Origin of the sequence: Comamonas sp. CMM02 (genome assembly GCF_014851485.1) — a bacterium.
GTDB lineage: Bacteria > Pseudomonadota > Gammaproteobacteria > Burkholderiales > Burkholderiaceae_C > Comamonas > Comamonas avium.
Genome location: NZ_JACUZW010000003.1, coordinates 1 through 228,572, shown reverse-complemented (window position 1 = coordinate 228,572; position 228,572 = coordinate 1). Strand labels below are relative to the sequence as shown.

Genomic DNA, 228,572 nt, shown 5'->3' with positions numbered 1-228,572 from the left:
GTAGCCGTGGCGCTTGATGCCTTCCATCCACTTGGGATTGGTCACGCGCGAGCGCACCACACGGCTGATTTCTTCTTGCAGGGTGCGCATGCGTGGCGACTCTGGGTTGCTGTGGTCACCAAAGTACAGGTCCGGCTGCTGGCCGCTGAAGTGGCGCACGGCCGCAGCCATGCCGCCCTGAAACTGGTAGTAGTCGTCAGAGTCCAGCAGGTCGTGCTCGCGGTTGTCCTGGTTGTGCACCACCAGTTGAATATCCGTCAGGCGGCGCACAAAGGTCTCGGGCACGGCGGTGCCGTCGTCTTTCTGGCCATAGGCGTAGGCACCCCAGTTGCGATAGGCCACGGCCAGGTCTTCGTCACTGTCCCAATTGCGCCCGTCAATCAGGCCTTGCAGGCCAGCGCCGTAGCTGCCGGGCTTGGCACCAAACACGCGCAGTCCGGCCTGATGGCGTGCAGCGTCTTGGCCCATGCCCTGCGCCTGCAGTTGCGCAGCCTCCTTGAGCACACGGGCGCGTATGGGGTTGGTGAACTCGTCTTCATCGTCCAGACTTGCGACCTTTTGTACTGCCGCATCAAACAGGCGAATCACATTGGTGAAGGCATCACGGAAGAAGCCCGAGACGCGCAAGGTTACGTCCACGCGAGGGCGGCCCAGCACCGACATGGGCAGTACTTCAAAGTCGCTGACGCGCCAGCTGCCATCGGCCCATTTGGGGCGCACGCCCAGCAGGGCAAAGGCCTGAGCGATATCGTCCCCGCCCGTGCGCATGGTGGCCGTGCCCCAGACCGACAGGCCCAGCGCACGCGGATAGTCGCCGTGCTCTTGTGTGTATTTCTCTACCAGCAGCTGGGCAGATTTGAGCCCAAGCGTCCAGCTGGTGGGCGTGGGCACGGCGCGCGTGTCGATAGAAAAGAAGTTGCGCCCGGTGGGCAATACATCAGGCCGCCCCCGAGTAGGTGCACCGCTGGGGCCAGCGGGCACAAAGCGCCCTTGCAGACCCCGGCCGAGCTGCAAAATCTCCTGCGTGCCGCAGGCTTGCAGGCGCGGGCGCAGATCAGTGTCTATGCGCTGCAGTACCAGCAGGGTATTGGTCAAATCATGCTCAAGCGCAGCAATCGCATGCGCTGGCAGCTCCAGTAATTGAAGGGCCAGCACTTCCAGTCGCTCGCGTGTATCTCCCGTATGACGCCAGGGCTGGCTGTCTACGTCAGCCAGCAGCGCGGGAAATGGCCCGGCCCACGGGGTTTCCCAGGCGGCATCCAGCGGATCAAAATTCACGCCCGGCAACAAGTCCTGCGCCAGAGCGCGGATCAGGCTGTTGCTGGCCCCCTGACCATTACCCACAGGATGGCGGGCCAGCGCCAGCAGGGTGTCGCGCTCGAGCCGGCCCTGGGGCGACTGGCCGAAGATATGCAGGCCGTCGCGAATCTGGCTTTCCTTGAGCTCACACAGATAGGCATCGGTCTTGTTCAGTAGCTGCTGTTCTTCATCTGTGCTGCGGGGCGCTTGCAGGCCCAAATCCTGGTGCAGATCGTGGGCGACGATATGTTCCAGAATTTGCGTGCGCAAAAGCTCTGCGCGCCGGCGGTCCATGGTGGCGGCTTCGTAGTACTCATCGACCATGCGCTCCAGATCGCGCGTCGGTCCGTAACTTTCGGCACGGGTCAGAGGCGGCATCAGATGGTCGATGATCACGGCCTGCGCGCGGCGCTTGGCCTGCGTGCCCTCACCCGGGTCATTGACGATGAACGGGTACAGGTGCGGCATGGGGCCAAACACCAGATCGGGCCAGCAGCTACTGGACAGCGCCACACTTTTACCGGGCAGCCATTCCAGATTGCCGTGCTTGCCTACGTGGACCATGGCGTCTGCATTCCAGACTGTGCGCAGCCAGTAATAAAAGGCCAGGTAGTAATGCGGCGGCACCAGATCAGGGTCGTGGTAGCTGGCCATGGGGTCCAGGTGATAGCCACGGGCAGGCTGTATGCCCACAAACACCTGACCGCAGCGCAGGCCCGCAATCATGAAGCGGCCCTGACGCAGCATGGGGTCACTATCTGGTGCGCCCCAGCGCTGCAGCACGGCTTGCTGGTTCTGTACCGGCAGGCTGGCAAAAAAGGTCTGGTATGTGGCCAGATCCAGACTTTGCAGAGCGGGCCGCACGCCCCAGGAGTCCGGGTCGTTGGTAATGCCCTGCTGAAGGTGTTCCATCAACACGTCACCATCAGCGGGAACAGCATCGAGCACGTAGCCTTGCTGCTGCAGCGACTGCAGGATATGAATGACGGATGCTGGCGTATCCAGCCCCACGCCATTGCCAAGCCGGCCTTCCTTGGTGGGGTAGTTGGCCAAAATAAGTGCCAGGCGCTTGTCTGCATTGGCTTTCTGGCGCAGGCGGCACCAGCGCTGGGCCAGCTCCACGACAAAGGCCAGGCGCTCGGCATGGGGCTGGTACTGCACCACATCGGACTGGGTCAGCTCGCTGCGGTGTGACAGGCCCTTGAAGCTGATAGCGCGGGTGATGATGCGACCGTCCACTTCGGGCATGGCCACATGCATGGCGATATCACGTGGCTGCAGCCCATGGGTGTCGGCCAGCCAGCTTTGCTCGTTGCCGCCCGACATGATGACTTGCAGCACCGCAATATCGCCAGCCAGTGCGTGGTCGCCGGGTGTTTCCAGCGAGGATTGCGAAAACGACGTGGTGTTCAGGATCAATGCCACCTGATGCTCGGTGCACAGCTGGTGCAGCATAGCCATGCAACTTGCGTCCTTGAGCGACAGCAAGGCCAGCGGCAGAGGGTTCATGCCTTGTGCCAGCAGCTGCTGGCACAGTGCCTGAAATACCTGCGTATTGCCCGACTGCAAATGCGCCCGGTAAAACACCACCATGACCACAGGGGCACCTTCTTGCCACTGCATGGCTCCCGGTTGCAGCCACTGCTGCACGGAGGCGGCATCGTGCTCGGGGTGGTAGACCGCAACGGATGGCAGGGGCCGGGGTGGGAGCGCCGGTTGCTCGCCACCCAAAAAACCATGCCAAAGGTAGTTAAAAAACTCCCGCGCGTTGGCTGCCCCACCTTCGCGCAGATACCGCCAGATGCTGCGGCACTGCTCCATGGACGCGGTACTTTTGCGCAGCAGATTCAGATCCTCCGTGGTGTCCCCGGAGAACATGACCAGCGTGATGGCCTTGAGGCGACAGATTTCGCGAATGCGCTCTGTGCCATACGGCCAGTAGCTTTCACCACCGAGATGGTCAATCACGATCACCTTGGCGTGCTGCAGCACCTCATCTACATACAAATCCACCGAAGCGGGCTGGCGCAAATGCATGAGATTGGCCAGCCGCACCGTGGGTAACTGCTCGCCGTTCAGCCCTTGCAAGTGGGCATAAGCGTCGGCCAGCAACGACAGCGTGGTGTCGGCAGCGCTGAGCACCACCACATCGGCAGGCGACTGTCCGAGGCTGGAGACAAAGGCTTCATCGTCCACAAAGCCGCCGGGCTGAACTGCGAGCAAATGCATCAGTGCGCTCCAGCGGTCAGGGTGGCCAGCTGGGCATGAATAGCGGCTTCATCTAGATCGTGGCCAATGAACACCAGATAGGTCTGCCGCGTTTCGGTGTCTGTCCAGCGGCGGTCAAAGTAGCTGTCAAAACGCTTGCCCACGCCGTGTACGACCAGACGCATAGGCTTGCCGGGCACGGCAACAAAGCCTTTGACGCGGTAGACGGTTTGCTCGGAGACAATGGCCTGCAGCTTTTCCAGCAAAGCTTCGCGCTCCATTTCAGGCAGCTTGACGACGATTGAGTCGAACTCGTCATGGTCGTGGTGGTCGTGCGCCTGACCTTCTTCATGCCCATGGTGGCTGTGGCGTTCATCAATGCTTTCTTCCGATGCGCTGAACAGGCCAAGCACCACAGCCAGATCGATCTGGCCATGATCGGCAGCCACAATCTTCACCTGTGCAGGCACTTCCTGGCGCACGATGGCCTCCACTGTGGCCCGATCTTCGCTGCTGGACTGGTCGAGCTTGGTGAGCACCACCAGGTCAGCGGACATGAGCTGATCTTCAAACAGCTCATGCAGGGGCGACTCGTGGTCCAAATTTGGATCTTGCCTGCGCTGGGCATCCACAGCTGCCGGATTGGCTGCGAACTGGCCTGCAGCAGTAGCGGGCACATCGACCACGGTGATCACTGCATCTACCGTGCAGGCGTTCTTGATTTCAGGCCAGTTAAAGGCCTGAACCAGTGGTTTGGGCAGCGCCAGGCCGCTGGTTTCGATCAGGATATGGTCGATATCGCCACGGCGCGCAATCAGCTCACGCATCACGGGATAGAACTCTTCTTGCACTGTGCAGCACAGGCAGCCGTTGGCCAGTTCATACAGCTGTCCGCTTTGCTCGCCCTGCTCATCCTCGCAGCCAATGCCACAGCCGCGCAGGATGTCGCCATCAATACCCAGTTCGCCGAACTCGTTGACGATTACGGCGATACGGCGGCCATTGGCGTTGTTCAGAATGTGGCGCAACAGCGTCGTTTTTCCACTGCCCAGAAAACCCGTCACGATGGTTGCAGGGATTTTGTGGTTGCTTGTCATATGGAGTGTCCTGTTGTTCGTTCAAAAGAATGTGGCTTGCTTGCAGCGCACGCGGGAAAGGTTTTCATTGAGTGACCGGCCGGCAGCGCCACGGCACAACGTAGCCCTGGCTCTCGTGCTCGCCGTGCATGGCCTGTACCTGATAGACGTGCTGCAAATTTGCTGGCGTGAGCACATGGCGCGGTGCACCACAGGCCACGGCAGAGCCGCTTTGCAGCAGTAAAACCCGATCGCAAAAGCGACTGGCCAGCGTCAGGTCGTGCAGCACCACCACAACAGCCTGACCGGCGTTGCACTGAGAGCGCAGCAGCTCCATCACGCTGAGCTGGTGGTAGGGGTCAAGTGCAGCCACGGGCTCATCGGCCAGCAGCAACGGCGCCTGCACAGCCATGGCGCGGGCCAGACGGGCGCGGGCACGTTCACCACCTGAAAGTTCATTGAGATGGCGGTGCTGAAAAGCTTGCAGGTGCATCGCGCTCAGCGCTGTATCAATGGCCTGCTCATCGGCGCTTGAAGCTGAGCGGATGCCAAACCGGCTTTGGTGCGGCAAACGCCCCAACGCCACAAAGTCACGCACCTGCAAAGGCCAGGCTACCTGGTCACCCTGAGACAGATAAGCCAGCCGTTTGGCCCGCTGGCCCGGTGCAAGACGCCCCAGGTCCTGACCATCCAGCAGCACCCGGCCCTGGTGTGGCAGCAATTGCGCGATAGCACGCAGCACCGTGCTTTTTCCGGCCCCATTGGGGCCTATCAATGCGAAAAGCTCACCGGACTGCACCTCAAAGGACAAATCCTTCACACAGGTCTTGCCAGCCCAGTCAACCTGCAGCGATTCAATGGCCAGTGTGCGCATCAGCGGCTCCTCCAGCGCTCACGCACCACCAGATAAAAGAAGAACGGGGCACCAATCAAGGCTGTGACTACGCCCAGCATCAGCTCTACCCGGCCACTGAGCAGTCGCAGCGCAATATCAGCGCTGAGTAACAGCACTGCGCCACCCAGAGCGCTGGGCAGCATCAGCCGTGAAGGTCGATACCCGACCAGACCGCGAAACAGGTGCGGCACCACCAGCCCGATAAAGCCAATGGAGCCGGTGACCGCCACGCTGGCCCCCACGCACAACGCGGTGCCTGCAATGATTTGTGCACGCAGTCGCGGCAAATTCACGCCCATGCTGGCCGCTTCATCTTCACCCAGCGTCAGCGCATCGAGCTGGCGGCCACTGAAGGCCAGTATCAGCAGGCCCAGCGCGATAAACGGCAGACACAGGCGCACCTCATCAAAACTGCGGTCTGCCAGAGACCCCATCAGCCATAGCACGATGTCTTGCATGTCGGTGGGCGTGGGTGCCAGATTGATCGCCAGAGATGTCAAGGCAGCAGCCAGCGACGACATGGCGACACCCGCCAAAATCAAGGTGAGGTTGCTCGCGCCTTTGCTGGCAATACGGTAGAGCACCGTGGTTGCCGCTGCTGCACAGCCCATAGCCACGGTGGGCAGCAGCCAGGCGTTCCAGTGCCACAGCCCAAAATAGATGCACAGCACGGCGCCCAAACCAGCGCTGGAGCTGACACCCAGCAGACCCGGTTCGGCCAGCGGGTTGCGCAGCAGCCCTTGCAAAGCTGCCCCGGCCATGCCCAGCGACATGCCCACCAGCACTGCCAGCACGACCCTGGGCAGGCGGATTTCCTGCATGATTGACTGGTGCCGCAGCGCCAAATCAGTGGCCTGCTGCTGCAGGATCACAGACCACCAGTCGGTGACGCCGATGGACACCGAGCCGATGCCCAGCGAGATACAGCTGAGCATCAGCAGCACTGCCAATAGAGCACCATTCAAAACCCAGGCATTCGAGAAATTTGACAGCCCAGCTCGCACGGGGATTGCATTCATGGTTTGCCCACCTCGTGCGCCAGAGTCTGAGTGCTGGTCAATGGCAGCTGCAAGGCATCCACCTGCGCGGCTACCGACTCTGCCGCTTCAATCAACAGCCAGTTGCTGCAACCCCAGTCGTTATGCGCCAAGGCCACCACTGGAATGCGCTGGAGCAGCTTTTGCATCTGTGGATGGCGGCTCAGTCCAGAGCGGGCATATGCCACGTCGTTGACCAGACCGGGGGTGATGAAAATATCTGGAGGGTTGTGCACGATGCGTTCCAGATCAATGCGCCCCCATCCATGCAGGCCCAGTGCTGTGGCGTGGTTGCGCAGTCCAGCGGCCGTGAGCACCGCATCCACATGGGTCTGCTTGCCAGCACTTCCACCATTGGGCCGCAAATACAGGGCATTGAACGGGCGCGCAGTTTGGTGCAATTGCGCTAAACGCAGCGACAGACTCTCCAGCAGCTCTTGCGCGGCCGGCTCTCTGCCCAGGGCTTTGCCTATCTGGCGGGTGCTGCTGAAGATGCCGTCCCAATCGGTGGGAAATGGCACGGTCACGATCTGGACGTTGTACCGTTTGAGCAGTGCCGTCTGGTGGCGGGCATTCCAGCGGCGCGAGGCCAGCACAATGTGCGGCTTGCTGTGCAGCACATCTTCTGCGGTAGCTAAGTTCGACGGGAATTTTTTAGCCTGGGCCACCATGGAAAAGCGCTGCGCATCTTGGCTCTGACGCGAGAGCGAAAGAATTTGCGAAGGATCAGCCAGACTCAATGCCAGGGTATCGGCACAGATATTGGTGGACATGAGAGTTGGCAGCTGAGCCGTATCAGCCCACAAAGGCCCACACAAAAATGCCACGACCGCGCATGAAGGCAAAGTCCAGCGCATCAGAAATCTACGCCCGCTTGTGCCTTGACCCCGGCTTTGAATGCATGTTTGGTCTCTGCAATGTCACTGACGGTGTCTGCCAGCGCTGTCAGCTGCGCGTGCGCAGAGCGACCAGTTATCACCACCGTCTGCCCTTGTGGCCGGTTTCTGATGGCTTGCAGTACGTGCTCCATCTGCAGATAGCCGTACTGCAGCATGAAAGTCAATTCATCGAGCACCACCAGACGCAGGCTGTCATCACAGAGCATGCGTTGCGCTGCCTGCCACGCTATATCGGCTGCGGGCTTGTCGGCATCCCAGTCGCTGCGCTGCCAGGTGCAACCTGTTGCCATGGCGTGGTATTGCACCTGAGACGCTGGCCCTTGACCGAGCAGACCAAGGTGGTGCAAGAACGTGATTTCACCCGTAGCGTGCGTGCCTTTGATGAACTGCACCACACCCGCACGCAGCCCGTGTCCCAGTGCGCGGTACAGCATGCCAAATGCAGAAGTCGTCTTGCCTTTGCCATGGCCTGTGAGCAGCACAACGATGCCACGCTCTGTCTGGGCACGCTCTACTGCGGCCAGAACCTGTGCCTTTTTTTCCTGCATGCGCCCGGCATGCAGCTGTTTGAACTGTTCGTCCATGCTCTCCCCGAGCCATTACACGATGAAAGGCATGCAAGGAGGAGGAGATGTGTGCGGCGGGCCTGGGCCACACAATGAGGTGAGACTGGGCCTGTCAGCAAACGGCCCACACCCCGTGGCATACAACTGCGTTCGAACAGGTCGGTATTCTGGCTCGCCGTCATTCAGGGCACACCGCCTTCCCGGATATGTCATCCAGTGGCATTAAAGTGTGTCTGTCAGGCTTACAGCAGCGGGGGCTGCGCCGGAATGTTCAAGGCCAAAGCCTTGAGGTCACCGGACTTCCCGTTTCACCCCGCCGTGCGTTTGCGCGGCAGGACTCCCGTTCGTAGGCGCTGATTATAAGAGTCAGATGCCAGACATCTGGTGCACAGAGACCGTGCCGCGCATCCCCACTGCCAGACTGGCGCTGCAAAAACACTCTTGGCCATGTGCACGACATTGCGGCCATTGGAGTTCAGTCGTGCCAAGCGCCCTGTGAGGCAGGTAAGGCCGTTGAGGCAATACTTCGCATTCCCGGCCTTAAATTGGTAATTGGCAAGCACGCGGCTCTAGTTTTGACAGCATCTGGCACCATCTTGGATGAGTGTCCGTCTAAAAATCACCCATCGCCAAACAATGAAAACAATCGACGAAATGCTGAATCTTGACTTGCTGACCCATGAACAGCACCGTGAAATCAGTGCCTGGATTGCCAGTGCTGAGTCCCCTGAAGAGATACTGCAAATGCCAGCGACACTTTGGCAAGCTGTCGAGCGCGCCAGCCTGGAGATGGGGGTGAACGAAGATCTTTTACGCCCACCGTCACTGGATGCCGACAACGTTGCCTTGTGCTGAGCCCATCTCCTGAACGCCCATATCAGCCGCTTTTGGAGGCCTTCGCTGCAGATGGGCAGTACTTGCAAACTGGCACATATCGCGAGTGCGCCTGAAGGCACAAGGCCTTGGAAGCAGCAGCACCCGAGCCAGCGAAAGAATGCACGCACATGGCGCGCAGCACCCCCTCAGACAAGCCCCCGGCGTTCGGAACCACATTTCAATGCTTGAGGTGACATTAGCCAGCCTGCGCTGGAGTGAACCTGTCTTCATACACACCACAGGCCCAATCGATAAACACCCGCACTCTGGGTGAAAGCTGATGGTGAAATGGATACAGCGCAAAAACCGGACGCGCAGGACACATCCATTTTTCAAGCACTTGCACCAGACGCCCGGCTTGCAGGTGCTCTTGCAGGCGAAAGCGGGGGGCCTGTATCAGTCCACAACCGGCAAGTGCTGCACTGGTGTAGCACTCTGCATCGTTGACTGAGAGCCAGCCGCTCGCTTCAAATTCGGCGACCTGCCCATCCACAATGACCGTGAAAGGGTAGCGACTGCTGCTGCCTCTGGAGAAAAATCCAACACCCTGGTGTGCCTGCAGTTCACGGGGATGTACAGGCATGCCATGTCGCGCCAGATATTCAGGGCTGGCACAGATGATTTCCTGCATGTCGGCCAGCTTGCGAGCAACCAGCGAAGAGTCTTGCGGATGGCCTGCGCGTACGACGCAATCGATACCCTCCTTGACCAGATCGACCAGGCGGTCGCCACTGCTGATGACCACGTCAATCTGTGGATACAGTGCCCTGAACTGGCCAATGCGCGGCAAGATGATCAGCGTGGCATGCGCTCCGTGCAAATCCAGCCGCAGGGTTCCATGGGGGTTTTTGATATGCGTACTCAGAGACGCTTGTGCGTCTTCCAGATCGAGCAGTATCTGCTTGCTGCGTTCGTAGAAAGATTGCCCATCCAAAGTAGGTTTGACCTGCCGCGTGGTGCGATCCAGCAAGCGCGCACCCAGCTTTTTTTCTAATTCTTTGATGGCATGCGTTGCCGTTGCGCGTGGAATATTCAAAGCGCTGGCTGCCTGAGTAAAGCTGCCCAGCTCCACAATGCGAGTGAAAAGTTGCAAAGCGCTGAAGCGATCCATGAAATATTGATTGTTGGCTTTTTTTGAATTAACAAGTCAATTTCATACCATTTATTCATTTGCAGTCAATCACGATCATTGCGTTCATGCCCCACGAGCAACACGCTCTTTGGACTGAAAAGCGCCGTGCCTCAGTGCACCTTCTCGCATTCACCGTAAGCATTGAGCCATGAACGTAAACCGATTTTTTGCAGTTGAGCCTCAGAATGTGTCTAGCGCTGCCTTCACAGATCAAGCTGTCAAGGCAACGCTTGCCACCATGCCTGGGGTTGCGTTGCGGTTGTCTTGTGCTCTTGCGCCTGCTGCCATTTCAAGGATTGATCATGCATAAGCTTTCTAGCATCACACCCCCCAAACTGACCGCCATTGTTACGGGAGCTTCGCGAGGCATTGGCCGTGCCATTGCCCTGCGCCTGGCAACTGATGGCTTCAACATTGTCGTCAACTACGCTGGCAACACTGCCAAGGCACAGGAAGTGGTGCAGACGATTGAAGAAGCTGGCGGCGCAGCCATTGCTGTACAGGCCGACGTATCTGAACCCGACGAGGTGCAGCGGCTTTTTGCCACCACGCTCGAATCCTTCGGCACCCCCAGCGTCGTTGTGCATAGCGCTGGTGCGATGCCCCTGGCACCCATCGCTGCTGACAGCATCGAGGTTTTTGACCGCGCCATTCATACCAATTTGCGAGGCGCTTTTCTGGTCCTGGCCCATGCAGCTGAGCACCTGCAGGCCAACGGCCGCATTGTTGCAATCTCAACCAGCGTGATTGCCAAGTCTTTCCCGCAATACGGACCCTATATTGCAGCCAAAGCTGGCGTTGAAGGATTGGTGCATGTTCTGGCCAACGAGTTGCGCGGCAGAAACATTACGGTCAATGCCGTGGCGCCTGGCCCTGTTGCCACAGAGCTGTTTCTCAGTGGCAAGAGCGATGAGCAAATTGCTCAACTCAGCAAGGCCACACCACTGGAGCGTCTGGGGCATCCCGAAGACATTGCACGAGTGGTTTCATTCCTGGCCAGCGAGGATGGTGGATGGGTCAATTCCCAGATCGTGCGTGCCAACGGCGGTTTCGCCTGAACGCCACGGGTGAGGCGCGCCACTTTCATTTTCATGCGGCCAAACTGCGCTACAATTGAACTTGTTTTGAAGCACCAAGAAGTATTCACAATTTCTTCTTTTTGCTTGAAAATACAAAGCCAAGCATCAGCTTGGCTTTTACATTCAGCACGTAGCATTGCTATGTTGCCAGGAAGGGTGGATGAGTGGCTTAAGTCGCACGCCTGGAAAGCGTGTGTGGGTTAATCCCCACCGCGGGTTCGAATCCCGCCCCTTCCGCCAAGAAATCAAGCCCCGTCTAGCAATAGACGGGGCTTTTGTTTTTATCTGCGTGGTTGCATAAATCCAGTTTGCGGCGAGTTACCCCAAACCCCGGCCGTCTGAGGGCGGCCCAGTTCAGTCAATCGATTCAATGTGGCTGCTCGGATGTGCAGCTCGTTGACTTGGCGCTCAAAGGTGCGAGACATCACTCGCTCGTCCCGCCTTTTGATGCAGTTCATCTTCGCTTGCACCAGACTTCGCCGGTGGTAGCCAATCCAGCGCTTTCAGATACTGCGCCCCAAGCGCCCAGAGAATCCCGGGCTTCGCCCGCGTTTGCCGCTGGTAGTGGCAAACCAGGCCATGCGCTTGTCCAACCAAATTGACATTGATCGACGGGCCTTGAGGGCGGCGTTGTACTGCTTTTCCAGTTCGTGGTCCGGTAGCGAGGTCTGTTGGGAGGGCTCATGCCGCTAGCCTACGGTTTGCGGCACAGCGATTTATGCAACAACGCCCCCATCACTGCAGCCCATGTACGCTCCCGCCTTTGACATAGACAAGAGGCTGGCTGTCCATGCTGCGCAGCAACCGGGTCAAGCTATCTTCTTGTGTCGCTCCTTGCACCACTTCGTTCACACGGCATACCAAATCTGCTTCACTCCAACTGTCTGCACCACGGTCATTGCGCGCACGTAACCAGCCAGCTTTATCGGCCAATAACTGCGTTTGCGTAAAATTTTCCGTTCCTGTCAGCCAGAACAATGCCTGCCGTGCTTCCGTCGCCGAAGCGACGATGCAATCGATTTGCGCGGGAATGAAACTGGCACTTTGATCTGCAGGAGGCAGCCACACGGTGAGCATGCGTGGATCAGGCAAAACACTTTTTACATCGGCCAAACCGACCAAACGAACACGCTGCTGCTGCAGATCACTGACCTGTTGCCAAGTTTGGCCCGGGCAGTGAAGTTGCATATTCGGCAATGCAATCGGCATGACCCAGTTGCCCGACAGTTGCAGCAGCTGCCCTGCAGCCTGCGCTCGCAAAAAATGCAGCAATTCCCACGTTTGTGCCACCGTCATTTGTGATGCAAAACTAGGCATGCGCTGCTGACCACTGTGCGTAAAAACGCCTTGTCGCACGGTATGAAGCAAATCGCCATCGGTACGCCGCCACAGCAATGGGCCCGTGAAGCTTGGGGGCCATACCGCTTGTTGGGCAGCGATGGGGCCTTGGCCATTACCTGTTGCACCATGACAATCCATGCACAGACGTTGATAGTGCACTGCACCTCTTGCAATAGCCGCATCACTGAACGGCAGCGGATTGTGGTGAAAGCTGCTGGGACTGGCAGGAGTCCAAATCACCTGCGACTGTGGCCACGGAGTGGCAATAACGATCAGCAGCGCGGTCACTAGCAGCGATCCGCGTTTTTTGGAATGGCGCCACCACAAGGTCGCCAATACAAGCAGGCAGATAATCACGACGACGGCCAGCAAGCTCCACGCCATAGCACGGGCTTGACCAACGTCCAGCAGCAAGTTCTCACCGGCAAGGCGTCGTGACCAAGGCCATGCAGGCTGCCCATCGACGTCTGGCGTCAACCCGACACTGTGCAAAATTTGCAAGAGTGCTTCTTGGCCCGACTGCATGGCATTCAATAGCCACAGCAGCCAAGGCGCATCCTGCGCAACACGATCAGGACTCATCAGGTCACGTCACTCAAGCCCAAATCACGCAGCAGCTGCTGGCGCAACTGTACAAAGCGGGGATCGGTGCGGTGGCGTGGATAAGGCAAATCGACCTGTAGCTCAGCCACTGTTCGTGCGGGACGTGGTGAGAACACTATCACGCGGTTGGCCAAGAAAAGCGCCTCTTCCACGTCGTGCGTGACCAGTAGCACCGAAAAACCTGCTTTTTGCCACAATTTGAGCAACTCGCCTTGCATGGTGAGGCGTGTCAAAGAGTCCAGTTTTCCCAGTGGCTCATCCAAGATGAGCAGTTTCGGCTCATTGACCAAGGCGCGCGCCAGTGCCGCACGTTGCGCCATACCACCTGACAGTTGGTGCGGATAACTACTGGCAAATTCAGTCAACCCAACCAAGGACAGCGCCTCATCGACCCGCACATACTGCTCCTTGGGAACTTTGCGAGCCTGTAAGCCCAAGGCCACGTTGTCACGCACCGTTCGCCATGGAAACAGCGTTGGATCTTGGAACACCACAATACGGGATGGATCGGGCTGCTTGATTGGCTGCTTTTCTTGTGTGATATGCCCTGCACTTGGGGGCTCCAAACCAGCCACCAAGCGCAGCAATGTCGATTTACCACAGCCGCTAGGGCCCAGTAGCGCCACAAACTCGCCAGGCTGCACCTGCAAGCTGACACTATCGAGCACAGGCAAATTGGCGTTGCTCTCTGCGGCACCATTTTTGTGGTTCTGTGCAAAGTGGTGCGACACATTCTTTATGTCAATGAACGCACCTTGCTGTGTCGGGCTGCTGGACTGGACAGCCACGGAATCCAAGGTAGCAGCATCCGAAGACGTTGCCTGCAAAATTTGACGCAGAGCATTCACCATTTCACGGTTCCTTTCTGCCAGCTCAGCAAGCGATCACGTACCGAAAACAACAACGTAATCAAGCCTGAGCACAGCACCGCCATCACCAGCAAGGCACCGTACATATTGGAATAGGCTGCCCAGCCTTGCGCCCACTGCAAGTACCAGCCAAGGCCAGCTTTCACCCCCATCATCTCTGCTGTGATCAGCACCGAGAACGAAGCGCCCAGACCCATGAACAAGCCTACAAACACTTGCGGCAAAGCAGCGGGTATTGCCACATGCAAGACCAAAAACCACTCCGAAGCACCCAGCGTACGGGCAACGTCGTAGTAGCTTTTGCTCACATTGGCGACCCCAGACCATGTCAGCACGGCCACCGGAAAGAAAGTGGCCAGCGCAATCAAAAACACGGCGGCACTGTAACTACTCGGGGCAAAAAAGAATGCCAGAGGCAGCAGGGCTGATGCCGGCACTGGCCCCAAGAAGCGCAGCAATGGGTGCACCCAGTACCCAGCTATGCGCGACCACCCTACCCATACACCCGTGAAAAATCCCACAATACTGCCCAGCACAATGCCGTGCACCAGCAGGCGCAACGAATGTGCTATCGACGTGCCCAGCCTTGCCGTATCGTCCAGATAGACCTCTAGCAAACTTTGCGGAGGTGCAAAAAACGGTGGCGGCAGCACCCCTAGTTTGGCGGTCAGCAATTGCCATAACCCTAGCAAGAGCGGTGCGGCAATCAACCATGCGCCAGCAGCATGCAGCCGAGGCAACCATCCACGCAGTGCAATCAGTGCCAAAGCCACGGCAATTGCCAGTGACAGCACGGCGAACTCGGTGGTATACGCCCAATCGCTAAAGCCAATAGGCTTGTTGGGCCACAGCAAGGTCAACGCACCCAGCAAAGCCCACGCCAAGGCCGCAACTACACCTTGGCGCCATAGGCCCAGGGTTTGCAAGGCTGTGGCCGTGGAGAAGCTCGCTGCCTCCAAGGATGTATGTGCACCGGTCATGACAGGACATCCTGAGTGATGTGGTGCGCAAAACGCACAGGATCGGTACTCTTTTTCAGAATGCCCGCCTCGCGGAAGTCTGCTGCAAACGCCTGCACCTCATCCTGCAGGCGACCACCATGGGGGTGATGTTTGTACGTCAACTCAGCGATCAAGCGCTGCAAATCACTGACCTCAAACTTGGGCGTGTAACGCGCAAAAATCTTGGCAGATTCATTGGGGTTCTCGGCCACGTAATTGGAGGCCTGCGCCAAGGCTCGCACCACGGCAGCAGCACTCTTGCGGTCTTCACGCACAAACTTGGCCCCAGCACCCAGTACGCAGCAAATTTTCTCGGCGTACTCGCCCGTCGCACTATTTCCTAGTTCGGCAAACACCCCTGGATTGCGCTTTTCGATCAGGTACAGGTTGGGGTCCCCGTCGGCAATGGCATGGATTTCCCCCTTTTTCACAGCCACATCCAACAAATCGGCCGGAAACACGCGCCACTCGATGTCTTTGTCGATATCTACGCCCTTCTTGGCCAAGTGAATGCCGTAGAACTGCTTGGCAGGACTATTGAGGTCCGATACACCAATCACCTTGCCTTTGAGGGTACGCAAGTCAGTGGTCACACCTGCCGACTTCACTCCAACTAGACGTAAGCAGCCTCCGTGCACGCTGCCCACAATCTTCACATCCAGGCCAGCTTCCAGTGGTTTGATCCAGCGGTGGATCAAACCCACCCCAACTTCCGCCTTGCCAGTGGCCAGTGCTTCCAGCAGCTGGTCAGCCGCGCCACCCCAATTCAACACCTCCACATCCAGACCATTTTGCGTAAAGAAACCACGCTCCAAAGCGATTGGTACGGGCACTTGGCAAAAACTGGCTTGGCTCCAAGCCAAGGTAATCTTGCGCGGCTGTGACCGTGCGACCTGAGGCAGCAGGCCACTGGCAGCACCCACGGTGGCCACACCCGCAGCGGCACCCAGAAAGTGACGGCGCTTCCAAGCATTGCATTGTTCTTGCGAAAAATCTGCCATATCGTCCCTCGTGATGAAGATAGAAAGTGCTACCACGATAGGTTGCACACCCCTTTGTCACAAGCAACGAAAACAGGTATCGATATACGGAAAACTTCACGTTCTGCTAGGTCTAATTGCTCACAAAAAACGCATAAGCAAACACGCAAAACTTCGTAGCTTTCATCGCGGGTGTGCCCAACCATGGCGTCTTTCCAACCGGTTTACCCATCACACGGAGCATCACCATGGGCCTCAACAACTATCTTTCCCACAAACGCACTGCCGTCTTGGCGCGCCAGCAACGCGTTGCCGATGGGACCGCTCAGGCCAATCAGCTGCACGCCCACGTCACAGCGGAAGGGCGTAGCGGTATACGCCGTTTGCGCATCCGTGAGCACCAGATCATCAGTGACAGCCCCCATGACTTCGCTGGTTTCAACCTCGGACCATCCTCGCCCGAGTTGCAACTCGGCGTGTTGGGCACCTGTGTGACCCACATTTTTGAAATTCAGGCCGCATTGCTGCAAGTGCCGCTGGACAGCATTGAGGTGGATATTCACGGCACCATTGATCCGCGTGCCGGTCAGCCCGGTCATGAGGCGACGCCCATCTGGCCGCATGACATTCACTACGAAGTGCAACTGCAATCCAGCGCTACTGACACGCAACTGCAAACATTGTTTGATGCCGTGGAAAAGACCTGCCCCATCCTGAACCTGCTGCGCAATCCCCAACAAATTTCGGGCTCATGGGTACGCCAATCAACAAGCGCGACCACCACCGCTCCTACCGCCAGCGCGCACCACCCCGAAGCACTGCACGCATGAGTCAGTCGCCTGCCTCCCACTGGCATGCGGACACCTTGGTGCTGCATTCTGGTTATGACGGCCTGCAGCACCAGCGTAGCGCTGCAGTACCGGTTTACCACTCCACCTCGTACCTGTTTGAGAATGCCCAGCAAGGCGCTGAGCTGTTTGACCTGGTGCAGGAAGGCCACATTTACGCCCGCACCAGCAACCCTACCCAGAGCGTGCTGGAGCAACGCATCACGCAATTGGAAGGTGGCACAGCTGCTCTAGCCGTGGCATCAGGCATGGCGGCGATCGACATTGTGCTGGCCACTTTGGCGCAAGTGGGGGATCACGTCATCGTGGCTTCGACCTTGTACGGAGGCTCGCACAATCTGATTGCGCATGTGTTGCAAGGTCGGGGCATCCACAGCACCGTGGTGGCACGCAACGATCCTGATGCGCTGCACCAAGCGATCACCCCACAGACCAAAGCCGTGTTTGTTGAATCTGTGGGTAACCCATCGGGCGATGTGGCCGATCTGGCCCATATCGCCCACATCGCCCACGCCCAAGGCGTGGCCGTGGTGGTAGACAACACCTGCGCCACACCACTGCTGATCCGCCCCTTCCAACACGGGGCAGATGTGGTTGTGCATTCGGCCACGAAGTACATCGGCGGTCATGGCGTGGTCATGGGGGGCTTGATTGTAGATGGTGGCCGTTTCGACTGGCAGGCACACGCCCAACGCTACCCGCAGCTAACACAGCCAGAACCCGCCTTTCACCAAGTGGTGTTCACCGAACGCTACCCTGAAGCCCCCGTCGTGGCCCGTGCACGCACCGTCATGCTGCGCAATGCCGGCGCCACGCTGGCAGCCAACTCTGCCTTCTTGCTGCTACAGGGATTAGAGACGTTGGCACTGCGCATTGACCGCATCAGCAGCAACACGCGTGCTGTACTGAATTTTCTGCAGGACCTCCCGCAGGTCAGCCACATCCAGCATGTAGCCCACCCCAGTCACCCCGACTATGCCCACGCCAGGCGCTATCTGCACGAGGGCCGCATTCCTGGCTTGCTATCGTTTGAATTGCATGGTGGCCGCGCCAGCGCTCAGCGTTTTTATGATGCCCTGCAACTGTTCCAGCGGTTGGTGAATATTGGTGACAGCAAATCACTGGCCGCCATTCCCGCTGAGACCACCCACCACCTACTGACCGATGCAGAGCTGGCGCGCGCCGGCATTGCACCGGGCTTGGTACGGCTGTCGATGGGCATTGAGCACCCTGACGACCTGCTGGGCGACCTGCGCCAAGCGCTTGCGCACTGTCGTCACACAACCACTTCGGCCACCGTTTCTTCTGCACCTTTCGATTTTCAGGAGTCCTTATGAGCACCATTGCTTCCGCCTTGGCCGCCAGTGCCGCCGTCAATGCCCTGCCGGTCATCAATCTGGAAGAGCTGGGTGACAGCGAGCAGCACACGCCCGCACACAGCCGCCTGGCGCACATTGCGCGTGAGACCGGGTTCTTCTACCTTGAAGGGCACGGTATTTCGCCTGAACACATTGCCCGCCTGGAAGCTGCAGCCCGGCAGTTTTTTGCGCTGCCCGCTGCCGCCAAGCAGCAAATCGCGATAGCGCAGACCCGCCACTTTCGTGGCTACACCGGCGTCGGCGGGGAAATCACCCGTCTGCAACCCGACCTGCGCGAACAAATTGACTTTGGTGAAGAGCTGCCGGCCGTGCCACCAAGCCCCGAAACGCCACAGTGGTGGGGACTGCAAGGCCCGAACCAGTGGCCCCAAGCGCAGCCCACTTTGCAATCAGAAATTCTGCTCTGGCTGGACACGACACGTGCCGTGGCACAGCGCCTGCTCAAAGCCTTTCTGGTAGCCCTAGAGCAACCGGCCACTGCACTGAACCAACTGGTGGCCTCACCGCACAACCATCGCCTCAAGATCATTCATTACCCGGGCCAAGGCAGTAGCCAGTCCGACCAAGGCGTTGGCCCGCACAAGGATGGCGGCTTGCTGACCCTGCTGCTGCAAGACCAAGTCGGTGGTTTGCAGGTGCAAACGCCACAAGGCTGGCTGGATGTGCCACCCCGCAAAAATGCCTTTGTCATCAACATCGGGGAAATGCTGGAGCTGGCTACCAACGGCTACCTGCGCGCCAATGTGCACCGCGTGCGCTCACCCGGCGCCGGGGTCAGCCGCTACTCCATCGCTTACTTCTTTTCACCCAGTCTGCATGCGCACGAGGTGCCGCTTTTAAGCCTGCCCGCGCACCTGGCCAGCCAGGCACGCGGGCCAGAGAGCGATCCGCTCAATCCTTTGTTCAGTCATATTGGCACCAATGCGCTGAAGGGCCGCGTGCGCTCGCACCTTGATGTGGCCCAGCGCTTTTACCCGCAGCAGTATGCAGAGCATCTGGCTGCGCTCGCCAGTCTGGACCCAGCGCAAAAAGAAGCCGCACAGGCTTATGCTTAATAATACTCATCAGATATGCACCTGACCCAGTATTCATAAGCGCTATCAGCTATCAAAATTAAAAGGCAGCTGCAGCTGCCTTTTTTTATCTTTGTCATAACCCCACGGGGTCAAATCATGCAACAGGGACCCGCGACGCTTTAGTCCAAAGTCCTGGCCTCCGTTGATTCGCTGCACGAAAAGCACCACTAGCAACGATGCAAGCACAGTGCCCACCCTGTGCACAATCTCAAACGCCTATTGCTTCATGGGTGAATCATGGGCAAAAAACCTCGATCTCCAACATCGGAGATCGGGGAAATAGGCAACAGCCAGAGTTATGCGTACTGAGGCTCACCCAGCGACAGCATCAGGCGGTTGGCCCAGTTAAAGAATGCGGCTGCATGCACCAAATCTGCAGCAGCCTGGGCATCCAGGCCTTGGTTGCGCAAAGCGGCAATGTGATGTGCATTCAAACGCGGTGGGGTTGCGCTCAAAGCCACGCTGGCATCCACAATCGCATTCCAGCGCGGATCCAGGTTGACCTGCACACCCTCATCCAGCAAACGCTGGACATCGTCCTTGCGCCGCGAAAAGTGGCTGGCAAAGCGGGCGTGCACCGAGGCACAGTAAATGCAGCCGTTGTAGCGCGAGGCTGCTGCCGCTGCCAATTCACGTTCTGCCCGCGGCAAGCCCGCCTCAGGGTTGTAGAAGATGTCTTTGTCGGTACGGGTGCGTGCACCCAGTGTGTCCGGATCGCGCGCCAGCAGCCGGAAATACGGCGATTTGGCTCTGGCCGCATCCACAAGGCCCGCAAAGTGGCGCTCTGTCAGAGCGCTCTCATCCAGCGGTTCCAGCCAAGCCTGCCATTGCAGTTCAGCCTGAGTGAAAACGGCGGGTGCAGCACCCGCAACAGAGCTTGGCGGAGGGCCTGCGGACACTGTCTGAGAGACGGCGCTACGGGTAGCTGGGACAGCAATAGCCTCGTCCCAGCCTTCCACCAGCACCCGCAGACCTGCCACTACCCGCAGTTGAAAACTCAAAAAAGCAACCAATTGAGACAGCACGACAATGTCGTCAGGCAGCCAGCCAGCAGCCTCCAGCGCACGCACACGTTCGGGCGCCGCGTCACGGGGGTGGAACACCAGAAAATGCGCGTGGTGGAAGGCCGCATACAAACGCTCGCCCAGCACAGCGCGCAGCGCATCAGACAGCTGCAGCTCCAGCCCTTCTTGGTTTTCAATGCTCAGTGGCCCGGCAGGAAATTTCCCGTACGGCCCTTGCGTCACACCGGCAGCCACTGCACTGCGCACCGCATAAAACCAGGTGGGAGACAGCTCCTGGAGCAACTGCAAATGAAAGTCTGCCGCCTCCGCTTGCTGGTGCAGCAGTGCGACAAAGGCTGCCACTGCATGGCGTTCAGCACGGGTAACCTGGCCCGCAATAGGCTGCGCAGGCGTGAACAACGCATCATGGCTTTTTTGCGCCTGGGAACGCGTTTCCGGCCGAGTGCGGCGCAGATGGTCCAACCAGTCTCCCGGAACAATGTCAGCCAGAAAATCGATCACATCGACATGGTCAATGCGCAATCCCGCCACAACGCCGGATTTTGTATGCGATAGCTCGGTCATGGTTTAACTCCTGTCTTACGCGGGCTGCAGTTCAGATTCGACGGCAGACACGGATGGATTGGCAAAAGCTGGGTTGGAGGCCGTCCATCCCAAAGCTGGCACCACATATTTGGCAGTCAGCTCCAGTGAACGCAGGATGGCCTCATGCGGTGGATCGATGGAGTGCACCTGGAACACCAGATCGGTCGTGCGCGCCAAGGCGGTATCGGCTTGCAAGGACGCAATCACCTCATCCGGGGTGCCGATGTGCACGTCATAGGCCCGAATCAGCTCTTCCAGCGGTGCATCTGGGCTTACACGTGGGAAAGGTCCTGCCGCTGGCTTGGCATGGCGCACAGCCAAGCGGCGCAAGCCTGTTTCTGCCCAACGCAAGGCATCTTCTGTGCGATCAGTGACGAGCAAAGAACGAGAACCCAGAATGCGTGGAGCCTGCCCTTGCGGCAAAGCGGCCAGATAGGCATCGATGATGGGGTTTTGAATGTCCGACAACGTCAAATGCGGCGCTTGCTCAGGGCGCGGCTGGGTGCGTGAGAGCATCAAACCTTCGCCAGCGGCACCTGCGCGCTGCCCGCCCTCCACAGAGAACGTGGCTTGCCATACGCGCTGCAGCAAATGGGGTGCTGCGGGGTAGATACGCACCCCGCCTTGAAGCGCATCACCACGCCAGGCCGCACGCAAAATCTCGAGATTGCGCCCATACACAGCGCCCCGTTCATGGCTGGCCACACCAAAGGCTTCAAACGACTCCGCCGTACCGCCCGTGCCCAGCCCCACTTCCAGCCGCCCTCCAGACAGCAGATCCAGCACTGCGGTGTCTTCGGCCACACGGATCGCGTTTTCCATGCTCAATGTCACTACACCCGTGCCCAGCCGGATGCGCTGCGTACGCTGCGCGACATGGGCCAAAAATACCAGGGGAGAGGGCAAGCCGCCCTCGTTTTCATGAAAATGGTGCTGTGCCACCCATGCAGAGTCAAAGCCCAGCGCCTCGGCGTGCGCAATCTGCTCGGTCACCAAGCGATAGCGCTCGGCGGCAGGCACATCATCCAGCAAGCGGCTGAAGTAGCCCAGGCGTTTCTTCGGGAATGGGGTGAGATTGGACAAAATCAGTACTCCTTGTGCCAGGAATGGCAGCGATCAGTTCACGGGTGTAATGGCTGCGTGGGTGCAGAAAGACCTGCTCCACCGAGCCCTGCTCTACCACCTTGCCGTGTTGAAGCACGGAGACGGTATGGGCGATCTGGCGCACCACCGATAGGTCATGCGTAACAAATACATAGGTCAATTGCAGTTGCTGCTGCAACGTTTCTAAAAGCTTCAAAATCTGCGCCTGCACGGTTACATCGAGGGCAGAGACAGCTTCGTCAAGCACCAATACTTCAGGCTGCAGTACCAAAGCACGGGCGATGGCAACGCGCTGACGCTGCCCGCCAGACAATGCATGGGGCTTGCGCGTCTGTAGTTCACTGGCCAGCCCCACACGGGCCAACGTCTCTTGAACACGCTGACGGCGCACCGCCACAGGCAAGCGGTCGAAATTGCGCAACGGCTCTTCAACAATGTCGAACACCGACTGGCGCGGGTCCAGCGATGCGAAAGGGTTCTGGTACACCAGTTGCACCTTGCGCCGAAATTGCCGCAACGCCTCACCACGCAAAGCGGTGACATCCACGCCTGCAATGTGAATCTGCCCTTGCGTTGGCCGCAGCAGTCCCACCAGCGCACGAATAGTGGTGGTCTTGCCCGATCCTGACTCGCCCACAATCGCATGCGTACTGCCACGCTGTACCTGGAAAGACACGCCATCGACCGCCTTGAAGGGTTCAACGTGACCGGGCACCACAAACTGCTGGCGCAGTCCCTGCACCTGAACAGCCCAGTCATCCGTCGTGTTTTCAGGCAACGCTGCCCGGGCAGGCGGAGCAGACAAGGCGGGCGCATCGGCCAGCAACTGGCGTGCGTAGCTGCTTTGCGGCTGGCGCAGCACCTTCAAGGTTTCACCGGCCTCCTGAATACGGCCATGGCGCAGCACCACGATGCGGTGCGAGCGGTCAGCCGCCACACCCAAGTCATGGGTCACCAACAGCACGGCCGTGCCCGTCTCGCGGCGCAGGGTGTCGATCAGATCCAGAATACGACGCTGAACGGTGACGTCCAATGCACTGGTGGGCTCATCCGCAATGATCAGCGCTGGTTTCAAAGCCACGGCCATGGCAATCAATACACGCTGCTTCATGCCCCCTGAAAGTTCATGCGGGTACTGGCGGTAGCGCAGCTCAGGCCGTGTCATGCCCACCTTTCGCAGCAGATCTACCACCTGTTTTTCAATGGCTGTAGCATCGCGCCAGCCATGCAGCTGCAGCACCTCAGCCACCTGAGCGCCAATGGTGCGCACCGGGTTCAAAGATGCGCCAGGGTCTTGCGGCACCAGGCTCAACACCCGCCCACGCAGGCTGCGCCACTGCACCTCCCCGGCATAGGTCACATCCTGGCCGAGAAGGCGAATGCTTCCACCCACGACCTGACCATTGCTGGGCAGCAGGCCAATAGCGGCCTGCGAGGTGGTGGATTTACCCGAGCCCGACTCACCCACCAAGGCCACCACCTCGCCAGGACGCACTGTCAGAGACACACCATGCACAACCTGCCGCAGCTGGTCACCTTCACGGTAGGCGATTTGCAGGTTGTCGATTTCCAATACAGCATCGACACCTGAAACCGTAACTGCGGGGAGAACAGGCGGCTGCCCAGCCGTACGCAGCAAACGTTGCCGCCAAAATTGCCAAGCGCTCATGGTTGGCCTCCTGACAATGAAGCGCTGATGCGATTGACCGCCAGCACCATTGCCACGACCACCAGCCCAGGCGCAGTGGTCAGCCACCACGCAGTAGACAAGTAGTTACGCCCCTCTGCAATCAACAGCCCCCACTCGGGAGTGGGTGGTGGAGCGCCATAGCCCAGAAAACCCAGCGTGGCGATCGCCAAAATGGCCGTCCCGAACTGCAGTGCGGCCAACGCCACCACCGATGTCAGCGAATTGGGCAGCACATGCCGCCACAGCACGGCGCTGAAACGTCCGCCGCTGCCGAAGGCCGCTTCCACATACTCCGTTCTGCGCACCCGCACCACCTCTGAGCGCACCAACCGCGCAAAACTGGCCACCGAGGCCACGCCCACGGCAATCGCGGCATTCACCGTACCAAAGCCCAGGACGATGATGATGGTCAGTGACAGCAACAAAGAAGGCACTGCCAGCAGCACATCAACCAGACGCATCAGGGCATCGTCGATGCGCCCTCCTAGCGCACCAGCCAGCAAACCCAAAGTTGTACCCACCACCAAGCCCACACCCACCGCCACCAGTGCCCCAGCCAGCGAGTGCACAGCGCCATGAACCACGCGAGTCCAAACGTCGCGCCCCAAAGCATCCGTCCCCAGCCAATGGCCAGAGCCCGGTGCCTGTAACTGCTGCCCCGCCTGACCGACGAGCGGATCATGGCCGCTGAACCAACCGGGCAAGACGGCCCACAGCAGCACCAAAATGACCACACTCCACGCCAGCCACAATCCTAGAGGCATGCGCGCGGCGCGTCGCAATGCAGTTTGCAAGGCCGGGCGATAAGACCAAGGCACAGTTTGTACTTTCTCGACTTGCTGGAGTTGCTGATGGGCCTTGCCCTCAGTGATTGAAGACGCCTGTAGCACCAAATCTTCGTTGTGTGTGAATGCATTCATCGCATCAGCCTCCTACCGCATTGCACAGCCGTGGATCCAGCCAGGGATAGAGCAGATCCACCATCAGATTGATCATCACAAAAGCCGTCGCCGACACCATCACCACGGCTTGCAGCACGGCGGTGTCTTGGTTGCCAACGGCCTGCTGGGTCAAACTGCCCAGACCGTTGAGACCGAACACGGCTTCGGTCACCACGGCACCCGCCAGCAACTCACCAAACAGCACACCAGCCATGGTCAGCACAGGCAGCAAGGCATTGGGAGCGGCATGGCGCAGCAGCACATGCAACTGCGATGCCCCTTTGGCACGTGCCACAGCCACATAAGGCTGGGCCATGGCGGCATCCAGATTGCGCATCAAAATCTGCGCCAACGGTGCAGAAATAGGCACCGCCAGCGTCAGCGTTGGCAAGATCAAGCCTTGCCAGGGGCCAGGATTGATTACCGGCACCCACCCCAGCCGGAAGGACACCCACTGGATCAGCATGATGCCCAGCCAAAACACCGGTATGGACACAAACAGCGAAGGCAGCGACTGCAGCAATGCGCGCACACTTTGAACCCGCACCACACTGGCCGCCAAGGCCAGTGCCAGTGCCAGCAGCAAGGCGACGGCCAACCCCAAAGCCGCCAACCGCAAGGTTGGAGGCAAGTTGGTAGTCAGCCCTTCACTGACAGGCACACCGGCCTGCAGCGAATACCCAAAATTTCCTGTCAGAAACTGGCCCAGCGTATGCAGGTACTGGCGCCAGGCGGGCTGATCCGTTCCGTAGGCGGCCTGTATCTCGGCAATCTGCTCTGGCCCCAAACCCAGATCAGGATTGAGAAACTTGATCAACACCGCATCGCCTGGCATCAACTGCAGCAACACAAACGACGTGGTGAACGCGGCCCACAACACCAGCAGAGCCTGACCGATGCGGCGTAAGAGATAGGAGTTCATCATGTGCAGGCCTCCGTCTCAGTGCTTGTCAAGCCAAGTGGCATAAAAACTGGGGCGCCCCACCGCTTCAAAAGCCACATCCTTGACCCAAGGGGCGCCCGCAAAAACCTGGGGCTCCTCAAACAAAGGAATCACGTAGGCTTGATCCACCAGATAGTGCTGCACCTCGCGCGTCAGCTCCAATCTTTGGGTGGTGACCGGTTCCCGGGCAATGGCATCCAACAAGCTGTTGAGCCGGTCGTCGACAAAATTGTTGACCTTCTGGCTCACACCGCCTTTTTGCAGCAACAGATTGCGGTTGGTCGGGTAATAGTTGCTCTTGATCACGTCCGGATCGGCGCGGCCTACCATGGCCGGAATCACGGGGGTTTTGAGCGGATCCAAACTGTCCAGCGTCTTGCTACCTGAGTCGCCCGCCAACACATTGAACCTGACACCCACCTGCGCCCATTGCTGGGCGATCAGTTGCAGCACTTCTTTGTTCTGCACATAGTTGAGCGACTCATAGGTTGACAGCACCAGAGGCTGGCCGTCCTTCTCGCGCACGCCACCGGGGCCGGGCTTCCAGCCCGCTTCATCCAGCAGCGCCCTGGCCTGTTCTGGGTCGAATTTCAGCTTGTCCGACAGATCCGCATAGCCCGCCGCCGTGGACACGATGACACCTGTGGCCTGCGGATAGTGCTCAGAGAACAGTGTCTGTACGATCTGCTGGGCATCAGTGGCGTGCAACAAGGCCTTGCGCACGCGGACATCAGCCACCAACGGGTTGTCAGGGCGGAAGGCCAGACTGTCGTTTACCCCCCGTGTCGATGAGGCATAGATGGGGAACTGCTTTGCCTGCACACGCTTTTCGTCATACGCCTGAATCTGGCGAATAAACCCCGCTTGCCCTGCCAGCAGCGCACCAATGCGCACACCGTCTTCGGGGGCCACCACAATCTGTATGCCATCCAGCCTTGCACGCCCCTGGTGCGCCAGTTTGATGGGCCCCCACGCATAGTCCTTGCGCGCAGCCAGATGCAGCTCTTTACCCAAGGTTTCGCGGGCCACCACAAATGGGCCAGAGCCAATAACCTTGGTTGCATCCCCCAACTCATCCAGCGGGTGAGCCAGTGTTGCAGGCGACACCAGGCCCGAGCCGATCACCGAAGTGGCTTGCAGAAAACCCGGCGAAGGCTGGCTGAAATAGAACTTGACGGTGTGTGCATCCACCACCTCACTGCGCTGGTAGTTGTTGATGACCTCGGATACCGAGTGCTTAAGCGCCTTGTTGCCCAGCCCGAAGGTGTCGAAGTTTTTGGCGACAGCGGCAGCATCCAGCGGGGTGCCGTCCGAAAAAGTTACGCCTTCACGCAACTTGAAGCTGTATTCGGTGGCATCGTTGCTGATCGTCCATGCCTGGGCAATCCAGGGTTCAATCTCCAGGGTTTCAGGGTTCTGATAAGTCAGTTTGTCTGTGATCTGATTCAGAATGCCGCCGTTTGGATAAAAGCCCCCTGCTGGCGGATACAGGCTGGTGTGGGCCTGCTGCTCCAGATACACGAGCGTGCCACCCGGAATCGGCGCGCCGGCCTGCACTTGCGCATCTTCAGCAGCACCGCTCTTGGGCGAGCAGCCCGACAGCCACAGACCAGTTGCCACAACCCCTGTTAACAGCCATGTGTGGCGGTATTTTTTGTACACCATGATTGAGGCCCTCAATGCTTGCTCAACCAGGTGGCGTAGAAGCTGGGGCGGCCCACGGCTTCAAAACCAACGTCCTGCACCCAGGTGGCGCCAGCAAAGGCCTGTGGTTCTTCAAAAATCGGAATCACATAGGCCTGCGCAATCAGGTAACGCTGTACATCGCTGGTGAGCTGCAGGCGCTGGGCGGAATCGGTTTCGGCAGCAATTGCATCCAGCAAACCGTTGAGCTTGTCATCCACAAAGCTGTTGACCTTCTGGCTCACCCCCCCCTTTTGCAGCAGCGCATTGCGATTGCTGGGGTAAAAATAGCTCTTGATCACATCGGCGTCAGCACGCCCGACCATTCCGGGCGTTACCGGTGTCTTGGCCGGGTCTAGGCTATCCACAATGCGGCTGCCCGCATCACCAGCCAGCACATTCAGCTTGACACCCAGCTTGCCCCACTGCTGCGCCACCAATTGCAGGGTTTCTTTGTTCTGCGGCTGTGGCAGGGCCTCGTAGGCGGTCAGCACCAGATCTTGACCATCTTTCTGTCGCAGCCCTTGGCTGCCCAGCGTCCAGCCTGCTTCGTCCAGCAGACGTTGCGATTTTTCAGGGTCAAACTTCAGCTCTGCTGCCAGATCCACATAGCCCGCTGCTGATTGGGCCACCACCGATGTCGCCTGGGGGTAGTTCGCAGAAAACAGTGTCTGCACCACTTCGGCCGTATTTGTGCCGTGCAACAGTGCTTGGCGCACACGCAGATCTGCGACCAACGGGTTGTCAGGGCGGAACGCAATGCTGTTGTTCACACCGCGTGTGGAAGGCGCATAAATTTGAAATTTCTGGTCCTGCACACGCTTTTCGTCATACGCCTGCACTTGACGGATCAAACCAGCCTGCCCAGAGAGCAACGCTCCGATGCGCACGCTGTCCTCGGGGGTCACCACAAAGCGGATGCTGTCCAGACGCGCCCGCCCCTGGTGTGCATGTTTGCTTGGCCCCCAGTTGTAATCCGCCCGTGCCCTGAGCAGTAGTTCCTTGCCTAACGTTTCACGTTCCACGACAAACGGGCCGGAGCCAATGATGCGGGTGGCGTCTCCCAACTCTTCAAAAGGTCGTGCCAAGGTGGCCAGAGACACCAGACCCGAACCAATCACCGACGTCCCTTGCAAGAAGCCAGGAGAAGGCTTGCTGAAGTAAAACTTGACGGTCAGCGGATCCAGCACCTCACTGCGCTCGTAGTTGTTGATGACTTCCGACACAGGCAACTTCAAAGCTTTGTTACCCAAGCCATAAGTGTCGAAATTCTTCGCAACGGCCGCTGCATCCAAGGGCGTACCGTCCGAGAAGCTCACGCCGCTGCGCAGCTTGAAAGTGAACTCGGTGGCGTTCTCGTTAATCGACCAAGACTGCGCAATCCAAGGCTCAATTTCCAGCGTTTTCGGATCTTGGTAAGTCAGCTTGTCGGTGATTTGGTTGAGTACGCCGCCATTGGGATAAAAGCCGCCCGCTGGGGGATACAGGTTGGTGTGTGCCTGTTGCTCCAGATAGACCAGCTCACCGCCTTGCGCTGCACCGCCCTGCCGCCCTGCAGTCTCTGTAGCGCTTTGCTGGGTGCAACCGGCCATCCAAACCCCTGCGACCATGGCTACCAGCCACCAACCTTGACGTTTGCTTCTGCTTTGTTTCTGCACGAGACCATCCATCCTTCATGCCGTTGCGGCGCTGTAATGCAAGAACTGGGAAAGAGAAATCCCCCACCAGCTGCCATGAATGCTAGGAAGTTCACTCGCTTTTCTGAAGCGATGTTTTCGCAGTTAGATATGCGCGAAACAGATATGCGTGCAGTGATGCCGGGCGCATAAACAAACACATTTTTCGCATTTGTGCTCCGTGCCTGCAGACGCCATGCTGGCGTTTTCAGCAACCGGAGAAAAACCATGTCCTTGCCTTTGGACCACATCGTGATCGCTGTGAATGACTTGCAAAAAGCCATCAGCGACTACCGCCATCTTGGATTCACCGTCACGCCCGGTGGAGATCATCCCGGACGCGCCACACACAACGCGCTGGTTGTCTTTCACGACGGTGCCTACTTCGAGCTGATCGCGTGGAAAGCGCCAGAAGCACACCATCCGTGGTGGCCCAAGCTTCAACAATTTGGCCCTGGCATCGTGGATTTCGCTCTGCTGCCCAGCACCACGACAGAGACCGTGGCACAGGCGCGCTCTCGGGGTCTGGCCTATCAACCGCCTGTCAACGGCGGCCGCTTGCGCCCGGATGGCGTGGAGCTGCGGTGGCAAAACGCCCGCCCGATCACGGCTGATCTGCCATTTCTATGCGGAGACGTCACGCCACGTGCCCTGCGTGTGCCTGAGGGCGATGTCCGAAACCATGCAAATGGCGTCCATGGTGTGGCACAGCTGCGTATCGCGGTGCATGACCTGGCCGCATCGCTGAAACGCTACCAAGCTTTGCTAGGTTTAGACAGCGCTCCAGATCTTGTCGATGAGTTTGCCAGCCTGCACTTGGGCACTACGGTGCTGCAGCTTGAAACAGCCAAGGCCACCCCCGAAGCCGCAGCACAACTGGCACATCAGGGAGAAGGTCCGTTTGCAATTGGCCTTTACACCCCACATGCCGCTCAGCTACAAAAAGCCTCACTAGAACATAGCTACGGCGCTGCGATCACCTGGATACCCGCCGCTGGCACATCAACGCACGCGCTTCATGCAAACACCGCATTTGCATAGTTGAAAAGCTTTGTTGCCCCGCTCTGCGGGGCTTGAAATACTGGCGCCCTTACCTGCCTATCTTGATCGGAGCACCAGAAATGAATAAACGCGACTTTCTTCGTACATCCGCAGCATTTCTGCTGCCTGCAGCAGTGGTCAATCTTCCATCGCTCGCTTTGGCATCTGCAGCATCACCACCCGTGATTCGCGTGGGAGTGCGGGGCGGTGTGGATGAAGAGATTTGGGAAGTCGTCACCAAAGTGGCCAAAGAGAGCGGGTTGAACGTCAAAGCCGTAGTCCTCAGCGGGGCCATCAGCCCAAATGAGGGTGTACACAATGGTGATCTGGAAGTGAACTCCTTCCAGCACATTCCCTTCCTGCGCGATCAGAACCAGCAACGCGGCTATCAACTGGTTTCGGCAGGCGATACTTATATCTCACCGATCGCGTTTTATTCACGCAAATACAAACGTTTAAGTGATTTACCCGCAGGCGCTCGCGTTGGCATACCGAACGACCCAAGCAACCAGACGCGAGCCTTGGTGGTGCTGCGTGATCAGGGTGTATTGAACTTACGCGCTGATTTCGACCCCTTTACCAGCACAGCTTCACTAGCAGACATCACAGCTTTGCACCAAAAAATTGAACTGGTGGAAATAGCTTCGGTTGTCCTGGCACGATCATTGGATGACTTAGCGGCAGCGGCCATCGTCAACAGTTTTGCCTACCAAGCTGGCCTGGTTGCAACGCGCGACGGTATTGCCGTGGAGAAACGCGAGCGCAACCCTTATGTCAACATCATTGCTGTGCGCGCTGCAGACAAAGAGGCACCATGGACACGCCAGCTGGTCGCCGCTTACCAGTCTGAACCTGTGCGCCAGTTCATTCAGCAGAAATACCAAGGCTCGGTCATTCCAGCGTTCTGACTGACTGCATGACCCTCCCCCCTGCCGTGCAATTGGCACCGCACATTGTTTTTGACAACGTTGGTAAATCCTATGCAGGCCATAGCGGCCTGGTCGAAGCGCTGAGTGCCGTGAGCTTTGATATCCGCCATGGCGAAGTGTTCGGCATCATTGGTCGAAGTGGTGCCGGCAAATCCACACTGCTGCGAACCATCAACGCGCTGGAAACGCCGACATCCGGTCAAGTACAGGTGCACGGCATCAATCCGGCCAAGCTCGACGAAGAAGCGCTGGTCACGCTGCGCCGCCGCATTGGCATGATTTTTCAGCATTTCAATCTGCTCTCTGCCAAGACCGTGGCTGAGAACATTGCCCTGCCGCTGCGTGTGGCCGGCGAGCGCCCTGCACTCATCAAGCGTCGCGTAGACGAACTCTTGAACTTGGTCGGACTGACCGACAAAGCCAACGTCTACCCAGCACAGCTATCAGGTGGACAAAAACAGCGCGTCGGCATTGCGCGGGCATTGGTGCATGCCCCAGAGGTATTGTTGTGTGACGAAGCCACATCCGCGCTTGATCCAGAAACTACGCAATCCATCTTAACGCTGCTGCGCGATATCAACCGACAGTTGAAATTGACCGTCGTGCTGATCACGCATGACATGGGTGTGATACGCGCCATCTGTGATCGCGTTCTGGTTCTGGACCGTGGGCAGGTGCAAGAAGTCGGCAAAGTCTGGCGCGTCTTTGGCGCGCCACAAGCCAAAGCCACACAAGCGTTGCTGCGCCCTTTGCAGCAAGACCTGCCGCCCGATCTGGCACAGCAATTAATGAGCGCACCAACCGAACCGCTGGACCGGGCCGTGTTCAGTCTGCGCTTTGCCGGCTCCCGGCACGCACAAGGTTTGCCGTTGCAAGCCCTTGCCGCATTGGGTCCGCTGGCGACACTGTTGCACGGAGGTCTGGACCGACTGGACGGCCATGCACTGGGCCAGTTGCTGATTTCAGCGCCCGTAGCAAATCTGCCGTCCCTCGAAACATTGCACCATGCCACGGGTGCTGACCATCTGGAATTGCTGGGTTATGTCCGCACCAATTGACAAATATTTGCAAGCTTTTGCCGAGACCTTGCTAATGGTGGCATCCGCCTCGCTGATTGCCATCAGTCTGGGGTTAGTGCTGGCTGTCGTGCTCACAGTCACGGGACCCCGCGGTTTGTATGCACGCCCGCACTTTTACAGGGGGCTGTCTATCACGGTCAATATTTTTCGTGCCATTCCTTTCATCATTTTGCTTGTGGCCTTGTTGCCCGTGACACGCAGCATCGTCGGCACCACGCTGGGTACTTGGGCAGCCGTCGTACCTCTGTCGGTGAACCTGATTCCGTTCTATGCACGCATTGCCCAAGTTAGCCTGAGCGACGTGGACCCCGGTCTGGTCGAAGCAGCGCGCGCCATGGGCTGCAAACGCTGGCATATCGTGCGCCACGTCCTGCTGCCAGAAGCACTCCCTGGCATCATCGGAGGCATGACAGTCAGCGTCATCGCCATCGTCAACGCATCGGCCATGGCGGGTGCAGTCGGCGCTGGAGGGTTGGGTGATCTGGCGATCCGCTATGGTTATGAACGCTACGAAACCAAGGTCATGTTCGAAGTCATCGTGATTTTGGTCGCACTGGTCTCTCTCGTGCAGTTTGCAGGCGAATTTTTGTCCCGCAAAGTCAACCACAGACATTGAGCCTACTATTGTGAAAATAAAAAAGCCCGGAACTTCCGGGCTTTTTTGATGCGCAAGCGCTGTGAATTGAAGCCAAACGCGTGGGGCAACGATGTTGATAGCGCAGGTACAAAAGTCAAAATCATCAGCATCAGCATCAGCATCAGCAGTTGCGCGACGATAAAGATGGGTAACTCTCGTGTCAGGGCAGCAATCGGTGTGCGCGTGGCAACGCCAGTCACAAACAGCAAGCCACCCACGGGTAGCGGGACCATAGCCATGGTCAGATTCACAATCACGATCATGGCAAAGTGCAGCGGGTCAATCCCCAAAACCGCAGAGATGGGTGCCAAGATGGGCATCTCCTGCTTCATCATCCAACGTGACTTGGAAGTACTGAACTACTCAGCGTTTGTGGACAACAAGCGGCCTGCCCCTGTGATCTGATCAAGTCACAAGTGGGCTTACATCAAAAAACGCTGCCTCGACAGCGTTTTTTGCATAGTAAAAATCCATATCGGCTAACCAAGCAGCTGCCCGTTTCAGGTCACTGGCGCTGGATTGAACAGCACCAAGGCGTTGTGCAGTTTCCACTGCTCAGCCCAGGTTTTTTTCTTACCACTGGCCACATCCAGCATCAGTTGGAAAAGCTCCCAGCCCATGCCCTCAATCGTGGCGCAGCCTTCGGCAATCCTTCCGGCGTTGACGTCCATCAAGTCGTGCCAGCGGCGTGCCAGATCGGTGCGTGTCGCCACCTTGATCACAGGGCAGGCGGCCAATCCATAAGGAGTGCCACGGCCTGTAGTGAAAACGTGCAAATTCATGCCTGCAGCCAGTTGCAAGGTGCCGCAGATAAAGTCAGACGCGGGCGTTGCGGCATAGGTCAGGCCTTTTTGCTGCAACTTCTCGCCCGGTGCCAAAACGCCGGTGATGGGCGCAGATCCAGACTTGACGATCGAGCCCATGGCTTTTTCCACAATATTCGACAGCCCGCCTTTTTTGTTACCGGGGGTGGTGTTGGCACTGCGGTCCACGCGGCCCTTGTTCAGGTAGTTGTCGTACCAGGCCATCTCGCGGATCATTGCCTCGGCCACTTCGGGCGTAGAGGCACGCGAGGTCAGTTGATCGATGCCATCGCGCACCTCGGTCACTTCCGAGAACATCACCGAGGCGCCGGCGCGCACCAGCAGGTCTGTGCAAAAGCCCACGGCAGGGTTGGCTGTGAAGCCGCTGAACGCATCGCTGCCACCGCACTGCACGCCCACCACCAGCTCGCTAGCGGGTACGGTTTCGCGTCGGCGTGCGTTCAGCCGCTGCAGGTGTTGCTCCGCCTGGCGCAGGATGGATTCAACCATCGACATGAAACCCACATGGGCCTCGTCCTGCAAACAAACCACATCCAGCGCCGACTCGCGCTCATCCACGATGGGAAAGCTACCCGGCGGCAGCAGGCGGTCAGGTTGCAGTTTCTCGCACCCCAGGCTGACCACCATGACTTCCCCGCCGAAATTCGGGTTCAGGCTGAGGTTGCGCACCGTTCGGATCGGAATCACGGCATCGGGGGCATCGATGGCCACGCCACAGCCATAGGTGTGGGCCAGTGCCACCACGTCATCCACATTCGGGTACTTGGGCAGCAGCTCTGCCTTGATGCGTTGCACAGCGAAATCGGTCACACCAGCCACACATTGAACGGTCTGGGTGATCGCCAAAATATTGCGCGTACCGACCGAGCCGTCGGCATTGCGGTAGCCCTGAAAGGTGTAGCCCTCCAGCGGCGCCTGCACAGGCGGCTTGACTGTGGAAATGGGCAACCCTTCCAGCGAGCGAGCGTCGGGCATCTGCACCAGCTTTTCATGCACCCAGCTACCTGCCGGGATGGGTCTGAGTGCGTAGCCGATCACCACGTTGTAGCGGCGTATCACCCCGCCTTCAGGTATGTCCACCAGCGCAACCTTGTGCGCCTGTGGCACATGATCGACCAGAACCTGTCCACTGGACAACACCGTGCCGGCCGGCAGACCGCCGTCGTTGGCGATGATGGCTACGTTGTCGGCCGCATGCATGCTGATGGAAAAAGGGGTGGGGGTACTCATAGCAATCTCATCTCAGTTATCCGGGGTCCAGCACATACTGCCCTGCGCACCGGTGTCACCATCCTCATGGCAGTGGCACCGGCGTGCATGGCATGGCTTGGCTTGATCAGTCAGCCTTGATACCAGCCGCCTTGATCACCGCTGCCCACTTGGCCACTTCGGTTTTCTGAAACTCAGCCAGTTCAGCAGGCGTCATGCGTGAAGGCTGCATGCCAAAGCTCTTGAGCCGTGCCTGCACCTCAGGTGTGGCGATAACTTTCAAGATCTCGTCATGCAGGCGATCAACGATGGCTTTAGGGGTTCCAGCAGGTGCAAAAACGGCCTGCCAAGAACCCATATCGAAGCCCTTTTCACCGGATTCTGCAACCGTGGGTACATCAGGCAGCGATTCCAAACGCTTAGAACTGGTCACAGCGATAGGACGCAGTTTGCCCGCCTGAATGTGCGGCCCAACCACCAATCCGGTGTCAAACATCATGTCGACCTGGCCACCCATCACATCCTGCACGGCTGGACCGCTGCCCTTGTAAGGCACATGGGTGAACTTCACGCCGGTTTGGTAAGCCAGCAACTCCAGCGCCATGTGGTTGGAGGTGCCACTGCCTGGAGAGGCCGACGACAAGCCACCCACCGCAGCCTTGGCCTTGCTGCCAGCCAGCACTTCGGCCAAAGTCTTGTAAGGGCTGGACGCAGGCACGACCAGCACCAGTGGGCCGGAACCGATCATGGCAATCGGCGTGAAAGACTTAATCGGGTCGTAGTCCAGCTTGGAATACAGGCTCACATTGATGGCGTGCGAGCTGATGGTGCCACCCAGAATGGTGAAGCCGTCCGCTGGTGCGCGCGCCGCCAAAGCTGAGCCCACGCTGCCACCAGCACCACCCTTGTTTTCAATGATGACCGACGTGCCCAGCGCCTTGTTCAGTGGCTGGGCAATCACGCGGGCCAGCGTATCGGTATTCCCTCCGGGTGGGAATGGCACGACATAGGTAATGGGTTTGCTTGTGGGCCAGCTGCTTTGGGCCATTGCAGAGGTGGTCACCACGGTTGCACCCAGCAACAAAGTGCTGGCGGCCAAGGTATGCTGAATCAGAGTACGGCGTTGCATGGTTGTTGTCTCCTGTTGAATAAAAGCGTCTTTTTGCGCTGTGGATGGTGGAATCAAAAGCGGGGTTGCTTGCCGGTAAAGGCCGGGTCGTACCTGCGCATCTGCCCCAGGTCGTCCCGGTTGCGGATACCGCAGTGCAAATAGTTGTCGTGCAAACGGGCGAGCGCCGTGCGGTCCAGCGTCACACCCAGACCTGGCGTGGTCGGCACACGCAAACTGCCTTGCTCAAACTGCAGGCGACCACCTTCGACCACCTCTTCGTCCTGCCAGGGGTAATGCGTATCGCAGGCATAGGTCAGCAACGGCACGCTGGCGCACAAATGGGTCATGGCCACCAGACTCACTCCCAAATGGGAGTTACTGTGCATGGACAGACCGAGATCAAAAGTGCGGCACAAGGTGGACAGGCGTTGCGTAGCGCGCAGACCACCCCAGTAGTGGTGGTCGCTGAGGACGATCTTCACGGGGCAGCCCATGTCGGCGTTGCGGCGAAACTCAGCAAAATCTGTCACCACCATGTTGGTGGCCAGCGGTATATCGCACTCGCGCGCCACAGCGGCCATGCCGTCCAGGCCCGGGGCCGGGTCTTCGTAGTACTCAAGCACACCCTTCAACTGCTGCACGATCTTCAGGCTGGTCTCTACCGTCCAGTTGCCATTGGGATCAATGCGCAGCGGTGTGCCGGGGAAGGCTTCGGCCAGTGCCAAAATGCCTGCGGCCTCTTGCTCGGGCGGCAGCGTACCGGCCTTGAGCTTGATGCTCTGAAAACCATACTGATCAATCATGCGCCGAGCCTGGGTCACGAGCTGGGCAGGCGTGAGCGCTTCACCCCAGGCGTCGGGCGCGTAGGGCTGGCCCACGTGCTCTGCGTACTTGTAGAACAGGTAAGCCGAATAAGGCACCCGATCGCGCGCTGCACCGCCCAGCAGGTCAACAATGGGGGCCTGAGCCATCTGGCCTTGAAGATCCAGCATGGCCACTTCAAAGGCGCTGACCACCTTGGCCACGGTCTTGGATACATGGGTGCCAGGGGCCAACGACACCTGCTGGCCCAGAAACTCGGAGGCTGTGAGCTTAGGTGGTGTGACCAGCGCCGCGACACGGACCTCCATCTCGTTGAGCGCCCAGGGCGACAAGCCCACCAAGGCCGGTGCGGCCTTGGCCAGCGCATCTAGCATGGGCTGGTCGCCATAGCTTTCGTTGATACCGACCAGACCCGAGGCGGTCTCGATCTCGATGATGGAGCGCAAGGCCCAGGGCTCGTGAATTCCCGCAGCATTGAGCAGCGGCGGGTCACGGAAGGCGATGGGCGTGATGCGGATGTGACGGATCGCGTGGGAAGTACTCATCATGGACGATCAGAGAAAGGTATCGGGCACTGGCCTGTGTGTCAGCACTGAGTGCGTACCGGCGCCGTGTACAACCCCTTGGTCAGCCAGTGAGCGGCAAGGGGGAAAAACGGTGGTGACAAGGAGTGCTAGCATGGGCTTCAAGGTACGTTGTCATACAACATAAATCGATTATCATCATTCACATGCGCACCACGACATCGGAATTACCCCAAGCTCCCTCACTTTTTGTGCAGACAGATGGCACCTCTTTGCGCAGCAAGGCTGGGCGTGGCAGCCGCAATTTGGCCAACTTGCTCTTTGAAGAGTTCAGCAACAAGATTCGACAAGGCCTTTTGAACAAGGGGGACAAGCTCCCCACCGAATCAGAACTGGTGCGCAGCTATGACGTTAGTCGCACCGTGGTGCGCGAGGCTTTGTCCAAGCTACAGGCCGCTGGTTTTGTTGAAACCCGCCACGGCATTGGCACTTTTATTCTCTCGACACAGCCCAGCAATCCAGGACCCATGCTGAGCGACCGCGAACTGAGCGAGTCGGTTGACGTTTTGGCCGTCCTGGAGCTGCGCATCAGTCTTGAGAGCGAAGCCGCAGGCCTGGCTGCGCAGCGGCGCCAGCCGGCCCACCTGCTCACCATGCGCGAAGCTCTGCAAGGGTTTGAGTACCACTTTGCACGCGGTGAAGACACGGCGACCCATGATTTAGCGTTTCATCTCAGCATTGCGCACGCCACAGGCAATCGCTACTTTCAAGACATCCTGACCCATTTCGGCAGCCTGCTGATTCCGCGCAATCGCATCACTTCCATTCACACTTCTGCGCGCGACCCGGACTATTTGCGCCGCGTCAACCGTGAGCACGAAGAGATCTTCTCGGCGATTGAGCGGCAAGACGCAGATTCAGCCCGCGCTGCCATGCGCATTCACCTAACGAATTCCCGCGAACGCCTGCGCTTGGCACAGCGTCTGAGCCAAATGCCTGCAGCGCCCGCCATTGACTGAGCGCCAAGAACCAAGCACAAGCAGCGCCGTCAAGCCAAACGGCTACCCCAGAAGGCAAGGCCCACCGAGAGCCATTCTTCATACCTCCAGCACACCTTGCTGCCAGAGCACTCTGATACCCACGCCCTCATTCGTCACACGTTATCAATAAAAAAAATAGCTCTCTACGCCCTCTCCACAAGGGCTAGAGGCTTATTTCCTTTAAATCAGTCAAAAGACTGATTGCACATTTAGATGCAAGTTCAGCGTTTCCCCTAGGAGTTCAGAGATTGGATTCTTTGATCTCTAGTTGTATGATGACTGATCACAATAAGGAGACACTTCGTAATGATCCGACGCTCTCGCTTTCTGCGCTCTGTACTGGCACTGGCTGCCGGTAGCTTGTTGTCCACATCGTTGCTGGCAAGCGATGCATGGCCGAACAAACCCATCCGCTTGGTGGTGCCCTACCCACCGGGTGGCAGCTCTGACATCATTGCCCGCTCTATCGGCCAACTGATCTCGCAGGAACTCAAGCAGACGGTGATCATTGAAAACAAACCCGGCGCCAACGGCAATCTGGGTGCTGAATTCGTCGCCCGCTCCCAGCCTGATGGCTACACCTGGTTGCTGTGTGATTTGGGTGCCCTGGCCATTTCTCCTTCGGTCTATACCAAGCTCAGCTTTGATCCATCCAAGGACTTGCGCGGCGCTGGCATGCTGGCCTACTCCCCGCACATGCTGGTGGTGCACCCTTCTGTGCAGGCCAACAACCTCAAAGAGCTGGTTGAACTGTCTAAGAAGCAGGATTTGAACTTTGCCGTCACCGCTACCGGCAGCGCCCCGCATCTGGCAGGCGTAGAACTGGCCCGCCTGACAGGCGCCAAATGGGTGTATGTGCCTTACAAGGGCGGTGTGCAGTCGGTGCAAGACACCGTCGCCGGTCAAACGCAGGTGCTGATGAACGGCATGCTGGCCACGTACCCCCACGTACAAAGCGGCAAGCTCAAGTTGCTGGGCATTTCCAAGAGCACGCGCATGCCTGTGATTGCCGATGTGCCCACCCTGGCTGAACAAGGCGCACAGGGCTTTGACTCTGGCACTTGGCAAGGCGTAGTACTGCCAGCCAAAACGCCTGAGGCCGTGGTGCAGCGCGTTCACCAGTCGCTGCTGCGAGCGATCCGCTCCCCCGAAGTGCGTGCACGCCTGACCGCTCAGGGCGCAGAAGTGGTCACGATGACCCCTGCTGAAACCGACAAATTCTTCAACGCGGAACGCGCCCGCTGGCGCACCGTGGTGCAAACCGGGAACTTGCAGCTGGATTGAGCTGCAGCCATTTTTTTCTTTTTTCAAGGATGACCATGACCCCCCAATACCTCAAAGACGTGATGAGCTCCGGCTTGCTGTCCTTCCCCGTGACAGACTTTGACGCCCATGGCAATTTCAACGCCAAGTCGTACGCCGCCCGCCTGGAATGGCTGGCGCCCTACGGTGCCAGCGCACTGTTTGCTGCAGGTGGCACGGGCGAATACTTTTCGCTGTATGGCGACGAGTACGGCCAGATCATCAAGACCGCTGTAGACACCTGTCGTGGCAAAGTGCCGATCATTGCGGGTGCCGGTGGCCCCACCCGCACCGCCATCGCGCATGCCCAAGAAGCTGAGCGCCTGGGTGCCCACGGCATTTTGCTGCTGCCCCACTACCTGACCGAAGCCGGCCAAGAAGGCCTGATTGCCCACGTCGAGCAGGTGTGCAAGAGCGTGAAGTTTGGCGTCATCGTCTACAACCGTGACCGCAGCCGCTTCACCCCTGAATCGCTGGCCATCCTGGCCGAGCGCTGCCCTAACCTGGTGGGTTTCAAGGACGGCTTGGGCAACATCGAGACCATGTCCTCCATCTTCATGAAGATGGGTGACCGCTTCGCCTACCTGGGTGGCCTGCCCACCGCTGAAGTCTATGCCGCAGCCTACAAGGCTTTGGGCACACCGGTGTACTCCTCGGCTGTCTTCAACTTCATCCCCAAGACGGCGATGGATTTTTACGAAGCTGTGCGCACCGATGACCAAGCCACGCAGCACAGGTTGCTCAAGGACTTCTTCATGCCTTACCTGAATATCCGCAACCGCGTTGAAGGCTACGGCGTCAGCATCATCAAAGCCGGCGCCAAGATCGTGGGTCACGACGCCGGGCCCGTGCGTGCCCCGCTGTCGGACCTCAAGCCTTCGGAAGTCGAAGAACTTAAGGCCCTGATCGACAAGCTCGGCCCCCAGTAAGCCGAGCCCAGCAGGCGCCGTTGCCGGTGCCTGCTGGTTCAAGGAGACAAATACATGAAAAAAATACTGCTCGCACTGGCTGCCACACTCGCACTCACGGCGCAGGCTTCTGGCAATTTCCCCGAAAAAGCTGTCAATGTGATCGTGCCCTTTCCGGCTGCTGGCTCCACCGACATGGTGGCACGTGCCATAGCCCTGAGCATGGGCGAGCAGCTGGGCAAGTCCTTTGTGGTGGAAAACCGCCCCGGTGCCACAGGCACCATCGGTGCAGGCGCGGTCAAGCATGCGCCCGCCGACGGTTACACACTGCTGGTTGCCTCCTTGGGGCCCTTTGTAGTTACCCCGCATTTGGTCAAAAGCGTCCCCTATGACGCGACCAAGGATTTCGACTACATCACTATTCCCGTGCAGGCGCCCAATGTGCTGGTAGCCAGCACTGCACAAAAAGCGCGCACCACGGCAGAAGTCATTGCCGCGCTCAAAGCCTACCCCGGCAAGATCAGCTTCGCCAGCTCAGGCAATGGTTCTTCAGACCACCTGTCGGCAGAGTTGTTCTGGCAGCAAACGGGCACCGAGGCCATGCACATTCCTTACAAGGGCGGCGCTCCGGCCATCACTGATTTGTTAGGCGGTCAGGTCGATTTTTCCTTCCAGAACGTCAACGCCGTACTCCCCCACCTGCGCAGCGGCAAGCTGCACGCCATCGCAGTCACCGGCACACAGCGCTCGCCTGTGCTGCCCGATGTGCCCACGCTGGCCGAGTCAGGCGTCAAAGGTGCCGAGGTCTACTCCTGGCAAGGCATGGCCGCCCCCAAGGGCTTACCGGCTGACGTGAAGGCCAAGCTGGCCAAGGCTGCCATCGCCGCCGTACAGCAGCCCGACATTCGCAAGCGTTTTCTGGAACAAGGCCTTGAAATCGTTGCAAACACGCCCGAAGAGTTCACACGCTTTCAAGCACAAGAGAGCGAACGCTGGAAACAACTGATCCAGACCCGAAGGATCACCGCAGATTGAAATGAGGCTGGCGTTGGGACTTCGCTCTTTTGTGCAACAAACGAAGAGGCAACTTCCAAGGCACGCCTTTTCTCTAGACCTTTGCGCTGTGTTTCAAACCACTGATTTGACGCTGAATACAGCGGATAACGGAGATAAAACTGTGGACTGGCCTCTGGCCATCTTCACAGGCCTGTTTTGCAGGCCTTTTGCAACGGGGCCGCGTGCCCCGCAAGATTCAAGGATTTCCCGGTATGACGCTCTCCCGACCACGCGTTCTTCAATACGGCAAGATGCCGCTGAGCCAGCTTGACGCCGAACTGGCCCAAGCCTACGACGTGCATATCCTTTCGCAGCAGGCCGACCCCCAGCGTTTCCTGGCCGAGCACGGCGCACAGTTCGAATACGTGGTCACCTCGGCGGCCATGGGCCTGCCCGCCCATGTGGTCGACGCCCTCCCCAACCTCAAGTTCGTCAGCAGTTTTGGTGTGGGTTTCGACGCTTTGGACAAAGACGCTCTGCTGCACCGTGGCGCCCGCGTAGGCTACACGCCCGGCGTACTTGACGACTGCGTAGCCGACCTGGCTTTTGCCCTGCTGCTGGACGCAACGCGCGGCCTCAGCGAATCTGACCGCTTCGTGCGCCGTGGCAACTGGAGCCAGGGCCGTTTTGGCATCCGCACCCGGGCCAGCGGCAAGCGCCTGGGCATCTTCGGCATGGGCCGCATTGGCTCCACCGTGGCGCGCCGCGCCTCGGGTTTCGACATGGAAGTGGCCTACCACAACCGCCGTCCCGTCGAAGGCTCGCCTCACCAGTACCAGCCCTCGCTGCTGGAGCTGGCGCGCTGGGCCGACATTCTGGTCATCACCGCTGCCGGCGGCGAAGGCACGCGTCACCTGGTGAACGCCGAAGTGCTTGCGGCCCTGGGCCCACAGGGCTTCCTGGTCAATGTGGCGCGCGGCAGTGTGGTCGATGAAGCTGCCCTGGCCGATGCACTGACCAACCATCGCATCGCCGGTGCCGGGCTTGACGTGTTCGAGGACGAGCCCCGTCCCCTGCCGGCGCTGCTGGCCCTGGACAACGTGGTGCTGGCCCCCCACATCGCCAGCGGCACCCACGAAACCCGCCGCGCTATGGCCGACCTGGTGCTACATAACCTGCAGCAGTACATCACCACAGGCCGCCCTGCGGCCGAGGTGCCCTGGTCCGCAGCGCAGTGATTTCCTTTTTCCTCCGAATCTGTTGAAAAGCCTTCCCATGTCCATTACTCCGACCATCAACGCCATTGAAGTCATTCCCGTCGCCGGCCGCGACGGCATGCTGATGAACCTCAGCGGCGCGCACGCGCCCTACTTCACCCGCAACATTGTGCTGGTGCACGACAGCGCGGGCCACACGGGGGTAGGTGAGGTTCCGGGCGGGGAAGGCATTCGCCAGGCTCTGGAGGACAGCAGGCACGTGCTGATCGGCCGCTCTGTCGGCCAACACCTGCAATTGCTGCAGGAAGTGCAAAAGTCGCTGGAAGGCCGCGATACCGGTGGCCGCGGCCTGCAGACCTTTGACCTGCGCATCGGTGTGCACGCCGTGACTGCCATCGAATCCGCCTTGCTGGATCTGCTGGGCCAGCATCTGGGCGTACCTGTGGCAGCCCTGCTGGGCGAGGGCCAGCAGCGCGATCGCGTGGAAATGCTGGGCTATCTGTTCTTTGTGGGCCCCTCGGACAAGACCGGCCTGGACTACGTCAAGCCCGGCCAAGACAAGCTGGGCTCGGACGACTGGACCCAGGTGCGCCACATGACAGCCATGACGCCCGAGACCATCGTGCGCCAGGCCGAAGCCGCCTACGCACGCTACGGCTTCAATGATTTCAAGCTCAAAGGCGGCGTGCTGGCCGGCGAACAGGAAGTTCAAGCCGTGACGGCCCTGGCCCAGCGCTTCCCTGAAGCCCGCGTCACGCTGGACCCCAACGGGGGCTGGTTGCTCAAGGATGCCATCCGCCTGATGCGCGACATGCGCGGTGTACTGGCCTATGCAGAAGACCCCTGTGGCGCCGAAGGCGGTTTCTCGGGCCGTGAAGTCATGGCTGAATTCCGTCGCTCCACCGGCCTGCCCACAGCCACCAACATGGTCGCCACCGACTGGCGCCAGATGGTGCATGCCCTGTCGTTGCAATCCGTAGACATCCCCCTGGCCGACCCACATTTCTGGACCATGGCTGGCTCGGTGCGCGTGGGTCAGACCTGCCGCGACTGGGGCCTGACCTGGGGCTCGCACTCCAACAACCACTTCGACATCTCGCTGGCCATGTTCACCCACGTGGCCGCCGCCGTTCCCGGCAAGGTTACGGCCATCGACACGCACTGGATCTGGCAGGACGGCCAATACCTCACCCAGAACCCGTTGCAGATCCAAGGTGGCTTCGTCGAAGTACCCAAGACCCCGGGCCTGGGCGTCACCGTGGACCGCGCCGCGCTGCAGCGCGCTAACGCGCTGTACCAAGAACACGGCCTGGGTGCACGCGACGATGCGATCGCCATGCAACACCTGATCCCCGGTTGGAAGTTCGACAACAAACGCCCTTGCATGGTGCGCTAAGACTGCTGTCCGATGCCAGCCACTCCAACCTCCACCACAGGAAATCAGCTATGAACCAGACCATCAGCCGCCGTCGCTTGCTTGAAGGTGCCGGCGTTTCTGCATTGAGCGCACTGGGTGCAGCAGCGGGGGCGCAATCCTTCGACTTCAGACCGAATCAACGCTACCCCGATCCGGCTGTCTACCTACTGGATCCAAGTTTTGCCAAATACCGTATTTACAGCAGTACCGTCGAACAACTCGGCACGGGGATGCGCTGGGCAGAAGGGCCTGCTTACTTCCCTGAAACAGACATCCTGATTCTTTCAGACATCCCCAACAACCGTCTGATGCGTTACGAGGAAAAAACGGGACGCTTCCTGGTACACAAGGAAGGGGCGAACTACGCGAATGGCAACACCCGTGACCGCCAAGGCCGACTGGTGACCTGCGAGCATTCCATTACGCGCCGCGTGGTTCGCACAGAAAAAAATGGCAGCACCACCGTCTTGGCAGATCGCTTTGAAGGCAAACGCCTGAACGCGCCCAATGATGTGGTTGTCAAGTCGGACGACAGCATCTGGTTTACTGATCCGCTGTTCGGCATCAACGGGGAGTGGGAAGGCTCTCGTGCCTCCCCTGAACAGGCAAGCACAAACGTCTACCGTATCGACAAGGACGGCAGCATCACCGCAGTCGTCACAGACATCGTCAACCCCAACGGTCTGGCCTTTTCGCCGGATGAGAAAAAGCTCTTTGTGGTTGAGTGGAAAGGCACGCCCAACCGCAGCATCTGGAGCTACGACGTATCCCCAGATGGACGCCAGCTGTCCAACAAAGTCAAGCTGATCGATGCAGACGGCCCAGGCGCGCTGGATGGTTTTTGCGTGGATCGCGATGGCAATCTGTGGTGCGGCTGGGGCTATTCTGGCGCGGTTGCCCTGGAAGCCTCCGACATTGGCGGTGGCATGAAAGCTCACTTGCCGTTAGGTCGATCCGAAGAGATGGATGGCGTCAAGGTCTTCAATGCACAAGGCAAGCCCATTGGTTTCATTCGCTTGCCAGAACGCTGTGCCAATCTGACTTTTGGCGGCCCCAAACTCAACCGGCTCTACATGGCCAGTAGCCATTCTCTCTATGCGCTTTACGTCGAAGCACATGGCTCCGTGTGAAACACATCACTCTCAATCAAGAAATTCCAGCTATGCAACAACATAACAACCTCATCAACGGCCAATGGACTGCAGGCCAGACCGCTGCTCCCAACATCAATCCCAGCGACCTGTCCGACGTGATCGGTGAGTACGCCCAAGGCAATGCTGCAGACGTGGACACCGCCGTCGCTGCAGCCGCGGCGGCCTTCCCGGCCTGGAGCACATCGGGCATTCAGGCACGCTCCGATGCACTGGACAAAATCGGCACTGAAATTCTGGCACGCAAAGAAGAGTTGGGCGATCTGCTGGCGCGTGAAGAAGGCAAGACCCGCGCTGAAGGTATTGGTGAAGTGGCCCGCGCAGGGCAGATATTCAAGTTCTTTGCGGGCGAATGTCTGCGCCTGTCCGGCGAGACCCTGCCTTCTGTGCGTCCCGGCATCGGTGTTGAAATCACGCGCGAACCCATCGGCGTGGTCGGTTTGATTACACCGTGGAACTTCCCCATCGCCATCCCTGCCTGGAAGATTGCCCCCGCTTTGGCGTTTGGCAATTGCGTGGTGTTGAAACCTGCCGATCTGGTACCCGGCAGCGCTTGGGCGCTGGCTGACATCATTCACCGCAGCGGTATTCCCGCCGGTGTCTTTAACCTGGTGATGGGCCCTGGCCGCGTGATTGGTGAGGCCTTGGTACAGCACCCTGGCATTGCGGCCATCAGCTTCACCGGCTCGGTAGGCGTGGGCCGTGGCATTGCCGCAGCCTGTGCGCAAAATGGCAAAAAAGTCCAACTGGAGATGGGTGGTAAAAACCCACAAGTGGTGCTCGATGATGCCGACCTGACCCAGGCGGTTGAGCTGTCGGCGCAAAGCTGCTTTTACTCCACCGGTCAGCGTTGCACGGCATCCAGCCGCCTGATCGTGACCGACAAAATTTATCCCGCGTTCATCGAAGCACTGCAAGCGCGCATGGCCAAAATCAAGGTGGGTGATGCGCGCGCTGCGGGCACCGACATCGGCCCTGTGGTCAGCCAAACCCAGCTGGAACAAGACTTGAGCTACGTGGAAATCGCCAAGGCCGAAGGTGCGGTGCTGGCAGCAGGTGGTGGCCGCGTGGCCTGCCACACCGGCAGCGGCAAGGAAGGTTTTTACATGCAGCCCGCGCTGCTGGTGGACTCCACAGCAGGCATGCGCATCAACCGCGAAGAAGTGTTTGGCCCTGTGGCCAGCGTGATCCGCGTGCGTGACTATGAAGAAGCTTTGTTGGTGGCCAATGACACAGAATTTGGCCTGTCTGCAGGCATTGCTACCACCAGCCTCAAATACGCCACCCACTTCAAGCGCCACAGCCAAGCAGGCATGGTGATGGTGAATCTGCCCACCGCAGGCGTGGACTACCACGTTCCATTTGGTGGCCGCAAAGGTTCGAGCTACGGCCCCCGCGAGCAAGGCCGCTATGCGCAAGAGTTCTACACCACGGTCAAGACAGCCTACACCTTGGCTTAAACGACAAGGAACTTCTCTTTTGACCGGGCCTTGTGCCCGGTTTTTTTATGTACTGCGCTACATGGCGAAGCGCAAAGCACGGCTGAGGAGTGCTGGTGGTACACACCCTCTGCATCGCGCGTTAGCCCGCAGTGGATGCAACCACAGATGTCGCCTCTTACAAAGACATCTGGTTCTCTGGCGTGCGTGGATGCAGCTGTGACAGGTGTCAGCCCTGGGGCATCTGGCTCATGTCCATGAACATGATTTCCCAGATGTGACCATCCACGTCCTCGAAGCTGCGGCCATACATGAAGCCGTGGTCTTGCACAGGGTTGACGTCCGCTTTGCCGCCGTGAGCCGATGCAGTCTCAACCATGGCGTCGACGGCCGCACGATCTTCGGCGCTTAGGCAGAGCATGACTTCGCTTGCAGCATGGGCGTCGACGATAGGCTTTGGGGTAAACGTGGCCCACCTCGGATGGGTGAGCAGCATCACGTAGATGGTGTCGGAGACGACCATGCAGGCGACGGTGTCATCGCTAAATTGCGGGTTGTTGACAGCGCCGATTGCCTCATAGAAAGACCTGGCCTTGTGCAGATCTGCGACGGGCAGGTTGACGAAAATTTGTTTGGGCATTTGAGACTTTCAAGGTCTGTGCTGTGAGGCATTCTCAGGTCGTTGGCGAGAGGCGTCAACAGCTTGCCCAGACTCTGCATGGTGGATGTGAGCCCGATAAAGGTAACGCTCTCAGCATCAGCCGGCTGACAGTACGCTTGTGGCTTCGGTCTGTGTCGCGACTACCAGAAGGATTCAATGAATGAACACCTAAAAGGTGAAATCTGACAATTACCCAACAAACTGCATCCATCTCAAACGACCAAAAGAGTAGGCACGAAATTTAGTTGCAGCTCATCCACGAGGCCCATGGCGAACACCGAAGATGAAAGCATGTTTTGGATCGATTCTCGACTGTCGCAGATCGGCGGTGGATTCAACTGATCAATGCAACACAATGCCCGCCACTTGCAAAAAGAGTGTTTGCGTGAAGCAAAGACCACGGATCTACTACACAGCAGGCCAGAAGGCATTAATGTGGGACCGCTGGAAAGCTGGCGATACCCTGCATGAGATCGGCAAGCTGTTTGACCATCCACACACATCCATTCAGAACATACTGAGTGATACAGGCGGCATTAGGCCGCCGGATAGATATCGCTCTCGCTTGGTCTTGTCGATGGCCGAGCGTGAAGAAATCTCCAGAGCACTGGCAGCAGGCGAATCCATTCGCTGCGTTGCCAAGCAACTAAAACAGGCTGCATCGACCATCAGTCGAGAGCTTGGGAGATGCAGCTCAGCTGCGTTGCCATGCTGCACCAGGTTCTGAGAGAGCATGTACTGGCACTGCTGGCGTGTGAAGGTGTGGCCCATACGCAGCGAAGGCCCGGAGAAACCACCTATGGATAGTGCGGGCGCTGTAAGTTTGGTTATTTCAGACCATTCCATCAAAAACATGCGCCAGTGCCCATTGTCCTGAGACCAGTATTGGCGCCGGTCAATGCTGCGCGCCCGGGAGGATGCAGACACGGTCGTGTAGTTGACGATTGCCACATCGCCTTGGTGCTTCCAGCGAAAGACGGAGACATTGCGCCACTGTGCCTGTGCCTGTGCCTGTGCCTGTGCCTGTGCCTGTGCACGGACCTCTTTAATGCCCGTCTGAGCTGCGGCCGTGGCCGACGCTTGGCGCGGCGCTGGCTGTGTTGTGCGTGCGTTGTAGTCAGGCGTCTGCAGTGCGCTTAAGGTGTCAATATCGCCACGTGCGCACGCTCTCCCCCAGTGCCACACCCAACCCCAGCGTCGTTCTTCCCCTGCCGCTGCCGTATTCGCCCTGGTAGCCCAGCTCCAGCGCGACAGCTCAGCTCAGCTCAGTTCCATTTCAGCCTGCAGGCTCAGCAGCGCCGTGTTGTGCGCCAGAGGTGCGCCGGTTACGGTAAAGCCGCTGCTGCCTTCAAATGCCGGGGAGGCGGATTGAGCGCATCATTTGCACGCATGTGTTGTCCTGGACACCAGAACATTCAAGCTATCAATGACTGGCTTGAGGCAAAACGCAGTCATTGTCCAGCAAACAGGCAAGAAGCGCGTTATCAAGGCGCATGGACACCTTCTTGCTAGTCATCAACCAAAGAGCCCTCACGCAAGCTGGGGTTGCGCTGTGCACTGCTGCTGCGGCGGACCACATCGCGACCGATGACAGTCTTGTGGACTTCGCTGGAGCCTTCGCCAATCTGGTTGAGTTTGGCATCCCTGAAAAAGCGCTCCAGGGGAAAGTCTTTCATATAGCCTCGACCACCTGTGAGCTGCAAGGAATCGGTCACAACTTTCATACACAGGTCGGTGGCCTGCTGCTTGGCCATGGAGGCATAGATAGACACATCGTCATCCCCACGATCGTACTTCTGGGCCGTCACGAACAGTAAGGCACGCGCGGCCTCGATCTGCGACACCATGTCCGAGAGCATCCACTGCGCACCCTGGTGGGCACCCAGCGTTTTGCCAAACAGGGTGCGCTCGTTCATATAGGTGGCAGCAATTTCCACCGCTCCTATGGCGCGACCCAAAGCCATGGCCGCATGGCCCAAGCGTGCACGCAGAAGCGCATCCTGTGCCAGCTCGAAGCCGTCGCCGATCTGGCCGAGCAGATTGGCAGCGGGCACGCGGACGTGCCTGAACTCCAAAGAAGAGATGGGCACGCCATACCAGCCCATCTTGTCTACTACGGGGCTGATGGTAAAGCCCGCAGCATCGCGAGGCACCAGCACCGCAACAAAACGAGAGGTATCCGCCTCCAGGCGGCCTACGACCATGAACCAGTCAGCCGTAGTGCCGCGGGTGATGAATTTCTTTCTGCCATTGACGACAAAGTGCTCGCCTTCCTGGTGAATCATGGTTTTCAAGCCACGCACATCCGAGCCAGCCTCGGGTTCGGTGAGTGCAAAGGCGGCCTGCAACTGGCCCGAGCGCAGGCCCGGCAGCAACTGTTCCTTCATGCTGGGGCTGGCACCCGCGACGATGGCCCGACATGACAGATCAGCCCCCGTAATCAGCGAAGCCGAAGCGCTGCACACACGCCCCAGCTCTTCAATAATGCGTATGCGCAGCACCTGCCGGGCATCCGTGCCACCGTATTGCACAGGAAAGGCACTGCCGATTACCCCCTCATTGGCGAGCAGCCTAAAGGTATCCCATGCAAATTCGTCTTTCTGTGCCACTTTATGGGCGTTGGGGCCGATATGGCTCACTACCAAGCCTCGCACCTTGTGCAGCATCTGCAATTCCTGCGGATCCAAGTCATGCAAAAAATGCTCGCCAAAAAGCCGGCTCACCGTGTTGATCTGATTCATCCCTTGCTCCTATCGATGGTTTTTAGCTGCTGGCCTGAATACCAGCGCGTTTGATGACGTCGGCCCATACCGAGACTTCTTGTTTGAGGAATGCATCAAAGGCGGCTCCAGACTGGGGCACCCCCTCCAGCGCCAGATCCTTGAACTTGCTCTGGACTTCGGCCAGCTGAATGGCGTCAGTCACGTCCGTGGACAGCTTGCTGACAATGGCCTTTGGGACTCTGGCTGGGGCCAGCAAAGCCAGCCAAGTACCGACCTGATAGCCAGGCAGGTCTGCCGCCTCGGCCACGGTGGGTACTTCAGGCAACGCTGAGGAGCGATAACCTGTCGTGACAGCCAGTGCCCGCAGCTTTCCGGCCTTGATATGCGGCAGAGCCAGCGAAGTGGACATGGGCATCATGTCGACGCGGCCGGAAAGCAGGTCCGTCATGGCCTCTGGCTGGCCTTTGTAGGGCACATGCGTGAGCTGTACATGAGCCAGCTGGTTCAAAAGCTCGCCCGTCAGGTGCGAGGATGTGCCCAGCCCCGAGCTGGCGTAAGTGATGCTGCCAGCATCCTTCTTGGCCAGACGGATGAGTTCTGGCAGGGTTTTGGCCTTCACGCCGGGGTGCACCACAATTACATTGGGAATGGCACCAAAACCTGCAATCCCCTGGAAATCCCTGACGGGATCCCAGGTGGTGTTTTTCTGGAAAAACGGCATCACAGCATGCGAGGGCGAAACCATCAGCAGCGTGTATCCGTCAGGTGGAGACTTGGCCACAAAGTCAGTGCCAATGGCACCGCCAGCGCCCGCACGGTTTTCGATCACCACGGGCTGGCCATACTGCCTGCCCATACGCTCACCCACCACCCGGGCAATGGAGTCCACCACACCACCTGCGGGGTAAGGCACGATGATGCGAATCGCCTTTGCCGGATATGCGCCCTGCGCCCATGCCCCCGTCGGCTTGAGGGCACCACCAGCAAGCAGCGCTGCGGCAATCGTGACCATGGACCTTCTCGATTCGTTCATGTCTTGTCTCCTTTGGTGGTTTTAATCTTGCTAGCCAGGGTGCAGTCCGTATGAGGTCTCGATCTCGTAAGCGGTTTGCTTGAGCAAGGGCAAAACCTCGCTGACGAGCTTGTGCCTTGCATTTCTGTGGGCGTACAGCGTGCCGTTCATGGATAGAGGCGGTTCACCCGGTGCACCCTTCAATGGCACGGCAATCGCATACAGCTCACGGTCCCAGGCACCTGAGGACAGGCAGTAGCCTTGCTCGTTGAATCGTTTTTCGTCCTCCTCGAGACCCTTGCTGTACTGGGAGAACAGTTCGCTGTCCTGCACTTTCAGGTAGTTCAGCAGCGCCACTTTCTGGGTGCGTGCAAGGCCATGGATCAGCACATGGCCCATGGAGCTGACCAGCAGCGGATAGGTGGAGCCGATATCGGGCAGATACTCGTTGCGTCCGTCGGCGCGTACCGAATCCACATAGACGATGTCGGTGCGGTCTCGTAAACCCAGATTGACCGTGCAGCCAGTCTGCCGGGCGATATGGGCCATGAGCGGCTTGGCCAGCTGGCGGGTCTTCATGCTGGCCAGCAGTGGATGGCCCAGAGCCAGTACACCTGAGGCGAGACGGTATTTTTGAGTGTCCGCGTCTTTAGAGATATAGCCCAGCAGTCCCAGGGTGTAGCTCAGGCGGGACACTGTCGGCTTAGGCAGACCCGTACGGTCTGCAATTTCGCGGTTGCTCAGCACCGGGTTGGTGGCGGTGAAGGCACGCAAGACCTCCAGACCGCGCGCCAAGGTCATGGCAAATTGGCGGTCTAAGGCCAGATCGTGGGGGTTGATGAGCCCTGGAAGAGTGATGGAGGACACTTTGCGTTGCTTGGATAAATCTGCGGTCATGGTTGGTCACCTGCGGTTTGTCGTCAATGAAGTGTTTCGCATATCGAAACAAATATTGCCCCCAACTGGTGCCGTCTGGATACTGGTGACTTCATCCAGATCACAAAGCCTCCAATGGAAACTACGCAAAACTTCAACGGCGCCCTGCAGGGAGTGCGCATCCTGGACATGGCAACCGTGCTGGCCGCGCCTGTGGGCGCTACCTTGTGTGCAGACCATGGTGCAGAGGTCGTTAAGCTGGAGCTGCCCGACGGCAGTGATGCCCTGCGCGGGCTTCAGCCGGTCAAAGACGGATCACCTCTGTGGTGGAAAGTGGCCAATCGAGGCAAAAAGGGCATCACTCTGGATGTGCGCAAGCCAGAGGGTCGGGAGCTGTTTCTGGAGCTGATTTGCAGCTTTGACGTGCTGGTAGAAAACTTCCGCACAGGCACTCTGGACAAATGGGGACTCAGCATTCAAACGTTGCGCGCCCGCAATCCTCGGCTTATCGTGGTTCGCCTTACAGGTTTCGGGCAGACAGGCCCGTATTCACAAAGGCCCGGATATGCCCGCATCTTTGAGGCCATGAGTGGCTTCACGAATCTGACAGGCGAAAAAGGCGGTACCCCACTGCACAGCAATTACCCGATTGGGGACTATGTTGCAGGCTTGTTTTGCGCTTTCTCTATTGCGATGGAGGTTGCCCGCTTGCGCGGCAACCACACGATGACCGGCACGGAAGTTGATCTGTCGGCTACTGAAGCCTTGTTCAGGCTGCTCGACCCGCTGGCGGTCGAATACGAGCAGATGAACTATGTGCGCGGGCCGGAGGGCAACTGTGCAAGCTATACCGCACCGTCGAACATGTACCGCACGCGTGATGGCCGCAGCCTCTCCCTCGTTGCTTCATCGAACCCCATCTTTGCACGGCTTTGCGCAGCTATCGGGCGGCCAGACTTAGCGCAAGACACCCGGTTCAGCACCAATCCAGCGCGAGTCAAGCACATAGCGGAGCTGGATCAGATCATTGCTGACTGGTTTGGTCAGCACGAGATCGAGGATGTGGTGCAAGCGCTGGAAGCGGCCCAGATTCCGTTTAGCAAGACCAACTCTATTGTGGATATCTTGCAGGACCCTCACTTCAAGGCTCGTGGCGCAGTCGTGCGCATGCCTGATCCTGAGTACGGCAGTGTTCCCGGGCCGTGCATTGTTCCGCGTGTCGCTGGACAAATGCTGGATGCACCCACGACAGGACCGGCACCCGGTCAGCACAACAAGGAGGTTTACGCCAGCATCGGGGTCTCAGCCCAGCGGTTTGACCAACTTCAGGCTCTTGGAGTGATCTAGCCAGATCAGACCCGGATAGGCGGGCGCAATGGGTATCTTTTCCGCATCTTGTGGGCGGTGGCTTTTCGATGTCACGCCCTGGCAGATCATCACGCGCAAACCCAAAGGCCCGAAGGAACCTCCTACGGATGGTGCGGGCGCTGTAAGTTTGGTTATTTCAGACCATTCCATCAAAAAACAAGCGCCAGTGCCCATTGTCCTGAGACCAGTATTGGCGCCGGTCAATGCTGCGCGCCCGGGAGGATGCAGACACAGTCGTGTAGTTGACGATTGCCACATCGCCTTGGTGCTTCCAGCGAAAGACGGAGACATTGCGCCACTGTGCCTGTACCTGAGCCTGTGCACGGACCTCTTTAATGCCCGCCTGAGCTGCGGTCGTGGCCGACGCTTGGCGCGGCGCTGGCTGTGTTGTGCGTGCGTTGTAGTCAGGCGTCTGCAGTGCGCTTAAGGTGTCAATATCGCCACGTGCGTGCGCTTGACGCCAGGTAGAAAGAACCGCGTCCAACGCATTGCGCTCGGTGGCTTGCTCATCGGGGTGTACCCAATGCAATTCATTAGCAATGATGACAGGCGTGCGCCGCAATTGCAGCGTATGCATCAGGTAGGCCATATCGTCGTTGGCAAGGGCGACGCAGCCTTCGGTTGAGTAAGGGCTGCGCGCATAGCCTGTCCGAGGTACGCCATGTAACCAGATTCCACTGCCAGTACGGCCTAAGCGCCGGTCATGCTCATTGGGATAGTTCAGGGGCAGTGCCCCGATGCCATAGATCTCCTGCAGCTGTATTTCTTCCAGACGGCTGGTTATGAAGTAGACCCCAAGAGGGGTACGCAGATCGCCTTCAACCTGTTTGTCAAAACCACCTTGGCCAATGGATGCGTAGAAGCTGCGGATGAGTTCAAGCCCGGCACTTGTGTTCATGAACACATAGACGCGTGAGTGGCTGGCATCCACAGCGATGAGGTGGCGCACGTTGGAGGCAAGGCGCACAAGTTGCCGCGGAATTAAGCCGGGCTCTGGTGTTTCACGCAGCCATTGCAAGCGACGCCATGCTTCTTCATGCAGCAGCTGCAGTGATTTGCCGTGGGTCGGCGTGATGTCTGCTGCGGAGGAAAAACCATTCAATTTTCCACTGCGCGTCAGCAGCAGGTCACCATATACCAGCTGCCCCAATTGAAAGCGAGGCATGTCACGGACAAGTGCATGGGCCAGATCCAGCGAGGCAGAGTCTCCCGCAGCAATAGCACGATAGATGCCAATCAACCGTGCCTCGGGCGAATCGCGCTGCACACCACTGAGTAATGCGCCAGCAAAGGATGCATCTGAAGCGCCAGCGTTGACCTGCCGAAGCGGCAAGCCAAGGCCTGCGCCAGCCAGCAGTGCCTGAGCCAAGAACTTTCGACGATTTGGCAGAGCGTTCTCACAAGGAGTTGCTGAGATGTCGTGTGGCCTCAAATCACTTCCCCGGCATCGCTCTTGCTTGTGCGACCGCGTCGGCCACCAGATCCCGCAACTGGGCTTCACCAAAACTTGGCAGAGCCCGGCCATTGACAAAAAAGCTGGGCGTTTTGGTGATTTGGAGTGCCACGAGGTCTTCAACATCGAGCTTGAGCACCGCCTGCACGTCAGCGCGCTGCGCGTCCAGTTTGGCTTTCTCAATATTCAAGCCCGCACGCTGTGCTTGTTGCTCAGCCAGATCAATGCGGGGCTGACCGTGGTCGGCCCACTGCGGCTGGCTGGCCAGCAAGGCTTCGAGCACTGGCTGGTATTTATCTTGAAGCCTGGCCGTTTCAAGCATCTGAATCACCTGATCGGAGCCAGCGTGAAAAGGCGCGTAACGAATGACCAGACGCACTTCTTGCGGGTACTGCCGGAGAATGTCTTTGACGATGGGGTAGAAGGCGCGGCAAGTTTCGCAGGCAGGGTCAAAGAACTCAACGATGGTCACTGGCGCTGACGCAGGACCAAACGCTGGAGCATGCGGACGTACCAGGCGGTCGGCTTGCTGCTCAGCAGCTTGTGTCTGCGCTTTCTGTACGCTTTGCTGGTACGACCAGATGCCCAGACCAAACAAGGCAAGAATGAGCAGTGCAAGCAGGGATACAGCGAATTTTCTGCGGTTCATCGGGCGGTCTTTCTTAGATAAGTAAAGAGAAGAAGTACAAGTACGGTGAATGCGGCAAGCGAAAGCCAGGGGATCTGAACTGCGCCGTTAAACAGATCGAGCCGCTGATTGGCACATGAAACGCCGCTGCCGCAAGGTGTCCATGTTCTGGGTATCCAGCCCGCCACCAGCAGCGTGTGATACGCGGCAAGGCACAGTCCGCCCAGAGCAAGCCATAGGGCATAAATCGCACCTTGTCGGTCATTGAGATAGGCGGCAATGCCCAGCACGATGGCGATGGGAAACATGAAGATGCGCTGGTACCAGCACAGCACGCAAGGCGTCATCCCCATGACTTCGCCTAAGAACATGGCCCCCAAAGTTGCCGCAGTGGCCAGCAGCCATGCAAGCATCAACAGTGTCCAGTGGCGGTTCATTGGCGCCCCCCATGTTCAGTGGTTGAGAGCGACAGCATCAGGGCTTGCATGAGTGCGCCGAGCACAGGCAATGCGAGGCAGGCAAGCACCTGCCGGAGTAAAGAAAACATGAGCGTATCCCTGGAACATGAAAATCCTCCAGCTGCAAAAGCTGGGGCGATTCACAGGGATCAGTGCTAACAGTCGACGTTAGCGCGCCGGATAGCAGGCTGAACCCTGGTCAGGCCAGGGTGCTCCACTGTGGCCGTTCAGGCCGGCTGACCAGCAGCGCTTGCACCCATGCGTGCAGCGCAGTCTGTATGGAGGTGCTGGGGGTGTCTGCGCAAAAGCAGATGGTGCTCAGCAATGCCAGCGCACCGCTGTGGCAGCTGACACAGTGCGTGTGGTGCTGCGCATGGATCTCATCAGTGTGCTGTGCGGCAGAGGCGGCTGGCTCACCGGGGAGTGAAAGACTGAACGGCTGGGGCTGGCAATGCTCAAGCAAGCACGGTACAGCTGTTGCAGTGGCTGCCGCAATTGCGCCCGGCCACTGCAGTGGCAAGCATAAGAGCAGCAAAAGAGCAAACAGGTAAGTGCGCATGGAAGCGCAATTGTACGGTGCCGATTCTGGCCTTCAAACAGCGCTGTCATGCCATGGCGTTGAATGGAAAATTATCTGAGCAACAGGCATCGAATGCCGATTGCCATGGCCCAGACCGACCGCCCTGCCAGCAGCTCCCCAATGGCAGGGGTAACCCGTGCGAGCGTCACAAGTCCGCACCAAAGCAGCGCAAGCCCAAAGTCAGCCCTGCCGTGGATGGTGCTCGCCGCCCCCGGCTAAAAAGAGCGACAGCACCATATCGACCACGCCAGCATTGATGCCTGGCGCGGTCCTGCAAGCAGCTAATGCGTTCGGTTGGCTTGTTTGAGCAGACTTGCTTACAGCGGTCTTTGGCTTTCAGCCTGATGCCCGCCGAGCGGCATCCGCTTGAGCGGCTGCCTAGCTGGGCTGGCTCAGCGCCAGCCGCACTGTCAGCAACGTGCAGCCGGGCCGAGAGTCGATGTTCAGCACACCACCCACACGGGCGATGCGCACGGCCATGGAATGCATGCCAATGCCCAGGCCCGAGGCTTTGACTGCAGGCACATCGAAGCCAATGCCGTCATCTTCAATCTCAAGGACCAGTGCATCCGGCTCGGGCTGTACGAGGCACAGGCGCACCTGGCGCGCCTTGCTGTGCTTGATGACGTTGGTGAGTGCCTCTTCGATCAGGCGCGACATGGCCAGATACTGGTAGGCGTTAGGGGGGGTGCGCCAGTTCTGTGCAAATTGCCAGTGGCAGGTGATGCCCAGCACATCGAACAGGTTATTGAACCGGTGGCGCAATGGTGCCACCCAATCTTGAAGCGACTCGGGGACACGAACCTGTGTCGACGTATTGGTGTCAATGGTCAGCCGCAGGTCATTGCGGATGAGCTTGAGCATGGACAGCACCTGGGGTTTAGCCAGCACCTCATTGCCCTGCTCTACCAAGGCAATCATGTGTACCAGCGCGCCACCCAGGCCGTCATGCAGATCGTGGGTCAGGTTCAGGCGCTCTTGCAGGCGCACGTTGGAGAGCTTTTGCGCCTCCAGCATCTGCTCGCTCTTCTTTTGCTTGCTGATGTCAAAAGTGAAACCGATCAGGGCCGAGGTCTGGCCATGCTCATCGCTCAAAACGTGAACCACTTCTCTGACCCAGATGAAGCTGTTGTCACTGGTCAGCGCCCGGTACTCAGCCTCATGGTCAACACCCGCAATGGACAGCTCCACACAGCGCGTGACTGTGCGCTCGCGGTCATCGGGATGAATACGCGCTACCCAGTCGTCCACCGTCTGCCAGCTCTCCAGACTCCACCCCAGCAAGGGTTCGATCTGCGGCCCTACGTAGGTGTATTTCTTGCTTGACCAGTCAATCCGAAATGGAATCGCCAGCGTTGACTCCAGCAACGTCTGGTACAGGCCGTTGTCTGTATTTGGTTCAAGTGTGCGCAAGCGCGTAAGCGTATCGAGCATGTTTCGTTGTGGTTACTTCAAGAGAGGATGGATCGTAGGCAGTTCATTCCAGAACCAATGGAAATAACCACCATCTACCTGAAGCAAGGTTTGCGTCTGGATGCTGGAGCGCTCAATGCCCCGCCAGCAGGCAAGCGCAGAATTGCGGTTGCCGTGCAAGTGTACGAACTCTTGTCCCTTGGCCCTGGATCGGGGGGGAATGTAAAGGGCACTGCCGGATGGCACCCACAGGTCTGCCAGAAAGATTTTCTTGAACCTGGGCCAATAGCGTGCTACCGAAATTACCAGCGGCAGTTCCGGGTCGATCGAAGCGAATACATGGGGGAAATCGTGGCACTCCAGATCGGTACAGACCATGCCCAGCAAGCGGTATCCCGTGCCCTGATAGGGAGACCTGTGGCCTGCAAACATGCCGTACTCATAGTCAATTTGCTTGAGCTTGTCCTCTGGGCTGCTGACGCGAATGCCCTGCCCTTTTTGCACCAGCGTGATACCGAATGCAGCAGCTACGCTGCTGGTAACCCACATGGGTTCGTACACCACCTCGTTGGCAACCAGCGTCAGTTTGGTTTGCTCTCCGTGCTCTGGATCTGGTGTCTCCGTCTTCGCATCAATGACCTCGTACTCCCTGCCGATGGGAATGTAGGGGTCGCTGCTTGCTGGCTCCAGGGGTTCAACATACGGGGGCAGCGCCTTCACATAGGTTGGGCACCCATTGTTGTTGTAGAAAAACGGTGTCTCCACAAGATTGACATCGTTTACGGCTCCCTCTTTGATGAAAAGCGGCGCGTCAAAATACTCTTTTGTCATTATCGAAAGCTCCAAATTAGTTCATCTGATGACGGATGACTGACTAACCCCTCAAACTGCCGCCGTCCCATGTCTTGCTTGCACTATTGCCACAAAAGCAAAGCAAGGCCGTTCTTCATTGACGGCATATGTACCTAAAACGGAATAAACGCAAACAGATGCTACACAGCCGAGGATGGGGGCACCATCACTGCTTTCAGGTATTTTTCGTATTTATGCACGGTTGTTGCGCAAATCGATTTTTGAGGCAAGGCTGCCCTGACCTGCACCGTATCCATGCCACCCATGGCAGCCAGAAGAAGAAAACAATGCAGCAAGCTGCCCCACTATGGCTGCTGCCAATTACAGGTCATTGACTTGGCGCCAGAACGCTCGGAGCGTTGCCCTCTTGCCCAAACACACGGCTTGAATGGGCGGTGCGGGCCCATGGTGCAGGCCTGCTGCCGGAGATAGCCAGTGGTAGTCAGTGGTACATCGAAGCAGCTAAGCATACGATCACGCCACGGCAGAGCCCTCGTTACTCACGCTGAAGTTGAACAAAAAAAGAGCCCCTGCTGGGGCTCTTTTGCGGGTCGACTCACTGCCTAAAAACCCAAGGCGTGCGGCAAGGCCGTCGACAAGGTTGGCACAAAAGTCAGAATCGCCAGCACGATCAGCTGCGCCACGATGAAGATGGGCAGCTCGCGCGTGAGTGCAGCGATGGGCGTGCGCGTAGCCACAGCCGTGACGAAGAGCAGGCCCCCCACAGGCGGCGTCACCATACCCATGGTCAGATTCACAATCACGATCATGGCAAAGTGCAGCGGATCGATCCCCAGCGCCGCAGAGATAGGTGCCAAGATGGGGACCAGGATCATGATCCCCGGCAAGGGCTCCATGAAAATGCCGAAGGCCAGCAGCAAAATATTGACGGCCAGCAGGAACATTACGGGCGTCAAATGCCAGCTGATGATCAGCTCAGACAGATATTGCGGAATGCCCTCCACCGTCAGCACCCAGGCAAAGGCTGCAGAGGCAGCCATCACAAACAACACTGAAGCGGTCAGCAGCGCAGAGCGCGCTGCAATAGCAGGCACTGCGCTCCAGTGCAGCGTGCGATATACCCACTTTCCGCAGGCAAAGGCATAGAACACAGCCACCACCGATGCTTCAGTGGGCGTAAAGATGCCAAAGCGGATACCGACAATGATCAGCACCACCAGCATCAAGGCGGGAATGGCTTTGAGGCTGTTGATGATGATTTCGCGCGTACTGGGGCGCGCCTCTGTCGAGCGGTAATTGCGTTTTTTGCACACCCACCAGTTCACAGCAGCCATGGCCACAGCGATGACCACACCGGGAATGACACCCGCCATGAACAGGCCACCCACCGAGACACTTTCATCTTGCAGGGTGTAGATGATCATGCTGATAGAAGGCGGAATGATGGGGCCGATGATGGCGCTATTGGCCGTCAAGGCGGCTGCATAGGGGCGGTCGTAGCCGGCCTTTTCCATCATCTTGGTCATCATGGCACCGGGGCCTGCCGCATCTGCCAGTGCAGAGCCTGACACGCCAGCAAACAGCACCGAAGACAGCACGTTGGCATAACCCAGACCACCGCGCAGGTGGCCCACGAACTGCGCCGCAAAGCGCAGCAGCACCTTGGTGAGTGCGCCCCCGGACATCAGCTCGGCAGCAAAGATGAAAAACGGCACAGCCATCAGCGGAAAGCTGTCAATGCCAGTGAACATCTCCTTGAACACCACCAGCTGCGGGTAGCGGCCACCAACAAACACGGCCAGTGCTGCCGAGATGGCCAGCGCAAAGGCCACGGGAAATCCCAGTGTCATCAACACCAGGATAGATACAAACAAAGTCACAGCCATGGGATTTCAGTCCTCAACAATCACAAACATGGCCTAGATCGATGAGGCGGCATCGCCGTCCATCTCTTCTTCAGCAACGTACTGGCCTTGCACCACATAACGGCGTGCAATAAAGGCCAAATGCACCAGCACCAGCACAAAGCCCACAGGCATGGCGGCATAGATGAAGGAAATAGGAATGTCCGTGGCCGCCGTTGTCTGAAAACGCGTGCGCCAGACATAGTCACTAGAGGCCACCGCCATGAACACGCAAAACAGCGCAATACCCACCGCCACCAAGCCCCGCAGCATGCGTGCTGCCCTGGTGCCTACCGCGGTGTGCAAGTTGTCGATGGCGACGTGCCCACCGGTGCGCAGGACCAGACCCGCGCCCAGAAAGGTCACCCAGATCATCATGTGCCGCGAGACCTCTTCAGCCCAGAAGATGGAGTCACCCGTGGTGTAGCGCAGCACCACGTTCGAGAAAATGATGCAGGCCATGGCCAGCAGCAACACAATCAATATCCAGCGGTTGATGGCTACCAGCCACCGTTCAATGCAGTCGAGCATAGGTCGTCGGTGTACAGCCCGCATGCATTCAATGGCATGCACTGCACAACGCTTTCTTTAAAAAGTCGATCCCTTCCTGCACATGGAAAAAGCTCCATGCACAGGCTTGCGATGCGCGGCGGACAATCATGCGCTCCAAACGGCAAAAGCCTGCGGGCTATCTACAGCGCACGCAGGCTTTGCACCACACAGAGCGGTACAACGGAAGCCGCGCTTCCTTACTTCACGTTGGCAATAGCGTCCAGTGCGGGTTGACCGAACTTCTTGGCGTACTGCTTGTAAGCAGGCTCCAAGGCCGTGCGAAAGGCTGCAGCGTCGACTTTCTCGACCACTTGCATGCCGTGGCTCTTGGCCAGGGCCACGCCCTTGGTTTCCACATCATCGACAAAGGCGCGCGAGGCTACTGCACCCGCCTTGGCGCCTTCGGTAAAGGCTGCCTTTTGAGCGTCATTGAGGCCGCCCCAGAAAGTGGGCGACACGATCAGCACCACAGGTGCGTACACGTGGGCAGTCAAGGTCAGGTGCTTTTGTACTTCCCACAGCTTGGAGGAAGTGAGCACGGAAATGGGGTTTTCCTGACCGTCGATCGTGCCTTGCTGCAAGGCGCTGATCACTTCAGGCCATGACATGGGGGTGGGCGATGCACCCAGCGTGCGAAAAGCCGTGATGTGCACGGGGTTCTCGGTCACGCGAATCTTCAGGCCCTTGAGGTCGGCCACGCTCTTGACGGCCACCTTGTTGTTGGTCAGGTGGCGAAAGCCCTGCTCGCCCCAGGCCAGTGCAACCAGACCGCGCTGCTTGAATTTGCCCAGCAGGTCCTGACCGAACTTGCCATCCAGCACCGCACGCGCATGGGCCGTGTCACGGAACAGGAACGGAATATCGACGATGCCCACATCGCCTACAAAGTTGCTCAGCGCGCCGGTAGAGACGATGGCCGCTTCTACCGTACCCAGTTGCAGACCTTCGATCAGCTCACGCTCACCGCCCAGGGCGCTGGAAGGAAACTGCTTGACGGCAAACGCACCGTTGGTGCCCTTTTCAACCGATTCAGACCATGCCTTGGCTGCAGCGCCGTAGTGCGAGTTGATCGCCAGCGCATAGCCCAGCTTGACTTCTTTGGGGGCAGCAACCGCGCTGCCCGCAGCCATAGCCACAGCAGCCGTGGTGCACGCGGCGATAAAAGTACGGCGAATCATGACCATGGAATGTCCCTCGTTGTCTAAAAATAGAAAGGCTTTGGCTCGTGCATGCAGGTGGCACGCAACGGCAAAGCTCTAGATTTGTGAATCTAGCAACGATTGTAAAAACTTTGGCCCTCACCCATATTGGGCAATACCCAGCCGGCAGTACCCATAAAGACGAATGAAAACAGGTACTTAAACAGGCAAGAAGCGCCATTGGGTGCATATAAGGGTTTGTACTCACATACCCAAAAACGAAGGCTGCGTATTCACCCTGATCAAGCCCCTGTCTGCTACTGCGGCAAACCGTTACACATTGTGTCTTGACCTCTACAATTGTTGCATTAGCAGGTTGATACGAAAGAGATGCATGGCTGTACGCAAACCACTCCCCGTTCAAAAAAATAACGACTCCACACTCGTTTCCTGGCTGGCTGGCACGGTGGTGGTACTGGTGGGCGTGCTGATTGTGGGTGGCTACTGGATGCAGCAGCAGCGCATTGACCAGTCAGCACTGAGCCAGCAAGCTGATGTGTATGACGCCTACCAGCAATACACCCGCAGCAATGCCGCCGCCCGAGCTGCCGAAAAACCGCCTGCAGTCAGCGAAGCGCAGGAAACCCGCAAGTACCTGCTGGGCCACCCTGCTGTGACCCCAGGCTCGGGTTTTGACAAGCCCGGCGTACAGGCTACCGGCAAAACCATTGTGAAAGCCATCGATCAAGCCAAGGGGCTTTAAGCAAAGCAATCAAATAAAAGAGCTGCCAACGCTTACCAGCTAAAGGTTTCAGCATCATTTATATCTGAAACCTAGCACTGACAAGCGCTGGCAGCTCTTGTTTTTAATAATCCTTGGATTATTTCTTGTGTTGCAGCACCCAAGCTGCAAACTGGTCTACAAACTTTTGTACGTAGGCATTGCTGTTTTCGCCAATGCTGCCGTCGGCGTTGAAAAAGCCGTCTTTGGCCTGCAGGAACATTTCAGGCTGACCCAGAGTGGGCATGTTCAGATAAGCCAGTATGTTGCGCAGATGCTGCTGCGCCAAAGCCGTACCAATCGCCCCGACCGACATGCCAATCACCGCCGCAGGCTTGCCATCCCACACACTCTGGCCATAAGGGCGTGAGCCCTGGTCCACCGCATTTTTGAGTACCCCCGGAATGGAGCGGTTGTACTCGGGCGTGACGAACAGCACGGCATCAACACTGCGCACGGCATCGCGAAACTGCTTGACCACCGCCACCTCCTGGCCATCGGCATCCTGGTTGTACAGCGGCAGCTGGCTGATATCCACGCTGGTGAACGTCCAGCCTGCAGGTGCCATCTTGGCAATCGCCTGTGCCAGCTGGCGGTTGAAGGACGCTTTGCGCAGACTGCCCACAATGATGGCAACTTGGTATTGGCTCATAACAATCACTCCATGGTTAGGGATGCCAGTGATTATGGAACCTGACCCCGATGTTCAGCGTGGGCACCCACCTACACGCACAGGCCGTGCACCCTCCATCAGGCACAATGCGGCCTGTTTTGCGCCGTTGAACCCTTGAATGAATTCCCACACTGTCGTCACTGATTCCTCCACCGCAGCCGCTTTGGCGCTGCAGCAAGTGCGCCTGCAGCGCGGGCGCACGCAGGTTTTTGATGGGCTGAGCCTGCAACTGCACGAGCCGCGCATTGGCCTGATTGGCGATAACGGCGCAGGCAAAACCAGCTTGCTGCGCTTGCTGTGCGGCCTGGAAGTGCCCGACAGCGGGCAGGTACTGAGCCGGGGTCAAGATTTGCACGCCGCAGGCGCCCAGCGCGCACGCTGGGTGGGCATGATGTTTCAAAACCCCGACGACCAGATCATCTTCCCCACCGTGGTGGAGGAGCTGGCACTGGGGCTGCAGCCCCAAGGGCTGAAAAAGAAAGAAGCCAAGGCGCAGGCGCTGCAATTTCTGCAAAACCGAGGCTTGCAGGACTGGGCTGACCGGGCTGTCACCAGCCTCAGCCAGGGCCAGCGCCAGCATGTGTGCTGGCTGGCGCTGCTGCTGGCGGGCCCGCGCAGCCTGCTGCTGGACGAGCCTTTTGCCAGCCTTGATCTTCCCGGTCAGGCCCGCCTGGCGCGGGACATTGCACAGACTGCGCAGCAGGTCATTGTCTCCACCCATTTGCTGGAGCATGTGCGCAACTTTTCGCGCGTGATCTGGCTGGAGCAAGGCCGTGTACTGGCAGACGGCGCAGGCAGCACCGTCTGCGCCGCCTACGAAGCCAGCGTGCGCGCACGCGTTGCAGCCATGGACAGCTAAGCCATGGGCAGCCTTTACAGCGAACACATCACGTGGCTGCACCGCGTCAGCCCGGCGATCAAGCTGGCGCTGATGGCGGTGCTGGGCACGCTGCTGTTTCTTTTGCAGTCGCCCACCATCATGGGGGTCTGCGCCCTGGCATGCCTGCTGCTGTGGCTCAGCCTGGGCCCAGCCACGCGTGTGGCACGTCGGCTGATTGTCTCGGTGCTGATTGCAGCGTTGCTGATTGCCGTTTTCCACGCATTCATGGGCAATTACGAACTGGCAGCCATCAGTTCACTGCGTCTGGCCTGCGCCTCTACGCTGGGGGTGGCGCTGACAGTCACGACACACCCTAGCCAGATTTTGCAGTTGCTGGAAACGCTGCTGGAGCCGCTGTCCAGGCTGGGCTTTCCATCACAGCGTTTTGCACTGCAGCTGGCTTTGATGCTGCGTTTCATTGAACACTTCTTTGTGCAGTGGAAGCGTCTGGACGATGCCTACCGCCTGCGCACGGGCAAAGCTGGCGGCTTTCGGCTGCTGGCACCACTGAGCATCCAGATGCTGCAGACGGCCAAGCGTGTGGGCGATGCCTTGTTTGCCCGCCTGGGGCAGTAAGCGCCACCAGCACCACCGCTGATACGCCGCTGTCTGTAGTTGTCGTGCATATCTGTACTGCCTGCGGCTTTACGGCTGATCTTGGCCGCGCATCAGCGATGCTGCGGGTGGCATTCACCGCTTTGAGCGTGCAAGCACTTGACGGCTTTCGTGCATAAAAAAACGCTGCCAGTGGCAGCGTTTTTGACAGGGACGGCGCGAATGACTTAGTCGCGCACTACCAGCACGGGGATGCGGGTGGTCTGCAGCACGCGCTGTGCCACGCTGCCCAGCACCAGCTTTTCCAGACCACGGCGGCCGTGCGAGCCCATCACGATCAGGTCAGCACCCACGTTTTCGCTCACGCGGGCAATGCCTTCGTGTACGGCGTGGCCTTCGCCCACCAGTGTCTTGACGGCCACGCCGGTATCGGCCATGGCCTTGTTTACATCTTCCAGTGCCTTGTTGGCTTCTGCAGTTGCTGCGCTCAGGTACTGGGCCTGACCGTAGGCAAAATCAGCGCCAACGCCCGTAAAAGGATAGGGGTCGAGCACATAGACCGCAGTAACTTCGCTGCCAAAAGCCTTGGCCAGCTCTGCGGCCCTGGAGACAGCTTTCAACGAGGTTTCCGAACCATCGACAGGAACCAGAATGTGCTTGAACATGAATAACTCCTCTTTATGTAAAACAGCGGCTGGCTTTGAACCAGCCTACAGATGCAGTCTGCACCCGTAGTACACCGCCCACCTTGACACGTGTCAAATCAGCCAGATTTCTTGCCTTCATCTCCCTGAAATCCTTGGCCACGGCAAGTAATGACCAAGGTATCACGCGCACCGTGCTCGGCATCTCCCAGCGGCTGGATGGGCGTGGACTCATGAATCATGCGCGCGTCATCGAGCAGCATCAGTGACCAAGGCTCAGTCAGGGTAAAGCGCAGGCCGCTGGGGCCCTGGGCCTCAAACACGCGGGTCTCCCCGCCTTTGACGCCACGTCGCCCTACCAAAAACACAGCCACCAAGTCCACACCATCGCGGTGCGCGCCTTCGGGCGTGGGGCGGCCAATGCCATCGGCAGTATCAATCCGAAACTGGTGCGCCTCAACAAAACAGGGGGTGTCCATCGCCTTGCCACACAGTTGCTGCGAAAGATGCGCCAACCGGGCAACCAGCTGCGTCCACACGGCTTGTTGCGTGGTGGATGCATGCATGGGTGCAAACCAGCGCTCCATGCCACCGTGCAAGGCGTTGTACTTGACAGGCTGCCAGTGCGCACGGTGCGCCACTTGCGTGACCGTGTCACCCACCACCTCAAAACTGGCGTGGCGGCGAAAGCGATAGCGCCCCCCATCCTTGAGGAATTCGTCTGGCGGCAGTGATTCCCAGTCGGGGGTCAGCGCCAGCAGGGCTGCCAGATCACATTCCAGCCAGGCGGCGGTATCTGCAGGCTGCAGCACGACATAACCGTGATCGCGCAGCTGCTCAGTCACGCGGTTGGGAGAATGGTATGGGGGAGGAAAAGTCACATGGGCCATAAGGTATGCAAGCTTACTCCCAGCCAGTGACTGCGCGCAGGTTTTCAGCCTCAAATTACTGAATCTGCTAGCCACATTACCCAAAAAATACCGGCACCTGATGCAGGTGCCGGTTCATTCAAGCTGTGTCTCATGCAGGGGCGGTCTGGGCCTCTTGCAGCAGGCGCCACATCACCTTGCCGCTGCCGCTCTTTGGCAGTGCGTCTACAAAAGTGACCAGTCGCGGCACTTTGTAGGCGGCCATGTTGTCTCTGCACCATGCGGTAATGTCTTCCTCTGATACCTTGCCCTTGTAATCCTGGCGCAGTACCACCACCGCTTTGACTGTCTCGCCACGGTAAGCATCTTTGGCCGAGATCACGCAGGCTTCCTGAATCGCCGGATGGCGGAACATGAGCACTTCCACCTCGGCAGGCCAGACCTTGAAACCGCTGGCATTGATCATGCGCTTGAGGCGGTCGGTGATAAAGAAGTAGCCCTCTTCATCCATGCGCCCCAGATCACCGGTGCGGAAAAAACGCTTGCCATCGATCTGAACAAAGGCAGCGCGGGTGGCAGCTTCGTTGCGCCAGTAGCCTGAAAACACCTGGGGGCCGCACACCATGATTTCACCCTGCTCACCAACAGGCACTTCTTGCAGAGTGTCGGGATCGATCACCCGGCTGTCTGTGCCAATGAAGGGAACGCCCAGACACTGCTGCTTGGCCTTCTCTGGCGGGTTGTTGTGCGAGGGTGCCGCAGTTTCGGTCAGGCCGTAGCCTTCCTGATAGCGCAGCCCGTATTCTTCAAACAATCGCTGAGCCACCGCCTGCGGCATGGCCGCACCGCCACCGCCGATATAGGTCAGGCTGCTCAGGTCAAACTGCTTGAATTTAGGGCTGGCAAACAGGTCAATCACCATGGTGGGAATGTTGGTCCAGTTCGTCACCTTGTATTGCGAGATCAGGCGCCCGGCCAGCTCACGGTCCCAGCGCGGCATCAGCACCATGGTGGCGCCTACGTAGATGCTCGAATGCATCATGGACACCATGCCTGTGATGTGGAACATGGGGATGACGGCCAGCGTGACGTTCTCACTGCACCCACTGCCCCATACGGCAGAGGCCACCGTGTTGAACATGATGCTCGAATGCGTGTGCACACAGCCCTTGGGCAAGCCAGTCGTGCCGCTGGTGTAGGGCAGCACACTCATGTCCTGCGGCCCGACGTCCAGCGCAGGCGCCGGGGCAGAGCAGGCCAAGGCCTGTTTCCACAGCACCACCTCGCCGCCGTTGAGCACGGGCACCGCACGCTCTGTCGTCAGCCATGCCTGCCAGACATCTGGAATCGGCTCGCGCTGCGCCTGTGGCGGCAGGTATTCACCCAGCTGCGTCACCACCATCTGCTGCAAGCCTTGGCCTGCGGGCAAGGCATTGCTGGCCTTGACCAGCTCGTCTGCCAGATCGGCAGTGGTGAAGGCCAGCTTGATGCTGCCATCGGTGATGTAGTGCTCCAGCTCCTGCGCCAGATTCATCGGATTGACAGGCACCACGACAGCATTGGCACGCAGGATGGCAAAGTGCGCCATCACCAGCTGCGGCAGGTTTTGCATGAGCAACATGACACGATCGCCCTTGCGCACGCCTGCTGCATGCAGGTGTGCGGCCAGCCGCTCGGCACCATCTGCCAGTTCTCGATAGGTGATCGAGCTGCCAAAAAACTGCAGCGCTGCTTTAGCGGGATAACGTCGGGCACTGGTGGCCAGGTTGTCCCACAGGGACGTATCCAGCAAGGTCAATGCATGGGGAACACGGCGTGGCCAATGATTAAAGTGCGGGCGCATAACAGCAGTTCCATCTCAGGTTGCGAATGCCTTGAAACTATCGCCTCTGGCGGAGTCTGACATTCGGGAAGCACCCCACGAGCGGTCACTTGCGCGACCCGGTCAGAATGTTTCGCTGTGCGGAACTACCAAATCAAACAATTACCCAAAAGCGCTACAGAACATCATCTTTTTGCCTCGTGCTCTTACCCGCCTTATGGCATCAGCTATCTAAATATGAGCGCTGCATACGCCTTGGTGACAGACGGTCGTGCGCTGGCATGACCGAGAAACACGCACACCTGAAATTTCAGCGCTTTCCCATCCGCTGGCGCAATCTGCCGGCACGCACTGCCACAGCCAATAAAGCATGTGACGCAAGCGGCTGGCCCGCCACTTGCGCCTGCACGCAGTCTTGCCACATCTGACCTTGCTGCTCAACGCTGGCACGCCAGAACTGCCTTAATTGCCCAGCAGCATTGCTGCAGTTGCTGTAGCTATAGGGATCACGGCCTTGCAGCAGCCATTGACACTGCAAAAGCAATGCTTGGCGAGTGACAGGCTGCTTTTGCCTGCGCTGAAGGACGTGCAGGAGTTCGTGGGCAACAATGCCTGCCACCACGGGGTCGCTCAAACGCAGTGACTGGCGCATGCCACCCGCCTCAAACATGGCGGCAGGAAACGATAGCCAGCCACCATTGAGCGATAGCGCACGCCTTGTATCCCCTAAGCGGCGCTGACCCAAGCGCACATGCCCAGCCAGCCACGCGCCCATCCCATCACCAAAGATGGTGCGGACAAAAATGTGCTCCTGCGGCAACAAACGCCGCCAGTAACGCGAGGACATGCGCTGCCATAGCGCTCCATAAAAACGATGCATACCCGCCCATGTTGTACCAGCACAGGAGATGCCAGCGGTCAGAGGGTATTGATCGAAGAAGAAAACGCTGACAGCAAGGCATCGGCAGCAGCACCACCACCACATTGGGTGCGCCTTTGTGCCAACCCAGAAACAGCCCCTCTCCTACTGCCGCGATCTAGATTTGCCCCCACATCGTTCGAGGTGCCTTGGCAAAACTGAAAACACCCCCCAGTGCTAGCCCAAGGAGAAAGCATGGCAACGAAGATGGCCACCGCCAAAGCGCAAACAACTGCCCAGCGACAAAAGCGCTTGCAAAAAGCCCAGAAGGCCCTAGACGCACAAGCGAGCAAGAAAAAAACAACGCGCAAAGCAGCGGCACCGGGCCCTGGCCATGCACTGCCCAGCAATCCCATGCCCGCGCAAAGCCTGGACAAACCCGGGCACGAGCATTTGATGGAATGCCCTCCACAGTTTGCAGCACCCAACTACCATGGCAGTGGCAAATTGCAGGGCATGACGGCACTGATCACGGGGGGCGACTCGGGCATTGGCCGCGCCGTAGCCGTACTGTTTGCGCGCGAGGGCGCCAACGTTGCAATTGCATATCTGAATGAGCATAAAGATGCAAAAACCACCTGCAAACATGTCAAGGCCGAGGGCGCGCAATGCATGTCGATTGCAGGCGATGTACGTGACAGCTCCTACTGCGAGCAAGCCGTGCGCAAGGTGGTGAAGAAATTTGGTGCGCTCAATATCCTCGTCAATAACGCCGCGTTCCAGGAACATGCAGAAAGCCTGCAAGACCTGTGCGATGCGCGCATTGACGAGACCTTCAAAACCAACATCTACGGCTATGTGTACATGGCTCGCGCCGCTGTGGCGCATATGCAGCGCGGCGACTGCATCATCAACACCGGTTCGGTCACAGGCCTGCGCGGCAGTACCTACTTGCTGGACTACGCCGCCAGCAAGGGCGCCATTCACGCCTTTACCAAGTCACTGGCCTCTAACTTGGCCAGCCGTGGTATCCGTGTCAACGCCGTAGCACCCGGCCCAGTGTGGACGCCCCTGAACCCTGCAGACAAGACCGAAGACGATATCGCCAACTTTGGTGCAGACACGGACATGGGCCGCCCCGCACAGCCCGAAGAGATTTCTCCGGCCTATGTGTTTTTGGCGTCGCCAGTTTGCTCCAGCTACATCACCGGCACCGTGCTGCCCATCACCGGCAATGCAGGAGACGGCGCATAAGAAGCCACATCAGGCTGCGCCGTCTGGATGCTGGCCTTGTCTTGGCTCGCGCAACGCTAAACTGTGCCCCTTTGCGTGCTGCGCATTCTGAAAGACGTTGCATCGCTGTCTGAATGAATGCAGCAGGCACGCTTGCCGTTTGGCGTGGTACAGAAAGAGGCTGGCATGGAGATTCGCAAGTTCAAGATGGGTGATGAAGCCGCGTTGTTTCATGTCTATTTCACGGCGATCCATGAAGTCGCCATCCGCAACTACACGCAAGAGCAAGTCAATGCCTGGGCTCCACCTGAAGTTGATCAGAAGATGTGGGCCCAGCTGGTTCAGAAAATTCAGCCCTTCGTAGCCGTGCTCAACGGTGTGATCGTGGGCTATGCCGATGTACAGGCCAGCGGCTATATCGACCATTTCTTTGTGTCAGGCCACTACCCACGCCAAGGGATTGGGACACAGCTGATGGCACGGATTCATGAAGAAGCCGAGTTTCTGAAGTTGACCGAGCTCACTTCCAACGTCAGCAAGACGGCAGAGCCATTTTTTGCTTTGCACGGTTTTAGCGTGCTGGAGCGCAGGTCTGAGGTCTTGCATGGTGTCACCCTGCAAAACGCACGCATGCGCAAAGCCTTAGCCTAAAAATACTGTCTGCTGTCGCTGGGCAACCGGGGCAGCACAACGCATGCACAGGGCCTTAAGCCGCCGGCTGTGGGCCCGGCTTGGGCGGCAGCTCGATGGGTGGCGTGCCATTGGGCGGTTCCTGGACAGGCACAGGCGGGGGCAAAGCCTCTGGCGAAGGGTCTGTGTCCTGTGGCTGCCTGGGCATGGGCGGCACAGGCAAAACAGGTGCCGGCGAACTGAACGCTGCAACACGGCACGAGGATGATCGAAAATGCATGGCACATCCTTTCTGGACTGCCATTTTGAAGCGGCATGTGACTTGTGTATGTCAGCCCAGCCCGCATGTAAGACCGATTTCCTCTGCCCTTCACACTTTGCTGCGCCTGAGGCGCAGGGTGGGCTGCTTAAAACTCCAGGTTGTCGATCAGGCGGGTTGTTCCCAGCTTCGCAGCACCCAGCGCTACCAGGGGGGTCTGGCTGGCGTCCCCCTGTGCGGGTGGCAGCAGGTTGTCACGCTGGCGTACGGTCAGGTAGTCGGGCTGCCAGCCCAAGTCTGTCAGGCGCTGCATGGCCTGCGCCTCCGATTGCGCCAGTGGTTGCCCGCTTGTGCGCACCTGGTGCGCCAGCCATTGCAGCTGCTTGTGCAGGGCCAGCGCTTGCGCACGCTGCTCGGCGTTGAGATAGGCATTGCGCGAGCTCAGCGCCAGGCCGTCTGCGGCGCGCTCGGTATCCACGCCGATGATCTGCACGGGCAGCGCAAACTGCTGCACCATGTGGCGAATCACCAGCAACTGCTGGTAGTCCTTCTTGCCAAACACGGCCACCCCGCCCCCGGCAGTACCGAATACACAGGCAAACAGCTTCATCACCACCGTGCATACACCGGTGAAAAAGCCCGGGCGAAAGTGCCCTTCCAGAATGTCTGCCAGCGCTGGGTTGGGCTGCAGTTTGAAAGTCTGTGGCTGGGGGTACAAATCCTGCTCTTTGGGGGCAAACACCACGTCACAGCCCTGCGCCTGCAATGTGGCGCAATCGGCCTCAAAGGTGCGCGGGTAACTGTCAAAGTCTTCGTGCGGCAGAAACTGCAGGCGATTGACAAAAATGCTGGCCACGGTGATGTCACCGTGCTCGCGTGCATGGCGCACAAGGGACAAGTGCCCTTCGTGCAGGTTGCCCATGGTGGGCACGAAGGCGGGACGACCACGCCCTGCCAGGGTCTGGCGCAAGGCATCGATGGATTGAACGATCTGCATGGCGAAAAATCTCTCTGTAACTGGAGCGAAGACCGGCTTACCAGGCGTGCACGCGGTTGTCTGGGAACGTGCCTGCCTTGACGGCCTGCACATAGGCCTGCATGGCACCCTGAATGCTGCCCGCATCGGCCATGAAGTTGTGCACAAACTTGGGCATCTTGCCCAGGTTCATGCCCAGCATGTCGTGCAGCACCAGCACTTGCCCGGCAGTGCCATTGCCAGCGCCAATACCAATCGTGTGGCAATGCGCCAGCTCTTGCGTGATGCGGCTGGCCAGTTGCTCTGGCACCATCTCCAGCACCAGCATGGTGGCACCAGCGCTTTGCAGCTCCAGCGACTGCTGGCGCAGCAACTGGGCTGCGGCCTCGTCACGGCCCTGCACGCGGTAGCCGCCCAGCGCGTAGACGGTTTGCGGCGTCAGCCCCAGGTGGGCGCACACGGGCACACCGCGTGCCACCAGAAATTCCACCGTCCTAGCGGTCCAGCCACCGCCTTCGAGCTTGACCATATGGGCACCGGCCTGCATCAGCAGGCAGGCATTGCGCATGGCTTGCTCGGCACTTTCGGCATAGCTGCCATAGGGCATGTCGGCCACCAGCCACGTTGTGCCCTGACTGCGGTGCAGTCCACGTGCCACGCTGGCCGTGTGATAGACCATGTCTTCGAGCGACACGCCCACCGTGCTGTGCCGCCCCTGGCAGACCATGCCCAGTGAGTCGCCCACCAAAATACAGTCCACACCTGCTGCGTCGGCCACCGCCGCAAAAGTGGCGTCATACGCCGTCAGCATGGCAATTTTCTCGCCCTGCGCACGCATATGGGCCAGCCGCGGCAGGCTGACCGGCTTGCGCGCAGGCATGGGTGATGCGGGGGGCAGCGTGCCGTAAGGGGTTGCGCTGTTGCCTGCTGTTTCTGTGTTCAAAGCCGTCATGGTTGCGATCCACTCCACCAAACGCTGGCGCAAGGCTGGGTGCACCAGCCATTGGCCGCCATTAAGAACTTGCGCAAAGACTGCGCAAAAGGCAAAAAGGTGCTGGTTTACAGCGTCTGTGTGGGCACGTGATGGCGCAGCTGTGTCTGGCGGTTGTGATCGTCCACAAACACCAGCTGTGGCTGGTGCTCTGCCACATTGCTTTCATGCACTTGCGCAAAGGACGCAATGATCAACAAATCGCCCACGGCAGCACGGCGTGCGGCAGAACCATTGACAGAAATCATGCCGCTGCCGCGCTGACCCTTGATGGCATAGGTGACAAAGCGCTCGCCGTTGTCGATGTTCCAGATGTGGATCTGCTCGTTGTCGGCAATGTTGGCGGCTTCCAGCAAATCTTCGTCAATGGCGCACGAGCCTTCGTAGTGCAGCTCGCACTGCGTGGTCTTGACCCGGTGAATCTTGGACTTCAAAAGTGTGCGGAACATGGTGTCTCCCTTTGTATGTATCTGGCACGCCGCTGCAGCTTGTCACCAAGCACCCACTTGCGCCGCGCCCCCTTGTTTCGTGGGGCGCATTGTGCACATGCAGGCTTTCGGGTCAACCGCTGGGGGTGCAGGGACATGCACCGTGACTGCTTGACGGCCAGCATTGCACAAGGCAGGACGACCCAAGGCTGTCTGGACGCAGCAGCCTCCTTGCCCCCCCGAAAAGGCAAACCATGGCGAGACAGCCCTGCGCTTACAAGCCCAGGTCTTTGGCGGCTGCCTTGATTTCTGCGAACTGGTAGTCCTGTACCGTTTGGCGCGATGACACCACGCGATCGTGCGGCCCAGGCACCAGCAGCCATGCCGTGCCACCTTCTTGCGCAGGGTGTGGCATGGCAAACATCAAAAATTCACAGTCAATGCCCCACACATCATCGACCTGCATGGTCTGGCACTCGGCTGGCACATGCATGTAAGTGACCTGATCGGCCACGGCGCGCAGAAAATCTGCCGTCTGCGCAGCATCTGCGTCTGCAGCACCCTGCACGGGATTTACATGCCGAATCAACGGCGTGCTGCTGAAAGACTCATGCGCCCACGTATCTGCCTCGCGCTGGAACATCAGCGTCGCCTTGCCTGTGAAGGCAAAGCCCGCAGGGTCATCGCCCACGCAGTAGGTCCGGGCAGCGGCCACAGCCTGGTCGTAGCTGTCGTTGTCAATGGCAACCACGCGCAGGTCTTGGGTGATATCGGTCATTCAAAAATCTCTATGTCAAAACCCGATCCGGGGGGGCGGACCGGGGGGTGTACCCGCCACCGCTCCTGCTGCGGTGGCAGTGGCGGTGGCGCAATACGAAAACGCTTACTGCTGCAGTTGCGCCCACACCTTGTCCAGCCGCTTGGCGCTGACGGGGTACGGCGTGCGCAGCTCTTGCGCGAAAAAGCTCACGCGCAGCTCTTGCAGCATCCAGCGGTATTCCTGCATGCGGGCATCGACTGCGCCCTTGCGTTCGGCCACCAGACGCCAGTAACGCTGCTCCAGCGGCTGCAGTTCTTTGAGTTTGGCGGCATCACGCGCCGGGTCTGCGCGATACTTGTCCAGCCGAATGGTGATGGCCTTGAGGTAGCGGGCGTAGTGGGCCAGCTGGCTCCAGGGAGCCACGGCAATGAAGTTTTTGGGCATCAGCTTTTGCAGCTGCTCGCTCGCATCCTTGGTGGCTTCCGGGGCGTTCTTGGTGTCCTTGATCTTGCGCGCAGCGGCGGCGTACTCCACCAAAATCACGCCGGCCATGCGTGCCACTTCGTTGGCAATCAACGTCAGGCGGCCACGGCCATCCTGCACGCGCTGCTTGAAGTCCGCCTCATTGTCGGGCAGCGGCTCCTGCAAAAATGCGCGGTCAATTGCCACATCAATGATCTGGCCGCGCAGCTCCTCCTGCGTGCCCAGCGGCATGTAGGCTACGGCCATTTTCTGCAGGTCTGGAATGTTCTTTTCCAGGTACTTGAGCGCATCCTTGATCTGCAGCGCAAACAGGCGGCGCAAGCCCAGGCGGTGCTTGGCGGCGGCCACCTCGGGTTCGTCAAACACCTCAATGCCTACATCGGTGCCGTGATCGATCAGCGCGGGAAAGCCAATCAAGGTGGTGCTGCCCTTGCTGATTTCCATCAGCTCTGGCAGTTGGCCAAAACTCCATGCGGTGTAACGCTGGTCGGCCTTTTCAGGTGGCGGTGCAGTCGATGCCTTGGCGGTTGCCTTATCGTTTTTAGGAGCTACTATCGCTTGCAGTTGCTTGTTTTCAGATACTTTTTTATCTGAAACTGTTGACTGCTCTATGGTAGCAGCTACCTTTAATGATGCCAAAGCCTGAAACGCACCACGCGCCTTGACGCCCCACTCGGCCTTGAGCGCGCCCAGATTGCGGCCCTGGCCCAGCTGGCGGCCATGCTCGTCAACGATGCGAAAGTTCATGAACAGGTGCGGGCTGAGCATGTCCAGCTTGAAGTCAGCGCGCTTGACATCCAGCGAGGTTTCATCGCGCACTTGCTTGAGCAGCACATCAATCAGTCCACCCCTGGCCCAGCGCTCGCTTTGCGTAAACAGCTCGGCCAGGCGCGCTGCGCTTTCGGGCAGCGGCACAAAGCGGCTGCGCGGGCGCTGGGGCAGGCTTTTGAGCAAGGCCTGAATCTTGTCCTTGAGCATGCCGGGCACCAGCCATTCGGCCCGTTCCTCAGAGACCTGGTTGAGCACAAACAGCGGCACCGTCACCGTGATGCCATCGCGTGCATCGCCGGGGCTGTGCAGGTAGGTGGCGCTGCAATCGACGCCGCCGAGCTTGACGATCTTGGGGAAATTGTCAGTGGTGATGCCTGCCGCCTCATGGCGCATCAGCTCGTCTTTGGACAGGCGCAGCAACTCAGACTGGCCTTTGCTGGCCACGCGGAACCACTTGTCAAACGTGGCACCGCTGTAGATGCCCTTGGGCAGATGCTGGTCATAGAAGGCGAAGATCAGCTCATCGTCCACCAGCACGTCCTGGCGGCGCGACTTGTGCTCCAGGTCTTCCACCTTGCGCACCATCTTGATGTTGGAGGGCAGAAAGTGCCACTGCGTGTCCCACTGCCCCTCTACCAGCGCCTGGCGAATGAACATGGTGCGCGCGGCATCCGGATCGACCCGGCCATAGCTGACGCTGCGTCCGTTGTAGACCACCAGCCCATACAGCGTGGCGCGCTCCTGCGCCACCACATCGGCCTGTTTTTTGGACCAGTGTGGGTCCAGCAGCTGCTTTTTTAAAAGGTGCGCGCCCACCTCTTCGAGCCACTGCGGCTCAATCGCCGCAATGCCGCGCCCGTACAGGCGCGAGGTTTCCACCAGCTCGGCCGCCACAATCCAGCGGCCGGGCTTTTTGCTCAAATGCGCGCCGGGGTGCGGGTGAAACTTGATACCGCGTGCGCCCAGGTAGGCATCGCTTTCTTCGCCCTTGTAGCCGATATTGCCCAGCAGCCCAGACAGCATGGACAGGTGCACAGGCTCGTAGCCTGCGGGTTCGCTGTTGATGAGCCACTTGTGCTCTTTGATCACCGTCATCAACTGGCTGTGAATGTCACGCCACTCGCGCACACGGCGAATGTTGATGAAGTTCTGGCGCAGCAGTTGCTCCCACTGGCGGTTGCTGATTTTGTGCGTGGCGTCTTCCACCACATCGGCAGGGCTGAACAGCGCCAGTCGTTCTTCTACGGTGCCTTGCACCTGCGCGCCGCTGGAGCGCTGGCTGACGGGCAGGAATGCCTGGTTGCGCGCGCTGGGCCTGGCAGCAGGCTGGGTTTGCGCCGCCATCTCGGCACGGCTTTTGGCCACCACCTTGCCGCCACGGGCATCCTGCAGCCACTTCCACAGGCGCAGGTAGCCGCTGAATTCGCTCTTTTCGTCGTCAAACTTGGCGTGCTGCTGGTCGGCCTGCTGCTGCGCCTCCAAAGGCCGGTCGCGCACGTCCTGCACGCTCAGTGCTGAGGCAATGATCAGCACCTCGGCCAGCGCCCCGCGCTCGCGCGCCTCCACAATCATGCGGCCCACACGCGGGTCAAGCGGCAGGCGCGACAGCTCCTTGCCCATGTGCAGCAGGTTGCCGCGCTCGTCCACCGCGCCCAGCTCGGCCAGCAGTTGGTAGCCGTCGGCAATGGCGCGGCCCGAGGGGGCCTCAAGGAACGGAAAGTTCACCACATCGCCCAGCCCCAGCGATTTCATGCGCAAGATCACGCCTGCCAGAGAGCTGCGCAGAATTTCGGGGTCGGTAAACGGTGTACGGCTGGTGAAATCAGCCTCGTCATACAGGCGGATACAGATGCCGTTGGCCACACGGCCACAACGGCCTGCACGCTGGTTGGCCGCCGCCTGGCTGATGGGCTCCACCAGCAACTGCTCTACCTTGCTACGAAAGGAATAGCGCTTGACACGTGCCGTGCCTGCGTCAATCACGTAGCGAATGCCGGGCACCGTCAGCGAGGTTTCAGCCACGTTGGTGGCCAGCACAATGCGCCGGCCCGTGTGGCCATCAAAAATACGGTCTTGCTCGGCCTGCGACAGGCGCGAGAACAGCGGCAGCACCTCGGCACTGCGCAGCGCAGGATGGTGCTGCAGGTGCTTGCGCAGATGGTCGGCCGCTTCACGGATTTCGCGCTCGCCGGGCAGAAAGATCAGGATGTCGCCGCCCTTGGCACCACCGCTCCACAGCTCATCGACACCATCGGCTATGGCGTCGTTGAGGTCGTAGTCCTTCTTTTCCTCAAACGGGCGGTAGCGCATTTCCACCGGGAAGGTGCGGCCCGAGACCATGATCACGGGCGCCGGGCCTTCCTTGCCCGCAAAGTGCTGGGCAAAGCGGTTGGCATCGATGGTGGCCGAGGTGACCACTACCTTCAGATCGGGGCGCTTGGGCAAAATCTGCTTGAGGTAACCCAGCAAAAAGTCGATGTTCAGGCTGCGCTCGTGGGCCTCGTCAATGATCAGCGTGTCATACGCCTTGAGCAGCGGGTCCGTCTGTGTTTCGGCCAGCAAAATACCGTCGGTCATCAGCTTGACGGAGGCATTTTTTTGCAGCGTGTCCTGAAAACGCACCTTGTAGCCCACCAGCTCGCCCAGCGGGGTGTTCAATTCTTCGGCGATGCGCTTGGCCACCGAGCTTGCCGCAATGCGCCGCGGCTGCGTATGGCCGATGAGGTGACCGCGCACATTGCCGCTGGCATCTGGCTGCGCATTGATCTTGCCGCGCCCCAGCGCCAGGGCAATCTTGGGCAGTTGGGTGGTCTTGCCCGAACCCGTCTCACCACACACGATGACGACTTGGTGGCGCTCCATCACCTCCATGATTTCTTCACGGCGACTGGATACGGGCAGGGACTCGGGAAACGTGATCTTCAAGGGCATAAGGGGCTGGATTATCCCAGCACCAGCCCATCTGCGTTGAACATAGGTTTAGGCATAAAAAAATCCCCATGGCCACCACCATGGGGATTTTTCCAAGCGGCTGTAGCGGCTACTTTTTCGTGTCTACATAGCCGGCACCCACACCGAAATTCATACCCTGCTGTGCAAACGAGTAGCCCACATCAGCCCCCACATACACATTGTTCTTACCCAGATAAGCCACCCCCACATTGGGACGGAAGCTGCGATCGGCAAAGGAATAGTCCACCCCCAGCGAGGCTGCGGCCTTGTCTTGCCTGTCGGTAGAAAACACCTTCACCCCCAGCGCGGGGCCGGCAATGGGCTTGGGCCCACCAAATGTCCAGGTCAAGCCTGCACCCACGCCTGTACCAGCCAGGGCCGATGTAGACAATGTGGCTGCAGCCAAGGCACTGCACGCGATAGCGATGATTTTTGCTGTCATCCAAACCTCCAGATTTCTCAAAACAAATCCGCACCCATCCGCTTGAACAGGTACAAGGTGTACTTTCTCGCGCTCAAGGCTCAAGCCTTGTCAGACAAGCCCTTGCTCGCATTTCCTTACATGGGGTAAGCCCAGGTGCACAGAACGTACACATCGCATTGCTATGCTTGCGCGCACCCTGCTTTTGGCAACTTCTTGGCACCGCGTCCTCGCGCTTTACTGGTTTCTTGCACTGTTTTTATGGTTTCTTTGCTTGCGCTGCTCGCGCCCATCCTGTCGCTCTGGCTCTGGTATCCCCTGTTCAAAAAACATCGCCGCGCTTTCGTGTGGTGCGTGGCCATCACCACGCTGCTGGGCATTGCACCGGCGCTGCTGATTGTGGCCATGCGCCATGAATTCATGAACTTTGCCCTGGTCTCGCACCTGCAGGTCATCAGTGGCGGCCTGTTTGCTGCCATTGGCATGGGTGTGGTGCTGGCCATCGTGCGAGATGTGCTGTGGCTGGTGCTGCGAGCCACCGCAGGCCCAACCCGCGCAGCGTGCATCCTGCGCCCACGCTGGACGGTGCTGGGCATGGCTTTGGCAGTGGGCTTGAATGCCTATGGCCTGACCCAGGGCGTCAAGCTGCCGCAAGTCAATGAGCATGAAGTGACCCTGCCGCGCCTGCCTGCCCAGCTCGATGGCCTGCGCATTGCCGTGCTGGCAGACATTCATGCCACGCCGGTGAACAACGCCGCCTACGTGCAAGCGCTGGTGGAACGCACCAACGCAGCACGGCCCGACATGGTGGTGCTGCCCGGCGATCTGATTGATGGTGATGCGCCCACGCAAGCTGGCAACATTGCCCCCCTGGCAGGCCTGCATGCACCTTTTGGCGTGTGGTCAGCCCCCGGCAACCATGAGTACTACAGCGGCTACGACGCGTGGGCCAGGGTGTTCAACCGCCTGAACCTGAACTATCTGGCCAACGAAGCACGGGTGCTGGATGTGCGCGGACAAAAGCTGGCGATCTCTGGCGTGGGTGACCCCGCGTATGGCCGCCTGTCTGAGCAAAACAGCGACCCCAACACCCCCGAGGGGGTGCCACCCGATGTACAAACCGTGGCACAGCAAGCCCGGGCAGGTGGTGCGCAAGTGCACATTTTGCTGGGCCATCAACCCAAGATGGCACGCAGCTATGCGCCCCACGGCATTGATCTGCAAATTGCCGGTCACACCCACGGCGGTCATATCAAGGGCATGGACCGCTGGATTGTGGCCCCGGCCAACGATGGTTTTGTCAGTGGCCTGTACGACGTAGGCCCCATGCGCCTGTTTGTCAGCAATGGCGCGGGGTTGTGGCCCGGCTTTGCCGTGCGTCTGGGTGTGCCCTCTTCCATCGATATCCTGGTGCTGCGCAGCGCCACAAAATAAGCCCACTGCACTGCTGCAGCCGTCAACGTCAACCTAAGCGGCGCCAAGCCTGAACCACTGTGGTTCAGGCTTTTTTATGCCTGCAATTCGTGCAAGGCATGGCGCACCGCATCCAGCGCAGGAATGTCACGCTGCGCCAGGCACTGCGCTTGCTCAGCCAGTGCGGCAGGCAGGCAGCTTTGCTGCGCCAGTGCCTGCCAGGCAGCACGTGCGTTGCGGCTGGCGCTGGCCGACGGCGCGCCCGCTCCCCACTGAACCAGCCGGTGCAGCGCTACAACGGCCAGCCGCTCGGTGCGGCGCAATGCCGGGGTGACCAGGATGGTCTCGCGCCGCCACTGCTGCAGCTGCAGCAGCGTGGCAGGCATGGCGCGCAGTGACAAAGCCATGCGTGGCAGCACAGCGCGCTCGGGCCACTGCGTTTTGTCTGCCCAGCGCACCAGGCGCAGCAAACGATGGTGCAGCTGCACCTGCCAGCGGTTGCTGGGGTGCGCCGGCCGTACCTGCCACTGCACAGGCCTGCCGTCCTGCAACAGACGGCGCGCTAAATCTGGCACCTCCTGCACCATCATGCGCGCAAGGGTTTGCAGGCGACGCTGGCCATTGGTGGGATACACCCAGCGGTACACCACCCACGCCAGCGCCGGGCCAGACACCACCACCAGCGCCATGCTCAGGTGCTGCCCGAAGCTGCCCGCTGCCGGAAAGACGGGGGCCAGCAAAATGAACATGGCCATGTTGGTGTCCATTGCGCCAGCGGCCGTGCGCTTGTGGGCAAACACCAGCCCGCCCATCAGCGCAAAGGGCAGCAGCATCGCCACCATCTGCCAGCTCGACTGTGCCAGCGGCCACACCCAGCTTTGGCACAGCAAGGCCAGCCCTGCGCCAATCAGCTGCCCGCGCAGCACAAAGGCCATGGTGTGGCTGGGGCTCTCAAACGCAGAAAACACCAGCAGCATGACGGACAGACCCAGCATGCCGAAAGCGACCAGCCCGGAGCCCGTCCACGCCCACACCATGCCAAACACCAGCAAAGTACCGCCAGCGCGCAGGGCCGCTTCACGCGCGCCCACCCAGTCACGGTGCAATGCCAGGGGGCTGGCATGGCGGCCATTGCAGTCTTTGCGGCCTTTGCCCCGCTGACCGCTGTGTCCACTGCGTGCAGGCAGGTTCAGGTCCAGCGCCTCAGCCCGCAGGCCACGGCGTATGGCTTGCAGCAGCAAGTACAGGGCATGCAAACCGGGCAGTGCCTGCTGGCCACCGCCTTGCAAGCTTGCAATCGACGCTTCACAGGCGCGGATGGCCTGGTGCAAAGCGTGGTTCAGCCCTTGAGGGCTGGCACCCTGGGCATGCGGTGCTGCGTGCATGGCCTGGGCCAGTTGATCTATGGCGTTGCACAAGTCCAACCGCTGTGCCTGTGCCAGCACACTGTCACCCGCCGCAAAGATGGCGCTGGATGCAGATGCCTGCGCGCCTGCGCCCGCACCCGTATTGCCCTGTGCCTGCCCCAGCTGGTACACCAGCTCCATGGCGTAGTGCTGCTGCCAGTGCATGGCCCTGGAGGTATTGCGTGCCGTGCGTGAGCCTTCAGGGTACAGCTCCAGCAACTCTTCAACTTGCGCCAGACGGCTCAGCAGATGGCCTTGGTCCAGCGCCTGGCCTGCAGACGGCTGGCGCAATTGGGCGGCGGCGGCTTGCAGCACTTGAGCCAGCGCGCTGCGGCTTTGCGCAATCAGCACCGCAGCTTTGCGCCGTGGCGCAAAACACCACGAAATACACAGCGCCGCAGCCACCCCGGTGATCACCGTCAGCATGCGGTCCCACGCCAAGGGCCACACGCTGTCTGCCGGGCCATGGTGCAGCAGCACCACCATGGCCGCCGAATAGCCTGCCAGCATGCAGCCATACACCAGATAGCCGCGTTGCAAGTTGCCCAGAAAAGCACACGCCGCCACCCACAGTGCCAGACCGAATGCGAGCACCCACAGCGAATCTTGCGCCAGCAGCACCAGGGCCACGGCATACACCACACCGACCACCGAGCCGCCAAAGCGGTACAGGCCGCGAGAGAGCAAATGCTCGCGCATGGGCTGGCTGGCGGCCCAGGCCGACATGGCAGCCCAGTGCGGGTGCTCCAGCCCCATGGCGTGGGCCAGCGCTAAAGCGGCAAACGCGGCCAGCGCTGTACGCAGCGCAAAGGCCAGCGCCGGCACATGAAAGCCCAGCGCTGCAGCGGCGCGCTGCCACCGTGGCCGGGGTTGAGCATCAGCAGCGTTCATTGCGCGGCCTTGTCCTGTGCCTGAATGGCAATCAGGCGGGTGTGCAATTGCTGCAGGCCGTGGCGCAGCGCTGCAGTGGTGGTGCTGTCCATGCCTTGCAGCAACTGGCCCTCCACCTGGTGCAGTTTGGCGCGCACATCGGCCACCACATGCTGGCCTTGCGCGGTCAGGCACAGCGATTTGCTGCGGCGGTCGTGGGCATCGCTGTGGCGCACAAGCAAACCCCGCGACTCCAGCAAATCCACCACACGCACTAGGCTAGAGCTGTCCAGCCCCACACGCTGCGCAAGCTGCTTGAGCGTCAAGGGCGTACCCGCTGCCGCGTGCAGGTGAAACAGCGGCACCCAGGTGGCATCGGTCAACCCCAGCTCTGCCAGACGCACCTCCAGCACCTGACGCCAGGTGCGGCTGACGTTCATCAGCAAGTGACCAAACAAGGGGGCTTGAGGTACTGCAATGGGGTCAAAAAAAGGCTGTGCATCGCCCGCTACTTGGGCAGGAGAGGTGCTCAATTGAGAATTTGTCATTTATTTTGCAAACCAAATAGTTGGTATTGCAAATTATTTTAGACACAACGCAAAATTGCAGATTCCATCAGGGAGATATCAATATCAGTAGCTATCAACGCTTACACTGCAACACTTTCAAAGTGTTTTCATATTGAAACCATTGCTACATAAGCGCTGGCAGCTCACTTTTCAGAAAGCTTGTGACGGCTACCTATCCACAGCATGGCGGCCCAGCTGCTCAGTGCCATCAGCGCAAGCCACAGCATGGGCTGGGCTGCAGCCGCCAGCGGTGCCCCCATCTGGTTGAGCCGCAGTGATGCCTGAATGCCCGCCGTGCTGGGCGACAGCCAGCGCAGCCACTGCAAGGCGTCAGGCAAAGCCTCCACAGGCCAGGTAAAGCCCCCCATGAATGCCAGCGGAATGGACGTAAACAGCACCACCTGCAACGCACGCTCGCGATTGGCCAGCCACCAGCCGAGCAAACTGGCGCAACCCGCTACCGCCGGTACAAAGCATGCCAGCAGCAGCAAAGCGCCCCATGGGTTGCCGCCGTGGGGGTAGTCTTGCCAGATAAAAATCCAGCCAAAGTAAAACAGCCCAGCCAGCCAGCCCGGCACACACAGCGCCAGCAGCCGGGCCAGCCATTGCCTGACGCTGGCATGGGCCACGCCCTGCTCACGCCATGTACCCACCAGCAAAGCGCCCCCCATCAGCAAGGTTTGCTGCAAGATCAAAATGGCTACGGCAGCCACCACAAAGCTGCCATAGCCTTCTGTGGGGTTGAACAGCGCCACGTTGTGCACATTGACGGGCGAGCGGCTGGCAGCCGATTGCAGCGCGCTTTGCCCGCTGGCTTGCAGGCGCTTCATCTCAACGCCCGCAGACACCGTGCCCACGGCCTCGGCAAATCCGTATTGCACCTGCTTGCTCACCAGCGGGTAGGCACCATTGGCGTACACGGGCACCACCACCTTGTCGCTGCGCAGCACATCGCGTTTGAAATCATGGCCAATCAAGGCGTAGCCCATGACCGTGCCGCGCAGCACGGCATCGCGCGCCTGTGCTTCATCGCCCGTGACCAGTTGGGGATCTATGCGCGGGCTGGCCTGTGCAAAGCGCAGCACCTGCCGCGCCAGCCCTGAGTTGTCTTGCACCACCACCGCAACGGGCACACGCTGCACCACCTGCTGCTGGTAGAACCACGGATAAAAAAACCCGTACAGCATGGGCGCGCCAAACAGCAGCAGCACGGCCCCCTTGTCGCGCAGCAGCGTCAGCAGGCTGGCCCACCACAAGCGCATGAAACTGAGCGCTGTCTGGCTGTCCATACTCAGCGCCCTCCCCAGCGTTCAGGCAGCGTACGTGCACGCTGCAAACCCCAGGTGGCCAGCGCCAGCAGCACCAGCGTTACCAGCAGCAAGCCACCCACCACCGGCACGGTCTGCGCCACGGGCGCACCCATTTGCCACTGCTCCATCTGCAAACGGGCGTAGTGCGTGTACGGCATTGCCAGCGCCCAGCCACGGGCAGAGGCACTCATGGACAGCAGCGGAAAGCCTACGCCACTGAACGCAAACGCGGGCGCTGACAACAGCCCCGCGCCAGACAGCGCCGTGCGCAAAGACAGCGTGACTGCCGCCAGTACCGCGCCTGCGGCCAGACTCACGCCCACCAAAGCAGCCAAGCCCACGGCAATCCAGCCCATGCTGCCCGCCACATGCCAGCCACGCAGCTGTGCCAGATACAGCAGGCACAGCATGCCGCTGCCCCACAGCAATGCCGCAGGAATTGCCAGCTTGCCCAGCAGGGCTGCCAGCGTATCGAGCCCGCTGCTTGATGCCTGCAGCCATGCACCCAAAGAGCGGTCGCGCAGCTCACGCCCCACGCACCACACCCCGGCTGTCATGGCCAGGATATGCACCAGGGCTGGCACCAGTGTGGCCGCCAGAAACTGCTCGTAATTGGTAGAGACGTTAAACAGTGCCACCAGTTTGGTGGTGATGGGCTCCATGCGCACCTGCAGCGCCTGGTGCGGGTCTCCGCGCTTGGCGCGAGCCTGCATCTCTGCCCCGGCAGACAAGGTGCCCACCACCTGCTGCAAATCGCGCTGCAGCAGGCTCGATGCCGTGGCCAGCTGGGCGTTGTGCATCAAGGTCACTGTGGCTGCGCCACCGCGCGTGACGTCGCGCTCCATGCCGGGGGGGATGTGCACCACGCCATACACCTGCATGCGCTGCAGGGCGTCGGCCGCTTCAGCGGGGTTCAATACGCTGTGCACCACCTCTAAACCGGGCGTGGCCTGCAGCATGCGCACCAGCTGACGTGACATGCTGGAGTGGTCTTCATTCCACACCGCAATCGGCAATTTATACGGCTGGCCTGCAGAGAAAATCCAGCACATCAAAGCCATGGACAGCAAAGGCACCCAGCTGACCATGGCCCAATCCCAGCGGCAAGCGCGCAAGCGCTGCCACTCACGCTGCAAGCTGGCAATGAACGGTGGCACTATGCGCCTTCCACCAGCACACTCATGCCGGGGCGCGCACCCACAATGGGCTGCGCAGGCCGTGCGCGCACTTCGAACGTGCGTGCATCAAAGCCCTGGCTGCCCCGGGTGGTGCGCCAGGTGGCGAAATCCGGGAGCACGCCCAGGTAATACACCTCAAACTCTGCGCTCTGGTTATTCAACGCAGGCAGCTTGCCGGTAAAGCGGCTGCCAACGGCAAAGCGGCTGCCAACGGCAAAGCGCTGCAAGAAGTCTTCACGCACATTGATGATCACCCACTGGTCAGTCAGGTCCACCACGGTCACGACCGAGACGCCCTGCGGTGACAGCTCACCCACCCTGGCCAGCACATTGGCCACCTCGCCACCCACAGGGCTGCGCAGCTGCGTTTCAGCCTCTGCGGCCTTGACTTCGGCAATCACGCCATCGACCTGACGGGCCTGCGCAGCAGCGGCGCTTTTGTCTTCGGCACGCGCGCCCTTGGCCGCCATTTCGTACTGCGCTCTGGCCGCTTGGGCCTGCGCAGCAGAAGCGCGCCAGTTGGTCTGTGCCTCATCACGTTTTTGCGCAGACACCAGCCCCTGGTCGTACAGGCTTTGGACACGGTCGTAAGAGGTCTTGGCCAGATTGGCAGCCGCTTGTGCACGCTCCCAGCCCAGCCTGGCCATTTGCACTTCTTCGGGCCGTGCACCGTTGCTGGCTTTGTCAGCCACGGCCTGTGCCGCATCCTTGGCGGCCTCGGCCTGCGCCAGTTTGGCCTGCACCTCCGGGCTGTCCATCTCCACCAGCAAATCACCGGCCTGTATCTGCTGGCCTTCGGTCACCAGCACCTGGCGGATGCGCGCCGTCACCTTGGGGGCGATATCAGTCTCGCGCGCTTCCATCTGTCCTTGAAAATACGGTGCAGGAGGCTGGGCGGCTTTCCAGAACCCCCAGACAATCAACAGCAGCACCACCACACCAAGCACCACCAGCAGCCGGGACTGGCCTTGGGGCTTGCGCGAAGAAGAGGAAGAAGTCGTATTCATGCTTAGGGTGCGTCGGGGGTGATGACAATGTCTGCTCGGGCCATGTACTGCTCAAACGCAGCGGTTTGCCCCGAGCTCTCCAGCAAAGCCGCAAGGGCTTGCACATAGTTGTTCGCAGCCGATGCGCGCTCGGTTTGCACCTTCGCCAGATTCAGCTGCGCATCAATCAAATCCAGGGATGTGCTGGTGCCTTCCTTCAAGCCGGCCACACGCAGGCGCAGCAAGGCATGCGCCAGGTCTTCCTGCGCCTGGCCCGACTGGTAGCTGGTGCGCGCTTGCTCCACCGCCAGCCAGTTCTTTTCCACCAGCAAGGCAATATCACTGCGCACCTGCGCGTCGGTCAGCTCAGCCTGCTCTACCGCACGCTGCCCAGCAGCGGCCAGCTTGTCGCGGTCCACGCTGTCCCACAGCGTCCAGCGTACGGCCATGCCAGCCACCCAGTTGGGCTTGCCCTGGGTGTTGACTTCGCGCATGCCAAACGCCAGCACCTGGGGCTTGCGCAATGCCTCGCTGGCGTCATGCAAGGCCTGCGCCTGCGTGTGCTTGGCCGCCACTTTGGTTAAACCGGGGTGGTTTTGCAGCGCCGCATCCTGAAACTCTTGCAGCGCGGGCAAAGCCTGCAGGTTGACAAACAGCGGTGTGCTGGGCTGCACCCCTGCAGCACTGTGCACGGTGCGCGCCAGGGCGCTGCGTGCCAGCCGGGCGTCGCTGTCCGCTTTCTCCGATTGCTGCTGGGCATCGGCCAAAGCCACACTGGCCTGCAAACGCTCCACCTGTGCAATCACCCCCGCCTGCAGCATGCGCTGTGCAGCATCATCGTGTGAGCGCACACCCGCCAGTGCCCGGCGACGCAGCGTGGCTGCGCGCTCGGCCAGTTGTGCGGTGAAGTAGCGCTGCACCAGCAAACTGTGCAACTGGTCTTGCGTGGTGGCTGCATCGGCCTGCGCTTCCTGGGCCTTGCCATCCAGCCCTTCACGCACGGCATCCGACAAGCCCCCCACGTACACCGGCCACAGGGCAGACAGGCTGGCCGATGCATTGTTGTCTTTGCGCTGCAGGTTGTAGTTGCTGGGCAACTGCGGCATCTGGGCGATGCCCCCAACCACGCCGGGTGGCAGTTGTCCCAGGGCATTGCCCAGCGCATTGCGGGCGGGGTCCAGATCGACATCGACGCTTGCAGAATAACGGTAGGCCATTGCGGTAGCGGCCACAGAAGGGCCGCCCAGACCTTGCATGCCCTCACGGCGCAACTGTGCGCTCTCCACCGCTTTGCGGCTGGCTGCCAGCTGGGCCGACTGCGCATGCAAGGCGGCACGCGCCTGCGAAAAGCTCATGGTCTGCTGCGACACCTGGGCAAGCCCGCCCAGGCTCAGACTGCTGACGGCCAAGGCCAATGCCACGCGAGAGCCGTTCCATACAGTGCGAGAAAATTGAAAATGCATGTGGTTTTAACAGCTATGAATGCTTATCTATATTGCGCAAAATTCAATCGACACACCATTGCAAAGAGCCGCCACAAGCAGTCCCAAAGGGTACGGCAGCACAACGCAGCGGTGCATCAAGCTTAACGGCAGCAACCTGGGCGACCTTAGCACCTGCAGCGCCCTTACAGCGTCAGTCAGAAACGCAACTGCACTGCCCCGGCAGCATGGCCGCATGCCAGCACAGCGCTGCAGCCAGGCACTCGAGGCAGTGTGAGCGGGTATTGCGTCCATCAGGTTTTATCCCTTGAAGGCTTCCAAGCTTCGCGCCACACTGCACCATTGCCTTCAAGCTGCTTGACATGAACCACGACCTTCCCCTGGCTGACCCTGCTTTAGACCTGTTTGCAGATCTGCCTCATGGCATACGCATGTGCTATCGCACGTTTGGCCATCCGGGCCAGCCAATCATTGTGCTGATTGCTGGCCTGGGGCTGCAGCTGGTGTCCTGGCCCATGGCGTTGATTGAAGGGCTGGTGGCTGAAGGCATGCACGTCATCGTGATGGACAACAGGGACATGGGGCGCTCTACCCACATGTCCATGCAACCGCCTGCACGCTGGCGGTTATTACTGGGCCGCCCCCCTGCGGGTCACTATCAGATCAAGGACATGGCTGATGATGTCGCAGCGCTGCTGGAGCAGTTGGGCGTTGCCCAGGCCCATGTGCTGGGCATGTCGATGGGGGGAATGATTGCGCAGAATTTAGCGGCGCAGTTCCCGCACAAAGTGCTGTCACTGATTTCTATCTTTTCCACCACCGGCAACAAGCAGGTGGGGCAGCCTGCGGGCTCCACCCTGTGGCGCATGCTGCTCAGCAAGCCTGCATGGACCCTGCCTGAAGCACAGGAGCGGTTCGTGGCCATGATGCGCCATATCGGCAATCCCGATGTACCGGACATTGAAGCCGTCTGGCGCAACTACATTGAACAAGCCTGGCAGCGCGACACACCTGTGCAAGGCCTGCTTGGCTATGAGCGGCAAGTAACTGCCGTTGTTGCCTCAGGCGATCGAACCACCTTGCTGCACAGCATTCAGGCACCCACTCTGGTCATCCACGGCGATCACGATCGCATGGTGCACCCCAGCGGGGGTGAAGCCACCGCCCGGGCCATTCATGGGGCGCTGCTGCACACTGTCTGCGGCATGCGCCATCAGATTGATGCCGCCATCACCCCGCAGCTGCTGCAGCTCATCGTTCCTCATGTCAGAGATGCAGAGCGCCAAACCCCGGTCAACGCCTAGCGCATCGCCCGTCGCAGCCATGCACTGGCCTGGTCCACTGCAATCGACAGCAGCAGCATGGCCATGATGACCGTACTGGCCTGCGCATAGTGAAACAGCGACAGCTTGACATACAGCAGCTGCCCCAGACCGCCCGCCCCCACAAAACCCAGAATGGCCGCCATGCGGATGTTCATCTCCCAGCGGTACAAGGTGTAGGCCAGCAATTGCGGCGCAGCGCCCGGCAAGGTGCCGTACAAAAAGGCCATGGCACGGTTGCTGCCAGCCCTGCGCAGCGCCTGGGCTGGCGCTTTGGGCGCGTTCTCCAGTGCCTCTGCATACAGGCGGCCCAGCACCCCGGTGGTGTGCAGCGCCAGCGCCAGCGCACCGGCAAACGGCCCCAGCCCCACGGCCAGCGCAGTGATGGTGGCCCACACCAGCTCCGGCACCGATCGCAGCACGTTCAGCACCACATTCCACGGGGCACGAAATCTGGGCAGAGCCAGCACCATGCCTGCTCCCGCAGCCAGCAAGGTGCCTACCACCGAGATGGCCAGCGTCTCCCAGACCCCCACCAGCACGGCCCACAGCCATGCGCTGCTGGTATCGGGCGGAAAGAACCCGGTGACAAAGTCACCCATGGCCGATGCGGCGCTGCCCGTGAACAAGGCCAGCAAATCCATGTCCAGCAGCTGCCAGCTGGCCACAAGGCCCGCGGCCAAAGCCAGGCACACCAGCACACTACGCCAGCCCCATGCACTGGGCCGCGGGGCAGGCTGCGCCTCCAGCGCACGGCGCAGTCCGTTAGACAGTGCATCGGCCAGCAGTACCAAAGCCATGAACACCAGCAAGATGGAGCATGCCTCGCCGCCATTGAGCATCTTCATGGCCTGGTCCATGAGCTGGCCCAGGCCACCCGCTCCCACAAAGCCCATCACCACCGAAGCGCGAATGGCACATTCCCACCGGTACACGGTGTAAGAGACCAGTTCTTTGGAGGCCAGTGGCAGCAAGCCATACAGCAAGGCCACGGCCCGGGGGCTGCCCGTGCGCAGCAAAGCGCGCGCGGGGGCTGCGTCTTCGCTCTCTAAAATTTCTGCGTAAACCTTGCCCAGCATGCCGCCATACGTCAGCCCCAGCGCCAGCACACCGGCAGCCGGGCCCAGGCCAAACACGCGCACAAATACCAGTGCCCACACCAGCTCTGGAATGCCGCGCAAGATGGTGAGTACCAGGCGTGCCACAGGGTTTTGCGTGGCTTTTTCACGCACTGCGCTGGTTGCCCAGTACGACAGCGGCACGGCCAAAATAAACGCCAGCAACATGCCGACGGTGGCAATAGCCAAAGTCTCCAGCGTGGCTTGCCACAGGTAGCCAGCAAAGTCGGCGCTGGTCTCTGGTGGCAAAAATCCCAGCAAGAAGCCACCAATGACCTGCACGTTTTGTGCATCAAACAAAGCGCCGGGCTGCACGCCTGCACCTTGCAGCAGGGGCCACAGCACGATCGCAGCAATGACTACACCCCATAGGCGGCGCGGTGCAGCGGGGTCACGCTGTGCGCCGTGTGCGGCCAGCGCCAAAGGTCTGCGCTCAGACATCAGCGGCACCCATGGGCTGGCATGACCTGCCCATCCACGAGGAAACTGGGCTGGGGGCGAACGGTTTGAGCGGGCGCGGTCTCTGCCGCGTACAGGGATTGCAGCTGGGCGTCGGTGACTGCGTGTGCGGGCAGGTCAAACGCAATACGGCCATCACGGATTCCGACCAATCGGTCAAAGCAGCTGCGTGCCAAATCCACGGCGTGCAAGCTGGCAACCAAGGTGGCGTTGCGGGATTTGGCTTCCTTGACCAGCAGCTGCACGGTGTCCAGCGCCAACGTGGGGTCCAGCGCCGAGACGGGCTCGTCAGCCAAAATCAGTTGCGCTTCCTGATAGAGCACACGGGCAATACCAATGCGCTGCAGTTGCCCGCCGGACAACTGATCGCACCGCACAAACAGTTTCTCGCCCAAATGCACACGCTCCAGCACCTGGCGTGCACCTGCCATATCCTGGGGATAGATCAGACAAGCCAGCGACTTCCACACCGGCCACTGGCCCAGCTTGCCTGCCAAGATGGCCGTGACCACGCGCTGGCGCGCAGGAATGGGCGCAGCCTGATGCACCGTGCCTATGCGTGCACGCAGCTGGCGCAGCGCCCGTGCAGAAGATGCCTTGGGCTGCTGCCCCAGCACCGTCATGACGCCTTGCGTGGGCAGCAGCGCCGTGCCGATGGTGTTGAGCAGCGTGGTTTTGCCTGCGCCTGACGGGCCAATCAAAGCAATGTTTTCACCCTGCTGGGCGCGCAGCGTAATGGCGGCCAGCGCCATGTGTCCATTGCTGTGGGTCAGCCCCACTTCCTGCAGTAAAAAACTCATAGAACACTCCGCCGACCATAGCTGTCAGCGCTGAAGCCATCAGCCCTCAAGGACCATGCGGCTTGCAAATTGAAAACACCACCACACCAATACAGCAAGCCAGCACGAGGGCTGGCTTGTGGGTGGCGACCGCACGGCAGGCGGTGCCGGATGATTACTTCAGCAGGCCAGCAGTCTTGGCGGCTTCTTCGATGCCCACGTAGTTTTTAGGCTCGGTGGCTACGAACTTGGAGGCGCGTTGCAAGTCCATGATGGCCTTGTCTTCAGGCTTGGAGGCATCCAGCTTCAAAAAGGCTTCGGTGAGCTTTTTGGTAATGGCGGGGTCCAGGTCACCACGCACGGTCCAGTTGTAGTCAAAGTACTCGGGCGTGGTGGCAAACACGCGCACCTTGGCGGGATCCACCTTCTTGGTTTCAACCAGCTTGTCCCACACCGAAGTGTTGAGCACGCCTGCATCGGCCTTGCCAGCGGCTACAAAGGCCACGGTGGCATCGTGCGCGCCCGAGTAGGCCACGTTCTTGAAGTCTTTTTCAGGGTTGATGCCAGCATTTTGAATGAAGTAGCGAGGCATCAATGAACCAGAAGTGGAAGAAGGCGCGCCAAAGGCAAAGGTCTTGCCCTTCAAGTCTTCCAGTGTCTTGATATCAGGGTTGGCAGTAATGAAGCGCGAGGTGAACACGGCATCTTCTGCACGCTGCACGATGGGATTGGCTGTGCCTTTGGTGCGAATTTTGGCTTGCACATAGGTAAAGCCGCCCAGCCAGGCCATATCCAGCTTGCCCGTGGCCAGCGACTCCACCACAGCGGCGTAGTCGCTCACGGGAGTGAAGACCACCTTCATGCCCGTCTCTTTGGACAGGTACTCGCCCAAGGGCTTGAATTTACGCTGCAGCTCTGTCGGGGCTTCGTCAGGAATGGCCGAAACGCGCAGTACCTGCTCAGCAGCGGAAGCCGAGAAAGCGGTCATTGCCGAGGTCGCGGCAACAGCCAGTAGCGCCTGCTTGATGGCCAAGCGGCGGGCAAAAGATGTAGTCATGAATGTTCCGTTTTAAAAGCCACCACCGGACGGAAAAGCACGGCGGTTTAATCAGCGCCACAGCAAGCTGAGCGCCATCGGTAAAGGGCGGTACGACAGACCGCTGCGGACAATTCTCGCACTGCGCGCCAAAAATTGAGTGCCGTCAAGACATTAACCATGCCATTGAACACAGCCACCAGCTGCAGAAAACTTATCTAGAGCGCTATTTTTTTCAAAGCACTCGACGTAGCAATCACAATAAAATTCAGCAAGAGTCACCCGCAATCTCGATTCAATAAAGCGCAAAACGCTCTCTTTTAAATCCATCTGGTACCACCTGCCCGCCATGGCGTGATGCCATGCACACCGCGCCTTATGCACAGCAAAGCCTGTGCGTTGCATGCGCTGACATTCGCCAATGGCTGCAGACTGGGGTAGACCCTAGTGCAAACATAGCGATATGCCTACGCACAGCAGCGAGCTGTTTGTGTGACTCTTTGTACATGGGCTTTGCCCATGCGCCAGAAAGGAGGTTGCGATGTTCGACAACACCACACTCCATGAGATCCTCAGCGCGGTGCTGTATTACGGCAGTCCTTTGCTGATGCTGGTCGGCATTGCCGGCTTCGCCACCAGCATGACTTTGTGGGTCATCCGCAAATAAAGAAACGCGCAGAGGCTGCCTGCACACAGCTGGGCCCTGCTGGTCTGTACGGCCTGGGAGCTAGCCGGCAAGCTCCCGCCAGCCTCGCATTTCACGAGCTGGCGCTTGTGGAAAAAGCACCCCAGCGACCACTGGCAGCCGCTACACTTGACAACGGCTTGCATTCCACTGCGAATGGCAAGCCTTTTTTCCCTTTGCAGCCTGCACCTTTGTCCATGTCCTCTGTTTTCAATTTCACCTTTGTTCCCTGGTTTCGGTCTGTGGCCCCTTACATCCACAAATTTCGACACCAGACCTTTGTGGTTGGCATCACGGGCGAGGCTATTGAAGCGGGCAAGCTGCAAGGCATCGTGCAAGATTTGGCGCTGATTCAGGCCATGGGCGTTCAGATCGTTCTGGTGCATGGCTTTCGCCCTCAGGTCAACGAGCAATTGCGCGTCAAAGGCCAGGAGCCGCAGTACTACAACGGCGTTCGCATCACTGACAGCGTGGCACTGGACTGCGCCCAGGAGGCAGCGGGCCAGCTGCGATACGAAATTGAGGCTGCCTTCAGTCAAGGCCTTCCCAACACCCCCATGGCGGGTGCGCGCGTGCGGGTCATGTCTGGCAATTTTTTGACAGCGCGCCCTGTCGGCATTGTCAATGGCGTGGATTTCATGCACTCAGGCCTGGTGCGCAAGGTTGACGTGGAAGGCATTCGCCGCGCCCTCAATTCAGAGGCCATGGTGCTGCTGTCCCCCTTTGGTTTCTCGCCAACAGGCGAGGCTTTCAACCTGAGCATGGAAGAAGTGGCCACGCGCGTAGCCAGCGAACTGAAGGCCGACAAGCTGCTGTTCCTGACCGAAGTGCACGGCGTGCGCACACAGCCACTGGAGCCGGAGGGCGAAGACAACCCCATCGATACCGAGCTGCCACTGGCCCAAGCACGCAAATTGCTGGCCCAGTTGCCACCTCCTCAGGTTCCAACCGACACGGGCTTTTATCTGCAGCACTGTGTACGCGCTTGCGAACACGGCGTTGAACGCAGCCACATTCTGCCGTTTGCAGTCGATGGTTCGCTGCTGCTGGAAATTTACGTACACGATGGCATTGGCACCATGGTGATTGACGAAAAACTCGAAGAGTTGCGCGAGGCCACGATTGATGACGTGGGCGGCATCATTCAGCTGATTGAGCCTTTTGAAAACGATGGCACGCTGGTCAAACGCGACCGCACAGAAATCGAGCGGGACATCTCCAGCTACACCGTCATCGAGCACGATGGCGTGATCTTTGGCTGCGCCGCTTTGCACCTGTATCCTGAGGCCAATACCGGAGAGATGGCTGCCGTCACAGTCTCTCCCAAAGCCCAAGGCACAGGCGATGGTGAAAAGCTGCTCAAACGCATCGAACAGCGTGCCCGCAATCAAGGTCTGGACTCGTTGTTTGTACTGACAACCCGCACCATGCACTGGTTTATCAAGCGGGGTTTTCAACCCGTGAGCCCTGAATGGCTGCCCGAGGCCCGCAAAGCCAAATACAACTGGGATCGCAAGAGCCAAGTACTGGTCAAGCAGCTGTAACACTCCCTTACCAGTTCGCCCCCAAATATATTTAGACAGAAGTTAGCAACAAATAGCGGAATCTTCATACTCACAGATGAAATACCGCTATGAATTTCATAATCCGAAGCCGACTAAGATACGTCCTTGGCTGAAAGCCAGCATCTGCACAAGTAACAGGCAGCACCACACACTGTGGCGCAAGTGCACCGAAGTCAGGGATGCCGTTTGGGGCCCCATGAGAGTGCACAGAGCGTATCGAGCCAAAGCATCACAGCCCTGCGATTGCTTGTTCACCGATGTCCGCAAACAGCCTCGCTTCTTTTCGCACCTTGTGCATGACTTTTGCTTGCACCAGGACTGTCCTCACACTTTTCCCATAAAGACGTAATGACTTCTTTGAACACTCAAGCCATCAGCCAAGACGTATTGGCCGAAAAATACTTGGCCGCAGGCGAGCAAACCGCAGAAGATCTCTTCCGACGCGTCTCCCAAGCTCTGGCAGACCAGGAAAAGCCTGAGCTGCGTCGCGAGTGGGCAGAAAAATTTTTCAAGAACATGCAGGCGGGCGCTATCGGCGCCGGCCGCATCATGGCGGCAGCGGGTCTGGACACCAAGGCCACGCTGATCAACTGCTTCGTGCAGCCAGTGGCCGATGCCACCAACGGGTTTGACGAAAACGGCAATCCCGGCATCTACACGGCACTGTCTCAAGCGGCTGAAACGATGCGCCGAGGCGGCGGTGTGGGCTATGACTTCTCCAACCTGCGCCCCAAAGGTGCACGTGTGAAGGGCACCAATTCGTACGCCTCAGGACCATGCTCTTTTATCGACGTATTTGATGCATCGTGCACCACGGTGGAGTCGGCCGGCGCCCGTCGCGGCGCCCAGATGGGCGTCATGCGCATCGATCACCCTGATGTGCTGGACTTCATCACGGCCAAACGCCAAAAGGGCCGCTGGAACAACTTCAATGTGTCGGTGGGCGTGACCAGCGACTTCATGCAGGCCGTAGAAAACGATGGCCCATGGGAGCTGGTGCACGTTGCAACGCCTTCTGATATTCAGATCGAAGGCGGTGCATACCAGCGCGACAATGGCCAGTGGGTCTACCGCACAACTACCGCTCGTGAGCTGTGGAATGCCATCATGAAGTCAGCGTATGACTTCGCAGAACCCGGCATTTTGTTTATCGACAACATCAACGACGATAACAACCTGTATTACGCAGAAACCATTGCAGCCACCAATCCTTGCGGCGAGCAGCCACTGCCTCCCTACGGTTGCTGCGATCTGGGTCCCATCATTCTGACGAAGTTCGTGCGCGATGCCTTCACCGCCAACGCACGCTTTGATGTCGAGGCCTTCCGTGCGGCTGTCACTATTCAGGTGCGCATGCTGGACAACGTGCTGGATGCCACCGTCTGGCCCTTGCCAGAGCAACACAAAGAATCGCAACAAAAGCGCCGTATTGGCGTGGGCTTCACAGGCCTGGGCGATGCACTGATCATGCTCGGCCTGAAATACAGTGGTGCTGAAGGCGTGGCCCAGGGCGAAGCCATTGCACGAGAAATGCGTGACGCAGCGTACCTGGCTTCAGTCGAGCTGGCCAAGGAAAAAGGCGCGTTCCCACTGTTTGACGCAGACAAATACCTGCAAAGCGGATTTACCAAACGCCTGCCTGAAAGCATTCGCGCCGAGATCAAAAAGCATGGCATTCGCAACAGCCACCTGCTGTCGATTGCCCCCACAGGTACGGTGTCACTGGCTTTTGCCGACAACGCGTCCAATGGCATCGAGCCGCCTTTCTCCTGGACCTACAACCGAAAAAAGCGCACTGCAGATGGCGGCAACGCCTACTACACGGTGGAAGACCACGCCTACCGCCTGTTCAAAGCCATGTTCGGCGAAGACGCTGCGTTGCCTGATTACTTTGTAAGTGCGCTGGAGATGAGCGCTGCTGAGCACGTCGCCATGATGCAGACTGTGCAGCCGTATATCGACACGGCCATCTCCAAGACAGTGAATATTCCAGCGGATTACCCGTTTGAAGATTTCAAGAACCTGTACATGGAAAGCTGGAAGGCGGGCCTCAAAGGCTGCGCCACCTACCGCCCCAATGACACACTGGGTGCAGTGCTTTCAGTCGATGCACCCAAAGCGGCAGAGGCAGCCAAACCAGCAGCCGCTAACAGCAGCAACATCGCAGCCGTAGTGGAGCGTCGCCCCGAAGGTCCGCTCAATGCGGTGGTCGACAAAATCGAGTACTTCACACATGACGGTGCACGCCGCCTGTACCTGGTTGTGAGCTTCATGAACATCGACGGCGTCGAGCGCCCTATCGAGTTCTTTATGCCAGTGGGCCAAACAGGCGAAAGCCAGCAATGGATCACCGCCACCATGCGCAGCCTGTCTCTGGCAGCTCGCGGAGGCTTTTTGGACAAGGCTCTGGATGATCTGCGCAAGGTCGCCTGGGACCGCGGCCCCATCCGCTATGGCTGGATGGAAAAGGACGATGGCAGCCGCATGCCTTTGTGGCATGACAGCGAAGTGGCCCTGCTGGCTTACGCTATCCAAGCCATCATTGCCAACCGTGGTGAAGCACTGCCCACTCCCAGCACGGCAGCGGCCCCGGCTGCCGCACCGGCCCCTGCGGAAGGCAATCAGACCATCAGCGGCAAAAAATGCCCTGACTGTGGTGCCCATGCGGTGATCAAGAAAGACGGTTGCTCGTTTTGTACCGCCTGCGGCTACATTGGCGCTTGCGGCTGATGTCTGCTGCGTAAGCAGCTATAAAAACTGATGTTCTTATCCATGCCAGCTAGTGCTCAACTAGCTGGCATTTTTTTGTTTGAAGTACGTTGCTTGCCAGAGCGTCTGTCACGCATAAAGCATGCATGCGCATGGCGCAGGTGCTTTAGCCACTGGCAGGCATGCCTGTCACTTCGATGGTTCAAGCTGCTCCAGCCTGACCAGGTCATCTTGGATGCGCAAAGCAATATCGCTGCCCGGCTCCAGCAGCTGCAGCAGCGCTTGCCAATACTCTTTCGTCTTCTCTAAATCTCCGCGTGCCAGCGCAGCACTGCCGGCCAGAGCCAAGGCTTTGTGCTGTTGCGGGTAAAGCTGCAGGGCGTTTTCAAGTGCCAGCAGCACATCACCACTCAAATCGCCACCTTGCGCAGATGCCAGAGCATCCGCCTTGTCAGCCCATAGCCTTGCCTGGTCTTGCGCATCCATTTCCTGCGCTTTGGCAGCATCCACCGCCCGCTGATAGGCATCAGCTGCCTCTGCAAAACGGCCCATGGTTTCGTAGGAGCGGGCCAGCATGACCCAGCCAGGCACATTGTCTGGTTGCTCACGCAAGCGCAGCGCCAAGCCCTGCACCATGGCCTCCACCTGCCCTTCCATTGCGCTGTGCCCCACCTCCTGCGCCTGCGCCAATCTGGCTGCTGCCTGAGGGTCTCCGGCCTGCACATACAGAACGAGGGCTGCAACCGGGATGACTACAGCCAGCAACAAGCCACTTGCGCGTGGCAGCCATGGTCTTTGCCCCCATGCCTTGGGCTGCACACGATGGTCCAGCTCTATCAGCAGCCGAGATTGCAGCTCATCCTCAGCCTGGGCCAGATCAGTGTCGCTGAGATTGCCTGAGCGATGCTCACGCAAAAGCTCCTGCATCTGGTCTTGATAAAGGCCACGCAAGGCATCTTCACTGCTACGCTCAAGCGCCTTTGTGTCCTTGAGCAGACTGGGCAGCAAGACAGCCAAGGTGAGCAACACCAAGGACAGTGCACCCAACCACAAACCTTGCATGTCAGTCATGCGCTGTCCTCCTTGCCCGGGTTGTTCTGCGCTCGCTCCAGCCATGCTTTTGCACGTGCTCGCTCCTGCGGAGTCAAACGAGAATGCGGCAGCTGGCTGCGTTGACGCAGCGTCCGCCACAACACAACGAAACCTGCGGCCAAAGCGATAAAAGGCGCGCACCACAGCAGCCACGTCGAGGGCTTCCATGGCGGGGTATACCGAACAAAAGTACCGTAGCGCTGCTCAAAAAACGCCACTACTTCAGCATCACTGCGCCCTTGCTCCAGCTGCTCTGCAATCACACGCCGCATATCCTTGGCAATAGGCGCCTGCGACTCCGCCACAGTCTGGTTTTGGCAAACCACACAACGCAGCTTTGCAGCCAGCGCTGCTTCACGGGCCTCCAGATCAGCAGCGGCAAATACGCTATTGCAGGCCACGGCTGCACACAGTGCCACAGTCCATGCATTCATTGAACAGCCCTCACTACAGGCATGATTTTTTCTTCCCACACTTGCTGCGTCACAGGACCAAGGTGGCGGTAGCGCACACGCCCCTGAGCATCAATCACAAATGTCTCAGGCACCGCGTGAATGCCAAAATCCATTCCCACACGGCCATCAGCATCCACCGCAGAACCTACATAAGGGTTACCGGCCACCCGCAGCAATGCCTGCGCTTTGCTTGACTGGTCTTTGTAGTTCAGACCGTAGATGGCGACCTGGTCTTTGCGCGACATTTCCACCAATATGGGTAGTTCTTGGCGGCAAGGGGCGCACCATGACGCCCAGACATTGAGCAGCCACACCTTGCCACGTAGGGTTTGAGGTGTCAGGCGCCCATCTGACTGGCCCAACAGCGGCAAATCGAAGACGGGAATTGGCTGGTCCAGTAACGCAGACTCCAGCGCACGGGGATCTCGCTGCAACCCCAGGCCCAGCATGACAGCCAACCCCAGGAAAACAGCCAGAGGGAGCATAAAACGCATCATCCCGCCTTTCGGGCAGCCACTGCCTGCGCGCCACTTCGCACGCGCGAGCCGGCCATGCGAAAACGTTTATCCAGCAAGCTCAGGCCTGCACCCAGCGCCATCATGCAAGTACCCAGCCAGATCCAGTCCATGAAGGGTTTGATCTGCAGCCGCACTGTCCATGCCAAACCTTCGTCATCCAGAGGTTCTCCGAGTGCAATGAACACATCACGTGTCCAGCTGCTATCGATCGCAGCCTGACTCAATCCCATCGCCTGTACGCGGTAGGCACGTTTTTCAGGGTACATGTCCCACACCGCATCTCCACGGCTGACGCGAAAGTGAGCGCGCTGTGCTTCGTAGTTAGGGCCTGATACCGCTTCCAGGCTGACAAAGTCAAAGTGATATTGCCCTGCTTGAACGCTTTGACCTTGGGCCACGCTGGTCTCGCGCTTTGTTTCCAGCCCATTGGCCAGACTCACTGCTATGGCAAACACACCTATGCCTGCATGCGCCATCAATGTGCCCCACCAGCCCCAGGGTTGACGAACCACGCGCTGCCAGACTGCACCCGGGTGCGCGCCAGGGTGCAGTCGCTGCCAGGCGTGGGCCAATGTACTCAACACACACCACAGGCCCAGGGCCAGACCCAGCAAGGTAGCTGGCGTAATGTGCCAACCCCATGCACCTTGGGACAACATCAGCACCACAATGCCTGCAACGGTAAGCACCAAGGCCCCCCGCAAACGCCGCCACAGCTCTATCCCCGAGCCCTGCTTCCAGCGCGCCATCGTGCCAACGCCCATCAACGCCAGCGCAGGCAGCACCAAAGGCAAAAATACCGCTTCAAAATAAGGTGGCCCGACAGAAATTTTCTCATCTCGCAACACATCAAGTGCCAGCGGATACAGGGTTCCAATCAAGACCGCCAGCGCTGCGGCAGTAAACAGCACGTTATTGACCAGCAGCAAGGCTTCACGCGAGAGCAATGCAATCTGCCCACCGCCGCGCCCTAGTTCAGGCGCACGCCATGCGTACAGCCACAACGAAACACCCACTACCGCCACGATAAAACACAGGATGAACAGGCCACGACCGGGATCAACCGCAAATGCATGTACAGATGTCAGTACGCCTGAGCGCACCAGGAACGTGCCCATCAGGCACAGTGAAAAAGCACAAATAGCCAGCAATGCGGACCAGCTGCGAAACGCGCCACGCTGATCCGTCACTATCAAGGAGTGCAGCAACGCCGTACCAACCAGCCAAGGCATGAAGGAAGCGTTTTCCACCGGATCCCAGAACCACCAGCCCCCCCAACCCAGCACGTAATACGCCCAGGCACTGCCCAGCAAGATGCCCAGCGTCAGAAAGCCCCAGGCTGCCAGCGTCCAGGAGCGCGACCAACGCGCCCACGCGGCACCCAGCTCACCCGATATCAGCGCTGCCAAGGCAAATGCAAAGGGCACAGCAAAACCGACATAGCCCATGTACAGCAATGGAGGGTGAAAAACCATGCCAGGGTCTTGCAGCAATGGATTCAGGTCTTTACCTTCCAAAGCCGCTGGTACCAATCGCAAAAAGGGATTAGAGAGAAACAACAAAAACAGCAGCAAGCCTGCGCTGACCCAGCCCAGTACAGCGAGCACACGCGCCACAAAGTCTGCAGGCAATGCACGGCTGCACAACGCCACCGCAACGCTCCAGCCGGCCAGCAGCAATTGCCACAGCAGCATGGAGCCCTCATGTCCGCCCCAAAAAGCAGTCAACTTGTAGATCGCAGGAAGTTCGCTGTGCGAGTTGGCAGCCACATACAGCACTGAATAGTCGCCTACCCAGAAGCACCAGATCAAAATGCCGGTCGCAAGCAAAGACAGCAAGCACTGCAGCATGGCTGCCGGTCGCGCCAAACGCACCCATGCGGCAATGCCCAGCTGCGCACCAATCAATGGCAACGTGGCCTGTATGACCGCCACAATCAAGGCCAATACCAGCGCAAAGACACCCAGTTCAGCGATCATGGCAAAGCCTTTTTGGCACGCGCGGCCTCTTGCAGGGCCTTTGCAGCTTCTGGTGGCATATAGTTTTCATCGTGCTTGGCCAGCACTTCTGTGGCTTCAAAGAGGCCAGAGTCATGCAATTTTCCAGCCACCACTACGCCCTTGCCTTCTTTAAACAAATCGGGCAGCAGCCCCTTGTACTGCACAGCGACACGCTGCGCCTCATCCGTGACTTGAAATTGAACCTGAAGACCGTCTGCAGAACGCTGGATTGACCCTCTTTCCACCAATCCTCCCACGCGAAATGCAGCCCCTTTAGGCGCCTCACCCGCATGAACCTGGCTCGGGCTATAGAAAAACATGACGTTAGCGTCCAATGCACGCAGTACCAAGGTAACGGCCAGACCAACCAACGCTACTCCGGCCAGCACCCACATCATGCGTTTTTTGCGAGGCTTCATAGCAAGTCTTTCTTTTTCTGAACAGTGCGCACCTTGCGCCAGCGTAGCCACAGAGAAATGACCTCTGCGACAAGCAACACAGCGCTGAGACCGTAGGCCAGCGCTATATAAAAATCATGGGTATGCATCAGAGTTTCTCCTGTGCAGCACGCTCGCGAATCAGGCATCGGGTGCGCACCAAACACACCGCCAGCGTATAAGCCCAGCAGGCCAGCACCATGAGCAGCATGCCAGCGAGCATGGTGTGCGTCATGCTTGGAGCCGCATCCATCCGGATGGTGGCCCCTTGGTGCAAAGTGCTCCACCATTGCACAGAGAAATAAATGATGGGTACGTTCACGACACCGGCCAGTAAAACGATGGCACCGGCGCTATCAGCCCGGCTCGTATCCTCAATAGCGGATACCACCCCGATATAGCCCAGATAGAGAAAAAGCAAAATCAGCTCTGATGTCAGTCGCGCATCCCACACCCACCAGGCACCCCAAGTAGGCTTTCCCCAGGCAGCGCCCGTCCACAAAGCAATCGCTGTAAACAGCGCCCCTGTGGGCATCAATGCGCGCGCCAGCATGGGTGACAGCCGGGTGTGATAGATCAAACCAAGGCCTGCATGCACAGCGGCGACCACATAGATAAACATGGACATCCACGCAGCAGGCACATGCAAAAAAATGATGCGATAAACCTCGCCTTGCTGATGATCGGTGGGCGCCAGTACAAATCCTGTCCACAGGCCTGCAATTGTCAGGACAACGGTCAAGACGACCATCCAGGGCCACAGACGGCCCGCCCATACATCGAACACGGATGGTGCAGCCAGTTGACGCCAGCGGAAATCAACCACCGCAGCAGTTGCACAGGAAAGGGTGGGATCTGAGGGCTTCATATCATTCCAACGCTAAACGCAGCGCTGCAGCCACAGCCCACGGGCCCATCAGCACTGCCAGACACAAAAAAGCACCCAGCAAATTTAATGAGGGTGCCGCAGGCAGGCCTAGCGAAGCCTGCACGACCGCGTGACTGCCAAATATCAAAACAGGTATGGACAGGGGAAGCGCGATCAGGGCCAGCAGCAGTTGTCCGCGCACACCTAAAGTCAAAGCAGCGCCAAACGCGGCCAAGAGGCACAGGCTCGGTGTTCCAAGCACCAGTGACAGCAGCAAAACGGCAATGACTTCAGTCTCCATGCCGTATTGCCACCCAAGCAGTGGCGTGGCCAGGAGCACAGGGCCAACACCCACCAACCACTGTGCAGCGGTCTTGAGCCCCACCAAAAGTGGCAGTGGTGCAGCAGCCAGCATCCATTGCTCCAGTGTTCCGTCAGCGTAGTCGCTTTCAAACAGGCGATGCTGGCTCAGCAGCACAGCAAGCAAAGCAGCTATCCAGATAACACCTGGTGCTATCTGACGCAACAAGATGCTGTCTGGCCCCAGGGCCAGAGGCAGCAGGCTACCTACCATGATGAAAAACATCAAACCACTCAGAGCATCTGCGGGACGGCGGATGGCAAGACGCAGTTCTCGCGCGACGACCGCAATCAACATGCAATGCCCTGGATTGGAGTTGCGCCGGGGATGGCAAATGCCGCAGCACTTAAATCAAGCACCAGGGTGGGTGTGCTAGCCAGAGTGATTCCACGGTGTGTTGCCACAATGGCCATCCCACCTGCTCTGGCGTGGGCCTCTAAAACCTGCGCCAAAAGAGTTTCTCCATGACTGTCCAAGGCACTGTCCGGCTCATCGAGTAGCCACAGTGACCTTTCACTCAGCATGGTGCGGGCAATTGCCAAACGCCTGCGCTGCCCTTGTGACAAGCGTCCAAATGGCTGATCTGCCCACTCATACATTGAAAGTTGCTCAAGCACCGCCGCCACTTTATGCGGCTGCCAGGTAACATTCAGAAGGTTCAGTGCAAAGCGTAAATTCTCCAGCCCAGTCAACGCATCACTCATGCCGCACTGGTGCCCCAAATAGGACAAATGCTGCTGGTAAACAGCGCTGCGCACCTGAACCTCACAGCCACACCATGACAGCTGCCCGGCACGCCACGGCAAAAATCCAGCCAAGCTGCGCAACAAAGTGCTTTTACCTGCACCGTTACTCCCCCTGAGCAGCAGTACCTGGCCAGCGCTGAGCCTTAGGTCAATATGTCGCAGCAGCACGCGGCCGCTACGGATACATCCAAAGCCTGAAAGCTGCAGGCTTTGGGGTGCGCAGTCCTCACACGCCATGAAATTAAGGCTTGCTGCTGACTACAGCTGAGGATGGAACAACCTGGCCGGGACTATCACTGGGCCCCTGCCCCGCAGGAATATGCGGCAGATTGTGGGCAATGCCCTTGTGACAATCAATACACGTCTTTTCTTTGTTTGCCAGGTACGTGGAGTGCATGTTCTGTGCACGCAAGCTTTGTCGCGTGAAGTCCATAGAGTCATAGTTGTGGCAGTTACGGCACTCCAGCGAATCGTTGGCCTTGAAGCGTGACCATTCGTGCTGCGCCAGCTCCAGGCGCTTGGCTTCAAATTTTTCTGGCGTATCTACCGTACCAAAGATCTTTCCCCACACCTCTTTGGAAGCCTGCATCTTGCGAGCCATCTTGTCAGTCCAGTTGTGTGGCACATGGCAGTCAGAACAGATCGCACGCACACCCGAACGGTTCGTGTAGTGAATGGTACTTTGTAGTTCCGCAAATACGTTATCGCGCATTTCATGGCAGCTCGTACAAAACTTCTCGGTGTTCGTAACTTCCATGGCTGTATTGAAGGCCCCCCAAAACAGGATGCCTGCAATAAAACCACCAATGGTTAAGAACCCAAGACTGAAGTGCACGCTGGGGCGGCGAATCACACCCCAGTAGCGCTTAAGTAGATTCAGCATGTGCAAGCCTTACGTCAGTGTTTTTTTGAAGAGTTCGCGGGGTTTTTCAACGCATTCAGGATCACGCTATCCACATCCTGAAATGTGTTCCCTACCAGGGGCTTCACATTATCTTGGCCGACATGACACTGCACGCAGAAGTAGCGACGCGTGGAAATCTGCCCCAGCGTATTGCCATCACGATCTTGGTAGTGTGTGATCGACACCGGAATCGCCTGTGAAATTTCCGCCTTGGAGCGGGAATGGCAATCCATGCATTTGTTGAAATTCTTATCGATTTGGTAGCCATCGATCCTGTGCGGAATCACAGGCGGTTGCTGCGGATAGTTGCGTGTACGACGCACATCATCATTGATGGCATTGCCAAGCACAGGAGGCTTAGGCGCTTCCAGCAAGGGGGTTGTGCCCCGCATTTTGTCGTACAAAGGCTCTGCCGAGACTGTGAAAGATGCAGCACCGACGCAAAGCATCAATGCAATACCCAGTTTTTGTATTAGCTTCATGGTGGGCCTCTCTGCTTTTAGACCTTGGTCAGTTTCACTGCGCACTTTTTGAAGTCGGTTTGCAGGGAAATTGGGTCAGTGGCATCCAGCGTGACCTTGTTGATCAATTGACTCGCATCAAACCACGGCACATAGACCAGACCACGTGGTGGCTTGTTGCGACCACGCGTCTCCACGCGCGAGCGAATAAAGCCACGGCGAGAAGCAATCTCAACTTCACTGCCTCGACGCATGCCAAGCTCCTTGGCGTCTTCTGGGTGCATGTAGCACAGCGCATGAGGCATTGCGCGATGCAACTCAGGAACACGGCGCGTCATCGACCCTGAGTGCCAGTGCTCCAGCACCCGGCCAGTGGACAGCCAGAATGGGAAATCCTTATCTGGAGCCTCTGCGGCAGGCTCATAGGGCAGGCCAAAGATGATGGCTTTCCCGTCGCTATGGCCATAGAAATCAAAACCGCTCCCGGCCTTGACGTATGGATCCGCCCCTTCTCGATAGCGCCATTTGGTTTCTTTTCCGTTCACTACAGGCCAGCGCATGCCACGGACCTGGTGATAAACATCGAATGGCGCCAGATCGTGCCCATGCCCACGGCCAAACGTTGCGTATTCTTCAAACAGTCCTTTTTGCGGATAGAAGCCAAAGAATTCTGCCTCGTGATTTTTATAGCCTTCTTCTATATCTGTAACTGGAAATTTATCAACCTGACCATTACGGTACAGCACATCAAACATGGTCTTGCCGCGGTATTGCGGGGCCTTAGCCAGCAACTCCTCTGGCCATACCTCTTCAATTTTGAAGCGCTTGGAAAACTCCATCAGCTGCCACAGGTCAGAACGTGCTTCACCGGGTGCCGGCACCAGCTGGTGCCAAAAATGCGTGCGGCGCTCTGCATTGCCATACGCACCTTCTTTCTCCACCCACATTGCAGTGGGCAAAATCAAATCCGCCGCTACAGCTGTCACCGTGGGATAGGCATCAGAGACCACAATAAAGTTATCTGGATTGCGATAACCGGGGTAGCCCTCTTCCACCATATTGGCCGACGCCTGCATATTGTTGGTCACCATGACCCAGTACGCATTGAGCTTGCTGTCTTTGAGCATGCGGTGCTGTTGCACTGCATGGTAGCCAGGCTTGTCGGGAATAGTGCCCTCTGGCAGCTTCCATATCTGCTCAGCAATTTTTCGGTGCTTGGGATTGGTCACCACCATATCCGCAGGCAAACGATGCGAAAACGTTCCTACTTCTCGCGCCGTTCCGCATGCCGATGGCTGGCCTGTCAGCGAAAACGGACTGTTGCCAGGCGTCGCAATTTTCCCCGTCAACAAGTGAACGTTGTAGACCATATTGTTGGCCCAGACACCACGTGTGTGCTGGTTAAACCCCATGGTCCAGAACGACACAACCTTGCGTTTGGGATCGGCGTACAACTCCGCCAGTTCCTTGAGCCGATTGGCCGGGACTCCCGTCAGCTTGGCGGTGTAGTCCAGGGTGTAGGTTGAGACGAACTTGGCGAACTCGTCAAAACTCATGTCCTGAGAGCCACCCGGATCTGCTGCATTTTTGGCAGCCTTTTGCAAAGGGTGCTCCGGCCGCAGCCCATATCCAATGTCGGTATTTCCACGGCGGAAATTACAGTGCTTGGACACAAACTCCTGATTGACACGCCCGGTTGTAATGATGTGATTGGCAATGTAGTTCAGTATGGCCAAATCCGTCTGAGGCTTGAAGGTCAGTTCAATATCAGCCAGTTCATACGAACGATGCTCAAAAGTTGAAAGAACAGCCACCTTCACATGCGATGCACTCAAGCGTCGGTCCGTGACGCGAGTCCACAGCACCGGGTGCATCTCAGCCATGTTTGAGCCCCAAAGCACAAAGGTGTCGGTAGCTTCAATGTCGTCATAGCACCCCATGGGTTCATCCATGCCAAACGTGCGCATGAACCCCGCGACGGCAGAGGCCATACAGTGGCGCGCATTGGGGTCAATGTTATTGGTACGGAAACCCGCCTTGAAAAGTTTGGACGCAGCGTAGCCTTCCCACACCGTCCATTGTCCCGAGCCAAACATGCCGACACCGGAAGGCCCCTTTTCCTTGAGCACTTTTTTGAACTTATCGGCCATCACATCAAAGGCGGTATCCCAGCTGACATGCTGGAATTCACCATCCTTGGCGTACTTGCCGTTCTTCATCCGCAGCAATGGCTGCTTGAGCCGGTCCTCGCCATACATGATCTTGGAAAGAAAGTAGCCTTTAACGCAATTGAGCCCGCGGTTCACCTCCGCCAGGGCGTCTCCTTGTGTAGCCACTACACGATCATCTTTTACGGCGACCATCACTCCACAGCCTGTTCCACAAAAACGGCAGGGAGCCTTCGACCATTTCATGGAGCCATTCGCACCGACTCCTGCTTCTTGCGATGCAGCATAAATAGGAATACCAGCTACAGCGCCTGCTGCGGCTGCGGCTGACTGTCGAACAAAATCGCGACGGGTACTGGTCATGAAGTGACTCCCTCGTTGAGTGAATGCAGGGGTTCGGTGTGCTGATACACCAAGGAAACATTAATTACGCCGGCAATCTGTCGAATCAACGCCACTTGATCCATGATGAACGCCGCGCTGGGGCCTTCTAAAGTAATCACCAGCTTCCCATTGGGATGGGTTCCATGCACGTGTGCCGCTTCAACTGCAACCATGGCTTGCGCCACCTGTTCTACTGTTGCTGGGAGCACATGGATCACCAGACTGGCGATGTGAAGTTCCTCATTCATAGAGCCACCTCTTTTTATGCGTGTGGCGGCCCAGCGAACATTTGGTAAAACCAAACAATGAAGCCATACGCTGCAATAAGCAGTCCAGCAAGCACTGGCGCCATCACCACCGTCAGAAACGCAAAACTGCGCAACTCTTCAGATGCTGAATCGTGAGAATTTTTATTAGGCATAGCTACCTTTCTTGGTGATTTCTCACCACTTTCATCTGAGCTTCAAAAAGTTGAGACAAGTTGCCTCAACCCTGCACTGCCGACGTTTATTTATTCAATTACTCTACGCGTAGATCAGAACGCGGCTTTTGTTTGATGTCAAATCGATATTCAAATGATCGCAAAACACTCAAGTACTAGAAAATTTCTAAAAAACACCTGCAAGTACTTGATAAAAAAAGAATTTCATTGGATTTGAAAAATAAAAAGGCAATCAGCCGCGCAAACAGGTTGATATAAATCAAATCGAAGTCACTTGGCGACCAAAAAATCATGGAAATATCTATTCTGTATAGATGTTCAGTTATTTCGGTTTATTCTGAAAAATGTCGCCACTCATGCAAATTCAAGAGCCCGCAGGTGCCAGAAAAAAGAGCTCTCCCTCTTGGACTGCTTTTCTGGAGTTGGGCTTCAGGCCTCTTTACTTGGCTGCATGCGCTTGGGCTGTCATCGCGATTGGGCTGTGGGTTTTCTTGCCAAGTCTGATCTCAGCCCCAATTGCCACGGTTTACTGGCATGCACATGAAATGCTGTGGGGGTTTGTTGGCACTGTGGCCATTGGATTTCTTCTCACAGCAACCAACAACTGGACGGGAATCAACCCCCTTCACGGGCGCGCACTGGGCGGCTTATTATTTTTGTGGATCATTGCCCGAGTTTCGCTGCTGCTGCCCTACCAAGCATCACTGCTGATTGCCCTCATAGCCAACTTGCTGTTTTACACCGCCGCCGCCTTGGCCGTGGCGCGCTGCGTTTTTCAAAAAAGAAATCCTCAGAACTATGGATTTGCGCTGCTCATGCTGGTCATGGGCGCAAGCAGTGCAGCTTATTTATGGCAGTTTCATCAAGGCACCGACCACTCTTCGGTCGTGCAGCAGTACGCAACCGGCATGCTGTGCATGGCGAGCATTACGACGCTTCTAGCGCGGCGCGTTATCCCCTTCTTTGCCAGCCGCGCAGTTGAAGGTCTGGATATCAATCGCCACACCCTCACGGGTCAATGGCAGACAGCATTCAGTGCCTTAGCCATCGTGTGCTGGATCTTCAAGTGGCCCCTAGGCGCTGGACTCTTTCTGAGCGGTGCTGCAGCGATTGCACTGTGGCATCTGTTTGCCTGGCACCCCTGGGCTGTGCGCAAGCATCCATTGCTATGGATTCTTTACGCTGGCTATGCTGGCCTAGCAATCGGCTTGCTGAGTACTGCGGCATATTGTTTTGGCTGGATTGCTACTTTTGCCATCCCCATTCATGCATTGGCTGTGATGGGTTTCTCGACTTTGATCATGGGCATGATCACTCGAACGTCTTTGGGACACCTGGGTCTTGCCTTGCGCGCAAATCGGCATATTGTGTACTGCTATGCAATGGTGCTGGGGGCCGCCGTCTTGCGTTTAGCGGCATTCATCGATCACCGCTTGACGACCCCACTCATTCATACGAGTGCGTTACTGTGGATGCTGGCTTTTGCCCTCTACATCTACCACTTCTTTCCTCTTCTGATCAGACCACGGGTTGATGCACCTTCCGGCAAGCCTGTTGTCGTCAAACGCACCCCTTAGTGCTCTTGCAACGACATCATGCGCCTTACCGCTCTTACCGATTACGCGCTTCGCGTGTTGCTTTTTGCAGGTTTACACCAAGACCGACTCTGCACACTCAGCGAAATCGCACAAAGCTATGCCATTTCGCACTCGCACTTGATGAAAGTCTCACAACTGCTGGCACAGAACGGATGGATCACTACTGCGCGCGGCAAAAATGGAGGGCTGCGCCTGAGCAGGCACCCATCAGAAATTAACTTGGGGCAAGTCATACGCAGCATTGAGCCGGACTTTGCACTTGTTGAATGCCTGGGCGCCAACAACCAATGCCAGTTGAATGGAAGCTGTGCACTCACTTGCATCCTGCAAGGTGCGCTCAGAGCTTTCTGGCAGCACCTGGACTGCTATACGCTGGCCGATGCGATCTCCAATGGCGCCTGGACAAACCTGACACAGCTGCAGCCAGCAAAATGAGGCAGGCTCATGCAGCAGATCAACAGCACTTGCGATGGCCGCAGCTTGCTGAGAAAAAATGAGCGCTGGCATAAATGCCCCCATCTACCTGAATCGTGGCCTCAGACAAAAAGAAGCTGCAAGCATTGCTTCAGACGGCAGTCTGCACAAATGCCAAAGGCACCATGGCTCGCAAAAACTCAGGCTTGGCAGCCAATGCTTACTTGTCTGCAGACTGATTGAATGGACCAGCAAGACAGCAATTGGAGTGAGCCACCACCTTCAGAAACGAAAAAAGGGTCTAGCACTTTTCAATGCTAGACCCTTGATATCGTGGTCGGAGCGGCGGGATTCGAACTCGCGACCCTCTGCTCCCAAAGCAGATGCGCTACCAGGCTGCGCTACGCTCCGACAAGCACAAAGTATAACCCAAATCCGAGGGCCTATTTACAAATAGTCCGACTCCATTGCACCATCCTCAGCTGCAGTCACTCATTGCGTGAACTGGCGCACAATGCCCAAGGCACCTGAACCGGTACCTTTTCATATTTAACGTGCAATCAAGCCCCCGTGCTGCGTGCAGCCTTTGAACCACCATGACCCAAGCTCCTGATACCACATCCACTATCGCACCTCGTCTCACTTCGCTGTCGCATGGCGGTGGCTGTGGTTGCAAGATTGCCCCTGGTGTATTGGCCAAACTGATTGGTCAAAGCACTTTGCCAAAACAGTTCTTCCCCGACCTTCTGGTGGGCACAGAGACTGCCGACGATGCAGCGGTTTACCGCATCAATGACGAGCAGGCGATTGTTGCAACCACTGACTTTTTCATGCCCATCGTGGATGATCCGCGAGACTTCGGCCGCATTGCTGCCACCAATGCCTTGAGTGACATCTACGCGATGGGTGGCACACCGTTGATGGCACTGGCCATTGTGGGCATGCCGATTAACGTGCTCCCCCACGAAACTATCGCAGCCATTTTGGAAGGCGGTGCTTCCATTTGCCAGGAAGCGGGCATTCCCCTGGCCGGTGGTCACTCCATTGACTCGGTCGAGCCTATTTATGGCTTGGTGGGCATTGGCATCGTCAACCCCAAGCAGATCAAGCGCAATGCAGACGCCAAGGCGGGCGACGTACTGATACTGGGCAAGCCGCTGGGTGTCGGTATTTACTCTGCAGCACTCAAGAAAAATCTGCTGGACGAGACAGGCTACCAGGCCATGGTGTCAGCCACCACCCAGCTCAACCGCCCGGGTATCGATCTGTCCAGACTGGAAGGCGTACACGCGCTGACAGATGTCACCGGCTTTGGTCTGCTGGGCCACAGCTTGGAGCTGGCGCGCGGTGCCAAGCTGGCTGCGCACATTGATGCCGATGCCCTGCCCGTACTGCCAGGAGTGATGGCGCTGGCCGAGCAAGGTATCTTCACCGGCGCATCGGGGCGCAACTGGGCGTCGTATGGTGATGCTGTGCGCCTAGACCCAGGCATTACCGAAATTCAGCGCGCTTTGCTGACCGACCCCCAGACCTCAGGCGGCCTGCTGGTGTCTTGCACGCCTGAGAGTGCGCAGCAAGTGCTGGAGATTTTCCGCAGCAACGGTTTTGCCAACGCCGCTGTCATTGGTCACATGGCTGCAGGCGAGCCACAGGTACACGTCGCCTAAGCAAATCTGCCACAGCAAAAAAGCCCTTGGCTCAAGCGCCAAGGGCTTTTCTTATTTACATCCCGCAAGTACTTGCCGACGCTCAGGCCAGTGATTTGTGCTTCATCCAATGACTGGCTTGCTCCATGGCATAAGCCACAGCATTTTCTGCTGACGCAAAAACAGGCTTGAAAGTAAAAAAACGTTGATAGCGCGCAGTGCCTTCGCCGCTGTCGATGCTGAGCTGAGAGACAAAGCCAGCATCTTGCGCTTGCTGAGCGCGTGGCACAAACGTGAAACGATCCATGGTGATGGTGCCGGGGTGCGCAGGGTGCATAAAACAAGCCTTTTGAATTTGGCGACTCAGCGCCAAAGCACCGTCGCTCACGATGGTGCTATATGTTGATTTTTGGTTCTCAACATTCAGCATAAATGGTGCTCATGTCTTTTTGATGACACGAAAAAGAGAGCATCCTGCGCAGTCACTGCTTGAAAATAGATAACAAAACATACTAAAAATCAGTATTCATCTGCTCTATCCGCTCCTGAAACTGATTGGTCTTGCTGGTTCGTTTCAATTTTGAGAAAGATTTTCTGTCGTCTCCACCACTTGCACTGCAGGTACGCCTGCAACCTCTTTCCCAAAAACACTGCGGCAGTTGACCAGCCAGTCATTGAGCGCTTCTGCCAGCACATCTGAAGGCTGCAGCAATTGCGGCCAGCGGCGCATGCAGGTTTGCACACAGCTTTCTGCCTGCCATAGCGCCTCTTTGTTGATGAGCACCAGCTCAGCCATGCTGGATGGATCTTCCTCGAACATCTTCAACCAGTCAGCCTGCTGGCGCGGGTGCGAGCCCGATTCCGCCAAAGACTTCTCCAAGGCCTGCATACGCAAATCCACATATACACCCGCCCGCCCGCTGGCCAGCGTTTGCCATTTCTCCGGGAATTTGCGCTTGCATACAGCCCAGTGCTGCATGACTGCGGCCAGCATTGCAACCACCTGCCGCACCTGCGCACTCGAGTGCGCTAACGCCAGCGGCTGCGCGCTGTCTGCCGGCTGCTCATGAGATAACAATGCATGCACATGCTGTGTCAGCCGGTGGTCAAAGCGGTTGTGGTTCATGCGCAGCACCAGTGAAAGGCGCTGCGCTGGCATGTCGCTGAACTTGCCATAAAAGGCCGACACCACCTCGGCCAGCATCAAAATGCGTCCCCACAGCGAAATGGCATCTCCTTTGGTATGGCCAGGGTAGCCACTGCCATCCAGACGCTCATGGTGCTCCAGCACGGCATCCTCTGCACGGCGGGAATAGGCCTGAGTAGACTGCACGACCAGCATGGCGGTGATGGAGTGCACCGCCAATTGCTTGCGCTCATTGAGCGTCAGCTTGTGCTGCACGTTCTCCCAGCCCGGTGGCATGTACAGCATGCCGATATCGTGCAGCAAAGCTGCCGCTGCAAGTTCTGCGCAATCGTCCTGCGACATCTCTTCTTGCAGCGCCAAGCTCACGGCCACCATCATCATCAAAACACTGTGTTCGAACAATTGCGGCAGCTGGTGGCGCATCACCGTCATTTTGAAACTGGCACGCTGCGGCCACTTCATGTGCTGCACAACCTGCACCAGCCGAGGGTGCCTGTCACCCAGCCACTGCGCCAGTTGCCGTCCCAGCATCGTGCTATCTGACAGCCGCTGTACCTGCGCTGCAATGCAGTGAATATCTACGGCATCACTGGTGGAGAGCTGGTCATCGACTTCACCTGCCAACCTGTGCTGAATCAACCGCTCATACAAGCGGCTGTCAATGCGTACACCTTTGTCCAGCAGCTTGATGCCACTTTCCGAATAAATAGCACTTTCGGCGACCACCACCTGACTTTCTGCCATTGCCGTCACGGCACGCAGGTAATGCGCATCGTTAGACAACGCCGAAGGATCCAAAGGTGTTTCACTGTCGCCAGTGGTGGGCAAGTTCATGCGATAAAAGCAAGTTGTTTAAGCCAATATTAACGATAGAACAGACACAAACTAAAAACCCGCCATATGGCGGGTTTGACACATATTGACTATGCCAAAGGTCACGTCAAAAGCGGCACTCCGGTTTTAGACTGAATCTCCTGCAGCGTCACGCCCGCAGCCAGCTCAACCAGCTTGAGCCCTTCAGGCGTCACATCCATTACGCCCAGATCGGTAATGATGCGATCAACCACCCCGACACCCGTCAGTGGCAGCGTGCACTGGGGCAAAATTTTCAGATCGGTCGTGCCATCTTTCTTCTTGGCCACATGCTCCATCAGCACAATCACGCGCTTGACGCCCGCGACCAGGTCCATCGCCCCGCCCATTCCCTTGACCATTTTTCCGGGAATCATCCAGTTCGCCAGATCACCCTTTTCAGACACCTGCATGGCCCCCAGAATGGACAGGTTGATCTTGCCGCCGCGAATCATCGCAAACGACTGGTCAGAGCCAAAAATGGCCGAGCCTGGAATGGTGGTGACGGTCTGTTTGCCCGCATTGATCAAGTCAGCGTCCACCTGGTCTTCGGTCGGAAATGGGCCAATACCCAGCATGCCGTTTTCCGATTGCAGCCACACCTCCTTATCCCCGGTGTGATTGGCCACCAGCGTGGGAATGCCAATGCCCAGGTTCACATAAAAACCATCTTCGAGTTCTTGCGCCGCACGCGCGGCCATCTGGTCTTGGGTCCACGGCATGGTCAGGCTCCTGCTTTTTGAGTAGTGGTTTCAGTGATGGTGCGTTTTTCAATGCGCTTTTCTGGCGTGGCGTTGTGCACGATGCGGTTCACATAGATGCCCGGCAGGTGGATATCGTCTGGTGCAATGTCACCCACCTCCACCAGCTCCTCCACTTCCACAATGCAGACCTTGCCGCAGGTGGCCGCTGCCGGGTTGAAGTTGCGTGCGGTCAAGCGAAACTGCAGGTTGCCACTCTTGTCGGCACGCCAAGCCTTGACCAGCGACACATCGGCCACGATGGCGCGCTCCATCACATAAGTTTCGCCATCAAACTCGCGCAGCTCTTTGCCTTCAGCCACCAGCGTTCCCACACCAGTCTTGGTGAAAAAGGCCGGAATACCGGCACCGCCAGCGCGCATCTTCTCGGCCAGCGTACCTTGCGGTGTAAATTCCAGCTCCAGCTCACCGGCCAGATACTGGCGCTCAAACTCTTTGTTCTCGCCCACGTAGCTGGCAATCATTTTTTTGATCTGGCGGGTTTCCAGCAACTTGCCCAGACCAAAGCCATCCACACCGGCGTTGTTCGAGACCACCGTCAGATTTTTCACTCCGCTGTCGCGCAGTGCATCAATCAAGGCCTCTGGAATGCCGCACAGGCCAAAGCCACCCACCGCCAGCAATTGCTCGTCGGCCACTACGCCCTGCAAGGCTGCGGCCGCAGAGGGATAAAGTTTTTTCACATCGTCTCCTTGTTGTCTAAGCACGCTTCAAAGATACTACGTAACCACGTACGTAGTTTTTCCTAGAGTGTTGCACCATGAATCTGGATCACCGTTTGGCTTTCGAGCTGGCCCCTGTGGGGCTGGTGATCTCGCGCAACCGCATCATGGTCGATTGCAACCAGCGTGTCTGCGAGATGTTCACCACCTCGCGCGAACTCTTGCTGGGTCAGTCATTTCAAATACTTTACCCCTCTGCCGACGAGTACGAACGTCTGGGTGCGCGCATGGCTCCCATTCTCAATGCCAAGGGCACGTATTCAGACAACCGGATCATGAAACGGGCTACAGGCGAGACGTTCTGGTGCCACGTCAGCGGCCGCGCTTTGGACCGTCTGAACCCGCATGCTGAAGGCATATGGAGCTTTGAAGACCTCAGCGAGCAGCGTCCTGTCAAAGCCACGCTCACAGGCCGCGAGCGTGAAGTGGCAGCCAAATTGCTGGAAGGCCTCACCTCCAAAGAAATCGGTCGCACCCTGGGCATCAGCCATCGCACCGTAGAAATCTACCGCGCACGCCTGATGCGCAAATACGATGCCAGCACCACCGCAGATCTGGTGCACAAGCTGGTATCCGCCAGCTGAAAGCACAGCAGCACCGTTGATCGCTTTGTGCAATGTTGCGCTATATCTGCGACTTGCTCTGACATTCGCAATAGCATGAGAGTGCGCAAAATATCTGCATGCCACCCCCCGATAGCGTGCGCAGAGCCTTAATCGGCGCGATTCATAAAACCAATCAATTAGCAATTAGTTTTGATAGTTTTTAGTTAAGAATAACTACAGCTCTTGAGTTGCACACGCAGTCAGCAAAGCGGACAGCCTTTCTGCGTAGCCCTTCCAGTCTGTCCCTCCATCAAAAGGAAGCTTGCGATGAACCGCCTCACCACCGCAGCCGGCGCACCGGTACCCAACAATCAGGATTCTCTGACCGCAGGCCCACGCGGCCCCATGCTGCTGCAAGACTTGTGGCATCTGGAGAAGCTGGCGCACTTTCACCGCGAAGTGATTCCAGAGCGTCGCATGCACGCCAAAGGCTCAGGTGCTTTCGGCACCTTCACCGTCACTGGTGATATCACCCAGTACACCCGTGCCAAGGTGTTCTCAGAAATTGGCAAGAAAACAGAGCTGTTCGCACGCTTTTCCACCGTCGCTGGTGAACGCGGCGCAGCAGATGCCGAGCGAGATATCCGTGGCTTTGCAGTCAAGCTGTACACCGAAGAAGGCAACTGGGACCTGGTGGGCAACAACACCCCCGTCTTCTTTTTCCGCGATCCACTCAAGTTCCCCGACCTGAACAAGGCCGTCAAGCGCGATCCATACACCAACATGCGCTCGGCCGAGAACAACTGGGATTTCTGGACCGGCCTGCCCGAAGCGCTGCACCAGATCACTATCGTGATGAGCGACCGTGGCATTCCTACGGGTTACCGCCACATGCATGGTTTTGGCTCACACACCTACTCCTTGATCAACAAGGACGGCCTGCGCCACTACGTGAAATTCCACTGGCGCTGCCAGCAGGGCATTCAAAACCTGAGCGACGCAGAAGCCGCTGCCGTGGTTGCCGGCGACCGTGAATCTTCGCAGCGCGATTTGCTGGAGGCCATTGACCGCGGTGACTTCCCCAAGTGGACGCTGTGTGTGCAGATCATGACCGAAGAGCAAGCGCAAACCTACCGCTTCCACCCCTTCGATCTGACCAAGGTATGGAGCAAAAAGGACTTTCCGCTGATCGAAGTGGGCGTGATGGAACTGAACCGCAACAGCGACAACTACTACGCTGACGTCGAGCAATCAGCGTTCGCGCCCTCCAACCTGGTGCCTGGCATCGGCCCTTCACCAGACCGCATGCTGCAATCGCGCCTGTTCTCTTACGCAGATGCAGCACGCTACCGTCTGGGTGTGAACCACCACCAGATTCCCGTGAACGCACCGCGCTGCCCTGTCAACCAGTACCACCGCGATGGTGCCATGCGCGTGGATGGCAACTTTGGCCGCACGATTGCCTATGAACCCAACACCAAGGGCGCATGGAAAGAGCAGCCTGAGTACGCTGAGCCAGTAGAAAAGCTGTACGGTGACGTGGCCCGCTGGGACTATCGTGAAGACGACAGCGACTACTTCACCCAGCCGGGTGACCTGTTCCGCCTGATGACACCAGACAAACAGCAATTGCTGTTTGCCAACACCGCACGCAACATCAATGGTGTGTCGCAATACATCATCGACAAGCACATTGAGCACTGCACCAAGGCAGATCCCGCGTACGGTGCAGGCGTAGCAGCCGCGCTGCAAGCCCTGCGCGCTGGCAAGCTGTAAATCAGCTCGCCTAATGGCAGACACAAGCCCTCTTTGCCTTGCGCAGGAGGGCTTTTGCATTACGGCTTCAGCACGCGCAGCGTGCCATATCCACTTCGCTGATCTGTGCGCCGTAACAAGAAAAAACGCTCCGAAGAGCGTTTTTTTCTTGCACAGCAAGACACCTGAACCTGCGTCAGTTCACCAGCACCCCTTCATCGCCCGCCACCTGCAAATGCAAAATGGTGAAGTACAGCGTCACGTCGCCTTGCTTGTCAATGAACGTGCCCACCGCGCGCTGCAAACGCCCCGCAATACACAGGCACTCCGTCGCTTCCGGGCGACCACCCACAATGCGGGGCGTGGTCAGCAACGCCAGATCATTGGCCTGCCCAAACTCACGCACCGCCTGCAAGGCTTCGCTGTGCTGGGCAGGAATGGCATCGTTGGCCCAGCTCCATAAAAAGCTGCCTTCACTGTCACTGGTGGTGCCCACCAGACACACGGTGGCCACTACCTGGTGCAGGGGCGCCTGCAGCACCAGCGTGGCCTTGTCCAGATCCCAGCGGTAGCTGGGCGCTTCGAGCAAGCCAAACTGGCGTGGCCATTGCGCGTTATGGGCCATCATGGCTTCTACCGCCTCGCGGCTCCAGGCGGCCCAGTCGGTGCTTTGATTTCCTTCGCTCATTCCAATTCCATTGTTCTGCAATAGCCGCCATTGTCGGTCACGGCGAGTGCTTGTCGGTATGCTGCGGATAGCCATCGCCCAGATGGCGCCGATAAAACCAATATACGGAGACAAGCACCATGACCACTACCCGCTACCCTTTTCCAGATATCAGCACGCTGCCGGAGGACCTGCGCAGCCGCATTCTGGAGGTGCAAGAGAAGGCGGGATTTGTTCCCAACGTCTTCTTGGCCTTTGCACGCCGGCCGGCAGAGTGGCGCGCATTTTTTGCCTACCACGACGCGCTGATGCTCAAAGAAGACGGCAACCTGACCAAGGGCGAGCGCGAAATGATCGTCACCTCCACCAGCGCCGCCAACCAGTGCCTTTACTGTGTGGTGGCGCACGGTGCCATCTTGCGCATCTACGAGAAAAAACCTCTGCTGGCCGACCAGGTAGCGGTCAACTACCGCAAGGCAGACATCACTGCGCGCCAGCGTGCCATGCTGGATTTTGCGATGAAGGTCAGCCAAGACAGCCATGCGCTGCAAGACGCCGACTTTGCCGCCTTGCATGCCCACGGCTTTGACGATGAAGACGCCTGGGACATTGCAGCCATTACGGCGTTCTTTGGCCTGTCCAACCGCATGGCCAGCTTTGCCGGCATGCAGCCCAACCCAGAGTTTTATCTGATGGGCCGCGTACCCAAAGCCAAGGTTTAAATAAAAATGAGCACTTATCGCTTGCCTAACAAGGACTTCAGATACTTTTATATCTGAAAGCTAAGATACAAGAGCGCTAAGTGCTTCTGGAAGTGAAGCAGCCTTCTGGCGCGCCGTATCAATCCAGATCACCGTTGCGCCACCGGCTGCGCACAGTACTCCGGGCTCGCTCACACGCTCCATCGTTGTCCAGGTGTCAAACGTGGCGCGTGCTGGGTCACTCACATACATCTTGAGCAACACGTTGTCTGGGTATTTAAGCTGCCGTTTGAAGTTGCAAAACGCATTTGCAATCACGGGCCCCTGACCATTGGGCAGCAGCAAAAAACCAATCTGGCTGAACCAGTCCACACGCGCGTGCTCCATATATTTGAAGTACATCGCGTTGTTGACATGCCCCATGGCATCCATATCCCCCCACTTCACAGCAAAGCTCGTTTCATAGACCAGCTTTTTGTGCTCTGGTATTTCCAGTTTCATTCCCTTTGCTCCTGCTTGTTCGCCAGTAGGCTCATCTTGTTCAAGTGCGTCAGCCTAACCCAGTGCGATTGCGTCTGTATGGCGTCACCTAGGTGTCACAGATGTGTCTAAAAAGTCGATATGGCCCGCAAATCACGCCCTGCCAGCCTCAAGTTTTTGGGCAGAAGCGATCTGGACGCATAAAATCAGCCCCAAATTGTGGCCATCCGCACGAGCGTGCCATTTAGATTTTTATTATTCCCAAGAGAGACACCCCGATGACAAACGCAGAAATCTTGGCGCAGTACGGCCCGCGAGAGGCTATGGAATACGACGTAGTGATCGTCGGCGGCGGCCCTGGCGGTCTGGCAACGGCCATTCGCCTCAAACAGCTGGCAGCCGAGAAAGGCCAAGACGTTTCGGTGGTGGTTCTGGAAAAAGGTTCAGAGCCCGGCGCGCACACGCTGTCCGGCGCCATCATGGACCCCAAGGCACTGACGGAGCTGATCCCTGACTGGAAAGAAAAGGGAGCCCCCCTGAACCAGCCCGTCACCGAAGATGCCATGGTGTTCTTCAGCGAAAAAAGCTCGCTGCGCACGCCCAATTTCCTGCTGCCCAAGTGCTTTCACAACGAAGGCAACTTTGTGGTGCGTCTGGGCTTTGTCACCAAGTGGCTGGCCGACCAGGCAGAAGCACTGGGCGTAGAAATTTTCCCCGGCTTCGCTGCTGCGGAAGTGCTCTACCACGAAGATGGTTCCGTCAAAGGCATTGCCACCGGCAACATGGGCGTAGGCAAAGATGGCGAGCCCACGGGTGACTTCCAGTTGGGCATGGAGCTGCATGGCAAATACACCATCTTCTCTGAAGGCTCACGCGGGCATCTGGGCAAGCAACTGATTGCCAAGTTCAATCTGGACGAGGGCAAAGATCCCCAGGCCTATGGACTGGGCATTAAAGAGCTGTGGGAGATCGACCCCGCACGCCACAAACCCGGCATGGTGCTGCACACCGGCGGCTGGCCCATGGACAGCAAAACCTATGGCGGTGGCTTTCTGTACCACCTGGAAGACAACCTGGTCACACTGGGCTTTGTCACGGGCCTGGATTACGCCAACCCCTACCTGTCTCCGTTCGAGGAAATGCAGCGTTGGAAGACCCACCCCAACATCCGCTACTACCTGGAAGGTGACGAAGCCAAGGGCATCAAGCCAGCCAAGCGCATCTCGTACGGCGCACGCGCCATCACTGCAGGCGGTATTTTGAGCCTGCCCAAGCTGGTGTTCCCCGGCGGTGCGCTGGTGGGCTGTGACGCTGGCTTCTTGAACGCCTCGCGCATCAAGGGCAGCCATGCTGCAATCAAAACCGGCATGCTGGCTGCTGAAGCAGCGTACGACGCCATCGTCGCCGGTCGCCAGGGCGACGAGCTGGCGGCCTACGAAACCGCGTTTGAAAACAGCTGGCTCTACGAAGAGCTGTGGAAGGCACGCAACTTCAAGACCTGGTTCAAGAAGGGCCTGTCAACCGCAACCGTCATGAACGGCCTGGAGCAATTCCTGCTCAAAGGCTGCATTCCATGGACGCTGCACCGCGACAAACCTGACCACGCCTACCTCAAGCCTGCGGCCGAGTGCCAGCCCATCGCCTACCCTAAGCCCGATGGAAAATTGACGTTTGACCGCCTCTCCAGCGTCTTCATCAGCAACACCAACCATGGCGAAGACCAGCCTGCGCACCTGACGCTCAAAGACGCCTCTGTACCCGTGAACATCAACCTGGCCAAATATGCCGGGCCAGAAAGTCGCTACTGCCCTGCGGGCGTCTATGAGTTTGTTGCGGACACAGACAAAGGCGGCAATGCACAGCGCCTGCAGATCAACGCACAAAATTGTGTGCACTGCAAAACCTGCGACATCAAGGACCCCACACAGAACATCGTGTGGGTGACCCCGGAAGGCGGCGGCGGCCCGAACTACTCGGGCATGTAACGCCACGCATGCTTCATGCAAAAAAGACCCGCTTTGCGGGTCTTTTTTTCCAATATTTACTGCACAAAATCTGAGCAACTGCACCAATCAGGTTCATTACGCACAAAAACTGCGCCGTGTTGACAAACTGTCACAGCACACGTCTTTGCCCAGCAATGCCCAAGACCTGCTGCTATAGACTTGTTCGGCGCAAAGAGCAGACAACTGGCCTGTTCCTTGCATGCATAAATGCCTTCTAGGCTTCATAACAATGGTGGAGAAAACGCAATGAATTTCAAGTCCTGGGCACCTCTGGGTGCTGTCGCCCTGGCCATCGCTTCCATGACAGGTGCACACGCTGCAGACAAGTCTGTCGCGGTGACCGCCATCGTGGAGCACCCTGCACTGGATGCCGTGCGTGACGGCGTTCAGGCCGCACTCAAAGCAGAAGGCTTTGAATCTGGCAAGAACCTGAAGTGGCAATACCAAAGCGCCCAGGGCAATACCGGCACGGCAGCGCAAATCGCTCGCAAATTTGTGGGAGACAAGCCCGATGCCATCGTTGCCATTGCCACCCCTTCGGCCCAGGCCGTCGTAGCCTCCACCAAGAGCGTGCCCGTCGTGTTCTCTGCTGTGACTGACCCCGTCGTTGCCAAGCTGGTTCCCAGCTGGGAAGCGTCCAAAACCAACGTGACCGGTGTTTCCGACTTGCTGGCGCTGGACAAGCAGATGAACCTGGTCAAGCAAGTGGTTCCCACTGCCAAGCGCGTTGGCATGGTCTACAACCCCGGCGAAGCAAACTCTGTGGTGGTGGTCAAAGAGCTGCAAAAGCTGCTGCCTACACTGGGCATGACACTGGTTGAAGCAGCGGCACCGCGCTCGGTGGACGTCAGCAGCGCTGCCCGCAGCCTGATTGGCAAAGTGGATGTGATTTACACCTCCACCGACAACAACGTCGTGTCTGCCTATGAAGCTCTGGTCAAAGTGGGCCAGGACGCCAAAATTCCATTGGTCGCTTCGGATACTGACTCCGTCAAACGCGGTGCTGTCGCTGCGTACGGTATCAACTACCGTGACTTGGGCGAACAGACTGGCCGCATGGTGGCCCGTATTCTGAAGGGCGAAGCACCGGGCACGATCAAGCCTGAGGTGAGCACCAAGATGGAACTGTTTGTGAACCCGACTGCTGCCGAAAAGCAAGGCATCAAACTGTCTGACGCACTGGTCAAGAGCGCCGCGCAAGTGGTGCAATAAGCCCGCATAGCACCAAGGCAGGCGCCAACTTTCTGGCCCTGCCTTTTTTCATTGAAGTTTTTTCACTATGTCTCTGTTTTCACTGCTCGGCGCCGTTGAAATTGGCCTGATCTTTGCCCTGGTCGCGCTGGGTGTGTACATCTCTTTTCGATTGCTGCGTTTTCCCGATCTGACTGTAGATGGCAGCTTTCCCCTGGGTGGCGCTGTGTGTGCCGTCTTGATCTCTACGGGCACCAACCCCTGGGTGGCTACCCTGGCTGCCACGGCTGCAGGCGCTGCCGCCGGCATGGTGACCGGCTGGCTGAACGTCAAGCTCAAAATCATGGACTTGCTGGCCTCCATCTTGATGATGATTGCGCTGTACTCCGTGAACCTGCGCATCATGGGTGGCCCCAACATTCCCCTGATTAACGACCCTACCATCTTCAACATGCTGCAGCCCGAAGGTATGGACGACTACGTCTTCCGCCCTCTGCTCCTGCTAGTGATTGTGATTGCCGCCAAGCTGCTGCTGGACTGGTTCTTCGCCACCGAGCGGGGCCTGGCCATTCGTGCCACGGGCTCTAACGCCCGCATGGCTCGCGCCCAAGGCGTCAATACAGGTGGCATGATTTTGCTGGGCATGGCCGTCTCTAACGGTCTGGTAGGCTTGGCGGGCGCCATGTTTGTGCAGACCCAAGGTGGCTCGGACATCTCCATGGGCATCGGCACCATCGTGATTGGTCTGGCAGCAGTGATCGTGGGTGAGTCCATCTTGCCGTCGCGCAAAATCATCTGGGCCACGCTGGCTGTCGTAATTGGTGCCATCGTCTACCGCTTCTTTATTGCTGCTGCATTGAACAGCGATTTCATCGGCCTCAAAGCACAAGATCTGAATCTGGTCACCGCCGTACTTGTGACCATTGCCTTGGTCATTCCACAGCTCAAGCGCAAGCTGAGCCGCAAGCCTTGATGCGCCCACAGAAGAAAGTTGTGAACCTATGTTGAGCGCACAAAACCTCGAACTCACCTTCAACCCCGGCACCCCGATTGAAACGCGCGCGCTGCGCGGTCTGTCGCTGGAAATTCCTGACGGCCAGTTTGTCACCGTCATTGGCTCCAACGGGGCGGGCAAGTCCACCTTCTTGAATGCGGTCTCTGGCGACCAGAGCGTGGACAAAGGCAGCATCCATATTGCCGATGAAGACATGACCCGACGCCCTGTCTGGGACCGTGCCCACCGCGTGGCCCGTGTTTTTCAAGACCCCATGGCCGGCACTTGCGAAGACCTGAGCATTGAAGAAAACATGGCGCTGGCACACTGCCGTGGCACCTCACGTGGCTTGTCTTTGGCAGTCAAGAACGAGCACCGTGCGCTATACCGCGAGCGCTTGGCTACGCTGGGGCTGGGTCTGGAAAACCGTCTGACCGACCGCATTGGTCTGCTGTCTGGCGGCCAGCGTCAGGCCGTGAGCCTGCTGATGGCTGCACTGCAACCTTCACGTATTTTGCTGCTGGACGAGCACACTGCCGCGCTCGACCCCCGTACCGCAGACTTTGTGCTCCAGCTCACAGCCCGCATTGTCAATGAGAGCAAGCTGACCACCATGATGGTCACGCACTCCATGCGCCAAGCGTTGGACGTGGGCGAGCGCACCGTCATGCTGCACCAGGGCCAGGTGGTGCTGGATGTCTCGGGCGAAGAACGCTCCAAGATGGATGTCACCGATCTGCTGCACATGTTCGAGAAAGTGCGTGGCGAAAAACTGTCGGACGACGCCCTCTTGCTCGGTTGACGACTGACTGGTGCTAGCCACAAAAAATAGCTGCCAGTGCTTGCTTGCCAAGTGTTGGCAGCTATTTTTGTTTTCATTCAGCACAGACCTTCAGTCGGCATCATCACGTAGAAAATGAAATCGCATCAAGGTTCTCTGGCGCGCAGCAGCATGATCGACCACGGGCAATGGGTAGTTTTGCCCCAGCTGTACGCCGCAAGCCTGTAGCTCCAGCGGTTTCATGGCTGCAGGAAAATGAATGTGCTTGTCAGGCACCTTCGCCAGTTCAGGGACATAGCGGCGGATGAAACTGCCATCTGGATCAAACCGCTGGGACTGCGTGACCGGATTGAAAATCCGAAACCATGGCTGTGCATCGCAGCCCGTAGAAGCGGCCCACTGCCAGCCACCGTTGTTGGCCGCCAAATCAAAGTCATTGAGGTGCTGCGCAAAGTGTGCCTCTCCCCTGCGCCAGTCCACTCCCAAGTCTTTGGTGAGAAAGCTGGCCACCACCATGCGCAAACGGTTATGCATATAGCCCGTCTGGTGCAACTGGCGCATGGCCGCATCCACCAGTGGATAGCCTGTTTTTGCCTCACACCATGCCTGCCATAGCTCAGGGGCATCGTCCCACTGCACGCGGTCATAGGCCTGCCGAAATGATTGCCTCACAACACGCGGGTGGTGCCACAAAATCATGAAATAAAAGTCACGCCAAGCCAGCTCTGACAGCCAGGTCTGCGCCCCCTCATCACCTAGCCGAGATTGCTGCTGCGCCAGCGCTGCCACCTGGCGAATGGAGACCGTTCCAAAACGCAAATGCACAGACAGGTACGACACCCCTTTTCGCCCCGGGTAGTCACGTGCTTCATGGTAGAGCGACATGCGCGGAACAAAGTCGCGCAACAGCTGCTGAGCACCTTGCATACCGGTTGGCAGGCGCAGCGCATGCAAGTTGCTGGGGGCAAAGCCCAGTGCTTGCAAGCTGGGTATCTGCTCCACACAAGGAGGTGGCGCCAGATGGTGCGCATACCGTTCAACGGGATAAGGCTTGAGCTGAAAAGCATCCAACTTCTGCAACCATGCCCGCTTGTAAGGCGTGAACACACTGTAAGGCTGACCCTGCTGCGTCATCACCTCCTCTTGCTCCAGCAGCACCTGGTCTTTGTAGACACTCAATGCAATGCCTGCTGCCTGCAAAGCTTGTGCAGCACGTTGGTCACGTGCAATGGCCTGAGGCTCATAGTCGCGATTGACCAGTACTTCTTGCACACCCAGTTTTTGTGCAAGTTGCACAATGCAATCTACCGCTGGGCCATGCAGCACGATCAAGCCACTACCGGGTGCGCCGCTGCGTTCTGCCAGCGCCTTCAGCCCGCTATCGAGCTCCAGTACGCTGGCATGAATGAAATCCACACGTCGATCCTGCCTGCTGGGCAGTGCATCCAAAATATCTGTATCAAATACAAAAGCACAATACACCCGCTCAAAACGGCGCAGTGCGTGGTACAGCGCAGCGTGGTCATCACAACGCAAATCGCGCCGCAGCCACACCAGAGCACTAGAGGTCATGGTTGGTTTTTCGTTAGTGATTATTTGCTGGATGGCGAATGCTTCAGCCCTCTGCAACAGCGGCAGTCACATGCTCCAACGATTGAAGCACAGCTTGAATGCACCGCCGTGCTCACGGCGTTTGAGCACCGCATTCTGACGGCATCATCGACACAACGTTCCGCATGGGAAGTGCCAGAACCAGCCAAAGACAATGCGGGGCTAACCCCGCATTGTTATTTGAATATTTCGCTACTCAGAAGCAAAAATTGACAGCCATGGCTTGCTTTAACGGCTGCGAAAAGCGGCCCTGCACCAGGCTGCTCTGGAACATGCAGCCTTGCGTTGCCGCTATTGAGAACATCAGTTGGCTTTCCAGAATATGTAATCTGCTTGGTACGGCACGATTTGCTTGCTACCCATGTTGCCAGCATTGCATGCCATGGCTGGCGCAATACCTCCGCGCGTATTCACTCGCTGAATATAGGTCACGCCCTGCATCGCCCCCATGCCCGTGGCTGGGTTGGCCTTGACTAACTGCACAGGAATATCCCCCATGCCGGCGGGCGCTACCGCCACCTGCGTTGCGGTGACTTTGGAGCCATCGTTATTTTCCCATGTGGCAGGAGGACCCCAATACCGGCCAATGACGGCGCCACTGCGTGTCTGCAACTTGGCCTCAGGCCCCACAAACACCCACTCATGCGCCCCCGCCATGTCTTTTTTAGCGCGACATTCATAAGTGATTTGCCCCACACCCACTGTCTCCATCACTACCTTGTGCCCCCCCGGAACTTGCACGGCAGCAGGCAGATTTGCCTGGGAGTACATGGAATGCCCACCCATGCTCGAACACGCTGACAAACCCACAGCCAGAACACAGAGCGCAGACACCCGAAGGATCAACGGATATTTCATGAAGGTCTCCTTTAAAAATCCAAAAAGACAGAACTCACAAAACGCAACGCGCTGAAGTGACAAAGTGGCACTTACGCCAGGCGCCGAGCTACAAGGAATTTGTAAGCAGAGGCCATGCCATGCGATGAATCCGTGTGAGTCTGCAGCGGCATCAGATTACCTACCGGCACTGACACTATGAATACGCAGCTGGCGGGCAACTGGATGCAATTATTTTTTTGCATGTACTTCAGCTACGTCATGCATCTGAAAGGCGGGAAGCTGCGTACATGGAGATAGGCCAACTACGCAAGACAAAACCATGTGACTTGGCAGCAATCCAACAATTGATCCAACCAAGAACGCTTCTCATCACAATGGCATGCATGAGCCCCCAAACACCAGATCACACGCTGATAGCACTTCTGGACCGCGTTGCGGCCCAGGATGAGGCGGCACTCAAGCACTTATACGATCAAACCGCTTCACGGCTGTATGGTCTGGCTCTGCGCATTGTTGGCAACCGTGAGTGGGCAGAGGATGTGCTGCAGGAAAGCTTTCTGGGAATATGGCGCAATGCAGGTGATTACCGCAGCTCCCTCAGTCCTCCGCTGGCATGGATGGGCTTGCTGGTACGCAGCCGGTCTCTGGATTTTTTGCGCCGCCGCCGCGCCGAACGCTTGCATGCGAATCTCCCACTGGAGGACACTGACTCGCTTTCTGATCACCCTGATGCCAAGAGCCCCATGCAACTGGTGGAGGCCAGCGAACAAGCGGCAGCGCTTCACCAGTGCATGCAGCGCCTGGAACAAGAACAACGCCAGGTAGTGAGCTTGGCGTACCTGCGTGATCTGAGCCACAGCGAGTTGGCAACGCACCTGAAGCTCCCCCTGGGTACTGTCAAATCGTGGATACGTCGCAGCCTGGAGCAACTGCGCAAATGCATGAGCCGCCATGTTTGAGCCGTACGAGGTACAGCCATGAACTTAATGAACAACCCCGAGCTGCTGGACCGCCTTGCCTCAGCCTATGCACTGGGCACACTGCGCGCAGGAGCCCGCAGCCGCTTTGAGCACCTGGCACGTGAGCATTCGCCAGTGCGTGCCGCAGCCCTGCTGTGGCAAGGCCGCTGGGCAGCCTTGTCAGAAATGCAAGCACCTGTGCAGCCAGATGCCAGCGTCTGGATTCGAATCAACAACCTGCTTGAAGCTGAAAAATCTGCTGCCGGGCAAAACCGGACACAAATAGCCAGCAGAAAAAACCCAGCGGCACACGCACTGGCCTGGTGGCGCAACGCTGCACTGGCAGGGGGCTTGGCTACTGTAGCTGCCACAGCAGTAGGATTGTGGGCACACCAAGCACTCAAACACACCGCGCAACAGCAATTGTCCAGCCTGCAGACACAGCTGCAAACTACACAAGCCGCATTAGAGGCTGCGCCACAGATTCAGTACGTGGCAGTGCTGGCAGACGCAAAAGCCGGACCTTCCATGCTCGTCACCTTCGACGCCAATCACAGCCAGTTAGTACTCCAGCGTGTGGGGGCGGTGCAAGAAGCTGCGAACCAGTCCCTTCAGCTATGGGCTTTGCCGCAAAAGGGAGCACCACGATCACTGGGAGTGCTGGGTCGCGGGGAGGTTGAACAACTCACCGCCCACGAAGCTGAAGTACAGGCCGTGCCCACACTGGCTGTCAGCCTGGAGCCCAAGGGTGGGGTGCCCAGTGAAACCGGCCCTACTGGGCCTGTGCTGTTTACTGGAGCACTCATTCGCCGCCAACTGTGATCAGCAGCAAGAAACAACGCAGTTCCAGCCATTTATGACTTGGTATTGTTTTACTCCTTTGCTCAATCACTTGGGCTAGCTAACATCGACGTTATGTAGATGGCACAAGTCTTGATGCGCTGCAAGCAGCCCCAGATCCAGTACTTTATGAGCCTCGATTTGCATTGCCACCAATGCCGAGGTAGTTTCAACCCAATGAAGGGCTGTCCAAACAATAAACATTGCCCGGCCATGTGATTCATCGACTGCTGGCTCACTGACTTCAGGCACGCTTCGCTCTCAGTCACTCCAGAACAACCTTGGCACTAACGCCCATGTATTTTTTGCGCAAGATTTTTTCAGTCTTACTTCTTCTACTTTCTGGGTTGATCTTGCCTGCAACTGCGTGTGCGCAAGACATCGCAACGGATGAGCGTTCTCAAGGTGTCGCACAGGCTGTCTTTGGCATCGTCAGCTACACACGCTGGCCTGCTGACCCTCCCAGCATCCGGTTGTGCGTGCTGGGGCCCACAGAATACGCCGACGAAGTCCTCAAGGGAGCCCAGCTTGCTGGTGAACGCAAAGTCGTGGTTCGACGAATGAGGCTGGATGATCCCGAGCTTGCGACCAGCTGCGACGGCATTTATGTAGGTACGGTGCCTGAAGGTGCCTGGAAACAACTGGCAGCTCGCTTTACAGGGCAACCCGTGCTCTCCATTAGCGAGCAGCAAGAACCCTGCTCAATTGGAGGCATGTTCTGCTTAAGCGTGCGTCCAGGCAATGTGTCTTTTGAAGTGAATCTCGACTCTGTGGCCCGAAGCGGCGTACGCGTGAATCCACGGGTACTACAACTGGCCAGACGCAAGGGCAAGCCATGAGTGCTGACCTTGATAGAGCGAACGCCCCGACCTTGGGGGGGGTTGTACGCCGCGCACACCGACGCATGGCCTGGGCCTCTGTTGCCATGGCTGGCTGTCTTGTGCTGCTAGCGGGGGTCATAGCATTGCGGATGTACATCGACAACAACCTTCGCCTCGTTGCGCGCTCACTGGCCTATACCGTTGAAGCCGCCGTAGTGTTTCGAGACGCAGACGAAATCGATCAAACACTCGGCAGCATGCTGCAAGGCGAAGGCATTGCATTTGCTCGTATCCGCGATGCAAAAGGCCAGGTACTCGCCCAATGGGGACATCAGGATCAGGGCCTCATCAGTGAGCTGGGTGAATGGCTGGGTCGACAAATATTAACAACCCCGACGGTCAGTGAAATCCACCACGATCAACATGTCGTGGGCCAAATCGAGCTCAGTGGCGATGGCCGGGGTCTGCTCGGTTTTCTGCTTTCAGCCATTGCAGCACTGCTGGTGTGCATGGCAGCAAGTGGTGCGATGGGGACATGGTTGTCTCGACGAATGCTGCGTGAAATAGTTACGCCTTTGCATTCACTGGCAGAAGTAGCCAAAGCCGCACGCTACGAACGCGATCTGGCATTGCGCGTGCAACCTGCTCGTATTCTTGAACTGCGAGAACTTGGCAATGACTTCAACACGCTGCTCGATGAGCTGCAGGATCGGCAAACCCAGCTTCAGCACAAGAACACAGCACTGGCGCATGAAGCAAGCCATGACAGTCTGACAGGACTGCCGAACCGGGCACATTTCGAGCACCGGCTACAAACTGCGCTGGCCCAAGGTCAGCACGAAAACTACACTTTTGCCGTCTTGTTCCTGGATAACGATCACTTCAAGCAAGTCAATGACACCTATGGACATGAGGCAGGCGATGCATTGCTGATTGAGGTGGCGCATCGAATACGTTCTCAGTTGCGTGCATCAGATGTTGTCGCAAGACTGGGAGGTGATGAATTTGCCGTCCTTCTGACTCCCATTCTGGGCAATGACGAAGCCACACAAATCGCTGACAACATTCTCAAGGCCATGCGCCCCCCACTTCCACTGCAAAGCAGCGGGTTCCTGCAACCCTCGGTAAGTATCGGCATCGCCGTCTATCCTGTGCACGGACAGGACATGTCAACGCTATTGCGTTCAGCAGATACCGCCATGTACCGCGCCAAAGCACAGCGACGTGGATCACAGCATTTGGCCATCGGCAGCACAACGTAAAAAGGAAACCAAGATGAAGAAACTACTGCAGGCATTCGTTCGTTGCACCCCTTTGGCGATAGCTCTTTTTTTAAGTGCATGCCAGTCTCCACCCGCCGCAACGGGGCTGTCATCCCAGCAAGTCAATGTTCTACGTGAATACGGTTTCGAGCAAACCGACGAAGGCTGGGAGCTCCAAATGCCTGGAAAATTGTTGTTCGACTTCAATGTTGACAAGCTATCTGGCGAGCAGAAAACCAATGTGGAAAAAATGGCCCGCTCACTCCATAGCGTAGGCATCAACCATCTTCGCGTAGAAGGTCATACCGACGATGTGGGAGCCGATGCATACAACGAACAACTGTCCCTGCGCCGTGCTCAGGCAGTTGCTCAGGTATTGGTCAATGCCGGCATCCCCCAAGCCAACATTTCGGTACAGGGCTACGGCAATAGCAAACCACTTCCAGCAAGCAACGCCAGCGCGGTGCGCAAGGAAAATCGAAGAGTTGCCGTCATCGTCCCTGTTCAATAAGCGCGTTTTTAAAGAGACGACCCCAAACTTATTGTTCCTCGATGAACAAGCGCCTAGAGATGATCCATAGGTCTATCTATGGCGTTTCATCAAAAAAGCGCCACAGTCTTAACGACTACAGCGCTTTTAATTCTCAGATCCAAGCACACAGCAAAGCTGCCTAATCGCAGTCAGCACGCGCAGATCTTGCTGTCCACAAAGCCCCGCGATTGCTTCAGCCAACTCGGGGGTTGCACTTTCAGTGCGCTCCACGCCAGCTGCGCTGCGTCTTAGCAGCAGACTTTAGTACAGGCCGTATTTGTTCAAAAAATACAGTGCCGCCAGGATGCCAATGATGGCAAGAATGGTCATTGTCCGGTTCATGCTGACCTCTCTTTGGAAAGTGCCCATCTATCCTAGCACTTGGCACTTGCTGGCTAAAAGGGTCAACGTTCAAGCAACCCGCGCACCATACCCATCCCACATGGCAAGGGGTACTGCCCGCTGACTCCAAAATCTCATACTCCCTTACGTAAATGCAGGATGCATTGACTGAAAAATCATCTACACCTGAGCCCACTTGGCTTGGTGCTGATCTTTAAGGAGTATTCCATGAGACTTTTAGCTTCCATCACTTTAGTGGCTGCCATAGGGTTGACGGCCTGCAGCACTGCGCCCGCCAGCAAACCGCCCATGGCGCAGGCCTCACCAGCCACAGTCATGAACGGCAAGCTCGTTGGACCCAACCAGATGACCCTCTATGTCTTTGACCGAGATACGGCTGGCAGTGGCAAAAGCGTATGCAATGGCGGGTGTGCCACCAACTGGCCACCATTGATGGCCCCTGCTGGAGCAGCACCCATTGGCAACTGGAGCGTTATCACGCGTGACGACGGCAACAAGCAATGGGCCTACCAAGGCAAACCTCTTTACTACTGGGTCAAAGACAGCAAACCCGGAGACATCACTGGGGATGGTGTCGGCAACGTCTGGCGTGTCGCCAAGCCGTAATCGTGATTAGCAAAGGCTGAACCTGATACCGTGGACGACGTGCTGAGTCACAAGCTGGGCATCAGCACTAAGCGCTACTGCTACGAACTACAAAAATTCTGTTGCGTTGTAGGCAGAAAAATCTGCACAGCAACCCAAAGAGAAGCCGCATAAAAGCAGCTGAACCGCTCAACTCAGAGTAAAAAAACAGCCCCGCGTATTCCTACAAGGGGCTGTAATCTTTGATGGGCCCAGCGAGATTCGAGCTCGCGAACAACGGATTAAAAGCCCACATCACAATCAAGCACCCATGCGGGTTTGCATCGTTGAGTGGGAATATTTCAAGTTTTAGATCCAAAGCCACATGCGCCCTCTAGGAACTTATTGCCACAAGAGCTGCCGCCCTTGTCAGCCCCATCACAGGCACCTTTGACGGCAACACACGCACCGCTTGCGACACACCGCCAAGTCTGTGCAAAGTCAGGCTGCAAGGCACTGATGCAGCTGAACGCAAACAGCGCTTAAGCAAGCGGGCAAACCAAGCTCTCTGGGCTGAATCAAATGGATCACGCCGAGACGAGCTGGCCTGCTGGCTCATCGGCAACCGGGGCACTCACCACTTTGTTGCGGCCTGTTTTTTTGGCTAAATACAGCAAGGCATCTGCTTGATTGATCGCTGATTGCAGTTGCTGCGCCGATTCAATCACCACCACGCCAAAGCTGGCGGTCAGCTTTTGGCCCATAGCAAGCCGCACCTCGGCAAACTGCTCACGCATGCGCTCAGCCGCCACACAGGCACATTGCAGGCTGTCGCAATTGAGCAGCACAACGAACTCTTCTCCTCCCAGCCTCACAACAAGGTCCGTATGCCGAGTATTGCGCAACAGCACCTTGGCCACAGACCTGAGCACCTCATCACCCGCAGCATGCCCCAAGGTGTCATTGATCTGCTTGAAGTGGTCCACATCGCAGATCAGCAAGGCCCACAAGCCATTTCTGGAGCGCTGAATGCGCACCGGTGCCTGTTCAAAAAAAGCACGCCGATTCAAAAGATAGGTCAACGAATCAAGGTCACGCTCTTTCTTCAGCGTAAGCAAAACTTCCCTGAAGGTCACCACCAGCAAGACACCAATGAACCAAAGGCTCAACAGCAAATTGGCCGCCAGCATCAGCAGCCACATTGGTGACTGCGTAAGCTCCACCGATGGCCCCTGTTCAATAGCTATAGCTATGACGAGTGGCCGAATCAACGAATAGGCCACAAAGCACAAGTACGAGCCTCGCAATATGCGTTCAAACAAGTCCGCGGACTTTTGGCCTCTGTACACAGCCGCTGCACCCAGCAGCACCAGCAATGCCATTGCAATGTTGAGTATCAGCATTCTCACGTGGAGATCGTCAACCACCTGAGAAAAGTAATACAGCCCCACTAAAGCTACCAAGCTGATCAGTAGCGCAATTTTCGGATAGGCACTGCCCCCCGATCTCTGTGCCATCCCCTGTGCAATGGCCCACAGGCCAAACAGGTAAAAGCACCCTAACACCACAGAAGTCTGAGCCAACTGCTGGTTGGTCTGCATACTCTGCACCGCAATGGCAAACGCTGGCAAGATGTAAGCAGCGGCCAGCCAGATCAAATACTTGTGCCTTCTCAATACAGCCCAGCAACCGACCAAAGCAGCACCCAATAAGACGCCGCACAAAGGTACGACGAGAGCGAAATACTGATTGGCTTGCAATGAGGCTCCGAAGTGAGAAAAAAGTAGTCTGGACGAAGTACTCTGCAGTCTGTTCACTGCAAGTTGGCTCAATTTTTAAGCGAGTTTATTATTAAAAGCCCCCTGCCAGCTTGCACCGGCAGGGGGCTTGCATTGAGCGCCAGCCGTTTTAGAACGGCACGCGCAGGCCCAGTCGCAGGCTGCCCACGTAGGCACTGCTCTGGTCAATGTTGGTGGTGTACTCCACCCCCAGCTCTACACCGCTGCGCAGCAGCAGGCGGCCACCCAGGCCCACGGTCCAGCGGCCTGTGTCCATGGCGCGGCCACGCAGTGTGTAGGCAGGGCCTTGGGCTGCAAGGTCTGCGTAGGCCAGACCTGCTTCGTTTTGCTCATCAAAGCTGCGTGCATATTCCACGCGCACCTGCGGCATGATGTGGCCCCAGCGCACAGCCACCTTGCCCTCTGCACGCGCACCCAGCACGGCCTTGTGCGAGCGTGCGGTCTGGTCAAAGTACTTCAGAGCATGCATTGCAGGGCCGTCTTCGGTGTAGGCATCCAGCTTGGCTTGGCTAAATTCAAGACGTGCATAGGGCGACCACATCCAGTCGGTGCGGTAAAACTCCAAGCCCGTGGCAATGGAGCCAAACAGTTGCTTGCCGTCACGGCTGCCCGTGGCCATGTCGCCCGTAGCCGTGATGTAGCGCTGCGAGTCAAAGCTCAGCACGCCATAGCCCAGCAGGGCATCTACAAACACGCCTTGCATGGGGCGCATGCTGGCGTAGGCCACGGCCACGGTGCTGTCCGCATTGCTGCGTGTGCCCTTGTTGCCCACGCGGCTGCGGTCCGTGCTGATACCCAGGCCCGTGCCCACGGTAATCCAGCTGTTTACGCGGTAGTCCACACCCGCGCTGATGCCGTTGGTAGTGAAGCGGTAGCGGTCATCGGCGCTGCCTGTGCGCTCGCGGCCATAGCTGATAGCACCGTTGACCCAGAAGGCCCAAGGGCTGCGCGCCTGCTCAGTGGTGGCACCCGGCAAATCGGGCAGATCAGTGGCTGCAGGCTGGGCCTGCGCTACACGCTGGGCCTTCAGCCCCACGGTGCGCATGCCGCTGCGCAAAGGGTTGCCGCTGATCACCTGATCTGCCACACCATTGCCATTGCCGCTGCGGGCCATCTTGCGCGTATCGTCTGTTGCCAGCGACAGGCCAAAGCTGGAGCGCCCCCAGCCACCGCCGTGCAGGCTTTCCAGTCGCTGGGTAAAGTTGGTGACCTGTGCCGTGGTAAAGCGCTGTGCAGCGCTGGCTTGTGCAGTGGCAAGGCCAGCCACTTCGGCATCTTGTGCCACATCAGCACGTGCACCCACAGTGATGGTGACAGTTGCTGGCGCAGACGTTGTGGTTGCATTCGACAGCGTATAGCTGGCAACCGCCACGCCTGCAAAGCTTGCTGCAGGCACAAAACGCACGCTATAGGCACCTACACCTCCTGCGATGGTTGCCACACCCGCGTTGGAAGGTATCAAAGACACCACTGTTGCTGCTGTGAATGGGCCACCTGTTGCGCCTGCCACCACATCAACCAGCGCTTCTGCACCAGCAGCCACAGATACGGTCTTGTTAGGTGCGCTAACAGACGAAGCGCTATCATCATTGAAAATGATTCCCACGCCTTGGGCCCTGGCAATCATGGCGCTAACCGGGTTACTCAGACTAACAAAAAACGTCTCATCTGGCTCCACCGTCGTATCGCCGTTGACCTGAACAGTTACCGTCTGCGTGGTCTGCCCTGGGGTAAAAGTCAATGTACCACTGGTAGCTGTGTAATCTGATGGCGCTGTAGCAGTGCCATTAATCGTCGCGTAATTCACTGTCACCGTAGAAGCAGAAACTGGAGTCAGTGTCACGTTGAAAATGAACGCTGTGGTACCTGCATTACCTTCAGCACGCGACACGTCGTTGATAGATAACGAGGGAAGCGGTGCCAATGTGCTCGGAGTCACACTGTTCGAAGCCGCAGATGCAATACCAGTACCCGCCGAATTGGTGGCGGTGACCGTAAACGTATAGGGCACTCCATTGGTCAGCCCTGTCACAGTGATAGGACTGCTAGATCCCGTGACGCTGGCCCCGCCGGGGCTAGCAGTTACGGTATAGCCACCAGCAATAATGGCAGCACCACCACTGGAGGCAGGTGCTGTGAAAGTGACCGTAGCCTGTGTATCACCTGCGGTGGCGACTCCAACCACGGGTGCACCAGGCACGACTGCGTTCACTGTGAAGGTCTGTGGCACATAGGGGGCCTGCGCATAAGTTGTATTCCCCGCCTGATCTGCCTCAATCGTACAAGAGCCCGCAGTTACAAACGTTAATACACCACTTGAAGTGATCGTACAAACGCCTGTTGTGCTGGATGTAAAGGTGGGGGTAAGGCCAGAGCTACTTGTTGCCGTCAACGTAGGGGTAGTGCCGAAGTTCTGGGCGCCTGGGTTGACAAAGGTGATGGTTTGCGTTTGTTGCGCGGCTGAATAAGTAAACTGATCAGCCACGCTGGTCGCACTGGTGCCGCCTGCAGTTGTGACACGGATGTCTACCGTGCCAGCGGCACCTGCTGGCGACGTTGCAATGATCTGCGTAGAGCTATTGACCATAAAGCCAGTCGCCGCAGTCGCCCCAAAAGTAACCGCTGTTGCGCCACTCAACCCTGTGCCAGTAATAGTGACTGTAGTTCCACCAGTGGATGGCCCGTAGCTGGGTGTAACACTAGAAACCACAGGTGTAGCACCAGCAGCCACCGTGCCGGCATAGGAGTACGAACGCGAGTAAGGGCCCACGCCGGTACTGCTGTCAGTGGCGGTGACCGTAAAGCTGTATGACCCAGCCGTCGTCGGCGTGCCCGACAGCGTGCCGTTGGCGGCCAAACTCAGGCCCGTCGGCAAGCTGCCTTCCGTGATGTCATAGGTATACGGGGCCGTGCCACCGCTGGCATTGATGGCCTGGCTGTAGGCAATACCGGCCGTGATCGCTGATATGGTCGTCGTCGTGATGTTGATGGTTGGCGCCGATACCGTAATTGTGTAGGCGTGAGAACCAACAGTAGACACCGCGTCCGTGGCGCGTACGGTAAAGTTGAAGGTGCCGCCGGCTGTCGGCGTGCCCGAAAGGGTGCCTGCTGAGGAAAGGCTCATGCCCGCTGGCAGACTGCCTGCGGTAACCGCGTAGGTGTAGGGTGCCGTGCCACCCGTCGCACTCAGGGATGTTGCCGAGTACGCTTGCGCTACCGTAGCATTCGGCAAGCTGGCGGGCGTAATGCTGATGGCGGACGTAATAGTGACGTTGTAGACGATAGGCTCGCCATACTCATCCTTAATGGTAAAGGTGTCGCTGGTCGCGCTAAGAACAATATTTCGGTACCGCACAGCATTCGTGCTCATTGAATCTTCCAGCGTGCCATAGAGTGGCGCCACCAGGGTTCCTGTAAGGCCGAATTCCGAGCATCCGCCGGTAACATAATAATCTTCGTAATACTCCCCCCCTGCCACCACGCTGATGTTGCGCGGGCTAGGGCAGGCACTAGCAGCAGAGGCCTGCGAGCTACTTAGAGCCAGAAGCAATAACATGAGCGCGGGTACAGCGCCTCGAAGCACAGTTAAACGGCATTTTCGCCATAACACGAACATTGCTTGGCAGCAAAACAAAACCATTGCTGCTATCAAACTCTGAACATGAAGTAGCAGTGATAAATCTGAGCACGCAAAGTGTGAAACCTGCCCTTGATGTGCAGGAATTTCGATAGTTTTTGTCATATGGTCCTAATGCAAAACCAAGAACAAGGCTTCACAACACAGGGGTGAACGTTTAAAGGCAAGGCAACTGAGGCCGACCCGAAACGAGGGAACCTGTAATGCTAGTTATCAAGTGAATCTTTGTGTATCACTGATTTCAGGTATTTTTCGATGAAACTTCTCGCAAATCGCGTTAGCAACCAAGGGCAAACCCTTTAATCCCGGGCTATGCCACCCAACAGCTCACGATCAACTACCGACTGTCCTTGTAGCAGTACTATCTGCGCGTTTCGCCGCTCGACCAATCCGACAAGCTCATCAACCACGCCCGCACCCTCAGAAGCAAGGGTAGCGAGTCGTTGATGTTGATCTGCAAGATCTCGGCAGGCACCGGCGTCACTGGCAGCTTGGGCGTGCTGGGTGGCGGTGGTGCGTAGGTTGTGCTGCAGGCTTGCAATGCGGGCAGCATCAGCAGTGCGGCCAGCTTCCAGCAGTTGGATTTTTTGGGTGTATGCATGGGTGTTTTCCTGTTGCCCTGCGGAGTGCCGCAGGAGTCCTGCGGATTTAATTTCTGTAGCAGCTTGCGATAGCTGCGCTTGGGTGAGTGCCTGTTTAGATTGCTGATCATTTCGCAGGGCAATGGCTGCACCTGCGCGCAGGCTCTGCACCCACCATGCGCCGCTGCCACCCAGGCCGATGCCTGCGGCCAGTGCGATAGCTACGGTTCTCATGCCAAGCCCCCTTCACACATCTGGCGCTCTGCCGCACGCCGCTGAACCAGGCCGGGTAGCTGCTTGCCGTCGGCGTACGTCCAGCGGCTGAGTTCTGCGCACGCGCCCTGCACATCGCCCGCATTGGCTTTGCGCACCAGCGTTGATTTGCAAAATGCGCCCTCGCCCTCCCCCACGTTGAAGCCAAAGCTGAAAAGGCGGCGCGCTGCCATCAGCCACAATGGGCTTGCGGCCAAGGGCCTTCGCCAATGACGCTCGACCAACGGAAGCCAGCTCTGACAACATCAACATCAACATCAACACTGTGGATGTGTACTCAATGGCAACCATCAGCTTTGCGCGCTGAGGCGTGTGGTACGGGCATGGAATGACAAAAGCTATGACCTGAGAAACCCAAAGCTCCTCACCCAGAAATCCGCCACAGGTCGTAATGAGCCTTGAAACCATCCTTCATCAGGGCAAGTACGATTTGAGTAAAAGCTCAGGCCTGAATTTGACTGATCGTTCAAAAAACAACTACAATACATGAGTTGACCAAAGTCAAACCCCTGTCAATTCTTAATGAATACTGAAAAAACCAATCAACCTGGCCGCCCAAGACAGTTTGATGATGAAGGGGTTATTGATGCCGCCGTGGCGGTTTTTAGCGTCAATGGCTATGCCGGCACCTCAGCCCAGAATTTATGCGAAAGCACAGGATTAGGCAGAGGCAGTTTGTACAACGCTTTTGGTAGCAAGCAGGCCTTATACGAACAAGCTTTGCTGCGCAGCCACGAGCAAACCATGTCGGCGCAATTAGGAATTCTCAGGCAGTGCGGATTAGTAAAGGATCGGTTGCGATCTCTTTTACTATGGGGAATTTCGGAAGATCTCTCTCAATCGGAACAGCATGCCGCCATGGTTTTGTTTTCTGCATTGGAGATGGGCAGCAAAGATCAGGCAGTTGCCAGCCTGAATCTGGAATATCGACAGCGCTTAGAAAAAACACTATTTACAGTGTTCACCGAAGGCCAAAAAAATGGCGAACTCAGCACCAAAGCCTCTGCCACAGTGATGGCCAGGGGGTTTTTGGCTGGCTATTACGGTTTGCGCGTGCTAAGTAAAAATATTTCAGATAGAGATACTCTTGAAGATGTCGTCAATGGCATCTTGATTAATTTCTAAAAATATTTCAATCGAAATTTTTTATTAAATATTTTTGTAACGATCGTTAAAATAAAAAGGATGTGGTACGGGTATGCCGTTAGCAGTGTATATTTTGGGGCTGGCAATTTTTTCAATTGGCACAGCAGAGTTAATGGTGGCCGGCATGACGTCTACTTTATCTGAGGCCTTCGGCATCACAGTGGGTGAGGTGGGGCATTTAATATCATATTATGCATTTGGTGTAATGCTAGGTGGTCCAGTATTAACCTACTTCTTTTTAAAGTTTAAGGTACCATATCGCAAAGTATTGCTTTTACTATTAACTTTATATGTCGTCGCACAAGGCTTAAGTGCCTTTGTCTCTAGCTATTCGGTTTTAGTTTTTATTCGTATTTTTACTGGCGTTCTGTGCGCTGGCTGCTTAAGTCTTTCGCTGGCAACAAGCATGGCAATGGTTTCACCCGAAAAACGTCCTCGTGCAGCATCAGTAGTTATTGGTGGCTTCATGATATCCAACGTGTTTGGCGTACCACTTGCAACCATCATTGACCAACGATGGGGCTGGCAAATAACTTTTGGTTTAGTTGCTGTTTTGGTTTTTATCTGTCTACTTGCTTTAAAACGTCTATTACCAACCATCACCAGTAGTGGTGGGGAATTAAAGATGGAAGATGAGTTAAAAGCGTTTAAAAACGCAGCCTACTGGAAAGCATGTTTGACCAGTTGCCTTATCCTCGGCGCCAGTTTTGCTGCATTTAGTTATTTCGTACCAGTCCTGGTTGATGTAACTGGGTTCAGCATGAAAGATATACCATTTATTCTTATGATTTTTGGTTTATCCAATATCGTGGGAAATATGATAACTGGGCGCTTAGCACATGCACATAGCTTAGCAATTATGGTAGTTGGTTTAACGATTCTTAGCGCCTCATTGCTAGTTATGGCATTGTTTGCCGAGTACAAATCTATTGCGATTATCTCTATAATATTGATAGGCTTGACCGGCGTTCCCATGAACCCCGCAATGATGGCAAGAATTGTCAGTGTGGCGCATCCTGGCCCAATGGTTAACTCCGTACACACTTCAATTATTAATATTGGTCTTGGTGGTGGCTCCTATCTGGGTGGGGTAGCAATAGTTTCAGGTTATGGCTTGAGTTCTCCAATGTGGATTGGGTTCATACTGGCCATACTAGCGCTCGCCTCAATTACGCCATACTTGAGACGCAATAAGCAGGGATGGGATTAAAAGTTAATGCAGCCTAGCGTACGAGTGCAAGACTGAATTGCAAATCAAAGCCCGCCTCGTGCGGGCTTTGTTGAGCACTAAATATTTGGCTCATCCACGGGTTCTCCTGGCAGCTCTACTGGCGGTGCATCGCTGGGGGGATCAATTGGCTCAGGCTTGGGCTCCTGCTCTTTGCGGGGTTCTTTGTGGTTCAGTTGCATGGCGGCACCTCCTGGGCAAGTTGTAGCCCAAACTCATAGAAGCATCTGTCAGATGCAACCACTACGCTCAACTTGATGCATATTTTTAATGCGTCCTTGGCAGTACCAACCGCGAACGACCTAAGGCAAGCATTCCGCTCCACAGCGTGCGGCAAGGTGGCAAGGTGGCAAGGTGCTCCCGCTCTGGGCACCACGGCATTGACTGGACGCTTGCCCCTGCGCTTTTCACAAGCTGCTTTCGGTGCGGCTCCATAAGGCCTCCCGTCAAGCTAGGGACTCCGCGCAGCGTCCCGCCATCTCCTGTTGCCAAAGTGCTTACACGATCAAAGGCTGAGGCAAACCGGGTTGCCAACAACAGTGAAGCCCACAGCGCAAGTGGCATTGCCCTCTGCACGACAGTAGAGAGAAAGTCCAAGCGCCTTTGCGGCAGGGGTTGCGGAACTGCAGTCAGAAAGGCAAGCCGACGGCTTTATAGCGCTTCACCCCTGCCAACAAAGCCAGATCTACGCAGACAGCATTTGGTTCGAACCTCAACCCACTGACCTCCTCACTCAAGCCTGCTCACTGACAGTGTTTACTTGCTTGTCCAATGGTGGTTGCTATGTCTTGCACCGACACCTTTTTCAAAGGTGATGACATGTTCAACACTCCGGTTCGTGAGCTCCACCAGCCTGCAAAGACCTACAACCGGCCTGCCTTACCCCTGCCCCCCGCATGCATTGAAAAAAGCCACAGGGATTGAGAACAGGCGGCAGTTCTTTCCCAGGCACCTGGAATGGGCCAAAACGCAGCGCACTTTCCCGCTGCCAACAGACTTGACACAGCCACCCAGCGAAGAAAGTACAAAAACCTGATTGAACTTTTGCCAATCGACTCTATCTATCAACAGCAAGCGCAAGCTTTACAAGTTTCAAGCCGGGCTACGGGCACCTCCTCCCTCCCTCTTATGCAATCCCATAGCACGCCGCAAGGCACCGGCCTTTTATTCCAAACCCACCACCTGGTGGGTTTTTTTTCGCCTAAGGAATTGAAATAGCAGCCAGAAAGCTGCTGGCGGGCAACATCACTCACCCACCTCCACCTCGGCGCCGCAGTAAGCACCTCTCAGTTTTACATTTTTTTGTTTCAGTTTGATACAAAATGGTCGATAAACTGAAAGTAACTGGATAAGCACAAGGAGACATCAATGAGGCTATGCATCATCAAAGTGGCAGGGGCGTACTACACGGCTCTGTTCCCCAGCACTTTCGCTGCGCTGGAAGATGCCATGAAACGTTTCCCCAGAGCCGCAGCCATTAGCGTTCAGGCTGCTCGGCACTAAGCACACGCCAAGCTACTAACTCAGCCCCGACACCCTAAGCCCGCCACTGTGCGGGCTTTTTTGCGCTCATACACAGAAGCCACGTCATGCACCGGGTTCCCCACGTTTGACTCTTGCAGCAGCAAACAAGCACATGCGCTTAACCAGCCAAACCCTCAAGGAGCCTCAAGCTTACGCCCTGCACCCGGACGGGAACCGCCACGTGGCATGTCCGACATCACTTTTTGAATGTTTGATTTCTTTGATTTCTGCACCCAGAAATAAAACAAACAGGGGGGATTTTTTTGCGCATGCGGTACAGGGCGGTCTAGAGGAGCAAGCCCTACAGACTTTGGCCCCCGCCTGCGTCTTTCCGGTAATGGCAATGCTGCTCATCTATGATGAAGTTCAGCGAACCACGGAGGATGTAATGCACTACGCAATATTCGACACTGGCCCTGGACTTCTGCAGTGGATGGATGAAGCCAACGGCCCAAAGGCCGCAATCAAAGCTTTGTACGCAGAAAACTCCGAGTTTGTGAAAAGCGATCAGGATGCCAGCGAACCGTTCATCACCGTCTATGCACTCCAAGAAGCGGAGGTCGCAAAGATTGATGGCTTACTCACTAAAGGCGAGCACATCTTTCAAGACTTCAAGGATGAGGGCCTAGAGTTCAGCCTGGCTCAAATACGCCAGATCATTAGCTCATAAGCCCTACATCGCCTCTTCGCGCTGCTTGTTTCGTGCGTGGTGAGTAGCGAGATAACGGCTGCCAATTGCTTCGGTGCCAGAACAACTTCTGCTCACCGCGGTGTGGAATCTTGTGGTCTACCATTGTGCCGACCTCTACCCTAGCTTCTGCATCGCACATCACGCACAGTGGATGCTCATGAAGAAAGTCTAGCCCGGCTTGCTGCCACTTGTAGCCGTAGCTACGCTGGGTGCTGGTCATTCCCTCTGTGCGCCAACTTCCAGCCTGCATCGTTGGCACGCGCCTGGTTTTAAGCACCAGCAATCTAGGCTTAAGTGTTGGCAGCCTTGCCGGATGAGTTGCCATGACTGGGCCGTAAATGGAAAAACCACCATAAGGTGGCTAAGCATTGAGATTGGTGGCTGCTTTTATGTTGAAAGTCCGACAAGCGGTAGGTTACCCCTTACGGCGATGTACCCCTTCAACGCACAACGCACCGCGCATACCCAAGATAAGGTGGAACCATCCCAGGATTTGACCTGGCTACTAGGAGTTCACATGCCCATTTTGCTCTGGCTACTCGGCGTACCCATTTCGGTTGTTTTGCTACTGATGCTATTTGGTGTTTTTTGACCTACAGCACTCCAAAAAGACTCGCATTTCGTTGAATCAATGCGAGTTTTTTTGTTTGATCTGAGCTCCAAACCTCCAGCACAGCAGCTTCATTTGCGGCCTTTGGCTTGCGACCAGCATCGGATGTCCAGCACCTGCACTCCACGCTGAGAGTCTGCAGCTTTACCTTACTCATCCTTCAGCAGGCGTTGTTGCATAAATCGCTGTGCCGCTAGCCTACGGCTTGCGGCATGAGTTCTCCCAACAAACCTCGCTACCGAACCACAAACTGGAAAAGCAGTACAACGCAGCCCTCAAGGCCCGTGAATCACTGTCAATTTGGTTGGACAACGCATGGCCTGCTTTGCCGCTACCAGCGGCAAAGCCGGGCGAAGCCCGAGGTTCTCTGATGCTGCCATCCAGTTTTGTTTGACCCTTAAAAACTTGTTTGGCTTGCCGCTCAGGCAAACCACAAGCTTGGTGGAGTCGATACTGCAACTGCGCGACCGTTTTGATGCAGCCAGAGACGCGGCAGGAATTCCAAAGGCGTAGTTTCAGTTCCGAGATCTGCGAGCCACTGCCAAGACCGCCCTTGCTGAAGCCGTTGGAATCCGCGAAGCCCAGACACTGCTGGGGCATACCACTGAGAGGATGACTGCCCATTAGCTGCGGCACAAGATCGGGCAAAAGGTGAAGCTACTCAGGTGAATTGCAGAACAGCGGGGCTTATTCAGTGAGCCGGATTGCTTTACTATTGGGAGCAAGAAAAAGCCCCGTGTATTGCTACACGGGGCTGTAATCTTTGGTGGGCCCTGCGAGATTCGCACTCGCGACCAGCGGATTAAAAGCGGCGTGCGGACTGTACGCGATCACGCTTTACCTATAAGAATGCAAGCGCGCAATACGCATGTAGCGCACGATATGCGTGCCGCAAGTCAAAAATCCCCGCAAAGATTTCTACTCTCCCATGAAATGCCCTGGTGCGGTTCTGGCTAAGGTTGCCCCAAGCATGGCGCATACGCAAACCCAGTCATGCGGCAGGTGCAACGGCTAAAGGCCTGTGCCTGCGCGTACACAGCAGCGCTGTAGCTGATGATGTCGGCACAAGCATCACGGCTTTGCCCTTCAGTAGTCCTGCTCAGCACTGCGAGCAGGCTGCAAACGCCGGGCCTTTTTTACCCGTACTGTTGGCGCTTTACTTGGATCCACTAGAACCGTCTTAACGTGCCAGTTCGGATCTAGTTCATAGTCATCATCTGAAGTTGTATGACTGTCGATGTCTTGCAATGGTGTTTGCGGTGTTCCGGTGTAGGTAACAGGTTGGGATGGGATGTGCATATTTGCCTCCGGTCTAGGCAGATCGGGAGCGACCAACCTGTACAGACAGTACGCCGTTTTGAACTTAAAAACCGTTTTAACTCAATCTCTTACATCCTTGGCGCAGGCGTACGCATCAAATCCCAGATGAGGAAAACTCTTCACGCCTGCATATGACAGCGGATTTACACAAAAAAGGCGATTGGCAGGAGTAAAGAATTTCGGCCATGTTTTACATGTATGTACGCCAAAAAATAACCGTTCATCAGGAAATGCCGGATTCATGAACTTAGTTATGTGGCTTTAACGCATCACATATATAGACTGAGCTTTCTAAAACTGCCGCGATCTTGATTCACATGTGAAGGTGTATTGCTCATGGCTGGTTTGTAACCCCTGCGGGTTCTTGTCAGAAAGCAGGCTTTGCTTGCGAAGGACTCACCATGGCTGTGAACAATGTCCAGACCTACTTGCTAGTAGCGCCAGCAGTCATCGTGATGTTGAGTGCAGCACTTTTTATTGTCTGGCGTTTAAAACGCGATCAACGCTACCTGTTGTGGATGGGTTGTGCGCTGGCATGTATGGGGTCAGCACTGATATTTCAGACAACTCTTGATCAAATTCAGGTCGCTACGTGGAGTGTGCTTACAGGACTGGGTTATTTGTGCGGTGCATGGTTTGGAGCCTTGGCTATGGGCTCCATATATAGCGTCTCATCACACCCTCGTCTAGGCGCAGCGATTGGTTTGACGGCGTTGGTCATGCTTGGGTACTTCAGCCTGATTAAAGACGATATTGTTGCTAGCGTTCATGTGCTGAGCATGGCTCTGGGGCTGATACAAGTGCTTCCAGCACCTGCAATTTTGCGCCAACTACGAAAGCACGAACATCTAGAAATTGCTTTGTACTCAGCCTATTTGCTGTTTTGTTTTTACACCCTTTCAAGGCCCGCTATCGTCCACGCGATTGGCTATGCTGAACTCAATAACTATGTGTACTCCCAATATTGGATTGTGACAACAATGAGTTCCATGGCCTTCAGCTTGTTTTTCACTTTCTTGCTATTAGGCTGCGCTGTAAAAGGAGCCGTGAACAAGTTGAGCGATGAACGAGATCATGATCCGCTGACAGGGTTACTAAATCGACGCTCATTTAATGAGGCTGCTGAGTCTTTGATCAGAGACCGGCGTTTACAGCCTATTTCTCTGCTTGTTGGCGACATAGATCATTTTAAAAGCATCAATGACAGCTGGGGACATGAGTGCGGCGACATGGTTTTACAAAATGTCTCGCTGGTGATGATGAACAACGTGCGAAATAAAGATTTAGTGGCGCGTTTCGGAGGAGAAGAGTTTGTACTTTTACTTGTAAACTCAGATATAGAACGCGCAAAACAGGTCGCAGCTCGCATTCGTGAACAGGTCAGTGCAAACGCCGCTGGATTACCAGCCGGCAAGCCGTTAACAATCAGCTTTGGAGTTACCGTTTTAAAGTTTGAAGGAAACTTGCAGGAATCACTCGGTCAAGGTGACAAACTTTTGTACAAAGCCAAAGATTCTGGCCGTAACTGTGTATGCATTGATCCTGATGTTGGATTTCTTGCCATCGCATAGCTAAAAGCAAAGCCTCTTAAATAAATATTTCTCAGATCTTTTTTCTTTTATTTTTAATTTTCAAAAAAATCCATCAACCCTAAATCAGTTAAAAACTCAAAAATATAAAAACCCGCTATGCGCGGGTTCCGTTACTACATTCCAAACTGGTAAACGAATCAGTTACCTGAAAGAGGAGCAAGCGTTAGCTGGGTTGCTTTGGCTTGTTGTCCTGTTCCTTGTTTGGGGTCTGCCCTGGCTGCGGCTTGTTTGGGGCTGATTGCTCAGCCTGGCCGGGTTTTTGGCTAGGGTTGTTTTGGCCTGGTTGGTTAGATTGTGTCATTGCAATTTCTCCTGAGAGTTAGTGGAAGACCAAATCGGCTTCCACGTCTTCACAATGAGGCTTAATGCATACCTGCGTTGTATGAATACGTAAGTAACAGCCTTGAATGGAAAGTGGATAAAAGGCCCTCAGTTCAAGCGGCATAAGTCAAAAGACCTTCGCAAGCAATAATTTTGCTTCAATACGTGAAATTTTAATTTGGCATTTGTTATTTTTTGCAACTATTTTCTTGATCTTCTTTTTTTGATCTATCGTCAATAGATCGGTGCGCGAAATCATTGCATTGATGAAAGGTTGACTTATGGAATACAAAACCCACAAAGACATGCTAACGCAAGCACGCATAAATAAGCTCAAGTCTGAAGGTTCACAAATACTTTTGTCCATCATGATAGACAAGTCACCAGAGCATATGAGGCTTTGTTTGATTGATGCAAAATTAAATCGACTCTCTGCAGGTTTTTCTTTCCGTGCTCGCTGAGAGCAGCGTTAACAGGTTAATTTTTTAATGCCAAAGCCCGCAATATGCGGGCTTTTTATTTGTCGTGAAAAGTAAAGGGGTTGTTAGCTGACGTTCATCTGGCTGGATAGACCGCGTTCTAAACCAGTACAAGCAGTTAAAACAAATATCCATAAGCCAATCAAGCTTTGGGAATTTGCCTAAGGAGCAGCCATGACAACCGACCACAATCCGAACTTTAGCGAAAGAAAAACAGACCCTGATATTGATGAACAGGCATTGCCTGGTCATGGGGTTCCGTCGCAGGACCCAGATCCGAATGCTCAACTTGGTATGTCACCCAGTGAAACACGTCGAGAGAAGTCTTCCACGTTTGTCATCGGCGGCGCTCTGGTCGGCCTGGCTGCAGGAGCGGTGATTGGTGCTGCAGTGTCAGGCCCGATGGGTGTCCTTGTGGGTGCAACACTAGGCTCAATTGCCGGTGCACTCGGCGGCAGCGCAGCAGGCTTGAGCAATGCATCAGCAGCTTTTGATCTAGAAGGCGCAGTGGATTCCTCAATCAAAAAGAAATAATTCAAACTACCGCCTAACTGCTCTGCGCTGAACTGGATCACAGCGATTCATCTTGGTAGTTTTTTGTTTTCCCGTATGTTTTATGAAGATCAATTCACTGGCCACGCTGCCCTGCAGACTCTTGCCGCCAGCCATTTAAAAACCCCTGCCAGCTTGTACCGGCAGGGGTTTGCTTTCTCAGCATGCGCAGCGCTTAGAAGGCCCAGCGCACCTTCACGCTGGCCGACTGGTCACGGCTGCCGCTGCCGTACTCGCCGTTGTAGCCCAGCACCAGGGCCGAGTAACGGCTCAGCGCCATCTCAGCCTGCAGACCCACCAGCGCCGTGTTGCGCGCCAGCGGAGCGCCAGCCACGGTAAAGCTGCTGGAGCCTTCAAACGCCATGGTGCGGTTCTGGCTCAGCTTGCCCCAGGCATGGCGCACGCCCAAGGTGCCACGCACGCGGGTGTCTTTGCCAGCCAGCACAAAGTCACTGTGCGCACGCACGCCCAGCGTGGTGCTGGCCAGTGTGTCGCGGCTCGATTGGCTGCTCAGTGCCGCAAAGCCACCGCTTTCCTTGAAGCTGTCCGAGCGCTGCTCACCCAGCGTGATGCCCACAAATGGTTCAAACCCTTGCTTGTCGTACTGGCCCATGGCGTAGCCCACTTCGGCAAACAACTGCGCTGTGTGGGCGCTGTAGTCAGCTTTGAGGTTCTGGTTCAGCGTGGCCACGCTGCGTTCAGACTCAATGCTGTGCTTGGTGTACGCCAGCCCCCCCATCACGTTGATGCGGTTGGCGCCATGGCTAAAGCCCTTGCCGGTGTACACCGCTGCGCTGTAGCTGCTGATGTCGGCCGATGCATCACGGCTGCTCACCTTGGCGTCGGCACTGGTGTAGCCCACCGAGCCACCGACACGCCAGCCGCTGCTGCCCACTTCTTCGTCAGCACCCAGGAACAGTCCCGTGGTGTTTTGCTTCACACCGGGGGTGTTGCTGTTGCCATCCATCTTTTGCCAGTGGCCCACCACCTCTACCCATGCAGGCAGGGCTTTGGACGATGGCAAGGCCGAGGCTGGCAGCGGCCCATCCGACTGGGCAATCGGTGCGCCTGCACGCAGGCCTGCGGTCAGGTTGTTGCGCAAGTGCTGCTGGCTGATGTTGGGCGCTTGCGCGCTCAGCATGTTCACGCTGCTAGCAACGGTGGAGTGCGTATCGCCTGAGAGACTGCTGAACACCGCCGCAGGCGTGCCGGCAGGCAAGGTCTCGATGTGCTGGTACAGGGGGTGGCTGCTGGGCAAGCTTTCGAGGGCGTTGGCAGTGGCGCCCTGATTGGACGTGTTCGCCAGATCGGCAAAGTGCATTTGCCCACCGTTATTGCCACCACTGCTTTTACGCTTGAGCTCCAAATCGACTTGGTTGGCAATTGAGTAATCCAGCTTCGCATCCAGATAGGCAAAGCTGGATTTGGCAGCACCAAAAGTGCCGTTGATCACGCCTGCCGTCAAAATCGTGTACTTCTTGCCCACTTGGAAGTCAGTCGCAGCATTCGACTCATGGCCCACATGCAGCACGCTGCCAGCCAGATTGGCCGTGCCTGTTACATCAATGCGGCTGCTGACTCCCGAGTCAGGATCTGCATGGAAACGGTAGGTGGAACCATTCTTGAATGTCAAATCTCCGCCCACTGCCAATGCGGTGCCGCTGGCCACCTCCAAAGCTGCGCCGGCGTTCACAGTGACATTGCCTGCACCTAATGCGCTGTTGTTGGCCGCCACCAGCGTGCCACCATTGAGCACAGTGCCACCGGTGTAGCCATTGGCAGCATTGAGCACCAGGGTACCTTTGTCGTATTTACCCAGAGTGCCGACGCCATTAAGCGCCACACCAATGGTTGCGGTGGTATTCAGATCTACACGCACCGTGGCGTTACCCAGCGAGCCGTTAACCAGATTTAGCGAACCCGCCGCGCCGTTTTGCAGGGCGTAGCCATCGGTGACGAACTGCATGCCGGTGACGGTTTGCGCGCCGTCGACTGTGACCGTACCCGCCGCACCCTGGAACACTGCAAAGCTGTTGGTCCATGCTTGGTTCGTGGTGCCGTTGACATCGGTCCAGTTGGTGGTGCCGGTGCCCCAGGTGCCGCTGCCGCCCTCAACCGAACCGTTGGCCATCAATTGGTTGCCATCCCAAAACTGGACAGTGACACCCGGTGCTGTGACTAACAGGTTGATCTGATTGGCCAAGGCGGTTTGCAAAGTCAGATCGCCCGGAGTGACGTTGCCCGGCAGGGAGCCAAACAACATTCCGTTGTCAGTCAGGCCGCCGGTGTAATTAATCAGCCGATACACGCCACTGCCAAAACCACCGATGTCGCTGACGTTGAGGGTGCCGTCAAGGGTCAGGTTGCCGCCAACGCTGACCAACGCATTGCCGCCACCTGACACCGGTGTGCCGAGGCCGACGTCGAAGTTTGAATTGCCGTTGAACACCAGCGACTTCACTGACAAAGTGCTGCCAGTGGCACCTACCAGATGACCGCCATCAGCCACCGTCACCGCTCCACCTAGCGTGCCGCTGCCGCCCAGCTTGGCACCGCTGTTGACCTGCACAGCGCCATTGGCCAGTGAACCATTCACCAGCAAGGTACCTGCATTGACGGTTGTGGGGCCAGAATAAGTATGGGCCCCAGTCAGCGTCGTAACCCCGGCCGACCTAAACACGGTACCGCCGGTACCCGACATGGTCGTGCCAAAGGTGTAGCTGGGATTCGACTGGTTAAAGTTAACCACACCATTGTTGGTAATGTCTGCCAACCCCGTAATGCTTCCAGCAATTGCAGCACCTGGGGTGGCATTGCCAATATTCAGTGCGCTGCCGGCATTAATGATGAAGCTGTTGTTACCCAGAAATTGCAAATTGCCTGACAAATTCAGCGTACCGCTGCCGCCGGCACCGCCTGTACCACCGACACCACCGGCACCACCGGCACCCCCAGGGTTACTAGGACCTGGTGAATAAATAGGAAGTCCAGTCACTGGATTCATGCCACCAAAGATCGGCGTTCCCGGAGTACTCTCTCCAGGACTGCCAGCACTACCAGTGCTACCCGCGCTGCCAGTACTACCGCCCAGCGTCAAGACGGCTGTATCAGCCACAGTGACCGTGCCACCAATTGCAATATTCAGTGTGCCACTACCGCCTGTGCCACCTTTTCCGCCAGCACCACCAGCACCTCCGGGCATAGCAACGGGATAAGTACCACCCGTACCACCCGTTCCGCCTGTACCGCCTGTACCGCCTGTACCGCCGACAATCCAGCTGCCCGCGTCTAAATTCACCGTTCCCAGCACATTCAAAACGCCAGCTGTGCCAGTAGCGCCCGGAACCACTGGTATACCTGTGCTACCTGTATTACCCACCACCCCCGTATCGCCCACACCACCAATCCATGCATCGCTGCTGGCTGCATACGGACGTGTCTCCCATAGGGCAACGGTCTCGTCGCCTGTCACCGGAGTGAGCGACGCGCTATGCCCCAGTACCGGACATGCCAAAGCGCAAGCCATCACCAACGGAATGACTGCAAATACAGTGCGGTCACTCTCGCTCACGGTGGTGTTGGCACAACTTGTGGTGCCACTTGCCTTGCTGCCCGCGCGAGCGTTTTCAGGGGCGGCAACCCAGCAGCCCAAGGTGGCGTTCCAGATAGATCTGTAAATGTGGTTCATACAGCAAGCGCTTGCGTTAGTAATTGGTGGTTTTAAATTGCATCCTGATAGATTTACTCAATCAAAAATACAAAAAGCTACGCAGCGTAACAAAAACTCACATTACCTGTCTATCACTGAAATCAGTTATTTTTGTTGCTTTACAAGCATCACTGGCCAAGCTGCTCGGCAGACTCTTGCATCAAGCGCATGTCCATCACCCTTTGCTGCCAGTTCTGTGTATCACTGGCTAGACTGTCCGAGTAGCTGGTTGGCGGTTGCGGCGTACTCTCTGACGGCGGCGGCGGAAGCTGTGGCAATCCGTTTGTCGGCTTCACTGAGTTGCTCGCGCAGCCTGCCAACATTGCGAGTGGCAACAGCAGCAGCGCCAGCAAGGCGCGCTTGTTCTTGAATGGATGCATTGAGTGCCCCTTGGTAGTTGGTATCGATGGCCTGGGCCACCGCAAAAGCGCCCGCATCGCGCGCGGCCAGCTCCTGGGTGTGGACCAGCTGGATTTACGCAATGTCTTGGCCCAGCCGCCAGCCGTTGACTGCCCAGCCCGCACCAAAGATCAAAGCCGCACCCGCTGCGGCTGCAATGGTTTGCACCTTCATGCCAAGCCCCCTTCACACATCTGGCGCTCTGCAGCACGGCGTTGCACCAGGCCGGGCAGCTGCTTGCCGCCGGCATAGGTCCAGCGGCTGAGTTCTGCGCACGCGCCTTGCACATCGCCCGCATTGGCTTTGCGCACGAGGGTGGATCTGCAGAATGCCCCCTCCCCCACATTGAAAGCAAAGCTGAGAAAGGCGGCACGCTGGCCGTCGGTGAGCGGCTGGCTGATGCAGCCCAGCGCGTTGGCGTGCGGCACCAGATCCTGATAGAGCATGTCCTGGCACTGCTGGCGCGTGAAGGTCTGGCCCATGCGCAGCTCTGGGCCTGTGTACCCCGTGCATGCGGTGATGCCGATGGGGTCATCGGTATGAGCGAGTGAATCGCACCATGCTGGCCAAGCCCGAATACAGCCCACGCAGCGCGTGGCTCACCCAGTACTGCACGCCCTCTGGCAGCTTGGTTTGCGGAGTGGCAAAGCCTTTACCCTTGGTCAGCTTGGTGCTCGTATAGGCCAGTGCGCTCTGACCTGGCCCACTCTGGCCGGAGACGCCATACAGCGCATCGCCTTCAGGGGACTGAAACTCTGAAGGCTGCGCCTCCAGCCCCTCCTTGATCTGCAAATCAGACCGGGAGAGGTGTTCGTTCTTGCCAAGAAAAGTTGAGAACTTTTTAGAGCTGGTGGCCATAGACAGGGAGTGTTCCCGTCTATGGCGCTTTGACCTCACCCTATGCTGGGCGCAAAAGAAAAGCCCTCAAAAGAGGGCCTGCTATCACTGCAATGGGGTCACCCTTGCGGCCACTCTTGATCACCTTCGTCAAAAAAAGCCGGCGGCAGCGTGACTTCACCACCATCCAGGCCTCGAATTCTTGCGGCAATGTCTACAGGAATGGGCGCATCAAAGGAAACCAGATAGCCATAAATGAGATCGTCATCGCCAGCCATCTCCTCCACACTGGGCTCCAGAGAGATGTACTCTTCATAAGTGATGCCCAGAAAGTTCGCCACTTTCTGATCGTTTTCACGGTCCATCTGCTCTTCCAGTTGCCCATTGCTCATGACGGCTCCTTAGATGCAAGGTTGTGGAAAATAAATCCTAGCAGAACAGTATTTCAGCTATCAACCCACCCGTAGAGCATTGTTTCAAAAGACTTCCGTATGAACTTCATTCAAACTGCCGTCGCGCTCACCTGCCTAGTAATGATTGGCTGCACGACCAGCACCAGCGCGCCACAGCCATCAGCAGAAACGCCCGAGTGCATGAACTACCACTCCATGATGACTGCACCAATGCCACCGGATGCTATGGAGAGGTTGCGGCTAAAGTGCTTGGATTCACGAGGGAAGTAACCCAACAAAAAAGCCCTCGAAAGAGGGTTTTTTCATTTAAGCATCACGCTTCCTTTATCGTAAAAACTCTTCAGCCTTTCGGCTGAGACTTACGTGCACTGATGCAGACTGATTGCGAATAGCGTAATAACCCGCCCGAGAAAAATCTTGCTCCAACTGCTTGATGGCAGCATCGACTTCTGTCTCGTTTGTTAGGCGCATCCTTGGATGCTCTGCGGCAATAGCTTTCAGCTCCGCAAATTTTGATTTCGCAAACTCTAGGTGCGAGACCTTGGCCGCGGGCTTAGTGGAGCTGCAAGCCAAACTAAGAGATTCGTTCAACTGCGCCTTTGCTGTGTACGCTTGCTGCTCTAATTTTTCTAGCAGAGCGCCTTGCACCTTTGCATTAAGAAACAACTTGCGTAGCCAGTCGAACATAAAGTCACCTCCAATAGCAGGCAGCATCGTAGCGCAAGGCGTCGTCCAAACGGTAGAGTGCCTAGGCCGTCACTAGCCCTTTTGATACTGCTTACCGTCTGGCCCAACATATACAGAGCCAGCAGGTAGTGCATTCAGTTGCTCAGGTGTAGTCACCTTCACTGGGGCATTACCTGTGCCACTCGCACCCAACGGTGCCCCTGTGCGCAAATCCACAAGTTCTTCTTGCTCACCAACCACAAGGCCTTCTTTGTCGAGCGTTGGCACTTTGCGCTTCATGAAGTTGTTGCTCAAGTTGCGTTCTTCGCTTTTACCCATCAGCGCCGCCAGTCGCTTGTGCGCAACTCCGCGCCCTTCATCCGTCTGCGCCTGCAGCTATTCTTCTTGGGCGTCCTCCAGCCGCTGCGCTTGGCGGCTTGAAAGCCGCGCGTCTCTTCTTCACCAGCCAAGCGCCGACCATCCATTGCCAAACGCTGCGCTGCTGTGCGCTCACCCATGGCCGCGCGAGTATTGGCGCCGTCCTGATGCATCTGCTCGCGCGCCATGCCTGCATTCAGCCCCATGGTCTGCATCTCCATGTGTGGCTGCTTGCCTTGTGCGGCCAAATCAGCCTGCAAGGCTTGCTGGTACCTGAGAGTTGAGCGCGCAGACGCACCAACACGTGCCAATAGAGAGGTTGCGCTGCTTTCAAACCTGATGAACGTTGCAATTGAGAGGGGTGAAATTGATGCCAACCCCTGCAAACAGGTGAAAAAGAACAGAGAACGAGCCAGAACAGAAGCACCAGAGCCACAAGTTTTACGCAGCTTTCTGGATTGGCTCTTCCGTTCTGGGCCGGCCAGTCGCACATTGGCCCTCATGGCAGAGTTCGCTGCGCTTGCTGGATCTCGACGAACAGAGTTCTTGGACTTGCAGATAAGGCAAATAGATAAGGATGGTGGATTTATCCGGCTCAATCGTGCCAAGCAGCATGGAGATGCCAAGAAGGTAGAGAACATCATCATGAGCCCAGCAATGCAAAACTTAGCGACGCGATTGCTGTCACTGCCTAGGCCAAGCACATCTTTGCATGTGTTTATCAACCAAAAGGGCAACCCGATGACGAAATCGGGTTTCGCCATCGGCTGGCAGCGTGCCATGGTCGCGGCCCTGAAAGAAGGTGTGATCGAGCGGCGGTTCACATTCCATGACTTGCGCGCTTACTACACCACACAGTTCAAGGAGCAGCATGGAACGCTGCCTGAGCTGCATGCAAACGCAGCGACCACGGCACGGGTCTATGACCGTTCCAAAGTCTCGAAACGAGCTTCTTTGAAGTGATGAATATTCCCACGGCGGGAATAAAACGAAAAAAGCGCTACAGCTTTTATAGCTGTAGCGCTTGTAATCTTTGGTGGGCCCTGCGAGATTCGAACTCGCGACCAACGGATTAAAAGGCCAACGAGATATCTAATACATTCAATGGTTTACGGAATAATTTATTCCGCAAACGTTACCTGTAACTGCCGCATAAGCCGTTGTTTTCCAATGGCTTGAAAAGTCTTTGCGGAACACTTGAATGCTATCTACAGCCCTTCTCTGCCTTGTCGTCGGCATCTCAGACGGTGACACCCTCACCGCTCGCTGTGGCCAACCTGGTCAATATGAACAAGTCAAAGTCAGGCTGCAAGGCATTGATGCACCTGAACGAAAACAGCCCTTCGGCAACTGGGCACGCGAAGCACTCTCGGATCTGACCTACATGAAAGAAGCGGATCTGCGTTGCAACAAGATCGACCGCTACAAGCGCCACGTCTGCAGTGTGTGGGTTGCTCCAACTTCAGCACCCAAAGGCCCTCGCACCCTGGATGCAGGTTTGGCCATGATCACGACTGGCATGGCTTGGTGGTATCGGGCCTACGCAAAAGAGCAATCACCTCAAGAGCGCGGCTTGTATGAGTTTGCAGAGCTGGAGGCCATGGCGCGGAAGGCTGGACTATGGCGCGAAACAGACCCATTAGCACCATGGGATTGGCGCAAGGGGCAAAGGTAGTTGTTCTACGACTACAACCAATAGCTGTCGTCAAGCTCTAGACCGTGAGCAGTCTGCTCAAGGCATGCTCAAATAAACAATAGCGTCTACTCTCGTTATCAGTCTTGAAGAGATGCTTAGTCTGTAATCATTTCTTATGCCAGAATCGTTCCAAATTTCCTTGAGAAATAATTTCTTCACTCTGCTTCAGGACAAATCCCCTGTTTTCACTGCATCTCTTGTGGTTTAAATTCACTGTTTTTATCAACTAAATTCAACAAGTGATGCTTAGTTTTAATTTTTCACAAATTTTAATTCCTAGCTACTCTATCCACATAATCGAATTTCTATACAAACACCATGTCGCCCTATGATCGTAAAAATTACATCCTCACGTCATTAGCATTAATTATTACAATTTTCGGATTGGGGATCACCTATTACGGAATACATGTTTCCCGGCAGATTGCACGAGAGTCCGGAAGCTTCGATAAAGCAGCCTGGGAAATCGGGATTGGAGATATTCCCCTGGTGGCAAGAAAGGACAACTTCGTACTTATCGGAGCACCGGTACTAGCGACCACCAGTACGCCTGTTGTTGGTGCGATCCCTTTTACTTTACGCTCTACTGGCAAGAAATCTCTTGAAACACTACTCCTATCTTTTCAATACCACGAGCTATTTCAACGCGAACTCCTTGAAGAATTAGATTATGAAATGTCAGGCGCTTTCTCTGCCATTCAATTGAAGAAAAATACATCTTCCCAGGACAAGAGAATTTTTGTCTCGTATTCGCTCGACACCCTTAATCCAGGGGTAGTGCTCCGAATCTTAGAGCCTGTTTTTCTTGAAGAAACGATACTCCGCCATGAGGAGTCATTTACGACAAAGGATGGTGTCAACCTAACCACTCCTATCGAGGCCATTTTCTCTAAACAGTTTGGATTTTCTGCAAGTGCACGAGACACACAAGTTGTTGGCTACTCAATTTCAGTTTCAATCGATCAAGCAGATTCTCTTAATTCGCTACTGAAATCACCTCAACTTATGACTCACATCGCACGTCGCCAGAAGGACATTCGGCAGCGGCTTCGTTGGCCAGAGTATCTATCAGCACTCATCACATCTTCCCCAGAAGAGCAAGCTACGCTAGTTTATGTGGGGCTTACAGAAGTGACCAAGGATGGCGTCACAATTTATGCTCCCACACAAAAACAGACAAGCGGCCAAGTGAAATTTCCGCTACTTAACTGGACACTTCTTTTCAAAAGTAGAAATTAAAACAAGCCAATGGACAGAAGCGTTTGTTCGATTTTCTCAATTAGTTACCACCATATTTTCTTGGCAAAGGCTTGGTGTCGTACTTTTGGCGACGATTCAGCGTGTCCGTGAAAAATTTATAATCTACAGCTTCCTCATCGGCCTGTCGCAAGCAATGATTTATATAGCAGAACTTTTTAAATCTAGCTCTTATGGAATTTGCGGCTAGTACAAGATAGGCGAAAAAAACTTTTCGTTCTAGCCAGTGCGTTGCAAGCGCTTGCCTAGGCCCAGTTCTTTGAGGGCATCACCGAATTTCATTGAAGCTTCTCCATGTTTAAAAGGTTTGCAGGCCATGCTGCTCTGCAGACTCTTGCATCAAGGGCGTGTCCATCAGCTTTTGCAGCCAGCTCTGTGTATCGTTGGCTGCAATGTCCGAGTAGCTGATTGGCGGTTGTGGCGTAGTCGCGGACGGCGGTGGCGGAAGCTGTGGCAATTCGACGGTCGCCCTCACTGAGTTGCTCGCGCAACCGGCCAGCATTGCGAGTGGCAACAGCAGCAGCGCCAGCAAGGCGTGCTTGTTCCTGAATGGATGCATTGAGTGCCCCTTGGTATTTGGTATCGATGGCCTGGGCCACCGCAAAAGTGCCGGCATCGCGTGCGGCCAGCTCCTGGGTGTGAGTCAGTTGAATCTGTGCAATGTCCTGGCCCAGCCGCCAGCCGTTAGCCGCCCAGCCCGCGCCAAAGATCAAAGCCGCGCCCACAGCGGCTGCAATGGTTTGCGCTTTCATGCCAAGCCCCCTTCACACATCTGGCGCTCTGCCGCACGGCGCTGCACCAAGCCGGGCAGCTGCTTGCCGCCGGCATAGGTCCAGCGGCTCAGTTCTGCGCACGCGCCCTGCACATCGCCGGCATTGGCTTTGCGCACCAGCGTTGATTTGCAAAATGCGCCCTCCCCCACGTTGAAGGCAAAGCTGAGAAAGGCGGCGCGCTGGCCATCGGTGAGTGGCTGGGTGATGCAGCCCAGCGCGTCAGCGTGCTGCACCAGGTCTTGATAGAGCATGTCCTGGCACTGCTGGCGCGTGAAGGTTTGACCCATTCGCAGCTCTGGCCCGGTGTGGCCGGTGCTGGCGGTGATGATGCCAATGGGGTCACGGTAGGTGCGCAGCACGGTACCCTCGTACTTGGCAACCAAGGGCACCACAAGCGCGGCAGCACTGACACCAATCGCGGCAATGAGTCTGGTTTTGTTAAACATCACAGCCCCCTTTGATCGCCCGCATGCGCGCCTGGTGCTCTTCTTCGCTGCGGGCATCGTCACGCAGACGAAGGCCATGTTCTTTGCGGCGAAAGTAAAAGTTCACTGCCAGGCCCAGCAGAGCAATCAAGATGCCTACCCAGCCAAAGAACGCACTGGATGTGGCCCAGCCGAAGCCTGCAGTCGCAGAACCTGCCAAGGTGGTTTTGCTGCCAACGGCTGCAGCGTTCGCGGCTTCAATTGCTGTTTCAACTTTCATGGGGGTGCGTCCCTATCTGGTGCCCTGTGGGTTGCCGCCAGTGTTGCGGCTGCATCGCAATCCCCTATGCCCTATGCTGGGCACAAAAAAACCGCCCGAAGGCGGCGGTTTATGGGTTGCTTGCCTTCTTGCAGGCAAGTGTCTGGAGTTCACGGTGAATTAACGACCCTTGGCCGCAGCAGCGTCAAACGGTGTGTGTGCGGGCACGTCCTCAGGTACGTTTGCGCTGTGTTTTGATAACTACTAGCGCGTGGTGCATAAGCGATAGCAAGGATCTTCATGCATAAAACAGACACTGCGGACACCAAACTACATAACTAATTTGGAGAAAGCGCCAATTTGTAGATGTTGAATTCGAAATTATTCAGCTAATTAGCTGTAGCCTCTTTTCTGTTTAGCGCTTTCACAAATTTCAAATAAAGTCCCCAATTCTCTTCGTCTTTTTCAATACAAGCCCAAAACGCAGGGCTGCTATCGGATTTTTTAACGTAATACCCAAAAAAATGATGCGCAGAACTTTCTCTGATTAGTTTTTCATCAACTAGATATTGTATCTCTTCAAAGAATGCTAAAAGCTTTCTAGATTTGTTACTGAATTCATAATTCGCTAGTATAGGATCATCATTGTCAAGTTTTTCAATTACGCAAGCTAACTCTTCGTCGTCATATATTCTTCTGTTCAACTCCAACAAAAATTTTGATCTATTTAAAATTTCTTCATTTATTTTACTCTGCTTTATTTGCTGCAAATCAAACAAAATTTTTCCGGCTGTAATCACACCTACAACCAAACTAAAAACAATACCTATTATTTGCCATGATGCAGACCATTCGGCCATAGTTAGGCAGTCATCCACCCAGCCGAAGCTGGGCATATAGGGGCTACAAAAAATATAATCTTTACTCATCGAATTCAGCAGCACCAATTTCTACAATTTCCACTCTTTTTATTCTTCTACGCAAGTCTCTGATTGCATAGCCAGAAAAAATTCTTTTTCCAGCTGTAATATCTTTAGAGGCTTCTTGCATTGAACTTGCAGCAGCTTGGTGCGAGGAAATTCTTAGCCCCCCGAAATCCTTAATCAAAAATGGTACGGTCTGATCTTCTTCATCAACATAAAATCTACCGTATCCAGTTAGAAGATTATATTTCGTAACATTACCAATCCAAGATTCAACATCTGTGGATCGAGTAGTTTCACTTATATAACGATAAGTATCTCGGTTAAATACAACTTTATCTCCAACTCTGGGCCTATTAACACGTATTACATCAGCCTCCAATGTTTTAATTGTTCTATGCGCATTGACTAAAGGCCCCTCAATCTGCTCAGCCAACTGATCAAAAACATATGGCTTTTCTTCAAATATTTTATTTACAAACTTTGTTCTTGGAGAATATTCCAATCCTACAGCCATATTAAATGCTACTGAAAAATAATCCCAAAATCTATCCAGTATTACTGAATGGCCGTGCTCGGCAACTGCTTTTCCTTCAAATGTAAGAAGAAAGCTTAATTCAAAACAACCGCGCTTAGCACCAGTAAATTCAGAAGTAAATCCGTTGTTCTGCCCCTGCCGCTCTTTAATAACATTATCATTAACAAAAGCTTCAGCAACTAAGTTAACTGATCTTGCAAAACCATTTAGTGTCTCTGAACTATCATATAAATCAAGTTTACCTTCATCAGCATTTCTCCCCTCGTGAATAATATTAATAGTAGTATCCATAGTCCTCGCCCTTGAAAATTACGTATAGATACATTTTAATAGATTTCGCATTATAAAAACCCAACAAATAACTCCACTATAATTTGACTATTTATAAAATTAAAAATTGGCGTCATTGATTTTTTTTGGTTATACTTGAGTGGTCTCGAAAGAGATGGAGCGTAAGAACTCCTGTAACAAGCGGAAGAACCGCACCCGATAGCTAGCGGTTTTTTTGCGCCTGGACATTGCACGCCTGCACTTGCTGCATGCGGTTGATTTATGGCCGGGAGGGCGACGGATACAACACCCGCAAGGGGAAGAAGTCCGCCAGGCTTGTTACTGGTTCTTAACCTCCCGGCCACCTCGTTGGCGGCGCGTAAGAACGCTCCAGCGAGGCTTCAAAGTCTCAACAAGGAGCACTCATGTCGCAGTCCACTCTTGCTCTCGCGCCCAGCATCGCTGTCGTTGACGGCAAACCCACCACTCTAAGCACCGATGTGGCCAGCCACTTTGGAAAGCAGCATTACAACGTGATGCGCGACATCAACAACCTGCGCGCACAACTGGATGCAGACCATGCCCTCAATTTTGAGGAGATGGTCATAGAGGTGGAAATTGGAAGCGGTGCAACACGCAAAGACCCAGCCTACCGCCTCACCCGCGACGGCTTCACGCTACTGGCGATGGGCTTCACCGGCAAGAAGGCGCTGGCATTCAAGCTGGCCTATATCGACGCCTTCAACCGGATGGAGGCTGAGCTGCAAAAGCCTGCCTACGACCCCAAACAAATCGCCCTCGCCCACCGCGCCGCGCTGGCTGCGACAGCAGAGGTCTATCAGTCGGTGTTTGATGCGGTCATGCAGGGCCAAGACTGGCAGTTGAACCGCTACATGCTGCGCTTTGACGCCACTGCAGACGAAGGCGCTGTGGCCCGCCGCAATGCTTATGTGATGCCGATTGAGCGCTTCCACAGCGCAATCGAGGACAGCATGATGGTGGATGCGCAAACGCTGACGCAGTTGGCATCCACCTGCACCACACGCTTGGGCCGCATGGCAGCGCGCAATACGGTGGCTGGCACACAAGGCAGCCTGCAGCTCAGGTAGCCAGCACGCTGGGCTGCAGGCGCAAAAAAGCCCGCTCAAATATCTCAGCGGGCTTATGGCTTATTTCCAGCGCCAGCCCGCGTCAAACGGTGTGCGGGGGCACGTCGTCAGTCACTTCGCCGCTGTAGCTGTAGCTCACGCCATGGCTGCCAGATGCCGAAGTGGAAGAGCTGACATGCAGTGCGTTGAGCATCGCTGCAGCCTGGTTGGCCAGCGCTTTAGCCGCCTCAACCGCTGCAGCAACTTTGCTGCTCGAGGCTGCAGTCTGTGCATCCAGATTACGCATGGCTGCTTGCTGCTGCCACTCCCCATTGGGCATTGCTGCTTTCAAGCGCAGCTCCTGTGCAGCAATGCGGCTTTGGTAAAAGCCCGATGCGGCAGAAATCAAGCGCGATTGGCTATCGGTCACGCTGGGCAGCAACTGGGTTACGTTGCCCGATGTGCCAGCTAGCGCGGCCATGTAGTCGCGCGCCGCGTCCATGGTGGTGGCGTACAGGCCTATGGCCTTGTCCATGGCAAAGCGCACATTCTCAATTTCCATGTCCATCTGCTTGATCGCCAGGTCGCGGGATGCCCCGGAGATTTTGGCGGCAGCTTCGGCCCGCGTTTTTTGCACTGCGCCCATGGCTGCACCGGGTGGCATTGGGAACCCCCGCGCCGCAAAACTGGCCAGAATGTCGCTCTCTTGTGCTGTGTACTCCTGGGTGATGCGGTCGCGGTCGCGCGCCCATATCTGGCGCTCTACAACGGGGTTGATGCCACTGCCCCCCTTGGTGATCTGCTCGCACAGCCACTGCTGCGCATGCTGCAGGTAGGCGCAATCATTGGGAAAGTAGCGATCGATATAGCGTGCGTACTGATCCGCCAGCTTATCGATCATCCCATCCCACCAGCCATTGAACTGCTCAATGCTTGCGCCCTGCGCCAGACGTGGAATTTCCACCAACGGTTCAGGCACCTCCACATCAAAGTGCAGCTGCGCCGGCGCCATGTGGCTGGCCACCCCGGCCTGGCCCAGCGCCTGTTCAAAGTAGCCTGCCGTCTGGGCAGAAATCTCTGTGCTGCGCGCCATACCCATGTTCCAGGACTTGGTCACTAGCTCGGCAGGGCTAAAAACAGGTTCAGTCATATCAAATCTTTCTGGAGCTGTTGTTGATGTCAAAGGTCAGATCCGCCAGCTCCAAGCCATGGGCAGGGACTTGAATGGTCAGCTCGTAATGGGTGTCGCGCATGCCGCGCCCCACATCAAAGCGCTGCTGCTGCAGGCGTGGGTGGCTGGCACGCTGGCGGTACTGAAAGGCACCTTGGCGGGTTTGCACAGTCAGCACCGCTTGGGCCGCACTGGCAATGCCGGCATAGGCCGCGCTCAGGCTTGTCATATTGCTGCTGCCAAAATCTTTGGTGCCCAAATCCACGCTGGCCACGCACTCGCGGCCATCGTCACTGTCCCCCACCAGCAGATACACCCCGTCAGCAGCCACGCCGTAGCAGGCCCCATCTATCGTGGCAAAACTTTGAAAGTTGTAGGCCGTGTACTGCGTCACATACCCGCCGCTTTCGTGGCATGTCAGCACTGACACCCCTTCGTCATCTGCAGGCAGCCGGTTGCCCTCACCGCTGGGCAGGCGGCCCACCGCGTGCAGTACAGCACCGCTAATCTGAGAAAGCCCCCACCCCGCCAGCACCTTGGCGCGCTCAGCCCAATCGCCGGCACTCAGATTGGTCTGGGCCATGGCCCAGCGCTGAAGCACACGCTGAACCAGCGCAATGTCCTGCACCCCATGCGGTTGAAAGCGACCACGCCACTTCACCCGCTGCCACAGTTCATCCTCATTGGGGTCTTCTTCTTCGATCAGCAGGTTCAGGCCGGGCAGGTAGCCAAAGGCCACTGCCACATCAGCCTCGTCGCTGGCCAGCCCCTGCAAGTAGGGTGCTTCCAACTGCTGCACACCGGTGTCTGTCACTGCACCCAGTGCCGTGATGCGTGCAAACCCCGCATAGATGTTGGATGGTTCCTCTTGGGGAGGTAAATCGCGGTAGCCGCTGGCCTGCCCCTGCAATGTGGGCAGCAGGCCTGAGGTAAATGCCAGCTCGTCCAAGTCGGTCGCCAAACCAAGTAGATGACCCAAGCTGCCGCTGGCCGCGTCGTTGGCTTGTCCCTCACCCCGCGCACTGCCCTGCAGGTAAGGGACGTTGAGCAAAACTACCCCGTCAAGCAGCTCGTCAGTAGCCATCCCTTGCAGCAACTGAAACTGCCCTTGCAGACTCCCGATATGGTGCGCCGTGATGGCCGGGTTAAAAATATAGTCGCCTGCGCTGTACAAGCTCACATCAAACAGCGGCGCAGCACCATCGCCGGGTACCGGTACCGAATGACGCAGCGCATCATCGGCATACACCTCAAACGCGGCTTGTGTGTATGCAATCCGAAACTTGGTGGTGTTGGCAAAGCGCCCCAGGTGGACCACATCGACACCCGCCACCACCACCTTGGCAACGCCTTCCTCGGCCCGCACGCCCACCAAATACTGCCAGTACGCCCCCGCTGCCGGGGTGCGCGCCAGCCCCACAACGACACCACGGGCGGTAGTCGACATGCTCCAGTGAATGACGCCATGCTGGGCAACGGCACGCACAGCACGGGCACCCGCATCCCAGCCTGAGTTGTCCTCATAGACATGCCTGTCAGGGATGAATGGCTGCTCGGGGATAGCTGGCGTGGGCGGCACCCAAACCTGCGTTTGTTTGTCTGGTGCACGGATCTGAATTTCTTCACGACTGCCAACGTATCTGGTTATGTAGGGGACATGGATAGGTTGACCCTCAGGCCCCAGCTTGTACCACTCAATATTTTTGCGCTGATAAGGGTCGTACCAATACATCGCGATCGACCAGGCGCCCATTACCGGACGGCCATACACCGTTTTGACGGGCACCCACACCCACTGAGGCGCGCTCGTAACCCGCCAATATCCAGGGCGCGCCGGGACAGCAGGCGCATATATCTGGCCGTACTCTGTGTACAGGTAACGGCTCTGGTTTTTGAGAAGCTGGTTATTCATAGTGGCCCCACTGGCAATTTCTTGGAGGCGTCATGCGCCCACGGCGCGCCTGCGTTTACTTTGGCTGGCCGCCCTTGCGCATCCAGCAGTGGCGTCAAGAAGGTCAAATTCATCGGAGAGCTCCTACCGTTGGTGCCATCAACGGTGTCCACCTCATCCATGGCCATGAATGCACCATCCACCACCTTGGCCCCTTGCGTCCAGGTCAGGCCATCGTTCTTGGAGGTGTAAACCCAGTAGGCTTGGCTGGCCTCGTCCCATGCCGTCACGGCCAGCACGCTGGTGGTGCGCATCGCTTTGACAACCATCACACTGCCCAGCTTGGTGGCATCCAGACTGGATAAGCCAGTGGGCAGCACCTCTGACCAAGTGGCCCCGTAGTCCGTTGTCAGGGCAAAGCGCACCGTGCGCACCTGATCGCGCACCGCAGGTGGGTCACCCACACGGCGCAAGGCGCGGTAAAACTTCACCAAGGCTGCCCCATCGCGCAGCACCGTCGCTTTAACGGCATAGCCGCGGTCGTTGTCGCGTGGAAACTCGCTGGCAAGGTCAGAAAACGGCGTGCCCACCTCTCGCCATGTGCCGCCCCGGTTGTCCGTGCGCAGCACCACACAGCGCCATCGCACATAGTCCTGCACCCGGTTGTTGTAGTAACGGTCATCCAGCATGGGCAGCACCAGCAGCCAGATGTCTGCAGACATGGCGAACGCGTGCGACATATGGGTGGCCGTGTTGGTGCGCGCCACCACTTTGCTGTCCCAGGCACCTGCACGATCGGGCGCCAGAAACAGCAGGTCGTAGCGCGCATAGCGCCCTTGGGCTTCATCAAAGCCGCCAAACCCTTCGGCGCGATACAGGGCACGGCCCAGCAGGGGCTGCTCAGTCACATAGTCAGCGGGCAGCCCTGCATTGGATGCAAAACCCTCCCACGCAGGTACCGGCGTATCAAACACTTTGAGCGGTTGGAAAGCCCACGTCGCGCCGTAGTCCTCGGTCACCGCAAAATACAGCGCGCCTTTGCTGTTCTTGAACTCGATGCGTGACTCCCACGTTGGGATACGGTCGTGCTCTTTACCCAGGTGCAGTGCAATTTCAGCTGGGTTGTAGCCCTCCATGGAACGCCGTGCATAGGGGTGAACGCCCACCACGCAGCCCACGCGCCCGCCACCCAGCGCCGTCAAGGCAGACACCCATACGTTGGAGCTGCCCGCGCCATCCACCACGGGCGGGGCAAATGGGTGCACTGTCCCATCCAGCGGCTGCGCTTTGCGCAATGCCTCCTTGGGTACCGCCACGCTGACGGCCTCATACGCATGCTTGGGCAGCCCCCAGGCATCGGGCTGGCCTGGCACATGTCTGAGAGTGACAACACGCTGCAGGCCATCTGCGCCCATGCACACCAGATTCACCCAAATCAGGCCATGCGGAAAGTAAGAGCGCTTTTCTGCGCCCTCATACTGCTGCATCTCTGGCCCATTGGGGTTCTGCGTGGCAAACAGATCAATATAAGCAATATGCCCACCGTCTCCCATGGGTGTGGGGTGCGGGCTCAACTGCTCTTCTTTGTAGCGCGGACCAGACCCAATCCACAGCGTGTTGCCATAGGTGTTGACAGTGATCGACACGGTCATGCTGCCAGTCATGCCCCCCGCCCCCAGACCGTCTGGAATGTCGTAGGTCACCTGATAGGAGCGAACAGTACGCACTACATTACTACGACCGGTGTACAGACCGCGCAGCGCGTGGCTCACCCAGTACTGCGCGCCCGGCTGCAGCTTGGTTTGTGGGGTGGCAAAGCCTTTACCCTTGGTCAGCTTGGTGCTCGTATAGGCCAGTGCGCTCTGACCTGGCCCACTCTGGCCGGAGACACCATACAGCACATCGCCTTCAGGGGACTGAAACTCTGAAGGCTGCACCTCCACGCGTTGGAATGCCCCCGACTTGAAGCCGCGCGCACCCGGCACCGACACCGACACGCTGTGCACACCGGGCGTGGTGGCCACTGCAGTATTTAGCTTGGCCAGTGCAACGGGCGACCTTGCTCCAAACTCTTTAGGGTAAAGGCTCATACTCGGACTCGCACCTCTACACCCGGCTCAATGCGATTGGGTGCATTGACCTCAAACGCAGGGCCAAAAGTTGCACCCTGTCCGCATATCGCAATGAAATACGTGCCCCGGCTAACTACGTGGTACATGTATTCGTTGAGCGACCCCTCTCGAATCAACCCACTCTCTTTGAGTAGAGTGCCTGAATTCGAATACATCGCTACGCGCCAGCCCAGATCATCTGCCACACCATCGCCGGGATGGAATTGATATTCAGTGGAGTACCAGCCCGTGTACTCCACCTGATACCAATGCACTGGCTCACCACCATCGGGGAAGCTGGCCACATACGGAAATTGCGTAATTGGCACAGCAACCGGCTTCTCAGCATAAAAGCTGCTGACTTCCAGCACTGCGCCTTGCGGTATGCCACCGTTGCCCGTTGTGACTTGAAACCCATCCGATGCCGTACAACCTGCGCCACCAAGGGCCAAATAATGCTTACCCCAAAAGCTGGATCGAACAATCTTGGCGCGCAGCCCGCTGGAATCGTCGTTTTGCGCAATCAACTGCCCTTCTGAATCGAATAGCGCCAAGAAAGTATCTGCCAGCTCGTCAGGTGTGGCTGCTGTATTGAAACCAATGTAGTCTTCCGAAAAGCCCACTTCCACCTCATACCAGACCACTGGATACGGCGCGGGCTCGTTGAATTCTTCACGGAATGGCAGCTCTTTAATCCAGCGCGCGTCGTCATGGGCGCTGCCAGTGCCAGGCACCACTGCAAACACCTTGAGTACAGCACCAGCTGCGAGAGGGGTGATCGATTTGGCCTTGAAGCCATTAGAAAATTTCACACCGTAACTACTCAACGCAAGGCGGTAAACGCCTGCATCCAGTTCCATCAAAATGGTGTCGCGGTAATCTCCACTTCCAGGCGCATTGCCTTCGGCGTACAGATCCCCGTTTTCTCTGAACAGGCCCAGCGCAGTATCGTTTTGGGTGGGCGACAGCGAAGCAGAGGTATCAAACGCATACAGCCCCGCCTCAAGTTCCACCTCGTACCAATGCACTGGGGCACTTTCTTCTTTGAACTCTTGATGGTAGGGAAGCGTGATTTTCGTCAGTGGCGGCGGCGGCGGTGGCACATAAGCCAGCACGGCGAAATTCACATCCTCCGGCATATCGCCATCCACCTCCATATCAAAGCCATCGCGGGCACTAGCACCGTAACCAGTAATCGCCACGAAATAGGTACCGGCCTCCAGCCCCTCCATCACAATACGCGACCTGAAATCACTAAAGTCAGCGTCAGCATCGTCATTGGTATCAATCACCACCCCATTGCTGGCGTACAGCGCCAGAAAGGTATCCGGGCTCGACGGATCATCGACAACCACAGGCGTAGCGGTGGTGAATTCGTAATTCCCACGCGCTGCAATCTGCACTTTGATCCACATAATCGGCGCAACAGGCTGGGCCACCGATAGGTTGAATGGCAAGTTGCCTGCATAAATGGCGTCACTGACTGAGCTGCCATCACCCCCTTCTCCCGGTTCTGGCTCGGGTTCAGGTACGGGTGGTTTCAGAGTCATCAAGCGCTCATAGGCAAGCACATACCCCGTGAAAAAGTTGTTCGCTGCAGCTTGTGCATGGAAAAGCCGGATTTCCCGGATATGTGCAGTCTCGTCACTCCATGCATTGAAACCGGAACCACTCTCTGAAGGCACCCATGCACCCTGCGAAGGCCTAGAAAACGGGTATGGAGCCTCGGCAACTAAATGCATCCAGTAGCGCCCGCTTCCAAATGGAAACAGGAGGTTAGGATCGCCCTCAAACACGCGAGCTTTCCCTGCAATAACCGCTATAGAGTTTGGCTCACAAATAATTTGGACTACAAGCTCTCGATTGCTTCCAACTGTCAAGCGTCCTTTAAAAACGGTGACTGTTTCGTACGAGTTATTGAAGACGATGTGTACCAACACATCCGGGTCTGGAGAAACGTAGTGCAGCTCGAGTAACACTCCAGCGTCATAGAAATCTTCTTCGAGTTCTTGCATATCAGGACGGTGGCATTGACCAAGTGATGCGCCCGATGGGGTAACACATTCCTGTATACCCCCCCGGAAGATTCATAGCTGACACAAACATTGCGCTATCAGCCACCCCTCTCAGGATTGGAAACTTTGACAAAAGCTCCCCGTCTATCGAGGCAAGGTGTTCAACTTCATCGCTATAGGGTCCGGTACGGAGCCAAAAGCCTTCAATGTTGCCGCCATCTGGTCCAGTGACTGTTGCATTATCAAATTGCAATTTGTGCCGAATTTGCCCAGGCGAAAGACTTGCTTTGAGTAGAGGGGGCTCATGGTGCAATCCTTAAATCGAAGGGATCACCACGTTGAAGTGCTTGATCGTGCGGGGCGATCCCACCTCAAACGTCGTGTTCGACAAAATCATGTCGCCGCTGACCGCACCCACTGAGCCTTGAATGCGAATGGCCGTGCTGTCTTCGTCACCCGCATCATCAACAGCTTCCAGGCGAAAGAACGTCGCTGTGCCTGCTGCTGCTTCCAGCGAGCTCCAAACTTGCGTAGCTTCCTTGCTAATCACACCAGGGCTGCCACCCGCTTCAAAATTCAGGCCAGCGCCGTCAGGCTTGATCTCGCACAGCATCGTGCTCGATTGCGTACTGCCCGCTGAGCTGGCAGGCTCGGCGCCACCATAAATACGCAGCACCAGGCCATTGAGCGCGCTCAGATAAGAGCCGTTTCGGGCTACGTGGTCACACAGACCGGGGGATGCTTTCCACATGGTGTTTTCTCCTAATTAATCGTCAGACTCAAGACCCAGCGCTACCTTCAGCCGCAAGATGTCGCCCACCTCTTTGGGTTTCGGCACCGCAAAGCGCACTGCAGAAAGCAAGACCCCTGATGTGGCCCCCTTCCCAGCAGCCGAAGCCAGAAAGCCCCCGTAAATCGTCCCCGGGGTCGTAAAGGTAAATTCAGCCACCTTCGCGTGGTTGTTGGCCTCTCCGCCAGAAGCTGCTGAGGCGGCAAAGGTCAGGCGCGTAGCACCTTCGTAGCCCGTGAACTCTGTGGCCTGCACAGGGAAGGTCTGCGCAGCATCGCCGGGCACGGGCGTGTAGTCGCCACTGAACAAACCGATGTGCCACTGCGCCTGCTGGGGTGTCTTGCCCAGCAAGGCATCAATCCAGTGGTTCAACCCCTCCAGGGGCATCAGGTTGTGCTGCACCTCGGTCACAACCCCTTCCTTGGACAGGTGCTCAAGGGTCCAGATAAATCCGGGTTTGCCGTGCATATCTACTCCGCTTCCATAGTGACGCCCGCGCGCCCGTATCCGGGGTGCTGGCGCTTGCTGATAATTTGATCGACACCGTTGCGTTCCACACGCAACGTGGCCCCCGTAGTGCCTGGCAACACGCGCTGAGCCGGCACAACTGCGTCAGTCAGTGAGGCCACCTCCCCCGCACCGTTGCCCACCACAATCCCTTGCGACGATCCCCACACCGCCCGCCCATCTGGCAGGCGCGCCAGAGACCGCGCAATGCCCACGTGCTCATTGACCACCAGCAACTCAGCTGTGGCCGGGTCTCCCCCCTGCAGCCAGTACGTCTTGTCTGCCACCCCAAAGCAGCCACCCGGCATAGGCGCAAACACCGTCACAGGCGCGGCAAACGCAATGAAGTTGCTGGGGGCCATCACGCCAAAGTGGTAAGGCTGTGAGTAATAAATGGCATGGCCGCGCACCGCGTACAACCGGCCACCATGCAGGCCCAGCGCGTTGCCTGGCATCAGGGCTTGCTTGTGCAGCGTCAGGCACTCACCGCCCAGCCGTGATTCGTCCACGTGGTGCACGCCTCCGGATGACTGCGCATCCAGGTACATCACCTCTCCATTGGGGTGGCTCACATAAATCTGTGTGCGCAGTCCTGCCGGTGGCACTGGCACATCAAACTGCACCGTGCCACCCACAATGGTCTGTGGCTGGGTACACAGCCCGACTACGCCCAGTGCATCCACATAGGCAAAGCAGTACAAATAAGAGAAGTTGCCCACATCCGCCGTAGCTACCGGCGTGGGTGATGGGGCTGGCGCAATCATGGCCGCCACGCTGTTATCGGGCTTGATGCGCGCCATCGTGCGCCCGTCAGTTACCGCAATGTCTCCATCGGGCAAGTCTGTGTAAGCGAGCGTGGCCGAATGTGGCACCGCAAAATCCAAAGGATGCAACTGCTTGCTGCGCACATCCAACGCACACAATTGCCCCGCAGACACCACCAGCGCGCGCCCGGTACCAGAGACCCACAGCGAGTGCATGTTCGTGCCCGGCACCACCTTGGCATAGCCTCTGCGCCCCATAAAACGCCCGGGCAGCGCAATGTCCACATTCTTGGCGTCAGCCACATACAGCCCCTCCTTGATCTGCAAATCAGACCGAGAGAGGCGTTCGTTCTTGCCAAGGAAAGTTGAGAACTTTTTAGAGCTGGGGCTGGCCATAGACAGGGAGTGTTCCCGTCTATGGCGCTTTGGCCTCACCCTATGCTGGGCGCAAAAAAAAAGCCCTCCAAAGAGGGTTTGGCTACTTGATGAGCAGCTTAAGTACCTGCACCAAGAGACTAGGTTCTGGGTGAGAAATCACCGATTGCTCGTCTTTGACAGAATTCAAGGATTCCGCGAGCTTTTGGTTCTCCAACTTGAGTTGCTCGATCTGAAGTTGAAGGATTTCTAGCTGCGCCTTGTTACTAGCATCAACGAGAGGTTGTATTTCTTTGTGCCACTGTGAAAAACCATACACCATCAAAAATAGAGATGCGCCAATAACCGCACCTAAAACTTTATTGATAAAACTTCTATCAGATTTAGCGACCTCAATCTGTTGCTCCATTATTTTTAATTTTGCAGACTGAACTGGTGTTGGCTCCTTCAACGCTTTGATTAATGCAATTTCAGGATAGACATTTACAGTAATTGCGTTGGTTTCTGCATGTTTTGAAAAAAATAACCAAATGCAGAATATTAATGCAACCAGAGAAAATAGTGCATAAAATTTATAAATATTATCGGTAGGCACAGGGACACGATCAAACATAAAAATATTTCATTTGATTTTTAAAAATCTCAATTATTCATCAAACTATTAGTGATTGAAAATTTAAAACACCTTAGGTGGCTCAACTATTGAGCCATAACCTTCTGGCACAAACGTAGATGAAGGTTGAGCTGAATTTTGTATTATCTTTGCATTGTCTTCAGCTTCCCGTCTTGCTGCAGCAATAACTAGTTCACTACGGAGCTTATGAAGTGAAAGCATACCAAAAATCAATGTGAACATTTTGTAAAAAACAAATGCCACACTTGCGGATATAAAAAACACAACAACTGCTGACCAAGAAATAGTTAGTTCATATGTTTTTCCATCAAATATAGTGCTATTTCCCACATGGGACTTTAGTGCAGAGCCAATAATAACAAAAACCAAAGAGATAACACAGGACAGTAGAAGTCCTATCCAAAAATATTGCTGTTTTGTTAACTCTTTTGAAAGTCTTTCTGCTTCAACTGGTTTTAATCTATCGGACTGCAAAAAATTGGCTGTAACAACCATTACCTGAATTACAGAAGCCGCCAAAAAACCAAGAAATGCAATTAACCCCTCTTTCATATCAAACCACAAAGAAAGAGGGGAAAATTTCGCTGCAACCCCACCTACAACAAGCGGAATTAGCAGTGAAACAATAATTTTATTAAGGCGATATTTTTCCATTACTTACGAAGATAGAGTACGCTTCTACCATCGCCCGTTGAACATCAACTGGATCCAATAATGTGCCACTTCTTTCTTGCACCCTAATTAAATCAATGTTTGCATTATGATGCAATCTGATTGTCCCATCAAAACCACGACTTTGTCCTTTTGATTTAATTTGAATTTGACTGTCAGGCATATTTCGTATACCTGTTTCAATCTGTTTAAGTGCAACTCTATCAATTTTTTTCTTTTTTGTTTGATAACCAATATGCACTTGAACCCGTAGATCGACATCTTGTGGAACTGCATTTAATAAACTATCAACACGAGCATCACTGCCAAGAAGTTCTACTAATATTTTTCTTGCAGTATCCCAACCCGCAACATTTCTCAAATCAAGATTATTCTCTTGAGTGATAGTACTTTCTTTATTGATAATTTCTGATTCTTTTCTTAAATCAGGCTCATTCGCTGGCTTTGTAGCTACGCCACCAATAATTATTTCCTGGATGTCACCGATATCACCGCCAATCACACTTTGGTCAAACTGCGAGGCTAACACTATCGGAACATCACTTTGCAGAACTCGTGTTTTCTTTTGCAAAAGCCAAGAAAGATAATCCTCCAAATCTTTAGTTTTCAGTGATTGACTTTGCAAAACAAAAGCATGATTACCTTTTATCATCCAAAACATTTGTGAGTGGACATACTCTGCCTTTTCTGGTGCAGGCATTTGGCGAACTTCAACTTTCTCAGCATCGTTGCTTACTTTTCTGAAAAGTGCCTGCATATGCCCTTCAGTAAAATGCAGAATGTCGCCAAATGCTATGTCAACTTGTCCACTTTTTTCTTCGAAGAAATTCACAAAATAGTTGTGCTCCCCTAAGACTTGAAGTCTCGACGTAAACCGTGCTCGAATTTTCGCACCATCAACAATTGAGTTCATTGCCGAATGTACGAGCTCTTCAAGAGTTCGCCCATCTGACATAAAACTGTTATCGAAACGACGATAGTGAATCGTCACGGGCTTCTTGCCGACTGCCATCTCAACTCCTAGAAAGATCGATCAGAAATTCTAGACGTTTTGTTACAGTACGATACTGTACGAATATACAGCATCCGCGCTATGCATAGAAAAAAGCCCTCTTCCGAGGGCTTAACTTCATCAATCGTCGTAGTGGTACCTGCAGGCCAGCACCACCACATCATCGTCAGTGGCGCGGTACACCAGCCTGTTGGTTTGATCAATGCGCCGTGACCAGTAGCCTGCCAGATTGCCCACCAGCGGCTCCGGCTTGCCGGTGCCCACGAACGGATCGCGTGCAGCTTCCGTCAGCAGTATGTTGATGCGCTTGAGCGTTTTCTTGTCTTGGCCTTGCCAGTAAAGATAGTCCTCCCAGGCATTGGGCAGGAACTTGATCGCGCGGCTCACTCTTCAATCAGCGCTTGCTTTTTAGCCGCGCCCTTGCGGTCTTGCTCCACAGATGCCATCAAACGGCGCGCATTGGCTGGGCTTTGCATCAGGTGCAGGGTCTCCAGCATGCTGTTGTAAGTGGACTCAGACAGCAAGACTGCGTTCTCACCATCACGGCGGTGGATGAGTGTCACGTCGCAGTCAGCCACCACGCGATCAATCACGCCTTTGAACTCGCTGCGCGCTTGGGTGAAGCTCACTACATGCATAACCTACTCCTTAATACGTACCACATATTGTACATGTTTGCGCCAAATCTGTTATGCGTGGCTGCTTCTTGCAGCCCTAGCTGAGCGCGCATTTGCTAAAGTTAAGAGTCAGCGAGGAGGAAACCGCATGATTCACAAAAGCATTGCAACGGCTTTGCTACTTGCAGCATTTGGCACAGCAGCCCACGCCCAAGTATTCAAATGCACCGACCAGCATGGGCGGAACACGTTTTCAGACAAACCTTGTCGCTCTAACGAGAAGGCAGCCATTGCACATAAGGGGCTGACCTATGAACAGGCCTATGAGCAAGAAATGCAGCACCAACAGGCACTCAACGCCAAAGCTGCCCGCCAGTTGTCCAACCCCAACTACGGCTACGCACCTTCCACGCCCATGCCTAGATATGCACCCTCCCGCCAGAGCTCCGGGCAAGCAGGCACTGGCCCAGGCAATCGCGCCACAATTTCAACACTGCACCCCAATGGCAGCGGCTTTGCCCAAAAAGAGGCCGCTCGCCAGCAACGTCAACAAGAGAGGCGCGCCGAGCAACGCTTGCGGCCTGCACCACCACCACCGCAACCATCTAACCTTTCTCATTGCAAAGGCTCTTACTGTTATGGCAACCAAGGAGACACTTACTTCAATACTGGCCGCGGCAATATGGTCGGGCCCAACGGCCAGAGCTGCCGCACGGTAGGCAATATGGTGCACTGCAACTAAACAAGCCAACCCTAGGCTAAGCGTATGTGAGCCTTGCATGCAATCGTCTTGTCGGGAGGCAGTAAGTTGGCCCAACTACGCTTGAGCAAATAAATACAGGAGCCACCATTGCGATTCATCGTCCTCACCGCACTGGCCTTGATGAGCCAGATGGCCAGCGCAAAAACCGTTCAAGTCAAATACCAGGGCCCCGTCTCACTGGATGCGTTCACGTGTACAGACGTGCATGGTGACAGCAACGTAAATCGCATCTGCTACGACCAAAAAGAGCGGTACATGGTCATCAAGCTCGACCGCACCTACTACCACTACTGCGAGATAGACGCATCGACCGTGGCGAAGTTACAGAGTGCCAGCTCTAAAAACAAGTTTTTCCAAACCAATATTCGTGGAAATGGAAACGATGGGCCTTTCGACTGCAGAACTCATTTGGTACCATTTAAGTATCGAAATTAATTTTCAATGTAATTAATTATTAATAAACAATTCATTTGTCAATAAAATTGAAATGCATTAAATAAATAATGAAAAAAAATACTCCACTTAATTTTACGTCTTTCACATTCGGAATTACCGTACTCGGACTCGTAATTTTTCTCATAGTTAAAATTTTTCAACTTTTATGGAAAATTTTTGCAGAAGTTAACCCAACTGTCGGTGCAGGCATAGTGGCAGCAACCGCAACAGTCATTGTTTCTGTCGTTTCAGTATTAGTCGCCAAACGCTTAGAACAGAAATCTCTAGTTATTAGAGAGCACAGAGAGCGAAAAACACCTATATACGAGGAAATAGTAAAGCTTGTTTTTAGATTTGCTTTTTCCGAAAAAATTGGACTAGAAGCTTTAACAGAGAAAGAAATAATAAAAAAAATGGCTTGGATTACTGAAAATCTTGTTATATGGGGTTCCGATGACTTGCTCTTGGCATGGTCAAAATTTAGAAAATCCTCTATTCAAACAGAAGAAAAACCCAATTATCAAGTTCTTTTTGAAGTTGAAGACCTACTTCTAGCGATACGAAAAGATCTGGGTCATTCCAACAAAGGTCTAAAGCGAGGGCAAATACTCGGTCTCTTTATTAATGACATAGATAATTACTTAAGCAATTAAGCAAAGAAATAAAATTCTCTAATATAGCCATCTCTACTGATGTCGCGATGCTAGGCAGGCCTGTCGTTGTCTCTCCATAGCATCCGTAGGCAGTGACACAGGTACTGTATTGACTCAGGCGCCTCAGCTGCCGGGTCTGGACGTGGTGCCGCCAGCGGTTGCTAGACCGAAGCCCGCTATGACAGTTTGAAAAAAATTGATACGGAAGTCTTTGAAACAATACCCTACGCGTGTGTTGATGTTGGAAATACTGTTCTGCTAGGATTTCTTCAAGACTGACCCAATTTCAGAAATAGCAAAGCCCTCGGAAGAGGGCTTTTTTTTTGGGAAATAGTATCTCTTACATCTCTATAGGCAGCTTACTCCGAGGAGGGCTAGTCTTTTTCAATGTAAGCCTCAGAGATATCAGGTAGAAAATTCTTCGCAGCTTTCATCATGCGAATCATGTCATCTAGAGTCGCATCGGCTGTTGTTCGTACAACAAGAACATTCCTGTTTTCCAGCGACGCATACCCCTGCAAAACAAGTCGCTCCAGTGCCTCTTCCTCGGTTATCCCGGCGCGCTCCATGACCTTTCTTAAGGTTTGATGCGTCGGTGACGTTAGCTTTAACCCGCTTTTGTGAAAGCTCTCATCGAGCCGAGCCACGATCTCGGCGTTTAGTGTGCGGTTGTTGGACTTTGCAACCTCTTTTAGGCGGTCGCGCATGCCGTCTGGAAGCCTCAGCATGAACTTGTCAGAGTCTCTGCCTGTTGTTGGAGTGTCAGTTGCCATGCTCAAAGTATATAGAGCGTCACGGTGACTTCAAATACTCATTGACAAAGAAGTCACCGTGACATAAATTCCAAAGAACGAGTCACCGTGACTTGTTTAAAGGAGTTGAAACGTGACAAAGCAGCCCCCCCCCAGCGCGACAGCAGATAAGTTTTTGATGCGCTTCAACCAAGACGGTCTTCGCAAAGAGCTGAAGGTGCGCGCAGCTCAAAATGAGCGAACTCTGAATGCAGAAATCCTCTACCTCATCAAGCGTGGTTTAGAAGGCGAGCAACCGAAAGAGGCCCAGCATGAAAAACAGGCCTGAAAAAGGAAACGCCCCGGAAGGTCGAAGCTCCGAGGCGTTGAGTGTCAAAAACCAAGCATTCAATCAAGGAATCAACATGTCAGATTCTAAAGCACTGACCGTAGCAGGTACAAGCGTTCACCAGATCAATGGCCTGTACTCCCTCACAGACTTGCATAAGGCTAGCGGAGCAGAAGCCAAGCATCGGCCCAACTACTTTCTCGACATTGATCAAACCCAGGGACTTATCGGTGAAATTTCAAAAGCCGGAATTCCGGCATTTGAAGCCAAGCGTGGCAACAACGGCGGTACCTATGCCTGCAAAGAGCTGGTCATCGCCTACGCAGCCTGGATCAGCGCGGCATTCCACCTCAAGGTGATTCGTGTATTCTTGGATGTAGTTCAGCCTCAATCTGAACCAGTTCAAATGCGCCTTGACTACGACCGCATTAGCCCCGCTCAAGCGCAAGACCTCAAAGAGATTGTGGCGGCCATCGTTCAAGCAGGCGTACAAACCTACGGCGAGACTTGGAAGCGTTTCCAGAACAAGTATCAAGTCAACAGCTACTTGGAGTTGCCCCTTGGAGTTGCCCGCCACCCAGCATCTGGAAGCGCGCCGGTATTTGATTGCCAAGTTACCCAAGGGCTACGCGGGCGATGTAGTCAGCGAGGCCGCCAAGCCCTCTGCCCTGCCCCGACTGCAACTGCGCCACTTGCCCCCAGCCGCAGGCACCTACCGTTTCGACCCCGCCAATCCATACCCAGCCACTGGCCGCACCATTGAAGTTACCAAATGCATCGTGGCTGACATTCGCATCTGGGGTGACTGCTTGCCGGGCACTGCGCGCCAAGACCTGTACGAGGCGACACAAGTGCTGGGCGACTTACTGGTCAGCGGCTGGACGGAGGTGGATGAAGCGCTGGGGCAAATGCACACTGCCATGCACATGCTCAACCGCTGGCAAGGCCGCGGCGGGCGCGCAGGCAATACGCGCTGAGTGCACTTAGGCGCGGGACTTACTCCCGCGCTGCGTAGTCCCTCATCTGCTGCCGGATCGCAGTGGGCGCGGTATCTGCAATCCGTGCCGTACGGTCCTTCCCCATCTGCCGCGCCCGCTTCCATATGTCTGGCATGTTGATGCGTATGGGCTGGTCGGGGTTTTGCGCATTCCACTGGGCCAAGCGTTCGCGCACCCGCACGACACCAGCCTCGTCTTTCTCAAACAAAGCTTTGCCCCACTGAGCGCGAATGTCGTTGCTGGTCTGCGTGTAAAAGCTCTTGGCGCGCTGCATGAAGCTGTTGCTCTCCTGCACCTCGGCCACGCTGCGCGGCTGAAAGCCGATGGCTTTCCACAGCGCTTCGTCCAAAGAGGTATCCACCACCTTGTAGCCCTTGGTGTCCTTATAGATCCCGCTGGCGGCCATGTCTGCACCCTTGGCCGCGTTGCGCACGGCATTGGGCATCACCTCCATGGCCCCCCGCCCAATGCTGGCTGCGTCACGGTTGATCACACCAGACACCACTGACTTGGCACCAGAAAAGCCGCGCGCCACCAGGTCACCGGCTGGGCCCATCATCTCCACCACATCGCGGGTGTTCGATTGCTTGGACAGCAGCAAGCCGGTACCGGGTATGAGGTTGCCCATGCCCAGGCGGCCCGACACATCAATGGGCGCGCCCGGCATGCCAGACAGGCCCGAATCCATGAACTCGGCCAGCTCGGCCCCCAGCACTTCGCGCATCAAGTCTTTGCGCCACTGCTTAGAGCTAAGGTTGTAGCCCATCATCTGGCCAACACCGTCCACCAAGTCCTCCACGTCTTCCACAAAAGGCATACCACCAGCGCCCCCCATAAGCATCAGCATCAACATGGCCCAGCCCACAGCACGGCGGCCGGCCGCACGCTCGGGGCTACCCGCCTCACCTGCGTTCCAGGTGCGCTGCATCAGCTCCAGAAAGCTGACCGAATACGTTTTAAAGGTGAACAAAGTGCCGCCCACAGCGCCACGTGCCCACTGGGGTTTGTTGGCTTTGGTGTACAGAAACTGCGTTTCGACCACCGCATCACGGGCAAACTGCGCAGGGCTGTCCATGCCGTTGTCCCGTGCCAGGCGGTAGGCCGCAATAAAGGTGCTGCGGCGGTTGAACTGCTCGGCAAGCGCAAAGGGCTGGCCCCATGCCACCTTGCCCTTCTCCCAAGCGTTGGATGCCGCGGCGCGCGCATCGCCCAGCTTGGTGCCGTCGCCGGTGCGCAGGCCACCAGCGCCACGGGCTTGGGCCATCAGCTGGTGGATTTCTTGTGGAGACACCACGCCATCGTCTTCGGCCATGCGCAAAGCGTGCGCCAGATCCGGCTCGTACTTGTTGCCACGCTTGGGACAAACAAGCGCGATCCGGGAAAGGCCTCGCAAAGTCCAACCCTGGGGCTGAATACGGGGGTGAGGCGCGGTGCCAAGAAAAGAAAAACCGCTGGGCGAAGACGGCCCACAACAACGGTCATGCCGGTTGGAATCCCGGCCTGGTCCTCGCAAGAGGGCCATGATTCCTGTGCAAGTGCAGAGACGGAGACCTTCGGGAGTTAGCCGTTCCACCTGGAGTTGGCAGCCAGGGCACAGGAATGATGGCAATCGTGACAGGGGTTTGCCTCCCTGCAAGGCGTGAAAGTCGACCCCCTCCCTCTTGTCAGAAAGCCGGGGCTCATACGGCGCCATCAACCTTTTTTCAGCCGGTTCGTGGGGGTCTCCTCCCTCCCTCCCTCTTCTTCTTCCCATGGCATGCCGAAAGGCGCCGGCTCTTTCTTCCTCACCCGCCCTGCACACGCACGGCGGGTTTTTTATTTCTGGAGCCCGCTATGTCTCGCTACACCGCCTTACTCAATAAAGCGCGAAGGCGCGCTCACCCAGCTTTTAGCGCCCCCGCCGAAACGCTGGAGCAGCGCGAGACAAAGCGCCGCCTCAAAGCCGAAGACGAAGGCAGTCTTTACCTGCCATCCAAAGCGTGGCTGCTGGAGCAGGCCGCGCGCCAAACCAGCCCTCAACCACCAGTTGCCAAATAAGGAGAACCCGATGCGATTCATCTTCAAAGTCAACGGTCGTGCCAGTGCCGACACCTTCGCCAGCAGAGACGCTGCATACGCCGCCGGCCTGCTTTGCGCAGGTGGTGTGATTGCCGGGGTCATCACTGCCGCTGCAGGAAGTCCAGCATGACTCCGCACCCTCAGCTGCAGCGCATGCCACGCTCTAAACCCCGCCTAAAGCCCACCACCAAGTGGGCTTTTTTGCTTCTGACAGCCCTGCTTTCCTTTATCGCCTGGAGTGTCCTGTGCGCCTGATGTTCCACGCCTTCTTGTGGCTCTTCGTTTCATCGATGGCCGCCGCCGCAGCTGCAGTGGTCACAAATATCTAAAGAGTAATGAATTTATGTTCTCAAATCTGATCATCTATCGCATTGCCCAGCAGTGGCAAGGTTCGCTGGAGCAATTAGAAGAGGCTCTGCAAAAGACACCTTTCATGCCTTGCGGAGCGACCCAAGAGCATGCAGAGGGCTGGATTCCTCCGCGCGGCGAAGAGCACGGCCTGTTGGCAGAAAGCGTCGGTGGCCAATGGATCCTGCGCTTCATGAGTGAATCCAAAATGCTGCCCGCTAGCGTGCTCAATCGCAAGGTGCAGGAGAAGGCTGACGCGATTGAAAAAGAGTTTGGCCGCAAGCCCGGCAAGAAAAAAAGCGCGACCTGAAAGACGAGGCCAAGCTCTATTTGCTGCCCATGGCATTCACCAAGCAAAGCAGCATGTGGGTGTGGATCGATCCGCAATCGAAGTTTCTGGTGTTGGATACCGGCGCGCAAAGCAAGGCTGACGAAGTGGTCACGTTGCTGGTAGAAGGCCTCAAAGGATTTGGCGTGTCCCTGCTGGACACACAAACCAGTGCCCAGGCAGCCATGGGCCATTGGCTGTTGACGCAGAAAGCACCCGTGGGCTTCAGCATTGACCGCGAGTGCGAACTGAAAGCAGCCGATGAATCCAAGTCCGTGGTCCGCTATGGCCGCCACCCTCTGGATATTGACGAGGTAAAGCAGCACGTAGAGCACGGAAAGCTGCCAACCAAGCTTGCTCTGACCTGGGATAACCGTGTGAGCTTCTTGCTCACGGACAACCTGCAGCTCAAGAAGCTGAACTTCACCGACACGGTGCTGGACCGGGCAGGTGATGAAGGCGGCTTTGACACAGATGTGGCCATTGCTACGGGCGAGCTTGCAAAGCTGATCCCTGACTTGATTGAAGCCTTGGGCGGCGAAGGCCGTACAGAAATTGGCCTGCCATCCCACAGCGCCACCACCTTGGCAGTTCGCGTGTCTCACGCAGGCACCGTGACTGGGTCAGCCAGCGCGCCAGACGACACAGCAACGCAGGACGCTCCGTCCTGATGCACATGACAGGCTTCTTCTATCTTTTGCTAATAAATATCCATTCAGCCTTGACGACAGGGATAGCTGAGCTATCCTTCAGAGGGGCCAAAAATTGGCGCCAAACTTTGGATTTCAGATGAGTATTGCAACTACGCACCGCACTAGCCTTCGCCTTTCGCTTGCTCAGCGCGAAGCGATTAGCTATCTCTGCCATAAAGATGGAGATAGCCTGGCAATGAACGCATGGATTGCCCAAGCGATTGACGAAAAAATTAATCGAGACTCGGGTAAGCAGAAAAAAACAATAGCACCCCACCCTCACTCCAGCAGCAACATTTTTTATGAGTTTTTCGCCGGTGGCGGAATGGCTCGCGAGGGGCTTGGCACAGATTGGAGTTGCGCCTTTGCCAATGATTTCGATGCAATGAAAGGACGCGTGTATCGTGACAACTGGGACGGAGGCAAAGAGCTTATTGTTGAAGATATCAACAAAATTACGAGCAAAAACCTGCCCGCGCAAGCCGACTTGGTCTGGGCTTCCTTTCCCTGCCAAGATGTCTCTTTAGCTGGTGACTACAAAGGAATTGGTAGAGCCAAGGACAAAACCCAAACCCGCTCCGGCACATTTTGGCCTTTTTGGCAACTAATGCGCGAGCTAATGAATGAAGGCCGTCCACCAAAGCTAATCGTCCTGGAGAATGTTTACGGAATTTTGACCTCACATCAGGGGGAGGACTTCGCTGCCATCGGCAACGTCTTTGCAGAAGCAGGCTATAGGTTTGGCGCAATGGTGATCGATGCTCGTCACTTCCTGCCTCAATCTCGTCCACGTGTTTTTATCGTAGGAGTTCATTCTGATATTGAGCTACCTAATGAACTACTTTCAGTATCGCCAGTAGAACCTTGGCATCCAGAAAGAATGGTGACTGCATTCAAAGGCCTGTCACAAAACGCTCAAAAACATTGGATCTGGTGGAACCTGCCTCTCCCAGAATTACGACAGAAAAAATTTACTGACCTTATTGAAGACCCCCCTGAAACGGTCAACTGGGACTCTCCCGAGAAAACGCAGAAGCTGCTGTCTATGATGAGTCCTACGAATCTACAAAAAGTGCAAGCTGCCAAACATGCAGGTATTCGCATAGTTGGTGGCATGTACAAACGCACTCGCGTTGACGAGACCGGAAAAAAAGTACAGCGCGCTGAAGTTCGCTTCGATGACATTGCTGGGTGCCTACGCACACCTGCCGGTGGTTCTAGCCGTCAAATAATAATTGTCGTAGAGGGAAAATCCGTTCGTACACGGCTGCTTTCCCCGCGTGAAGCGGCTCGACTTATGGGGCTACCGGACACTTACAAACTGCCAAGCAACTACAACGATGCCTATCATGTCGCTGGTGACGGCGTTGCAGTGCCAGCAGTAAGGCATCTTGCAAAATTCATTTTTGAACCTATCCTTCACACCTCAAAAAAAATTAAAGCTAAATGGAGGAAAGCGGCTTGATCATGAATTCTGAGGAATATCTCAAAACACAGCTTGAAGAATTTTCCACCAACAAAGGTGTCAACGGTAATAAGGGACCCATCGCTGCACTGTTGGTTATAAATCGCCAGGCACTGGACCGTCAGACATCAATGACTTTGACTTGGCCTCTAGATGCTGAGAATTGGAAAACTGGCAAGCAAGGGCAAGTTAAAGGCCTTGGGGGGCCTGCAACTCAAAGAGTCCTTGCTCGCTACGGTATAACGCGTGAGCTAGCTAGTGAAGGTGGACGCACAAGTCGTGGCAGCATCCAGCTCATGCTTGACTACATCTGCTTGCTTAATGAGTTATATGCAAATGGCGGTGAAATTGATTTAGAGGTATGCGAGAGATTTTGGGTCAGCAAAGCACAAGATTTTTTTGACCGCAAACCTTTTATTCTGAGCGTTGACTCAAGGTGGGGCACTCGACGTGCGATTCGCCACATAGTGCACCAAGCGCAAATCCGACAAAAAGAAAGCACTGGATCACAATTTGTTGGGACCCTTATGCAGCACATGGTTGGAGCCAAGCTTGAGGTATTGCAAGGCGAAGGAAAAATCGTTCACCATCATTCAAATCAAAACGATTCAGGGTCTAGTCGTAAAGGTGACTTTGATTGCGAGGACATGGTTTTCCACGTCACGAACATGCCTGGTGAGCCTTTGTTCAACAAATGCATCGACAATTTGACTGCTGGCTTAAAGCCGGTCGTTATTACGTCATCTAAAGGTGCATTAGTCCTTGAAGCCCTCATAGAAAATACCAAAGATGGAGCCTATGACGGTCGAATAGATATATTGGAGTTTGAGCAGTTTATTGCTTGCAATGTGATGGAATTAGGCAAGTTCACTGCAGCAGGAAGAAAAGACACACTCCATAAAATTATCGACATCTACAATCATCTCATTGATACCGTTGAGAAAGATCGTAGTTTGATGATTGAAATCGGAGACAGGTAACTGCTCACAAACTGAGGAAAAGTGGAAAGATAACGCTTTCCTCTCGATAAACCAAGCCACCTATGAGGTGGCTTTTTTGCTCCACTGCTTTACAGCATCGCTGCGCAAAACGCAGCTGTAAAAACATAAAACAGTCTTCAACTTAGATGGCAACTAACGCTTGCTACATAAGCGCTAGAACCACTTTTTACTAATAAACCGACGGCCCGCCCGGTGCAAACCACGCGGGCTTTTCTGCGTCTGGAATCATCATGCTGACACCTCAATTTGTCCTGCCAGTGCACAACGAGCTGGTGGTTGATCTGTTCGCCGGTGGCGGTGGCGCATCCACCGGTATGGAGCTGGCCATTGGCCGCCACGTTGACATTGCTGTCAACCACGACCGCGAAGCGATCAGTTTGCACACAGCCAACCATCCGCAGACGCGCCACTTTTGCAGCGATGTGTTTGAGGTGGACCCGCTGGATGTGACTGACGGCCAGCCCGTGGGCCTGCTGTGGGCCAGCCCCGACTGCAAACACTTCAGCAAGGCCAAGGGCGGCAAGCCCGTGAGCAAGAAGATTCGCGGACTGGCGTGGGTGGTGGTCGAGTGGGTTAAGGCACTCTTGCCAACTGACACACACTCCAAGCTCATCCTGTTGGAAAACGTCGAAGAGTTTCAGACGTGGGGCCCACTGGGTGCGGATGACCGCCCTTGCCCCGAACGCAAGGGCCAAACCTTTCAGCTGTGGGTGCAAGAGCTGCGTAACCTTGGCTACAAGGTGGAATGGAAAGAGCTGCGCGCCTGCGACTTTGGGGCGCCCACCATTCGCAAGCGCCTGTTCCTGGTGGCGCGGCGCGACGGTCTGCCGATTGTTTGGCCCAAGCCCACGCACGCTAAGCCCGATGCCAAGGGCAAAGTGCCAGCTGGCATGAAGCCATGGCGCACCGCGGCGGATTGCATCGACTGCAGCATTCCAGCACCGAGCATCTTTGAGCGCTCTAAGCCCTTGGCCGACGCCACCTGCCGGCGCATTGCCAAAGGCATCGTGCGCTTTGTGATGGAAGCGGAGAAGCCATTCATTGTTCCGGGTGTCGCGGCTACGCTGATTCAAACAGGCTACGGCGAACGCCCTGGGCAGTCACCACGGGTACCCGGGCTGGACAAACCACTGGGTACCGTGGTGGCCGGACAAAAGCATGCGGTTGTGCAAGCCTTTTTGGCCAAGCACTACACCGGAGTGGTGGGCACTGAGTTGGAGCAGCCTGCGGGGACCGTCACGACCGTGGATCACCACAGCCTAGTGACCGCGCACCTGACCAAGTTTCGCGTGGGCAGTGTGGGTACCGCCGTTGATGAACCCGTGCACACGGTGACGGCTGGCGGCACGCCCAAGCGACCCAGTACCGGCAACACCATGGGGCTTGTGACAACCAACCTCATACACATGGGCCACGGTGAAGGCAAGGACGGCACCAAGCGCTGGAGCCACGGCATCCGTGATGTGGTCGATCCGCTGAACACCATCACGGCGCAAGGTGCTGCGGCTGGGATTGTGACCAGCCACATGATCAAACTGCGCAACAACCAGTTTGGGCAATCGCATGAAGACCCGGTACCGACGCTCACCGCAGGTGGTGGCCACGCCGGTGAAGTGCGCGCCTTCTTGGTGAAGTACTACGGCAGCGACAAGGACGGTCAAGAGCTGCCCGACCCGCTGCACACCATCCCTGCCCGCGACCGCTTCCGCCTGGTGATGGTCCATGGTGAGCCCTACGCGATTGTTGATATTGGCCTGCGCATGCTTACACCACGTGAGCTGTTCCGGGCCCAAGGCTTTCCAGACAGCTATCAAATTGAAACCGGCGCGGCTGGTGAGTCGATCACCAAGACCGCCCAGGTGCGCATGTGTGGCAACAGCGTTTGCCCGCCACTGTCACACGCACTGGTTGCAGCCAACTACAGCGAACGGCAGGCACTGCGCCGCGCCGCTTAACTCAACACCAAGCCCCGCTAAGTCGGGGCTTTTTTAATGGAGTAAAAACATGAGCAATCTGTTTTTAAATTCCGAAGAGCTCGAGCTTCTCACTGGGCGCAAACGCAAATCACGTCAGATTGAGCTGCTGCGTTCAATGGGAATACCATTTCGTGTGAATGCTATCGGCCACCCCGTAGTTACACGTGGGGTGGTTGAGGGCCGGAAAGAGGATCCACCTGCCCCCGCAGCAAAGCGGTGGACACCAAAAGTTGTGGGGGTAAGCTGACATGGGTCGTAAACCGAGTCGATGGACCAACCTCCCCAAAGGGATGCGGGCCCGTGAGCGCGGGCAAAAGATCCATTACTACCTGGATACCGGTGGAAAGCCGCGCAAGGAAATTTCTCTCGGCTCGGATTACGTCGTTGCAGTTCAGAAATGGGCGGAGTTAACGACCGCTCAACGTGAAGCTGGAGCTCTTCACACCTTCGTTGATCTTGCGATTCAATACCGAGCCAAAGTGTTTCCAACCAAGGCCGTTCGCACACGCTCTGATAACGAAAAGGAACTGGATTGGCTTCTGAAGTTCTTTGGCGATCCCCCAGCACCTCTCGACAGCATTGAACCTGTGCACGTTCGTCAATACATGGATTGGCGTGCAGCTGAGGCTCGCAAGCTGGCTGAAGCAAAGAATACTGAGCGCAAGTTGGCTGGAAAACCTCTTGCGGCCATAGCTGAGAACCTTGGCCAAGTCCGAGCTAACAGAGAAAAGGCACTCTTTTCTCACATGTGGAATTTCGCACGTGAGCAAGGACTGACGAAATCGCCAAACCCTTGCGCGGGCATTCGCGGTTTCAAAGAGCAAGGCCGGGACGTCGTCATCAGCGATGAAGTGCTGGAGAGGATCTTTGCTCATGCATCGGAGCCACTGCAGTTCGCATTGCGCCTGGCTCACCTCACCGGGCAGCGTCCAGCAGATGTACTGCGCATGAGTGAGAGCCATATCAGCCAAGGGCTGCTGCACGTTCGCCAGGGCAAGACAGCTGCCAAACTTCGTATCGAAGTCAGTGGCGCACTTGCCGATCTACTCGCTGAAATTCAGGCGTACAAATCACGGTTCAAAGTCCGCGCTCTATCGCTGCTCGTGAATGAATCAGGACTGAGCTTGTCAAAGCACATGCTGCGCGACCGTTTTGATGCAGCCAGAGAAGCTGCAGGAATTCCAAAGGCGGAGTTTCAGTTCCGCGATCTGCGAGCCACTGCCGCGACCGCCCTTGATGAAGCCGTTGGAATCCGCGAAGCCCAGGCGCTGTTGGGGCATACCACTGAGGGGATGACAGCCCATTACATCCGGCACAAGATCGGGAAAAAGGTGAAGCTGCTCAGGTGAATTGCGGAACACCCCTGCGAATTGCGGAACAGCGGGGGTTACTCAGTGAGCCGGATTGCTTTAATATTGAGAGCAAGAAAAAGCCCCGTGTATTGCTACACGGGGCTGTAATCTTTGGTGGGCCCTGCGAGATTCGAACTCGCGACCAACGGATTAAAAGTCCGCTGCTCTACCGACTGAGCTAAAGGCCCTACCTGCCAATCAAACTATTCATCTGATCAGCGAATAAATCAATTGTAGCATCGCTTTTTTGGTGATTTTTCAAATTCGTGCTATTTTTTTAAGTTGCTCGCAATTTCCTCCAGGACCCAGCCTGCAGCGCATTGTCCAAATGTAGCAGTCACCGCAACCACTGACCCATAGCCACTGCAATTCAATGAACCGTCAGTCACTACTGCTTGGCATGAAGCACTGGGTTGCTGGACCGCCTCACGACTGAACACTGTCGTTACGCCTATTTTCTTGCCCTCTTTGGGAGCATTGAATTCTTTGCGCAAACGATAACGCAGTTGTGCCAGCAAAGGATCGTGCGTGACTTTGGAAAGATCATCGATCTCAACTTTGTGCGCCAGCCGCTTGCCCCCTGCCGCACCCACACTGACAAACATAGACTTACTGCGGCGCGCCCATTGCGCCATGGCAAGCTTGGCTTTGACCTGATCGCAAGCGTCGATCACGGCATCCACACCTGCTGGCAGAATTTTTGGCCAATTATCAGGTTCTACAAAATCTTCAATGCAGTGCACTGTGCACAGTGGATTGATTTGGGTAATGCGTTCGCGCATTGCTTCGACTTTGGCTTTACCCACCGTATCCGTCAGCGCATGAATCTGGCGATTGATGTTGGACTCTGCCACGTTGTCCAGATCAATCAAGGTCAACGTGCCCACACCACTGCGAGCCAGCGCCTCGACTGCCCATGAGCCGACGCCGCCCACACCAACTACCGCCACATGTGCTTGGCGAATTCGGGCCGCGCCATCGACACCGTAGAGGCGCTCCAGCCCACCAAATCGGCGCTGAAGATCAGCGTCTGCAAAAAAACCATCGCCGGCTAAGCCGGCGATGGTGTTGCTTGTTATCTCAGATGAACTCATCACTTCAAACGCTGAAGACGTTCCTTTGCTGTTGAAGCAGCTTCAGAGGCAGGATAGTCTTTGACCAAGTCTTGCAGTGTCTTTACCGCACCCTTGGTGTCTTTCAATTCCAGCTGGCAATTCGCAATGGACAAGGCTGCATCTGCAGCACGGGCATGCTGAGGTGCTGCTTTGAGCATGGATCGGAAGTTGGCAATGGCTTCTTTGTAATCACGCCCTGCGTATTGCGTGTTACCCAACCAAAACCTTGCAGATGGCAGGTAGCCGCTACTTGGATAGGTATTGACAAAGCTTGCAAAGGTTTTGCGTGCCTCTGCGAACTCGCCTGCGCGAAACTTCTCCAACGCAGCGTCAAAATCACGCTTTTCCGCAGGGTCGGCAGTGAACTCCAGACCATCCAGTTGGACACGGACAGGTTCAAACTTACGCAGCCGGTCATCCACACCAGCGGCCAAATCTTTTTGACGGCGCTGGATTTCGGAGACTTCCCGCTCAAGCTGCTCCTTAGCACCATTGAGCTGAGCCATTTCGCGGCGCATGGATTCAATTTGCGACTGCAAATCCAGCATCCCCCGACGCATTTGTGCGGCTTCCTCAGCACTGCTATCAAAGCGCTGACGCAATTCCAAGATGGCACGACGCGCTTCCGCATCTTCCAAAAAAGCGTATGCAGGATGAACAAATGCCGTGCACAGGCCAATCACAGCCAGTGCACGAACATTCATCCGCAAAAATCCATTGCGAATGCTCATGCTTTAACGGTAAGAAAGTTCAGCGCGACGATTCTGCGAGTAGGCAGCTTCGTTGTTGCCAGATACCGCAGGCTTTTCTTCACCGAAGCTCACTGCTTCAACCTGGTTGTCGCTAACACCCAGCAAGTTGAGCGAGCGGCGCACTGCTTCAGCACGCTTTTGGCCCAATGCCAAGTTGTATTCACGGCCACCGCGCTCGTCGGTGTGACCTTCAACAGTCACTTTGCGCGAAGGGTCAGCCTTGATAAAGCGTGCATTCGCATCAACCAGGCCTTGAGCATCCGGCTTCACAATGAAGCTGTCGAAGTCAAAGTACACCACACGGCCAACGCCGCGAGGGCCGCCGTCAGCATCGATTTGGGAACCGGTCAAGTCCACGCCTGCCACACCGCTGGCTGCGCCAGAAGTGTTGGCACCGCCGTTGGCACCAGCAGCGGCGTTTTCATCCAACTTCACGCCGGAAGAGCAGCCAGCCAACAAGGCAGCTACAGACAATGCGATAGAAACTCGCTTAAACGTAATCATCAAAAATTCTCCTTGCCTAGGTATGCTAGGTCACTAATAGAACGCAAGCCATTCACAAAGGTTTACGTAAATTCAATATTTTTGATAAGGACCCCAGTCAGGTTCACGAATTTCACCGCCCTGCCCAGCCAATCGCGCTTTGATCTTGCCATCCAAAGTGGTTGTCATCAATGCTTCACGGCCCCCTTGCTTGGTCGCGTAAACGATTAGACGGCTGTTGGGCGCAAAGCTTGGGCTTTCATCATCAGAAGTGTCGGTGACGGAAGTGGCATTACCCGACTCCAGCTCCATGACGAACAGCTTAAATGCACCACCTACGCGTGATATGTAGGCCAACCACCGGCCATCAGGGCTGACGGTAGGCGAAATGTTGTAGTTTCCGGAGAAGGTCACGCGCTGCGCGGACCCGCCCGTGGCTGCCACTTTGTAAATTTGTGGCGAGCCGCCACGATCACTGACAAAGTAAACGGTTTTACCATCGGCAGAGAAGGCGGGTTCTGTGTCGATACCGTTGCTTTGTGTCAGCCGTGTGGGCTGTCCGCCATGCGAGCTGATGCGATAAAGCTGCGAAAGTCCATCACGCGTCAGCGTTACTGCCAAAGTCGCACCATCTGGAGCCCAAGCTGGTGCGCTGTTAGATCCGCGGAAGTTGGCCACCAGACGACGGCGACCACTGGCTACATCGTGCACGTAGACCACGGGCTTGCGTGCTTCAAATGACACATATGCCAGCTCGCCGCCGTTGGGCGACCATGCCGGAGAAATGATGGGTTCGCTGCTCGACAGCGCAGACTGGGCATTTTCACCATCCGCATCTGCCACCCACAGCACATAGCGTTTGCCAGCTTTGGTTACGTATGCAATGCGTGTCGAGAAGATGCCGCGTTCACCGGTGAGTTTTTCGTAAACGAAATCAGCGATACGGTGAGCAACCAAGCGAAGATCAGCCTGCGTGACTGCAAAACCCTGTCCACCCAGATCCTGACCTTTGACAACATCCCACAAACGGAATCGCACGTCAAAACGGCCATCTGCCAAACGTGTCACGCTTCCGGTAACGAGTGCATCAGCGGCACGCTGGCGCCACTGGGCCATCTCAGGGCGCGAAGTTTCATCCAGTGCCACGCCTGCTGCATCAACATTGCGAAATTGACCGCTGCGCTCCAAATCGGCACGGATGATTTGGGAAATCTTCTGGGGAGCACCCTCTTCGCCACGGAATGCGGGCAAAGCGATCGGAAGCTGGGTGAGGCCAACGCCGGTTACTTCCACGCGGAACTGCGCCAGAGCAGGTAACGCTGACGTTGCAGCCACTGCGGCAAGCAGGGTTCGACGCGATGTGAGCGGTACGACCGCTCGGAGAGGGGATGTGAGAATTTGAGGTTCAGTATTCATGCGCAGCCATCATGTACCGGATCAGGCTCCCGGGACTTCCTATGATGTTACACACAGTTCAAGGCATGTGATCACATTGTTGCTGTGTCAATGTGTATAGCGAGGCTGCAGAGCGGGCACGTAGAATCACTTTCCACATGCAGACCCCAGAAAAAAATCACCATTTGATGACAAACGCCCCCTCTGACTTGTCACTCAAGCAGCGTTTGCTGCGCGTAGCGCCCTACTTTGGCAACCAGAAGCTGGCGTGGACTGTTGCCATTGTGGCAACGCTGCTTGGCGCTGCCACCGAGCCCATGATTCCGGCCCTGTTAAAGCCCCTGCTAGACAGTGGTTTTTCTGAGGGAACGCTGAATCTGTGGATGGTGCCCATAGCCATCATTGGGGTTTTTTTACTGCGGGGTGTTGCGCAGTTTCTGGCCCAGTACGCACTGTCGCAAATTGCCAATGACGCCATGCTGCGCTTGCGGGAGGTGCTGTTTCGCCGGGTACAGAACACCGACATGCGGCTGTTTCAGTCGCAAACTGCCAGCTCTCTGTCCAACACTGTGGTGTATGAAGTGCAAACGGGCGCCAACCAGCTGGTCAGCGCCTTCATCACGCTATCGCGCGATGGCTTCACACTGCTGGCCTTGCTGGGTTACCTGCTGTACCTCAACTGGCAGCTGACGTTGATTGTGGGTGTGGTGGTTCCAGGCGTTGCATGGATCATGCGCACCCTGTCCAAGCGGCTGTACCGCATTACCAAAAACAGCCAGAACTCGACCGATTCGCTGGCCTACGTGGTGGAAGAAAACTTTTTGGCCCACCGCATGGTGCGACTGCACGGGGCACAGGCTGAACAAGAGCGCCGTTTTCAAGCCATCAGCCGCAAGCTGCGCGGCCTGGCCATCAAGTCTACGATTGCCTCGTCTGCCATGACACCGCTGACACAGCTGTTTGCCGCTTTTGCGCTGTCAGCGGTGATCTGCATCGCGCTGTGGCAAAGCCGGGCCAATCCTTCAGGGGATATTACGGTGGGCAGTTTTGTGGCGTTCATCAGCGCCATGCTGATGCTGATTGCCCCCATGCGCCGCCTGGCCAACGTGGCCAACCCCATCACACGCGGTGTTGCGGCGCTGGAGCGCGGACTGAGCCTGCTGGACCACACCCTGCCTGAATCTAGCGGCACACAGCGCCCCAATCACGTGCAGGGTGCGATTGAATTGCGCAATGTAGGAGTCTCTTTTGGGGATGACAAAGCGCCTGCGTTGCAGGACGTCAGCTTGCAAGTACACCCTGGGGAGGTGGTTGCACTGGTGGGTCCTTCGGGCGCAGGCAAAACCACACTGGTCAATTTGCTGCCCCGTTTTCTGAACCCGACTTCGGGTGAGATACGCATGGACGGCGTGCCCCTGCAAGACTGGGATCTGCACTACCTGCGCAGCCAATTTGCCATGGTCAGCCAGGACGTGGTCATGTTTAACGACACCGTTGCTGCCAACGTTGCACTGGGTGGCGAGATGGATGAAGCGCGCGTCTGGGCCAGCCTGGAGGCTGCGAATCTGGCCGAACATGTGCGCCTGATGCCACAAGGCATTCACACTGAGGTTGGCCACAACGCCGCGCAGCTGTCTGGTGGCCAGCGCCAGCGGCTGGCGATTGCGCGCGCCTTGTACAAGAATGCCCCGGTCTTGATTTTGGACGAGGCAACATCCGCGCTGGATACCGAGTCAGAACGGCTGGTGCAACAAGCGCTGCAGACCTTGATGCAAGGCCGGACCACTCTGGTGATTGCTCACCGCCTGTCCACCATTGAGCATGCCGACCGCGTGGTGGTCATGCAGCGTGGCCGCATCGCCGAGCAAGGCACGCACGCTGAGCTGCTGGTCCTGAACGGCCTGTACGCACGCCTGCAAGCGCACAGTGGCGGCCACTGATCTAAATAATAAATGAGCAGCCAACGCTTTCACAGCAACACTTTGCGTATTAAATGTATTTGAAGTGATTACTGGGTAAGCGTTAGCCGCTCTTTTTATTGATTTATCAATTACCAGGAGGCCTTGCTTCTGCGCGTTGCCTGGTAAGCCGTGTCCAGCAGCTTGACCATAAATTCCCGCTCGGAGCGGCGGGCAAAATCAACCGCCGTCAGATTCAGCTCATTGCGCAGCTGCACATCAGCCCCCGCATCCAGCAGCAGCTTGACCATCTTTTCCGAGCCATATTGGGCAGCCAGCATTAGCGGCGTGCTTTTGTTGGGCGATTCGGCGTCGATATACGCGTGTTGATCCAGCAGCAGCTGCGCAATGGCCACGCTGTGCTCTGTATCTGAACTGGCCACGTAGTGCAGCGGCGTCCAGCCCGGGTGATTGATGCGTGCACCCAGCGCCAGCAACTGCTTGACCACATCAATGTGCCCCTTGATGCAGGCATGCATCAAAGCTGTCTCACCCGACGCGCTGGCATCATTGATACGTATGCCTGGGGCCTTGATCAACTCCTGAGCCACGCGCAAAGACTCTAGCTGCATGGCCTTGACCAGCCCTGGCCGGCCGCGCTCATCCACGGTATTGGGGTCCATGCCCTGTTGCAGCAGCTTGCGCATGCGCACGAAATCATCGCGCGTAATGGCGGTCTGAAAGTCGGTGAACGCATCGGCACGCGCTACCAGCGCGGAGCCAGTTAGCGCACATGCACTGAAAGATTGCAACAAGGTACGCCGCTTCATCCCGTCACCACGCCTTTAAACAGTTGGTCAAAATTATGGCTGGTGATGTCCGCCACCTCCTGCTCCGACAGGCCGCGCACCTGCGCCACCTGCCTGGCTACAAACGGCACGTATGCGGGGCTGTTGGTTTTGCCGCGATAGGGCATGGGCGCCAGATAAGGACTGTCCGTCTCGATCAGGAGGCGGTCAGCAGGCACAAAGGCGGCTACATCGCGTAAATATTGCGCACTCTTGAACGTCACAATGCCCGAAAACGAGATGTAAAAACCCAGATCCAGCGCCTGCTTGGCCACCTCCAGGCTTTCGGTAAAGCAGTGAAAGACACCGCCTGCGCTGCCTGCAGAGCCGTCTTCACCCTCTTCCTTGAGGATGCGGATGGTGTCTTCCTGCGCCGCACGGGTGTGAATGACCAGCGGCTTGCCGCACTGTTGTGCAGCGCGGATATGGGTGCGAAAGCGTTCACGCTGCCACTGCATGTCGGCAATCGTGCGGCCGCCCTTGCGCTCTTGCATCCCGTAGTAGTCCAAGCCCGTCTCGCCAATACCCACCACGCGGGGCAAGGCGGCACGCTCGACCAAATCTTGCACGCTGGGTTCGGTCATGTGCTCGGTATCAGGGTGCACTCCCACTGTGCACCACAAGTTGTCATACGCCATGGCCAGGGCATGCACCTCAGGAAACTCTTCCATGGTGCAAGAAATACACAGCGCCCGTGTGACTTGTGCCTCGGCCATGGCGGCCTGAATAGCCGGCAGATTGGCGGACAGTTCTGGAAAGTTCAGGTGGCAGTGTGAATCGGTAAACATCAGTGATCGATCGTACAAAAAACAATGCCGGCTCAGGAGCACCCCAAGCCGGCATGGCAAGAAAAAACGCTGTTGGCCTACAGGGTCTGCGTGGGCCTGTCCGAAGCAATGGCAGTGCCCAAAATCTGTTCAATCTTGGCTTTCAGCTGCACAGATTTTTCATCTTTGGGAAAACACACCCCAATGCCCTGCGTGCGATTGCCCCCGGCACCGGCCGGTGTGACCCAGCCTACCTTGCCTGCAATAGGGTAGCGCTGAGTGTCTTCAGGCAGCGTCAACAGCACGTAGACATCGTCGCCCAGGCGAAAGTCTCGTGGGGTTGCAACGAAAATACCGCCATCCGCAAACAAGGGAATGTAGGCCGCATACAAAGCCCCTTTTTCTTTCAGGGCCAGTTGCAACACACTGGGGCGAGGGGGTGGGGTCTGCATGCTCATCAACTTGCTTCCATCGCGTTAAGTTCTGGAGTGTAGGACGGTGCGGGCCTGCGCAACAAGCGCTTCGGTCATTAAACCTGCATTAAATGGATGCTCAGCCGTGCGCGCCTCTTGCGCCAGCGACCTGGCCCACCGTGCCAGCACCATTGCAGAGGGAGCTTTGGGCAGGTCTTGCACGGCAAAATACCGCGGTGCGGCCCCTTGCGCCACACACATCAAGTCATGGCACAGCTTTTGTAGCCATTGCACGATTTCGGGTTGTGACATGTCCGAAAAAATGGCCACATCGCCCGCAGCAACCGCTTTGGGCAAGCGCTGAAACACATCCAGCCCCTTGCCAGCCTGCGCCATTGCCCAGGCATCCAAAGGACGCCCGCCCGCCGCACGCAGCCAGGCGTGTGCATCATCGGCCTGCAAGCCTTGCTGCTGCAGCCACTGCAGCATTTGTGCCTCTGCCGGCCACAGCATGGTGTGCGCCAAGCAACGGCTGCGAATGGTGGGCAGCAATTGGTGGGCCGCTTCTGTGGCCAGTACAAAGCGCACATCGCCCGGCGGCTCCTCTAGTGTTTTGAGCAGTGCATTGGCGGTAATCGCATTCATCTGCTCGGCCGGGTACACCAGCACCGCCTTGCCTCGCCCGCGAGCGCTGGTGCGCTGGGTGAACTCCACGGCATCGCGCATGGCATCCACACGAATTTCTTTGCTGGGCTTGCGTTTTTTGTCGTCAATATCTGCCTGCGCCTTTTCGCTCAAGGGCCAGCCACGCGCCAGCATATCGGCCTCTGGCATCAGCACACACAAGTCAGCGTGCGCGTGCACATCCACACTGTGACAACTGGTGCAATGCCCACAGGCACCCTGCTCAGTGGGCTGCTCGCACAACCAGGCGCGCACCATGGCCATGCCCAGCTCAAACTGCCCCATGCCTGATGGCCCTTGCAGCAGCCATGCATGACCACGCTGCGCAAGCAAGGCTTGGCGTTGCTGCTGCAGCCAAGGGGCCAGCATTCCCGTTGTTTCACTCACGCCGCGGCTCCTTGCACACCTTGGAGGTAGCCACGCGCTTGCAGCACATCCGCCACCTGCTGCCAGACAGCCTCGCGAGGCTGGTGGGCATCAATGCGGGCAAAGCGCTGAGGTGCAGCCGCACAGCGGCGTGCGTAGCCCGAGGCGACCGCTGCAAAAAAGTCTTGTGGCTGCGCCTCAAACCGATCGGGCACGCGCGCAGCCGCCAAACGCTCTGCGGCCACGGCGGCCGGCAGATCAAACCAGATAGTCAGGTCAGGCTCACGCATCAACTCGGCGTTCAAGCCGCTACCCGTCTGAGCCATGCGCTCTAGGGTTTGAAGTTTTTCCCAATCGAAACCACGCCCTGCACCTTGGTAGGCAAAAGTGGCATCCGTAAAACGGTCACTGACGACCACTTCACCCCGGACCAAAGCTGGCTCAATCACCTGCACCAGATGATCGCGACGAGCAGCAAAAGCCACCAGCGCTTCGGTCAACGGATCCATGGCATCGTGCAGCAGCAGGTTGCGCAGCTTTTCAGCCAAAGGCGTGCCTCCCGGCTCACGCGTCAGTGTCACCGTACGGCCGGCATCCTTGAAGGCTTGTGCCAGTGCAGCAATGTGCGAGGATTTGCCCGCACCATCAATGCCTTCAAAGCTGATAAACAAGCCAGTGCTGGGGGTGTTGTTCAAAACCAAATCCCGATCTCTATAAGTTCTGCGCGACAAAGAAAGCATGGGGGCGTGCTGTAGCAGCGCCTCCTCAATTGCCGCCACGGATGTAACGGTTGACTGCGCGATTGTGCTCATCCAGATTCGGACTGAAATGGCTCGTGCCATCACCGCGCGAGACAAAATAATAGGCTTTGGTCGGCTCAGGGCGAACCGCAGCCATCAATGACGCCTTACCGGGCACCGCAATGGGTGTGGGCGGCAAACCAGCACGCGTGTAGGTATTCCAGGGCGTATCGGTCTGCAGATCACGGCGGCGCAGATTGCCATCAAATGCCTCTCCCATGCCGTAGATCACGGTGGGATCCGTTTGCAGCCGCATGCCCACGCGCATCCGGTTGATAAATACACCGGCAATCTGACCACGGTCACTCGCATGGCCCGTCTCTTTTTCTACGATGCTGGCCAGGATTAGCGCCTCGTAAGGGCTTTGCAAAGGCGTATCTGCCGCACGCTGTGCCCATGCCTCGTCCAGTCTGCGCTCCATCGCATGCAAGGCGCGGCGCAGCACAGCCAGTTCACTGCTGCCCTTGGCATAGGTGTAGGTGTCAGGAAAAAACATGCCTTCCGCAGCCAGCCCGGGCTTGCCCAAAGCGTCCATGATCTGCGCTTCGGTCATTGCAGCGGTGTCATGCTTGAGGAACTCATCCTTGGCAATCTGTGCACGCATCTGGCGGAAGGTCCAGCCCTCTACAAAAATAATTGCTCGCAGGCTTTCCTCGCCACGCACCAGTTTTTGCAGCAAGCTGCGCGGTGTGGTGCCAGCCGTCAGCTCATAGTTGCCCGCGCGAATCTGGCGGTCTTGCCCTGACAGCCGGAACCAGTAGTACAGCCAGCGCGGGTCTGTCTGCACGCCTGCATCCGCCACGGCCTGTGCAACGCCACGCGGGGAGGTCCCTGGCTCAATCTCCAGCTCCAAGCTTGGGCTGGACATGCGCAGCGGCTGGCCCAGCCACCACGCCGCAGCGCCACCCACGGCAGCAGCCACGGCAACCAAAAACAACAGCACTATAAGTAAACGTCGCACAACCTTTTGCATCCTATGAAAAAGATCGGGGATCATAATTCACCCATGACCCAGACTCTCCAAGGCATTGCCCCCATTTCGCATCTGGGCGTCATCCGCGTACAGGGTGATGACGCCGCCAGTTTTTTACATGGCCAGCTGACCAACGACTTTGCGCTGCTGGATTTACAGCACGCACGCTTGGCCGCTTTTTGCTCCGCCAAAGGCCGCATGCAAGCTAGCATGATTGGTTTTAAACGCGCCCCAGACGACATTTTGCTCGTTTGCAGCCTTGATTTGCTGGCGCAAACCCTCAAACGCCTGTCCATGTTTGTGCTGCGCGCCAAAGCCAAGCTCACCGACGCCACACAGGACTTTCAACTTTTAGGCCTGATGGGCAGCGCGGTACCCGATGCTGCGCAAGCTCCCTGGGCAGTCCAGACCATGGGGGATGCGCACCTCGTGCATCTCTACCCTGCAGCCGGGCAGCCACGAGCGCTGTGGGTGGCTCCTGCTGGCACAGCCGCACCACAGGGGCCAGCGCTGAGTGCACAACAATGGCTGTGGACCGAAGTGGCCAGCGGCATTGCCACCGTATCGCTTAGCGCGTACGAATTATTTGTGCCTCAGATGCTCAATTACGAATCTGTGGGCGGAGTTAATTTTAAAAAGGGCTGCTACCCAGGCCAAGAAGTCGTAGCACGCAGCCAATTTCGCGGAACGCTCAAGCGCCGAGCGTTCATCGTGCATGCAGCCAGTGAAATACAAGCAGGTGCTGAAGTCTTTGCCGCCAGCGATGCCGAGCAAGCCACAGGCACCATCGTCCAGGCAGCCCCAGCACCTGATGGCGGCTGGGACGCCATTGTCAGCATGCAAATCAGCTCTGCCCAGGAGGCCCTGACGGCAGGCAGCGCCAATGGTGAGCCGCTGACTTTGCTGCCTCTGCCTTACGCCTTGCTGGAAGACATCTAAGCGTACTGACTGCACAATCCTCAATAACAAGCCACCCTAAGGTGGCTTGTTATTGAGCAATCGACCTATCAGGGCTTGATCGCAATCTTGAGCACTCCATCTCTCTGATTGGCAAACAGGTCATAGGCCTCAACAATGTCATCGAGCTTGCGCTGGTGCGTGACCATCACGCCCAGATCCAGCCTGTTGGCTTCAATCACACTCATCAGGCGTCGCATGCGCTCCTTGCCACCGGGGCACAGCGCCGTACGGATGGTGTGATCCCCCAAGCCTGCGGCAAACGCTGACATCGGAATTTTCAGATCTTCAGAGTACACACCCAGACTGGATACCGTCCCCCCCGGTTTGATCACCTTGATGGCCTGCTCAAACGTCATCTGCGTGCCCAGTGCCTCGATGGCACTGTCTGCACCCCTGCCACCGGTGAGTTTGAGCACTTCAGAAATCACATCGACATTGCGGAAATTCAGCACCACATCCGCCCCCATCTTCTTGGCAATACTCAGACGGTGATCATTGCCATCCACGGCGATGATGGTGGTAGCCCCCAAAAGACGCGCCCCGGCAGTGGCGCATAAGCCAATCGGCCCTTGGGCAAACACCACCACGGTGTCGCCTATCTTGATGTTCGCATTTTCTGCGCCCGCAAAGCCCGTGGACATGATGTCTGGACACATCAGCACCTGCTCATCCGTCAAGCCATCAGGAATGGGGGCCAAATTGGCTTGTGCATCGGGCACCAGTACGTATTGCGCCTGTGTGCCATCAATCAAATTGCCAAAGCGCCAGCCTGCAGTGGCCTTGTAGCCATGACAGCCACACAAGCCGCGCGCAACCAGATAACTGCCATCTTGGCTGGGGTAACCATCTTGGGCAGCATAGCTGTTGAAGTTGGGGCAAATTGCGCCAGCAATCACGCGCTGCCCCTCTTTGTAGCCCTTCACTTCGCTGCCCAGCTTTTCAATCACACCCACAGGCTCATGGCCCACGGTCAAGCCCTTGTCCACCGGATACTCACCCTTCAGAATGTGTACATCAGTACCGCAAATGGTGGTGGTCGTAATACGGATCAGCGCATCGTTAGGTCCAACATCAGGGATAGGTTTGTCAACAATTTCAATGCGCCCTTTTTCCAAAAAGGCCGCTGCTTTCATCATCGCCATACGTCTGCTCCTTACTGTGTGTAAATCCGAGCTGCGCACACGCATTGGTTAGCAACTGAAAACTGCATGTGCTGCCTGTGACATGCTAGGAACATCATGCGCAGCTGCAAGTTTTAAGGGCAAAAAAATGATTCCCATCAAGAAGCTGACAACATAATTAACTGTTTGCCGTACACGCCCAAAAAGCTCGCTAAAATTGCGAAGTTGTTTTGCTAGCCATGCTCGGTCTTCACCAGCAGTCGTTAGCAACTCAAAGTTGGCCAGAGTCCTGAAACATTGCCAAACTACGGAGTTGGCATTTTTTTTCGACATATAATCTAGGTCTTGTCGGCGTGTAGCGCAGCCTGGTAGCGCACTTGCATGGGGTGCAAGGGGTCGCGAGTTCGAATCCCGCCACGCCGACCATTGATATAGAAAAGGGCTAACAGTTCGCTGTTAGCCCTTTTTGTTTTTTATTTTTATTTTTAGTCTGCATTCGCAGACCACAAAGAGCGACAAAGAAATGATTGAAGGTTTGATTACAGGACGCTTGACCACTGACCCCAGCGAGCGCACAGACCGTTTTGGCAAGACGTTCATGGTTGCACGCATGCGCGCAACCGTGGGCGATGGGGGCTTGCGCGCCAACACCGGTGACGGCCCCAGCAGCCTGTTCGTGAATGTGGTGGCGTTTGACCCCGTACCTTGCAGCCAGTTGAGCGAATTACTGGAAGGCGACGTGGTGTCCCTGGTTGGCCCCATCACCCCAAAGGTGTGGACAGACCGTCAGGACATCAGCTACCCAGCATTGGACGTTGTGGCATACCGTGTGATGGCCCTGCCCAAGCCTGACGTGTCTGACTACAACATCTGATCCAAGCGGCTGGCGACGCTCTTCATCTCGAAACGCTATATAAAAATAAAAATATATTCTCTTGGGGAATATGGATGTCGTATTACAGTTCGACATCCATTCTTTGAGAGTTCGAGATGCTCAACAAACGCGTGTTCCTCCAAGCAGCACTGGCTATCGCCACCGCCAGTGCATTTAGCACCCAGGCGCAAGATGTCATCAAGGTTGGCGTCACTGCAGGTCCCCACGCCCAGATCATGGAGCACGTCAAGCAGGTTGCAGAAAAAGATGGCTTGAAAATTCAGATCATTGAGTTCAGCGACTACGTGCAACCCAATGCGGCCTTGTCCTCGGGTGACCTGCAAGTTAACAGCTACCAGCACACTCCTTACCTGGACGCACAGGTCAAAGACCGTGGCTACAAGATTGTCAAGCTGGCCAATACGGTCAATTTCCCCATTGGCCTGTACTCCAAGAAGGTCAAGCAGCTCAGCGAGCTCAAGCAAGGTGCCAAGTTCGGCATTCCCAACGACCCCACCAATGGGGGCCGTGTCTTGCTGCTGCTGCAAGAGCAAGGCCTGATCAAACTCAAACCCAACGCTGGTCTGAAAGCCACGCCACTGGATGTGGTGGAGAACCCCAAGAAATTGCGTTTTGTAGAGCTGGATGCTGCGCAACTCCCGCGTTCTCTGGATGATCTGGATGCCTCTGCCATCAACACCAACTTTGCCATCTCAGCCGGACTGAACCCCAAAAAGGATGCGATTGCTCTGGAGCGCGCAGACGGCCCTTATGTCAACATCTTGGCAGTGCGTGAAGCAGACATCAAACAACCCTGGGCCGCAAAACTGGTCAAGGCCTACCAGTCAGAATCCACCCGCTCTTTTGTAGAGAAGCAATTTCAAGGCTCGGTCCTTCTGGGCTTCTAGACCCGGGTGTTCTGGCACACTTCCTGCAAGCCCTTGGCCTATGTCAAGGGCTTTTTTATTGCTACAGATAAAGCAGCGGTCAACGCGCTTGTCTCCACGCATATAGATACAAAACACATGCACTTAAAGACATACGCTACGCTCCCAGCTATCAAAACCAGAAATGCCTGAATGCACCGCGTCGCTTTTTAAAGACTGTTGCGAAGTAACGGGCGGTGCTAAAATCCGCCCCCTATCGCGCGCGCCAGTGCAAACATGGCAAATGTTCCAACACTGACTGCGCGAAAACGATTTCAAGGCCCCGCTATGCATCACTACATAGCGGGGTTTTTACGTCGCAATGTCACGGTTTCGGTCAACGATACCTGCGGGCAAACGCGAAATCCGATGAAAAAAACAGGCCCACAGAGGCCACTTTTTATGCCAGATGACAGTACACACCGCTTTTCCAACCACGAGCTGCATATGACTCAGCTTCCGCAACGCCCCAAGGCGAAGCCTCCCGAGTTCACCACTCCTTGATTCCTTAAGAGGTAGAGTAAATTGACCACCCATCATGATTCCCGTGGAGTCGCCAAACTCCAAAAGACACTTGTCCTGTGGCAAGTCATCATCATTGGACTGGCTTATATCCAGCCCATGACGTTGCTGGATACGTTCGGCATGGTGTCGCGAGACAGCCTGCAGCACGTCCCCACGTCTTACATGATTGCGTTGATCGCCGTATTGCTGACATCGATCAGCTACGGCCACATGATCCGCAAGCACCCCTCTTCGGGCTCTGCTTATACGTATGTGCAAAAGTCCATTCACCCCAATGCGGGCTTTATGGTGGGCTGGTCCTCTTTGCTAGATTATTTGTTGTCCCCCATGGTCAACATCTTGCTGGCCAACATCTACCTCAAAGAGCTGTTCCCTGATGTCAACCACTGGATCTGGATCATCGGGCTGACACTGATCATGGTCGGCGTAAACCTGCGCGGTGTACGTTTTGTGGCCAATTTCAACAGCCTGATCGTGCTATTGCAGGTGCTGATCATCGGCATCTTCACCTACCTGATCTACACCAAGCTGCACGCTGGCGAGAACGCTCTGGGCAACATCGCCGAGCAAGGCGCTGATGCGCTGTGGAGCTTCAACCCCTTCTGGAGCGCCTCGACTGAAATCGGTGCTCTGGTGACAGGGGCAACCATTCTGTGCTTCTCCTTCACAGGCTTTGACTCATTGAGCTCACTGGCTGAAGAAACCAAAGACACCAAGAAGACTCTGCCCCGCGCCATTTTCCTGACTGCGCTGATCTCCGGCATCATCTTCGTCATCTCCACCTACTTCATGCAGTTGTACTTCCCCGGCAGCCCCGAGCAGTACTTCAAGCTGGTGGACGAAACCCAGCCTGAAATTCTGCTGCTGGTCGGCGGTGCCTTCTTCCAGTCGGTGGTGCTGGCATTTGCCATCGTGACTGTGATGGCTTCCGGCATCTCTGCACACGCAGGTGTTTCGCGCCTGATGTATGTGATGGGCCGCGACGGCGTGCTGCCCAAGAAATTCTTTGGCTATATCAGCCCGAAAAGCTTCACCCCCTCGCTCAACATCTGGCTGGCGGGTGTAATTTGCCTGACCGCCGGGTTCCTGAGCCTGGAATTCGTGGTCGCCCTGATCTCGTTCGGGGCACTCACTGCGTTTAGCTTCGTAAATCTGTCAGTTATCTGCAGCTACTGCTTCCGCGATGGCCGCATGAAGACGCCCAAGGACATCCTGAACTTCTTCGTCATTCCGTTGCTGGGCTTTATCTCGATTGGCGCTTTGTGGCTGGAAGTTGAGGACACCTCACTCAAAGCCGGTGTAGCCTGGGCTGCTGTGGGTATCGTCTACTTGGCGTGGATGACCAAAGGGTTCCGCAAATCCCCTCCCCAGCATCACTTCTCAGACGATGACCTGGAGTAACTCAGACATTCAAGCACGCCGCATTTAACCGGCGTGTCATGTGCACACTGTCATTAATGACCCGGGCTGATTCAGCTGCGGGTCTTTTTTTGCCCATTGGCTACTGCAAGGATGCAAAATTGGTTGATGGCAACCTGGGGCAGAGCGCAGCGCGCACTTGCAAATGCGGCCACGAGGCTGGAATGCTTCAATGCTTGATACACCGCCAGCCCATGCATTGCCATACCAAACGGGCAAATTAAAAAGGTTCACTGCGCACCTCTTCAAACCCGCATTGATCAAAGAAACCAATCCACAACCCTGCGCCTGCGATTATTGGTGCAAGTTTGCAAAACAACTCCCAAGCATCATCGCCCACTCAAGCCAGCCTTCTGGACTTGTCAGCGGCAACTACCTACCTTACAGTAGGTAGTTATGAAGCCAAGCATTTCTCGCCACACGCAAACCGACACGCGCGCACTGATACTGAAGCATGCCCAAACGCTTTTGCTGACTCGCTCGTACACAGGGCTGAGTTTTCAAGATCTGGCCAACCTCGTTGGCATTCGCAAAGCCAGCCTGTACCACCACTTTGCGTCCAAAGAGTTACTTGGCCTTGCACTGATTGACGCAACCGACGCGCGCTTTATGCAATGGACACAAAGCGTACAAAACAGCTCTCCCACCAACCAGTTGCAAGCCTATGTGCAAATGTTCCGCGATGGCATTGGGGCTGGCCAAAAAGTGTGTCCTGTCGGGGCAACTGGCGGTGAATGGGACTGCTTAGAGCCAGCATTGCAAGACCGTATCCGGCAATTGCATCTGTCCCAACTTCAGTGGCTCACAGCCACGACCGCGCAACTGGACACTATCGCAACGTTGAAAAGCAGCGCTTTGCGCCTGCACGACGCTACAGCAAGGGCGCATCTGATTAATGCGCTGTGCCAAGGAGCCCTGCTCAGCGCCCGCTTGCATGGGAACGCACAGGTATTCGATGTCGCTACAGCCCACCTTAACAAACTGCTGCAATAGCGGCACGCTCTATGCACCCAAAGCAAAGCTCACTGGGCTGCATGGGTGCAAGCAACGCATTCAGCGCACGCATGGCAATTTTTTAAATCAGCAACCTACCAACCAATAGGTAGTAAATATGCAGCACACATCCACACCGTTGACCATTACCCCAGCCATTGAGCAAGCCATTGGCTACTTTCTCACCCCACACCGCCCTGCCAAGAAAACTTGGTCGTCCAGCCTGCCACCACTTGAGCTCCAAGCCAAGGCAAGCATCGAGTGGCCAGACGGAGAAAATATTCCATTTGTCTGCCACCGTCTGGGCTGCGGCCCTGATGTTTTGCTGGTGCATGGCTGGGAATCTCAAGCAACCGATTTATGGCATTTGGCCGATGCAATCGCTAAAGCAGGATTCAGCGTCTGGTGCCCAGACCTGCCAGCACACGGTCACTCGTCAGGCAGCATGCTTTCTATTCCACTCGCTACCCAGGCATTGCACAGCATTGCGCACAAAGTTGATCACTTTCATGCCGTCATCGGGCATTCTCTGGGTGGCGCAGTGGTAGTCAATGCATTGGCAACAGGCTTGCCGGCAACCCAGGTCATTGTGATTGCTGCACCTACCCATTACGGAGCTTATGCGCGCCAAGTTGCACATGCGTGCAGCCTGTCAGACAGTGACACAACGCAAATGCTTGATCGGCTGGAAGAAATGACAGGCACACACCCTGACCGCATAGCCATTCCTGAACAAGCAGCCACATTGAATCAGCGCTGCCTGTGGCTTCATGCCAATGACGATGATGTAGTGCCGGTAGAAGAAGGCATTCAAGCAGTAAATGCATGGAAACACGCCGAACTGCACCGATTCGATAACCTGGGGCACTTTCACATTCTCCAGGATGCAACCGTCTGCCACCAGCTACTACAAGCTTTGGCACGACATTCATGACGCTTGATGGCGTCACGGAAAATGCCGGTACTGACCAGCAAACCGCCTGGAAAAAGATCCATCGCACACCATCAAGTCACTACCGCAGGTGAAGTTCACCCGTTTTAAAAAAGTTCTTACTCGCGGGTGAAATGAAAAAAATTCGATAACACCGCCAACAATGGCTCAAAAACAGCTAATAACTGGCCTACGTGCGGGTTTACTCAGGCAATGGAGACACCCAAGACACCCGTGTGCTGGCACACTAGACTATGGTTCAAATTGCTGATGACTATGGATAAGGATTCCCATGCCACCACAAAAGACCGCAGCTCTACCCAGCAGCGACACCCAAGCCAAGAAGGCTCGCAAAACGCCCGTGAAGATTCAAGCACAAACCGTGATACCTGAAGGACTCAAAGTTCAGGTGCATGAGCGAAAATCACCACCGGACAATTACCCCATCTGTAACGGCACAAGCTTCGAACCTTATCGCCCTAAAACTTGGGGGCGCTAACTTTTACAAAGGCCCGCCTAGAGCGGGTTTCTTTTTTTGCAACCAGCCCTAAGAAAGCCCAGCTATCAGCTACCGAGTCTGCGCGCCTCACTGGCTAATGTGAATGCATCACTCAAATCACAGCCTGCAGCGCCAGCATGAATATGTGCACTACGTGCCTGGCGCAAAATTTTGACGGCTTCTGCGTTGAAAGCAAGCAGTGAGGCCTAGCGATTGGCTTGCATTCACGCCATCGTGCTTCAAACTGCACCATGCCCAGCCTTGTCCATCGCTGCAACACAGGCAAAACCTGTCAACCCCAGAAAGACAAAAGGACTTAGCTGATCTCTCAGCTAAGTCCTTGAATCAATGGTCGGAGCGGCGGGATTCGAACTCGCGACCCTCTGCTCCCAAAGCAGATGCGCTACCAGGCTGCGCTACGCTCCGACAAGACTTAGATTATATGCAATAAAAATCGGGCAAATTCGAAAAACTGAATTTATTTCCCTCTGCCCAAGGATTCTTCTCGAAATTAACGCGATGAAGGGCCTGGTCCGCGGTTGGGCAAGTGACGGAATGTGATGCGGCCTTTTGTCAGATCGTAAGGCGACATTTCCAAAGACACTTTGTCTCCCGCCAGGATGCGAATGTGGTGCTTACGCATCTTGCCACCGGTGTACGCAATCAACTGGTGACCGTTTTCCAAGGTCACGCGGAAACGCGAATCAGGCAGGACTTCAGTCACAGAGCCTTGCATTTCAATCAGTTCTTCTTTTGCCATGTTCAATAAACTCGTTAGGAATAGGTATCTGCTAGCGGCGCCTTTGTTTCACCCCATATACCTATGGCGAGGACTCTGTCGCAATGCAAGAGTACAAAGTTTGCACCGTGCATGAACAGAAGTTCTCAACGGAAATGCGGCATATCTAGCTGCAAAACAGCTGTTAATTGTAGCTGTTTAGACATATTTCGAATGCAAGCCAGCAAAGCTACTCTGGAAGAACCCATCAAATAGTGAGTACATGGGCAGTGCTGATGCCGCAGTACAACAGCTGATTCTCTCAGCTACGCTCGGGAACGCTGATTGCACCGCTGAGGGCGCGAATCAAGTCTGTCTGGGTCACGATGCCAACCAGCTTCTTGTGTTCATCCACAACCGGCATATGGTGACAACCTCCGGCAGAAAACAAGGGCAGCAAATCGACCAGCAAACAGTCAGACCGGACCACTTGCGCTCCACTGTCCATCAACGCTTCAACTTTTGCTTTACTTGCACTGCGCCCGGTTACCAAATGGCGAATGCGCTGCGCCATACCCTCTGAGGCATCCAAAGTTGCCTGTCGAACGAAATCTGATACTGCCAGCATCCCAAGGACTACCCCGTCTGCATCCACCACGGGCAACGCCTTGACTCGCTCTTGGCGCATGAGTGCCCACGCCTCTTTTTGAGGCACACCAGGCTCAACAGCGAAAACAGGCCGAGACATGATGTCCTCGCAGCGCAAATTACCAAAATTGCGATTAAAAGCAGAGCGTCCTGCAATATGCAGCAACCCTTCTAGATCCGATCGGCTAACGTCCAGCACTTGGTTGTAGTGCTTCAGCGCCGCATCCAAGTCTTCAGGAGCAAAGACATCGCTGCCATCAGGATTGAATGCGCGCTTCAAGCTGTGTTGTGGATGCGGGTAACGCTTGCCTGTCACTGCGTTGTAGAGCACCGCACAGACGACCAGCACCGCCACATTAAAAAAAATGGGGAATGCAATCAAAGTCACGCCATTGACATGCTCTAGCACGACATAGGCGGCAAAACCTGCTCCAGGAGGATGCATGCACCGCAGAGGCACCATCAACATCACAGACAACCCAACTGCCACAGCACACGCAATCGCGGTATCCGATATTGACGCCTGCACGGCAGCACCGATCAAAGCAGACAGAACGGTTCCCATCAGCACAGGCCATGGCTGCGAAAGCGGACTGGCAGGCATGCCAAAAAGCAAGACAGCGCTCGCGGCCAGCGAAGATGTCATCCACATACTGTTTGCTTCTCCGCCCCACCAGCGAGAAAGCAATCCCGTGACCAGCAGTCCAAAAGCAATGCCTACAGACATGCGCAATGCCTCGGCGTACCCCACTCGCACAGATGCAGGCAAAAAATTTCTCAGCCACAGCCCCCAGCGACTCAGCTGCGCACGGCTGGCATCCAAAGTATTTGCAGAATTTGCAGAAGAGTTCTTGAAAGGGTCAAGCATTAAGCACCTCAAAGCATCCTCTCAAGCCACCAGCCAAAGATTCGCACAGATAGATCACGGCCTTTGATTGTGCCGTCCACCTAACTGCTTGGTATCAAACCTAGGGATGACCTTAGACGCTACCGATAGAATCCATTCCTTTGCCTCTTACTCAATCATTACCCGTGTCTGATCGCATCTCGGTCCTGCCCCAATACCTTCTCCCCAAGCAAGCCCTTACCCGGCTCATGGGACGTCTGGCCAATTTGCAAGGAGGCGCTGCGACTACAGCTGTCATTCGGTGGTTTATCAAGCGCTATCAAGTCAATATGGCAGAGGCGCTCAACCCGGATCCAGCCTCCTACCCTAGCTTTAATTCATTTTTCACGCGCGAACTTCAGCCCGATGCGCGCCCTTTAGCCAATGCCGCGTGGATCTGTCCTGTCGATGGTGCAGTCAGCCAACTAGGCGCAATCAAGGGTGATCAGATTTTTCAGGCCAAAGGGCACCATTACTCGACGCAAGCGCTTTTAGGTGGCGATGCACAATTGGCAAGCCAGTTTCAAGACGGTCACTTCGCAACCATCTACTTAAGTCCTCGTGACTACCATCGCATTCACATGCCATGCGCAGGCAAGTTACTGCGCATGATTCACGTTCCTGGCGATTTATTCTCCGTCAACCCGACAACCGCACGCGGTGTCCCAGGCTTATTTGCGCGCAATGAACGGGTTGTGTGCATTTTCGAAGGACCTTTTGGACCTTTTGCCATGGTGCTCGTAGGGGCTACCGTGGTTGGCAGCATGGCAACGACATGGCATGGCGTGGTGAACCCGCCCCGCCCTGGAAAAGTACGTGACTGGCAATACGAAAATCAAGACATTCAGCTGCCTCAAGGCGCAGAGATGGGTCGCTTTTTACTCGGCTCAACCATCGTCCTTTTGACGCCCAGTAACACCCTGCAATTTAACAACACCTGGCAAGCCGCAACTCCTGTGCGCCTGGGTGAGGCCATGGGCAGCCAGAGTGCCCAATAAATAAAAAGCTCCGATTCGGAGCTTTTTATTTATGCGTTACAGATACCAGTTCAACGCTTCCGGGCGTCGCGTGGTCGTGAACCAGGTTGGCACCAAACTTAACCGATCAGGTTTGACTGGTTCTTCCTTGCCAACCAAATACACCATCATTTCACGGCGACGTAAAACAACATGGCTTACAGTTTCCTGCCGATTGCCTTCTATCACTTGGACACCTGGCTTGAAAACTGGCATTTGAAACATGCTGGACCGCTCATGGTGCACGTGAGCAGAATCTGCGGAATCGGGGCTAACTAGCAACATAGGAGCATGCCTTCATAGATACGAACACCGTTCATATCGACACCTGACACAAAAAATTAAGTGTTTTTTCTAAAAGAATGCCTATTTCCGGTATCCCATTGAGATCAAAGTGAATCCATGAGCACTGCAGCCCGCCTACGCCCTGATAACTTCACGCTGGCTTTGGCAAGTACCGTCCTCCTTGCAAGCTTGCTGCCAGCATCTGGCCAGTTCGCAAATGCCCTGGAGAAAATCACAAATGCCGTCATTGTTTTACTTTTCTTTTTGCATGGCAGCAAGCTTTCTCGCCAGGCAATCTGGACTGGCATTAAGCACTGGCGTCTGCACCTGCTGGTGACGGTCACCACTTTTTTATTCTTTCCGCTACTTGGCTGGCTACTGCAGCCCATGCTCAGCCACCTGTTGCCGCAAGAGCTGGTGCTGGGGGTCCTCTTTTTATGCACACTTCCAGCGACAGTGCAGTCGGCCATTGCCTTGACCGCGCTTGCGCGAGGCAATGTTCCTGCTGCTGTCTGCAGTGCCTCAGGCTCTACGTTGATGGGTATAGTTTTCACCCCATTTCTAGCAGGCATCTTGCTGTCGTCCTCGGCCCACATTGACATCACCTTGGACGCTTTTGTCAAAATCGCCATGCAGCTGCTTTTGCCTTTTGCTGCAGGCCATTTGCTGCGTCCGTGGACAGAAAAAACACTTCAACAGCTTGGCAGCAAGATCAAAATTGTGGATCAAGGCTCTATCTTGCTGGTGGTTTACACCGCTTTTAGCGGCGCAGTGATCGCAGGACTTTGGCAACAAATGCCATGGACAGCAATGCTTGGCTTGTTTGCCGTCTGCGCACTCATCTTGGCCTGCTCAATGAGCTGGTGCATCTGGAGCAGCCGCCGTCTGCACTTCAGCACCGCTGATGAAGCCACTGTTGTCTTTTGTGGCGCACAAAAGAGCTTGGTGAGCGGAATTCCAATGGCTCAGGTCTTGTTCTCTGCCGCAATGGTTGGCCCCATGGTTCTGCCCGTCATGCTTTTTCACCCGATGCAGCTCATGGTGTCAGCGGCCGTTGCAGCACGTTATGGCCGCAAAGAAGGCAGCCCTCAAATCTAGCGCAAAGAAAGTGGTTGACGAGGCCTTCAGTCCAGCAAATGCCGGTCAGCCAGAAGTTTAAGAACCCCAATGTCCTTTGCCTGGCAAGCTTCTTAGCATGTTGGTGGTCTTTGGTGCACCTGCACTGCTTACACCCCAACCTTTCTAAAAGGGAAAAAAGGAAATAGTCCTATGCTCAAGAGAATCATTGCGGTCTTCTTTGCCTTGTATGCAGCACTTGCATTGGCGGCTGTCGATGTCAACAAAGCCAGCCACGCTGACCTGACGCAAGTCAAAGGCATCGGCCCTGCCACTGCCACACGCATCATGGATGCGCGCAAGCAAGGCCCATTCAAAAATTGGGATGACTTGATTGGTCGCGTTAAGGGTATTGCACAGACCTCTGCCGGCAAGCTCTCTGAAGAAGGCCTAACCGTCAATGGTCAAGCTTACAAAGCCCGACCTGCATCTTCCAGCAAACCAGCAAGCACTACAGAAAAATCAGCAAAACCTGCTCAAACTGCAGGCAAAAAACAAGAGAAGAGTTGAATTTCTCCTTTATGCTTACAAAGCGCCCGCCCTTGGCGGGCTTTTTTTATCGCTGCGTTACATAGAAAACCCTTTGTAGCTTAAGTTTTCATAGCACTCGAAGAGACCACTGCCCCATAGAATAAAAATTCATGCCTCTGATCTCGCTCATTCTTCTCCCCTTTATCGGCAGCCTTCTAGCCGCCGTTTTGCCTGCGAACGCACGGAATACCGAATCCACGCTTGCGGGAATCATTGCTCTTGCCTGCGTCATACAGGCCGCCCTGTTTTTCCCAGAAATAGCAGACGGAGGCGTGATACGCCAAGAATTGGTCTGGTTGCCTGCGCTTGGGCTGAATTTTGTCGTCCGCATGGATGGTTTTGCATGGATGTTCAGCATGCTGGTGCTTGGCATTGGCTCTTTAGTGGTGCTTTATGCGCGCTACTACATGTCACCAGCAGATCCTGTGCCACGGTTTTTTTCGTTCCTTCTGGCATTTATGGGGGCGATGTCTGGCGTTGTTCTTTCCGGCAACATCATTCAAATGGTGTTCTTTTGGGAGCTAACCAGCCTCTTTTCGTTCTTACTGATTGGCTATTGGCACCATCGCCAAGATGCACGCCGTGGTGCACGCATGGCTTTGACCGTGACGGGTACAGGTGGGCTGTGCATGTTCGCGGGCATGTTGATCCTGGGTCATATCGTTGGAAGCTATGACTTAGAGAACGTTTTGGCAGCAGGTGAACAAGTCCGGGCACACGACCTGTACACCCCCATGCTGGTTCTGATCTTATTGGGCGCCCTGACCAAAAGCGCTCAGTTTCCTTTTCATTTTTGGCTGCCCCATGCCATGGCAGCGCCCACACCCGTATCTGCTTACCTGCACTCAGCCACGATGGTAAAGGCAGGGGTCTTTCTGATGGCCCGTCTATGGCCAGTGCTGTCCGGAACGGATGAGTGGTTTTGGCTCGTCGGCGGCGCCGGAGCCATTACCTTGCTGCTGGGTGGATTTTTTGCCATGTTTCAGCGAGATCTCAAGGGATTGCTGGCCTATTCCACGATTTCTCACTTGGGCTTAATTACTTTGCTGCTGGGGCTCAATAGTCCTTTGGCGGCAGTGGCAGCGGTGTTTCACATCATGAACCACGCCACGTTCAAAGCCTCGCTGTTTATGGCAGCTGGCATTGTCGACCATGAAAGCGGCACCCGCGACATGGACCGGCTGTCCGGGCTGCGCAAGATGATGCCTGTCACAGCGACCTTAGCCTGTGTTGCCAGCGCAGCCATGGCAGGCGTTCCATTGCTTAACGGATTCCTGTCAAAGGAAATGTTCTTTGCAGAAACCGTTTTTGTCGATGCAGATCACTGGGTCAGCATCGCACTGCCACTGGCGGCGACCATTGCGGGCATGTTCAGTGTGGCTTACTCGCTGTGCTTTACCGCTGATGTTTACTTTGGCCCCAAAGCCACTGATTTGCCACGCAAGCCTCATGAACCGCCCCATTGGATGCGTGTTCCGGTTGAGCTGCTGGTGCTGATCTGTTTGCTCGTCGGCATCTTCCCGGCCTGGGCTGTTGGTGATTTCCTCAACGCTGCGGCACTGCCTGTGGTGGGCGGCAACCTGCCTCACTTCAGCCTGGCCGTGTGGCACGGCATCAATACGCCATTGATCATGAGTGTGGTGGCCTTGATTGGCGGCATTGTGCTGTACACCGCATTGCATTGGTTACGCAAGCAAGGCGTACTCAAAGACGGCGTACCACTTTTATTCAATCTCGACGGCAAGCGCATCTTTGAAAATGTGATGGCTCGCCTGACGCTGCTTGCACGAGATACCCGGCGCTTGCTCAATACACAGCATCTGCAATGGCAAATGCTGTGGCTGGTATTGGTCGCGTTGGGCGCTGGTGTGCTGCCATTGTGGATACGTGGGCTAGAACTCGGCAACCGCGCTAACTTGCCTTTATCACCGGCCTTCATCTTGCTGTGGACGGTGGGGAGCCTATGCGCCCTGGCAGCGGCATGGAAAGCCAAATACCACCGGATGGCTGCGCTGATCATGCTCGGCGGTGCTGGCCTGTGCACCTGCATCACATTCCTGTGGTTTTCTGCACCCGATCTGGCCCTGACGCAATTGGTCGTTGAAGTTGTCACCACCGTACTCATCTTGCTGGGTTTGCGCTGGCTCCCCAAACGCGACAAAAACTTGCGCATCCCTGTGTTGTCCACCGAGTTAACGGCGCGCGCCCGCCGCATGCGCGACTTGCTGATTGCCTTGGCTGCAGGCGGCGGCGTGGGCTGGCTGGCTTTTGCCATGATGAGCCGCCCTTTCCCGGAGAGCACATCGACCTTTTTCCTGGAACGCGCACTGATTGAAGGTGGCGGCACCAACGTTGTCAACGTGATGCTGGTGGACTTCCGAGGCTTTGATACCTTTGGTGAAATTGTTGTGCTGGGTGTTGTGGCCCTGACGGTTTATGCATTGCTGCGCCGTTTCCGGCCTGCACGCGAAACCATGGACATTCCAGAGCAGCAACGCTATGTGCCTGGTGACTTGCAAACCGATCTGATCAACCCGCGTCACGCTACCGATACTGCCGTAGGTTATTTGATGGTGCCTGCGGTGCTGGTGCGCTTGCTGCTGCCCTTTGCCACGCTGGTTTCAGTCTATCTCTTCATGCGCGGGCATAACGAGCCCGGTGGTGGCTTTGTGGCGGGTCTGGTCTTTTCCGTTGCGCTACTGCTGCAGTACATCATTTCGGGAACGCACTGGGTCGAAGCACACATGCCGCTGTTCCCTCGCCGCTGGATTGGCTTTGGTCTGTTGTTCGCCATCTTGACTGGCCTTGGATCACTCGTCGCGGGCTATCCATTCATGACAAGCCACACCTTCCACTTCAGCTTGCCTTGGCTGGGTCAGATTCACCTGGCCAGTGCTACGTTCTTTGATATAGGAGTCTTTACCTTGGTTGTGGGTTCTACCCTGCTGATTTTGACGGCCATCGCTCACCAGACGGTGCGCGGCCATCGCTACCACGCACGTATGCAAGAAGAGCAAAACGCTCGCGAAGGGGATCGTTAATGGAAACCGTTCTAGCGATTGCCATCGGTGTACTGGCCGGCTCAGGAGTCTGGCTGCTGCTGCGCCCTCGTACCTTCCAAGTGATTGTGGGCCTTTCTTTGCTGTCGTATGCAGTGAATCTGTTCATTTTCAGCATGGGCCGTCAAGGCCTTGCCATCGACAAAGAACCCGTGCTGCGACCCGGTATCCCAGAGACATTGGCACACTACGCCGACCCTATGCCCCAAGCCTTAGTACTCACCGCGATCGTGATTGGTTTCGCGATGACTGCACTTTTCTTGGTGGTCCTGCTCGCTTCTCGCGGCATGTCCGGCACCGACCATGTGGATGGCGTGAAATCTCGTGACATGCAGGAGATGCCATGAGCTTGGTTCTCGAATGGCTGGCATCTCTGATGCCGCATCTCATGCTTGCCCCCATTGTGCTGCCCATGCTGGTGGCAGCCATCATGCTGCTACTCAAAGAAGAGCAGCAACAGGTCAAAATGGTGATGAACGTTGCAGCTACTGCGCTGGGCCTTCTGGTCTCGGTTGCGCTGCTGCTATGGACCGACCAGGCTGGCTCCAGCACCACCATGGGCGTGTATTTGTCTGGCAACTGGCAAGCTCCCTTCGGGATTGTGCTAGCCGTTGATCGACTGACCGCATTGATGCTGGTTCTCTCTTACAGCATTGCCTTGGCTGCCAGCCTTTTTTCCACTGCACGGTGGCACAAGGCAGGGGTGCACTTTCACCCCTTGTTCCAGTTGCAGCTCATGGGCCTGTCAGGTGCGTTTCTCACGGCTGATTTGTTCAATTTGTTTGTGTTCTTTGAAATCATGCTGGCAGCCTCTTATGGCCTGCTGCTGCATGGTTCTGGCCGCATGCGCGTGCAAGCTGGTTTGCATTACATCGCCATCAACTTGGCTGCGTCCTCGCTGTTTTTGATTGGTGTGTCCATGTTGTACGGCCTGACCGGCACGTTGAACATGGCTGATTTGGCCCAGGCCATTCCCGAGGTCTCGGCCGCAGACCGCGGCTTGCTGCACGCCGCAGCCGGCATTCTGGCCACTGCCTTTTTGATCAAGGCTGCCGTCTGGCCGTTGAACTTCTGGCTCGTTCCCGCCTACAGCGCAGCAACTGCCCCCGTGGGTGCTTTGTTTGCCTTGATGACCAAGGTCGGGATCTACACAATTTTGCGTTTGTGGACGCTCATGTTCTCCAGCGAAGCTGGGGACTCCGCCCTCTTTGGTTCAACATGGCTCATTGTGGGCGGTATGGTCACCATGGTGTTTGGCGGCATTGGCACATTGGCAGCCACACGCCTGACCCATTTGGCCGGGTACGCGGCCATTCTGTCTTCAGGCACCTTGCTTGCGGCCATTGGCTTTGGGCAGAACATGTTGACCGCAGGTCTTTTGTATTACCTGCCCAGCTCCACGCTGGCGGTTGCCATCTTGTTCATGCTGGCTGACATCATGGACCGCTGGCGCAACGACGGCAATGTGGATATTGATGATGAGGAAGCCCCCTTCCTCAACTCTGAGCTGGTTCCCACTCAGAGCCTCAATCTGGATGAAAACGAGCAAGTCCTGATTGGGCGAGCCATTCCTGCATCGGCAGCGTTTTTGGGTCTGGCGTTCATCATGTGCACCCTGGTGGTCGCTGGCTTGCCACCGCTGTCCGGGTTCATTGGAAAATTTGCCATGCTCAGCAACCTCATCAACCCAGTCGGCCTTGGGCAGTCAGCGGGCTATCAGGCCGGGCACTGGGGCTGGGTGCTGATGGCGCTGATGATTGGCACCGGTCTGCTGGCACTGATTTCTCTGACTCGCGCAGGCGTTCGCCATTTCTGGGCGACCCATGAACGTGGCACCCCTGAGCTGCGCATCTCCGAGGGGCTGCCCATTGCCGCCCTGATGGCGCTGTGCATCGTGCTGACCGTCAAGGCGGACTACGTGATGCAATACACACAAAATGCGGCCAACACACTGCATTCGCCAGATATTTATATTCAAGCAGTGATGGAAACCCAGCCCATTGCGAACCCAGCACCTGCGGCACCCACCACCGCAGCACCGGGAGCCAAGCCATGATGAAATTAATTTTTCCAGCGCCGCTGCTGTCTGTGGCTTTGTTTGTGCTGTGGCTGCTATTGAACCACTCGGTCAGTGCAGGCCACCTCGTACTGGGTGCATTGCTGGGGCTGCTCATTCCTGTACTGACACGAGGTCTTCGTCCTTTACCAGTACGTGTGCGCCACCCCTGGATTATTTTCAAGCTGGCTATCACCGTGGTGGCAGACACCTCTGTGTCCAACTTTCAGGTCGTGCGCTTTTTGCTCTTCCCATCGTTGCGTAAACACCCGGCCGCATTTGTGCACATTCCTTTGCAGTTGCAAGACCCCAATGGCCTTGCCGTGCTGGCCATGATCACCTGCATCACACCTGGTACCGCATGGGCCGAAATATCGCGCGACCGTTCTATGCTGCTGCTGCATGTTCTGGAAGTCGAGGATCCGCAAATCATCATTGACCATGTCAAAACCAAGTACGAGCGCCCACTGATGGAGATCTTCGAATGAGTCAATGGCTGATGTGGGCCTTGTCCGCTGCCCTGTTTCTGCTGGTTCTGGCCATGGCCTGCACGCTGACGCGCCTGCTCAAAGGCCCATCTGCCCAAGACCGGGTGCTGGCTCTGGACTGCATGTACCTCAACGGCATGCTGGTCATGCTGGTGCTGGGCATCATGTACAGCTCTTCCATGTACTTTGAGGCGGCGCTGCTGATCTCCCTGTTCGGCTGCGTCAGCTCTACAGCCATGGCCAAATTTTTGCTGCGTGGCGAGGTGATTGAATGAACGAAGTTCAACTGCCCATGTGGGCCGAGGTTCTGATTGCCATTTTTGTTCTGGGTGGCGCCACTATTGCCTTCCTTGGCTCGCTGGGTTTGATGCGCTTAAAAAGCTACTTTGAACGCGTGCATGCGCCTTCCATCATTGCCACCATGGGATGCTGGCTGATCATGTGGGCCACATTTGTATTTTTCAGCGCCACCGGCCAAGGTCTGGCGCTGCATGCACTGCTGATTGCCGTATTCATCGCCGTGACCGTGCCTATCACCACCATCTTTTTGATGCGCGCAGCACTGTTTCGCGCGCGTAGAGCTGGCCGTGATGTACCGCCCAGCGTCAGTCGTGTCGTGCCCAATCAGCCACAGGCAGAAGAAGCGTCTAGCGCAGAGTCTGAAGCACCCAACAAATAAGCGGCCATCGCTGATCCGCACAATGGGCAGCGCCAGCTTTCATCTAAAAAACCATGCACCACGTCATCGCCATTTGCACAGGAGCCAGCCTTGGCGCCTTGGCGCGCTGGCAGCTGGGCCTGTGGCTGACCGCTCACGGGCATCTGGCCTGGGGCACCTTGGCCGCCAATGCCATCGGCGGCTACGGCATTGGCCTGGCCGTTGCCTGGCTGAATGCCTCACCCCAGCTTGATCCAATCTGGCGTCTGGCCATCATCACGGGTTTTTTGGGTGGGCTCACCACCTTCTCCAGCTTTTCGGCTGAAGTGGTTGGACTGCTTCAAAGCCAGCGCTGGGGCATGGCCATGGCGTGGACAGCTGTCCACCTCTTTGCCTCTTTAAGTTTGACCATTGCCGGTATTTACACCGTGCATGCGCTGCGTTAACTCTATCAAGCTTCTCGAACTTTTTGCACTGCAAGCGCTGCGCAATCTGCGAAGATTGCAGCTTGTCCCTGTGATAGTGCAATTGGAGATTTATGGACACGAAAACATCCCTGCACGAGCGTTCGCTGGAAGAAGACTTAGCCCCGCTTGACGCTCCCGCAGCCGCCCGTGAATCTGTGGTGGCTGACCCTATGCTGCCCGACGCCTACCGACTGGCGTTTGCCGACCCCGAGTTCATGGCTCGGCGTGAAGCGCGTGGCATTCGTTTTCAGCTGGAGATGCTCAAACCCGATCTGGGCCAGCAGGCCCACGGCATTGAGCACACTGTGGTGGTCTACGGCAGCGCCCGTTTTGTCGATGCACAGACGGCGCAAGCACGTTTGGCGACAGCACAGGCCAATGGCGATGCCGCGCAAATTCGCGCTGCAGAGCGTGACGTTCGCAACGCTGACCGCTATGAAAATGCTCGCGCATTTGCGCGTCTGGTGGCCGAGCACAGCCAGCACCAGCCGCAAGATCAGCGCATCTACATTTGCACCGGCGGAGGCCCCGGCATCATGGAAGCGGCCAACCGTGGTGCTTTTGAAGCCGGTGCAGACAACGTGGGGCTGAACATTTTGCTGCCCCATGAGCAGCAAGGCAATCGCTACATCACGCCAGAGCTGAGCTTCAAATTTCACTACTTTGCGCTGCGCAAAATGCACTTCATGATGCGCGCCAAAGCCTTGGTTGCCTTCCCTGGTGGCTTTGGCACGATGGACGAGCTGTTTGAAGTGCTGACACTGGTACAGACCACCAAGGTCAAGCCCGTTCCCATCATCTTGTTTGACAGCCAGTTCTGGAAACAGGTATTTAACTTCGATCTGCTGGTGCAAGAAGGCATGATTTCCCCACAAGACTTGGCGCTGTTTCACTTTGTCGACACCCCGCAGGCGGCGTGGGACATCATCAAAGATTTCTACCAGTTAGCCGATTAAAGCGGCCCCATGAAAAAAGCAGCCTCAGGGCTGCTTTTTTTAATCTTCAGCGAGCACACGTACACCGCCTGACTTGCTGGCCGCTATTTGCCGGCACCCATGTGTGGCAATACGTTGTGCGCCTTCATGTCCTCTTTACCCAGAAGCCAAGGCAAGCGTGAAGAGCCGCCCACCACGGCCCCGACCGCCCAGAACAGGGCCGAGACTCCGACCACCGTACCTATGGAGCCAAACAGCACAGGCATGATCACGCTGGAGCCGTTAATGGCCATCATGCGCAGGCCCAATGCTTCACCTTGTCGATCGGGCGGTGTAATTTGGTGAATCATGCTCATCACCATCGGCTGCACCGAACCGAGTACCAGACCCAGCACGATCGAGCACCCCATCATGGCCCAGGCGTTAGACATGAAGGGGTATAGCGTGAACAGCAGGCACGCGCCCAGCATGGCCCCCATGACGACCTTCCACTCACTGATGCGCTCCGACAGCAGCGGAATCAGTACACGAATGGCTGCCGCCGCAATCGCAAACGCACCCAGGATGGAGCCAATCACCGAGGCCGACAACCCACGCTCATGCCCCAGGATGGGCACCACAAAGGTGTGCACATCCCAGCACGAAGACAGCGCCCAGTTCATCAGCAGCAAGCGGCGAAAGCCCTGGTTTTGCAACATGTCCCACGCCGTGGTTTTCTTGCTCCCCTCGGGCTTGGGTGCAGGCTTTTCTTCTTGCAGCGTACGCACCCACAGCCATGCACTCAATGGCAGCAGCGCCATCAGCAAGAATGCAGCCCTAAAACCAGTGTCGCTGGCCGCTTCACCACCTGCGTAGTCAATCAGCAAACCAGCTAAAAATGGCCCCAGAAAGTTGGAGACCGCTGGGCCAATCGCCAGCCAGCTAAATACTTTGCGCAGCGTGACCGTGTCATGCGCTGCACGCCCCACATGCCGCTGCAACGCAATGATGGCAGCGCCCGATGCGCCACCACTGAGCAGCGCCGCCAGACACAGCACGGGATAGATGGGAAAGAACACCGCAGCACCCGCGCCCACACTGGCAGTCACCACGCTGATAGCCAAAGGGCGCTTCAAACCATGTCGGTCTGCATAACGGCCTGCAGGCAGCGAAAGAAACACCTGTGTCAGCGCAAACAGCGCCAGCAGCACGCCCACGGCAGCAGGGCTATAGCCTTCGCGCAGCGCCAGCAAGGGAGTGGCCATGCGCATGCCCGTCATACAGGCGTGGATAGAAATTTGCGCCAGTATCAGGCGCATCAACGACCAGGTCACAGATTCATTCGTCCTCAGGGTCAGCGGCCGCCAAAGGCGCAGCCCATGCACTTTCTGGGTTCAGCGGCTGCATCAGCTCTGCCGTACTTGCGGCACTGGGCAGCTCTTGCACCGTGCGCAAACGGCGTTGAATGGCGCGTGTGCGCACATCTACTTGTTCAAAACGCTTGGCCGCCGCATCGATCGATTTGCGCGTGGCTTCCACCACTTCGCCGAACTTGGCAAACTCGGTTTTCACCTGCCCCAGCACGCCCCACACTTCCGATGAGCGCTTTTCAATCGCCAGCGTTTTGAAACCCATCTGCAGGCTGTTGAGCATGGCCGCCAGATTGGCTGGGCCGGTGATGACCACGCGGGATGCATTTTGCACTGCCTCCACCAACCCTGGCCGGCGCATGACTTCCGCAAACAAGCCCTCTGAGGGCAGGTACATGACGGCAAAGTCGGTGGTAAATGGCGGCTCTACGTATTTGGAAGCAATCTTTTTCGCCTCATTGCGGATGGAACTTTCCAGGGCATTGCCTGCTGAAATAACACCCGCCTTGTCCACGGCATCCAGCGCATCTTGCAGGCGCTGGTAATGCTCCACCGGGTACTTGGCATCAATGGGCAACCACACTGGATGCTCGTCATCGCGGCCCGGCAGGCGTATGGCAAATTCGACCAGCTCATCGCTGCCCGGCACGGTTTTAACGTTGCGTGCGTACTGCTCGGGCGTGAGCACGTTGTCGATGATGGCACCCAGTTGCACCTCGCCCCAGGTGCCACGCGTTTTCACATTCGTCATCACGCGCTTCAAATCGCCCACGCTGCTGGCCAGTGACTGCATTTCACCCAGGCCCTTGTGCACCTGCTCCAGGCGATCACTCACCAGCTTGAAGGATTCGCCCAAGCGCTGCTCCAGCGTGGCATGCAGTTTTTCATCAACCGTGCGGCGCATCTCTTCAAGCTTGGCCGCGTTGTCGGCCTGGATGGTGGTCAGCCGCTCATTGAGCGTGCCACGCAGCTGTTCGGCCGTTTGGTGGCTGTCCTGATTGAGTCTTTGCAGTTGCTGCGCCAGCGCTTGCTGCAAGGTGTTGAAGTGTTGCTGCAGCTCTTGCCGGCTGTCGCGTGCCTCCTGCAATTGGCGTGACATGTGTGCATCAACCAGCTGGCGCAAGCTGTCGGCGGCCGTGGTCTGGTTGTGGCCCAAGGTATGTACCAGGCCCTGCACTTGCTGGCCCATGCCAGCCATCGCGCCGTCGCTTTTAGACACCGCCATTTGCGTCAGCTGCTGGGCCTGCTCCAGGTGCTCCAGCCGCTCCAGTAAATCCAGATCCACCGGCGCAGGCCGTGGAAGGAGCCAATGCACAAGTTGCAGGACCACGATCAGTATCAGCAGGGCCAGCAGTAGCCAGGGCATCCAATCCACACAAACTCCTTAAAAATATAGCCATCAGCGCAAGCCAGCTCTAGTTTTCAGATAGTTTTATATCTAAAAACACCACTACACAAGCGCTAACAGCTATCTTTTTACTTATCTTTATTAACTATTCCAGCGCAAAGACTTCGCTGTGGCATCGGGCGTATTCACCGGTGTAAGTGGTAGTTCACCACCTAGCACCGCGACCAAATTGTCTGCCGCCAGCTTGCCCATGGCACGGCGTGTGGCCACCGTGGCACTGGCAATGTGTGGAGTGAGCACTACGTTAGGCACGGTGAGCAAATCTGGATGCACCTTGGGCTCGCCCTCAAACACATCCAAGCCAGCAGCGGCAATGCGCTGTGCTTTCAGGGCTTGCGCCAGCGCTGCGTCATCCACAATGCCGCCACGCGCAATATTGATCAGCGTGGCGGTAGGCTTCATCTGCGCCAGTTCGGCCGCGCCAATGGTGTGGTGACTCTCGGGCGTGTACGGCAGCACCAGCACCACGTGGTCAGCGGTTTGCAGCAGTTCGTCCTTGCTCACATAGCGGGCCTTGCATTCAGCTTCCAGCGCAGGGCTGAGGTGAGAGCGGTTGTGATAAATCACGTTCATGCCAAACCCGTAAGCACCGCGCTTGGCAATGCCCTGGCCAATGCGCCCCATGCCAATGATGCCCAGCGTGCTGCCGTGCACCTCGGCACCTGCAAACATGTCGTAGCTCCACTTGCTCCACTTGCCTGCGCGCAGGTAGTGCTCGCTTTCGGTGATGCGCCGGGCCGTGGCCATCAGCAGGGCAAAGCCAAAGTCCGCAGTGGTTTCGGTCAGTACATCCGGGGCGTTGGTGCCTTGCACACCAGCTTGCTCCATGGCATCGACATCAAAATTGTTGTAGCCCACCGCCATGTTGGCCACCACTTTGAGCTGCGGGCAGGCGGCCAGCACCTGTGCACTGATGCGTTCGGAGGACGTTGTCAGCACCCCATCCATTCCCTGCAACTGCTGCGCCAGCTGCTCGGGCGACCAGACAGTATCTGCATCGTTGGTGTGCACTTCAAAGTGCTGCTTCAAAAAGGCCACCACGTCAGGATGGATGGCACGGGCAATCAAGATACGGCGCTTTGTCATTGGGCTTAGAACCAGATAAATGTCATTACGATAAACAGCGGCACCAGGATGCCGACCGACCACAGCATGTAGCCAAAGAAACTGGGCATGCGCACGCCTCGGTCCTCGGCAATGGCTTTCACCATCAGATTGGGTGCGTTACCGATATAGGAGTTGGCGCCCATGAACACAGCACCCGCGGAGATGGCAACCAGCGTGGGAGCCAAAGCCGTCATCAGCAAGGCGGGATCACCACCTGCAGTATTGAAGAACACCAGGTAAGTGGGTGCGTTATCCAAAAATGAAGACAGCACCCCCGTGGCCCAGAAGTACATGGCCACATTGGGCGTTCCATCCGGGTTGGTGACCGCTCGCACAATAGCCGCGAAGGGGCCATCGACCCCCGCCTTGAGCATGGCAATCACAGGAATGATGGTCAGGAATATGCCGGCAAACAGCTTTGCAACCTCCTGCATAGGGCCCCAGCCAAACTGGTTGTTCGCGTGCACCGCCTTGGGAGTGAGCGCCAGCGACAGCAATGCCACCGCAATCAGGCCCACATCACGAACCATGCCTGGCAGGCCCACATCAGTGCCAGCAATATTGAATGCAACGCCGGACTTCCACATGCCACTGAGCAGCACCAGCCCCACCACGACACCCAGCAGGACAAAGTTGATCTTGCCGTCAAAACCCAGCGACTCGCGCGCGTCATGGCCAGGCTGTGCAGACAGCTGATTGGTGTCGTTCTTGCACAGCCAGCTGTCCAGCACAAAAAAGATGGCCAGCAGCGCACTCACCAAAAACAAGGCCTGAGGCCAGATGTGCAGCAACGTCCAGCTGAAATCCACGCCCTTCAAGAAGCCCAGAAACAGCGGAGGATCCCCCAGCGGCGTCAGCGAGCCACCAGCGTTGGAGACAATGAATATAAAAAACACCACCACATGCACCACGCGCGAGCGGTGTGCGTTGGCGCGAATCAAAGGCCGGATCAGCAGCATGGACGCACCTGTGGTGCCCATGAAACTAGCCAGTACCGCACCAAGGGCCAAGATTGCAGTGTTAAGCCCAGGCGTGCCCGTCAAACTGCCGCGAATGTAAATACCACCGGCCACGACATACAAGGCGGTGAGCAAGATCACAAAAGGCAAATACTCCGCCAGCAGCGCATGCACAAAATTAGCGGTCGCAGCCCCCATGCCATATATCAGCACCAAGGGAATCAGAAATGCCAGCGACCAGGCTGCCGTTACCTTGCCAAAATGGTGGTGCCAAAAGTCAGGCGCCAGCAAAGGCATCAGGGCAATCGACAGCAGCAAGCCCGCAAAAGGCACTGCCCACCAAAGCCCCAGGCCTGCACCGTCGAGCTCAGCAGCCTGGGCCCATGCTGGCAACCCCGCCATCAGGCCAGCCACAGCAGCAGATCGCACATAGTTCATTCGTTGGTCTCCTCGGGAATCTCGAACACCTGGCGCAGGTAGGCCAGGTACTTTTTATCTTCACACATGCTCTTGCCCGGGGTGTCTGACAATTTGGCCACCGGCTGGTCATTGCACCGCGTCATTTTGATCACAACCTGCAAGGCTTCATAACCCAGGTCATTGGTCAGATTGGTGCCAATGCCAAAGGCCAGCTGGCAGCGGCCATGAAAGCGCTGGTACAGCTCAATCGTGCGCGGAATGGTCAGCGCATCGCTGAAAATCAGCGTCTTGTTGAGCGGGTCCACACGGTTGGTACGGTAATGCTCCAGCAGACGCTCACCCCACACAAAAGGGTCTCCACTGTCGTGGCGCGCACCATCAAACAACTTGCAGAAATACAGGTCAAAGTCGCGCAAAAAAGCACTCATGCCGTACACATCTGACAAGGCAATGCCCAAGTCGCCACGGTACTCTTTGGCCCAAGACTCAAACCCGAACACCTGGCTGTCACGCAAACGCGGGCCCAGTGCCTGGCAGGCTTGCAAAAACTCATGGGCCATGGTGCCCAAAGGGGTGATGCCCAGTCGCATGGCATACAGCACATTGCTGGTGCCTGCAAACTGCCCGGGGCCGTGGCCTGGTGCGGGGCGCTGAGGGCCTGTGCCCAGCTTGCCGCACAGAACGCGCAGCACTTCTTCATGCCAGGCACGGCTAAAACGGCGACGCGTGCCGTAGTCCGCAATCTTCAAGCCCTCCAGCGTATCGCCACGCAGCAGCTTGATTTTTTCATCCAAACGGCGGCGCCCCTCCAGGAAGTCAGGCACAGGCTGGGTATTGCGAAAATAGACTTCATTGACAATGGCCAGCACCGGAATCTCAAACGGAATCACGTGCAGCCATGGGCCTTTGATGGTGATATCGATCTCGCCATTTTCAAGCGCCTTGATCGTGATGTACTTTTCATTGAGCTTGAAAAGGCTCAGGAAATCCACAAAGTCACTCTTGATAAAACGCAGTGAGCGCAAATACGCCAGCTCTGCATCCTGAAAGTGCAATTGACACAGCGCGCGTATTTCATCGCGAATCTCTTGCACATAAGGTGCCAACTGCACACCGGGGTTGCGGCATTTGAATTTGTATTCAACCTGTGCCCCGGGAAATTGGTGCAGTACCGCCTGCATCATGGTGAACTTATACAGGTCGGTATCAAGCAAGCTGGTAATAATCATGGCATGCGGGCCGGATGCGAAAGCCACAGTGTAGGCCATACACCGAAGGCTTTGGTGCAAGCCTTATGCATTCAAACTAGCCAATTTCCTTGATGTGCAAGCACCAGGCGCTATGAAGTTTCACCCTCGGCAATAGGCAGCACCAGCGGCTGCAATGCGGCCCGTAAAACTGCTGGCAATTGGCAGGGTCGGCGCGTCGTCTTATCTACATAGACATGGACAAAATGCCCCACCGCCGCACTCATTGCCTCGCCTTGTGCAAACAGGCCTATCTCATAGCGCACACTGCTGTGCCCTAGTTTGGCAACCCTGATCCCCGCCTGCACAATTTGCGGAAAAGCAAGGGGGGCAAAGTAGTTGCACTGGGTTTCAATCACCAGGCCAATTGTCTGCCCCTGGTGAATATCCAAGGCACCCTGCTCTATCAGATAGGCATTCACAGCGGTATCAAACCAGCTGTAATACACGACGTTATTCACATGACCATAGACATCGTTGTCGGCCCAGCGCGTGGGAATGTCACGAAAAACGCAAAATACACTGCGCGGCTGTGCCTCGGGACGTGCAGCAAAAGAATGAGCTTGAGTCATCGCCGCATTTTGGCTGCGCACTGTTGATTGCGCATGCATACAGGTGACAGGCTCGCTACGTCTTAAGCAGCACCCTTGCCGCACATCGCTACCGTCTGCACCCGCCTTTTGTCTGATTCAACGCAAAGAATGCTGCAGTGCACAAAAAATTACTTGCACCAAATTGAAGCTTGCGGAAGAATACATCCATGCTGCGCTGCAACATGGTTTTTTGGATTCACAAGTGCAGCTGCCGTTAACACCCCTGTCAGCTTTTTTTATTGATGGAGAACTCACCATGGCACTCACACCTGAACAACTCACCGCAGCCCACAAAGCCAACCTCGAAACCCTGTTTGGTCTGACCACCAAGGCTTTTGAAGGCGTTGAAAAAATTGTGGAACTGAACGTTGCAGCTTCGCGCGCCGCATTGGCAGAAGCCGCCACCCACAGCCAGGCCCTGCTGAACGTGAAAGACGCGCAAGAGCTGCTGGCACTGCAAACCAGCTTTTTCCAGCCCCTCGCTGAAAAGACTGCTGCATACAATCGCCACCTCTACAACATCGCCACCAGCACCAGCACCGAAGTGAGCAAAGCACTCGAAGCCAAGGCTGGCGAATTGCAGCAAGGTTTCAACAACTTGGTGGAATCGACCACCAAGAACGCTCCTGCTGGCTCCGAAACAGCTGTGGCCGTGATGAAGAGCGCCGTTTCTGCAGCCAACAACGCTTTTGAAGGCGTTCAAAAAGCCGTCAAGCAAGCATCTGATCTGGCCGAAGCCAATCTGAAGGCTGTGACAGCCACTGCAACAAACGCAGCCCAGGCCCCTGCAAGCCGTAAATCCTGATTTTTTTCAGCTTTTTAAAGCTGCGATCTAGACAAGGTCTAGGGTTTACCCTAGAATACGCACATCGACCAGTTCACCTGGTTACCAGTTGTCTCCTTGGATCCTCTCGAAACCCCCGTTTCTTGGATCCATTTAAGCCCGGCTTTATCGCCGGGTTTTTTTTCGTCTGCATGCAGCGCAAGTGACTGGTATTTAGAAGCAGCACCTTTCATAATTGACGTTTACGTTAACGAAAAACAAGGAGCACAAGCATGGACATTCAAGGCAAGGTTTTCATTGTCACGGGGGGAGCATCTGGCTTGGGCGAAGGCACAGCACGCATGCTGGCTGCCAACGGCGCCAAAGTAGTGATTGCCGATATGCAGGCAGACAAAGGCCAGGCCGTAGCCCAAGAGATTGGCGGCGTTTTTGTGCCATGCGATGTCAGCAGCGAGGCCGACGGGCAGGCCGTGGTGCAGCAGGCCACAGCAATAGGCAAACTCATGGGATTGGTCAATTGTGCAGGCATTGCACCTGCAGAAAAAACCGTTGGCAAAAATGGCGCCCACAGCCTGGCTGTCTACCAAAAAGTCATTCAAGTGAACCTGATTGGTAGCTTCAACATGATTCGCCTGGCTGCACAAGCCATGAGCAAAAATGAGGCTGAAGCCACGGGAGAGCGTGGCGTACTCATCTCCACAGCCAGCGTGGCTGCTTACGACGGCCAAATGGGTCAAGCGGCCTATGCTGCATCCAAAGGCGGCGTGGTTGGCATGACCCTTCCGATTGCCCGCGACTTAGCACGCAACGGCATTCGCAACATGACCATTGCGCCCGGTATCTTTGGCACCCCGATGCTGTTTGGCATGCCTCAAGAAGTGCAAGATACATTGGCCGCAGGTGTGCCCTTCCCCAGCCGTTTAGGAACCCCGCAAGACTATGCCAAGCTGGTCAAGCACATTATTGAAAATGACATGCTCAACGGTGAAGTAATTCGCCTGGATGGTGCTATTCGCCTTGCTCCGAAATAATCCAATGACCACCCAAGAGCTTCGAACTGAACATTTTTTCGAAGTTTAAAAAACAAAAAGCCGCATTAATTTTCATTAATGCGGCTTTTAAAAACTGGCGGAGTGGACGGGACTCGAACCCGCGACCCCCGGCGTGACAGGCCGGTATTCTAACCAACTGAACTACCACTCCTGGCAGGAAGCTTTGCTAGCTACTTTGTAGCTTCAAGCGCCTCAAA

Annotated in this window: 216 protein-coding genes, 6 tRNA genes, 8 pseudogenes and 1 riboswitch (1 of these 231 running past the window's edge); of the genes and pseudogenes, 94 read left to right on the top strand and 136 right to left on the bottom strand. The window is 56.6% G+C overall.

The genetic code is table 11. The annotated features are described in order from the left end of the window. From cobN to cobO, 6 genes are all read right to left on the bottom strand, one after another. A protein-coding gene (gene cobN, locus IB213_RS10550; protein ID WP_192406379.1) for a cobaltochelatase subunit CobN crosses the window boundary here: on the bottom strand, positions 1 to 3,528 show its 5' portion. The gene continues 282 nt to the left of window position 1, outside the view; only the first 3,528 of its 3,810 coding nucleotides appear in the window; it begins with the start codon at positions 3,526 to 3,528; the stop codon falls past the left edge of the window. Continuing rightward, positions 3,528 to 4,604: a cobalamin biosynthesis protein CobW gene (gene cobW / locus IB213_RS10545; protein WP_191724442.1), complete on the bottom strand. Its 1,077-nt coding sequence runs from the start codon at positions 4,602 to 4,604 to the stop codon at positions 3,528 to 3,530. The genes cobN and cobW overlap by 1 nt, the downstream gene beginning before the upstream one ends. A 64-nt stretch (positions 4,605 to 4,668) precedes the next feature. Then, positions 4,669 to 5,457 carry an ABC transporter ATP-binding protein gene (locus IB213_RS10540; RefSeq protein WP_191724441.1) on the bottom strand — a complete coding sequence of 263 codons (789 nt, stop codon included), beginning with the start codon at positions 5,455 to 5,457 and terminating at the stop codon, positions 4,669 to 4,671. Then, on the bottom strand, positions 5,457 to 6,497 hold the full coding sequence (locus tag IB213_RS10535; protein ID WP_192406377.1) for an iron ABC transporter permease: 1,041 nt from the start codon (positions 6,495 to 6,497) through the stop codon (positions 5,457 to 5,459). The genes IB213_RS10540 and IB213_RS10535 overlap by 1 nt, the downstream gene beginning before the upstream one ends. After that, positions 6,494 to 7,288: an ABC transporter substrate-binding protein gene (locus IB213_RS10530; RefSeq protein WP_192406375.1), complete on the bottom strand. Its 795-nt coding sequence runs from the start codon at positions 7,286 to 7,288 to the stop codon at positions 6,494 to 6,496. The genes IB213_RS10535 and IB213_RS10530 overlap by 4 nt, the downstream gene beginning before the upstream one ends. Before the next feature lie 83 nt (positions 7,289 to 7,371). After that, positions 7,372 to 7,998 carry a cob(I)yrinic acid a,c-diamide adenosyltransferase gene (gene cobO / locus IB213_RS10525; protein ID WP_192406373.1) on the bottom strand — a complete coding sequence of 209 codons (627 nt, stop codon included), beginning with the start codon at positions 7,996 to 7,998 and terminating at the stop codon, positions 7,372 to 7,374. A 121-nt stretch (positions 7,999 to 8,119) separates the two neighbouring features. Further along, a riboswitch (cobalamin riboswitch) is annotated at positions 8,120 to 8,339 on the bottom strand. A gap of 277 nt (positions 8,340 to 8,616) precedes the next feature. Between cobO and IB213_RS10520 the strand changes: the two genes are divergently transcribed. Next, positions 8,617 to 8,835, top strand: coding sequence for a hypothetical protein (locus tag IB213_RS10520; protein WP_191724437.1), 219 nt, complete (start codon positions 8,617 to 8,619; stop codon positions 8,833 to 8,835). A 217-nt stretch (positions 8,836 to 9,052) separates the two neighbouring features. Here IB213_RS10520 and IB213_RS10515 read toward each other — a convergent pair whose 3' ends face one another. Next, a complete protein-coding gene (locus IB213_RS10515; RefSeq protein ID WP_192406368.1) occupies positions 9,053 to 9,967 on the bottom strand; it encodes a LysR family transcriptional regulator in 915 nt (304 codons plus the stop codon). A gap of 323 nt (positions 9,968 to 10,290) precedes the next feature. Here IB213_RS10515 and IB213_RS10510 point away from each other — a divergent pair, with 323 nt between their 5' ends. Both IB213_RS10510 and IB213_RS10505 read left to right on the top strand, forming a co-directional pair. Further along, a complete protein-coding gene (locus IB213_RS10510) occupies positions 10,291 to 11,046 on the top strand; it encodes an SDR family oxidoreductase (protein WP_192406366.1) in 756 nt (251 codons plus the stop codon). 171 nt (positions 11,047 to 11,217) lie between these two features. Next, positions 11,218 to 11,307, top strand: a tRNA-Ser gene (locus IB213_RS10505). 41 nt (positions 11,308 to 11,348) lie between these two features. Here the strand turns inward: IB213_RS10505 and IB213_RS18090 are convergent. The 6 genes and pseudogenes from IB213_RS18090 to IB213_RS10480 all read right to left on the bottom strand — a co-directional run. Further along, positions 11,349 to 11,570 (bottom strand): annotated as a pseudogene (locus tag IB213_RS18090) (hypothetical protein); the annotation flags it as partial. 24 nt (positions 11,571 to 11,594) lie between these two features. Beyond that, positions 11,595 to 11,752: pseudogene (locus IB213_RS18410) on the bottom strand (IS5/IS1182 family transposase); the annotation flags it as partial. A 50-nt stretch (positions 11,753 to 11,802) separates the two neighbouring features. After that, complete coding sequence (locus IB213_RS10495; protein WP_192406364.1) at positions 11,803 to 12,990, bottom strand: cytochrome c; 1,188 nt, start codon at positions 12,988 to 12,990, stop codon at positions 11,803 to 11,805. Next, entirely contained in the window at positions 12,990 to 13,862 is an 873-nt protein-coding gene (locus IB213_RS10490; protein ID WP_192406362.1) for an ABC transporter ATP-binding protein, read from the bottom strand. Before IB213_RS10490 ends, IB213_RS10495 begins: the two co-directional genes overlap by 1 nt. Next, complete coding sequence (locus tag IB213_RS10485) at positions 13,856 to 14,860, bottom strand: ABC transporter permease (RefSeq protein ID WP_192406360.1); 1,005 nt, start codon at positions 14,858 to 14,860, stop codon at positions 13,856 to 13,858. Before IB213_RS10485 ends, IB213_RS10490 begins: the two co-directional genes overlap by 7 nt. Then, on the bottom strand, positions 14,857 to 15,882 hold the full coding sequence (locus IB213_RS10480) for an ABC transporter substrate-binding protein (RefSeq protein ID WP_192406359.1): 1,026 nt from the start codon (positions 15,880 to 15,882) through the stop codon (positions 14,857 to 14,859). Before IB213_RS10480 ends, IB213_RS10485 begins: the two co-directional genes overlap by 4 nt. Positions 15,883 to 16,109: 227 nt before the next feature. On the opposite strand from IB213_RS10480, the gene IB213_RS10475 reads away from it, so the two are divergent. Genes IB213_RS10475 through IB213_RS10465 form a run of 3 tightly spaced genes read left to right on the top strand, consistent with a single transcriptional unit; the run spans position 16,110 to position 19,143 of the window. Next, on the top strand, positions 16,110 to 16,691 hold the full coding sequence (locus tag IB213_RS10475) for an OsmC family protein (protein WP_191724034.1): 582 nt from the start codon (positions 16,110 to 16,112) through the stop codon (positions 16,689 to 16,691). Next, positions 16,688 to 18,046 carry an O-acetylhomoserine aminocarboxypropyltransferase/cysteine synthase family protein gene (locus IB213_RS10470; protein WP_192406358.1) on the top strand — a complete coding sequence of 453 codons (1,359 nt, stop codon included), beginning with the start codon at positions 16,688 to 16,690 and terminating at the stop codon, positions 18,044 to 18,046. Before IB213_RS10475 ends, IB213_RS10470 begins: the two co-directional genes overlap by 4 nt. Continuing rightward, positions 18,043 to 19,143, top strand: a complete 1,101-nt coding sequence (locus tag IB213_RS10465) for an isopenicillin N synthase family oxygenase (protein ID WP_192406357.1) — start codon at positions 18,043 to 18,045, stop codon at positions 19,141 to 19,143. The genes IB213_RS10470 and IB213_RS10465 overlap by 4 nt, the downstream gene beginning before the upstream one ends. 317 nt (positions 19,144 to 19,460) lie before the next feature. Here IB213_RS10465 and IB213_RS18405 read toward each other — a convergent pair whose 3' ends face one another. The 8 genes and pseudogenes from IB213_RS18405 to IB213_RS10430 all read right to left on the bottom strand — a co-directional run bounded on the left by IB213_RS18405 (position 19,461) and on the right by IB213_RS10430 (position 28,745). After that, a complete protein-coding gene (locus IB213_RS18405; protein ID WP_370551217.1) occupies positions 19,461 to 20,063 on the bottom strand; it encodes an alkylhydroperoxidase domain protein in 603 nt (200 codons plus the stop codon). A gap of 72 nt (positions 20,064 to 20,135) precedes the next feature. After that, positions 20,136 to 20,753, bottom strand: a pseudogene (locus IB213_RS18400) (CMD domain protein); the annotation flags it as partial. A gap of 15 nt (positions 20,754 to 20,768) precedes the next feature. Then, positions 20,769 to 21,863 carry a putative FMN-dependent luciferase-like monooxygenase gene (locus tag IB213_RS10455; RefSeq protein ID WP_192407137.1) on the bottom strand — a complete coding sequence of 365 codons (1,095 nt, stop codon included), beginning with the start codon at positions 21,861 to 21,863 and terminating at the stop codon, positions 20,769 to 20,771. Beyond that, positions 21,796 to 23,547, bottom strand: coding sequence for an ABC transporter ATP-binding protein (locus tag IB213_RS10450; protein ID WP_192406355.1), 1,752 nt, complete (start codon positions 23,545 to 23,547; stop codon positions 21,796 to 21,798). Before IB213_RS10450 ends, IB213_RS10455 begins: the two co-directional genes overlap by 68 nt. Next, entirely contained in the window at positions 23,544 to 24,332 is a 789-nt protein-coding gene (locus IB213_RS10445; RefSeq protein WP_225214225.1) for an ABC transporter permease, read from the bottom strand. The genes IB213_RS10450 and IB213_RS10445 overlap by 4 nt, the downstream gene beginning before the upstream one ends. A 160-nt stretch (positions 24,333 to 24,492) precedes the next feature. Then, a complete protein-coding gene (locus tag IB213_RS10440; RefSeq protein WP_192406351.1) occupies positions 24,493 to 25,434 on the bottom strand; it encodes an ABC transporter permease in 942 nt (313 codons plus the stop codon). A 15-nt stretch (positions 25,435 to 25,449) separates the two neighbouring features. Next, entirely contained in the window at positions 25,450 to 27,117 is a 1,668-nt protein-coding gene (locus tag IB213_RS10435) for a TIGR04028 family ABC transporter substrate-binding protein (RefSeq protein WP_192406349.1), read from the bottom strand. Positions 27,118 to 27,128: 11 nt separating this feature from the next. Further along, entirely contained in the window at positions 27,129 to 28,745 is a 1,617-nt protein-coding gene (locus IB213_RS10430; protein WP_225561067.1) for a TIGR04028 family ABC transporter substrate-binding protein, read from the bottom strand. A gap of 294 nt (positions 28,746 to 29,039) precedes the next feature. Here IB213_RS10430 and IB213_RS10425 point away from each other — a divergent pair, with 294 nt between their 5' ends. The 4 genes from IB213_RS10425 to IB213_RS10410 all read left to right on the top strand — a co-directional run bounded on the left by IB213_RS10425 (position 29,040) and on the right by IB213_RS10410 (position 32,476). Beyond that, positions 29,040 to 29,852 carry a VOC family protein gene (locus IB213_RS10425; RefSeq protein ID WP_192406343.1) on the top strand — a complete coding sequence of 271 codons (813 nt, stop codon included), beginning with the start codon at positions 29,040 to 29,042 and terminating at the stop codon, positions 29,850 to 29,852. A gap of 80 nt (positions 29,853 to 29,932) precedes the next feature. Further along, positions 29,933 to 30,760, top strand: a complete 828-nt coding sequence (locus tag IB213_RS10420; protein WP_191724024.1) for a MetQ/NlpA family ABC transporter substrate-binding protein — start codon at positions 29,933 to 29,935, stop codon at positions 30,758 to 30,760. Positions 30,761 to 30,768: 8 nt separating this feature from the next. Next, positions 30,769 to 31,839 carry a methionine ABC transporter ATP-binding protein gene (locus tag IB213_RS10415; protein ID WP_192406341.1) on the top strand — a complete coding sequence of 357 codons (1,071 nt, stop codon included), beginning with the start codon at positions 30,769 to 30,771 and terminating at the stop codon, positions 31,837 to 31,839. Further along, positions 31,823 to 32,476 carry a methionine ABC transporter permease gene (locus tag IB213_RS10410; protein ID WP_192406337.1) on the top strand — a complete coding sequence of 218 codons (654 nt, stop codon included), beginning with the start codon at positions 31,823 to 31,825 and terminating at the stop codon, positions 32,474 to 32,476. The genes IB213_RS10415 and IB213_RS10410 overlap by 17 nt, the downstream gene beginning before the upstream one ends. A gap of 5 nt (positions 32,477 to 32,481) precedes the next feature. Here the strand turns inward: IB213_RS10410 and IB213_RS10405 are convergent. From IB213_RS10405 to IB213_RS10390, 4 genes and pseudogenes are all read right to left on the bottom strand, one after another. Then, a pseudogene (locus IB213_RS10405) lies at positions 32,482 to 32,817 on the bottom strand (TRAP transporter large permease subunit); the annotation flags it as partial. A 180-nt stretch (positions 32,818 to 32,997) separates the two neighbouring features. Continuing rightward, the gene (gene garD / locus IB213_RS10400; RefSeq protein WP_192406333.1) at positions 32,998 to 34,551 is read right to left on the bottom strand and encodes a galactarate dehydratase; all 1,554 of its coding nucleotides are present in this window, start codon (positions 34,549 to 34,551) and stop codon (positions 32,998 to 33,000) included. A gap of 106 nt (positions 34,552 to 34,657) precedes the next feature. Next, positions 34,658 to 35,659: a tripartite tricarboxylate transporter substrate binding protein gene (locus IB213_RS10395; RefSeq protein ID WP_191724019.1), complete on the bottom strand. Its 1,002-nt coding sequence runs from the start codon at positions 35,657 to 35,659 to the stop codon at positions 34,658 to 34,660. A 53-nt stretch (positions 35,660 to 35,712) separates the two neighbouring features. After that, positions 35,713 to 37,008: a glucarate dehydratase family protein gene (locus tag IB213_RS10390; protein ID WP_192406330.1), complete on the bottom strand. Its 1,296-nt coding sequence runs from the start codon at positions 37,006 to 37,008 to the stop codon at positions 35,713 to 35,715. A gap of 185 nt (positions 37,009 to 37,193) precedes the next feature. Between IB213_RS10390 and IB213_RS10385 the strand changes: the two genes are divergently transcribed. The 8 genes from IB213_RS10385 (at position 37,194) to IB213_RS10350 (ending at position 46,478) form a co-directional block, all read left to right on the top strand. Next, complete coding sequence (locus tag IB213_RS10385) at positions 37,194 to 38,006, top strand: FadR/GntR family transcriptional regulator (RefSeq protein WP_192406328.1); 813 nt, start codon at positions 37,194 to 37,196, stop codon at positions 38,004 to 38,006. Between the two features lie 327 nt (positions 38,007 to 38,333). Then, positions 38,334 to 39,311: a tripartite tricarboxylate transporter substrate binding protein gene (locus IB213_RS10380; protein WP_191724016.1), complete on the top strand. Its 978-nt coding sequence runs from the start codon at positions 38,334 to 38,336 to the stop codon at positions 39,309 to 39,311. Between the two features lie 35 nt (positions 39,312 to 39,346). Beyond that, positions 39,347 to 40,258 carry a 5-dehydro-4-deoxyglucarate dehydratase gene (kdgD, locus tag IB213_RS10375; RefSeq protein ID WP_191724015.1) on the top strand — a complete coding sequence of 304 codons (912 nt, stop codon included), beginning with the start codon at positions 39,347 to 39,349 and terminating at the stop codon, positions 40,256 to 40,258. Between the two features lie 54 nt (positions 40,259 to 40,312). Next, the gene (locus IB213_RS10370) at positions 40,313 to 41,272 is read left to right on the top strand and encodes a tripartite tricarboxylate transporter substrate binding protein (RefSeq protein WP_192406325.1); all 960 of its coding nucleotides are present in this window, start codon (positions 40,313 to 40,315) and stop codon (positions 41,270 to 41,272) included. A gap of 233 nt (positions 41,273 to 41,505) precedes the next feature. After that, a complete protein-coding gene (locus tag IB213_RS10365; RefSeq protein WP_192406323.1) occupies positions 41,506 to 42,471 on the top strand; it encodes a 2-hydroxyacid dehydrogenase in 966 nt (321 codons plus the stop codon). Positions 42,472 to 42,508: 37 nt separating this feature from the next. Then, positions 42,509 to 43,846, top strand: a complete 1,338-nt coding sequence (locus IB213_RS10360) for an enolase C-terminal domain-like protein (RefSeq protein ID WP_192406320.1) — start codon at positions 42,509 to 42,511, stop codon at positions 43,844 to 43,846. Positions 43,847 to 43,896: 50 nt separating this feature from the next. Continuing rightward, positions 43,897 to 44,997, top strand: a complete 1,101-nt coding sequence (locus IB213_RS10355; protein ID WP_191724011.1) for an SMP-30/gluconolactonase/LRE family protein — start codon at positions 43,897 to 43,899, stop codon at positions 44,995 to 44,997. Between the two features lie 32 nt (positions 44,998 to 45,029). Further along, positions 45,030 to 46,478, top strand: coding sequence for an aldehyde dehydrogenase family protein (locus IB213_RS10350; RefSeq protein WP_192406317.1), 1,449 nt, complete (start codon positions 45,030 to 45,032; stop codon positions 46,476 to 46,478). Between the two features lie 208 nt (positions 46,479 to 46,686). Here the strand turns inward: IB213_RS10350 and IB213_RS10345 are convergent, their stop codons facing one another. Then, positions 46,687 to 47,097, bottom strand: coding sequence for a VOC family protein (locus IB213_RS10345; RefSeq protein WP_191724009.1), 411 nt, complete (start codon positions 47,095 to 47,097; stop codon positions 46,687 to 46,689). A gap of 406 nt (positions 47,098 to 47,503) precedes the next feature. Between IB213_RS10345 and IB213_RS10340 the strand changes: the two are divergent. Next, positions 47,504 to 47,806, top strand: a pseudogene (locus IB213_RS10340) (helix-turn-helix domain-containing protein); the annotation flags it as partial. 820 nt (positions 47,807 to 48,626) lie between these two features. Here IB213_RS10340 and IB213_RS10335 read toward each other — a convergent pair. The 3 genes from IB213_RS10335 to IB213_RS10325 are packed head-to-tail and all read right to left on the bottom strand — an operon-like array spanning position 48,627 to position 51,750. After that, the gene (locus IB213_RS10335; protein ID WP_192406314.1) at positions 48,627 to 49,859 is read right to left on the bottom strand and encodes an acyl-CoA dehydrogenase family protein; all 1,233 of its coding nucleotides are present in this window, start codon (positions 49,857 to 49,859) and stop codon (positions 48,627 to 48,629) included. A gap of 22 nt (positions 49,860 to 49,881) precedes the next feature. Then, entirely contained in the window at positions 49,882 to 50,874 is a 993-nt protein-coding gene (locus IB213_RS10330; protein ID WP_192406310.1) for a tripartite tricarboxylate transporter substrate binding protein, read from the bottom strand. 30 nt (positions 50,875 to 50,904) lie between these two features. Next, entirely contained in the window at positions 50,905 to 51,750 is an 846-nt protein-coding gene (locus tag IB213_RS10325; RefSeq protein WP_192406307.1) for an IclR family transcriptional regulator, read from the bottom strand. A 114-nt stretch (positions 51,751 to 51,864) separates the two neighbouring features. Between IB213_RS10325 and IB213_RS10320 the strand changes: the two genes are divergently transcribed. Continuing rightward, positions 51,865 to 53,076 carry a CaiB/BaiF CoA-transferase family protein gene (locus tag IB213_RS10320; RefSeq protein WP_192406305.1) on the top strand — a complete coding sequence of 404 codons (1,212 nt, stop codon included), beginning with the start codon at positions 51,865 to 51,867 and terminating at the stop codon, positions 53,074 to 53,076. Positions 53,077 to 53,233: 157 nt separating this feature from the next. Here IB213_RS10320 and IB213_RS10315 read toward each other — a convergent pair whose 3' ends face one another. From IB213_RS10315 to IB213_RS10275, 9 genes are all read right to left on the bottom strand, one after another. After that, positions 53,234 to 54,466, bottom strand: coding sequence for a murein L,D-transpeptidase family protein (locus IB213_RS10315; RefSeq protein WP_192406303.1), 1,233 nt, complete (start codon positions 54,464 to 54,466; stop codon positions 53,234 to 53,236). Positions 54,467 to 54,530: 64 nt separating this feature from the next. Continuing rightward, a complete protein-coding gene (locus IB213_RS10310) occupies positions 54,531 to 55,199 on the bottom strand; it encodes a thioredoxin domain-containing protein (RefSeq protein ID WP_192406302.1) in 669 nt (222 codons plus the stop codon). Beyond that, a complete protein-coding gene (locus IB213_RS10305) occupies positions 55,196 to 55,615 on the bottom strand; it encodes a disulfide bond formation protein B (RefSeq protein WP_225561066.1) in 420 nt (139 codons plus the stop codon). Before IB213_RS10305 ends, IB213_RS10310 begins: the two co-directional genes overlap by 4 nt. A 220-nt stretch (positions 55,616 to 55,835) precedes the next feature. Continuing rightward, positions 55,836 to 56,099, bottom strand: coding sequence for a hypothetical protein (locus IB213_RS10300; RefSeq protein ID WP_192406301.1), 264 nt, complete (start codon positions 56,097 to 56,099; stop codon positions 55,836 to 55,838). 495 nt (positions 56,100 to 56,594) lie between these two features. Next, positions 56,595 to 57,650 carry a PAS domain-containing protein gene (locus IB213_RS10295; RefSeq protein ID WP_192406300.1) on the bottom strand — a complete coding sequence of 352 codons (1,056 nt, stop codon included), beginning with the start codon at positions 57,648 to 57,650 and terminating at the stop codon, positions 56,595 to 56,597. Between the two features lie 12 nt (positions 57,651 to 57,662). Beyond that, entirely contained in the window at positions 57,663 to 58,460 is a 798-nt protein-coding gene (locus IB213_RS10290) for a hypothetical protein (protein ID WP_192406298.1), read from the bottom strand. Positions 58,461 to 59,044: 584 nt separating this feature from the next. Next, entirely contained in the window at positions 59,045 to 60,328 is a 1,284-nt protein-coding gene (locus tag IB213_RS10285) for a TRAP transporter large permease (RefSeq protein WP_191724003.1), read from the bottom strand. A gap of 33 nt (positions 60,329 to 60,361) precedes the next feature. Further along, positions 60,362 to 60,877: a TRAP transporter small permease gene (locus IB213_RS10280; RefSeq protein WP_192406296.1), complete on the bottom strand. Its 516-nt coding sequence runs from the start codon at positions 60,875 to 60,877 to the stop codon at positions 60,362 to 60,364. 218 nt (positions 60,878 to 61,095) lie between these two features. After that, positions 61,096 to 62,082 (bottom strand): TRAP transporter substrate-binding protein, encoded by a 987-nt coding sequence (locus IB213_RS10275; protein WP_191724001.1) that lies wholly within the window; start codon positions 62,080 to 62,082, stop codon positions 61,096 to 61,098. 349 nt (positions 62,083 to 62,431) lie between these two features. Here IB213_RS10275 and IB213_RS10270 point away from each other — a divergent pair, with 349 nt between their 5' ends. Further along, the gene (locus tag IB213_RS10270; protein WP_191724000.1) at positions 62,432 to 62,800 is read left to right on the top strand and encodes a hypothetical protein; all 369 of its coding nucleotides are present in this window, start codon (positions 62,432 to 62,434) and stop codon (positions 62,798 to 62,800) included. A 118-nt stretch (positions 62,801 to 62,918) separates the two neighbouring features. Here the strand turns inward: IB213_RS10270 and IB213_RS10265 are convergent, their stop codons facing one another. Next, positions 62,919 to 63,470 (bottom strand): NADPH-dependent FMN reductase, encoded by a 552-nt coding sequence (locus IB213_RS10265; protein ID WP_192406295.1) that lies wholly within the window; start codon positions 63,468 to 63,470, stop codon positions 62,919 to 62,921. Between the two features lie 139 nt (positions 63,471 to 63,609). Here IB213_RS10265 and IB213_RS10260 point away from each other — a divergent pair, with 139 nt between their 5' ends. Further along, entirely contained in the window at positions 63,610 to 64,350 is a 741-nt protein-coding gene (locus IB213_RS10260) for an energy-coupling factor ABC transporter ATP-binding protein (protein ID WP_192406294.1), read from the top strand. A gap of 3 nt (positions 64,351 to 64,353) precedes the next feature. Next, entirely contained in the window at positions 64,354 to 64,947 is a 594-nt protein-coding gene (locus IB213_RS10255) for an energy-coupling factor transporter transmembrane protein EcfT (protein ID WP_192406293.1), read from the top strand. Positions 64,948 to 65,153: 206 nt separating this feature from the next. On the opposite strand, the gene IB213_RS10250 is transcribed toward IB213_RS10255, so the two are convergent. From IB213_RS10250 to IB213_RS10235, 4 genes are all read right to left on the bottom strand, one after another. Beyond that, positions 65,154 to 65,591, bottom strand: coding sequence for a universal stress protein (locus IB213_RS10250; RefSeq protein WP_191723996.1), 438 nt, complete (start codon positions 65,589 to 65,591; stop codon positions 65,154 to 65,156). A 98-nt stretch (positions 65,592 to 65,689) separates the two neighbouring features. Further along, on the bottom strand, positions 65,690 to 66,460 hold the full coding sequence (locus IB213_RS10245; RefSeq protein WP_191723995.1) for a 2OG-Fe dioxygenase family protein: 771 nt from the start codon (positions 66,458 to 66,460) through the stop codon (positions 65,690 to 65,692). A 130-nt stretch (positions 66,461 to 66,590) separates the two neighbouring features. After that, on the bottom strand, positions 66,591 to 68,282 hold the full coding sequence (locus IB213_RS10240; RefSeq protein ID WP_192406292.1) for a long-chain fatty acid--CoA ligase: 1,692 nt from the start codon (positions 68,280 to 68,282) through the stop codon (positions 66,591 to 66,593). Between the two features lie 289 nt (positions 68,283 to 68,571). After that, positions 68,572 to 69,108, bottom strand: a complete 537-nt coding sequence (locus tag IB213_RS10235) for a hypothetical protein (protein WP_192406289.1) — start codon at positions 69,106 to 69,108, stop codon at positions 68,572 to 68,574. A 267-nt stretch (positions 69,109 to 69,375) separates the two neighbouring features. On the opposite strand from IB213_RS10235, the gene IB213_RS10230 reads away from it, so the two are divergent. Next, positions 69,376 to 70,374, top strand: a complete 999-nt coding sequence (locus IB213_RS10230; RefSeq protein ID WP_225561065.1) for an SDR family oxidoreductase — start codon at positions 69,376 to 69,378, stop codon at positions 70,372 to 70,374. Between the two features lie 117 nt (positions 70,375 to 70,491). Beyond that, positions 70,492 to 71,004 (top strand): GNAT family N-acetyltransferase, encoded by a 513-nt coding sequence (locus tag IB213_RS10225; RefSeq protein WP_225561064.1) that lies wholly within the window; start codon positions 70,492 to 70,494, stop codon positions 71,002 to 71,004. Positions 71,005 to 71,390: 386 nt separating this feature from the next. Here the strand turns inward: IB213_RS10225 and panC are convergent, their stop codons facing one another. From panC to IB213_RS10195, 6 genes are all read right to left on the bottom strand, one after another. Continuing rightward, positions 71,391 to 72,239 (bottom strand): pantoate--beta-alanine ligase, encoded by an 849-nt coding sequence (gene panC, locus IB213_RS10220; protein ID WP_192406286.1) that lies wholly within the window; start codon positions 72,237 to 72,239, stop codon positions 71,391 to 71,393. Between the two features lie 37 nt (positions 72,240 to 72,276). Continuing rightward, on the bottom strand, positions 72,277 to 73,170 hold the full coding sequence (gene panB / locus IB213_RS10215; RefSeq protein ID WP_191723991.1) for a 3-methyl-2-oxobutanoate hydroxymethyltransferase: 894 nt from the start codon (positions 73,168 to 73,170) through the stop codon (positions 72,277 to 72,279). A 107-nt stretch (positions 73,171 to 73,277) separates the two neighbouring features. Next, the gene (gene panD, locus IB213_RS10210; protein ID WP_192406284.1) at positions 73,278 to 73,658 is read right to left on the bottom strand and encodes an aspartate 1-decarboxylase; all 381 of its coding nucleotides are present in this window, start codon (positions 73,656 to 73,658) and stop codon (positions 73,278 to 73,280) included. Positions 73,659 to 73,911: 253 nt separating this feature from the next. Beyond that, a complete protein-coding gene (locus IB213_RS10205) occupies positions 73,912 to 74,415 on the bottom strand; it encodes a hypothetical protein (protein WP_191723989.1) in 504 nt (167 codons plus the stop codon). A gap of 105 nt (positions 74,416 to 74,520) precedes the next feature. Continuing rightward, positions 74,521 to 78,582 carry an ATP-dependent RNA helicase HrpA gene (hrpA, locus tag IB213_RS10200; RefSeq protein WP_192406281.1) on the bottom strand — a complete coding sequence of 1,354 codons (4,062 nt, stop codon included), beginning with the start codon at positions 78,580 to 78,582 and terminating at the stop codon, positions 74,521 to 74,523. Between the two features lie 109 nt (positions 78,583 to 78,691). Next, the gene (locus tag IB213_RS10195) at positions 78,692 to 79,045 is read right to left on the bottom strand and encodes a hypothetical protein (RefSeq protein WP_191723987.1); all 354 of its coding nucleotides are present in this window, start codon (positions 79,043 to 79,045) and stop codon (positions 78,692 to 78,694) included. 240 nt (positions 79,046 to 79,285) lie between these two features. On the opposite strand from IB213_RS10195, the gene IB213_RS10190 reads away from it, so the two are divergent. Then, positions 79,286 to 80,458 carry a metallophosphoesterase gene (locus IB213_RS10190; protein ID WP_192406278.1) on the top strand — a complete coding sequence of 391 codons (1,173 nt, stop codon included), beginning with the start codon at positions 79,286 to 79,288 and terminating at the stop codon, positions 80,456 to 80,458. 74 nt (positions 80,459 to 80,532) lie between these two features. Here IB213_RS10190 and IB213_RS10185 read toward each other — a convergent pair whose 3' ends face one another. The 6 genes from IB213_RS10185 to IB213_RS10160 form a co-directional block, all read right to left on the bottom strand. Further along, the gene (locus IB213_RS10185) at positions 80,533 to 82,734 is read right to left on the bottom strand and encodes an FUSC family protein (RefSeq protein WP_192406275.1); all 2,202 of its coding nucleotides are present in this window, start codon (positions 82,732 to 82,734) and stop codon (positions 80,533 to 80,535) included. Beyond that, positions 82,731 to 83,261: a MarR family winged helix-turn-helix transcriptional regulator gene (locus IB213_RS10180; RefSeq protein ID WP_191723984.1), complete on the bottom strand. Its 531-nt coding sequence runs from the start codon at positions 83,259 to 83,261 to the stop codon at positions 82,731 to 82,733. Before IB213_RS10180 ends, IB213_RS10185 begins: the two co-directional genes overlap by 4 nt. 164 nt (positions 83,262 to 83,425) lie before the next feature. Then, entirely contained in the window at positions 83,426 to 84,544 is a 1,119-nt protein-coding gene (locus tag IB213_RS10175) for an ABC transporter permease (RefSeq protein WP_191724072.1), read from the bottom strand. A gap of 29 nt (positions 84,545 to 84,573) precedes the next feature. Then, the gene (locus IB213_RS10170; protein ID WP_370551209.1) at positions 84,574 to 85,749 is read right to left on the bottom strand and encodes an ABC transporter permease; all 1,176 of its coding nucleotides are present in this window, start codon (positions 85,747 to 85,749) and stop codon (positions 84,574 to 84,576) included. Continuing rightward, on the bottom strand, positions 85,749 to 86,777 hold the full coding sequence (locus IB213_RS10165; RefSeq protein WP_192406272.1) for an HlyD family secretion protein: 1,029 nt from the start codon (positions 86,775 to 86,777) through the stop codon (positions 85,749 to 85,751). The genes IB213_RS10170 and IB213_RS10165 overlap by 1 nt, the downstream gene beginning before the upstream one ends. A 2-nt stretch (positions 86,778 to 86,779) precedes the next feature. Continuing rightward, the gene (locus IB213_RS10160) at positions 86,780 to 88,219 is read right to left on the bottom strand and encodes a TolC family protein (RefSeq protein WP_192406269.1); all 1,440 of its coding nucleotides are present in this window, start codon (positions 88,217 to 88,219) and stop codon (positions 86,780 to 86,782) included. Positions 88,220 to 88,560: 341 nt separating this feature from the next. Between IB213_RS10160 and IB213_RS10155 the strand changes: the two genes are divergently transcribed. Continuing rightward, positions 88,561 to 89,502, top strand: a complete 942-nt coding sequence (locus IB213_RS10155) for an alpha/beta fold hydrolase (RefSeq protein ID WP_192406268.1) — start codon at positions 88,561 to 88,563, stop codon at positions 89,500 to 89,502. On the opposite strand, the gene IB213_RS10150 is transcribed toward IB213_RS10155, so the two are convergent. The 3 genes from IB213_RS10150 to IB213_RS10140 all read right to left on the bottom strand — a co-directional run bounded on the left by IB213_RS10150 (position 89,499) and on the right by IB213_RS10140 (position 92,933). Then, the gene (locus IB213_RS10150) at positions 89,499 to 91,079 is read right to left on the bottom strand and encodes an ABC transporter permease (RefSeq protein WP_192406267.1); all 1,581 of its coding nucleotides are present in this window, start codon (positions 91,077 to 91,079) and stop codon (positions 89,499 to 89,501) included. The genes IB213_RS10155 and IB213_RS10150 overlap by 4 nt on opposite strands. After that, positions 91,079 to 91,897 (bottom strand): phosphonate ABC transporter ATP-binding protein, encoded by an 819-nt coding sequence (locus IB213_RS10145; RefSeq protein WP_192406266.1) that lies wholly within the window; start codon positions 91,895 to 91,897, stop codon positions 91,079 to 91,081. The genes IB213_RS10150 and IB213_RS10145 overlap by 1 nt, the downstream gene beginning before the upstream one ends. Before the next feature lie 154 nt (positions 91,898 to 92,051). Next, complete coding sequence (locus tag IB213_RS10140; protein WP_192406263.1) at positions 92,052 to 92,933, bottom strand: putative selenate ABC transporter substrate-binding protein; 882 nt, start codon at positions 92,931 to 92,933, stop codon at positions 92,052 to 92,054. Between the two features lie 520 nt (positions 92,934 to 93,453). Here IB213_RS10140 and IB213_RS18240 point away from each other — a divergent pair. The 3 genes from IB213_RS18240 to IB213_RS10130 all read left to right on the top strand — a co-directional run bounded on the left by IB213_RS18240 (position 93,454) and on the right by IB213_RS10130 (position 97,892). After that, positions 93,454 to 93,579 carry a hypothetical protein gene (locus IB213_RS18240; RefSeq protein ID WP_255501864.1) on the top strand — a complete coding sequence of 42 codons (126 nt, stop codon included), beginning with the start codon at positions 93,454 to 93,456 and terminating at the stop codon, positions 93,577 to 93,579. Between the two features lie 215 nt (positions 93,580 to 93,794). Then, a complete protein-coding gene (argA, locus tag IB213_RS10135; protein ID WP_191723975.1) occupies positions 93,795 to 95,141 on the top strand; it encodes an amino-acid N-acetyltransferase in 1,347 nt (448 codons plus the stop codon). Between the two features lie 369 nt (positions 95,142 to 95,510). Beyond that, positions 95,511 to 97,892, top strand: coding sequence for an adenosylcobalamin-dependent ribonucleoside-diphosphate reductase (locus tag IB213_RS10130; RefSeq protein WP_191723974.1), 2,382 nt, complete (start codon positions 95,511 to 95,513; stop codon positions 97,890 to 97,892). Positions 97,893 to 98,060: 168 nt separating this feature from the next. Here the strand turns inward: IB213_RS10130 and ccmI are convergent, their stop codons facing one another. The 14 genes from ccmI to napE are packed head-to-tail and all read right to left on the bottom strand — an operon-like array spanning position 98,061 to position 108,686. Continuing rightward, complete coding sequence (gene ccmI / locus IB213_RS10125; protein WP_192406260.1) at positions 98,061 to 98,942, bottom strand: c-type cytochrome biogenesis protein CcmI; 882 nt, start codon at positions 98,940 to 98,942, stop codon at positions 98,061 to 98,063. Continuing rightward, complete coding sequence (locus IB213_RS10120; RefSeq protein WP_191723972.1) at positions 98,939 to 99,397, bottom strand: cytochrome c-type biogenesis protein; 459 nt, start codon at positions 99,395 to 99,397, stop codon at positions 98,939 to 98,941. Before IB213_RS10120 ends, ccmI begins: the two co-directional genes overlap by 4 nt. Beyond that, on the bottom strand, positions 99,394 to 99,915 hold the full coding sequence (locus IB213_RS10115; protein WP_192406258.1) for a DsbE family thiol:disulfide interchange protein: 522 nt from the start codon (positions 99,913 to 99,915) through the stop codon (positions 99,394 to 99,396). Before IB213_RS10115 ends, IB213_RS10120 begins: the two co-directional genes overlap by 4 nt. After that, on the bottom strand, positions 99,912 to 101,915 hold the full coding sequence (locus IB213_RS10110) for a heme lyase CcmF/NrfE family subunit (protein ID WP_192406255.1): 2,004 nt from the start codon (positions 101,913 to 101,915) through the stop codon (positions 99,912 to 99,914). Before IB213_RS10110 ends, IB213_RS10115 begins: the two co-directional genes overlap by 4 nt. Further along, positions 101,912 to 102,355 (bottom strand): cytochrome c maturation protein CcmE, encoded by a 444-nt coding sequence (gene ccmE, locus IB213_RS10105; RefSeq protein ID WP_191723969.1) that lies wholly within the window; start codon positions 102,353 to 102,355, stop codon positions 101,912 to 101,914. Before ccmE ends, IB213_RS10110 begins: the two co-directional genes overlap by 4 nt. After that, the gene (ccmD, locus tag IB213_RS10100) at positions 102,352 to 102,483 is read right to left on the bottom strand and encodes a heme exporter protein CcmD (RefSeq protein WP_191723968.1); all 132 of its coding nucleotides are present in this window, start codon (positions 102,481 to 102,483) and stop codon (positions 102,352 to 102,354) included. The genes ccmE and ccmD overlap by 4 nt, the downstream gene beginning before the upstream one ends. Further along, positions 102,483 to 103,241, bottom strand: a complete 759-nt coding sequence (gene ccmC / locus IB213_RS10095) for a heme ABC transporter permease CcmC (RefSeq protein WP_192406253.1) — start codon at positions 103,239 to 103,241, stop codon at positions 102,483 to 102,485. Before ccmC ends, ccmD begins: the two co-directional genes overlap by 1 nt. A gap of 1 nt (position 103,242) precedes the next feature. Then, on the bottom strand, positions 103,243 to 103,899 hold the full coding sequence (gene ccmB / locus IB213_RS10090; RefSeq protein ID WP_192406245.1) for a heme exporter protein CcmB: 657 nt from the start codon (positions 103,897 to 103,899) through the stop codon (positions 103,243 to 103,245). Next, on the bottom strand, positions 103,893 to 104,585 hold the full coding sequence (gene ccmA / locus IB213_RS10085; protein WP_192406242.1) for a heme ABC exporter ATP-binding protein CcmA: 693 nt from the start codon (positions 104,583 to 104,585) through the stop codon (positions 103,893 to 103,895). The genes ccmB and ccmA overlap by 7 nt, the downstream gene beginning before the upstream one ends. Positions 104,586 to 104,589: 4 nt before the next feature. Then, positions 104,590 to 105,231 carry a cytochrome c3 family protein gene (locus IB213_RS10080; protein ID WP_191723964.1) on the bottom strand — a complete coding sequence of 214 codons (642 nt, stop codon included), beginning with the start codon at positions 105,229 to 105,231 and terminating at the stop codon, positions 104,590 to 104,592. Between the two features lie 14 nt (positions 105,232 to 105,245). After that, entirely contained in the window at positions 105,246 to 105,734 is a 489-nt protein-coding gene (locus IB213_RS10075) for a nitrate reductase cytochrome c-type subunit (protein ID WP_191723963.1), read from the bottom strand. Positions 105,735 to 105,751: 17 nt separating this feature from the next. Next, positions 105,752 to 108,244 (bottom strand): periplasmic nitrate reductase subunit alpha, encoded by a 2,493-nt coding sequence (gene napA, locus IB213_RS10070; RefSeq protein ID WP_192406239.1) that lies wholly within the window; start codon positions 108,242 to 108,244, stop codon positions 105,752 to 105,754. Then, a complete protein-coding gene (locus IB213_RS10065; protein WP_192406236.1) occupies positions 108,241 to 108,513 on the bottom strand; it encodes a chaperone NapD in 273 nt (90 codons plus the stop codon). Before IB213_RS10065 ends, napA begins: the two co-directional genes overlap by 4 nt. Positions 108,514 to 108,527: 14 nt before the next feature. After that, entirely contained in the window at positions 108,528 to 108,686 is a 159-nt protein-coding gene (gene napE / locus IB213_RS10060; protein WP_191723960.1) for a periplasmic nitrate reductase, NapE protein, read from the bottom strand. A 365-nt stretch (positions 108,687 to 109,051) separates the two neighbouring features. Between napE and IB213_RS10055 the strand changes: the two genes are divergently transcribed. Next, on the top strand, positions 109,052 to 110,284 hold the full coding sequence (locus tag IB213_RS10055; RefSeq protein ID WP_192406233.1) for an NnrS family protein: 1,233 nt from the start codon (positions 109,052 to 109,054) through the stop codon (positions 110,282 to 110,284). A gap of 18 nt (positions 110,285 to 110,302) precedes the next feature. Then, complete coding sequence (locus IB213_RS10050; protein ID WP_191723958.1) at positions 110,303 to 110,740, top strand: Rrf2 family transcriptional regulator; 438 nt, start codon at positions 110,303 to 110,305, stop codon at positions 110,738 to 110,740. A 313-nt stretch (positions 110,741 to 111,053) separates the two neighbouring features. On the opposite strand, the gene IB213_RS10045 is transcribed toward IB213_RS10050, so the two are convergent. Further along, positions 111,054 to 111,130, bottom strand: a tRNA-Pro gene (locus tag IB213_RS10045). 185 nt (positions 111,131 to 111,315) lie between these two features. On the opposite strand from IB213_RS10045, the gene selD reads away from it, so the two are divergent. Beyond that, complete coding sequence (selD, locus tag IB213_RS10040) at positions 111,316 to 112,386, top strand: selenide, water dikinase SelD (RefSeq protein WP_192406230.1); 1,071 nt, start codon at positions 111,316 to 111,318, stop codon at positions 112,384 to 112,386. A gap of 82 nt (positions 112,387 to 112,468) precedes the next feature. On the opposite strand, the gene IB213_RS10035 is transcribed toward selD, so the two are convergent. From IB213_RS10035 to IB213_RS10020, 4 genes are all read right to left on the bottom strand, one after another. Next, the gene (locus IB213_RS10035) at positions 112,469 to 112,795 is read right to left on the bottom strand and encodes a hypothetical protein (RefSeq protein ID WP_191723956.1); all 327 of its coding nucleotides are present in this window, start codon (positions 112,793 to 112,795) and stop codon (positions 112,469 to 112,471) included. Between the two features lie 144 nt (positions 112,796 to 112,939). Further along, positions 112,940 to 114,346, bottom strand: a complete 1,407-nt coding sequence (locus tag IB213_RS10030) for an HD-GYP domain-containing protein (RefSeq protein ID WP_192406228.1) — start codon at positions 114,344 to 114,346, stop codon at positions 112,940 to 112,942. A 101-nt stretch (positions 114,347 to 114,447) separates the two neighbouring features. Continuing rightward, positions 114,448 to 115,086 carry a 3-oxoacid CoA-transferase subunit B gene (locus tag IB213_RS10025; RefSeq protein WP_192406225.1) on the bottom strand — a complete coding sequence of 213 codons (639 nt, stop codon included), beginning with the start codon at positions 115,084 to 115,086 and terminating at the stop codon, positions 114,448 to 114,450. A gap of 2 nt (positions 115,087 to 115,088) precedes the next feature. Then, positions 115,089 to 115,808, bottom strand: coding sequence for a CoA transferase subunit A (locus tag IB213_RS10020; protein ID WP_191723953.1), 720 nt, complete (start codon positions 115,806 to 115,808; stop codon positions 115,089 to 115,091). Positions 115,809 to 115,885: 77 nt separating this feature from the next. On the opposite strand from IB213_RS10020, the gene IB213_RS10015 reads away from it, so the two are divergent. Together IB213_RS10015 and IB213_RS10010 are read left to right on the top strand one after the other, a co-directional pair. Then, positions 115,886 to 116,431 (top strand): PAS and helix-turn-helix domain-containing protein, encoded by a 546-nt coding sequence (locus tag IB213_RS10015; protein ID WP_191723952.1) that lies wholly within the window; start codon positions 115,886 to 115,888, stop codon positions 116,429 to 116,431. Between the two features lie 288 nt (positions 116,432 to 116,719). Beyond that, positions 116,720 to 118,168: a catalase gene (locus IB213_RS10010; RefSeq protein WP_191723951.1), complete on the top strand. Its 1,449-nt coding sequence runs from the start codon at positions 116,720 to 116,722 to the stop codon at positions 118,166 to 118,168. A gap of 175 nt (positions 118,169 to 118,343) precedes the next feature. Here IB213_RS10010 and IB213_RS10005 read toward each other — a convergent pair whose 3' ends face one another. Beyond that, positions 118,344 to 118,835, bottom strand: a complete 492-nt coding sequence (locus IB213_RS10005) for a DUF6882 domain-containing protein (RefSeq protein ID WP_192406222.1) — start codon at positions 118,833 to 118,835, stop codon at positions 118,344 to 118,346. A gap of 119 nt (positions 118,836 to 118,954) precedes the next feature. Between IB213_RS10005 and IB213_RS10000 the strand changes: the two genes are divergently transcribed. After that, positions 118,955 to 119,536: a peroxidase-related enzyme gene (locus tag IB213_RS10000; RefSeq protein ID WP_192406219.1), complete on the top strand. Its 582-nt coding sequence runs from the start codon at positions 118,955 to 118,957 to the stop codon at positions 119,534 to 119,536. A gap of 60 nt (positions 119,537 to 119,596) precedes the next feature. Here the strand turns inward: IB213_RS10000 and IB213_RS09995 are convergent, their stop codons facing one another. After that, positions 119,597 to 120,016, bottom strand: coding sequence for a thioesterase family protein (locus IB213_RS09995; protein ID WP_191723948.1), 420 nt, complete (start codon positions 120,014 to 120,016; stop codon positions 119,597 to 119,599). Positions 120,017 to 120,273: 257 nt separating this feature from the next. On the opposite strand from IB213_RS09995, the gene IB213_RS09990 reads away from it, so the two are divergent. The 4 genes from IB213_RS09990 (at position 120,274) to IB213_RS09975 (ending at position 124,988) form a co-directional block, all read left to right on the top strand. Next, positions 120,274 to 121,980: an electron transfer flavoprotein-ubiquinone oxidoreductase gene (locus IB213_RS09990; RefSeq protein WP_191723947.1), complete on the top strand. Its 1,707-nt coding sequence runs from the start codon at positions 120,274 to 120,276 to the stop codon at positions 121,978 to 121,980. Positions 121,981 to 122,247: 267 nt separating this feature from the next. After that, a complete protein-coding gene (locus IB213_RS09985) occupies positions 122,248 to 123,213 on the top strand; it encodes an ABC transporter substrate-binding protein (protein ID WP_192406216.1) in 966 nt (321 codons plus the stop codon). Between the two features lie 67 nt (positions 123,214 to 123,280). Next, positions 123,281 to 124,165: an ABC transporter permease gene (locus IB213_RS09980; RefSeq protein WP_191723945.1), complete on the top strand. Its 885-nt coding sequence runs from the start codon at positions 123,281 to 123,283 to the stop codon at positions 124,163 to 124,165. A 28-nt stretch (positions 124,166 to 124,193) separates the two neighbouring features. Beyond that, positions 124,194 to 124,988, top strand: coding sequence for an ABC transporter ATP-binding protein (locus IB213_RS09975; protein ID WP_191723944.1), 795 nt, complete (start codon positions 124,194 to 124,196; stop codon positions 124,986 to 124,988). Between the two features lie 90 nt (positions 124,989 to 125,078). On the opposite strand, the gene IB213_RS09970 is transcribed toward IB213_RS09975, so the two are convergent. Together IB213_RS09970 and IB213_RS09965 are read right to left on the bottom strand one after the other, a co-directional pair. Beyond that, a complete protein-coding gene (locus tag IB213_RS09970) occupies positions 125,079 to 126,539 on the bottom strand; it encodes a deoxyribodipyrimidine photo-lyase (protein ID WP_192406214.1) in 1,461 nt (486 codons plus the stop codon). A gap of 342 nt (positions 126,540 to 126,881) precedes the next feature. Then, a complete protein-coding gene (locus IB213_RS09965) occupies positions 126,882 to 127,436 on the bottom strand; it encodes a DUF3455 domain-containing protein (RefSeq protein ID WP_192406210.1) in 555 nt (184 codons plus the stop codon). Positions 127,437 to 127,801: 365 nt separating this feature from the next. On the opposite strand from IB213_RS09965, the gene IB213_RS09960 reads away from it, so the two are divergent. The 6 genes from IB213_RS09960 to IB213_RS09935 all read left to right on the top strand — a co-directional run bounded on the left by IB213_RS09960 (position 127,802) and on the right by IB213_RS09935 (position 132,801). Continuing rightward, positions 127,802 to 128,377, top strand: coding sequence for an RNA polymerase sigma factor (locus tag IB213_RS09960; RefSeq protein ID WP_191723941.1), 576 nt, complete (start codon positions 127,802 to 127,804; stop codon positions 128,375 to 128,377). 18 nt (positions 128,378 to 128,395) lie between these two features. Continuing rightward, positions 128,396 to 129,199, top strand: a complete 804-nt coding sequence (locus IB213_RS09955; protein WP_192406207.1) for an anti-sigma factor domain-containing protein — start codon at positions 128,396 to 128,398, stop codon at positions 129,197 to 129,199. A gap of 371 nt (positions 129,200 to 129,570) precedes the next feature. Continuing rightward, positions 129,571 to 130,056 (top strand): YfiR family protein, encoded by a 486-nt coding sequence (locus IB213_RS09950; RefSeq protein WP_225214201.1) that lies wholly within the window; start codon positions 129,571 to 129,573, stop codon positions 130,054 to 130,056. Next, positions 130,053 to 131,300 (top strand): diguanylate cyclase domain-containing protein, encoded by a 1,248-nt coding sequence (locus tag IB213_RS09945; protein ID WP_192406203.1) that lies wholly within the window; start codon positions 130,053 to 130,055, stop codon positions 131,298 to 131,300. Before IB213_RS09950 ends, IB213_RS09945 begins: the two co-directional genes overlap by 4 nt. A gap of 13 nt (positions 131,301 to 131,313) precedes the next feature. Then, the gene (locus tag IB213_RS09940; RefSeq protein WP_191723937.1) at positions 131,314 to 131,811 is read left to right on the top strand and encodes an OmpA family protein; all 498 of its coding nucleotides are present in this window, start codon (positions 131,314 to 131,316) and stop codon (positions 131,809 to 131,811) included. A gap of 591 nt (positions 131,812 to 132,402) precedes the next feature. Beyond that, positions 132,403 to 132,801 (top strand): hypothetical protein, encoded by a 399-nt coding sequence (locus tag IB213_RS09935; protein WP_191723936.1) that lies wholly within the window; start codon positions 132,403 to 132,405, stop codon positions 132,799 to 132,801. A gap of 545 nt (positions 132,802 to 133,346) precedes the next feature. Here the strand turns inward: IB213_RS09935 and IB213_RS09930 are convergent. The 4 genes from IB213_RS09930 to IB213_RS09915 all read right to left on the bottom strand — a co-directional run bounded on the left by IB213_RS09930 (position 133,347) and on the right by IB213_RS09915 (position 139,246). Further along, positions 133,347 to 134,417, bottom strand: a complete 1,071-nt coding sequence (locus tag IB213_RS09930; RefSeq protein ID WP_192406198.1) for a diguanylate cyclase — start codon at positions 134,415 to 134,417, stop codon at positions 133,347 to 133,349. Positions 134,418 to 134,667: 250 nt separating this feature from the next. Further along, positions 134,668 to 137,928, bottom strand: coding sequence for an autotransporter domain-containing protein (locus IB213_RS09925; protein WP_192406195.1), 3,261 nt, complete (start codon positions 137,926 to 137,928; stop codon positions 134,668 to 134,670). Positions 137,929 to 138,556: 628 nt separating this feature from the next. Beyond that, positions 138,557 to 138,796 (bottom strand): hypothetical protein, encoded by a 240-nt coding sequence (locus tag IB213_RS09920; RefSeq protein ID WP_192406186.1) that lies wholly within the window; start codon positions 138,794 to 138,796, stop codon positions 138,557 to 138,559. A gap of 210 nt (positions 138,797 to 139,006) precedes the next feature. Then, entirely contained in the window at positions 139,007 to 139,246 is a 240-nt protein-coding gene (locus IB213_RS09915) for a lysozyme (RefSeq protein ID WP_370551208.1), read from the bottom strand. Positions 139,247 to 139,571: 325 nt separating this feature from the next. Here IB213_RS09915 and IB213_RS09910 point away from each other — a divergent pair, with 325 nt between their 5' ends. Beyond that, positions 139,572 to 140,174: a TetR/AcrR family transcriptional regulator gene (locus tag IB213_RS09910; protein WP_191723934.1), complete on the top strand. Its 603-nt coding sequence runs from the start codon at positions 139,572 to 139,574 to the stop codon at positions 140,172 to 140,174. 73 nt (positions 140,175 to 140,247) lie between these two features. Continuing rightward, positions 140,248 to 141,405: an MFS transporter gene (locus IB213_RS09905; protein ID WP_192406183.1), complete on the top strand. Its 1,158-nt coding sequence runs from the start codon at positions 140,248 to 140,250 to the stop codon at positions 141,403 to 141,405. Between the two features lie 77 nt (positions 141,406 to 141,482). Here IB213_RS09905 and IB213_RS18235 read toward each other — a convergent pair whose 3' ends face one another. Further along, positions 141,483 to 141,605 (bottom strand): hypothetical protein, encoded by a 123-nt coding sequence (locus IB213_RS18235; RefSeq protein WP_255501862.1) that lies wholly within the window; start codon positions 141,603 to 141,605, stop codon positions 141,483 to 141,485. A gap of 1,186 nt (positions 141,606 to 142,791) precedes the next feature. Between IB213_RS18235 and IB213_RS18230 the strand changes: the two genes are divergently transcribed. The 6 genes and pseudogenes from IB213_RS18230 (at position 142,792) to IB213_RS09880 (ending at position 148,494) form a co-directional block, all read left to right on the top strand. Further along, positions 142,792 to 142,926 (top strand): hypothetical protein, encoded by a 135-nt coding sequence (locus IB213_RS18230; RefSeq protein ID WP_255501861.1) that lies wholly within the window; start codon positions 142,792 to 142,794, stop codon positions 142,924 to 142,926. A gap of 133 nt (positions 142,927 to 143,059) precedes the next feature. Beyond that, positions 143,060 to 143,617: a hypothetical protein gene (locus IB213_RS09900; protein ID WP_192406180.1), complete on the top strand. Its 558-nt coding sequence runs from the start codon at positions 143,060 to 143,062 to the stop codon at positions 143,615 to 143,617. A gap of 843 nt (positions 143,618 to 144,460) precedes the next feature. Continuing rightward, a pseudogene (locus IB213_RS09895) lies at positions 144,461 to 144,710 on the top strand (transposase); the annotation flags it as partial. Positions 144,711 to 145,969: 1,259 nt separating this feature from the next. Then, complete coding sequence (locus IB213_RS09890; RefSeq protein ID WP_192406178.1) at positions 145,970 to 147,139, top strand: diguanylate cyclase; 1,170 nt, start codon at positions 145,970 to 145,972, stop codon at positions 147,137 to 147,139. Between the two features lie 623 nt (positions 147,140 to 147,762). Continuing rightward, on the top strand, positions 147,763 to 147,942 hold the full coding sequence (locus IB213_RS09885; RefSeq protein WP_192406175.1) for a hypothetical protein: 180 nt from the start codon (positions 147,763 to 147,765) through the stop codon (positions 147,940 to 147,942). 192 nt (positions 147,943 to 148,134) lie between these two features. Next, positions 148,135 to 148,494, top strand: a complete 360-nt coding sequence (locus IB213_RS09880) for a bacteriocin (RefSeq protein WP_192406173.1) — start codon at positions 148,135 to 148,137, stop codon at positions 148,492 to 148,494. Between the two features lie 193 nt (positions 148,495 to 148,687). Here IB213_RS09880 and IB213_RS09875 read toward each other — a convergent pair whose 3' ends face one another. The 8 genes from IB213_RS09875 to IB213_RS09845 form a co-directional block, all read right to left on the bottom strand. Continuing rightward, positions 148,688 to 152,200: an autotransporter domain-containing protein gene (locus IB213_RS09875; RefSeq protein WP_192406168.1), complete on the bottom strand. Its 3,513-nt coding sequence runs from the start codon at positions 152,198 to 152,200 to the stop codon at positions 148,688 to 148,690. A 222-nt stretch (positions 152,201 to 152,422) separates the two neighbouring features. Then, positions 152,423 to 152,641, bottom strand: coding sequence for a hypothetical protein (locus IB213_RS09870; RefSeq protein WP_192406164.1), 219 nt, complete (start codon positions 152,639 to 152,641; stop codon positions 152,423 to 152,425). Between the two features lie 149 nt (positions 152,642 to 152,790). Further along, a complete protein-coding gene (locus IB213_RS09865) occupies positions 152,791 to 153,102 on the bottom strand; it encodes a lysozyme (RefSeq protein WP_370551207.1) in 312 nt (103 codons plus the stop codon). Positions 153,103 to 153,151: 49 nt separating this feature from the next. Continuing rightward, positions 153,152 to 153,478 carry a hypothetical protein gene (locus tag IB213_RS18395; protein ID WP_370551206.1) on the bottom strand — a complete coding sequence of 109 codons (327 nt, stop codon included), beginning with the start codon at positions 153,476 to 153,478 and terminating at the stop codon, positions 153,152 to 153,154. Positions 153,479 to 153,576: 98 nt separating this feature from the next. Then, complete coding sequence (locus IB213_RS09860) at positions 153,577 to 153,849, bottom strand: hypothetical protein (protein WP_192406163.1); 273 nt, start codon at positions 153,847 to 153,849, stop codon at positions 153,577 to 153,579. Between the two features lie 345 nt (positions 153,850 to 154,194). After that, on the bottom strand, positions 154,195 to 154,557 hold the full coding sequence (locus tag IB213_RS09855) for a hypothetical protein (RefSeq protein WP_192406162.1): 363 nt from the start codon (positions 154,555 to 154,557) through the stop codon (positions 154,195 to 154,197). Between the two features lie 72 nt (positions 154,558 to 154,629). Then, complete coding sequence (locus IB213_RS09850; protein WP_192406161.1) at positions 154,630 to 154,875, bottom strand: hypothetical protein; 246 nt, start codon at positions 154,873 to 154,875, stop codon at positions 154,630 to 154,632. Next, complete coding sequence (locus tag IB213_RS09845; RefSeq protein ID WP_192406160.1) at positions 154,875 to 155,135, bottom strand: hypothetical protein; 261 nt, start codon at positions 155,133 to 155,135, stop codon at positions 154,875 to 154,877. The genes IB213_RS09850 and IB213_RS09845 overlap by 1 nt, the downstream gene beginning before the upstream one ends. A 118-nt stretch (positions 155,136 to 155,253) precedes the next feature. Between IB213_RS09845 and IB213_RS09840 the strand changes: the two genes are divergently transcribed. The 3 genes from IB213_RS09840 (at position 155,254) to IB213_RS09830 (ending at position 157,849) form a co-directional block, all read left to right on the top strand. Further along, positions 155,254 to 155,877, top strand: a complete 624-nt coding sequence (locus tag IB213_RS09840; RefSeq protein WP_192406159.1) for a tyrosine-type recombinase/integrase — start codon at positions 155,254 to 155,256, stop codon at positions 155,875 to 155,877. Positions 155,878 to 156,115: 238 nt separating this feature from the next. Beyond that, complete coding sequence (locus tag IB213_RS09835; RefSeq protein WP_192406158.1) at positions 156,116 to 156,589, top strand: thermonuclease family protein; 474 nt, start codon at positions 156,116 to 156,118, stop codon at positions 156,587 to 156,589. A 339-nt stretch (positions 156,590 to 156,928) separates the two neighbouring features. Continuing rightward, positions 156,929 to 157,849: a hypothetical protein gene (locus IB213_RS09830; protein WP_192406157.1), complete on the top strand. Its 921-nt coding sequence runs from the start codon at positions 156,929 to 156,931 to the stop codon at positions 157,847 to 157,849. Between the two features lie 296 nt (positions 157,850 to 158,145). Here the strand turns inward: IB213_RS09830 and IB213_RS09825 are convergent, their stop codons facing one another. From IB213_RS09825 to IB213_RS09805, 5 genes are all read right to left on the bottom strand, one after another. Then, the gene (locus tag IB213_RS09825) at positions 158,146 to 158,619 is read right to left on the bottom strand and encodes a hypothetical protein (protein ID WP_192406156.1); all 474 of its coding nucleotides are present in this window, start codon (positions 158,617 to 158,619) and stop codon (positions 158,146 to 158,148) included. Further along, a complete protein-coding gene (locus tag IB213_RS09820) occupies positions 158,616 to 159,086 on the bottom strand; it encodes a lysozyme (protein WP_192406155.1) in 471 nt (156 codons plus the stop codon). Before IB213_RS09820 ends, IB213_RS09825 begins: the two co-directional genes overlap by 4 nt. Next, positions 159,079 to 159,345, bottom strand: coding sequence for a holin (locus tag IB213_RS09815; RefSeq protein ID WP_192406154.1), 267 nt, complete (start codon positions 159,343 to 159,345; stop codon positions 159,079 to 159,081). The genes IB213_RS09820 and IB213_RS09815 overlap by 8 nt, the downstream gene beginning before the upstream one ends. Before the next feature lie 368 nt (positions 159,346 to 159,713). After that, on the bottom strand, positions 159,714 to 160,184 hold the full coding sequence (locus IB213_RS09810; RefSeq protein WP_192406153.1) for a hypothetical protein: 471 nt from the start codon (positions 160,182 to 160,184) through the stop codon (positions 159,714 to 159,716). 61 nt (positions 160,185 to 160,245) lie between these two features. Continuing rightward, positions 160,246 to 161,076: a hypothetical protein gene (locus tag IB213_RS09805; protein ID WP_192406152.1), complete on the bottom strand. Its 831-nt coding sequence runs from the start codon at positions 161,074 to 161,076 to the stop codon at positions 160,246 to 160,248. Between the two features lie 404 nt (positions 161,077 to 161,480). On the opposite strand from IB213_RS09805, the gene IB213_RS09800 reads away from it, so the two are divergent. Further along, on the top strand, positions 161,481 to 162,164 hold the full coding sequence (locus IB213_RS09800) for a Rha family transcriptional regulator (protein ID WP_192406151.1): 684 nt from the start codon (positions 161,481 to 161,483) through the stop codon (positions 162,162 to 162,164). 82 nt (positions 162,165 to 162,246) lie between these two features. Here the strand turns inward: IB213_RS09800 and IB213_RS09795 are convergent, their stop codons facing one another. The 12 genes from IB213_RS09795 to IB213_RS09740 form a co-directional block, all read right to left on the bottom strand. After that, positions 162,247 to 163,293 (bottom strand): hypothetical protein, encoded by a 1,047-nt coding sequence (locus IB213_RS09795; RefSeq protein ID WP_192406150.1) that lies wholly within the window; start codon positions 163,291 to 163,293, stop codon positions 162,247 to 162,249. Between the two features lies 1 nt (position 163,294). After that, on the bottom strand, positions 163,295 to 165,226 hold the full coding sequence (locus tag IB213_RS09790; protein ID WP_192406149.1) for a hypothetical protein: 1,932 nt from the start codon (positions 165,224 to 165,226) through the stop codon (positions 163,295 to 163,297). Then, entirely contained in the window at positions 165,223 to 167,295 is a 2,073-nt protein-coding gene (locus IB213_RS09785; RefSeq protein WP_192406148.1) for a hypothetical protein, read from the bottom strand. Before IB213_RS09785 ends, IB213_RS09790 begins: the two co-directional genes overlap by 4 nt. Continuing rightward, complete coding sequence (locus tag IB213_RS09780; protein ID WP_192406147.1) at positions 167,292 to 169,331, bottom strand: hypothetical protein; 2,040 nt, start codon at positions 169,329 to 169,331, stop codon at positions 167,292 to 167,294. Before IB213_RS09780 ends, IB213_RS09785 begins: the two co-directional genes overlap by 4 nt. A 316-nt stretch (positions 169,332 to 169,647) precedes the next feature. Next, on the bottom strand, positions 169,648 to 170,082 hold the full coding sequence (locus IB213_RS09775) for a hypothetical protein (RefSeq protein WP_192406146.1): 435 nt from the start codon (positions 170,080 to 170,082) through the stop codon (positions 169,648 to 169,650). Between the two features lie 15 nt (positions 170,083 to 170,097). Further along, positions 170,098 to 170,589, bottom strand: a complete 492-nt coding sequence (locus tag IB213_RS09770; protein WP_192406145.1) for a hypothetical protein — start codon at positions 170,587 to 170,589, stop codon at positions 170,098 to 170,100. A 2-nt stretch (positions 170,590 to 170,591) separates the two neighbouring features. After that, entirely contained in the window at positions 170,592 to 171,788 is a 1,197-nt protein-coding gene (locus IB213_RS09765) for a hypothetical protein (protein WP_192406144.1), read from the bottom strand. An 82-nt stretch (positions 171,789 to 171,870) separates the two neighbouring features. Next, positions 171,871 to 172,380, bottom strand: coding sequence for a hypothetical protein (locus IB213_RS09760; RefSeq protein WP_192406143.1), 510 nt, complete (start codon positions 172,378 to 172,380; stop codon positions 171,871 to 171,873). Positions 172,381 to 172,443: 63 nt separating this feature from the next. Next, positions 172,444 to 173,055, bottom strand: a complete 612-nt coding sequence (locus IB213_RS09755; protein WP_192406142.1) for a hypothetical protein — start codon at positions 173,053 to 173,055, stop codon at positions 172,444 to 172,446. Further along, a complete protein-coding gene (locus IB213_RS09750; RefSeq protein ID WP_192406141.1) occupies positions 173,036 to 174,085 on the bottom strand; it encodes a hypothetical protein in 1,050 nt (349 codons plus the stop codon). The genes IB213_RS09755 and IB213_RS09750 overlap by 20 nt, the downstream gene beginning before the upstream one ends. 120 nt (positions 174,086 to 174,205) lie before the next feature. Continuing rightward, a complete protein-coding gene (locus IB213_RS09745; RefSeq protein ID WP_192406140.1) occupies positions 174,206 to 174,472 on the bottom strand; it encodes a Txe/YoeB family addiction module toxin in 267 nt (88 codons plus the stop codon). After that, entirely contained in the window at positions 174,469 to 174,723 is a 255-nt protein-coding gene (locus IB213_RS09740; protein WP_192406139.1) for a type II toxin-antitoxin system Phd/YefM family antitoxin, read from the bottom strand. The genes IB213_RS09745 and IB213_RS09740 overlap by 4 nt, the downstream gene beginning before the upstream one ends. Before the next feature lie 127 nt (positions 174,724 to 174,850). Here IB213_RS09740 and IB213_RS09735 point away from each other — a divergent pair, with 127 nt between their 5' ends. The 3 genes from IB213_RS09735 (at position 174,851) to IB213_RS09725 (ending at position 176,553) form a co-directional block, all read left to right on the top strand. Next, entirely contained in the window at positions 174,851 to 175,444 is a 594-nt protein-coding gene (locus IB213_RS09735; protein ID WP_192406138.1) for a DUF4124 domain-containing protein, read from the top strand. Between the two features lie 108 nt (positions 175,445 to 175,552). After that, positions 175,553 to 175,900: a KTSC domain-containing protein gene (locus IB213_RS09730; protein ID WP_225561063.1), complete on the top strand. Its 348-nt coding sequence runs from the start codon at positions 175,553 to 175,555 to the stop codon at positions 175,898 to 175,900. A gap of 68 nt (positions 175,901 to 175,968) precedes the next feature. Continuing rightward, positions 175,969 to 176,553 carry a hypothetical protein gene (locus IB213_RS09725; RefSeq protein ID WP_192406137.1) on the top strand — a complete coding sequence of 195 codons (585 nt, stop codon included), beginning with the start codon at positions 175,969 to 175,971 and terminating at the stop codon, positions 176,551 to 176,553. A gap of 374 nt (positions 176,554 to 176,927) precedes the next feature. Here IB213_RS09725 and IB213_RS09720 read toward each other — a convergent pair whose 3' ends face one another. Further along, complete coding sequence (locus tag IB213_RS09720; RefSeq protein ID WP_192406136.1) at positions 176,928 to 177,326, bottom strand: Arc family DNA-binding protein; 399 nt, start codon at positions 177,324 to 177,326, stop codon at positions 176,928 to 176,930. Positions 177,327 to 177,438: 112 nt separating this feature from the next. Here IB213_RS09720 and IB213_RS09715 point away from each other — a divergent pair, with 112 nt between their 5' ends. The 3 genes and pseudogenes from IB213_RS09715 to IB213_RS18080 all read left to right on the top strand — a co-directional run bounded on the left by IB213_RS09715 (position 177,439) and on the right by IB213_RS18080 (position 178,610). After that, positions 177,439 to 177,633 carry an Arc family DNA-binding protein gene (locus IB213_RS09715; RefSeq protein ID WP_370551205.1) on the top strand — a complete coding sequence of 65 codons (195 nt, stop codon included), beginning with the start codon at positions 177,439 to 177,441 and terminating at the stop codon, positions 177,631 to 177,633. Then, a pseudogene (locus IB213_RS18390) lies at positions 177,617 to 178,000 on the top strand (KilA-N domain-containing protein); the annotation flags it as partial. The gene IB213_RS09715 and the pseudogene IB213_RS18390, both read left to right, overlap by 17 nt. Positions 178,001 to 178,193: 193 nt before the next feature. Further along, positions 178,194 to 178,610, top strand: coding sequence for a hypothetical protein (locus IB213_RS18080; protein WP_225561131.1), 417 nt, complete (start codon positions 178,194 to 178,196; stop codon positions 178,608 to 178,610). Between the two features lie 19 nt (positions 178,611 to 178,629). On the opposite strand, the gene IB213_RS09700 is transcribed toward IB213_RS18080, so the two are convergent. After that, a complete protein-coding gene (locus IB213_RS09700; protein WP_225561062.1) occupies positions 178,630 to 180,153 on the bottom strand; it encodes a PLxRFG domain-containing protein in 1,524 nt (507 codons plus the stop codon). A gap of 311 nt (positions 180,154 to 180,464) precedes the next feature. Here IB213_RS09700 and IB213_RS09695 point away from each other — a divergent pair, with 311 nt between their 5' ends. The 8 genes and pseudogenes from IB213_RS09695 (at position 180,465) to IB213_RS09660 (ending at position 187,848) form a co-directional block, all read left to right on the top strand. Continuing rightward, entirely contained in the window at positions 180,465 to 180,668 is a 204-nt protein-coding gene (locus IB213_RS09695; protein WP_191724805.1) for a hypothetical protein, read from the top strand. A 10-nt stretch (positions 180,669 to 180,678) separates the two neighbouring features. Further along, positions 180,679 to 180,819 (top strand): hypothetical protein, encoded by a 141-nt coding sequence (locus IB213_RS09690; RefSeq protein WP_192406132.1) that lies wholly within the window; start codon positions 180,679 to 180,681, stop codon positions 180,817 to 180,819. 213 nt (positions 180,820 to 181,032) lie between these two features. Next, positions 181,033 to 182,036, top strand: a pseudogene (locus IB213_RS09685) (recombination-associated protein RdgC). A 217-nt stretch (positions 182,037 to 182,253) separates the two neighbouring features. Beyond that, complete coding sequence (locus IB213_RS09680) at positions 182,254 to 183,522, top strand: DNA cytosine methyltransferase (protein WP_192406131.1); 1,269 nt, start codon at positions 182,254 to 182,256, stop codon at positions 183,520 to 183,522. Positions 183,523 to 183,524: 2 nt separating this feature from the next. Next, complete coding sequence (locus IB213_RS09675; protein ID WP_192406130.1) at positions 183,525 to 184,502, top strand: DUF4928 family protein; 978 nt, start codon at positions 183,525 to 183,527, stop codon at positions 184,500 to 184,502. A 251-nt stretch (positions 184,503 to 184,753) separates the two neighbouring features. Beyond that, on the top strand, positions 184,754 to 186,478 hold the full coding sequence (locus IB213_RS09670) for a DNA cytosine methyltransferase (protein ID WP_192406129.1): 1,725 nt from the start codon (positions 184,754 to 184,756) through the stop codon (positions 186,476 to 186,478). Between the two features lie 49 nt (positions 186,479 to 186,527). After that, the gene (locus IB213_RS09665) at positions 186,528 to 186,746 is read left to right on the top strand and encodes a DUF4224 domain-containing protein (protein ID WP_192406128.1); all 219 of its coding nucleotides are present in this window, start codon (positions 186,528 to 186,530) and stop codon (positions 186,744 to 186,746) included. Position 186,747: 1 nt separating this feature from the next. Continuing rightward, on the top strand, positions 186,748 to 187,848 hold the full coding sequence (locus IB213_RS09660) for a tyrosine-type recombinase/integrase (protein WP_192406127.1): 1,101 nt from the start codon (positions 186,748 to 186,750) through the stop codon (positions 187,846 to 187,848). A gap of 115 nt (positions 187,849 to 187,963) precedes the next feature. Here the strand turns inward: IB213_RS09660 and IB213_RS09655 are convergent. The 5 genes from IB213_RS09655 to tolB form a co-directional block, all read right to left on the bottom strand. Continuing rightward, positions 187,964 to 188,039 (bottom strand) — tRNA-Lys (locus IB213_RS09655). An 81-nt stretch (positions 188,040 to 188,120) separates the two neighbouring features. Then, entirely contained in the window at positions 188,121 to 188,945 is an 825-nt protein-coding gene (locus IB213_RS09650; protein WP_192406126.1) for a ThiF family adenylyltransferase, read from the bottom strand. Continuing rightward, on the bottom strand, positions 188,945 to 189,697 hold the full coding sequence (ybgF, locus tag IB213_RS09645; RefSeq protein WP_192406125.1) for a tol-pal system protein YbgF: 753 nt from the start codon (positions 189,695 to 189,697) through the stop codon (positions 188,945 to 188,947). Before ybgF ends, IB213_RS09650 begins: the two co-directional genes overlap by 1 nt. Before the next feature lie 3 nt (positions 189,698 to 189,700). Beyond that, the gene (gene pal / locus IB213_RS09640) at positions 189,701 to 190,222 is read right to left on the bottom strand and encodes a peptidoglycan-associated lipoprotein Pal (protein WP_191723894.1); all 522 of its coding nucleotides are present in this window, start codon (positions 190,220 to 190,222) and stop codon (positions 189,701 to 189,703) included. Between the two features lie 72 nt (positions 190,223 to 190,294). Next, positions 190,295 to 191,617, bottom strand: coding sequence for a Tol-Pal system beta propeller repeat protein TolB (gene tolB, locus IB213_RS09635; protein WP_192406124.1), 1,323 nt, complete (start codon positions 191,615 to 191,617; stop codon positions 190,295 to 190,297). 167 nt (positions 191,618 to 191,784) lie between these two features. On the opposite strand from tolB, the gene msbA reads away from it, so the two are divergent. Next, a complete protein-coding gene (gene msbA / locus IB213_RS09630) occupies positions 191,785 to 193,536 on the top strand; it encodes a lipid A export permease/ATP-binding protein MsbA (protein ID WP_225561061.1) in 1,752 nt (583 codons plus the stop codon). Positions 193,537 to 193,646: 110 nt separating this feature from the next. Here msbA and IB213_RS09625 read toward each other — a convergent pair whose 3' ends face one another. From IB213_RS09625 to mltG, 6 genes are all read right to left on the bottom strand, one after another. Then, entirely contained in the window at positions 193,647 to 194,324 is a 678-nt protein-coding gene (locus IB213_RS09625; RefSeq protein WP_192406122.1) for an ankyrin repeat domain-containing protein, read from the bottom strand. Next, on the bottom strand, positions 194,321 to 195,130 hold the full coding sequence (locus tag IB213_RS09620) for a TatD family hydrolase (protein ID WP_192406121.1): 810 nt from the start codon (positions 195,128 to 195,130) through the stop codon (positions 194,321 to 194,323). The genes IB213_RS09625 and IB213_RS09620 overlap by 4 nt, the downstream gene beginning before the upstream one ends. A gap of 77 nt (positions 195,131 to 195,207) precedes the next feature. Then, positions 195,208 to 195,561: a PilZ domain-containing protein gene (locus IB213_RS09615; protein ID WP_191723889.1), complete on the bottom strand. Its 354-nt coding sequence runs from the start codon at positions 195,559 to 195,561 to the stop codon at positions 195,208 to 195,210. Positions 195,562 to 195,585: 24 nt separating this feature from the next. Next, the gene (gene holB, locus IB213_RS09610; protein ID WP_192407123.1) at positions 195,586 to 196,575 is read right to left on the bottom strand and encodes a DNA polymerase III subunit delta'; all 990 of its coding nucleotides are present in this window, start codon (positions 196,573 to 196,575) and stop codon (positions 195,586 to 195,588) included. A gap of 14 nt (positions 196,576 to 196,589) precedes the next feature. After that, a complete protein-coding gene (gene tmk, locus IB213_RS09605; protein ID WP_192406120.1) occupies positions 196,590 to 197,312 on the bottom strand; it encodes a dTMP kinase in 723 nt (240 codons plus the stop codon). Positions 197,313 to 197,337: 25 nt separating this feature from the next. Further along, positions 197,338 to 198,369 carry an endolytic transglycosylase MltG gene (gene mltG / locus IB213_RS09600; protein WP_192406119.1) on the bottom strand — a complete coding sequence of 344 codons (1,032 nt, stop codon included), beginning with the start codon at positions 198,367 to 198,369 and terminating at the stop codon, positions 197,338 to 197,340. 9 nt (positions 198,370 to 198,378) lie between these two features. Between mltG and IB213_RS09595 the strand changes: the two genes are divergently transcribed. Then, positions 198,379 to 199,284, top strand: a complete 906-nt coding sequence (locus tag IB213_RS09595) for a folate-binding protein YgfZ (protein ID WP_192406118.1) — start codon at positions 198,379 to 198,381, stop codon at positions 199,282 to 199,284. Positions 199,285 to 199,352: 68 nt separating this feature from the next. Here the strand turns inward: IB213_RS09595 and IB213_RS09590 are convergent, their stop codons facing one another. After that, complete coding sequence (locus IB213_RS09590; protein WP_192406117.1) at positions 199,353 to 200,447, bottom strand: NAD(P)-dependent alcohol dehydrogenase; 1,095 nt, start codon at positions 200,445 to 200,447, stop codon at positions 199,353 to 199,355. Positions 200,448 to 200,775: 328 nt separating this feature from the next. Here IB213_RS09590 and IB213_RS09585 point away from each other — a divergent pair. The 7 genes from IB213_RS09585 (at position 200,776) to IB213_RS09555 (ending at position 206,593) form a co-directional block, all read left to right on the top strand. Next, positions 200,776 to 200,852, top strand: a tRNA-Pro gene (locus tag IB213_RS09585). Between the two features lie 97 nt (positions 200,853 to 200,949). Continuing rightward, positions 200,950 to 201,300 (top strand): single-stranded DNA-binding protein, encoded by a 351-nt coding sequence (locus IB213_RS09580; protein ID WP_191723884.1) that lies wholly within the window; start codon positions 200,950 to 200,952, stop codon positions 201,298 to 201,300. 116 nt (positions 201,301 to 201,416) lie between these two features. Further along, on the top strand, positions 201,417 to 202,208 hold the full coding sequence (locus tag IB213_RS09575; protein ID WP_191723883.1) for a MetQ/NlpA family ABC transporter substrate-binding protein: 792 nt from the start codon (positions 201,417 to 201,419) through the stop codon (positions 202,206 to 202,208). A 543-nt stretch (positions 202,209 to 202,751) separates the two neighbouring features. Next, positions 202,752 to 204,152, top strand: coding sequence for an APC family permease (locus IB213_RS09570; protein ID WP_225214193.1), 1,401 nt, complete (start codon positions 202,752 to 202,754; stop codon positions 204,150 to 204,152). Between the two features lie 414 nt (positions 204,153 to 204,566). After that, entirely contained in the window at positions 204,567 to 205,163 is a 597-nt protein-coding gene (locus IB213_RS09565) for a TetR/AcrR family transcriptional regulator (RefSeq protein WP_192406116.1), read from the top strand. Between the two features lie 118 nt (positions 205,164 to 205,281). Beyond that, a complete protein-coding gene (locus tag IB213_RS09560; protein ID WP_192406115.1) occupies positions 205,282 to 206,097 on the top strand; it encodes an alpha/beta hydrolase in 816 nt (271 codons plus the stop codon). 289 nt (positions 206,098 to 206,386) lie between these two features. Continuing rightward, positions 206,387 to 206,593: a hypothetical protein gene (locus IB213_RS09555; RefSeq protein WP_191723880.1), complete on the top strand. Its 207-nt coding sequence runs from the start codon at positions 206,387 to 206,389 to the stop codon at positions 206,591 to 206,593. 349 nt (positions 206,594 to 206,942) lie between these two features. Here the strand turns inward: IB213_RS09555 and IB213_RS09550 are convergent. The 3 genes from IB213_RS09550 to IB213_RS09540 all read right to left on the bottom strand — a co-directional run bounded on the left by IB213_RS09550 (position 206,943) and on the right by IB213_RS09540 (position 208,827). Further along, a tRNA-Pro gene (locus tag IB213_RS09550) sits at positions 206,943 to 207,019 on the bottom strand. A gap of 85 nt (positions 207,020 to 207,104) precedes the next feature. Continuing rightward, a complete protein-coding gene (gene infA, locus IB213_RS09545; protein ID WP_191723879.1) occupies positions 207,105 to 207,353 on the bottom strand; it encodes a translation initiation factor IF-1 in 249 nt (82 codons plus the stop codon). A 280-nt stretch (positions 207,354 to 207,633) separates the two neighbouring features. Further along, entirely contained in the window at positions 207,634 to 208,827 is a 1,194-nt protein-coding gene (locus IB213_RS09540; protein WP_192406114.1) for an HPP family protein, read from the bottom strand. A gap of 164 nt (positions 208,828 to 208,991) precedes the next feature. Here IB213_RS09540 and asd point away from each other — a divergent pair, with 164 nt between their 5' ends. Beyond that, positions 208,992 to 209,843 carry an archaetidylserine decarboxylase gene (gene asd, locus IB213_RS09535; protein WP_192406113.1) on the top strand — a complete coding sequence of 284 codons (852 nt, stop codon included), beginning with the start codon at positions 208,992 to 208,994 and terminating at the stop codon, positions 209,841 to 209,843. A gap of 36 nt (positions 209,844 to 209,879) precedes the next feature. On the opposite strand, the gene IB213_RS09530 is transcribed toward asd, so the two are convergent. Beyond that, positions 209,880 to 210,086, bottom strand: a complete 207-nt coding sequence (locus tag IB213_RS09530; protein WP_225214190.1) for a hypothetical protein — start codon at positions 210,084 to 210,086, stop codon at positions 209,880 to 209,882. Positions 210,087 to 210,263: 177 nt separating this feature from the next. Between IB213_RS09530 and IB213_RS09525 the strand changes: the two genes are divergently transcribed. The 10 genes from IB213_RS09525 (at position 210,264) to IB213_RS09480 (ending at position 219,477) form a co-directional block, all read left to right on the top strand. Further along, complete coding sequence (locus tag IB213_RS09525) at positions 210,264 to 211,244, top strand: bile acid:sodium symporter family protein (protein WP_192406112.1); 981 nt, start codon at positions 210,264 to 210,266, stop codon at positions 211,242 to 211,244. A gap of 171 nt (positions 211,245 to 211,415) precedes the next feature. After that, a complete protein-coding gene (locus IB213_RS09520) occupies positions 211,416 to 211,772 on the top strand; it encodes a helix-hairpin-helix domain-containing protein (protein WP_192406111.1) in 357 nt (118 codons plus the stop codon). A gap of 131 nt (positions 211,773 to 211,903) precedes the next feature. Next, complete coding sequence (locus tag IB213_RS09515) at positions 211,904 to 214,834, top strand: monovalent cation/H+ antiporter subunit A (protein ID WP_191723873.1); 2,931 nt, start codon at positions 211,904 to 211,906, stop codon at positions 214,832 to 214,834. Beyond that, positions 214,834 to 215,199, top strand: a complete 366-nt coding sequence (locus IB213_RS09510) for a Na+/H+ antiporter subunit C (protein WP_191723872.1) — start codon at positions 214,834 to 214,836, stop codon at positions 215,197 to 215,199. Before IB213_RS09515 ends, IB213_RS09510 begins: the two co-directional genes overlap by 1 nt. Next, entirely contained in the window at positions 215,196 to 216,908 is a 1,713-nt protein-coding gene (locus IB213_RS09505; protein ID WP_192406110.1) for a monovalent cation/H+ antiporter subunit D, read from the top strand. Before IB213_RS09510 ends, IB213_RS09505 begins: the two co-directional genes overlap by 4 nt. Continuing rightward, positions 216,905 to 217,396 carry a Na+/H+ antiporter subunit E gene (locus IB213_RS09500; RefSeq protein ID WP_191723870.1) on the top strand — a complete coding sequence of 164 codons (492 nt, stop codon included), beginning with the start codon at positions 216,905 to 216,907 and terminating at the stop codon, positions 217,394 to 217,396. Before IB213_RS09505 ends, IB213_RS09500 begins: the two co-directional genes overlap by 4 nt. Beyond that, positions 217,393 to 217,671, top strand: a complete 279-nt coding sequence (locus IB213_RS09495; RefSeq protein ID WP_191723869.1) for a K+/H+ antiporter subunit F — start codon at positions 217,393 to 217,395, stop codon at positions 217,669 to 217,671. Before IB213_RS09500 ends, IB213_RS09495 begins: the two co-directional genes overlap by 4 nt. Beyond that, entirely contained in the window at positions 217,668 to 218,075 is a 408-nt protein-coding gene (mnhG, locus tag IB213_RS09490) for a monovalent cation/H(+) antiporter subunit G (RefSeq protein WP_192406109.1), read from the top strand. The genes IB213_RS09495 and mnhG overlap by 4 nt, the downstream gene beginning before the upstream one ends. Positions 218,076 to 218,128: 53 nt before the next feature. After that, on the top strand, positions 218,129 to 218,500 hold the full coding sequence (gene crcB / locus IB213_RS09485; RefSeq protein ID WP_192406108.1) for a fluoride efflux transporter CrcB: 372 nt from the start codon (positions 218,129 to 218,131) through the stop codon (positions 218,498 to 218,500). A gap of 92 nt (positions 218,501 to 218,592) precedes the next feature. Next, positions 218,593 to 219,477, top strand: a complete 885-nt coding sequence (locus IB213_RS09480; protein ID WP_191723866.1) for a TIGR00730 family Rossman fold protein — start codon at positions 218,593 to 218,595, stop codon at positions 219,475 to 219,477. 83 nt (positions 219,478 to 219,560) lie between these two features. Here IB213_RS09480 and IB213_RS09475 read toward each other — a convergent pair whose 3' ends face one another. From IB213_RS09475 to IB213_RS09450, 6 genes are all read right to left on the bottom strand, one after another. Beyond that, positions 219,561 to 220,769: an MFS transporter gene (locus tag IB213_RS09475; protein WP_191723865.1), complete on the bottom strand. Its 1,209-nt coding sequence runs from the start codon at positions 220,767 to 220,769 to the stop codon at positions 219,561 to 219,563. A 4-nt stretch (positions 220,770 to 220,773) separates the two neighbouring features. Then, positions 220,774 to 222,171 (bottom strand): DNA recombination protein RmuC, encoded by a 1,398-nt coding sequence (locus IB213_RS09470; protein ID WP_192407121.1) that lies wholly within the window; start codon positions 222,169 to 222,171, stop codon positions 220,774 to 220,776. A gap of 123 nt (positions 222,172 to 222,294) precedes the next feature. Then, positions 222,295 to 223,299: a D-glycerate dehydrogenase gene (locus IB213_RS09465; RefSeq protein ID WP_192406107.1), complete on the bottom strand. Its 1,005-nt coding sequence runs from the start codon at positions 223,297 to 223,299 to the stop codon at positions 222,295 to 222,297. A gap of 5 nt (positions 223,300 to 223,304) precedes the next feature. After that, entirely contained in the window at positions 223,305 to 224,717 is a 1,413-nt protein-coding gene (locus IB213_RS09460; RefSeq protein ID WP_191723863.1) for a sodium:proton antiporter, read from the bottom strand. Next, a complete protein-coding gene (gene pncB / locus IB213_RS09455) occupies positions 224,714 to 225,928 on the bottom strand; it encodes a nicotinate phosphoribosyltransferase (RefSeq protein WP_191724064.1) in 1,215 nt (404 codons plus the stop codon). The genes IB213_RS09460 and pncB overlap by 4 nt, the downstream gene beginning before the upstream one ends. Positions 225,929 to 226,038: 110 nt before the next feature. Then, a complete protein-coding gene (locus IB213_RS09450) occupies positions 226,039 to 226,518 on the bottom strand; it encodes a thioesterase family protein (RefSeq protein ID WP_192406106.1) in 480 nt (159 codons plus the stop codon). Between the two features lie 277 nt (positions 226,519 to 226,795). On the opposite strand from IB213_RS09450, the gene IB213_RS09445 reads away from it, so the two are divergent. Together IB213_RS09445 and IB213_RS09440 are read left to right on the top strand one after the other, a co-directional pair. Further along, positions 226,796 to 227,344 (top strand): phasin family protein, encoded by a 549-nt coding sequence (locus tag IB213_RS09445; RefSeq protein WP_191723861.1) that lies wholly within the window; start codon positions 226,796 to 226,798, stop codon positions 227,342 to 227,344. A 251-nt stretch (positions 227,345 to 227,595) separates the two neighbouring features. Continuing rightward, positions 227,596 to 228,354, top strand: a complete 759-nt coding sequence (locus IB213_RS09440) for a 3-hydroxyacyl-CoA dehydrogenase (RefSeq protein WP_192406105.1) — start codon at positions 227,596 to 227,598, stop codon at positions 228,352 to 228,354. 95 nt (positions 228,355 to 228,449) lie between these two features. Here IB213_RS09440 and IB213_RS09435 read toward each other — a convergent pair. Then, positions 228,450 to 228,526, bottom strand: a tRNA-Asp gene (locus tag IB213_RS09435). Positions 228,527 to 228,572: the final 46 nt, after the last annotated feature.

Coding starts and splice junctions, on each gene's coding strand:
- holB (WP_192407123.1), bottom strand. CDS start 196,575: ATGCTGGCCCCTTGGCTGCAGCAGCAACGCCAAGCCTTGCTTGCGCAG.
- IB213_RS09660 (WP_192406127.1), top strand. CDS start 186,748: ATGGGTCGTAAACCGAGTCGATGGACCAACCTCCCCAAAGGGATGCGG.
- IB213_RS09790 (WP_192406149.1), bottom strand. CDS start 165,226: ATGAATAACCAGCTTCTCAAAAACCAGAGCCGTTACCTGTACACAGAG.
- IB213_RS09665 (WP_192406128.1), top strand. CDS start 186,528: ATGAGCAATCTGTTTTTAAATTCCGAAGAGCTCGAGCTTCTCACTGGG.
- kdgD (WP_191724015.1), top strand. CDS start 39,347: ATGACCCCCCAATACCTCAAAGACGTGATGAGCTCCGGCTTGCTGTCC.
- IB213_RS09700 (WP_225561062.1), bottom strand. CDS start 180,153: ATGGCCCTCTTGCGAGGACCAGGCCGGGATTCCAACCGGCATGACCGT.
- IB213_RS09560 (WP_192406115.1), top strand. CDS start 205,282: ATGCAGCACACATCCACACCGTTGACCATTACCCCAGCCATTGAGCAA.
- panB (WP_191723991.1), bottom strand. CDS start 73,170: ATGACGGCTTTGAACACAGAAACAGCAGGCAACAGCGCAACCCCTTAC.
- IB213_RS10380 (WP_191724016.1), top strand. CDS start 38,334: ATGATCCGACGCTCTCGCTTTCTGCGCTCTGTACTGGCACTGGCTGCC.
- IB213_RS09815 (WP_192406154.1), bottom strand. CDS start 159,345: ATGAAAGTTGAAACAGCAATTGAAGCCGCGAACGCTGCAGCCGTTGGC.
- IB213_RS09760 (WP_192406143.1), bottom strand. CDS start 172,380: ATGTTTGATCGTGTCCCTGTGCCTACCGATAATATTTATAAATTTTAT.
- IB213_RS10260 (WP_192406294.1), top strand. CDS start 63,610: ATGAATTCCCACACTGTCGTCACTGATTCCTCCACCGCAGCCGCTTTG.
- IB213_RS10295 (WP_192406300.1), bottom strand. CDS start 57,650: ATGCTCGATACGCTTACGCGCTTGCGCACACTTGAACCAAATACAGAC.
- IB213_RS10230 (WP_225561065.1), top strand. CDS start 69,376: ATGGCAACGAAGATGGCCACCGCCAAAGCGCAAACAACTGCCCAGCGA.
- IB213_RS09955 (WP_192406207.1), top strand. CDS start 128,396: ATGAACTTAATGAACAACCCCGAGCTGCTGGACCGCCTTGCCTCAGCC.
- garD (WP_192406333.1), bottom strand. CDS start 34,551: ATGAGTACCCCCACCCCTTTTTCCATCAGCATGCATGCGGCCGACAAC.
- IB213_RS09440 (WP_192406105.1), top strand. CDS start 227,596: ATGGACATTCAAGGCAAGGTTTTCATTGTCACGGGGGGAGCATCTGGC.
- IB213_RS18235 (WP_255501862.1), bottom strand. CDS start 141,605: ATGCAACTGAACCACAAAGAACCCCGCAAAGAGCAGGAGCCCAAGCCT.
- IB213_RS09975 (WP_191723944.1), top strand. CDS start 124,194: ATGTTGAGCGCACAAAACCTCGAACTCACCTTCAACCCCGGCACCCCG.
- IB213_RS09755 (WP_192406142.1), bottom strand. CDS start 173,055: ATGGAAAAATATCGCCTTAATAAAATTATTGTTTCACTGCTAATTCCG.
- IB213_RS09565 (WP_192406116.1), top strand. CDS start 204,567: ATGAAGCCAAGCATTTCTCGCCACACGCAAACCGACACGCGCGCACTG.
- IB213_RS09860 (WP_192406163.1), bottom strand. CDS start 153,849: ATGAGCAATGGGCAACTGGAAGAGCAGATGGACCGTGAAAACGATCAG.
- IB213_RS09620 (WP_192406121.1), bottom strand. CDS start 195,130: ATGTTTACCGATTCACACTGCCACCTGAACTTTCCAGAACTGTCCGCC.
- IB213_RS10470 (WP_192406358.1), top strand. CDS start 16,688: ATGAGTCAGTCGCCTGCCTCCCACTGGCATGCGGACACCTTGGTGCTG.
- IB213_RS09590 (WP_192406117.1), bottom strand. CDS start 200,447: ATGGCGATGATGAAAGCAGCGGCCTTTTTGGAAAAAGGGCGCATTGAA.
- IB213_RS09825 (WP_192406156.1), bottom strand. CDS start 158,619: ATGAAAGCGCAAACCATTGCAGCCGCTGTGGGCGCGGCTTTGATCTTT.
- IB213_RS10030 (WP_192406228.1), bottom strand. CDS start 114,346: ATGAACTTGCCCACCACTGGCGACAGTGAAACACCTTTGGATCCTTCG.
- IB213_RS10465 (WP_192406357.1), top strand. CDS start 18,043: ATGAGCACCATTGCTTCCGCCTTGGCCGCCAGTGCCGCCGTCAATGCC.
- selD (WP_192406230.1), top strand. CDS start 111,316: ATGACCCAAGCTCCTGATACCACATCCACTATCGCACCTCGTCTCACT.
- IB213_RS10245 (WP_191723995.1), bottom strand. CDS start 66,460: ATGGCCCATGTGACTTTTCCTCCCCCATACCATTCTCCCAACCGCGTG.
- IB213_RS10330 (WP_192406310.1), bottom strand. CDS start 50,874: ATGAACGAATCGAGAAGGTCCATGGTCACGATTGCCGCAGCGCTGCTT.
- IB213_RS10355 (WP_191724011.1), top strand. CDS start 43,897: ATGAACCAGACCATCAGCCGCCGTCGCTTGCTTGAAGGTGCCGGCGTT.
- IB213_RS09945 (WP_192406203.1), top strand. CDS start 130,053: ATGAGTGCTGACCTTGATAGAGCGAACGCCCCGACCTTGGGGGGGGTT.
- IB213_RS10010 (WP_191723951.1), top strand. CDS start 116,720: ATGAACCGCCTCACCACCGCAGCCGGCGCACCGGTACCCAACAATCAG.
- msbA (WP_225561061.1), top strand. CDS start 191,785: ATGACAAACGCCCCCTCTGACTTGTCACTCAAGCAGCGTTTGCTGCGC.
- IB213_RS09690 (WP_192406132.1), top strand. CDS start 180,679: ATGCGATTCATCTTCAAAGTCAACGGTCGTGCCAGTGCCGACACCTTC.
- IB213_RS10510 (WP_192406366.1), top strand. CDS start 10,291: ATGCATAAGCTTTCTAGCATCACACCCCCCAAACTGACCGCCATTGTT.
- IB213_RS10025 (WP_192406225.1), bottom strand. CDS start 115,086: ATGCCGTGGACCCAAGACCAGATGGCCGCGCGTGCGGCGCAAGAACTC.
- IB213_RS10235 (WP_192406289.1), bottom strand. CDS start 69,108: ATGTCCTCGCGTTACTGGCGGCGTTTGTTGCCGCAGGAGCACATTTTT.
- IB213_RS10175 (WP_191724072.1), bottom strand. CDS start 84,544: ATGCGCTTGTGGTGGGCCAGCCTGCTGACGCTGCTGCGCGACAAGGGG.
- IB213_RS09980 (WP_191723945.1), top strand. CDS start 123,281: ATGTCTCTGTTTTCACTGCTCGGCGCCGTTGAAATTGGCCTGATCTTT.
- IB213_RS09840 (WP_192406159.1), top strand. CDS start 155,254: ATGAACGTTGCAATTGAGAGGGGTGAAATTGATGCCAACCCCTGCAAA.
- IB213_RS09445 (WP_191723861.1), top strand. CDS start 226,796: ATGGCACTCACACCTGAACAACTCACCGCAGCCCACAAAGCCAACCTC.
- mnhG (WP_192406109.1), top strand. CDS start 217,668: ATGAACGAAGTTCAACTGCCCATGTGGGCCGAGGTTCTGATTGCCATT.
- tmk (WP_192406120.1), bottom strand. CDS start 197,312: ATGCTTTCTTTGTCGCGCAGAACTTATAGAGATCGGGATTTGGTTTTG.
- IB213_RS10385 (WP_192406328.1), top strand. CDS start 37,194: ATGCGCACCACGACATCGGAATTACCCCAAGCTCCCTCACTTTTTGTG.
- IB213_RS10145 (WP_192406266.1), bottom strand. CDS start 91,897: ATGAGTTTTTTACTGCAGGAAGTGGGGCTGACCCACAGCAATGGACAC.
- ccmD (WP_191723968.1), bottom strand. CDS start 102,483: ATGCATACCCATGATTTTTATATAGCGCTGGCCTACGGTCTCAGCGCT.
- IB213_RS18230 (WP_255501861.1), top strand. CDS start 142,792: ATGAGGCTATGCATCATCAAAGTGGCAGGGGCGTACTACACGGCTCTG.
- panC (WP_192406286.1), bottom strand. CDS start 72,239: ATGCAGATCGTTCAATCCATCGATGCCTTGCGCCAGACCCTGGCAGGG.
- IB213_RS10005 (WP_192406222.1), bottom strand. CDS start 118,835: ATGAGCGAAGGAAATCAAAGCACCGACTGGGCCGCCTGGAGCCGCGAG.
- IB213_RS10130 (WP_191723974.1), top strand. CDS start 95,511: ATGACTTCTTTGAACACTCAAGCCATCAGCCAAGACGTATTGGCCGAA.
- IB213_RS09970 (WP_192406214.1), bottom strand. CDS start 126,539: ATGACCTCTAGTGCTCTGGTGTGGCTGCGGCGCGATTTGCGTTGTGAT.
- IB213_RS10255 (WP_192406293.1), top strand. CDS start 64,354: ATGGGCAGCCTTTACAGCGAACACATCACGTGGCTGCACCGCGTCAGC.
- IB213_RS10320 (WP_192406305.1), top strand. CDS start 51,865: ATGGAAACTACGCAAAACTTCAACGGCGCCCTGCAGGGAGTGCGCATC.
- IB213_RS09735 (WP_192406138.1), top strand. CDS start 174,851: ATGATTCACAAAAGCATTGCAACGGCTTTGCTACTTGCAGCATTTGGC.
- IB213_RS09795 (WP_192406150.1), bottom strand. CDS start 163,293: ATGACTGAACCTGTTTTTAGCCCTGCCGAGCTAGTGACCAAGTCCTGG.
- IB213_RS10250 (WP_191723996.1), bottom strand. CDS start 65,591: ATGTTCAAGCACATTCTGGTTCCTGTCGATGGTTCGGAAACCTCGTTG.
- napA (WP_192406239.1), bottom strand. CDS start 108,244: ATGACCAGTACCCGTCGCGATTTTGTTCGACAGTCAGCCGCAGCCGCA.
- IB213_RS09555 (WP_191723880.1), top strand. CDS start 206,387: ATGCCACCACAAAAGACCGCAGCTCTACCCAGCAGCGACACCCAAGCC.
- IB213_RS09750 (WP_192406141.1), bottom strand. CDS start 174,085: ATGGCAGTCGGCAAGAAGCCCGTGACGATTCACTATCGTCGTTTCGAT.
- IB213_RS10515 (WP_192406368.1), bottom strand. CDS start 9,967: ATGGATCGCTTCAGCGCTTTGCAACTTTTCACTCGCATTGTGGAGCTG.
- IB213_RS10190 (WP_192406278.1), top strand. CDS start 79,286: ATGGTTTCTTTGCTTGCGCTGCTCGCGCCCATCCTGTCGCTCTGGCTC.
- IB213_RS10155 (WP_192406268.1), top strand. CDS start 88,561: ATGAACCACGACCTTCCCCTGGCTGACCCTGCTTTAGACCTGTTTGCA.
- IB213_RS09855 (WP_192406162.1), bottom strand. CDS start 154,557: ATGTTCGACTGGCTACGCAAGTTGTTTCTTAATGCAAAGGTGCAAGGC.
- IB213_RS09580 (WP_191723884.1), top strand. CDS start 200,950: ATGATTGAAGGTTTGATTACAGGACGCTTGACCACTGACCCCAGCGAG.
- IB213_RS09935 (WP_191723936.1), top strand. CDS start 132,403: ATGAGACTTTTAGCTTCCATCACTTTAGTGGCTGCCATAGGGTTGACG.
- IB213_RS10140 (WP_192406263.1), bottom strand. CDS start 92,933: ATGACTACATCTTTTGCCCGCCGCTTGGCCATCAAGCAGGCGCTACTG.
- IB213_RS09510 (WP_191723872.1), top strand. CDS start 214,834: ATGGAAACCGTTCTAGCGATTGCCATCGGTGTACTGGCCGGCTCAGGA.
- crcB (WP_192406108.1), top strand. CDS start 218,129: ATGCACCACGTCATCGCCATTTGCACAGGAGCCAGCCTTGGCGCCTTG.
- napE (WP_191723960.1), bottom strand. CDS start 108,686: ATGCCTAATAAAAATTCTCACGATTCAGCATCTGAAGAGTTGCGCAGT.
- IB213_RS10440 (WP_192406351.1), bottom strand. CDS start 25,434: ATGATGAACTCCTATCTCTTACGCCGCATCGGTCAGGCTCTGCTGGTG.
- IB213_RS09885 (WP_192406175.1), top strand. CDS start 147,763: ATGGAATACAAAACCCACAAAGACATGCTAACGCAAGCACGCATAAAT.
- IB213_RS10240 (WP_192406292.1), bottom strand. CDS start 68,282: ATGCGCCCGCACTTTAATCATTGGCCACGCCGTGTTCCCCATGCATTG.
- IB213_RS09505 (WP_192406110.1), top strand. CDS start 215,196: ATGAGCTTGGTTCTCGAATGGCTGGCATCTCTGATGCCGCATCTCATG.
- IB213_RS09450 (WP_192406106.1), bottom strand. CDS start 226,518: ATGACTCAAGCTCATTCTTTTGCTGCACGTCCCGAGGCACAGCCGCGC.
- IB213_RS10280 (WP_192406296.1), bottom strand. CDS start 60,877: ATGCTCGACTGCATTGAACGGTGGCTGGTAGCCATCAACCGCTGGATA.
- IB213_RS10395 (WP_191724019.1), bottom strand. CDS start 35,659: ATGCAACGCCGTACTCTGATTCAGCATACCTTGGCCGCCAGCACTTTG.
- IB213_RS10310 (WP_192406302.1), bottom strand. CDS start 55,199: ATGAACCGCAGAAAATTCGCTGTATCCCTGCTTGCACTGCTCATTCTT.
- IB213_RS09830 (WP_192406157.1), top strand. CDS start 156,929: ATGTCGCCCTATGATCGTAAAAATTACATCCTCACGTCATTAGCATTA.
- IB213_RS09615 (WP_191723889.1), bottom strand. CDS start 195,561: ATGCAGACCCCACCCCCTCGCCCCAGTGTGTTGCAACTGGCCCTGAAA.
- IB213_RS09465 (WP_192406107.1), bottom strand. CDS start 223,299: ATGACAAAGCGCCGTATCTTGATTGCCCGTGCCATCCATCCTGACGTG.
- IB213_RS10205 (WP_191723989.1), bottom strand. CDS start 74,415: ATGACCGATATCACCCAAGACCTGCGCGTGGTTGCCATTGACAACGAC.
- cobW (WP_191724442.1), bottom strand. CDS start 4,604: ATGACAAGCAACCACAAAATCCCTGCAACCATCGTGACGGGTTTTCTG.
- IB213_RS09720 (WP_192406136.1), bottom strand. CDS start 177,326: ATGGCAACTGACACTCCAACAACAGGCAGAGACTCTGACAAGTTCATG.
- IB213_RS09910 (WP_191723934.1), top strand. CDS start 139,572: ATGAATACTGAAAAAACCAATCAACCTGGCCGCCCAAGACAGTTTGAT.
- IB213_RS10165 (WP_192406272.1), bottom strand. CDS start 86,777: ATGAATACGACTTCTTCCTCTTCTTCGCGCAAGCCCCAAGGCCAGTCC.
- IB213_RS09940 (WP_191723937.1), top strand. CDS start 131,314: ATGAAGAAACTACTGCAGGCATTCGTTCGTTGCACCCCTTTGGCGATA.
- IB213_RS10050 (WP_191723958.1), top strand. CDS start 110,303: ATGCGCCTTACCGCTCTTACCGATTACGCGCTTCGCGTGTTGCTTTTT.
- IB213_RS10410 (WP_192406337.1), top strand. CDS start 31,823: ATGTCCGCACCAATTGACAAATATTTGCAAGCTTTTGCCGAGACCTTG.
- IB213_RS10160 (WP_192406269.1), bottom strand. CDS start 88,219: ATGCATTTTCAATTTTCTCGCACTGTATGGAACGGCTCTCGCGTGGCA.
- IB213_RS10350 (WP_192406317.1), top strand. CDS start 45,030: ATGCAACAACATAACAACCTCATCAACGGCCAATGGACTGCAGGCCAG.
- IB213_RS10430 (WP_225561067.1), bottom strand. CDS start 28,745: ATGGTCGCAGGGGTTTGGATGGCCGGTTGCACCCAGCAAAGCGCTACA.
- IB213_RS09890 (WP_192406178.1), top strand. CDS start 145,970: ATGGCTGTGAACAATGTCCAGACCTACTTGCTAGTAGCGCCAGCAGTC.
- IB213_RS09800 (WP_192406151.1), top strand. CDS start 161,481: ATGTCGCAGTCCACTCTTGCTCTCGCGCCCAGCATCGCTGTCGTTGAC.
- IB213_RS09920 (WP_192406186.1), bottom strand. CDS start 138,796: ATGCATACACCCAAAAAATCCAACTGCTGGAAGCTGGCCGCACTGCTG.
- IB213_RS10000 (WP_192406219.1), top strand. CDS start 118,955: ATGACCACTACCCGCTACCCTTTTCCAGATATCAGCACGCTGCCGGAG.
- IB213_RS10275 (WP_191724001.1), bottom strand. CDS start 62,082: ATGGTCATGATTCGCCGTACTTTTATCGCCGCGTGCACCACGGCTGCT.
- IB213_RS09780 (WP_192406147.1), bottom strand. CDS start 169,331: ATGCAAGAACTCGAAGAAGATTTCTATGACGCTGGAGTGTTACTCGAG.
- ccmC (WP_192406253.1), bottom strand. CDS start 103,241: ATGAAGCCCTCAGATCCCACCCTTTCCTGTGCAACTGCTGCGGTGGTT.
- cobO (WP_192406373.1), bottom strand. CDS start 7,998: ATGGACGAACAGTTCAAACAGCTGCATGCCGGGCGCATGCAGGAAAAA.
- IB213_RS10120 (WP_191723972.1), bottom strand. CDS start 99,397: ATGAATGCATGGACTGTGGCACTGTGTGCAGCCGTGGCCTGCAATAGC.
- IB213_RS10520 (WP_191724437.1), top strand. CDS start 8,617: ATGAAAACAATCGACGAAATGCTGAATCTTGACTTGCTGACCCATGAA.
- IB213_RS09525 (WP_192406112.1), top strand. CDS start 210,264: ATGAGCACTGCAGCCCGCCTACGCCCTGATAACTTCACGCTGGCTTTG.
- argA (WP_191723975.1), top strand. CDS start 93,795: ATGTCCTCTGTTTTCAATTTCACCTTTGTTCCCTGGTTTCGGTCTGTG.
- panD (WP_192406284.1), bottom strand. CDS start 73,658: ATGTTCCGCACACTTTTGAAGTCCAAGATTCACCGGGTCAAGACCACG.
- ybgF (WP_192406125.1), bottom strand. CDS start 189,697: ATGAGCATTCGCAATGGATTTTTGCGGATGAATGTTCGTGCACTGGCT.
- ccmA (WP_192406242.1), bottom strand. CDS start 104,585: ATGGCGTGTGAGGACTGCGCACCCCAAAGCCTGCAGCTTTCAGGCTTT.
- IB213_RS09740 (WP_192406139.1), bottom strand. CDS start 174,723: ATGCATGTAGTGAGCTTCACCCAAGCGCGCAGCGAGTTCAAAGGCGTG.
- IB213_RS09530 (WP_225214190.1), bottom strand. CDS start 210,086: ATGTTTCAAATGCCAGTTTTCAAGCCAGGTGTCCAAGTGATAGAAGGC.
- ccmB (WP_192406245.1), bottom strand. CDS start 103,899: ATGTTGATTGCGGTCGTCGCGCGAGAACTGCGTCTTGCCATCCGCCGT.
- IB213_RS10360 (WP_192406320.1), top strand. CDS start 42,509: ATGTCCATTACTCCGACCATCAACGCCATTGAAGTCATTCCCGTCGCC.
- IB213_RS09650 (WP_192406126.1), bottom strand. CDS start 188,945: ATGAGTTCATCTGAGATAACAAGCAACACCATCGCCGGCTTAGCCGGC.
- IB213_RS10225 (WP_225561064.1), top strand. CDS start 70,492: ATGCAGCAGGCACGCTTGCCGTTTGGCGTGGTACAGAAAGAGGCTGGC.
- IB213_RS10075 (WP_191723963.1), bottom strand. CDS start 105,734: ATGAAGCTAATACAAAAACTGGGTATTGCATTGATGCTTTGCGTCGGT.
- IB213_RS10540 (WP_191724441.1), bottom strand. CDS start 5,457: ATGCGCACACTGGCCATTGAATCGCTGCAGGTTGACTGGGCTGGCAAG.
- IB213_RS10535 (WP_192406377.1), bottom strand. CDS start 6,497: ATGAATGCAATCCCCGTGCGAGCTGGGCTGTCAAATTTCTCGAATGCC.
- IB213_RS09985 (WP_192406216.1), top strand. CDS start 122,248: ATGAATTTCAAGTCCTGGGCACCTCTGGGTGCTGTCGCCCTGGCCATC.
- ccmI (WP_192406260.1), bottom strand. CDS start 98,942: ATGACTGACATGCAAGGTTTGTGGTTGGGTGCACTGTCCTTGGTGTTG.
- IB213_RS09470 (WP_192407121.1), bottom strand. CDS start 222,171: ATGCCCTGGCTACTGCTGGCCCTGCTGATACTGATCGTGGTCCTGCAA.
- IB213_RS09960 (WP_191723941.1), top strand. CDS start 127,802: ATGAGCCCCCAAACACCAGATCACACGCTGATAGCACTTCTGGACCGC.
- IB213_RS10530 (WP_192406375.1), bottom strand. CDS start 7,288: ATGTCCACCAATATCTGTGCCGATACCCTGGCATTGAGTCTGGCTGAT.
- IB213_RS10420 (WP_191724024.1), top strand. CDS start 29,933: ATGAATAAACGCGACTTTCTTCGTACATCCGCAGCATTTCTGCTGCCT.
- IB213_RS10185 (WP_192406275.1), bottom strand. CDS start 82,734: ATGAACGCTGCTGATGCTCAACCCCGGCCACGGTGGCAGCGCGCCGCT.
- IB213_RS10080 (WP_191723964.1), bottom strand. CDS start 105,231: ATGCTGAATCTACTTAAGCGCTACTGGGGTGTGATTCGCCGCCCCAGC.
- IB213_RS09575 (WP_191723883.1), top strand. CDS start 201,417: ATGCTCAACAAACGCGTGTTCCTCCAAGCAGCACTGGCTATCGCCACC.
- IB213_RS09495 (WP_191723869.1), top strand. CDS start 217,393: ATGAGTCAATGGCTGATGTGGGCCTTGTCCGCTGCCCTGTTTCTGCTG.
- IB213_RS10335 (WP_192406314.1), bottom strand. CDS start 49,859: ATGAATCAGATCAACACGGTGAGCCGGCTTTTTGGCGAGCATTTTTTG.
- IB213_RS09595 (WP_192406118.1), top strand. CDS start 198,379: ATGACCCAGACTCTCCAAGGCATTGCCCCCATTTCGCATCTGGGCGTC.
- pal (WP_191723894.1), bottom strand. CDS start 190,222: ATGATTACGTTTAAGCGAGTTTCTATCGCATTGTCTGTAGCTGCCTTG.
- IB213_RS09460 (WP_191723863.1), bottom strand. CDS start 224,717: ATGAACTATGTGCGATCTGCTGCTGTGGCTGGCCTGATGGCGGGGTTG.
- IB213_RS10035 (WP_191723956.1), bottom strand. CDS start 112,795: ATGCTGAATGTTGAGAACCAAAAATCAACATATAGCACCATCGTGAGC.
- IB213_RS09810 (WP_192406153.1), bottom strand. CDS start 160,184: ATGGCCGAATGGTCTGCATCATGGCAAATAATAGGTATTGTTTTTAGT.
- IB213_RS10425 (WP_192406343.1), top strand. CDS start 29,040: ATGTCCTTGCCTTTGGACCACATCGTGATCGCTGTGAATGACTTGCAA.
- IB213_RS09625 (WP_192406122.1), bottom strand. CDS start 194,324: ATGAAGCGGCGTACCTTGTTGCAATCTTTCAGTGCATGTGCGCTAACT.
- IB213_RS10115 (WP_192406258.1), bottom strand. CDS start 99,915: ATGATGCGTTTTATGCTCCCTCTGGCTGTTTTCCTGGGGTTGGCTGTC.
- IB213_RS10285 (WP_191724003.1), bottom strand. CDS start 60,328: ATGGCTGTGACTTTGTTTGTATCTATCCTGGTGTTGATGACACTGGGA.
- IB213_RS10290 (WP_192406298.1), bottom strand. CDS start 58,460: ATGACAAAAGAGTATTTTGACGCGCCGCTTTTCATCAAAGAGGGAGCC.
- IB213_RS10345 (WP_191724009.1), bottom strand. CDS start 47,097: ATGCCCAAACAAATTTTCGTCAACCTGCCCGTCGCAGATCTGCACAAG.
- ccmE (WP_191723969.1), bottom strand. CDS start 102,355: ATGAAGCCTCGCAAAAAACGCATGATGTGGGTGCTGGCCGGAGTAGCG.
- IB213_RS10490 (WP_192406362.1), bottom strand. CDS start 13,862: ATGGTGAATGCTCTGCGTCAAATTTTGCAGGCAACGTCTTCGGATGCT.
- IB213_RS10265 (WP_192406295.1), bottom strand. CDS start 63,470: ATGAGCCAATACCAAGTTGCCATCATTGTGGGCAGTCTGCGCAAAGCG.
- IB213_RS09725 (WP_192406137.1), top strand. CDS start 175,969: ATGAAAAAAAATACTCCACTTAATTTTACGTCTTTCACATTCGGAATT.
- IB213_RS10495 (WP_192406364.1), bottom strand. CDS start 12,990: ATGAGTCCTGATCGTGTTGCGCAGGATGCGCCTTGGCTGCTGTGGCTA.
- tolB (WP_192406124.1), bottom strand. CDS start 191,617: ATGAATACTGAACCTCAAATTCTCACATCCCCTCTCCGAGCGGTCGTA.
- IB213_RS10325 (WP_192406307.1), bottom strand. CDS start 51,750: ATGACCGCAGATTTATCCAAGCAACGCAAAGTGTCCTCCATCACTCTT.
- IB213_RS10150 (WP_192406267.1), bottom strand. CDS start 91,079: ATGTCTGAGCGCAGACCTTTGGCGCTGGCCGCACACGGCGCACAGCGT.
- IB213_RS10015 (WP_191723952.1), top strand. CDS start 115,886: ATGAATCTGGATCACCGTTTGGCTTTCGAGCTGGCCCCTGTGGGGCTG.
- IB213_RS09540 (WP_192406114.1), bottom strand. CDS start 208,827: ATGCTTGACCCTTTCAAGAACTCTTCTGCAAATTCTGCAAATACTTTG.
- IB213_RS10270 (WP_191724000.1), top strand. CDS start 62,432: ATGGCTGTACGCAAACCACTCCCCGTTCAAAAAAATAACGACTCCACA.
- IB213_RS18395 (WP_370551206.1), bottom strand. CDS start 153,478: ATGGCCACCAGCTCTAAAAAGTTCTCAACTTTTCTTGGCAAGAACGAA.
- IB213_RS09480 (WP_191723866.1), top strand. CDS start 218,593: ATGGACACGAAAACATCCCTGCACGAGCGTTCGCTGGAAGAAGACTTA.
- IB213_RS10110 (WP_192406255.1), bottom strand. CDS start 101,915: ATGATCGCTGAACTGGGTGTCTTTGCGCTGGTATTGGCCTTGATTGTG.
- IB213_RS18240 (WP_255501864.1), top strand. CDS start 93,454: ATGTTCGACAACACCACACTCCATGAGATCCTCAGCGCGGTGCTGTAT.
- IB213_RS10390 (WP_192406330.1), bottom strand. CDS start 37,008: ATGAGTACTTCCCACGCGATCCGTCACATCCGCATCACGCCCATCGCC.
- IB213_RS10065 (WP_192406236.1), bottom strand. CDS start 108,513: ATGAATGAGGAACTTCACATCGCCAGTCTGGTGATCCATGTGCTCCCA.
- hrpA (WP_192406281.1), bottom strand. CDS start 78,582: ATGCCCTTGAAGATCACGTTTCCCGAGTCCCTGCCCGTATCCAGTCGC.
- IB213_RS10475 (WP_191724034.1), top strand. CDS start 16,110: ATGGGCCTCAACAACTATCTTTCCCACAAACGCACTGCCGTCTTGGCG.
- IB213_RS09775 (WP_192406146.1), bottom strand. CDS start 170,082: ATGTGGAAAGCATCCCCCGGTCTGTGTGACCACGTAGCCCGAAACGGC.
- mltG (WP_192406119.1), bottom strand. CDS start 198,369: ATGATCCCCGATCTTTTTCATAGGATGCAAAAGGTTGTGCGACGTTTA.
- infA (WP_191723879.1), bottom strand. CDS start 207,353: ATGGCAAAAGAAGAACTGATTGAAATGCAAGGCTCTGTGACTGAAGTC.
- IB213_RS09990 (WP_191723947.1), top strand. CDS start 120,274: ATGACAAACGCAGAAATCTTGGCGCAGTACGGCCCGCGAGAGGCTATG.
- IB213_RS09865 (WP_370551207.1), bottom strand. CDS start 153,102: ATGGGCCAGACCTTCACGCGCCAGCAGTGCCAGGACATGCTCTATCAG.
- IB213_RS09765 (WP_192406144.1), bottom strand. CDS start 171,788: ATGGCCAGCCCCAGCTCTAAAAAGTTCTCAACTTTCCTTGGCAAGAAC.
- IB213_RS10435 (WP_192406349.1), bottom strand. CDS start 27,117: ATGGTGTACAAAAAATACCGCCACACATGGCTGTTAACAGGGGTTGTG.
- IB213_RS09905 (WP_192406183.1), top strand. CDS start 140,248: ATGCCGTTAGCAGTGTATATTTTGGGGCTGGCAATTTTTTCAATTGGC.
- IB213_RS10055 (WP_192406233.1), top strand. CDS start 109,052: ATGTCGCCACTCATGCAAATTCAAGAGCCCGCAGGTGCCAGAAAAAAG.
- IB213_RS09770 (WP_192406145.1), bottom strand. CDS start 170,589: ATGCACGGCAAACCCGGATTTATCTGGACCCTTGAGCACCTGTCCAAG.
- IB213_RS09680 (WP_192406131.1), top strand. CDS start 182,254: ATGAACGCATGGATTGCCCAAGCGATTGACGAAAAAATTAATCGAGAC.
- IB213_RS10370 (WP_192406325.1), top strand. CDS start 40,313: ATGAAAAAAATACTGCTCGCACTGGCTGCCACACTCGCACTCACGGCG.
- IB213_RS10480 (WP_192406359.1), bottom strand. CDS start 15,882: ATGGCAGATTTTTCGCAAGAACAATGCAATGCTTGGAAGCGCCGTCAC.
- IB213_RS09880 (WP_192406173.1), top strand. CDS start 148,135: ATGACAACCGACCACAATCCGAACTTTAGCGAAAGAAAAACAGACCCT.
- IB213_RS10180 (WP_191723984.1), bottom strand. CDS start 83,261: ATGACAAATTCTCAATTGAGCACCTCTCCTGCCCAAGTAGCGGGCGAT.
- IB213_RS09500 (WP_191723870.1), top strand. CDS start 216,905: ATGATGAAATTAATTTTTCCAGCGCCGCTGCTGTCTGTGGCTTTGTTT.
- IB213_RS09965 (WP_192406210.1), bottom strand. CDS start 127,436: ATGAAATATCCGTTGATCCTTCGGGTGTCTGCGCTCTGTGTTCTGGCT.
- IB213_RS09900 (WP_192406180.1), top strand. CDS start 143,060: ATGCGCTTAACCAGCCAAACCCTCAAGGAGCCTCAAGCTTACGCCCTG.
- IB213_RS10445 (WP_225214225.1), bottom strand. CDS start 24,332: ATGCCTCTAGGATTGTGGCTGGCGTGGAGTGTGGTCATTTTGGTGCTG.
- IB213_RS09820 (WP_192406155.1), bottom strand. CDS start 159,086: ATGTTTAACAAAACCAGACTCATTGCCGCGATTGGTGTCAGTGCTGCC.
- IB213_RS10305 (WP_225561066.1), bottom strand. CDS start 55,615: ATGAACCGCCACTGGACACTGTTGATGCTTGCATGGCTGCTGGCCACT.
- IB213_RS09515 (WP_191723873.1), top strand. CDS start 211,904: ATGCCTCTGATCTCGCTCATTCTTCTCCCCTTTATCGGCAGCCTTCTA.
- IB213_RS09835 (WP_192406158.1), top strand. CDS start 156,116: ATGCTATCTACAGCCCTTCTCTGCCTTGTCGTCGGCATCTCAGACGGT.
- IB213_RS09925 (WP_192406195.1), bottom strand. CDS start 137,928: ATGAGCACGAATGCTGTGCGGTACCGAAATATTGTTCTTAGCGCGACC.
- IB213_RS09670 (WP_192406129.1), top strand. CDS start 184,754: ATGCTGACACCTCAATTTGTCCTGCCAGTGCACAACGAGCTGGTGGTT.
- IB213_RS09875 (WP_192406168.1), bottom strand. CDS start 152,200: ATGAACCACATTTACAGATCTATCTGGAACGCCACCTTGGGCTGCTGG.
- IB213_RS09995 (WP_191723948.1), bottom strand. CDS start 120,016: ATGAAACTGGAAATACCAGAGCACAAAAAGCTGGTCTATGAAACGAGC.
- IB213_RS09805 (WP_192406152.1), bottom strand. CDS start 161,076: ATGGATACTACTATTAATATTATTCACGAGGGGAGAAATGCTGATGAA.
- IB213_RS10195 (WP_191723987.1), bottom strand. CDS start 79,045: ATGACAGCAAAAATCATCGCTATCGCGTGCAGTGCCTTGGCTGCAGCC.
- IB213_RS09520 (WP_192406111.1), top strand. CDS start 211,416: ATGCTCAAGAGAATCATTGCGGTCTTCTTTGCCTTGTATGCAGCACTT.
- IB213_RS10450 (WP_192406355.1), bottom strand. CDS start 23,547: ATGAGCGCTTGGCAATTTTGGCGGCAACGTTTGCTGCGTACGGCTGGG.
- IB213_RS10485 (WP_192406360.1), bottom strand. CDS start 14,860: ATGACCGGTGCACATACATCCTTGGAGGCAGCGAGCTTCTCCACGGCC.
- IB213_RS09850 (WP_192406161.1), bottom strand. CDS start 154,875: ATGGGTAAAAGCGAAGAACGCAACTTGAGCAACAACTTCATGAAGCGC.
- IB213_RS09675 (WP_192406130.1), top strand. CDS start 183,525: ATGAATTCTGAGGAATATCTCAAAACACAGCTTGAAGAATTTTCCACC.
- pncB (WP_191724064.1), bottom strand. CDS start 225,928: ATGATTATTACCAGCTTGCTTGATACCGACCTGTATAAGTTCACCATG.
- IB213_RS09695 (WP_191724805.1), top strand. CDS start 180,465: ATGTCTCGCTACACCGCCTTACTCAATAAAGCGCGAAGGCGCGCTCAC.
- IB213_RS10415 (WP_192406341.1), top strand. CDS start 30,769: ATGACCCTCCCCCCTGCCGTGCAATTGGCACCGCACATTGTTTTTGAC.
- IB213_RS09785 (WP_192406148.1), bottom strand. CDS start 167,295: ATGAGCCTTTACCCTAAAGAGTTTGGAGCAAGGTCGCCCGTTGCACTG.
- IB213_RS09845 (WP_192406160.1), bottom strand. CDS start 155,135: ATGGAGATGCAGACCATGGGGCTGAATGCAGGCATGGCGCGCGAGCAG.
- IB213_RS10365 (WP_192406323.1), top strand. CDS start 41,506: ATGACGCTCTCCCGACCACGCGTTCTTCAATACGGCAAGATGCCGCTG.